A 215,911-nucleotide genomic window follows, 5' to 3' on the forward strand; every position below is an offset into this window, starting at 1 on the left:
GGGACCGACCCCGCGCCCACCCTCGAACAGTTCCAGGACTACGCCCGCAGTGGTCGTATCCATTACTTCATCGCGGCATCCATGCCAGGCCCCGGACGAACAGATCACGGCGGCAGTGACGCCGCGGAGCGCATCACCGAGTGGGTCGAGGCGACGTTCCCCTTCCAGGTCATCGATGGAACCACCCTCTACGACCTCGGCGCATGATTCACAGGAAGCACATAGCCACTGCCCACCGTGGCCCCACGCCCACGTCCGACGATGGATTCATGACCATCGCACTTGAGCACGCAGCAGATCTCGCGCCGTCTGCGGCCAGGCCCAACGCGGCCCGGATCGCTGCAGAGCGGGGCGTGCCCGTGCTCGACGTCGTGGTGCCGGTCTACAACGAGCAGGCGGCGTTGGCCGATTCGGTGCACCGCCTGCACCGTTACCTGACCGAACAGTTCCCCTTCACGTTCCGGATCACGATCGCCGACAACGCGAGCGTCGACGCCACACCGCAGATCGCGGCGCAGTTGGCCGAGGAACTCAGCGACGTGCGGGTGCGCCGCCTCGAGCAGAAGGGCCGCGGTCGGGCCCTGCACGCGGTCTGGTCGGCGTCCGACGCACCTGTGCTGGCCTACATGGACGTCGACCTCTCGACGGACCTGGCGGCGCTGCTGCCCTTGGTCGCACCCTTGATCACCGGACACTCCGACGTCGCGATCGGGTCCCGACTGTCCCGAGGTTCGCGAGTGGTCCGCGGCCCCAAGCGCGAAATCATCTCGCGCTGTTACAACCTCATCCTGCGGTCCACGCTGGCCGCGCGCTTCTCGGACGCGCAGTGCGGCTTCAAGGCCCTGCGTGCCGACGCCGCCGCGGCGCTCCTGCCGCACGTCGAGGACACCGGCTGGTTCTTCGACACCGAACTCCTGGTGCTCGCGCAGCGCTGCGGACTGCGGATTCACGAGGTCCCCGTGGATTGGGTCGACGACCCGGACAGCCGCGTGGACATCGTCGCGACCGCGGTCGCCGATCTCAAGGGAGTGGCCCGGCTGTTGAAGGGATTCACGTCCGGCGAGATTCCGGTGGCGGCCATCGCGGCGCAGTTCACCGGCTCTGCCAAGGCCGCGCCGAGATCACTGCTGCGCCAGGGCGTCTTCTTCGCCACGGTCGGAATCTGCAGCACCATCGCCTACCTCCTGCTGTTCATGGCGCTGCGATCCGGGCTGGGCCCACAGGGCGCCAACCTGGTGGCCCTGCTGGCCACCGCGATCGCCAACACGGCCGCCAACCGACGGTTCACGTTCGGCATGCGGGGGCGTGCCGGTGTGGCGCGCCACCAGATCGAAGGTCTGGTGGTGTTCGGCATCGGCCTGGCGCTGACCAGCGGATCGCTGGCCCTGCTGCACACGATGAGTGAACCCGCCCGGGCGGTGGAACTCGTGGTGCTCGTGGGTGCGAACCTGCTGGCCACCGTCGTCCGCTTCGTCCTTCTGCGGGGCTGGGTGTTCCACCCCCGACGCAACAGCCAAGGCCTGACACGATGACCGTCGTGCAGGAGCTGGTCACCGAGTCCACCGACGCACCCGTGGGCGCCGCGGTGCGCCCGAAGTGGGAACGGAAGGCGCTGGCGGCGCTCCTCGCGGGCACCGCGGTGCTCTACCTGTGGGCGCTCGGCGCGATGGGCTGGGCCAACGAGTTCTACGCCGCCGCGGTGCAGGCCGGCACCCAGAGTGGGAAGGCGTGGCTGTTCGGTTCGCTGGACGCGGGCAACGCGATCACCGTCGACAAACCGCCCGCCGCGATGTGGGTCATGGGGTTGTCGGGCCGACTGTTCGGGTTCAACTCATGGAGCATGCTGGTCCCCCAGGCGCTCATGGGAGTCGCCGCGGTCGCACTGATCTACGCGGCGGTGCGCCGCACCAACGGGGCTGCGGCCGGGTTGCTCGCCGGTACCGTTCTCGCGCTGACGCCGGTCGCGGCGTTGATGTTCCGGTTCAACAACCCCGACGCGCTGCTGGTGCTGCTGCTGGTGGCCGCGGGCTACTGCATCGTGCGCGCGCTCGGCGGGCACCCCACGCGGTGGGTGGCGTGCGCCGGTGTCGCACTGGGATTCGCCTTCCTGGCCAAACTCCTGCAGGCCTTCCTGGTGGTGCCCGCGCTGGCGCTGGTGGTTCTGGTGGCCGTGCCGGGCAGCGTCTGGGCGCGCCTGCGTGATCTGCTCGTCGGTCTGGTCGCCATGATCGCCTCCGGCGGATGGTTCGTCGCGCTGGTCAGCCTGTGGCCCGCGGACTCCCGGCCCTACATCGGAGGGTCGACCGACAACAGCCTCCTGCAGCTCACGCTGGGCTACAACGGACTCGGGCGCGTGCTCGGCGGTGACGGCAACCCGACCCACGGGAGCGGAGACGGTCCCGGTGGCGGTGGTGGCCCGGGCGGTGCCATGTTCGGCGGAAACCCCGGTGTGCTGCGCATGTTCGGTGAATCGATGGGCACCGAGATCTCCTGGCTGCTGCCCGCGGCGCTGATCGGCCTGGTTGCGGGACTGTGGTTCACCCGCCGCGCGCCCCGTACCGACCTGACCCGTGCGGCCCTGCTGCTGTGGGGCGGATGGCTGGTCAGCACGACCGTGGTGTTCAGCTCGATGAAGGGGATCATGCACCCCTACTACACCATCGCGCTGGCGCCCGGGGTCGCCGCGGTGGTCGCCATCGCAACCCGAGAGTTGTGGCGCGGCAGGCAGTTCCGTTCGAGCCGGATCGTGCTGGGCGGCATGCTCGCGGTGACGGGAGTATGGAGCTTTGTGCTGCTGGACCGCACGCCCGACTGGCAGCCGTGGCTGCGGTGGACCGTGCTTGTCGGGGCGATTGCGGTCGCCGCGATCCTGATGGCCGGTGCTCATGCCCTGGGCTCGTACACCGCCGCGGTCGCCGCTGCGGGCCTGCTGTTCGGCCTCGCCGGAACCGCGGCCTACACCGTCGAGACCGTGCTGGACAGCCATGGTGGCGCCATCCCGACCTCGGGACCCGACCGCGGCGGCAAGGGCTTCCCTGGCGGCCCCGGCGGACCCGGTGGGCCCAGCGGACCCGGTGGGCCGGAGCGAGCATCGGACGCCGTGCAGGCCATGCTGAAGGACACCGACAACCGTTGGGCCGCCGCGACCGTCGGCTCGCACCTGGCCGGTGACCTGATGCTCAAGACGCAGACGTCGATCATGGCGATCGGTGGATTCAACGGCGGCGACAACTCGCCGACGCTGGAGCAGTTCCAGCAGTACGTCGCCGACGGACAGGTGCGCTACTTCATCACCGACGCCGGCCGACCCGGACCGCCCGGCGCAATGGGTGGCGACGGTTCCGGCGCCGAGATCAGTGAGTGGGTGCAGGCCGCCTTCCCGTTTGAGAAGGTCGACGGAATGACGGTCTACGACCTGCAGAACTGAGGACGCACCGCCGACCCAGGGGGACACTGGGCACATGGACACCCAAGCGCCCGCCCCGTCCGTCGAAGCGGCCCACGCCCGGCACCTCGCGTCGCTGCCCTTCGAGGACACCCAGGACTTCGAGGACGCCGACCGCGGTTTCCTCGGCCGTCTCGAACCCTGTGTCGTCAAGGCCGCCGACGGTCGGGTGGTGTGGGACAACGACGCCTACGCATTCCTGGACGCCGACGCCCCCACGTCTGTGCACCCCAGCCTGTGGCGGCAGAGTCAACTGTGCGCCAAACAGGGCCTCTACGAGGTGGTCGAGGGCATCTATCAGGTGCGTGGCCTTGACCTGTCGAACATCACGTTCGTCGAGACCGACAACGGCATCATCGTCATCGACCCCCTGGTCTCCACCGAGACGGCCGCCGCCGCGCTGGCGCTGTACCGACAGCACCGCGGCGAGCGCACGGTGGTCGCGGTCATCTACACCCACAGCCACGTCGACCACTTCGGCGGCGTGCTGGGTGTGACGACGCAGGCCGACGTGGATGCGGGCAGGGTCGCGGTCCTGGCACCCGAGGGATTCACCGAACACGCGGTGCAGGAGAACGTTTACGCCGGCACCGCGATGGCACGGCGGGCGGGGTACATGTACGGGGCCAGCCTGGAGCGTGGGCCGCGCGGACAGGTCGGCTGCGGCCTCGGGCAGACACCGTCCACCGGCGAGGTCGCGATCATCGTGCCGACGATCGACATCACCTCGACCGGTGAGACGCACACCATCGACGGGGTCGAGATCGAGTTCCAGATGGCGCCGGGCACCGAGGCCCCCGCCGAGATGCACTTCCACTTCCCGAAGTTCCGGGCGCTGTGCATGGCCGAGAACGCCACGCACAACCTGCACAACCTGTTGACGCTGCGTGGTGCGCTGGTCCGCGATCCGCACGGTTGGGCGGGCTACCTCACCGAGGCCATCGACACCTGGTCGGACCGCACCGATGTGGTGTTCGCCTCGCACCACTGGCCGACGTGGGGGCGGGACCGCATCGTCGAATACCTTTCGCTGCAACGAGATCTGTACGCGTACCTGCATGACCAGACGCTGCGCCTGCTCAACCAGGGCTTCACCGGAATCGAGATCGCCGAGGACTTCCCGATGCCGCCCGCGCTCGAACGGGCCTGGCATGCGCACGGCTACTACGGGTCGGTCAGCCACAACGTCAAGGCCGTCTACCAGCGGTACATGGGCTGGTTCGACGGCAATCCGGCCCGGCTGTGGGCCCACCCACCGGAGGTCATCGGGCCGCGGTACGTGGCGGCGATCGGCGGCATCGAGCGCGTCGTGGAGATCGCGCAGAGGGCCTACGACGACGGTGACTACCGCTGGGCCGCAACACTGTTGGACCACGTCATCTTCACCGACCAGAACCACGCCGGGGCGCGCAGGCTCTACATCGCGACGCTGCAGCAGTTGGCCTACGGATCCGAGAACGGCCCGTGGCGCAACTTCTTCCTCTCCGGTGCCACCGAGTTGTCCGACGGCAACTTCGGCACGCCGACGCAGGCGACGGCGCCGACCCTGATGGCGCAGTTGACACCCGAGCAGATCTTCGACGCCCTGGCCATCAGCATCAACGGACCGCGGGCCTGGGATCTGGACCTGGCCTTCGACGTCACCTTCGAGGACACGGGCAGCAACCACCGACTGACGCTGCGCAATGGGGTGCTCGTGCACCGCAGAGTTCCGGCCGATCCCGCGACGGCGACCGCCACGCTCACGCTGGCCTCCTCGGTGCGACTGCTGACCCTGGCCGCCGGTGACGTGAGTTCGCCCGGTCTGCAGATCGACGGTGACGCGGCCGCCATTCAGAGGCTCACCGGGGTGCTCGACTCCCCGAACCCCGATTTCGACATCGTGACCCCTTAGCGGCGGGCCCCGATCCCGCGCAGGCAGAACCGGACCACATGGGCGATGTCCTCGGGGCTCGGTCGCCGGCCCGCGCCGAAGAAGCGGCGCATGGTGCCCGTGGTGCACAGGAACACCGCATCGGCATCCAACGGTGAGAGTCCCAGGGCTGCAGTGGGTTCGGTGAGAAGATCGCGCATCGGCGACATGATGTCGCTGTTGGCGACGCTGCGATTGGCCGACGCCGACATCTGCGCGGTGGTGGCCCGACTGGTGCTCAGCTGTTCGGGATCGGCGACCTGCTCGAGCACACCCTCGATCCAGCGCACGATCTTCTCGGCCGGGTCGGTCTCCTTCGCCATCAGCCGTTCCAGGTAGGTCACCGTCAGCGCCACGCCGCGCTGCATCACCGCCAGGAAGAGTTCGTCCTTGCCCGCGAAGTAGCGATAGAACGCCTTGTTCGACGTATTCGCCTCGGCGACAATGTCACTGACTCGCGGCGTGGCCGGAGCCACGCGCTGCATCACCGCGACGGCCGCGGAGAGGATGCGCTCCACCTCGTCGCTGCGGTCGGACTCCTGCGTCGAGACCTGAGTGCTCACAGCGCGGCCCCGGCCTGTCGTTCCCGCGCGGTGTCGCGCACCACCCGATGGACGAATCCCAGTTTGGCCACCACCGCGGGCGGCAGTTCGAACGGATACAGCGGCGGCTTGCCCATCGCGGTGTTGACCCGGTTGAAGAACAGCGAGATCCAGCGCCAGTCGAACAGCAACTGCTCGATGGGGGCGTCGTCGTAGGACTCCAGCGGTGCGACATCCCGGGGCGCCGAGAACCGGACCCGGTCGGCGCGCAGGACCATGCCGGCCTCACGGGTGGTGTCGATGGTGTCGGCGATGTGCAGATAGTGCGCAAAGCACTCGGCGAAATCCTCCCAGGGGTGCATGGTCGCGTACTCCGAGATGAAGGACTCCTCCCAGCCCTTCGGGGCACCGAACGCGTAGTGCCGTTCGATCGCGTCCGAGTAACTGACCTGCTCGTCGCCGAACAGTGCGCGGCACGCGTCGAGATGACGGGCCGCTCCGTCGCCGTTCTCCACCAGGATGTTCTGGTAGTAGTGCCCCACCTCGTGGCGGAAGTGCCCGAGCACGGTCCGGTACGGCTCACCGAGTGCGACGCGCAGCCTCTCCCGGTAGTCGTCGAGGGTCTCCACCACGTCGATGGTGATCACGCCGCCGGCATGCCCGATGATCACCTTCTTCCCGGCGGTGTAACTGGACAGCAGATCGAACGCCAGTCCGCCGTCCTGCCGCCACCATGGCGTCAGCGGCAGGTGAAGGTCGTCGAGTTGGTACACCAGGCGACGCAGCGCGCGGACCGCGGGCACGAGCTTCTCGCGGGCCAGGGTGTCGTCGGCGTCCGGTTCCCGCCGGATCAGCGAGCAGGCCAGGCAGCGACCGCGCTGTTCGGCCTCCTGATCGGCGGGGGTCAGCCAGTTGCACTCGAGCGTGCGTCGTTGCGTGCAGTGCGTCCACGCCCGGCCGCCGACGACGACCGTCGCACCCGGGTCGACGTCGATCGCCACCATCTCCTGCGACGGCAGCACCAGCCCCACCCACGCCGCGCACGACGTGCACTGATCGCTCTCGAACGCGATGTAGCCGTGGCACACCGGGCAGGCGAATGCGCGCATGGCCTTATCGTTGCACGGTCGAACGCGCGAATTCGGACGAGCCGGAGGTTGTTGGATGCAGCTGCTGCTGATTCGTCATGCACTGCCCCATCGCAGTGAGCACGGTCAGGGCTCGAATCCCGAACTCGCCGCGCAGGGGTGGGAGCAGGCGCGCCGCCTGCCCGACGCGCTGGCCAGGTTCCCGCTGACCCGCCTCGTCAGCAGCCCCCAGTTGCGGGCCCGGCAGACCGCCGAACCGGTGGCGGCCGCGCGCGGTCTCGCCATCGAGATCGAACCGCGCCTGGCGGAGTACGACCGCGACATGGCCGGCTACGTGCCGATCGAGCAGCTGCGTTCGGAGCGGCCCGAGGATTGGGCGCGGATGGCGGACGGGCACCTGCCCGCCGGAGTCGACGAGGAAGAGTTCACAGCGCGGATCAGTGGGGCCGTCGACGACATCGTCGCGTCCGCCGACCACGACGACACGGTGGCGGTGTTCAGCCACGGCGGCGTGATCAACGTGCTGCTGCACCAGATTCTGGGCACCCGGCGGATGTTGTCGTTCCCGGTCGACTACACCTCGGTCACGCGCCTGCTGTATTCACGAAAAGGCTTTGCGACCGTGGTGTCGACGAACACCACCGAACATGTGTGGGATCTGCTCCCACGCAACCGCCGCGGATAGGGCGGTGAGCCGCACATCACAGTTTGCGCCACTGCGCACGCGGGTAGAGCAGACTGGCTCCCTCACCTCTACAGAAAGCCGCCCATGAAACGTGATGTCGGTGCCGAACTCGACGTGGACATCACCGCGCCGACGACGCTCGAGTTCCAGATCGCCGTTGCCCCGCACCCTGGTGCCGAGGTCACCGAGTCGCTGTCGTTCGAATTGAACGGCGCAGCGATTGAGGCCAAGGAGATCGCCGGCGCGCACGGCAACCGGATCCATATCTTCGACGCCGACCAGGGCACTCTCAAGGTGCGTTATGCCGCGACGGTCAAGGGCCAGGCCGACCCGCCGCCGGTCACCGACGTCGACCTGTCGACCTACCTGCGGCCCAGCCGGTACGCCGAGACCGACAAGTTCTTCGGTTTCGCCGCAACCGAATTCGGCCAGTACGCGGATTCGGCGACGCTGCTGGAGAAGGTGTCGTCGTGGGTGGGCACCCGGCTGAAATACGTGCCGGGGTCCAGTGACCCGATCGACGGTGCCGCCGACACGCTGCTCGCGGGGGCAGGGGTGTGCCGGGACTACGCGCACCTCGTGGTGGCCCTGTTGCGCGCGGTGAATGTGCCGGCCCGCATGGTGTCGGTGTACGCACCCGGTTGTGCGCCGATGGATTTCCATGCCGTCGCCGAGGCGTTCGTCGACGGGCACTGGCGGGTCGTCGACGCGACATGCCTTGCGCCCCGGCAGGCCATGGTGCGGATCGCGACTGGACGCGATGCCGCTGATACGGCCTTCCTGGACAACCACAAAGGCGCGATCACGCTCAATCGCACCGAGGTGACCGCCGTCGTCGACGGCGATCTGCCCACCGATCGGGTGCCCGAGCTGGTGACGCTCGGCTAACGCGCGCTGAGCTTGAGGTTGCGTTTGGCGGCGCGCCGCAACTGGAACATCCGTACCGCACCGACGGCCACGGTGATCAGTCCACCGGCCACTGCAGCGAACAGAATCGCCACCCCCAGCGGCAGCGTCCAATGCCAGCCGAGGAAGGCGAACGCCACCGACGTGGTGTTCTGCGCGATGAAGATCAGCAGCACGATGAGGATGAGAAAGCCCAGGATGAGCGCCGCCCACAGTGCGGCGGCCTTGGTGAGCTTGGACTCCGCTCCCGGTTCGAAGGGCAGGGCTGGGGGCGGCGCATCGGCGGGCGGTGGCACACTCGGATCACTGCTCATAGGCCCATACTCGTCTTTTCTGGCAAAGAAGCAAACCTCTCTTCGGTGTGTTCACCGTGAGTCAAATCGGGACAGGCGGGCGTGCGGGCCGTTACTGTCACGAAGATGACCACGCGCATGCGCAGCCTGGTGGCCGCCGTGGTGATGCTCGTCCTGGCCGTCTGCGCCAGCGCCTGCGGCAGTTCCAATCCCCTCGGCGGTGGCAGTGCCTCCGGTGACCTGAAGACCGTCGTCGTTGGGTCCGCGGATTTCCCGGAGTCGAAGATCGTCGCCGAGATCTATGCGCAGGCCCTGGAAGCCAACGGGTTCACGGTCGGCCGCCAGTTCGGGATCGGCAGCCGCGAGACCTACATCCCGGCGCTGCAGGACTATTCGATCGACCTTGTCCCGGAGTACACCGGCAATCTGTTGAAGTACTTCGACCCGGAAACCACCGCCACATCCCCGGAAGCCGTCGAACTCGCACTGCATCGTGCGCTGCCCGGCGGGTTGGCGATGCTGACGCCATCGGAGGCCTCCGACGTCGACACCGTCGCCGTCACGGCCGAGACGGCGCGCAGGTGGAACCTGAAGACCATCGAGGATTTGGCGAAGCATTCCCCCGAGGTCAAGTTCGGTGGACCGTCGGAGTTCTTGAACCGCACCGAGGGCCTGCCGGGTCTGAAGAAGAACTACGGGTTGGACATCGCGCCCAAGAATTTCGTGGCGATCAGCGATGGTGGCGGGCCGGCGACGGTACGAGCGCTGGTCGACGGCACCGTGACGGCCGCCAACATCTTCTCCACGTCACCCGCGATCGCGCAGAACGACCTCGTCGTGCTCGAGGACCCGAAGAACAACTTCCCGGCCGCCAACGTGGTGCCGGTGGTCAGTGCGCAGAAGATGTCAAACGAGCTCAAGCGGATCCTCGATGCGGTGTCCGCCGAACTGACCACCGAGGCGCTCATCGAACTCAACACCGCGGTGTCCGGCAATGCCGGCGCCGACCCTGACGAGGCGGCCGAGAAGTGGGTGCAGGAGCACGGATTCGACAAACCGCTATCGGACAGGTGAGCCACCGCAGTGATCACATTCGATGACGTCACCAAGCAGTACCCCGACGGCACCATCGCGGTGGACCACCTGACCCTGGACGTGGCGGAGGGGACCCTCGCGGCATTCGTCGGTCCGTCCGGGTGCGGCAAGACCACCTCGATGCGCATGATCAACCGGATGATCGAGCCGACCTCGGGGAGACTGACGGTCGACGGCAGGGATGTCACAGGCGTCGATCCCGTGAAGCTGCGGTTGGGCATCGGCTACGTCATCCAGAGCGCGGGACTGATGCCGCATCAACGCGTGATCGACAACGTCGCGACGGTCCCGGTGCTGCGCGGCGAATCGCGGCGCAAGGCTCGTCAGGCCGCGTACGGCGTTCTCGAACGGGTGGGCCTGGATCCGAAGTTGGCCAACCGCTATCCGGCACAGTTGTCGGGCGGACAGCAGCAGCGCGTGGGCGTGGCCCGGGCGCTGGCCGCCGACCCACCGATCCTGCTGATGGATGAGCCGTTCAGTGCGGTCGATCCCGTGGTCCGCGACGAGTTGCAGGCCGAGATCATCAGGCTGCAGGCCGAACTGCGCAAGACCGTCGTGTTCGTCACCCACGACATCGACGAGGCGCTCAAGCTCGGCGACAAGGTCGCGGTGTTCGGCCCCGGCGGGGTGCTGCAGCAGTACGACCCGCCGGACCGTCTGCTGTCGAACCCCGCCAACGAGTTCGTGGCCGGGTTCGTCGGGGCCGACCGGGGCTATCGCGGACTGCAGTTCTTCGGTGCCGCCGGCCTTCCGGTGCATGAGATCCGGCACGTCGGCGAGGACGGTGTCGACGCACTGGAGTTGGCGGCAGGTGAGTGGGCCCTGGTGACCCAGGGCGACGGTACGCCGTACGCGTGGATCGACGGGCAGGGAGTCGAGCGGCACCGCAGCGGGAAGTCGTTATACGACAGCACGATCGCCGGGGGATCACTGTTCCGGCCGAACGGCACCCTGCGTCAGGCACTCGACGCTGCGCTGTCCTCGCCGTCGGGTTTCGGGGTGGCCGTCGACGAGGCGGGCCGGGTGGCCGGTGGCGTCAAGGCCGACGAGGTGCTCGCGGCCCTCGATGAACAGCGCGCCCAGCGCGACCCCTGGCGGACTTAGCCATGCGGTACCTGCTGACGCACCTCGACAGCGCCTGGGCCCTGACCCTGGTGCACCTGCGGTTGTCACTGGTGCCTCTGGTGCTGGGCCTGATGATCGCCGTGCCGTTGGGGGCCGCGGTCCAGCGCACCACGGTGCTGCGGCGCCTGACGACGGTGACGGCCAGCATCATCTTCACCATCCCGTCGCTGGCGCTGTTCGTGGTGCTGCCGCTGATCATCCCGACCCGGATCCTCGACGAGGCCAACGTCATCGTCGCCCTCACGCTCTACACCACCGCACTGCTCGTGCGGGCCGTACCCGAGGCGCTCGACGCCGTGCCGGCGCAGGTGCGTGACGCCGCCACCGCCGTCGGGTACCGGCCGCTCACCCAACTGGTGAAAGTCGAACTGCCGCTCGCGATTCCGATCCTGGTGGCCAGCCTGCGTGTGGTCGCGGTGACCAACATCTCGATGGTGTCGGTGGGTTCGGTGATCGGCATCGGCGGGCTGGGCACGTGGTTCACCGAGGGCTATCAGGCCGACAAGAGTGATCAGATCATCGCGGGCATCATCGCAATCTTCGTGCTCGCCGTGGTCATCGACAGCTTGATCCTGCTGCTGGGCCGGGCCATCACACCGTGGGTGCGGGCCACCCGCGCACCGCGACTCAAACTTCGGGCGGCACAATGAACTTCCTGCAACAGGCGCTGTCCTTCATCTTCACCGCCGCCAACTGGGCCGGCCCCGCGGGACTGGGTGCGCGCATCCTGGAGCATCTGCAGTACACCGCGATCGCGGTGCTGTTCTCGGCGCTGATCGCCATTCCGATCGGCATGTTGATCGGGCACACCGGGCGCGGCACGTTCCTGGTCGTGACCGGGGTCAATGCGTTGCGGGCCCTGCCCACGCTCGGTGTGCTGCTGCTCGGTGTGCTGCTGTGGGGGTTGGGTCTGGTGCCGCCGACCGTGGCGCTGATGCTGCTGGGCATCCCGCCTCTGTTGGCCGGCACGTACGCGGGAATCGCCAATGTCGAAGCCACGGTGGTGGACGCGGCGCGCGCGATGGGCATGACGGAGTCGCGGGTGCTGCTGCGCGTGGAGACCCCGATCGCCCTGCCACTGATCCTCGGCGGACTGCGCACCGCGACGCTGCAGATCGTGGCGACCGCGACGGTGGCGGCCTATGCCAGCCTGGGCGGCCTGGGACGGTATCTGATCGACGGCATCAAGGTGCGTCAATTCCACATCGCACTGGTCGGGGCGCTCATGGTCACCGCGCTCGCGCTGCTCCTCGACGCGGCGTGCGCGTTCGCGGTCTGGCTGTCGGTGCCGGGTGCCGGGAGGCTGTCACGCTTCGGCGGACGGATGCCGCAGCCACTGCTCGACGACGAAGTCATGCTCGGCGCATCTCACAGTGAGCCGGTGCCGGTGGCGCACAGGCGTGAGTAGGCATTGTCGTGAGTGCGGTCTCAGTGTGGGGATCAGTTGTCCACCCCACTACGAACGAGTCACCGCGTCCCTTACGGTAGATGGGTGAGTACAGCCAATGCTCCGGCCCAGACTGCCTGGCCTGCCATCCTGACCTGGCGGGCATATGACATCCCGCGGATGGAATCGGTGAGGGTGCAGCTGTCCGGCAACCGCATCAAGGCGTATGGGCGAATCGTGTCGGCAGCGACCGACTCGGCCCCCGCGTTCAGTGCCTCCTACGACCTCGTCACCGACGAGTCGGGGGCCACCAAGCGACTGTCGATGACGGTGACTTCGGCCGAGCGCGAGCGTCAGCTGTCGATCGCCCGCGATGAAGAGAACATGTGGCTCGTCCAGGACCACACCGGTCAGACCTCGCGGGCCGCGTTCGACGGAGCACTCGATGTCGACGTCGTGTTCAGCCCGTTCTTCAACGCACTGCCGATCCGCCGCACAGGTCTGCACCAGCGCTTGGACTCCGTGTCGCTGCCGATCGTGTATGTGTGGCTGCCCGACCTCGTGGTCGCGCCCGTGACGATCGGCTACACCGGGGCGGCCGACGGCATCAAGGTCCAGTCGCCCGTGGCGAGCGCCACCATGACCGTCGACTCCGACGGGTTCATCGTCGATTACCCGGGCCTGGCAGAGCGGATCTGATCACCCCGCCCGCACGACCCGCGGCGGCCAGTTCGGCACGCCAGTCGGGTTCGTCGAGCGTGATCGTCAGAATGTCTGGCCGCGAAAAGCTGTCGTAGCGGATACGCGCGGCATGCCCGGCCTCGACCAGTTCGCTGACTGACTGCGACTCGGCCAGCGAGTGCCGGGCCGAAGTCAACTGTTCGATGGCCTGATCGAGCAGCGGCACCAGGTCGGAGCTGTTGGCCTCGCACATCGCCCGCACCAGATCGGGAGCGGTGGCCGCGACCCGTGTCCCGTCGCGGAACGATCCGGCGGCCAACGCGAACGCCAACGGCACCTCACCGGCGGTGACCGCCAGGGACTCGGCCAGCAGGTGCGGCAGATGCGAGATGGCCGCGGCGGCCGCATCGTGCTCGTCGGAGCGGGCAGGCACCACAAAAGAACCGCAGTCCAGCGCGAGGTTCATCACCTGCGTCCAGACCTGGACGTCGACGTGATCGTCGACCGACAGCACCCAGGCGGCATCCTCGAACAGGTCGGTCCGTCCGGCCGACCACCCCGAATGCGCGGTCCCGGTCATCGGATGTCCGCCCACGTAGTTCGCCAACAGGCCGGCCTGCCGCACGGCGTCGAGCACCGCGCCCTTCACGCTGATGACGTCGGTGAGCGGGTTCAGCGGAGCGGTGTCGGCGATGTGGGACAGCATCGTCGGGACGGCGGGCATCGGCACAGCGACGACGATCAAGGCCTCGGTTTCGGCGGCCTGCTGCAGCGTGGCGGTCAGGTCGGTGGAGGCCTCGAAGCCGTCGAACTGGGCCGCCTTCGCGCCGTCCACCGAGCGGTTGTAGCCGAACACTGGGTGGCCCGCAGCGGAGGCCGCGCGCATCAACGAGCCACCGATCAGGCCGAGGCCCAGCACGCACACGGGTGTTCTGCTCACCGTCCAAGGTTGGCACACAACCCTGCAGCGGGCGATTGCCTGTTCAACCCTGATGCCGGAGGACTACCGTAAGCGCCCATGGGAACCCAGCGAGCTTCGAAGCAGGAAGCTTCAGCGGACCAAGACCGCCCCGACGGGTTCGGGGTCGCCGTCGTGCGCGAGGAAGGAAAGTGGCGGTGTTCGTCGATGCGCCCTGCGGCTCTGACCAGCCTGAGTGTCGCCGAGACTGAGTTGCGGGAACTTCGCAGCTCAGGTGCGGTGTTCGGGCTGCTCGACGTCGACGACGAATTCTTTGTGATCGTGCGACCCGCCCCCGCGGGGACGCGCCTGCTGCTGTCCGACGCGACCGCGGCCCTGGACTACGACTTCGCTGCCGAAGTGCTCGACAAGCTGGACGCCGACATCGACGATGACGAACTCGAGGACTCCGATCCGTTCGAGGAGGGCGACCTGTCGCTGCTGTCGGACATCGGCCTGCATGAGGACGTGCTCGGGGTGATCGTGGGGGACACCGAGTTGTACGCCGATGAGCAGATCAGCCGCATCGCGCGCGAGATGGGTTTCGCCGACGAACTCTCGGCGGTGTTGGACAAACTCGATCGGTGAGCGTTTCCCCCACCGACGAGGCCCTCATCCGGGCCGCGCTGGAGGCTGCCCGCGCCGCGGGTCCGCGTGACGTCCCGATCGGCGCGGTGATCGTCGACGCGTCCGGTGTCGAGTTGGCCCGCGCCGCCAACGCCCGCGAGGAACTCGGGGACCCCACCGCGCACGCCGAGATCCTGGCGCTGCGGGCTGCCGCGGCCGTCCACGGTGACGGCTGGCGGCTGGAGGGCGCGACCCTGGCGGTGACGGTCGAACCGTGCACGATGTGCGCGGGCGCGCTCGTCATGGCGCGGGTGGCACGGGTGGTGTTCGGGGCCTGGGAGCCCAAGACCGGCGCGGTGGGCTCGCTGTGGGATGTGGTGCGTGACCGCAGGCTGACGCATCGCCCGCAGGTGCGTGGCGGTGTGCTGGAGCGGGAGTGCGCCGCGCTGCTCGAGGAGTTCTTCGCGACCCAGCGCTGACGGGTGACGTGCGCAAGATCGACACCAGGGTCGTTGCGGAAGCGATTTCACAGCCCTCACGTCGAACTCGCAGGGGCGTGTGACCGCCGGGGTGTGATGCAGCCAGCGCGATTAGGGCCAGACGCGGGCGGCCGGTAAGCTGCCACACGGTGGCGTGTCCGAGCGGCCTAAGGAGCACGCCTCGAAAGCGTGTGACGGGTAACCCCCGTCCGAGGGTTCAAATCCCTCCGCCACCGCCAGAGCCCCTCACCTGTGTATGCAGGTGAGGGGCTTTTTCATTTCCGATGCAGAGTTTTCCTGGCAACCGCGTGCCCCACTGGCCAGGCGCGTGAGCCAACCCCGCGCCGGGTAAGCAGTCGCGGACCTACAGTGTCCACGAGCGCAGGCGGGGAGGCAGATGACATCGGCGAGTTCGACCTCCATGTGGGCGCCGTTGCAGTCGCCGGTCTTTCGGGCGTTGTGGATCGCGCAGTTCGTGTCGAACCTGGGCACGTGGATGCAGACCGTCGGCGCGCAGTGGATGCTCGTCGACGACCCGCGCGCCGCCGTGCTGGTGCCGCTGGTGCAGACCGCGACCACGCTGCCGGTCATGCTGCTCGCGTTGCCGTCCGGGGTGCTGGCAGATCTGATTGACCGCCGCCGCCTGCTGATCGCCACGCAGGGCGCGATGGCCGCCGGCGTCGGGCTGCTCGCGACATTGACCGGGGCCGGGCTGACCACCCCGACCGTTCTGTTGACGCTGCTGTTCGTGATCGGCTGCGGGCAGGCGCTGACCGCGCCGGCATGGCAGGCCATCCAGCCCGATCTCGTTCCGTCGCAACAGATTCCGGCGGCCGCCGCACTGGGCAGTATGAGCATGAACGGCGCCCGGGCAATCGGGCCCGCGATCGCCGGCGCGCTGGTGTCGCTGACCGGGCCGACAATCGTGTTCGCGCTCAACGCGGTGTCGTTCGTCGGCATCGTGCTGGTGCTGATCTGGTGGCGGCGCCCGCCCATCCAGAACGACTTCCCGCCCGAGCGGGCGATGGCCGCGCTCAGCGCGGGCGGGCGCTACATCCGCAGATCCCCGATCGTGCGGCGCATCCTGCTGCGCACCGTGTTGTTCATCGCGCCCGGCAGCGCGGTGTGGGGCCTGCTGCCGGTGATCGCCCGCGACCAGCTCGGCCTCGGCTCGGCCGGCTACGGCGCGCTGTTGGGTGCCCTCGGTGTCGGTGCCGTGCTCGGCGCGTTCGCGTTGTCGCGACTGCGGTCCAGGTACGGGGAGAACACACTGCTGATCGCGGGGGCCGCCGGGTTCGCGCTGGCCACTGCCGTGCTGGCGCTCGTGGACAACGTCATGGCGGTCGCTGCGGGTCTGGTGATCGGCGGTACCGCGTGGCTGCTGACGCTCGCGACGCTGAACGCGTCCATGCAGCTGAGCCTGCCCGGTTGGGTGCGTGCCCGCGGGCTGTCGGTGTACCAGCTGGTCTTCATGGGTGGCCAGGCCGTCGGCTCGCTGCTGTGGGGTGTGCTGGCCGGGGCCACCAACAGCGTCACCAGTCTGCTGGTCAGCGCCGCGCTGCTGGTGTTCTGCGGAGTGTCGCTGGCGTGGTGGCCGCTGCATGCCGGCACCGGCAACCTCGACCTCACCCCGTCGACGCACTGGCCGGAACCGACGTTGGTGTTCGAGCCTGAACCGTTGGACGGGCCGGTGCTGGTGATCACCTCCTACCGCGTGGACCCAGAGAACGAGGAGCCGTTCCTGACCGCGATGGCCAGGCTGGGCCGGTCCCGGCAGCGGACCGGCGCGGCGATGTGGCGGCTGTTCCGCAGCGTCGAACAGGAGTCGACGTTCGTGGAGACGTTTGTGGTGCGCTCCTGGGGCGAGCACATGCACCAGCACTACACCCGGCTCACCGGCCAGGACCAGCTCATCGAGCAGAACGTCGAGCGCCTCACCGAGGGCCCGGCGGTCTCCCAGCACTACCTCGCGGTGCGTTACCCCGACTGAATCTCTGTCGCCCAGAGTTGAGCTGTTGACGGCCGCACTCGCGAAACGCGTGCAACAAGTCAACTCTGGGCGCGGGGGCCTACTGGGGTGAGGCCCTGACTGCAGCTACCAGATGACGGCGATACCGGCCGCGGCCAGCGACAGCGCGCCGACGGCGTAGAACAGTCCACGCGGCACGGCCTCACCGGTGCGCTTCTGCCGCGCACTGCCCATGCCGAGCAGGCCGCCGAGGACCACCAGGATCACCAGCTTGGTGCCGATCTTCGGGTAGTTCAGCACGATGCCGGCCGGCCACGGCGCGGCCAGAGCCAGGCCGGTGACCAGCGACACCACCAGGCCGTAATCCATCACGCGGCTCACCTGGAACCGGCGCGCCGCGGCTTCGGCGACCCAGGCGCCGAATGTGACGGCGAAGCCGCAGATGTGAACAAATACAACTACGTCGCGTAGTAGCTCCATGCCGATGAGATTACGACATGGTCGACGGCTGGGGCCGCCTCGTGGGCGGTGTTGCCAAACCGCCCCCGGATTACGTTACGTACTGTAAATCTATTGGCATGCCGGAACCACGCGGCCGGCCCCGCGACCCACAGACCGATCGTGACATCGTGGCGGCCACCAGGCGGCTGCTCATCGAAGACGGTTACGACCAGGTCAGCATCGAGGCCATCGCTCGCGAGGCCGGGGTCAGCCGGCCCACCGTGTACCGCCGGTGGCCGTCCAAGGCTCACGTGGTGTTCGACGCGGTCTTCGACGCCCCGTCCGACGGCGAGATACCCAGCACATCAGGCGATTTCGAAGCAGACCTGCTGAGCTTCGTGCGCGGCGCCCTGACGTTCTGGCGGCAACCGGTCGTGGAGGCTGCGGCGCTGGGCATCCTGGCCGAACGGCACCGCGACCCACAACTGCACATCCGCACGCAGCAGTTGCTCGACGAACGCACCCGCGCGGCCTTCGGCGATTTGGTGCGCGCAGGGGTCGAACAGGGCGCCGTCGACGCCGCGGTGGACGTCGACATGCTCTACCAGGTGCTCATCGGCACGGCCTTCTACACCGCCCAGATGGGCCGCGACACCACCGGTGTCGACGGATTTGCGAAGCGACTGTGCGCCTTGGTGACTGACGGTGCACGACCGAACACCACAGGAAAGGCGCGTCAGCGATGACACAGGAACTCTCGGCGGCATTCGGCGATCTGCTCGACGAACTGCGGGCCATCGAGACCAAGGTGCTCGACGCGCAACTCGAGGGCCAGGACCTGCTCGACGGCTATCGGCTGACCTTCAGCCTGCTGCGCGTCGCGGTCGACGCCTACGTCTGGGGCGATCGCGACAAGCCCATCCTCGTCGATGTGATCAGTCCCTACCTGAAGTGGGGCGGCGACAACTCGGATGCGTATTACCAACTCGCACCGCTGGATCCGAACCGCACCTACCGGGTCACCGGTAATCGGGGCGACGCGGTCTACCTGTCGATGACGGTGTACGGCGGGCCCGGGGGAGGCCAGTACAGCAACCGGATCGTCGGCACCACAAACGATCGCAACCTGACGTTTGACGCAGACGGCAACTTCGAGTTCTTCCTCAGCCCACAACCCCAGCAGGGGCTGACCCTGCAACTGGATCCCGACGCGGAGTTCGCGCTGACCCGCGACTACCTGACCGAACCGCAGACAGGTCGCCGCCCGACTTGGCACATCGAGTCCCTCGACCCGCCCGCGCGGCGCCACGACAGCGCCGAGGACCTCACGAAGAGGCTCAGGTCCGCGAAGATCTGGCTGCACGAACAGGTGTCGTTCCTGCCCACCAAGATCGACCCGCCCAACGAGATCCTCGAACCCTTCCCCGTGCCGCAACACGCCTACGGGTGGTCGGCCGCCGATGCGGCCTATGCGATGGGCGCCTACGACCTGCGCCCGGGGCAGGCACTTGTGGTGACCGGAACGTCACCCGAGTGCGTGTTCTGGAACCTGTGCCTGTGGAATCCGTTCCTGCACACCTACGACTACACCTACGAACGCGTGACCATCAACGGCGCGCACGTGACCCACCAACCCGACGGGTCGTGGGAGATTGTGATCAGCGATGAGGACCCCGGCCACCCGAACTGGGTCTCGACCGCGGGCCGAGCGAAGGGCCTGATCTGGCTGCGCTGGTTCCTCCCCGAGGCCACCCCCGCGCGTCCGACGTGCCGCGTCGTCGACGTCGCCGACATCCGAAAGGCCGGAGCGTGATCACTCGACCCGCGCCCATCCGCTTCAGTGATCTGGCGGACCCGACGTTCCCCGAGGCCGCCGCACCGATCCGCGACGGACTGGCGGCCTACGCCTCCGCACTCGAACTGCGGCCCGAACCCATGCTGGCCGCGGCCGTCGAGCGCACCGGTCTGGACGACTGGGGCGCAACGGATTTCCGGGAGCGTCTCGAGATCCTGTGCACGTCGCTGCGTGACGAGGCCGGTCTCTCCGATACCGGCAAGGCCATCGTCTTCGAGCAGTTGGTCGGCAACCTGGTCAACCGCCTTCGCCTGCAGGCACTGGTGACGGCCCACCCCGAGATCGACGACGTCGTCATCGACCGGCCGATCGTCATCTGCGGACTGCCCCGGACCGGCACCACTCATCTGCACAACCTGCTGGCGGCCGACCCCGCGCTGCGCCACATGCCGTACTGGGAGAGCCTGGAGCCCTTTCCGGCGCCCGGCGAGGACGGACCCGGGCCCCGTCGGGACCGGTGCGCCGCGGGCCTGGACCTGATCCACACGACGATGCCGGAGTTCCGCCGCATGCACGACATGACGGTCGAGCACGCGCACGAGGAGATCCAGCTCCTGGCCAACGACATCTCCGGCATGCTGTTCGAAACCACCTACTATGTGCCGACTTTCGCGGCGCACTACAAGGCGCACGATCAGGCGTCGTCGTACGCCTACCTCAAGCGCAGCCTGCAGGCCATGCAGTGGCTGCGGGGCGGCACCCGGTGGGTGCTGAAGTCGCCGCAGCACCTTGAGCAGTTCCCGACCCTGCGGGCGACGTTCCCGGACGCCACTTTCGTTGTCACCCACCGGGATCCGGTGGAGGTCACGAAGTCGATGCTGACGATGATCTGCTACGCGGCACGGATGTCGAGCCGGCCGGACCTGTCCGTGCTGGTGCCGTACTGGCTCGGCCGCATCGCCGATCTGCTCGACGGCTGTGTCCGGGACCGAGACGTGTTGCCCGCCGAGCAGTCCATCGACGTGCGTTTCGAGGACTTCATGGCCGACGAGCAGGGCACGCTGCGGGCCATCTACGAACGGGCCGGGCAACCGTTCGGCGCCGACGTCCAAGCGGCAATGGGGCAGTTCCTGGCCGAACATCCGCGAGGGCAGTACGGGGGCGTCCTCTACGACCCGGCCGATCTCGGCCTCGACCCGGCGACCGTCTCCGAACGCTTTCAGAGCTACCGGGAGAGGTTCGTCGACTGACGTCCGACATGATGGTCGGGTGACGGTGAAACTGGACCTGCTGACGCCGGGAGTCGAGGTGGCCGTGGTGACCACCCGACTCGACGAGATGGTCGAATTCTACGAGAACTTCCTCGGCCTGGAGTGCGCGGGCGAACTCGATTTCCCGGGCGGGAGGCAGCGCCGCTACGCCGTCGGCAACTGCGTGGTCAAGCTGGTGACCCACGATCCGGCGCCACTGGCCCCGCCGGTGCCCGGTGGCGGACCCGCACAGGCCGGCATCCGCTTCTTCACCCTTGGGGTGAAAAACCTGCGCGAGATCGGCGACCGGTTTGCCGACAGCCCGTATGAGGTAGTCGAACCGGTGACCGAGTTCGCGCCTGCGCCGGGTATCGGATTCATGTTCGTCGCCGACCCGGACGGAAACTGGATCGAGTTCTACGGAACGTTGTGATTCCCGGCGTGACACCCGCCGGCCACGAGTAGGAATGGGCACATGGAGTTGATATCGCCGACCGACCTGATCTTCCTGCTGGGGGAGAGTCGTGAGCACGCGATGCATGTCGGCGGATTGTCTCTGTACGAGATGCCCGACGACGCGGGCCCGGACTTCGTTCGGGAACTGTACGAGGAGATCGCGGCGGTCAAGGACTTCCAGCCCACGTTCCGCAAGCACCCCGCCACGCTGTTCGGCGGGATCACCAACGCCGCCTGGACCTACGACGACGACGTGGACCTCGACTACCACCTGCGCCGCTCCGCCCTGCCGTCCCCCGGGCGCATCCGCGACCTGTTGGAGTTGACCTCACGCCTGCACGGCACGCTGATGGACCGGCATCGGCCGCTGTGGGAGGCGCACATCATCGAAGGCCTCCCGGACCGCAGGTTCGCGGTGTACACCAAGGTGCACCATGCACTGCTCGACGGTGTCTCGGCGCTCAAGCTCACCGAGCGGACGCTGTCGACGGACCCCGCCGACACCACGGTCCGCGCGCCGTGGGCACTGCCGCCCCAGAAACGCCGACGCGCACCGGGCGGCGACAGTTCGCCGGTGGGCAGGCTGCTGCGCGCGGTCGGCGACACCGCGGGTTCGGTCATCGGACTCGCCCCGTCGACGGTGAAGCTCGCCAGGGCCGCGCTGCTCGAGCAGCAGTTGACCCTGCCGTTCGGCGCGCCCAAGACGATGCTGAACGGCAAGATCGGCGGCGCGCGCCGGGTCGCGGCGCAGACGTGGCCGCTGGAACGGGTGCGACGGATCAAACGGGCCGCGAAGGTCACCGTGAACGATGTCGTACTGGCGATGTGCGCGGGCGCGTTGCGCGCGTATCTGATTGAGCAGAACGGGCTTCCGGACGCACCGTTGATCGCCATGGTGCCAGTGAGCCTGCGCTCGGAGAGCGACGCGAACGCAGGCGGCAATCAGGTCGGTGCGATTCTGTGCAACCTGGCCACCGACGTCGAGGATCCCGCGCTGCGCCTGGCGACCATCGCCGACTCGATGGCCGGCAACAAGAAAGTCTTCTCGGAACTGCCCAAGTTGCAGGCCCTGGCGCTGTCGGCGGCCCTGCTGTCCCCGCTGGGGTTGGTGATGGTGCCGGGGGTGGTGGGCAACACCCCGCCGCCGTTCAACGTCGTCATCTCCAACGTGCCCGGTTCGCAGAAACAGTTGTACTGGAAGGGCGCCCGGTTGACCGGCAACTACCCGCTGTCGATCGCGATGGACGGGCAGGCGGTCAACATCACGCTGGTGACCAACGGCGATCAACTGGACTTCGGGATCGTCGGCTGCCGCAGCAGCGTCCCGCACCTGCAGCGACTGCTCGGCCACCTCGAGGACTCCCTCAAGGACCTCGAGCGCGCCGTCGGGGTGTGACGGAAGCGCTGTGGCCGCGAGACTCAGTGCTGGGCTGCTGCTGTACCGCATCGCCGACGACGGCTTAGAGGTGCTGATCGCCCACCCGGGTGGTCCGTTCTGGGCGCGAAAAGACCAGGGCGCCTGGTCCATTCCGAAAGGCGAGTACGCCGAAGGCGAGGATCCGCTGGCGGCCGCGCGGCGCGAGTTCGCCGAAGAACTCAGCCTCGGTGTGCCGGACGGCGAACCGGTGGCCCTCGGCGAGGTCAAGCAGTCCGGCGGAAAGGTCGTCACGGCCTATGCGTTGGAGGCCGATCTCGACATCACCGACGCCCGCAGCAACACCTTCGAGATCGAGTGGCCGCGCGGATCCGGACGGATGCGGGAGTTCCCGGAGATCGATCGAGTCGCCTGGCTGCATGTCGACGCCGCCCGCGACAAGCTGCTCAAGAGCCAGGCGCCCTTCTTGGACCGGCTGCTCGACCGTCTCAGGCGTGTTCCAGGGTCTCCATTGCCTCGGTGAACACCGCGCTCTTGGCCGTGTTGTCCATGCGTTCCAGACACTCGCGCGCGTACTGCGCGTGGTCGAACTCGTCGAGGAACCCGATGCCGTCGGCCAGCACGGACCACAGCCCCTCACGCAGCATGCTGATGAACCGGTACACCCGGACGATGGCCAGGGCGCGGGCGCAGTCACCGGAACCCTCGTAGGTCTCGACCAGGAGCTCCTCCTCCTCGGCCGTCAGCTCGGCGCGCGCCGCGAAGTGGGCCAAGTCCATGTAGCCGTCGCCGGCCCCGATGAACTCCCAGTCCAGGAGGGTGATGCGATCCCCCTCGGGGGCCAGGATGATGTTCACGTGCGTGGCGTCGGTGTGCACCTGGCACGGCTCGTACGCCCCGCGGGCCGCCTGGATCCGGTCGACGAGATCCAGCGCCCACCGGAAGTCCTCCAGCATGGTCGGGTTCTCGTCGCGGATCCGAGCGGCCAGCCACGTCATTCCGTCGAACGGGTCCGACACCAGGCCGGGGGTCGCGTCGCCTCGCGTCTCGTCGTGCAGACGGCGCAGCGCCCGCGCGGTCAGGCGGATGGCCACCGCCCTGTCCTGCACATCGGAGAGCCTGGTGCCGCTGACGAATTCGACGACGGTCAGGCCGAGATCCTCGACGGCCAGCAGCAGTTCAGCGGCCAGCCCGATCTCGGTCATCCGGGGCCAGATCCGCATCTGGTTGGAGCGCAGGATGCCGATCTCGGCGGCCTTGTCGGCGGGCAGCTGCTCCTGCACCACGACGACGCGTTCCGGCTGGCCGGGCGGCGTGACGGTCACCTTGAAGTTGCGGTTGGTCATGCCGTCGTCAAGTGGTGCGGCGGACCACTGCGCTCCCGGCCAGATGCGGCCGATGGCGCCCTCGATCAGGTCGTGGTGACCGTTGCTTTGGCTGGTGGTTGCTGTCATCGGTTCTCCCTCAGTGGAACTCAGGCGCGCTGCGGCACTCGGGGGTAGTAGTTCTCACAGATCGCCTGGGCCGAACGGCGCGCGTCCTCCCAGGACCAGGTGCGCGGGATGAAGCGGTCGGGACTCATGGCGGCGACGGCCGGGGACACGTCCCCGGAGAGGCTTTCCACCACATGGCGTCCGATGTGCAGTGATCCCTGCACGCCGTGGGCGTTGCAGCCCGCCGCCATGACCAGGCCGGGCAGTGTGCTGACTGGGCCGATCAGGAAGTTCCCGTCCGGGGTGAAGCCGGGCCACCCGGTGAACACGGTGCGGATGCCCAGATCGGTGATCTCGGGGACGACGCGGCTGAGTCCCTCCACGAACTCCCCGAGCACCTCCCAGTTCTCGTGGCGTGCGATTGTGCTGTCGGAGTCCAGCGTCTCCGGCGCGATCGAGGTTCCGTTGTTCTCGAACCCCCCGACCAGGAGGCCGCGGCCTTCACCGCGGGCGTACACCTGCACTTCGGGGATGCGCAGGCACGGACTCGCGGAACTCCACACGTCGGTGTCCGCCGTGATGAGGTACTGCACGAGCACTGGGACGACGGGCAGTTCGATGCCGGCGGTGCGGGCGAGGGCGCCGGCCCACGGGCCAGCCGCGTTGACCACGAGTTCGCTTGTGATCTCGCCCTTGTCGGTGACGACGCCGGTCACCCGGCCATCGGTGATACGCAGCTCGCGCACCTGGGTGTGCGGCATCACGCGGACGCCGCGTTGTCGCGCCCCGGCGAGGTACCCGGCGGTGACGCTGTTGGGCTGCACGAATCCGTCGGTGGGGCACCAGAGCGCCAGCCGCACGTCGCTGACGTCAGTCAGCCCGGGGCACAGTTCCTGCGCGCGTGCACCGTCGACGATCTCGACCTCGAGGCCCGCGGACTCGGCGATGTCGGCCATCGCGCGGTACTCGGCAGCGGTCTCGTCTGACAGCGCCACCCGCAGACTTCCGGTCTCGCGCCAGTCCGACGACACTCCGAGGTCGGCCTCCATCCGGCGATAGAACTCGGCGGCCTCCATGCTGGCGCGAGTGGCCTCCACAGTGGAGCGGGGCTGGCCGACCAGACCTGCGGCCTGCGCGGTGGTGGCGGCCGCTGGGTCCGCCGCGTCGACGAGCTGGATGTCGTCGTGGCCGGCTACGGCGAGGGCGTATGCGACCGACGCACCGACCGCGCCGCCACCAACGACAGTGATCCTGCTGTCCCGAACGCTGCTCATGGACCGAGCTCCTCTCGCCTTCCCGACGCCGTCCCGACGGCGTCGTATCGACGCTAGGTGGGCAGATCGGGACTCACCATAGGACCTTCCGCCCGATCGTTCGTAGGACCCCACCCACGATCACGGGGCACGGGGGAGGGGTCCTAGTTCGTTGGGTCAGAAAAGTCCTATTCAGGCGGGCTCGTCATCTTCATAGCGTGACTCTCCACACAAGTTCGAACCCTCAACCCTGTGGAGACACACGTGCAAGAAGACGACCCGCAGCTCCTCGGTGATCCGCTCGACCGCGCGACCCTCGTGAAACTCGTGGTGACGACGATCGTCCTGCCCCTTCTGGCCCTGCTCGCCGGCTGGATGTGGTTGGCATGACCGAAGTCGCACTCGAAACCAATCGTCCCGTCCACCCGTCCGAGCGGACCTGGGGACCCATCGCGATCTATGGCAACACCGCGTCGGCAGCCATCGCGGTGTGGTGCTTCATGACCGGCGGCTACGTGGCCGCCTACGTGACCGCAGGCCGCGGCTCCATCGGCATAGTGGCGGGCACGATGATCGGCGTCTTCATCTCCCTGCTGGCCGCCCTGCCGCCCGCGACGCGATACGGCCTGGAGGCGGTGCGCTCGACCCGACCGACCCTCGGTGTTCGCGGGTCCTGGTTCACCCTGGCGCTGGTGATGGCCATCCTTGTCGGCTGGAACTCCGTGCTGACCATCTACCTGGGCGGCTCCGGCGCCGAGGCGCTCGCCGCGCTCGGGGTGGTCGGCGAGTCGAGCGCCGGTGTGCTGTCGGTGGTGATCGGGTTGGTCTCCTGTGTGATCGTCGTGGTGATGCTGCGCAACGGGCCGGCGACGCTGCGTCTGGCGGGGCCCATCATCGCCATCACCGTGCTCGTCACTGCCGCGATCATGACGATCTTCATGTTCGTGAAATTCGGCCCCAGCATGATCTTCTCGGCGCCCGCCGTCGATCCGCTGCCCGACGAGTCCACCAACTACATGATCGTGGTCGAGCTCGGCATCGCCGGTGCGGTTGCGTGGTGGCCCTACATCGGCGGCCTCACCCGCAACTCCCGGTCCACCCGTACCGCCGTCATCCCGTCGGTCCTCGGACTCGGTCTGAGCATGGGCGCCATCCTGTGCGTCGGTCTGTTCGCCGCGGTCGTCGTGCCCGAGTCGGGCGGAAACCCGACGCTGTTCATGATCGAATCCGGCGGTGTCGCACTGGGTCTCGTGGCGCTGATCTTCATGGCGCTGTCCACGATCGGGACGACGATGGTCGGCGTATACGCCTGCGCCCTGGCGCTCAAGCAGATCAAGTCGGTGGATCGGGCGATCTCGTGGCGGACCGCGACGATCGTCAGCACCATTCCTGTGGCGGTGGTGGTCGCCGTCTTCGCTGATCCCTTCATGGCCCACTACGGAACGTTCCTGGCGTTCGCGGGCGTGACGCTCGGTCCGTTGTGCGGTGTGCAGGTCGCGGACTACTTCCTGCTGCGCCGACAGGTCCTGGATGTCCATGGGCTGTACGACGACGGTGCCCGGACCTACTGGTACATCGCGGGATTCAACCCCGCCGGGTTCGTGGCCATCGCCGCCGGTGTGGTGACCTACCTGTACGTCCTCGATCCGGTGACCTTCACACCCGGAACGCAGGCCTTCTCGGTGATGAGCGCCACGGTGCCGGCGTTCCTCGCCTCGGGACTGGTGTACCTGGTCCTCATGAAGGCCCTCCCCGGGCTGCTGAAGAACTCGATGCGGTAGCAGAGCGCAAAAAGGAGGAGGGGCCGGGAGACCGGCCCCTCCTCCTTTTTCGTGAGTTCGTCAGCGCGCCACGTAGTAGAGCCGCTTGTTCGTGAACTCGTCGATGCCCAGCGCGCCGAGCTCCCGGCCGAAGCCCGACGCCTTGGTGCCGCCGAACGGCATCTCGGGGGTCTCCGCCGAGAAGGTGTTGACGTGGGCCATACCGCATTCCAGCCGTTGTGCGACTTCGGCGGCGCGCTTCTCATCCGTGGAGAACACCGAACCGCCCAGGCCGTACCGGATGTCATTCGCCAACCGCACCGCCTCCTCGTCGCTGTCGACGGGGTAGACGACGGCGACCGGGCCGAAGACCTCCTCGTGATAGATCCTCATCTGCTCCGTCACTCCGGAGATGACGGCGGGTGCGATGTAGGCACCTGGGCCCTCGGCCAGGGTGCCACCCACGTGCAGAGTCGCCCCCTTCTCGACGGCGTCGGTGATCTGGTCCCGAAGGGTGAGCGCCGCAGCCCGCGAAACGACCGGAGCGAACTCGTCGGCACCGAGATCCGTTGGGTCGCCGGGCTTCAGGCTCGTCGCCTGCTCGATCAGCGAGGCCAGGAACTGGTCGTGGATATCCCGGCTCACGATCATCCGCTTGTTCGAGTTGCAGGCCTGACCCATGTTGGACATCCGGATCCGCCAGGCGTCCCGCGCGGCAGCGGCAGGATCCTCGGCGTCGAGCACCACGTAGGGATCCGAGCCGCCGAGTTCCAGCACCACCCGGGTCAGGTGACGTCCGGCCTGGGCGGCGACGGCAGCACCGGCGCGTTCGGAGCCGGTCACCGACACACCCTGAATGCGGAAATCCGCGATGAGCGAACCGATCTGATCGAAGGTGGCGTAGACGTTCGCGAACGCGCCGGCGGGCACACCGGCCTCGCTGAGCAGGTCGGCGATCGCCGCCGACGACCACGGGCAGTTCTCGGCGTGCTTGATCAGTACCGTGTTTCCGACGAGCAGATTGGGTGCCGCGAACCGCGCCACCTGGTAGTAGGGGTAGTTCCACGGCATCACGCCGAGGACCACGCCGATCGGGCGCCGCTGGACCACGGCGACGTCAGAGCCCGGCGCCGAAAGCGGCTGGTCGGCGAGCAGCGCCGGTCCCTCGGTGGCGTAGTAACGGAAGATCGCGGCGGCGAAGCGTGCCTCGCCCGCGGCAGAGCTGAGCTTCTTGCCCATCTCCGTGGTCACGAGCTTGGCCAGTTCGTCGGCCTTGGCGTCGAACGCATCCGCGACCGCGGTGAGGACACCGGCGCGTTCCTCGACTGATCTTGCGGCCCAGGCATTCTGCGCATCGACGGCCGAAGCGAGTGCCTGCTCGATCTCGGCGTCGCCTGCGTAGGGGAAGGTGGCCAGGACTTCTCCCGTGGCGGGATTGGTCACCTGGTAGGGCGGTTGGTTGGACACGAAATATCGCCTTTCGGTTGGTGTTTGCGGGTGTTGGTGATCAGCTCGGGGGGAGCACGGGGGCCAGCACGCGGACGCGGTTGGCGGTCCTACCGGTGGCGTCTTCGTGACGGTCGGCGCCGTTGAGGATCCGTACGATGGCCGTCGCAGCGAGGTATCGCAGGGGCTCAGGCTCCCACCGGCGACTGCGGTGGCCCACCCACGGAGCCAGGCTGTAGGGACTGCGCTGCCCGGTCGCCAGATCGGCAAGCCCCCGGCCGGCGGCATAGGCGGCCACGACGCCGTGTCCGCTGTATCCACCCGCTGCGCCCATGCGCGTGGCGGGATCCCAGGTGACCGACATGCTCCAGTCCCGCGGCACGGCCAGCACCCCGCCCCAGCGATGGGTGATGGCGGCGTCGCCGACCTGCGGGAAGTGCGCCCGCAGGGTCTCCTCCAGGCGCTGCCACACCGGACGGTCGCGGTCACCGAACTCGGCCAGCGGATCCTTGAGACGGTATGGCGCGCCGCGTCCGCCGATCGCGATGCGGTCGTCGGCGGTCCGCTGCGCATAGAAGAACAGATGGCGCCGGTCCCGCACCGTCAGACCGTGCGGCCATCCCAGCTCGTCCCACACCGACGTCGGCAGCGGCTCGGTCGCGATCATCATCGACGTGAGCGGCAGGTACGACGCACCGGTGCTCCGCAGCTGGCCGGTCCAGGCCTCGGTGGCGCGCAGCACCGTGTCGGCCCGCACGGTGCCCTGCGAGGTGCGGACCAGCCCGGGCTCGATCGATGTGACTGAGCTCTGCTCGTGGATCACCACTCCGCGGCGCTCACCCGCGTCGGCCAGCCCACGGACCAGCTTGGCGGGGTGGAAACGCGCGCAGTGCGGCGTGTACAGACCACCGGCGATGTCCGGGGTGCGCACCATGGGCCGAACTTCGTCGGCGGAAAGGAGTTTCGCTCCTGACTCGGCGACCCCGGACTTCACCGCGGCAGCGTGGCTGCCCTGCAGCCGGGCCCACTGGGGCTCCGTCGTGGCGACGACGAGCGTCCCGCCTTTGACGAAATCGGCTGCGATGTCCTCGGCGGCGATGACCCGGCCGATCTCATCGACCGCCGACTCGACCAGCCGTGCACCGGCCAGAGTCCGGCCCCAACCGACCCGTTTCGCGTAGCGGGCAGGGCTGCCCGCGAGTCCGGCACCGCACCAGCCGCCGTTGCGGCCCGCAGCGCCGAAACCGACGACGTGGCGCTCGAGCACGACGATCCGGGCGTCCGGTCGGCGGTCGGCCAGATGCAGGGCGGTCCACAGTCCGGTGAATCCGCCGCCGACGATGACGATGTCGGCCGTCGCATCGCCGACGAGCGGCGGCCGCGGCGTGAGGTCACCGACCTGGTCGAGCCACAGCGACCGGGACCTGATGTCCACGCCGGTCACGGGATGTCCACCACGATGCGGCCGGATGTGGTGCCGGCGCCCATCCGCGCGAAGGCCTCGTTGACGTCGGTCAACGCCACCCGGTCACCGATCAGGCGATCCAGCGGAAGCAGTTGCCGCGCATACATGTCCAGGATGCGCTGGAAGTCGATCGACGGACGTGCCGACCCGTAGTTGCTGCCGGTGAGCGTCAGCTCGCGACCCGACATCCGCATCGGATCGATCGAGATCCGCTCTCCCGACGCGACCTGCCCGACCACCACCGCGGTGCCACCGGGGGTCAGGCATTCGTAGGCCTGCTCCACCGCCTGCGCGCGGCCCGTGGCCTCATAGGCCACGTCGACGCCGCGGCCGTTGGTGATGCCGAGAACGGCCTCAAGCACGTCGTGCTCACGGGCGTTGACCGTGTGCGTCGCCCCCAATTCCTCTGCGAGGGTGAGCTTGTCCTCGGCGAGGTCGACGACGATGAGGTTGCCCGGCGACTGCAGTCGAGCGCCCATCACGACGGAGAGTCCCACCCCTCCGGCCCCGATCACCAGCACGCTGTCCGACGGCTTTGCGGGATGGGTGTTGATCGCCGCGCCCACACCCGTGGTCACCGCGCACCCGACGAGCGCGGCGATGCCGGGATCGACATCGCCGGTGATCTTGATGGCGCCGTACGCGGGCACCACGGCGTACTCGGCGAACGATCCGACCGACAGGTAGCTGTACACGTCTTCGCCTGCGGCGGAGCGGATTCGGGTGCCGCCGTCGGGCAGGACGTTGCGGTAGGCGGTCGACACCGCGACCTGGCACAGCTGCGGCCGGCCCGACACGCAGTAGCGGCAGGTTCCGCAGGACGGTGTCCAGGAGAGGGCGACGTGATCGCCGGGCGCGAGATTGGTGACACCGGATCCGATGGATTCGATGACGCCGGCGCCCTCATGGCCGAGGACGACGGGAGGGGTGGCGCTCCATTCGCCGGCCAGCACTCGGAAGTCGCTGTGGCAGACGCCTGCTGCGCTGATCTTGACCCGAACCTCCTGCTCGCCCGGTGCAGCGATGTCGACGTCTTCGATGGTGAGCGGCTGCGAAGGATCCCTGAACAATGCGGCTTTCATCTGCATGGCACCGACGCTAGGTTTGCGCGGGCGAGGCCTCCATAGGGTCTTCCGCCAGTCGCGGTGTAGGACCCCTCCCAGTCAGAGGAACTGCACCGCCTGTGTGCGGCTGGTGACTCCCAGCTTGCGATAGATCGCGGTGAGGTGATTCTGGAGCGTCTTCGGCGAGATGCCCAGCTTCGCGGCGATCTCCCGGTTCGAGGTGCCCAGGGTGAGGCCTTCGAGCACGCGACGCTCGCGAGGGGTCAGCGACTGCACTGTGGGCTGGGTGAGCGAGATGGGCAGCACGATGCGGATGCCCCGGTATCCCGTTGAATCGACGCCCTGTTCGAGGGTGCCGGAGAGACCGCGCACCGTCACTGCAGTCTCTGGCGGCAGCTCCGAGAGGGTGTCGGTCGAGGGGCTGCGGGGGCGGTCATCGCACACCTGAATCCATATCTGGTCGCCGCGGCCGCCAAGCTGCAGATTGACCGTGCTTTCGCAGGCCAGTACCGCTGACTGCACCAGCGTGGACATCAACAGGTACAGCCGGCTGGTGAGCTCCAACGGCAGGCTGGTGGGCCACTCGGCGGCATCGAAGTGGATCTGTTTGCCTGAGTGCTCGGCGAACCGCTCCGTGATCGCCTCGCGAATCAGCGGGACCATGTCGACCCACTCCGCTGTGGTCTGCTCGAGCTCACTGGCGAGCTTCCGGAGTCGGTCAGCCAGTCCCTCGTCGGGCTGTTCGGCCTCCTCGCGAAGGCGACGAGCGACCTCTCGGCGTTGGGTGTCTGCGGCGGTGAGTGCCTGCGTGGTCCATTGGCGAAGCACCTGAGCCCGTTCCTCACGCAGGAAGCGCAGTTCATCGACCATCAGAATGCTCTCGACGACCGAGCTGACGAACCCCGCGACCAGTTCGATCGACTCGACCTCCGACACCGTGAAGGTGCGGGGCTCCTTATCGAACACCTCGATGATCCCGAGGCGTCGTTGGCCGCGCAGCAGTGGCACGCACACATAGCCGCGCAAATCCTCCTCGCGGACGATGCTTCGGGGCACCTCGCGGCTGGCGCTCAGGTCGGTGACTGTCAGCGGTTCGCGCAGGCCGAAGGCCTGACCGGCTAGCCCCTCGTGCAGCGACCATGTGGTGACGCCCTTGACGTAGGCGTCGGAGAGGCCGCGACTGGCGGCCAGGACGTAGCGCTGCGTGGACAGATCCGCATAGGAGAGCGCTCCGATGTGCGCGTCCACCAACTCCAATGCGGTGTCCAGCGCGGCGGACAGAACCGTGTTGGCGTCTCCCGCATAGCGCAGCAGATGAGCGAGGCGGCGCAGAATCCGAAAGTTGCGGGAGTGGTCAGGCATGACGGGAGTGAGTCTAGGCGTCCATGATGGCGCGCAGATGCGACGGTTCGAGTCCGACCAGGCCTTCCACCACCGCTCCGTTCACCGCGGTGACCTGCACTCCAGGGCTGGGGGCCGCCAGCACTCGGCATCCGGCGGATTCGGCGCTGGCGATTCCCGTGGTGGAGTCCTCGATCGCCAGGCACGCGGCCGGGTCCAGCCCCAGCGCCCGCGTCGCGGCGAGGTATGGCGCCGGGTGGGGTTTGGGCAGGTCGACCTCATCCCCGGTGACCACCACCACGAATGTGTCCGGCTCGAGGTGTTCCAGGACAGGCTCGACGAGACTGCGATAAGACATGGTCACCAGGGCGCACGGGATGTTCTCGGCGCGGACCGCAGCAAGCAGCTCGCGGGCCCCAGCCCGCCATGTGACTTCCTGGCGAAGCCGCGCGGCCACGCCCGTCACCATCTCATCGACCAGCAGGGTGGGGTCTTCGTCGCTGCCGAAGTGGGCGGCGATGATCTTCGCAGCATCCAGCAGGCCGAGCCCCACGAGTTCATCGCTGTGGGTGTCGGTCCACGAACGACCCCGGCGCTCGGCCATCTCGACCCAGGTCGCCGTCCACTGGTCGTGGCTGTCGACGAGCGTGCCGTCGAAATCCCAGAGTACGGCTGCAGGGATCGGGTATACCGTTGTGCTGGAGTCGGTTTCGTCGTCATGGGCGTGCATCCCGTCAAAGTCTAGGTACTCTGCGGTGGCCGCACTATGGGAGGTTCGCGGGCCACCGGCGGGGGACCCCTCCTACGACAAACGGCGACGCACCCCAAACAGGTGCGTCGCCGTCGTGCGATTCAAGATCAGGGGCAGGTGACCGTGAGCTCGAACGGTTTGGTCAGGGGCTGCATGGGGTTGGCCATGTCCACCCCGGTCGCCGTGCCCTTGATCTTGTAGGTGTTGCCGTCCTTGGTCGCGGTGGCCTCGCCGCCGGGCGCGCCCTCCTGGAAGCCGAGCACGGTGCCGTTGAAGCTGCCGATGCCGACCTGGTGCACGACGGGTTCGTCGCCTTCGCTCAGTTGGGCGCCGATGCCCTGGTCGTTGTTGGCCAGAGCGATCTGCACGTTGCCGCCCATGGCGCTGCAGGTGACGTCGCCCTCGATCTTCTGGTCTTCGCCGTCGATCGTGAGTTTGGGCCCGTTCACGGCTTCCTTCGCGGCGTCGGTGGCTGAGGTCACGGCGCTCTTCGCGGTCTCGGTCGCGGAACTGACCTGCTCCTTGGCGGATTTGTCACTGGAACAGCCGACCAATCCCCCGACCACGATTGCCGCGCCGCTGATGGCGACTGCAATTCCTCGTTTCACCCCTGTGTCTCCTTTGGTCGCGATCCGGCGATTCCGCCGGATCTACCCAAAAAAGTATGGTCAACCATTTGAAGAATGGCGTGAAAATCGGAAATAAATTTGCCAGCAAATCAACCCCGCAGTAAGGGGGCGGCTCAGCGGTTTGCTGCTGGGGGTTTATCTGAAATCGCCGACCTGCGTTTCAGCAGGCAACCTTGATGGTGAACGCACCCGTGGTGCGGAAACTCGGCTTGTCGGTGTCGAATCCGTCGGCGGTTCCCGAGATCGTATAGGTGTTTCCGTCCATGGTGACCTCGGCATCACCGCCCAGGCCATCCTGGTAGCTGCCCGTGAAGCCGCCGAGGCCGCGGATCGAGACCGACTTGGCGCTCAGTCCGTCGGCGTTCGAGATGATTGACGTGCTGCCTGCCGCGTCGTCACCCGTGGTGATCGTGGTCAGCGGTCCGGCGGCCACGCACTGCACCGAGGTGAACTCGCCGAGATCGGCGTCACCGACGGTGATCTGCGCGGTGCCCGCGACGAGCGTCCCGGGGGGAGGACTGGCCTTTTCGGGTGCCGAGGAGCACCCGGCGGCCAACAGAGACACTGCAGCGGAGGCGATGGTCAGCGCGGCGATTCTCACCCGTGCAGGGTAGCGGGGTGAGTGTCGCGGCGGATCCGTTTCCGGACCGGTCACGGGCAGGTGACCTCGATCTCGAACGGCACCTCATCGGCCACTGCCGCATCACCCGACTCCGAACCCGTGCCGGAACCCTTCACAGTGAACTTGTTGCCGTCGCGACTGACCTCGGAGGGGGCCGACACGCCGCCCAGCGCGATGAGGGCCGGGCCGTCGGAACCGGGCTCACCGATGCTGACCGACTGCAGCTCCTGGTTGTCGGCGTCGGTCACCACCAGCGTGGTCTCCTGGGGTGCGTCGATGGTGATCGTCGTGATGCCCTCGGCCGTCTGGCAGTCGACGGATGCGACGGGGCCGATCTCGCTGGCGCCCAGTTTCACGTGGGTGTCGCCGGCGGTGGACGCCGAATCCTGCGACGAACATGCGGTGAACAGCAGGAGCGCGGCGGCACTGCCGGCGATGACCAGAGACTTCATGGAGTCGAGTATGGCCGCCGCACCTAAACTGGCCGGTGTCGGGGATGGCTTGGGGGCTGCTGCGGGATGGGTTCGATCGCGATGACCGATGTGTTCGCAGATATCGCTGCGGCGCCCGACGTCCCCGAGGTCGGGGCATTCTTCGACCTGGACGGCACGATGCTGCACGGCTTCACCCCGGCCGCACATGCGCGGCATCGGATTCGGCGGCGCGAGGCCACCATCGGGGAACTGCTCGGCGTGGTGGAGGCCGCCGTGCGCTACCGATTGGGCCGCATGGAGTTCGACCGTCTCATGGTGCGGGCGGCGGGATACTTGCGCGGCTCCCGGCTGGACGAACTCGAGGCGCTTGGTGAGCAGTTGTTCCACAGCAGCATCCGTGCGCGCCTGCACCTCGACATGACCGACATCGTCCGTGCTCATCTGGACCGCGGACACACCGTGGTGCTCAGTTCGTCGGCGTTGACCATCCACGCGGCCCCGGTGGCGCGGGCGTTGAACATCCCGCACCTGATCTGCAATCACTTCGCCGTTGACGACGCGGGCCGAGTCACCGGGGGCATCGTCGAGCCGATCATCTGGGGCGCCCGCAAGGCCGACGCGGCGACCGCCTTCAGCGCCGACCACGGGGTCGACCTGGAACTCAGCTACTTCTACGCCGACGGCGACGAGGACGTCGCGCTGATGCGCGCGGTGGGTAATCCCCGCCCGGTCAACCCCCGGCCGGGGATGGCCGCCGCGGCCGCGCGGTCCGGTTGGCCGGTCCTGCGGATCAATGGCCGGCGCGGACGCAGGCTGCGCATCGGGTTGAATACTTCGCGTGGGTGATTTCTTCGAGGTGCGCGACACCTTGCCGGGCGGACGCGGCCGTACTGGGGTGATTCATACGCCGCACGGCGATGTGCACACCCCGGCCTTCATCGCCGTCGGCACCAAGGCCACCGTCAAGGCTGTTCTGCCCGAGACCATGAAATCGCTTGGAGCCCAAGCGGTTCTGGCCAATGCGTACCATCTGTACCTGCAGCCGGGTGCCGATATCGTCGACGAGGCCGGTGGTCTGGGCGCGTTCATGAACTGGTCCGGACCGACCTTCACCGACAGCGGCGGCTTCCAGGTGCTGTCGTTGGGCGCGGGGTTCCGCAAGGTCTTGGCGATGGACGCCAACCGCGTGCAGGCAGACGACATCATCGCCGCGGGCAAGGAACGCCTCGCCCGCGTCGACGACGACGGTGTGACGTTCACCTCTCATCTGGACGGGTCGACGCACCGCTTCACGCCCGAGGTGTCGATGGGCATCCAGCACCAACTGGGCGCCGACATCATCTTCGCGTTCGACGAGTTGACCACGCTGGTCAACACCCGCAGCTACCAGGAGCAGTCGGTGCGCCGGACCCATGACTGGGCCGTGCGCTGTGTCGCCGAGCATCGGCGACTGACTGAGGTCCGCGCGCACAAGCCGTACCAGGCGCTGTTCGGGGTGGTGCAGGGCGCGCAGTACGAGGATCTGCGCCGTGCGGCGACCCGCGGACTGGTCGACATCGGCGGCTTCGACGGCTTCGGGATCGGCGGCGCGCTGGAGAAGCAGAACCTCGCGACCATCGTCGGCTGGGTCACCGACGAACTGCCCGAGGACAAGCCGCGCCACCTGCTGGGTATCAGCGAACCCGACGATCTGTTCGCGGCGGTCGCCGCCGGGGCCGACACGTTCGACTGCGTGTCGCCATCGCGCGTCGCGCGCAACGCCGCGATCTACTCGAGGACGGGGCGTTACAACATCACCGGCGCGCGCTACAAACGCGACTTCACGCCGTTGGACCCCGAATGTGACTGCTACACGTGTGGCAACTACACGCGCGCCTACCTGCACCACCTGTTCAAGGCCAAGGAGATGCTGGCGTCGACGCTGGCCACGATCCACAACGAGCGATTCATCGTTCGACTCGTCGACCAGATCCGGGAGTCGATCTCCGCGGGAAGTTTCGACGAACTCCGCGCTGAGGTGCTGGGCCGCTATTACGCGGGGGCGCGCATCTGACCTGCGGCGTCTGCGCTGTGTGCACAATGACTTCATGGCCGGTGCAGCAGATCTCGCCGAACCCCGACAGCTGCTCGTGCAGTTGCTGAACCCGGACAGCCGGGCCGACCCGTATCCGCTTTACCGCCGGATCCGCGAACACGGCCCGCTGTCGCTGCCGGCGAACAACCTGGCGGTGTTCGCGACCTACGGCGAGTGTGACGAGGTGCTGCGGCATCCGCACTCGGCCAACGACCGGCTGAAATCCACCATGGTGCAGCGCGCCGTCGCCGCGGGGCAGTCGGCTCGCCCCTTCGGTGCTCCCGGCTTCCTGTTCCTCGATCCGCCGGATCACACTCGCCTCCGCAAGCTCGCGCAGAATGCCTTCGCGCCCAAGGTGGTTCGCGCGCTGGAACCCGACGTCGTGACTATGGTCGACGGACTGCTCGCGGCGCTGGAGCCCGGCTCGACGATCGACCTTGTCGCCGACTTGGCGCATCCGCTGCCCGTGGCCGTCATCTGCCGACTGCTGGGCGTGCCGCTGGCCGACGAGCCTCAGTTCAGTTGGGCCTCGGCGCTGTTGGCGCAGGGGCTGGATCCGTTCGCGACATTCACGGGCCAACTGCGCGGCGATCTCGACCAGCGCCTCGAAGCCGGGAGGTGGCTGCGCGGGTATCTGCGCGAGTTGGTCGCCGAACGACGGGCCGACCCTCGCGAGGATCTGATCTCCGCGCTGATCGCGGCCGAGGAGGACGGCGACCAGCTGACCGAGGACGAGATCGTCGCGACATGCAATCTGCTGCTGATCGCCGGCCACGAGACAACGGTCAACCTGATCGCCAATGCCGCGCTGGCGATGCTGCGGAACCCGCAGCTGTGGGCGGAGCTGCGCGGAAGCCCGGAGTTGGCGTCGGCGATCGTCGAGGAGACGCTGCGCTACGACCCTCCGGTGCAGATGACCAGTCGCGTAGCGGGGGAGGACATGACCATCGGTGACGTCTCGGTCCCCAAGGGGGACCTGATGATGCTGCTGCTCGCTGCCGCGCAACGCGACCCCGCGCAGTGCGAGAACCCCGACACCTTCGACCCCCACCGAGGTGCGATCCGGCACCTGGCGTTCGGACTCGGCCCGCACTTCTGCCTGGGCGCGCCGCTCGCGCGCCTGGAGGCCACCATCGCGCTGTCGACCCTGACCAGGCGGTTCCCCGACGCCCGACTGGCCGGCGAGCCCTCGTACAAGCCGAACGTCACACTGCGTGGCATGGCGACCCTGCCCGTCGACGTTTGAGAGCTCAGCCCGCCAACTCGGCGATGACGGCGTGTGCCGCGCGTTCTCCGGCCTCGACGGCACCCTCCATGTAGGCGCTCCACCGGATCGCGGTATCCGTTGAGGCCCAATGGATCACGCCGATGGGCTCCGCGAGGGCGTGGCCGAACGTCGTCCACACCAACGGGCCGCAGTTGGCGTTGTAGCAGCCCCGCGTCCACTGCCGGTCGGACCACTCGCCGTCGATGTAGAACTCGGGCCGCGCGGCGCGCTCGCCGAAGTGCCGCACCAGTTCCGCGGTCATGGCGGCACGCCGCTCCTCTTCGGGCAGGCGGCCGAAGGTGCGCGCCTGCTCGCCCTCGAGGAAAAGCAGCAGGACGCCGTGGTCGTCGCCCGGGATGCAGGTGTCGTTCGACATCCGGGCCGGCCCGACGTCGGAGATGAGCTGACCGTTGAGGCCGTCGGCCCGCCAGAACGGCTCGTCGTAGATGAAGAACGCCTTCATCGCCGAGGCGTTGGGCAGGCGTTGGGTGAGCTGATCCCGGACACCCGGCAGCGGCGGGTCGTACATGATGCGGCCGGCCAGGGTGGGGGAGATCGCCACGATGACCCTGCGGCCCTCGGCCACCAGGCCGCCTCGGCAGTGCACGGTGACGCGGTCGGTGCCGTGCTCGATCAGCAGGACCGGCGCATTGAGCACGATGTGGTCGGTGAACAGTGCCGCCAGCCTCTTCGGGATCTCACCGGTGCCGCCGACGAACCGGACGGTCTGGGCGCCGCCCTCGGATTCGGCGAACAGTTCGGACGTCACGCCGCAGGTCTGGATGGTGAACAGCAGATGCAGCAACGACACCTCGACCGTGGGCACCGCGAGGATGCCGACTGTGCAGATCTCGAGGAGCGTGCGCGCCACGGGTGACAGGCCCTGCCCGTCGTACCAGGCGCCCGCGGTGATCGAGTCCCACGCCGCGGCTCGCGGTGCCAGCCACGGGGCCTCGGGCGGAACCTCGGCGGCCAGCTCGTCAAGCAGGCGCAACACCTTCTCGAGCTCTGCGAGTTCCGAGCCGAACCGGGCGTGGAAGTCGTTCTCCCGCAGCACCCCTGACCCGACCAGGTCGTAGGAGGTCTCGCCCTCGTCGTACTGGGGGAACGTCTCGACCCCGAGTTCGGCGGCCAGCGCGAACATCCGCTCGTGGGTGTCGCCGATCCACTGTGCGCCCAGTTCCACCGGCACACCGGGCAGGGCGTCCTCGGTCAGGATGCGCCCGCCAACACGCTCGTCGGCCTCGAGGACCAGGGGCGTGAGCCCGGCCTGCAGCACTGTGCGCGCTGCGATCAACCCGGACAGTCCGGCCCCCACGATGATGACGTCTGCTTCACGACGCGACATGTCCTCAACTCTTCCACAGGCCCCACCCCCACACTCCAATCCCGGCGAGCGCGCCGGAACCCCCGCGAGTGTGCTGGGGTCCCCCGCGTTGCAGGGGCGTCTGAACGCAGACACGCCGGGCGTACAGATGCGGACGCTGGCGCTCAGCGGACGGGGGTTCGGCCCGCGCCCCGGCGCGTGCGTCGCCCCGCACCCTGGCCGTTGCCGGAGTCGAGGGGTTCACCGGCCTCCTGCGCCGACGGCGTCCGACCGACGCCGCCCGGTGCCGCGGCCGACGGGACGGGGATCTTGAACTGCATGGCGCGATACGGCCACCCCGTTGCGGTGTTCCACTGGCTGAGCAGGATGTGGAACCCGCCGTCCAGTCGTGAGCCCGGCACGATCGACGGTCCATACAGTTGGGCCACTCTGTCGTCGCCCTCCTGCCCCCAGGTCGTCCCGCGGATGGGTGTGCCCGTGGGCACTGTGTAGAGATTGCTGGTCATGTCGGGGAAGACCCGCACATCGAGGTCGTAGCCGAAGTTGTCGAACACCACGAGCACCCACTGGTTCTGGATCCGGCGCAGACAGAGCTCGCCGAATCCCCCTTCGAGCACCGGCGTCGGCTCGTTGCGCCAGGCCCATTCGCCCGCCCGGAATCCCCAGCCCTCATAGGCGGACGGATCGGCGATCCGCTCGGGACGGACTCGGCGCAGGATCAGTGGGCGGTCGCGCTGCAGGCGGAACCCCGTGGACATCACGTAGACCCAGCCGTCGTCGCCGAGGTCCCACGTCCACAACTGGGCCAGGCCATTGTGCAGGTGCGCATCCCAGCGCGGGCCCACCCGGAACCAGCTGTGCCCGTCGTCGATGGACTTCCAGATCTCGGTGAAGCCGACGTTGCCGAACGGGAAGTGCGCGCTGGCGTGCAGATACATCACGTCGCCGACGGTGATCACATCCGAGGGCAGCACCGTCGACACTCCCGCGGGGCCGTTGTGGTTGTAGGGCCACAGCTGCCGCGCATAGTTGGGGTCGCCGCCGGCGGCCTCACTCCAGACGATGCCGTCGTCGAGGTTCTTCGTGTCGGAGAACAACGCCACGGGGGCGCGCCAATCGTCGCTGCCGACCGAGGGTTGCCGGAAGGTGTCACCGAAGACGGCGATGATCCGGCCCGATGGCGTGCGAGTCATGACTCCCAAATCGGTTGCCGCCATACCGAACCGGTCGGTCAGGCCCGGTCCGGTGACGTTCTTGATCTTCCGCGAGCGGCCGACTGCCGGCCCGGGATCGATCGGGTGCACGACCTGCAGTGCGTCAGGCGCGGGAGGCACCACCTCTGCCAACGCGAACCCGTGCTGTCCGGGGACGGGTTCGGTGACCGTGAGACCGCGCATCTGCGCAAGTTCGGCGCTGGTGGTCGAACACGCGGGTGTGGACGACGCCGTGGCGGACCGCCTGGTCTGCGGTCCACGCGATTGGCGTGACGTGAAATGTTCAGACCGACTCATGGGGGTTCTCCCCTGTTCCGCGATGCGATCAGCCGGCAACGCTCTCGGCAACCACCAGCGTGTCGCGGGTCAGCGCGGGAGGGCACGAGTAGCTCAGTACTCGAATCCCCGGCGGCCGGGGGACATCGCGCACGGGCCGAGCAGTCGGAGCGACTACAGCGGGTTGAGGATCCGCTGCAGGAACTGCCGGGTGCGCTCCTCTTTCGGATCGCCGATGACCTCGTCGGGTGTGCCCCGCTCCAAGATGATGCCCTGATCGGTGAACAGCACCTGATGGGAAACCTGCTTGGCGAACTGGATCTCATGCGTGACGATCACCAGCGTCCAGCCCTCGACCGCCAGATCCTTGATGACCGAGAGCACTTCGCCCACCAACTCGGGATCCAGCGCTGACGTCGGCTCGTCGAACAGCACGAGTTTGGGTTTGAGCGCCAGGGCCCGCGCTATCCCCACGCGCTGCTGCTGCCCTCCGGACAGCTGATACGGGTACTGATCCCGCTTGGCGGCCAAGCCGACCTGTTCGAGGAGTTCGACCGCCTCGGAGATGACGACGTCCTTCGGCCGCTTCTGCACGATCAGCGGTCCCTCGGTGATGTTCTCCAGCACCGTCTTGTGCGGAAACAGGTTGTGCGACTGGAACACAAAGCCGCTGCGCGACTGGAATCTGCGCACCTCGGACTTGGGCTGCGGCTTCGAGAAGTCCAGTTCGACGTCGTCCACCCGGATCACGCCGGCGTCGGCGCGGTCGAGTGCGTTGAGGGTCCGCAGCAGTGTGGTCTTGCCCGAACCCGACGGGCCGATGATCGTCGTCGCCGTGCCCTGTTCCACCTTGAACGAGACACCCTTGAGCACCTGGTTGTCGCCGAACGCCTTCTTCACACCCTCGGCGGTGACGCGATATTCGATCTGCTCTTCTGTCATCGGGCGACATACCTTTCCAGCCGGCGTTCGACGCGGCCCTGGCTGAACGAGAGGGCGAGGCAGATGACCCAGTAATACACCGCAGCCGTGCCATACAGCGCGAAGAACTCGAAGGTCGGCGCCGCGGCGATCTGCGCCGTCCGCAGCAGTTCGGTGACCAGGATCGTGGATGCCAGCGAGGTGTCCTTGACCAACGAGATCAGCGTGTTCGACAGCGGCGGCACCGCGACGCGGGCGGCCTGCGGCAGGATGATCCGACGCAGTGCTCCGGCATAGTTGAAGCCGATCGTCTCGGCGGCCTCCCATTGGCCCTTGGGGATGCTCAGGATGGCCGAGCGGATGATCTCCGCCGCGTAGCCGCCGACGTTGAGACTGAATGCGATCACCGCGGCGGGGAACGGGTCGATCTTCACGCCCAACTCGGGCAGCGCGTAGAAGACGATGAACAGCTGCACCAGCAGTGGGGTCCCACGGATGATCGAGATGTAGAACCGTGCCGCGGAACTGAGGATCCGGTCGGGGGAGAGTCGGGCCAGGGCGACCACCAGGGCGATCGCCAGTCCGAGGATGAAGCTGATGATGGTCAACGGAATGGTCATGGTGATCGCGGCCTTGGCCAGCGGCCACAGGTTGTCGCCGATGAGGCCCCACACCGAGCGCGATCCCGGTTTGACGTCGGTGCCCGAGGCGTCGGCCTTGAGGTACTTCTGGGAGATCGCGGTGAGGGTGCCGTCGGCGCGCAGGTCCGCCAGGGCCTTGTCGAGATCGGTGAGCAGGCCGCTGTCCTTGCGGGCCGCGAACCCCTGCTCGCTCTTCTCCCCGGTGGTCGCGGCGATCTTCACCGAGGTGTCACCGGTTTCGGCGAGGTAGGCGTAGACCGCGATGCTGTCGTTGACCGTGACGTCGACGCGGTCCTGGTTGAGCAGCTTGATCGCCTGGGTGAAGCCCTCGACCGCCTCGACGCGGGCGCCGGCGTTGCGGGCGACCTCGGCCCAGTTGCTGGTGGCGCTCTCGGCGGCGACTTTGCCCTTGAGGTCGTCCAGCGAGGTGATGGAGTCGTCGTCGGCGCGCGTGACGATGACGCCCTCGCCGACCGCATAGGGTTCGGAAAGGTCGTATTTCGCCTGGCGTTCAGGGGTGATGGTGACCTGGTTGGCCACCACGTCGAAGCGGTTGGCCTCCAACGCGGCGAAGATCGAGTCCCACGGGGTTTCGACGAACTCGACGGGGCGGCCCAGTTTTTCGCTGACCGCGCGGGCCACGTCGACGTCGTATCCGGTCAGTTCATTGGTGGCCGGGTCGTGGTAGCTGAAGGGCGCGTACACGCCTTCGGTGCCGAATCGCAGGACACCGCCGCCCTCGTCCTTCGATGCCGATCCGCAGGCCGTCGCGGTCAGCGCGACGAGCACGATGAGCGGCAGAAGCGCCCTCCGCAGGTAATGGCTCACCGGCGGAACGTAACAACAGCGATGGGGGTCTTACAGGGTTCTGCTCAGGATTTCTTGAAATCGCCTCACTGGCCGCCCGCGTGGTAGATCCAGGGCTCGCGGGGGAGGCGGACGGGGTCGAACTCGGCGAGCATCGCCTCGGCGGTGGTTGCGGTGAACCCCAGCGATGCTGCGATCTGCGCCAGCGCCTGCTCGATCCCAATCTCGGAAAGTGTCACCGCGCCATCGCGTTTGGCCAAACGCTTGCCTTCTGCGTTGAGCACGAGGGGTACGTGCGCATACTCGGGCACCGCGTGGCCCAGCAGAGTGGCGAGGTACGCCTGCCGCGGTGACGACGGCAGCAGATCGTCACCGCGGACCACCTGATCCACGCCCTGGGCCGCGTCATCCACGACGACGGCGAGGTTGTAGGCCGGGACGCCGTCACCGCGGCGCAGCACCAGATCATCGACGACGCCGGTGTAGGTGCCGTGTTGCACGTCGGACACCGTGAACTCGTCGACATCGGAGCGCAACCGCAGGGCCGGTGGCCGTCCGCCAGCGCGGCGTTCGGCGCGTTCGGCGTCGGTGAGGTCGCGGCAGGTGCCCGGGTACGCACCCTCCGGCGCGTGCGGGGCGCGCGGCGCCGACAGGATGTCCTTTCTGCTGCAGAAACATTCGTAGACCAGGCCGCGCTCGGTCAGCGAGTCGATCACGCTGTCGTACCGCGCGGTGTGCGCCGTCTGGTACTCGGGTGCTTCGTCCGCGGTGACGCCGATGGCCGCCAGATCGTGCAACTGCCGCGCGGCGACGTCGTCGAACGTCCGGTCGTCGAGATCCTCGACCCTGATCAGGAAGCGGCGTCCGGTGGAACGGGCGAAGAGCCACGCCAGCACCGCGGTGCGCAGGTTGCCGATGTGCAGGTCGGCCGACGGGCTGGGGGCGAACCGGCCCGCGCCGGGCGGGCGGGTCATGTCCCGCAATCTAGCCGATGCCGGCCAGCGCCTCCTGTACGCAGGCAGCCCACGCGTCCGCCTCGACCTCGTGCACGCCGGAGTCACCGGTGAAGGCGCTGGAGACCACGACGTCAGGGGTCACGGTCGCGAGCAGGCGCAGGCTCTCGGACAGGGGCCCCGCCTCACTGATGGGCGGGATGAACCCGGCGAACCAGTGCCCGTCGGCGCCGTGGATGAGGGTGTCTCCGGTGAACAGGTACCGCGTGCCGTCGACGGCGGTCACCAGGTAGCACGTGCTGGCCGGCGAATGGCCCGGTGTGGGGATGACCTCGATGCCCAGGTCGTCGACGTGCCGAGTGCGCAGAGGCACATCGACGGGCGCGTGCGCTTCGATGTCGGTGCGTTCCCCCGAGGGTGCGTGCAGGCGGGTGCCGAACCGCGCCGAGATCTCCTTGAGCATCGGACCGGCCTCGTCACGGTGGGACAGGTACTGATCTGTCACCCCGCCGAGGTGATCGATCTCGTCGAAGTCGGCGTCGGTGGCAGTCGAATAGAACAGCACGTTGCCTCCCGTCCTGCCGGTCCAGACGTAGCCGTGGGTGGTCAGGCCGGGAAACGGGCTGTCGGTACGGGTTTCCCAGAGGTCGCTGCGGATCTGTTTCATGCTTGAGCCTTCATGCATCCCAGGGTGGAACATCAACCATTGTTGAGGTCAAGGGGAGGTGCACAGACCGGGCACGATGTCGCCGAGGTCGAACGTCGCGGGCTGCTCCAACTGCGCGAAGGTGCACGACGCCGGATCGCGATCGGGTCGCCACCGGTTGAACTGCGCGGTGTGCCGGAACCGTCGGCCTTCCATGTGGTCGTAGCGCACCTCGACCACGCGCTCGGGGCGCAGAGGCACGAACGACAGATCCTTGCCCGCGTTCCACCGCGACCCACCCTCGTAGCGCCTGGTGGTGTCGCGGTCGGCCATGTGCGCCGCCCAGTTCCACGGGTGGCCTTCGAAAGTCATGACCAAGGGCTGCAATTCGGTGAACAGGGCATGCCTGGTCGCCATTGGGAACGCCCCGATCACGCCGACCGACGCCAACGAACCGTCCTCGTCGTAGAGGCCCAACAGCAGCGAGCCCACGGCGTCGGCGCCAGACTTGTGCAGGCGATATCCGGCCACCACACAGTCGGCGGTGCGCCGGTGCTTGACCTTGAACATCACCCGCTTGTCGGGTTGGTAGGTCAGCTCCAGTGGCTTGGCGATCACGCCGTCCAGGCCGGCGCCCTCGAACTCGTCGAACCAGCGTCGTGCCAGCGCGAGATCCGTGGTTGCGGGCGTGACATGGAAGGTCGGGCCAGCAGTACTGAGCGCCCTCTCAAGGGCGGCGCGACGCTCGGAGAACGGCAGGCCCGTCAGATCCTGGTCCCCCAGGGCCAGCAGGTCGAACGCGATGAACTGGGCCGGTGTCTGTGCGGCCAGCATCCGGACGCGGCTGGCCGCCGGGTGCAGGCGGAGCTGCAGCGCCTCGAAGTCCAGTCGAGCGGCGGTCGCGATGACGATCTCACCGTCGACCACGCATCGTGGCGGGAGTTCGGCCACGGCGGCCGCGACGACCTCGGGGAAATAGCGCGTCATCGGCCGTTCATTGCGGCTGCCGAGTTCGACCTCATCGCCGTCGCGGAACAGTATCGTCCGGAACCCGTCCCATTTCGGCTCGTAGGACGCACCGGGCGGGATGGCGTCGACGGACTTGGCCAGCATCGGCGACACCGGGGGCGGGACGGGAAGGTCCATCGCCCCATTGTGGAGGGCTCAGTCCGTGATGTCGCGGACCTTCTCGTTCGCCAGTCCGCGGGGCGACAGTTCACGGGTGCGCTCCATGTGTCGGCGCCAATGGGCCTCGGCCTTCTCGCCCTCACCGGCGCGCAGCAGACCGATCAGCCGCCGGTAGGACCGCGTGAGCATCTGGTACTCCGCTTCCGACACCGTGCGTCTGCGCTTGATCGCCGCCGCGGTGTGGCGTTCCGCCAACTCATGCAGCATGCCCGCGACGATGCCCAGCGCAGCATTGCCGGACAACTCGACCAGGCGACGGTGGAATCTCGCCGACACCTCGGCGAGGTGTCCGGTTTTCCACGCCGTGGGAATCTCCTCCACGAGGATGGCTTCCAACTCGTCATAGGCCGACGTGTTGCCGCTCTCGGCCAGGAGTCGGGCCGACAGCGGTTCGATGGCCGTGCGCGCGACCATCACGTCCGCAACGGTCGCACCGGACAACTCCAGAAGCAGCGCGGCTGGGCGGGCGACGATCTCCGGGCCCGGCACCCGCACGCGCGGGCCTGTCCGGGAACCACGACGCACCTCCACGAGGCGTTCGGATTCGAGCACCCGGATGGCCTCTCGCAGCGAGGGGCGGCTCACCCCGAACTGGGTCATCAACTCGGGTTCGTTGGGCAGGAAGTCGCCGTCCTTGAGTTCGCCGGTGACGATCTGCCTGCGCAACGACTGCGCGACGATCTCGGCCGTCTTGGGCGTACGAACGGGCGCAACGTTCGGAGATCGGTCGATGGGTGTGTTGGTGTGTGGACCGCGGGCCACTGGGTCGACCTCCGAGTTCATCTCTGCGGCGGCGGCATCTCGGGTTCGGCAGGCTCACCGGGCAAAGCAGGTTTCGAGTCTAACAACGTGTGGGGTGCGCCGAGTCGTGGAGTCAGCGACCGGCACGCACGGACAGGACCGCTCCGGCTGCTGCGAAGACGGCGGCGAGCGCCGCGCCGGGGAGCACCTGGCGGGCGGGGACCGACCGCAGGTTGAGCAGGGATGCGCCCGCGTCACCGACGTCGGCGAGGGTGCCGGCGCGGGCCCATGCGGTGTCCTCGGGCGGGGCTGCCAACAGACCCGCACCGAGGGCGACGTCCCGTGCCCCGATGCTGCGGAACAACAGCGCCACCCCGGGGTTCGCGCCGTCGGGACCCAGCCAGGTCCGTGCGGCAAATCGTGGATTCAGCAACAGCACGACGCCGAGGAGGATGCGGCTTCCGCCGACGATCCAGCGAAGCCATGGATGATGGCGGGAGTCCATTCGCGGGTCCGCTACCACGCCAACGGAAGTCGTTCGATGCCGTACACGCCTCCGGAGTGTTCGACCACCTCGGACAGATCCGGAATGTGGTACTCGGGGATCAGCCGATGCCACTCCTGCAGCACGACGGTCATCTCCTGACGGGCCAGATGGGAGCCGAGGCAGCGGTGGGGGCCGGCGCCGAAACTGATGTGGCGCGGCGCACCGTTCGTGAAATCGACTGTCCCGCCGCGGGAGTGCTCATTCGGGTCGCGGTTGGCCATCCCCAACGGGAAGGCGACTATGTCGCCCTTCTGCACTGGGCAGCCGTGGAACTCGATGGCGGATGTGGCGATGCGCGCCGTCTGCACAATCGGATAGGCGCGCATCAACTCCTCGACCGCGCGAGCGGTCAGGTCGGGATTGTCGACCAACTGTCGCCGGTGCTCGGGGTGGGTGGCCAGATGGAGGAACGAATAGCAGAGTTGGGCTGCGACGGTGTCCAGGCCGGCCATGAACAGCAGCAGCATGCAGGACAACAGGTCCTCGTCGGTGGGGGCCTCCCCGTCGATGCGCCAGTCCAGTGCATGGCTGACGATGTCGTCGCCGCGCTGGGCCGGATCCGCGCGCTTGGCGGCGATGAGCTCACCGAAGTAGCCCATGACCTCCATCATCGCGTTGAGGGCGCCAGAGCGGTCGGGATCCTTCTCCTCGGTGACGTGCAGGATCTTGTCCTCCCACACCATGAAATCGTCGAGTTTGTCGATGGGCAGTCCCATGATCTGGAGGAAGATCGTGGTCGGGAAGACGGCCGCGAACTCGGCGTAGAAGTCGCAGGAACCGGTGGATCGGATCCGCTCGATCAGTTCGATCGCGAAGGCGCGATGAGCACCCTCAAGCTCCTTGACTCGCTTGGGTGAGAAGTAGAGGCCCAGCAGGTGCCGCCACTTTCCGTGCTCCGGCGGATCCAACATGATCGGGATCCACTTGTACGGCGGATTCGACTCGGTCGGAACCATGACGGAGTTCGAGAAGAGCTCTGGGTGCTGCAGGCCCTCCCGGATCACGTCGTGATCGGTGAAGACCCAGTACCCCTGCGCCTCCTCGGTGCGGAAGAACGGCCGGTGCTGGCGCTGAAATTCGTCGAGCCGGTCGAAGTTGCTGCCTGCGGGGTCGGGTCCGCGGCTGAACTCATACGCAGCGATAGGACAGTTCGTCGAGGGTGTCATCGGTGGCCTGCTTCCTTCCGAGCCCAACGCAGATCGTCAACCAGGTTAGCTATGTGGATGAGGTCGTACAGCGACATTGGCTTCAGAGATGGACGACGATCCCGCGCGTATTGAGGACGATCGCGGCCAGCACCACCATGTAGGCGACACTCCCGGCAAGCAGCTTCGCGGTTTCACGCCACAACTCGGAATCGGTCTTCGGTGGGAGGAAGAACTCCGCGGGCAGCTCCTTCGCCGATCGACGTGCTGAGTTCTGCATCGCCTGCGTCCTTTCGACTAGGGAATGTAGGGACTGTCGAAACCGGTGAGGATCCGCATCAGCAGCAGCGGGACGCCCAGCAACAGAACGGCGCTGACCTGGAATCCGACGAACCACGCGCCGAGGCGCAGCAGCTCGAACCGCCACCGCGGAATGGTGACCGCATAGTTGAGGTGGTCGTCGAACTCCTGCTGCTTGGATCGCACGCGTGTCGCGGTCGCGACGCCGCTCGCTTCACTCGGGCTGGTCGCGCCGGCGGTGTCGGGACCCCCTGATCCCAGGGATTCCTTGGGCGTGGTGAATCGTTGCAGGCCGCAGAATCTTTCGAGGTGGTTGAGACCGCGTATCGGCGGCTTGCCGGCCCAGTAGGCGATCAGGTTCGGCCACACGCACATCAGACCGATGGTCCACAGCAGGGTGATGCGGCCGCCGTCCGGCCACTCCAGCACCGGCCCGATACCGGGGTCGTAGGTCCACCAGCCCATCGCCGTCGCGGCCCCCTCGACCACGAAGTCCCAGACGTAGTTCACCGGAATCGCCAGTACCAAAAGCGATTTCAGCATGCTCCAGCCGGTCTTGGAGGCCACCCACTGGCTGAGCCACAGGATCAGGATGGCGTGGACGCCCCAGTAGACCGCGTACGCGAACGGCATGAACAGGGGGTCGTTCGGTGTCTTGACGGGCAGCCATTCCAGCAGGTGGTGCTGGGCGAAGGCCGGGCTGTAGATCAGGTGCTGAGCCCAATCGCCGACGGTCTCCATCCAATAGATCGCGAGGCTGTTGAACAGGAACAGGAAGCCCCAGGTGAACCGACGTCGTCGGATGACGTCGAGGATCGCCAGCAGCATCAGCGTGCCGCCGACGATCGGAACCGCGACATTGAAGACCCAGGTGCCGCCGGGATCCGTCAGGGCCGGTGGGGTCAGTTCCGCGCTCGCGAGCAGTACGTCCATGCTGGCGTCCGATCGTTCGTATAGTGAAGACAGCTTCACCAATATGGGGTGTCATGTCAACCACTCGCCGACATCGGGGTTGGCGCGGGGTGGGGTTGGCGGGGCGCGGAGAGAGGGTCCCCTGAAATGGGGCAGTAAACGGCCGGAGGCCACGAGATGAGCAGTCCCGCAACGGATGACGCCGCTGATGAGTGAACGTCCGAGGTTCCGCGGCCTGCCCGAGGATGCCGATGTCTCCCACTTCTACCGCAACTCTCTGCAGAGGAACGCCATCGAGTTGGGCGAATGGATGGCGCGGACCAGTAATGAGCGCGCGCGTGAGCGGGGGCACGCCGGACTGCGTCCCGCGCACGCTCGGTTGATGGTCCACCTGGACTGGAGCGGAAGCCGCATCACGGATATCGCGAAGGCTCAGGACGTGTCGAAGAACGCGGTCGGCCAACTCGTCACCGACCTCGAAAGCCTCGGCTACCTCGAGCGCGTGCCCGACCCCGACGATGCCCGGGCGAAGATCGTCCGGTACACGGCCGCCGGCAGGGCGCTGATCGCGGACGCCCGCGACATCGGCGCGGAACTCGACGCGGAGATCGAGGGCGTGATCGGTCCCGAGCGGATGGCGCAGCTGAAGGACATCCTCTCCGAACTGGGCTCGGGACTCCTCGGACTCGACTTCCCGCCTTCGCGGTAGCCGTCACCCCACCCGGCGCGCACCCCAGTCGGGCGATGTCTCAGCCAGTATTCGCTGACCGTCTGGCCCGGGGTTCTCAGAAGCTCTGAGGGTGAAGGTGTGGCAAACGGGCGGCATGCCTTGTGGTTGCGCCCCTTACGCCTGCTTTATGGTCATGTGAGCGAACGGATCTGGGCGGGAGGCAAAGTCCACCTAGCAAACTATGTCAATTTCGTCGGTTGACTAATTTCTGTCGATTTTGATTGCTGAGGCGTGGGGAGTGTTGTACGGTTGCCCGCGATTGTGCTTCCGGTCACAGTCGTTCGCATCGTCGAAATGCCGTGTCTTTCAGGAGGTGGCCGTGTTCGAGATGGACCACGGGGCGCCAGCCCAGACCGGGTGCCGCTGAGTGCGAACCGTGCGCGGACCCGCACCTGCGATCGCGCTGGGCGAGTTCTTCGGGATGTGCCTGGACACGATCGTCCAGATGTTTCGCCCACCGTTCGCGTGGCGCGAGTTTCTGCTCCAATGCTGGTTCGTCGCGCGTGTCTCGATGATGCCGACAGTGCTCCTGGCCATTCCGTTCACGGTGCTCACGACCTTCACGCTGAACATCCTGTTGGTGGAGATCGGAGCGGCTGACTTCTCCGGATCCGGTGCGGCGCTGGGCGCAGTGACCCAGATCGGCCCAGTCGTCACGGTTCTCGTGATCGCTGGCGCGGCCGCCACCGCGATGTGCGCCGACCTCGGTGCCCGCACCATCCGCGAGGAGATCGATGCGCTGCGGGTGCTCGGCATCGATCCGATCCAGGCTCTCGTGGTACCGCGGGTGTTGGCGGCCACCCTGATCTCGCTGATGTTGGCCTCGACGGTGACGATGACGGGGATCGTGGGTGGGTTCTTCTTCTCCGTGTTCCTCCAGAACGTCACACCCGGCGCCTTCGCGGCGGGCCTGACGCTGCTGGTGGGGACGCCGGAGGTCATCGTCTGTCTGCTGAAGGCCGCGATCTTCGGCATGACCGCGGGTCTGATCGCCTGCTACAAGGGCATCACCGTCGGAGGTGGGCCGGCAGGGGTCGGCAACGCGGTCAACGAGACGGTCGTCTTCACGTTCCTGGCGCTGTTCGTGATCAATGTCATCGCCACGGCTGTCGCGGTGAAGGCGGGAGCATGACCGTAGCCGCGCCCAGCAGTCTCTTCGTGCGTACGCGACATCGCGCCCAGAAGGTCGTCGCCGGATGGCGCCGACTCGGGGAGCAGACGGAGTTCTACGGCCTGACGATCCGCGGAATCTGGGATGCGTTCGCCCACTACAAGATCGAGGTGGTCAGGCTCATCGCCCAGATGAGCTTGGGCACCGGTGCGCTGGCCATCATCGGCGGCACCGTCGTGATCGTCGGCTTCCTGACCCTGTCGGCAGGCTCCCTGATCGCCGTGCAGGCCTACAGCCAGCTGCAGGAGATCGGCGTGGACGCCCTCGCCGGGTTCACCTCCGCCTACCTGAACGTTCGTCTCATCGCGCCCCTCATCGCCGGCATCGGTCTCGCCGCGACCATCGGCGCAGGCGCGACCGCGCAGTTGGGGGCGATGCGCATCAGCGAGGAGATCGACGCCCTCGAGGTCATGGGGGTCCGCTCCATCGCCTACCTCGCCTCGAGTCGCATGGTGGCCGGCGTCATTGTCGTCATCCCGCTGTACTGCATCGCGGTCCTCATGGCGTTTCTGGCGACTCGCGTCGGCACGACACTGGTCTACGGCCAGTCGACCGGCGTCTACGACCACTACTTCAACACGTTCCTGAACCCCGTCGACCTCATCTGGTCGTTCTTCCAGGCCGTGTCGATGGCTGTCGTTGTCATGCTCGTCCATACGTACTACGGCTACAACGCCTCGGGCGGTCCCGCCGGCGTGGGGGAGGCGGTCGGACGGGCCGTCCGCACCTCACTCATCGCGGCGGTCGCGGTGACCATGTTCGTTTCGCTGGCCATCTACGGTCAGTCCGGCAGCTTCAACCTCTCGGGGTAGCGCCATGCAACGTCGAGCCGGTGAGCGCAGGGTGGATCCCGCGTGGTGGACCCTGGTCCTGTTTCTGGTGATCGGGCTCCTGGTCTTCCTCAGCCTGAGTCTTTTCCGAGGGACGTTCCGGTCCTTCGTGCCGGTGACGCTGGAGTCTGATCGGGCCGGGCTGGTCATGGATCCCGGTGGGAAGGTCAAGATGCGCGGCGTCCAGGTCGGACGCGTCGACGCGGTCCACCCCGGTACGGACGGGGTGACGCTGAAGCTGCAACTCTTCCCCGATCAGGCTCACAAGATCCCGGCGAACGTGCAGGCCCAGATCCGCGCGACCACCGCATTCGGCGCCAAGTACGTCGACCTTCTCTATCCCGAGAATCCGAGTCCGGCGCGCCTTCGCGCCGGGTCGATCATCGACTCACAGAACGTCAGCACCGAAGTGAACACGGTGTTCGGAAACCTCACCGAACTCCTGCAGCAGGTCGACCCGGCCAAGCTGAACTCCGTCCTGGGCGCCTTCGCGGACGGACTGCGCGGTCAGGGGGAGAGGATCGGGGAGGCCACGACGGCGGCCAACGAGGTGCTGCTGCAACTCAATCCGCGCGCTGAGGTGATACGGCGCGACTGGAATTCGCTGCGTGCCTTCAGCGACACCTACGGCGTCGCGGCGGGCAACATCGTGAAGATCCTGGACTCATTCAGCACGACGAGCACCACGGTCGCCGACAACTCCGAGGCACTGGATGCGCTGCTGCTGAATGTCACGGGCATGTCGAACAGCGGGACAGCCCTGCTGGGACCCAACGTCAAGAACATCTCGACAGCGATCAACGCACTCGAACCGACCACGAACCTGCTGTTGAAGTACAGCCCCACCTACACCTGCATCCTGCAGGGCGGGACGACGATGCTGGAGGAGGGCGGCTGGGACATCGTGGGCGGCAACGGCAAGTCGGTCATCCTCGACGTCGCGCTCCTTGCGGGTGAGAATCCCTACAAGTATCCGGAGAACCTGCCGATCGTCGCCGCCAAGGGTGGCCCCGGCGGCAAGCCGAGTTGCGGTTCGCTTCCCGACGCCAAGAACAACTTCCCGGTGCGGCAGTTGGTCACCAACACCGGATGGGGAACCGGACTCGACTGGCGGCCCAATCCAGGCATCGGATTCCCCGGGTGGGCGAACTACTTCCCGACCACCCGCGGCATTCCCGAACCGCCCAGCGTGCGCTACCAGGAGGGCGGCCCCGCTCCGGGTCCGATCCCGTATCCCGGGGCGCCGCCCTACGGCGCACCGCTGTACGCCCCGGACGGCACACCGCTGTATCCCGGTCTGCCTCCGGCGCCGCCGCCCGGCGCCCCTCGCGATCCCGGGCCCACCGCGGGGCTGGAGCCGTTCGTCCCGGCGCACCCCGGTCAGGCGCAGCCGACGCCGAGACCGCATCTACCGCAACAGGAGTCGGGGCAGTGAGAGGCAACCTCAGCGCGACCGTGTGGCGGTTGGGAGCCTTCCTCACCGTCTGCGCCTTCTTTCTGTTCGCTATGTTCGCGGTCTTCTCCCAGCTGCGATTCGAGAAGGAGAACAGCTACAGCGCGGTGTTCAACAACGTCTCCGGTCTGCAGGCAGGACAGTTTGTGCGGATCGGCGGCGTCGAGGTCGGCAAGGTCGACAAGATCGTCATCCAGCCCGACACCACGGTCGTCGTGGACTTCGGGGTCGACGAGGCCGTGGTCTTGACGCACGGGAGCCGGGCGGTCATCAGGTACGACGATCTGATCGGCGGGCGATACCTGGCGCTGGAAGAGGGTGCCGGCGACGCCCGCCGGCTCCTGCCGGGGCAGACCATCCCGCTGGCCAGGACGTCACCGGCGCTGGACCTCGATGCGCTCGTCGGCGGGTTCCGGCCGCTGTTCCGGGCGTTGGATCCCGACCAGGTCAATGCGCTGTCCAGTCAACTCATCAGCGCCTTCCAGGGGCAGGGCGACACGATCAATGCGTTCTTCACCCAGACCGCCGCGCTGACGGCCAAGCTCGGCGACCGCGATCAGCTGATCGGCGAGGTGATCACCAACCTCAACACCGTCCTCGGGTCCCTCAGCGATGAGAACACGCAGTTCGCGAAAGCCGTTGACGCCCTGTCCCAGACGGTCGGAACGCTCGCGGAGCGCAAAGAGGACATCACCAACTCCATCGCCTACACGGATGCGGCGGCGGGCACCACGGCGGACCTGTTGCGGCAGGCGCGCGAGCCCTTCAAGACCGTGGTCGCCGAGACAGACAGGACGGCCGGACTGGTGGCCGGGGACAAGGCATATCTGGACTCGTTGTTGTCGACGCTGCCGAGCAAGTACCAGACCCTGAGCAGGTTCGGCCTCTACGGCGACTACTTCAGCTTCTACCTGTGCGACGCCGTGCTCAAGGTCAACGGAAAAGGCGGCCAACCCGTCTTCATCAAGCTCGCCGGCCAGGACTCGGGGAGGTGCGCCCCGCGATGAAACGCTTCTCTGAGCGAAATCCGTTGGTGCTCTGCGCAGTGGGCATCGGGATCGTCCTGACCATTGCGGTGGGCGCGCTCAACTACGACAAGATTCCGGTCTTCAACACCAACAAGACCTACACCGGCATGTTCGCCGAGGCCGGTGGCCTCATCGTGGGTGCACCCGTGCAGGTTTCGGGATTCGAAGTCGGGCGAGTGGAGAACATCAGCCTCGACCGCAGGCAGGTGGCCGTGCGGTTCAACGTGGACAAACGCATCCATGTCGGTGATCGGTCCGAGGCGGCCATCAAGACGAAAAGCCTGCTGGGCTCCAAGATCTTGGAGCTCACGCCGCGCGGCGACAAAGCCCTCGACGGGGCGATCCCGCTCGAGCGCACACAGGCGCCGTACCAGTTGCCCGACGCTCTGGGCGACATCACCGCCCAGATCAGTGGGCTGGACACCGATCAGGTGTCGCGGTCGCTCGCGGTGCTGAGCGAGACGTTCAAGGACACCCCGCCCGCGCTGAAAGCAGCGGTCGACGGCGTCGGCCAGTTCTCGGAGACGTTGAATCGCCGTGATTCCGAACTGCGGAAGCTCCTGGAGAATGCGCGAAAGGCCACCGCGGTGCTGTCCGACCGCAGCACGCAGGTGGTCAGCCTGGCGGTGGACGCGAACGCCCTGCTGGCACAACTCCAGAGCCAGAGCAGTGCCCTGGACCAGCTGTCGGTGAACGCCTCCGCCGTCGCCCAGCAGTTGAAGGGCTTCATTGCCGAGAACCGTGAGGGGTTCGCACCCGCGGTCGAGAAGTTGAACGAGGCCCTGGCGATCCTCGACGACCACAAGCGCGACATCCAGGTGTCCATCAAGAAGCTGAACAAATATGCGATGTCGCTGGGTGAGTCGGTGTCCTCCGGGCCCTTCTTCAAGGCGTACCTGTCCAACCTGCTGCCCGGGCAGTTCGTGCAACCGTTCATTGACGCAGCCTTCTCAGATCTCGGCCTGGATCCTGCGGTGCTGCTGCCCTCGCAGCTCAGTGATCCGCAGGTCGGCCAGCCCGGCACCCCCGCGTTGCCGGACCCCTTCCCGCGCACAGGTCAGGGCGGGGAACCGCGACTGACGCTGCCCGACGCCATCACCGGCAACCCGGGCGACCCGCGCTACCCGTATCGGGAACCGCCTCCCGCGCCGGCCCCGGGCGGGCCGCCGCCCGGACCGCCCGCGATCATCACGCCGCCTCCGGTGTCGGCACCGATTGACGTGCCCGGGCCGGGCACACCGTCCGAGGGGGGCAGCGGACGATGACGAAACGGGATATGCGAGCGAGCCTTTCGGTGATCATGGCCCTGCTGCTCATCGCGGGTCTGGTGGTCGCGGTGCGTGCGGCGGACCAGGTCAACCGTGTGCACGTGGTGGGGTACTTCGCCAACAGCAACGGCATCTACGTCGGCGACGAGGTGCGGATCCTCGGCGTTCCGGTCGGCAAGATCGACAAGATCGAACCGCAGACCGACACGGTGAAGATCACGTTCTGGTTCGACGCCGACCAGCAGGTGCCGGCTGAAGCGAACGCCGTCATCCTGTCGCCGTCGCTGGTGTCCGTGCGGGCGATTCAGCTCACGCCGGCCTACGACGGGGGCCCGACCATGCAGGACAACGCGGTGATCCCCGAGGGGCGCACGGCCGTCCCGGTGGAATGGGACGACTTCCGTGAGCAGCTTCGGCGACTGACGGAGACACTCCAACCGACCGAGCCCGGCGGGGTCAGCACGCTCGGGGCGTTCGTCAACACCGCGTCCGACAACCTTCGCGGCGAGGGCGCCAACATCCGAGACACGCTGATCAAGCTGTCACAGGCCTTCTCGGCGTTGGGCGATCACAGCACGGATCTGTTCTCCACCATCAAGAGCCTGTCGATCCTGGTGTCGGCCCTGCAGAGCAGCACCGACACCCTGCGTGGTCTGAACCAGAACCTCGCCGGGGCGACGACCCTGCTGACCAACACCCCCAACGAGGTCGGATCGGCTGTGGCCAATTTCGATTCGGTGGTCGCCGACGTGACGGACTTCCTGGCCCAAAACCAGGAGAACGTCGGAACGGCCTCGGACAGGTTGGCCTCCGTCACCACGGCGTTGAACGAGAGCCTCGGGGACTTCAAGGAGACCCTGCACATCGCGCCGACGGCGTTCCAGAACTTCGTGAACATCTACGAACCGGCCCAGGGCGCGCTCACCGGCGCGTTGGCGCTCACCAACTTCTCCAACCCGCTCTCCTTCATCTGCGGAGCCATCCAGGCGGCATCCCGGTTGGGTGCGGAGCAGTCGGCCAAACTCTGCGTGCAGTATCTGGCGCCCATCGTGAAGAACCGGCACTGGAACTTCCCGCCGTTGGGCCTGAATCCGTTCGTCGGCGCCACCGCCCGTCCCAACGAGATCACCTACAGCGAGGATTGGCTGCGGCCCGACTACGTTCCCCCGCCAGGGGACGTGCCCGCCCCGCCGCCGCCGACACCGCTGGCGGCGGAGGTGCCCGCTCCTGCCGAGTCAACGGATCCGGCCGACGGTCTGCAGGGGATGATGGTGCCCGGAGGTGCGCCATGATGCCGGCGTCGCGAGCGGGGGCCGTCGCGCCGATCGCAATTGCACTGTCGCTGGCGGGATGTGGGTGGCAGGGCGCCAACTCGCTTCCGCTCCCCGGAACCGAGGGGCACGGGCCGCAGGCCTTCACGATCCAGGCGAATATTCCTGACGTCGACAACATCGAGCGGAATTCCCGGGTTCGCGTCGGCGACGTGACCGTGGGAAACGTGACCAAGATCGAGCGCGAAGGCTGGCATGCGCTGGTGACGATGTCACTGAACGGTGACGTGGACCTGCCGGCGAACGTGACCGCCGCGATCGGGCAGACCAGCCTGCTGGGCTCCAAACACATTGAGCTGACGCCACCGCGCAATGTGCCGCCCGAAGGACGTCTGCGGCAGGGCGACGTGATCCCCCTGAGCTCCGGGAGTTCTTATCCGACAACCGAACAGACTCTCGCTGCGGTCTCCCTGATCCTCAACGGGGGCGGAATCGGTCAGATCCAGGACATCACCGCGGCCCTGAGCACGGCGTTCGCCGGCCGTGAGGACGACTTGCGAAGTCTCATCACCCAACTCGACGAATTCACCAGGTACGTCGACGACCAGACCGACGACATCATCAGCGCCTCGGACAGTCTGAACAATCTGGTGGGGCAGGTCGCCGACCAGAAACCGGTCGTGGACCGGGCGCTCAAGACGATTCCCGAAGCTCTTGAGGTGCTTTCGGAACAACGGCAGAAGTTCGCCGACGCGCTCGTGGCGCTCGGCAGGTTCAGTGCATTGGCTGCCGACACCGTCAACCAGACCAAGGAGAATCTGGTGAAGGAGTTGAAGCAGCTGAGTCCCACGTTGAAGGCGCTGGCCGATGCGGGCCCCTCGATGACGCGGTCACTGAGCTACTACGCCACCTACCCCTGGCCGAACGAGACTCTGGAGAACTGGGTTCGCGGTGACTACGGCAACCTGACCGCCGTCATCGACCTGACGCTCAGCCGGCTCGACGCGGCGATGTTCACCGGCACTCGCTGGGAGGGCGACCTCACCGAACTCGAAATGCAGTGGGGTCGCACGATCGGACAGTTCCCCAGCCCGTACACGGCGGCCAATCCCTTGGTGATCCCGTACCGCATGGATCAGGGGCGCTGATCATGCGGATGACACGACGGATCTGGGTTCAGATCACGATCTTCCTCACCGTGACGGCAATCAGCTTCGCGGTCATGGCATTCGGTTTCATGCGGCTGCCGAACCTGCTGTTCGGGTACGGCCACTACCGAGTCACGGTGGAACTGCCGGAGGCCGGCGGGTTGTATGAACGGTCCAATGTCAGCTATTTGGGCACCACCGTGGGCCTCGTCGAGAAGGTCATACTCACCGACTCCGGGGACGTGGAGGCGGTGCTGTCGCTGCGGTCGGACATGCCGATCTCCAGCGATGTTGATGCGCAGGTGCACAGCAGGTCAGCCGTCGGCGAACAGTACGTCGCACTTCTTCCGGTCTCCGACAATGCGCCCCCACTCGTGGACGGCGACGTGATCCCCCGCGACCGAACATCGGTGCCCCCGGACATCAACGAACTTCTGGACGCGACAAACACCGGCCTGCAGGCGATCCCGGGCGACAACCTGCGCACGTTGATCGACGAGTCCTACACCGCATTCGGGGGACTCGGGCCCGAGATATCGCGATTCGTCAAGGGTTCGACCAACCTGGCGATCGATGCGAAGGCCAACCTGCCCGAGCTCACCAGCCTCGCGGACAACGCCGCACCGATCCTCGATACGCAGACCGACACCGCCGACTCGATCGAGGCGTGGGCGGTGAATCTGGCCGACCTCACCGGGCAACTGCGGGAGCAGGACGGTGCCGTGGCCGGGCTGCTCCAGAAGGGGCCGGCCGCCGCGGATCAGGTTCGCCAACTGTTCGATCGGGTGAACCCGACGCTGCCGGTGGTCATGGCGAATCTCGCCAACATCGCCCCGGTTCTGGTCACCTACAGTCCGGCGGTCGAACAGCTTCTGGTGCTGATCCCGATGGGCAATCAGATTCAGCAGGGGACCGGCGTCGCCAACCGGGACGTGAAACTGGACTACAAGGGCGCATTCCTGAGCTTCAACCTGAACCTGAATCTGCCGCCGCCATGCACCACGGGCTTCCTGCCCGCCAGTCAGATGCGCGACGCCACCTACGAGGACGCGCCGGAGCGCACCGAAGCCGACCTCTACTGCCGCATACCGCAGGACGCGATGTTCAACGTCCGCGGCGTCCGCAACTTCCCCTGCATCGGTCGACCGGGCAAGCGTGCCCCCACGGCCAGGATGTGTGAGAGTGACGAGCAGTACGTGCCGCTCAACGACGGCCTCAGTTGGAAGGGCGACCCGAACGCGACACTGTCCGGTCAGGGCGTCCCCCATCTGCCGGTGGCATCACCGTCCGAGGGACCGGGTGTCGTGCAGCAGCAGTCACTTCCGCCGATCGCGGTCGCGACGTACGACCCGGCCACGGGCACCTACGTCGGGCCGGACGGTCAGGTGTACCGACAGGGTGACCTGGCCGCCACCGCGCCCGCAGAACGTACGTGGGAGAGCATGCTGGTGCCGCCGGGAAGCTGACATCCTCGGCTGGACAGTGCACCCAAGCGAATCGACACCGGGGTGGACGCTTTCGCGTGGCCAGCACAGTGACGGCAACTCGCCGCCCGCACAGCGACGACGCGCCGGGTTGCGGTCTCACCCGAAGATCTCCCGTCGCTGTCGCCGTCCCCCGGGAGTCCCTGCGGGTGAGGGACAGGGCAGCGACGCATCGCCGGCCGACAACTAAGGTGAGGCGATGGCTGAGTCGATCTCCGCGAAGCGCAGCGCTGAAGCTGTTCCCAGGTTCCTCGCGGCTCGGCGTTACACGCGCGACGAGGTGTTCGCCGAACCGTGTCCGGTCCCCGCCGAGGCGGGTGTCCATGGTTGGTGGTTCCGCGACATCCCCGGCGACATCGACGTCACGGGCTGCCAACAGCAGGACGGTTGGACACTGCTGTACGTCGGGATCACCTCCGGCCCGCCGCGGCCCGACGGCAAACCGCGGGCGCCACAAGATCTGCGCAAGCGGATCCGGTATCACTTCGGCGCAGGCGGCGCCAGCGCGGACGGTTCCACCCTGCGAAAGTCGCTCGGTGTCCTGCTCGGAAGTGAGCTCGGGTTCGCGCTGCGCCGGGTCGGGTCGGGCAAGCGCATGACCTTCGGCGGAGGCGAAAACGTCCTGACCCGGTGGATGGCCGAGAACGCTGCGGTGTCCTGGGTGTTGCACCCCGAGCCATGGCATCTCGAACGCAAGTTGATCAACGCACTCGATCTACCGCTGAACTTTGAGGACAACGAGCGCAACACCTTCGCACCGGAGCTCAAGAGGCTACGGCGGGCGGCGGCCGTCAAGGCCGGAAAGATGCGCGTGCTGGCGGAATGGTCCTAGCTAAAGCGTCGCTGAGATGGGCCCTGCGGGAACACACACCAGGCCGAGGTCCGACCTGACGCGATAACAGCCCTCACCCGTCGCGGTGAAGTTCCCGTGCAGCGAACCCGGCGCGTACGCCGTGCTGGGCACGTAGCCGTTCTTGGTGGTGCAGAACCCGCTGTCGCCGGACCTGGTCACGCACGCGGTGGTCCGCACCGATTGGGCCAGACCCGTGCAGTGGGTCATGCCGATCTCTGCGGACACCGCCTGGCCGCCACCGGGCATCTCGATCACCGCCGGTGCGGTGAGGTTGTACCAACACTGGGAGTCGGCAGTCGGATCAGCTTGTGCCACCGGGGAGGTCGGAAGGACGATGAGCGCCGAGAGCGCGAACGCGCCTGCCACTCCACTCAGTGTGATCAGCCGCACACAGCCATCTAAATCGACGCAGATTGTGCGTGTCAACCACTCGTGTGTCGGGTAATCGCCCTTGTCTGCGATGACTTTGTGGTGGTGTGAAGGTCTATGTGGGTACCGACGACCAAGGAGCGACGCGTGGACCTGCCTGTGCTGCCACCCGTTGAGCCCATGCTGGCCAAGGCGCAGACGAAGGTGCCGACCGACACGGGGGTCTGGTCATTCGAACCCAAATGGGACGGCTTCCGCGCGCTGGTCTTCCGGGACGGCGACGACGTGGTGCTGCTGTCGCGCAGCGGCAAGGATCTGGGCCGGTACTTCCCCGAGGTCGTCGAGGCGGTGCGCGATGAACTCGCCGACCGGTGTGTGCTCGACGGCGAGATCGTGGTGCCGCGGGACTTCGGCGGACGGACCCGGCTGGACTGGGAGTCCTTGAGTCAGCGGATCCATCCCGCGCAGAGCCGCGTCGACAGGCTCGCCAGGGAAACCCCCGCGCACTTCATCGGTTTCGACGCTCTGGCCATCGGCGACCGGTCACTGCTCGCGGAGCCGTTCACGACGCGGCGCCAAGCACTGCGCGACGGTGTCGAGGAGAAGACCTGGTGTCACGTCACCCGGACCACCGAGGACCCCGCAGTCGGCGCGCAGTGGCTGCAGGAGTTCGAGGGCGCCGGCCTGGACGGGGTGATTGCCAAGCGGCTCGACGGGTCGTACCTGCCGGGCAAGCGCGAGATGGTGAAGGTCAAACACCACCGTGACGCCGACTGCGTGGCGATGGGGTACCGCATCCACAAGAGCGGGGAGGGTGTCGGGTCGATCCTTCTCGGCCTGTACCGCGACGACGGCGAGCTGCAGATGGTCGGTGGCGCAGCGTCTTTCACCGCCAAGGCGCGACTGTCTCTGCTGGCCGATCTGGAACCGCTGCGGATCGGCGACGACGTCCGCGACGGTGAACCGAGCCGGTGGAACTCCGCGGCGGACAAGCGCTGGATTCCGGTGCGTCCCGAGCGGGTCTGTGAGGTGGCCTATGACCAGATGGAGGGAAACGCTGGGGCGCAACGATTCCGGCACGCGGTGAAGTTCCTGCGCTGGCGCCCGGACCGCGATCCGGACAGCTGCACGTTCGCCCAACTGGACGTGCCCCTGAACTACGACCTGTCCGACGTGCTGGAGTCGCAATGATGGCAAGCAAGGCCGAAGAGATCGACGTCGACGGGGTTTCGGTGCGACTGACCAACCGCGACAAACCATATTTCCCCAAACTCGGCGCTCAGGGCACCAAGGGTGTGCTCTTCGACTACTACCGCGCGGTCGCCGACCGGATGGTGGACCTGTTGCGGGACAGGCCGGTTCACCTGCAGCGCTTCCCGGACGGCATCGACGGCGAGGAGATCTATCAGAAGCGCGTGCCGCAGAAGCACCCCGAGTACCTGCACACCTGTGTGGTGACCTTCCCCTCCGGGCGCACGGCCGACGCGCTCAAGATCGACCATGCCGCCGCGATCGCGTGGGCCGCACAGATGGGCACGGTGACACTGCATCCGTGGCCGGTGCGCTGTGCGGACACCGAACATCCCGACGAACTGCGCATCGACCTCGACCCGCAGCCCGGCACGGGATTCAGGGAGGCTCGCAGCGTCGCCGTCGACGTCCTCAAACCCCTACTCGACGAACTGGGTCTGCGCGGCTACCCCAAGACCTCCGGCGGGCGTGGTGTGCACGTCTTCATCCCGATCACCCCCGATTGGGACTTCATCGAGGTGCGTCGCGCAGGCATCGCGCTGGCTCGCGAACTCGAGCGACGGGCGCCAGAGGCCGTGACCACGTCGTGGTGGAAGGAGGAGCGAGGCGAGCGGATCTTCATCGACTTCAACCAGAACGCCCGCGACCGCACGATGGCGTCGCCGTACTCGGTGCGCCGGACCCAGATCGCGACGGTGTCGACGCCGCTGACCTGGGCCGAGGTCGGCGACGCCGATCCCGATGACTACACCATGCTGACGGTGCCCGGCATTGTCGCCAAGCGGCACGATCCGTGGGCCGGCATCGACGAGCACCGGCAGTCGCTGCAACCGCTGCTGGACATGGTCGCCGCCGACGAGGAGCGCGGTCTCGGGGACCTGCCGTATCCGCCGAGCTACCCGAAGATGCCGGGCGAACCGCCGCGCGTGCAGCCGAGTAAGAAGGTGGCCGCGCACTGGGATGAGGACGGCAACCCCGTCGGTAAGTGAGCGTCCGCGCCTGGAGGCGACGCCGAGTTCGACACCAGGGCTGCGCGGAGACGAGCAGCACAACCCTGGTGTCGAACTCGCGACTGCTAGCTGACCGGGCCCGCCGTCAACGTGACCTTGCCGTTGAACGGCGTGCCCGAGCGGTCGATCCAGTTCACGTCGATGACGTTGCCCGGGTAGCGCTGATCGAGAAGGTCGGTGAGGTCGTTGGCGGACCTGATGGGCACACCGTCGATGCTCATGATGGTGTCGCCGGCCCGCAGTCCCGCGAGATCCGCCGGACCCCCGCGCAGCAGCGACCGGATCGGAAGACCGCCGGAACGGCTGCGACCGTTGGCGTCGATTCCGATGCCGAGCATGGCCGACGGGCCGATGTGCACCTCGGCCGAACCGGCACCGGAACGGATCTGGTTGGCGATGTCCAGCGCCCGGTTGATCGGGATCGCATAGCCCTGACCGCCCGGTTCGGACTCACCGTCGAGGCGGAAGTTGATCGTCGCCGCGGCGTTCATGCCGACGACCTGGCCGGCGCTGTTGACCAGTGCACCGCCCGAGTCACCCGAGCGGAGGTTGGTCGACGACTCGATCAGGCCGCGGAGTGAGTGCGAGCTTCCGGTCAGTTCATCCTCAGCGCTGATGGTCTTCGCGAGTGCCGTCACCGAGCCCTGCTCGTGGGTCAGCGGGGCGCCGGTGCCGTTGGCGTTGCCGAGGGTGATGACCGGTTCGCCGAGGGCCACCGTGTTGGAGTCGCCCAGCGGTGCCGTCGCCAACCCGCCCGCACCGCGCAGACGCAGCAGCGCGACGTCGTCGTCGCGGTCGTAACCCAGGACGTCGGCGTCGAACACCTGACCCGTGGCCAGCGTCGCTCGGATGCTGTTGGCGCCCTGCACCACGTGATGGTTGGTCAGCACGTCGCCCTCGGGGGACAGCACGATCCCGGTGCCGTTGCCGATGATGCCCTGGAAGTCGTTCATCGTCGTGATCTGCACCAGGCTCTGTTCGACCTGCGCGATCACGGCCCCGGCGTCCAGCGGCGCGGCGGTCGCGGCACCCGGCTGCGTCAGCGGCGCAACCAGGGCAAGCAGCAGTGCGGAGAGCACGCACAGCGCCGCCCGGGAGGTTCGTCGGATCACAGCCATCACTTGCCTCTCGGCGAAAAGGATCGGTTCGTTACCTCTATATTGCCTGGCAGCGCCGAATTCAACCCGAGCTCAGCCCGCGACGACCCCTCGCGGCAGGATCAGCGGCAGATCGGTGTACGTCACGATGCCCGGCGGTGCTGCCACGACGGCCGGGATGGCGTTCAGCGGCGGAGTCGCGGTCATGATGTGCCCGAGCACCATGAACTCCTCGAGCGTGGTGGCCTCGAAGTCCGGCGGCGGCAGGAATCCGACCTTCATGGTCACCGTGGGCCGACCGGCCACCTCGATGACCCAGCCGTCCTGCTCGATCTGCCAGTCCGGTTCCAGGGTCTGGCCCTTGCGCCAGCGGACGTTGATCTCGACGCGGGTCTGACCGGCGACGATGCCCTTCCAACTGGCGTAGACACCGGCCACGCATCCCGCCGGGATGGTCCAGGAGCCGAGGTCGAGGTCCTCAGTCGTCTGCGCGTACTCAGCGTCGCAGCGCACCTCGTCGAGTTCGAGGCCCAGCGCGTCGGCGACCATCCGGACGGCCTCGCCGAACACGCCGGTGCCGTGAGCGGTCATGGCCTGCAGGTCGGGACTGTCGATGGGCTGTCCGAAGCCGACGGGCTTCTCGGTCGCCGGGGAGTCGTAGAACGTGGTGTCGGCGGCCTCGTTGACGGTGATGCATTCGACCCGGTCGCAGATGCCCGCCGCCACGATCGACAGCTGGTTGACGTAGCCGGGGCTGATACCGGACCCGAACATGCTGGACCCGCCGCGCTGACAGGCCTGCTCGATCCGCTCGCGGCCGTCGCCCTGGTTGTGGCCCGTGATGAACGAGGCCGTGGCCACGACGTTGACGCCGGCCTCGAGGATGCGAACCAGTTCATCGACGTCGATCCACATCGGGTTGTAGACGACGACGTCGGGCTTGCGCGCCAGCAGTTCATCGATGTCGTTGGTCGCGGTGACGCCCAGCGGTTCGATGTCCGCGAGTTCACCGACGTCGCGGCCCACTTTGTCGGGGGACCAGGCGTAGCAGCCGATCAGGTCGAGGGTCGGATTCTTGGCGATCGCCGCGACGGAACTCTTGCCGACATTGCCGGTGGTCCACTGCACGACGCGATACTGGCGGGAATTTGAGGAGGCGTTGAGCACTCGCTCAGCATAGGAGTCCGCCCGCGGTCCCGGGCCGAAATCAGTTAGATGTACTCAGTTCTTGGCGTCGGCGTTCTTGCTGGGCCGGCGGTTGCGCAGGCCGCGCTTGGACACCGGGGCGGAGGAGTCCTCGTCGGCAGAGTCGTCGGCGGGTTCATCGGCGACCTCGGTGCCAGCCGCGTCCTCGGGGGCGTCGGCGGCGTTGGTGTCGGCGACCGTCTCCTCGGCGTCATCAGCGGCATCCGCGACGTCGGCGGACTCGTCCGCGACGACGGAATCGTCGGCGCCGTCCCCCGCATCCTCGGCCGGTGCCGACGCGGATTTGTGCTCGAGTTTGAGCGGCTTGGGCGCGGGTGGCGGCAGCTCGGCGGCATAGGCCAGGTGGAAGGCCGTCGCACCCAGCAGGGCCAACGCCGCGGCGGCGCCGTAGATGGCGAACAGTCCCCGCCCGAAGGAGTCGAGATCCAGCCAGATCTCGGCGATCGCGGTCCCGATGATCAACGTGGCGGCCGCGACATGGCCGACGATCGACCACACGCGCAGGGCCAGGGCCAGCTTGGGCACTCCGAACTCGGGCCTGCTGGTCTTGACGTACGTCAGCACCACAGGAATCGCGGCCGAGGCCAACACCAGGCCGGTGACGATCCGGCCCGCGGTGCCCACGCCGTGCGGCCAGGTGCCGAGCAGTTCCCACCAGCGTGGAAGCACGAAGATGAAGTAGAGGACGGCCGCGGCCAGAAAAGCGAGCGAATGCCAGGTCACCGCGATGCCGCGCCGCATACCCCTCCTTGGGTCGCTCACGTGGGTCCGGGGTGCCGATGAAGTCACCGGCACCCCGGACCGAGTGCGGAGGATAGGGGATTTGAACCCCTGAGGGCTGTTAACCCAACCCGCGTTCCAGGCGAGCGCCATAGGCCACTAGGCGAATCCTCCGTCGGCAATGGTAACCGAGGACCCCCTCAGATCCCGAACCGCTGCTGCCGGTCGACCATTTCGGGCGACAAGATAGACTGGCCGACGGACCCCGCGCGGCGTCTATCCTGTGAACTCCCCCAGGGCCGGAAGGCAGCAAGGGTCAACGGGCTCTGTCGGGTGCGCGGGGTCCCCTATCTTTTTCCAGCATGTGAAAGGCACGACGTGTCGTTTTCCACCCTCGGTCGTGCGGACCTCGAAGCCGAGCACGCGCGGCAGCAGGGGAACTACACCGCACTGCAGGCCAAGAACCTCAAGCTGGATCTCACCCGCGGAAAACCCTCGCCCGAGCAGTTGGACCTGTCCAACGCGCTGCTGGCGCTGCCCGGCAACGCGCCCGGTGCGTTCAAGGATCCCGAGGGCACCGACACCCGTAACTACGGCGGGCTGCACGGCCTGCCGGGCCTACGCGCGATCTTCGGCGACCTCCTGGGCATTCCGGTGCCGAATCTGATCGCGGGCAACAACGCGAGCCTGGAGATGATGCACGACGCGGTGGTGTTCGCACTGCTGCACGGCACGGTCGACTCGCCGCGGCCCTGGATTCAGGACCTGGCCGAGGGGGGCGTGAAGTTCCTCTGCCCGGCGCCCGGGTACGACCGGCACTTCGCGATCACCGAGACCCTGGGCATCGAGATGATCCCGGTCCCGCTGCGCGAGGACGGACCGGACGTCGACCTGATCGAAGAACTGGTGGCCGCCGACCCCGCCATCAAGGGCATGTGGTCCGTGCCGGTCTTCGCCAACCCCACTGGCACCGTGTACTCGTGGGAGGTGGTCCGCCGCCTGGTTCAGATGCGCACCGCCGCACCGGATTTCAAGCTGTTCTGGGACAACGCGTACGCGGTGCACACACTGACGCACGACTTCCCGCCGCAGGTCGACATCCTCGGTTTGGCGGACACGGCCGGCAACCCGCATCGCCCGCTCGTGTTCGCCTCGACGTCGAAGATCACCTTCGCCGGTGCCGGGGTGAGCTTCTTCGGCGGCTCGTTGGGCAACATCGCCTGGTACCTGCAGTACGCCGGGAAGAAGACGATCGGCCCGGACAAGGTCAATCAGCTGCGGCATCTGAAGTACTTCGGGGACGCCGACGGCGTGCGACTGCTCATGCAGAAGCACCAGCAGCTCCTGGCGCCGAAGTTCGCGCTCGTCGCCGAGATCCTGGAGTCCCGACTGGGTGACTCGAAGGTCGCGTCGTGGACCGACCCCAGGGGCGGCTACTTCGTGAGCCTCGACGTGCTGCCCGGCACGGCCAGGCGCACCGTGGCGCTCGCCAAGGATGCGGGCATCGCCGTCACCGAGGCAGGTTCGGCGTTCCCGTATCGAAAAGACCCGGACGACAAGAATATTCGCATCGCACCGTCGTTTCCGTCGCTGTCTGACCTGCGGGAGGCCATCGACGGCCTGGCGACCTGCACGCTGCTCGCCGCCACCGAGTCACTGTTGGGTGCGGATTAGGCCGCGAGCCTGTCCGACGCACTCGGTACCCTGCTTCCGTGGCTCTCTACCGCAAGTATCGGCCGGCAACCTTCGCCGAAGTCGTGGGACAGGAGCACGTCACTGCGCCGCTGTGCACCGCGCTGGAGGCCGGGCGCATCAACCACGCCTACCTGTTCTCGGGTCCCCGCGGCTGCGGCAAGACGTCGTCGGCGCGCATCCTGGCCCGCTCCCTCAACTGTGAGCAGGGGCCGACACCGACACCGTGCGGCACGTGCGACTCGTGTGTGGCCCTCGCGCCCAACGGCCCCGGCAACGTCGACGTCGTCGAGTTGGACGCGGCCAGCCACGGCGGCGTGGATGACACGCGTGAACTGCGTGACCGGGCGTTCTACGCCCCCGCGCAGTCGCGGTACCGCATCTTCATCATCGATGAGGCGCACATGGTCACCACGGCGGGCTTCAACGCCCTGCTCAAGATCGTGGAAGAGCCACCCGAGCACCTGATCTTCGTGTTCGCCACCACCGAACCCGAGAAGGTCCTGCCGACCATCCGGTCGCGGACGCATCACTACCCGTTCCGGCTGCTGGCCCCGCGCACCATGCGCAGCCTCATCGAGAAGATCACCGCCTCCGAGGACGTCCGCGTCGACGACGCGGTGTATCCGCTGGTGATCCGCGCGGGTGGCGGCTCTCCGCGTGACACCCTCAGCGTTCTCGACCAGCTGCTGGCCGGGGCCGAGGGCAACCATGTCGCCTACCAGCGCGCGCTGTCGCTGCTGGGCGCCACCGACGTCGCCCTCATCGACGACGCGGTCGAGTCCCTGGCCGCCGGAGATGCCGCAGCGTTGTTCGGTGCTGTCGAGTCGGTGATCGACGCCGGCCATGACCCTCGCCGGTTCGCGATGGACCTCCTCGAACGTTTCCGCGATCTGCTGGTGCTGCAGGCCGTGCCCGACGCGGTGACCCGCGGCGTCGTCGACGCGCCCGAGGATGAGCTGGAGAAGATGCGGGGTCAGGCCACTCGGATCGGGCCGGGGACGCTGACTCGGTACGCCGAAGTCGTGCACGCCGGCCTGGGTGAGATGCGCGGCGCAACCGCCCCGCGTCTGCTGCTCGAGGTGGTGTGCGCGCGTCTGCTGCTGCCGTCGGCCAGCGACACCGAGGCCGCGCTGCTGCAGCGGGTCGAGCGCATCGAGACGCGCCTGGACATGTCGATCCCGGCCGCCGAGGCTGGGCAGGGGGCTCCCGCGGCGCGCGCGCCAAAGCAGTTCGTTCGCAAGACGCAGCAGCCCGCGGCACCGGCAGCACCTGAACCCGAACCCGAGGCAGCGGCACCGCCGCCACCCGAGCCGCCGCGGGTTGAGCCCGTTGCGCGGCCCGAGCCGGTGGCCCGGCCCGAGCCCGTCGAGCGTCCAGAACCTGTGGCACGTCCGGAGCCCGCGCGCCCGGAACCTGTGGCACCCCCGGAACCTGTGGCACGCCCAGCGGCACCGCGGCCTTCCTTCACACCGCCGGCACCGGCAGCCACACCGGCTCCCGCTCCCGCGCCGCCGCCGGTCCCCGCGGCCGCACCGGCCCCCGCGGCTGCCGCGGTCGGTCAGCCCAACGCCGCCGCCGTCCGCAGCATGTGGCCCACGGTGCGCGAGAAGGTGCGCAACCTGCGCCGGCCCACCGACGTGATGCTCGACGGCGCCACGGTGCTCGCGGTCGAGGGCGACGTGTTGGTGCTCAGCCATCCGGCGGCCCCATTGGCCAAGCGGCTCAACGAAGAACGCAACGTCGAGATCATCCGCGAGGCGCTGCGCGACGCACTCGGGGTGAACTGGCGGGTGCGCTGCGAGGCTGGCGGCACCTACGCCGCTCCGCCCGAATCCGCTTCTGCCGCAGCCCCTGTCGCTGCTCCGCCCCCGCCGGTGGACGCCCGCAGCGAGGAGGAGTCCATGCTCGCCGAGGCCGCCGAGGAGCCCGTCGACGCGGGCCCGCGGCGCGACCCCGAAGAGGTGGCGCTGGAACTGCTGCAGAGCGAGTTGGGCGCCCGCAAGATCGAGGGCTGACACGCTTTTCCGCGGTGCCGGGCGGCGTACGCCTTTCGTCGGCGAGCATCAACCCCGCACTCGGCGACCCGTCAGGCCCGCCACCACGGTCGCAGCGGCAACCCGCCGTCGCGGCCCTTCTCATCGAGCTTGACGGCCAACACCTGGTGCAGCTGAATGATATTGGTCTCGAATCCCAGCCGTGAGCCCGCCATGTAGAGGCCCCACACCTTGGCGGTCGGCAACCCGACCTCCTCGACGGCCTCGTCCCAATGCTCGACCAGGTTGCGGCACCAGTCCCGCAGGGTCATGGCGTAGTGGTGGCGCAGGTTCTCCTCGTGCACCACCTCGAGGCCGACGTCCTGGGCCTCGGTGATGATGCGGCCTGACCCGGTGAGCTCCCCGTCTGGGAAGACGTAGCGGTCGATGAATCCGCCCGCGTTGGCGTTCGACCGGTTGTCGGGTCGGGTGATGCAGTGGTTGAGCAGCAGTGCGCCCGGGCGCATCTTGGACTGCAGGAAGCCGAAGTACGACGGATAGTTGTGCACGCCAATGTGTTCGGTGAGTCCGATTGAGGACACCGCGTCGAATTCGGACTCGCGCACGTCGCGGTAGTCCGAATGACGCACCTCGGCCAGGTCGCCGAGTCCCTCGTCGGCGATGGCCTGCCGAGCCCAGGACGCCTGCTCAGCCGACAGCGTCACGCCGACCGTCTGAACGCCCTGCCGGGCGGCGTAGCGCACCATGCCGCCCCAACCGCATCCCACGTCGAGGAGGCGATCGCCCGGCTTGAGACGCAGCTTCTCGAACACCAGGCGGTACTTGTTGTCCTGGGCCTCCTCGAGCGAGGCGTCGTCGTTCGGATAGCACGCGCACGTGTAGGTCATCGACGGCCCAAGCACCCACTCGTAGAACCTGTTCGAGACGTCGTAGTGGTGATGGATGGCCTCGGCGTCACGAGTCCTGCTGTGCCGGATCCCCTCGGCGATCCGCCGCCACCGGGGGAGGGCCTCCTGCGGAGGCGGAGCGATGGGCTTGAGGTGCTCGATGCCGATCGAGCGCACGATCTGCGCCAGCACTCGCGCCGGCGGACGCCTGAAGTCCAACTGGTGCGCCAGAGCGCGCAGCAGGTCGTACGGATCCCCCGGATGCACGCCGTAGGGTTCGAGATCACCCGACACATAGGCCCGGGCCAGGCCCAGATCTCCAGGCGCGGTGGCCAGGTAGGTGGTGCCGCGCGGGGTCAGCAGATTCAACCCGAGACTGGCGTCCTGCGGGCCGGCAGTGCTGCCGTCGTAAGCCGCGAACTTCAGCGGCATCTCACTGCCCGCGGTGAAGATCTCGAGGATCTCCGCCAGGCCCAGTTTGCCGGTCCTGATCAGTGGCTGTTCTTTGAACGTGGTCATCGCCGTTGCACCGCCTTCGCGTAGAGATCGAGCAGACGTGAATCCGGGTCGTAGGTCTTCTTGATGGTTCGGTAGGTGGCCCCTCCGTAGAGGTCGTCGAATTCCTCAGGGCTGTAATAGGCGTCGGAGTACAGCGACTTGTGCCCGTCGAGTTCGCTGACCTTGGCCTCGATGAGGCGATTGGTGTGGCCCGGCGTCGGGCCCACCGGCACCGACGACCAGAAGCCGACGTTGACGTAGGTGTGGCCGGGTTGCAGCGGATACAGCGGCCAGCGATCCTGGCCGCGTAACCGCAGTGGGCACAACCAGATCGGCTCGATGGGCACGTTCGTCAGGAACCATTCGACGAACTCGGCCGTCCGCTCGACCGGCACCTCCACGTCCTGGACCACCCTCTCGCGGGGCGGGCGACCATTGCGCTTCTCGATGCGGTCGGCGATGTTGAACCGCTGGTCGTAGCCGATCAGCTTCCAGTAGACGCTGCTGCGCCGGTAGCGCCGCGGCCACCACCGGCGGATCCGCGGGTTCTGCGCGCCGAATGCCCGGGAACACCAGAACCAGTCGGTGTCCCACCGCCACAGGTAGTCGTGGATGGTCAGTCGGTCGTGCTTGGCGCCCTCGGCGTGCTGAATGGAGCGGTAGTAGATCTGGTCACCGGTGTAGTCGCTGACCGGACCGGAGACGCTGGTCTGGCGGCCGAGGCACAGGTAGGACTCGTCGGCGCTGAACACCACGCCGTCGAGGTAATCGACCGCAACGCCGTTGTGGCCGCCCGTCTCCACGATGTGCTCGAGGGCTTCGACCAGGTCGGGCACCGAATGGAACCGCACGTGCTCGAGGGCGACGAACGGCTTCACCGGTTCGAGTTCGATCTTCAACCGCACGGAATAGCCCAGCGTGCCATAGGAGTTGGGGAACGCGCGGAACAGATCCGGGTGGCGGTCGGGTGCCGCCGTGACGATCTGCCCGTCGCCGGTCAGGATGTCCATCTCCAGCACGGACTCGTGCGGCAGACCGTTGCGGAATGACGTCGACTCGATACCCAGGCCGGTGACGGCACCGCCCAGCGTGATGGTCTTCAACTGCGGAACCACCAGTGGCGACAACCCGTACGGCAGCGTGGCCGCGACCAGATCCTCATATGTGCACATGCCGGCGACGTCGGCTGTGCGGTTGTGTGCGTCGACGGAGATGACGCCGGTCAGGCCGGAGACGTCGAGGCCTGGTGCGGTGCTCTTGGCGCGGGTCCGGAACAGGTTCGACGTCTGTTTGGCCAGTCGGATAGTCGCTGCCGCGGGAATCGCGCGGTAGCTGCGTAGAAGGCGCTCCACGCCGCGGGCGTGGGCTGACGGTGCGTCGGTTTCCAGAACAGACACGGATATACGCTAGTCGCAGGGCGCGGTCCACGCGACCGCACGAACCACAACGAGGAGTTTTTACGAATCATGGGACAGGTCAGCGCGTCCAGCACGGTCCTGATCAATGCCGCTCCCGACGCGGTGCTCGCCGCCGTCGCCGATTATCAGACGGTTCGCCCGAAAATCCTGTCGTCGCAGTACAGCGGCTACGAGGTGCTGCAGGGCGGCGTGGGTGCGGGCACGGTGGTGAAGTGGAAGCTCCAGGCCACCAAGTCGCGCGTCCGTGAGGTGCAGAACTCCGTCGACGTCGCGGGTAAGACCGTCATCGAGAAGGACGCCAACTCGTCGATGGTGACCAACTGGACCGTCGCGCCGGCGGGCGCGGGATCGACCGTCACCACCAAGACCACCTGGACCGGCGCCGGCGGCGTCAAGGGGTTCTTCGAGAAGACCTTCGCGCCGTTGGGGCTGAAGAAGATACAGGCCGAGGTGCTGGAGAACCTGAAGAAGGAACTCGAAGCCTGACCAGCGGTCAGCCTCAGCTGACGGCGGCGGGCTGCGTCGCCAGGTAGGTCGTGATGCCCCGCACCACGGCACTGGCGTACTTCTGCCGTCCCTCCGGCGACTTCATCAGCGCCGAGTCGGCCGGGTTCTTCATGTTGCCCAGCTCGACCAGGACCGACGGGTACTGCGCCAGGTTGAGCCCCGCGATGTCTGAGCGGGGGTTCAGCCCATTGGAGCCGATGTAATTCGACGCGGGGATGCCGGAAGCCACCAGTTGGTCCCGCATGGTGGTGGCCAGGCGTACCGCGGGCCCGGCCTGGGCCTGGTTCAGCGGTGGGTTGGAATACAGGACGTGGAATCCGCGCCCCGACGGCGGTCCACCGTCGGCGTGCACCGACACGATGGCGTGGGGCTGGACCGAGTTGGCCAGCGCCGCGCGTTCGTCGACGCAGGGGCCCGCGGAGCTGTCGTCGCCGCGGGACATCGCGGTGCGGACGCCGTACTTCATCAGTTCCGCGCGGATCCGCAGCGTGGTGTCCCAGGTGAACGAGTGTTCGGTGAACCCGTCCTCGGTCGCGGTGCCGCTGGTCTGGCAGTCCTTGGTGCCGCCGCGGCCGGTGGGCACCTGCTTGCCGTTGCCGTCGTTGACGGCGTTGTGCCCGGGGTCGAGGAAGACGATCATCCCGGCGATCGACGGTGCGGCGACGGCGGTGGGCGAGATCATCACGGACGCGGCGACGAGCACGCCGGCGGCGAGCGGCGCGCCGACACGCAGGCAGGCTGGTATGGGCACTGCGCCACCGTAGCCTCCTGACGACTACGCTTGAAGCGCCGAGCGTGCTGGATCGCCCATGCGAAACCAAGTCGAGACTCGGCCGCAACCAACATGTGAAGGGACCAGGCATGCAACCCGGTGGAGGCGCACCCGACATGTCCGCTCTGCTCGCGCAGGCGCAGCAGATGCAGCAGCAGTTGATGGAGGCGCAGGAGAAGCTCGCCAACACCGAGGTGCACGGTCAGGCCGGTGGCGGCCTGGTGCAGGTGACGGTCAAGGGCAGCGGCGAAGTCGTCGGCATCGCGATCGACCCCAAGGTGATCGACCCTTCCGACCCCGAGACGCTGCAGGATCTGATCGTCGGTGCGCTCGCGGACGCGTCCTCGCAGGTGACGATCCTGGCACAGTCCAAGCTGGGTCCGCTGGCCGGCGGCATGGGCAACGCGCTGGGGATGCCGGGGTTCTGACTTGTTCGAAGGCCCCGTCCAGGACTTGATCGACGAGCTGGGCAAGCTTCCCGGCATCGGTCCGAAGAGCGCGCAGCGCATCGCCTTCCACCTTTTGTCGGTGGAACCGCCGGATATCGACCGGCTGACCGCGGTGCTGGGGCGGGTCCGGGACGGGGTGACGTTCTGCGATATGTGCGGCAACGTCTCCGACGAGCAGCGCTGCCGCATCTGCAAAGATCCGCGCCGCGACGGCACGCTGGTGTGCGTCGTCGAGGAGCCCAAGGATGTTCAGGCCGTCGAGCGCACGCGGGAGTTCCGCGGCCGCTACCACGTGCTCGGTGGCGCGCTGGACCCGTTGTCCGGGGTGGGGCCCGAGCAGTTGCGGATCCGTGAGCTGCTCAACCGCATCGGTGAGCGCATCGACGGCGTCGACATCACCGAGGTCATCATCGCCACGGACCCCAACACCGAGGGCGAGGCGACCGCGACCTATCTGGTCCGCATGCTGCGCGACATCCCGGGGCTGAGCGTCACGCGCATCGCGTCCGGGCTGCCGATGGGCGGTGACCTGGAGTTCGCCGACGAGTTGACGCTGGGCCGGGCGCTGGCCGGCCGCCGTGCCATGGCCTAGGTTTCCCGCGCCCATTTGTGCACGCCATGGCCTAGGTTTCCCGAGCCCATTTGTGCACGTCAGGCCCCGTTCCAGCCCGCATCCCGCACGCCAGCACCCAATTTCCCCGCGCTCTTTCCCGCGACACTTAAACGATTGCGAGAACACGCCGGGGACGGTCGCAGACGTTTAAGTCTCGGCGCCAGTTGCCCGTCGCTCGGCGGAGTTTGTCGGCCGGTGGTGGCAGTTTCAGCCCATGGACGACGTTTTTCTGGGGAGTCGAGCGGTCCGGGCCGGACTTGTCACGCCATACCAACTCCGCACGGCCTACTCCTCGATGTTTCCGGACGTCTACGGCGAGGCGGGCAGTGTGCCTTCGCTGCGGGCACGGACTCGCGGAGCATGGTTGTGGTCACGGGAGCGCGGTGTTGTCGCGGGCGTCGCCGCAGCAGCCCTGCACGGCGCCGACTGGGTGGATGTTGACGAGCCGATAGAACTGATCTGGCGGAACACCAATCCGCCAGTGGGCGTACGGACTCGCAACGAACGTATCGCTGACGACGAGATCGTTTGGCGGTCAGGGATTCTCACGACTTCCGATGCTCGCACCGCCTTCGATCTTGGGCGGCGGCGCGATCGTTTCGAAGCACTGGGACGGCTCGATAGTCTCGCGCGGGCCACGGCGTTCTCCACGGCCAAGGTGTCTGCGTTGATCGACCGCTATCCCGGAGCCCGCGGAGTGCGCCAGTTGCGGGAGTTGCTGACGCTGGTGGATCGGAAGGCGGCATCGCCGAGGGAGAGTTGGCTGCGGTTGAAGCTACTCGATGCGGGCTTCCCAGCGATTGCGACCCAGATAGCAGTGGGCGTCGATCGCATCCTGGTCGGGATCCTGGACATGGGTTGGGAGGAGTACAAGGTGGCGGCCGAGTACGACGGGGATCAGCATCGATATGACCGCCGGCAGTACCTGCGGGACCAGCGTCGACTGCCCAGGTTGCAGAAGGCCGGTTGGATCGTGATTCGGGTTGTCGCAGAAGACCGCATCGAAGACGTCATCGCTGGTGTCGACGAGGCGCTCCGCAGCCGAGGATGGCGTCCCGGGGTCGAGGCTGCCAGCAACGCGCGGGGACGTCCGTCGGGCCTGGTGGCCTGACCCCGGGGTCGAAGGTGCGGGGGCTGGGCCAGACCTGAACGCGACACTTAAACCATTGCGAAGACACACCGGGTCACGTCGCAAAGGTTTAAGTCTCGGCGCGAGGTGCGAGGTGCGGGGTGCGAGGGCGAGAGGCGAGGAGCGGGGGGCGAGGTGCGAGGAGCGGTGGGCGCGCTGCGAATCACCCGGGGAAGCGCCAGGTCAGGCCAGTGCCGGGGCCAGGATGAGCTCGGTGCGGGACTGAGGAGTGGCTGGCGAGGGCGAAATGGGGAGGCCGCCTAGACCCGGCGCGGTGCCGCCAAGCGCTCCCGCCGCAACTGCTCCACCTCGGGCAGCTCCAACGGCTCCAACGGTCCGACGACGGTCGACAGCAGATGGTCCGCCAACTCCGGATTGCGGGCCAGGCAGCAGCCGTGCAGGTACGTCGCGACCACCGACCCCTGCACCGCGCCGTCATACCCGTCGCCCAGGCGGTTGCCCGCACCCTTGGTCACGGCGGCAAGGGGACGAGCGGACGACCCGAGGACGGTCCCGCCGCGGTGGTTCTCAAAACCCGTCAGCGGTTGGGTGAGCCCGTCGATCAATGGCGTGGATGCGACCTCGCCGATCGTCCGAGTCTCCTGCGGCGACGTCGTGACGTCCAGCAGGCCGACGCCCTCGACCCGTTCACCGGCCGACGTCTCATACCAGTGCCCGAGCACCTGGATGGCCGCACAGATCGCGAGCACCGGCGCACCGCGGTCAGCGGCGCGCTGCAGGCCCGGGTACCGGATCAGGTGCTTGGTGGCCAACCGCTGCGCGTAATCCTCGGCACCGCCGAGCGTGTAGAGGTCCAGCGACTCGGGCACAGGGTCGGACAGCGTGATCTCAACGATCTCGGCGTCGATCCCGCGCAGACGCAACCGCTGCCGCAGCACCACGGCGTTGCCCCCGTCGCCGTAGGTCCCCATCACGTCGGGCAGCACCAACCCGATCTGCACGGTCATGACAACCGCCGATTTAACTGCAGGAACGCCGTATAGTTGGCGACGACCTCGACGTGCCCGGCCGGGCACGACGCGATGGCCGCCATGGTGTCGTGCACCAGTGTGTGCCCGACGCCGGCGTACCCCAGTCGCACCGCGAGGTCGGTGCCGCGTTCACCGGCGGCGACGACGGGGCGCTCCACGAAGTGCTCGAAGTTGACGTCCCACAGCCAGGACAGATCCTCGCCGTCGGGCACCTGCCCGTTGACCGAGATCACCACGCCCGCGGCCGACGGGTCGACCATGGACAGCGCCTCCTGCCAGCCCGCGGGGTTCTTGGCCAGCAGCACCCGCACGGTGTGGTCGCCCACCCGCACGGTCCGGTAGCGGCCGGCGACCTCGTCGACGCCCGAGACGGCGGCGACGGCGGCCACCGGATCGGCGCCCAGGGTGACGGCCGCGGCCACGGCCTGCGCGGCGTTGCCACGGTTGACCGCTCCAGGCAGCGCGAGGGTCATCGGCAGCGCCAGCCCGTCGGGGCCGTACAGCGTCTTCTCGTCGAACCACCACTGCGGGCTGGGCCGCTTGAAGTCGGTGCCCGTCGAGGACCAGTCGCTGCCCTCGCGGACGATGATCTCCCCGCTGCGCGGGCAGCTCACGGAGTCGTTGGACCAGCTTCCGCCGGCGGCCACCCAGACGACGTTGGGGCAGTCGTAGGCGGCCGAGGTCATCAGCACGTCGTCACAGTTGGCGACGACGACGGCGTCGGGATGACGCGCCAGGCCCGCGCGCAGGGTGCGTTCGATGTGGTTGATCTCACCCACGCGGTCAAGCTGGTCACGCGAGAGATTGAGCAGCACGATGACCGCGGGATCGACCGCGTCGGAGACGTGCGGCACGTGCATCTCGTCGACTTCGAGGGCCGCCAGAGCGGCATCACGGCGCGCCGCCAGCGCGGCGACCAGGCCCGCGTCCATGTTGGCGCCCTCGGCGTTGGTGGCGACATCGCCCAGGGTGGCGAGCGCGGCGGCGGCCATCCGAGTGGTCGTCGACTTGCCATTTGTGCCGGTCACGACCACTGAGCGACGTCCCTGGCCCAGTTGGCGCAGGATCGAGCGGTCCAGCGTCATGGCGATCAGGCCGCCGATCATCGCGCCCGCGCCGCGGCCGGTCACCCGCGAGGCCCAGCGCGCGGTTGACCCCGCGGCCAGGGCCAGACGTCCTCGGGCGGTGATCACGGGAGTCAATCTACTGAGGGGAGACACGGTTGCGCACAACGCCTGGTTTGTCACCGGTGCGTGCCATTCTGAGGCTGTGAGCCATTCCTGGGGCCGACCGGCTACAGCACCCGGTGAGGGCTGGGCCGTGGTCGATGTCGAGACGTCAGGTTTCCGTCCTGGCCAAGCCCGCGTGATCAGCGTCGCGGCGCTCGCGCTGGACGCGGACGGGCAGGTCGAGCAGTCCGTGGCCAGCCTGCTGAACCCGGGGGTCGATCCCGGGCCCACCCATGTGCACGGGTTGACGGCCGAGATGCTGGAGGATCAGCCGACCTTCGACGAGATCGCCAGCGATCTGATGAGCCTGCTGCAGGGCCGCACCCTGGTCGCCCACAACGTGGCGTTCGACCACGGGTTCCTGGCGGCCGAGGCCGAGCTGGCCGGCGCGGTGCTGCCGGTGGACACCGTGATGTGCACGGTGGAACTGGCGCGACGGCTGGAACTGGGCCTGGACAACCTGCGCCTGGAGACGCTCGCGCGGCATTGGGGCGTGCCACAGACCCGTGCGCATGACGCGTTCGACGACGCGCTGGTCCTGTCGCGCCTGCTGACCCCCGCACTCGAGCGGGCCCGCGAGCGTGACGTGTGGTTGCCGGTGCGGCCCGCGATGCGGCGACGGTGGCCCAACGGGCGGGTGACGCACGAGGAGATTCGCCCGTTGAAGGCGTTGGCGTCGCGGATGCCGTGCCCGTACCAGAACCCGGGCCGATATGTGCGCGGTCGGCCGCTGGTGCAGGGCATGCGGGTCGCACTGTCCGCGGAATGCACCCGCACGCACGAGGAACTGGTGGAGCGGATCCTGCACGCGGGCTTGGCCTATTGCGACAACGTCGATCCCGAGACGTCGCTGGTGATCTGCAATGAGGTGCGGCCCGAACAGGGAAAGGGCTTCCTGGCCAAGGAGTTCGGGGTTCCGGTGGTCTCCGACGGCGAGTTCATGGCGCACGTGGGAGACGTCGTCTGCGGAACGGGCATAGAGGAGTTCGTCGACGCCACCGCCGACGGCGGTCAGTTCGCGCTGTTCTGAAAAAGGTTGCGGGGCAGAGCAATCGGGACGCGGCCCGATGTGCCGTCACAGGACAGCGCATCGGACCACGTCGCCGAAACTAGCTGAGCGCCTTGGCCTTCAAGGAGTTGAACTCGTCCTGCGAGATGGTCCCCGCATCGAGCAGTTCCTTGGCGTCGGCGATCTCCTGCGCCGGCGAGCGTCCCGCCGCCGTGCGGATGTATTTCTCCGTCTCGAGCTGGGCCTCGGAGGCGGCTCGCTGCGCCCGCAGTGCCATGCCGCGCCCGCGGGTGATCAGGTAGACGAAGGCGGTCAGGTACGGGAACACGACCAGGAAGATCACCCACACGGCCTTGAGCCAACCCGACGTCTTGTGGTCACGCCAGAACAGATCGACGATGATGTTGAACATGATGATCAGGTACGCGATGAACGCGAAGATCACCAGCGAGTACCACAGCAGTCCCCAGAAAGCGTCCCAGTCGAAATGCACTTGAGGCTCCTTATTTCGATGCGACGCTGATGCGTCCCATTCCAGCGCGACAGCCTACTTCGCAAATTGACTCTTTGGTTGACAAAGCACTGCGGCCGGCTCGCTGGTGCACGAGCCGGCCGCAATGAACCTCAGATCTGAATGTCAGACCTTGTCTGCCTCGAGTTTCGCCTGTGCGGCCTCTTCCGCCTCGTCCTCTTCGACGAACCGCTTGAGGTAGGGCACGGCCAACCACAACGCGATCCCGACAGCGATCACGCCGCCGACCAGCTTTCCGACGATCATCGGAACGATCATGTTCGGCTGGAAGTTGGCGGTGAAAGCCAGGTAGTCGCCGATGGCGAACGCCGCACACACCGAGAAGGCGATGGTGAGCACGCGGTCGCGGGGCGGCATCAACGGAATGACGCGGTACAGCGCCAGGATGTTGGTCGCGCCGGCCAGGAAGCCGGTGATGCCCGCCTCGGAGACGCCCAGTCGGTCACCGACCGACTGCAGCGGCTTGGCCAGACCGGTGCGGATCAGGTACACCATCGGGAACGCGCCAGCCAGCATCACCGCGACGTAGCCACACACCTCGAGAGCGCGGAACTGGTCGTCGGCGTCGGCGATGAACGGCGCGAGCGGGAACGAGCCGAAGACCGTGGTGAAGACGCCGGTGAAGTACTCGACCACGTTCGCCGTCATCGAGACGGTCGTGACGACCACGATGACCTTGGCGAAGACCAGGAACGCCTTGACCGTGAGGCCGGTGAAGAACCGCAGCGCCATCGCCATCGCCACCATGATGATGACCAGCGGGATGAGGTTGAGCAGCACCTCACCGAAGGACAGGTCGAACGGCTTGGTGCCCGGGCCCGCGGTGTTGATCTCCTCGCGGAGCAGCACGCCGGACTGCATCAGCATCAACGCCATGATCACAGAGGTGAAGGGGATGGCCAGCAGACCGCACATCGTGCCCAGCGCCAAGTACTTGTGGTGCTTCGGGTCCAGAAGCGCCAGGCCGACCGGGAGCGAGAATGCGATCACCGCACCAGCGGTGAGGCCCACGGTGAAGGCCAGGATCCATGCGCCATGGCTGTCGGCGACCTCCAGCCCCAGCGCGTAGGAGCCCTGGTCGCTGGGCAGGAACGTGGCGACCGCGATCGCCGGATCCGAATGCAGCCACTTGTAGACGGGACCGATGGTCGCGTTGATGGCGGGCACCAGCAGGGGGATGATGCCCATCATGCCCGCCACGGGGATGAAGATCTGTCCCAGGACGCCGATGCCGTCCCGGAACTCGCCTGCCAGTGGCGAGTCGGGGCGCAGGATGTAGGCGCCGGCGCCGACGACCATACATGCCATCATCGCCCAGATGATGAACTGTCCGACAAGTTCCAAGGTGAATCACCCTCTCAATTCAGTGGTTGAAAATAACGGGACGCTGATCAACGGCCAGCGAGGTGCCCGCCGTCGATGATCAGTTCGGCGCCCGTGATATAAGCCGCGTCGTCGGAGGCCAGGAAGGCGACCGACGGGGAGATCTCTTCGCCAAGTGCGAAGCGGCCCAGCGGGACCGTCTGCAGGATCGACTCCGCTGAACCTTCGGGGAGCCCGGCGAGCTCCTCGCGCAGCATCGGGGTGTCGATGTAGCCGGGGTGAATGCTGTTGAAGCGGATACCTTCTCGGCCGTAGGTCAGGGCCAGCGACTTCGTCATGGTGGTCACCGCGCCCTTGGAGGCGATGTAGGCGAGGTAGCCGTCGGCGCCGATCAGACCGAAGATGCTCGAAGTGTTGATCACCGAGGCCACGGTGCTCTTGCGCAGCAGTGGCAGCGCGGCCTTGACGGCCAGGAAGATGCTCTTGGTGTTGATGTCGAGCGTGCGCTGCCAGGACTGCTCGGTGGCGTCTTCGGCGGTGAACAGGTCCAGGATCCCGGCGTTGTTGACCAGGATGTCGAGCCGGCCCTGATCGGTCTCGATCTCGGACACGATCTCCTGCCAGTGCTCGAAGCTGGCGACGTCATGCTTGCGGAAGTGCACGTCAAGGCCTTCTTCGCGCAGGCTGGCCTCGAGCGCGGAACCCGACTTGGTGTCGATGTCGGTGAAGTAGACGATCGCCCCCTCCTGCGCCAGGCGGCGGGTGTGGCCGGCGCCCTGTCCGTTGCTGCCACCGGTGATCAGCGCGATTCGTCCGACCAGTCGACGAGGTGTCGTCATGTACATATGCCCTTCTGTCAGTGATGTGCCACTCGGCACAACGTGTCGCGATTCGCTGCCAACGTTGTTCCGCATCATCGGGTTTGACCCGTTAGTCGGAGATCGTGCCAGCCGGTGCATGGTCCCGCGACTTGAATGTGGACATTTGTTGAAAGTGTGATCGCGGTTACATTAGGGGTGGCCGCTCATGCTGTCAACTGTGGGCGTCGATTCGGGATGCTCCGTTAACACGTTGATGCACAGACAGATTGAGATCCCGCGTATCCATTGACATGGGACGATCCCGCCCGTACGGTGCAGTCGATTCCTACATATGTCGGAATAATGTCACCAACGTGGGAGTGAATCGATGAGCAATCCGCTCGACCTGACCGGCAAAGTTGCGCTGGTCACCGGTGCGGCCCGAGGACAGGGGCGGTCGCACGCCATCAAGCTTGCCGAGCAGGGCGCGGACATCCTGGCTGTCGACATCTGCAGGCAGATCGACACCGTGCCGTATGCGATGTCGACGCCGGAGGACCTGGAAGAGACCGTGCGTCTGGTGACCCAGACCGGGCGACGCATCATCGCCGGCCAGGTGGACGTCCGTGATCTGGAAGCCCTGAAAACCTTCGTTGACCAGGGTTTTGCGGAACTGGGTCGGCTCGACGTGGTGGTGGCCAACGCCGGCACCGTCAACGACATCGCCCCGATGTGGGAGCTCAGCGAACGGCAGTTCCAGGATCAGCTCGACGTCAACCTCACGGGTGTCTGGAAGACCATCAAGGCAACCGTGCCGCACCTGCTCGCCCAGGGGCAGGGTGGATCGGTCATCATCATCAGCTCGATCTCGGGTCTGGTCGCCGAGCTGAACGTGGGCCACTACGCCGCGTCCAAGCACGGCGCCAACGGCCTGATGCGCACGCTGGCAGGCGAACTGGCGCCGCACCATATCCGGGTGAACTCGGTCAACCCGACCAATGTCGACACCCTGATGATCAATAACGACGCCTACAACACACTGTTCTCAGGCGGCAAGCCCGGTGCCACGCAGGAGGATTCGATTCCGGCCCTGATGGGCATGAATGCGCTGCCGATTCCCTTCGTCCAGCCCGAGGACATCAGCAACGCGGTGCTCTACCTGGCGTCGGATGCCAGCCGTTACGTCACCGGTACGGCCATGGTGGTCGACGCCGGCGCGATGGGTCCCTTCAAGGCCCCGCACGAGTGACCTGCTGGGAGGGTGTCCTCACTGCCGATAGAACGCGGTGAGGACGTCCTCCCGTTCGATGAAGGCCAGGCCGTGCTCCTCGGCGAATGCGGCACCTTCTTCGGGACCTGCCACCTCGCACGGATCGCGATCCGAGGTCAGCGCGCAGTATGCGGCCGTGGGTGAGGGATCCTTGGTCAGTCCCACCAGGATGAATGCCAGTTCGGCAGTCCCGGGGGAGACGCGAGAGTCGATGTCGCCGTTGACCGGGATGACGTGTCCGGGTCGGGTGAAATCAGCGCCCACGCTCGCCGGGTCACTGAGCAGGCGCAGGGTACGCGCCCGATCGACGGCCGAAATGCCCGTTCCGATGCCGGTTGCGGCGTCGACGGCGACGTGGAAACGGCTGGCGTGGGACTCGTCCTCGGCGGCCATCTTGGGAATCGACAACTGCCGCAAGCGGTCTCGACCCATCGCCACGCACACCAGCCCGGACCCCATTGAGATCATCTGGGCGACAGACTTGGAGGTGGCGGTGGCGGCCGAGAGCACCAGCGTGGATTCGCGCCCGTCCGACAGGATCACTATCTCGCCGCGTTCCAACGCGCTGCAGGCCAGGCGGGTTCGGTCGGCCCCCAGGTGGGACACGGGTGCGGGTTCGTCGGTGTGGACAGCCAGGGTGGTCATGGGATCACCTTCCTTTCGCGGGTGCGTATCGGTTGACGAGCCCGCCAACTAATAGTTTCATCATATGTAGAAACTCGCGTTTAGCCAGTCGTATCGAAAGATCGGAGCAGTGCCATGCCGACAGAACAGGACTTGTCCGCCGAATACCGCACGGTCATGGGCCATTTCCCCACCGGTGTCGTGGTCGTCAGCGGGATCTCCGGAGGGGCGCCCGTCGGCCTGACGGTGCAGTCGTTCATGGCGTTGTCCCTGCAACCGCGGATGATCCTGCTGTCTGTGGACCGCGGTTCGACCAGTTGGCCCCTGATCGCGGCAGGCGGAAAGCTCGCGGTGAACGTGATGGCGCAGGGTCAGGAGGGCGTCGCGATGACCTTCGCGAAGTCCGGCACCGACAAGTTCGCCGAGATCAGTTGGGCCGCAGGCCCGGAGACCGGGTCGCCGTTGATCGAGGGCTGCCAGGCGTGGATCGAGGCCGAAGTGGCTCAGACCTATGACGGCGGTGACCACGTGATCGTCACGGCGCACGTGCTCGCCATGCGCACCGCATCCGACGACGATTCGCAGCCGCTGGTGTTCTTCCGTTCGAAGTTCCGCCAGCTTGACCAACCGGCCCTCGTGGCCGGCTGAAACAGATAAGAGATAGTGAGGACAATTGTGATCGACCGCTACGACCCCCTGACCGTGGAGCTCACCGAGGCTGACCGGCCCGCGAGCACCGCGCCCGTCCGCTCGGCGGTGCTGTACGCCGAGGGCGGCCAGAAGCACGGCGTGTGGGAGGCCGAACCCGGCGTGCACAGCGAGTACCAGGGTCAGGAGACCGTCGTCATCCTGCAGGGACGCGCCACCGTCGTGGGTGGATCAGGCAAGACCGTCGAGATCGGCCCGGGCGATGTGCTGGTGTGCCAGCCGGGCGAGAAGATGACGTGGACCGTGCACGAGAAGATCCGCAAGGTGTTCGTCATCAACCAGTGACGACGCAGGGGGCGGCTACGAGGCCTTTGACCGACGCCTTGTCGTCGTCGCGCGCTTCGCAGCCGCCTTCTTCGCTGTCTTCTTCACCGGTTTGGCCGTCACCGGTTTGGCCGCCTCCTCCTGGCGGGGATATCCCCTGCTGGGATCGAGTTCCAGTGCCGCGCGGAGGAGTTCGCGGATCATGTCATCGCTCATCTGGTTGCCGTTGAGCACCCGCTGAACGGTCGACCCGTCCCAGACCGCCTCCATCATGTGGGCGGTCTTCGGCGACACGTACCGCTCGATGGCCGCGCGTGCCCGGCGCGACCATTTGTGGCCGAGCTCCCGATAGGCGTCCTGCCGACCGGCCTCGGCGAACAGCTCCCATTCCAGGATTGCGTTCCCCATGTCGGTGGTCATGGCGTTGACCAGCGTCAATGCGCCTTCGATCAGGTCCTCGTCGGAGGTGGCTCCCTCGAAGTGGGCCTCGTACTTCACCGACACGGTGTCCACGTAGTGCCCGAATGCGTCGAGGATGAGGTTGTCGAGGTTTTCGTAATGGTAGGTGCTGCTGCCCAGGGCCACGCCGGCGTAGCTGCAGACCTTGCGGTGCGTGACGCTCTTGACCCCGGATTCGCGGATGATCTGCAGGGCCGCTTCGACGAGGGCCATGGCTGTCGCCTCTGAGCGGCTGCCGGATCTCTTCACGGTGGTCTCCCATGATCATTCGCACTGGCTAACGAGTGCCCCCTCGCGTACGTCGCTGAGAGTACCGCAATCGACTCGGTCGAACGGCTGAAGCGGGCCGAAACTTGACTCCTACGGGCGTAGAAAACGCAGGTCAGGGCGCTGTGCCCGCCTGTCGCGTCGCGGCCTCCGTGAACGGTCAATCGCCCTGTGGCCCTTGGAGATATGTAAACGGGAAATTTCCTCGACGTTCCTGTTGACACTCCGCCCACCCGGCGTTAGTTTGACCGGGACGAAACTTTCAACAGATGTTTAAAGTTCGATCAACGCGGCCAGATCAGCCGATTCGCGGCAGGTTTGAGCCAACGGCCGGGTGACACGAACTCCCGGTTCTGCACCCACCGCAGAAAGGACGAGCTATGAAGTTCGGCATCTTCAACATCCCCTACTCGCGCGAATACTCCCACGGGAGGCGCACAGCCAAGCAGGTCGCCGACTGGGATCTTCAGATCACCAAGTGGGCTGACGAATACAATTGGTCTGAGGCGTATTTCGCTGAGCACTACACCCTCGGTGGCGAGCCCAGCCCGGCTCCCGACGCGATGATCGCGGCGGCTTCGCAGATCACGTCGCAGATCAAGCTCGGTGCGGCGGCTCACCTGCTGGCCTACCACAACCCGATCGCCCTGGCGCACCGCATCATGTGGCTGGACCACCTGACCGGTGGCCGCTACATCGCCGGCTTCGCACCGGGCGCGTTCCCGAGTGACGCCCAGCTGTTCAACACGGGCAAGAACAACCCCGAGATGATGACCGAGGCCATCGAGATCATCGAGGCGATCTGGGGCAGGACGGGCGCGTTCCGCATCGAGGGCAAGTACTGGACCGTCGACATGCCGGCCTACTCGGACGACATCCACGGCCCGCACCTCAAGCCGCTGCAGGACCGCATCCCGGTGATCATGACCGGTATGCAGGCCAAGTCGCCGACCCTGACCGTCGCCGGCAAGAACGGCTACTTCCCGATGAGCCAGCAGGTGCACTCGTCGGTGCTGACTCAGCACTGGGACACCTACGCTGCCGCCGCCGAGTCCGCGGGTCACACCCCGGATCGCGGAGACTGGCGGATCTGTCGCGACGTCCTCGTGGCCGACTCGGATGAGGAGGCGCGTGACGCCTACCTGAACGGGTCGATGGGCGACCTGTGGGGCAACTACAACATCCCCACGTTCATCAACCTCGGCCTGGGCGAACTGATGACCGGCGGCACGATCCCGGTCGACCAGCTCTCCGCGGACTGGATGGTGGACAACTTCCACATCGTCGGCTCGCCCGAGACCGTCGCGTCCAAGATCGAGGCGCTCTACAACGAGGTCGGCGGATTCGGCAGCCTGATCTCGTTCGGTCACGAGTACACCGACAACCCGGAGGTCTACCGCAAGAGCTTCGAACTGGTCGGGACCAAGGTTGCGCCGATGGTCGCCAACCTGAAGCCCTGATGATCTGATCTCTCGGCAATGAAAGGCCGGCCGGGTGAGCGTTCTGCTCACCCGGCCGGCTTTTCTGTTCTTGGTGTGTCAGCGCAGAAGACGCAGGGGACCTCTTGACGGACTGGATGCCGGAGACATCCAGTCCGTCAGGAGGTCCTCTTGCGCTCTAAACGCCGGTCGTCAGCCGGCGCAGCTGGGCGGTGGCCACCGAAAGCACGGATAGGTCGGGGTTTTCGGTGTTCTGGAACTCCTGGAGCGTGCGGCGGGCGCGCTCAATGCGTGACCTGTTGTACGACTCGAACTCCTCGATGACGTCCACGCCGTCGGTGTGAGCACCGACGAGTCGGTGGACGTCGCGCGCCAGGTCGCGAAGCGATCGGTAGAGATCCTCACGCAACGCCAACCGCGCCAGCGCGTTCCACCGGCCACTGCGCGGCAGCGACGACACCGCAAGCAACAGGTTGTCGACGCCGAGGTGCTCGGACAACTCGAAGTAGATGTGCGCGAGACGGGTGGCGTCCTCGTCGTGCTCATGCGCCATCTCGATGATGTCGAGAAGGCTGTAGGCGTAGAGCGAGTCGCTGATCCGGCGCGCGATGTCGGTGGGCACCCCCTGTGCTTCCCACTCCTCACGCCACCTGTTCACCGTCGCCAGTTCGCCGCCACGCAGCATCTCGATGAGTTTCCCCCGCAGCGTCGGCACCGCCTGGAACCGGCCACATTCCAGGTCGATCGACAAGGGCTGCGGTCGGTTGACCAGGAACCAGCGCGACGCCCGATCGAGCAGACGGCGGGCTTCGATCACGAGGTCATCGGTCAACGCGGGGGCCAAGCCCGCCGCACGGATGTCGTCCCACAACGCGTCGAGTTCGAAGACTCCGGAGACGATGGCGTGGGCGCGGACAATCTCACCGGTGGTGGCGCCGGTCTCCTCGGCGAGGCGGAACGCGTACGTCAGCCCCGACGTCGCGAGGAGGTGGTTGACCACCGAGGTCGCGATGATCTCGCGCCGCAGCGGGTGCTCACTGAGCTGATCGCCCATGCGTTGACGCAGTGTCGCTGGGAAGTACCGGTGCAGTGCTGCCGTGAAGTGCGGGTCGTCGTCGAAGTCGTCGGAGGCCAGCAGGTCTGCCTTGAGGGCGAGCTTGGTGTGTGCCATCAGGGTCGCAAGCTGTGGCCCGCACAGGCTGCCGCCGGACTTGGCGAGCTCGGCGAACTCGTCTGCGCTGGGCAGATTCTCGCGTTCCCGATGCAGATCGCGGTCGCGTTCGAGCGCCGTCGTCATGCGTGCGTGGGTGGTGACCATCTGGGCGGCGTTGGCCCTGGCGTCCCGCAGCAGTCGGTTGTGCGCCAGGTTGTTCGCCAGCACATGCGCGGCGACCTCGTCGGTCATCTCCACCAACAACGCGTCGCGGTCCGCGGCGGGATGACGGCCGGCGAGGAGAATCTTGATGTTCACCTCGTGGTCCGAGCAGTCGACACCGGCCGCGTTGTCGATCGCGTCGGTGTTGATGTGTCCACCGCGCCGCGCGAATTCGATGCGGCCGCGCTGTGACACGCCGAGGTTGCCGCCTTCGACGATCACGCGGGCCCGAACCTGCGAGGCGTCCACGCGGACACCGTCGTTGACCTTGTCGGTGACGTCGGCGTGCTGCTCGTCGCTGGCCTTGATGTAGGTGCCGATGCCGCCGTTGAACAGCAGATCCACGGGGGCGCACAGGATGTGGCGGATCAGATCAGTGGGGGTCACGTGCTGTGCCGCATCGTCAATGCCCAGGGCATGGCGCATCTGCGGGGAGACCGGAATGGTCTTCGCGGTCCGTGGCCAGACGCCGCCGCCGGCACTGATGACCGCGCGGTCGTAGTCGTCCCAGGACGAGCGTGCCAGGGCGAAGAGTCGTTCCCGCTCACCGTAGGCGTCGCGCGTGGCCGGGTCGGGGTCGATGAAGATGTGCCGATGGTCGAATGCGGCGATGAGCCTGATTCCGCGCCGCAGCAGCATGCCATTGCCGAAGACGTCGCCGCTCATGTCGCCGACGCCGACGACGCGGAATTCATCGGTGTCGGAATCGATTCCGAGCTCGCGGAGGTGGCTGTCGCCGCTGATCCAGGCGCCCCGGGCGGTGATGCCCATGGCCTTGTGGTCGTAGCCCGCCGAACCACCGGAGGCGAACGCGTCGCCCAGCCAGTAGCCACGGCCGACCGCGACAGCGTTGGCGACATCGGAGAAGGTCGCCGTCCCCTTGTCCGCCGCGACCACGAGGTAGGGGTCCGCACCGTCATGGCGCACCGGTGCCGCCGCCGACGAATCAGAGTCGGCGGCATTGTCGACCACATCGAGCAGGGCCGAGACGAACTGTTGGTAGCAGCGCATGCCGTCCTCGCGGGACGGGGCGGTTGACTTGACCACGAAGACGCCCTTGGCGCCGGCGGGCACGATCATCGCATTCTTGACCGCTTGTGCCTTGACCAGGCCCAGAACCTCGGTGCGGTAGTCGTCGTGTCGGTCGGACCAGCGCAGGCCGCCGCGCGCCACCAGACCGAACCGCAGATGCACTCCCTCGAATTCGGGTGAGTACACGAAGATCTCGGACAGTGGGCGAGGTTGGGGCAGCTCGTCGATCTGTTGCGCGTCGAGCTTGTGGACCAGATACGGCGCCGACGGACCGAGTGCCTCCGGTGCGAACGCGTTGGTGCGCAGTGTCGCGTTGATCAGGTTGCGGTAGGCGCGCATGACGCGGTCGGCGTCGATGTGCACCAGGCCGTCGATCGCGGTTCCCAGTTGGTCATCCGCGGCGGTGGGGTCGGCCTGACGGTCGAAGCGGGCTTCGAACAACGCCACGGCCGCGGCAGCGGCGGCGGGATTGTCGAGCAGCACCTGCTGAATTCGGCTCTGTCCGTAAGGCAAAGGCAGCTGCCGCAGGTAGCGGCTGTAGCTGCGCAGCACCGCAACCTGGCGCCAGTCGAGTCCGGCCGCCGGGATCAATGCATTGAAGCGATCGGCTTCGATGCGACCCGTCCAGATCGCGCGGAAGGTGTCGCAGATCTGCTGCTCGGCCTTCGGCCAGTTCGCCGCGAAGCCCTGTGCTCCTTCGGTGTTGGGGTCGAGGACGAGTTCGTAGATGTGGCATACGGTGCCGTCGGAGCGCGTCCAGGTGGTGGTGTACTCGTTGATGACCTCGAGATCCATACTCTCGAGTCCGGGCAACATCCGGCGCAGTGGCACCGGATGTGCCGCGGCGAGTGCGAAACTCAGCCGATCGACACGGTTCACCCTCACGTTGATCTCGTCAGCGGACAGTGTGTTCAGTTCTTCGACGTTGAAGAACGAAACCGGGGACGCCACAGATTCCTCCTGCTTTCAGTCATGCTGCACATCGGTGGGCAGCATGACTGAAAGTCTGCAGGGAAAAGCGCCCTCAGGGCTCGAGCACTCCGTCAACAAACACGATCAGTCCGTGACACTGTGTAAAAGGGCGCGCGTCAGCGACGGGCGGCGCGGTTGACCGCCGACACCACGGCACGCAGCGAGGCCGTCGTGATCGACGTCGCGATGCCGACTCCCCAGACGGTCTTGCCGCCGACGGAGGCCTCGACGTACGCGGCGGCCTGCGCCTCCTCACCGGAGGACATCGCGTGCTCGGAGTAGTCCAGCACGTTGATGTCGTAACCGATGGCGCCCAACGCATCGACGAACGCCGCCAGCGGTCCGTTTCCGGCGCCGACGATCTCGCGCTCGACTCCGTCGATCTTGACGACCGCGGTGATGCTGTCGGTGCCGCCGTCCTCTTCTGAGGCGTCGACCTTCTGCCGGATCCGCTCCAGGGGAGTGATCGGCGCCAGGTACTCCTCGGAGAACGCCTCCCAGATCTCCTTGGGGGAAACCTCTCCGCCCTCACCGCCCGGGCCCTCGGCGATCTCTTGGATCACCCTGCTGAACTCGATCTGCAGGCGCCGCGGCAGCGCCAGGCCGTGGTCGGCCTTCATGATGTAGGCGACGCCGCCCTTGCCGGACTGCGAGTTGACCCGGATGACCGCCTCGTAGGTGCGGCCGACGTCCTTGGGGTCGATCGGCAGATACGGGACCTGCCACAGGATGTCGTCGACATCCTTGTCGGCCTCGTCGGCGTCGATCTTCATCTGGTCCAGGCCCTTGTTGATGGCGTCCTGGTGGCTTCCGGAGAACGCCGTGTACACCAGGTCGCCGCCGTAGGGGTGCCGCTCGGGAACGGGCAGCTGGTTGCAGTACTCGACCGTGCGGCGGATCTCGTCGATGTTGGAGAAGTCGATCTGCGGGTCCACACCGCGGCTGAACATGTTCAGGCCCAGCGTCACCAGGCATACGTTGCCGGTGCGCTCACCGTTGCCGAACAGGCAGCCCTCGATCCGGTCCGCGCCGGCCTGGTAACCCAGTTCGGCTGCGGCGACGCCGGTTCCGCGGTCGTTGTGCGGGTGCAGGCTCAGGATGACGGAGTCCCGGCGGGCCAGGTTGCGGCTCATCCACTCGATCGAGTCGGCGTACACGTTGGGCGTGGCCATCTCGACAGTCGCCGGCAGATTGATGATCACCGGGTTCTCCGGGGTGGCGCCCAGGGTTTCGGTGACCGCGTCGCAGACCTCTTTGGCGTAGGACAGCTCGGTGCCGGTGTAGGACTCGGGGGAGTACTCCCAGCGCCAGTTGGTGTCCGGGTACTTCTTGGCCTCCTGCAGAACCAGTTCGGCGGCGTCGGTGGCGATCTTCTTGATCGCGTTCTTGTCGGCGCGGAACACGACGCGACGCTGCAGGATCGAGGTGGAGTTGTAGAAGTGCACGATCGCGTGCTTCGCGCCGCGGCACGCCTCGAAGGTGCGGGTGATCAGCTCGGGACGGGACTGGGTCAGCACCTGGATGGTGACGTCGTCCGGGATGGCACCGTCCTCGATGATCTCGCGGACGAAATCGAAATCGGTCTGGCTGGCCGACGGGAAACCGACCTCGATCTCCTTGTAGCCCATCCGCACCAGCAGGTCGAACATGCGGCGCTTGCGGGCCGGGCTCATCGGATCGATCAGGGCCTGGTTGCCGTCGCGCAGGTCGACCGCGCACCACATGGGGGCGGTCTCGATCACCTTGTCCGGCCAGGTGCGGTCGGGCAGGCGGATGGACTCGACCTCGTCAGCGAAGCTGCGGTACCGGTCGGCGGGCATCGAGGATCCGCGCTGCGTGTTCCAGGCGGGCTGGCCGGGGTTCGGTGCGCCGGACGGCGTGGTGATGGTGCGGACCGACGAGAAGGCGTCGGGAGAGGAGATCTCGGCTTTGGTGAAGCTGGTCATGATGGTGGCTCCGTGGTCTTGTATGGAATTCAGACCGGCGCATCGCGAAGACCCGCGACGGGAGGCCAGTCTGGATCAGACCCCGTCGCGGCGTCCGAGAAGGAGGACCCGCTGCACGGCAAACACTGTACTCCGGTGGGTCCGTGTAGCCAAAACTGCCGTCGTGGAACAGACTGGGGCCGTGAAAGCGCAGGTAGTCGCCCTGGTGTTGGGGATCGTGCTGGTCGGATGCGGCCAGCCGGTGGACGGCACCGCGACCGCGCGCGAACCCTCCGCCGACCCGGGGTTCTTCTTCGCCGACGACGTCCCCACCCACGGTCAGACCGTCGGCAAAAGCGACGCCGTGATGCTGTCCTATCTGAGGGCGATGCGCCGCCTGGATGTCTGCGGGCTGATCGAGCAGGAGACCCAGAGCGCGATCGGCGACATTTCCGCGATGTCCACGTTGTACGCGTTCGATGAGTGCGACGTCGAGGTCAAGATGCCCGGCGTGGCCAACCGGAAGTTTCTCAACGTGACGCTGGACCTGGCGAAGGTCAAGGAGCCCCCGTCGTTCCGGGCCGGCGACGTGCCGGTGTACGAGAGTGCGCCGAGGTCCTGCGAGTACGTCATCCCGGTGGCGCTGGGGGACCTTCCTGGCGCGTCGCCGCTGCGCAAGCCCGTGCAGCCCGTCGTCCGGGTGGGGCAGATCGGTGATCAGGACTGCGAGCTGACCAAGAAGTTCGCCGCGGGTGTGGCCGAGACGGTCGGCACCGCGCCGCTGCCTCCGCGTGATGCCGCGGCCGTCTACCCCGTCGCCCTGGCCGAGCGGGACCCCTGTGAGGTGCTGTCGGCGATCGCCGACGAGGTCGACCACTGGGACGTCGCCGCCTCGCGGCCGTATGCGTGCGAGTTCGGGGTGTGGCGCGACGGCGACCCGGACGTGGTGGGTCTGCGGTTGACGCTGCAGCCCAAGATCGTTGACATCGCGACCGAGGGGCGAAAGCAGTTGAAGACGCCCGACGGTGACGAGCTGTACCTGGATCCGACGTTCTGCAGTGCGACGGTGTTCACCGGCCCGACGATGCAGCGCCGGCTGGCCGGCGGGGACTTCGTCGACGTGGAGAACGTCGTGGTGCGCCCCGCCGTCACGGTCGACGGCGGCAAGGGGGATTGTGCGGCCGCCGTGGACGTGGCTGGGGTGGCGGCGCGGGTGTTCGGCTGAGGGGTTGCGTCGAAACGCCGCTACAACTCGTCCATCACGCGGAGGAACTCGGCGGCAGCCTGCCGGAGTGCATCGACGAACTTCTCCTCGTCGACGACGGCGGTCCGTCGATCTGGGCCCGGGTTGCTGGTCACCCGCAGAACGCCGGGACGGATGCGCTCAAAGACGAATTTCAACGGCTGGTCTGGGAACTGGCCCTCGACGCGGTCGCTCGACTCCAACCTGTCCAGCATGCCGAGGATGTAGTGCCACAGGACGTCGATCAGATCCCACATGGACTTGTCGAAGATCGGGACCCAATTGACGGTGAGTTCGAGTGCACCGTCGATGTAGTCCCGGTTGGGGAAGGTGTACGACATTCCCGGTGTCATGGGCACGAAGTTCTGGCCGCGAGGATCGCAGAAGTACTGACGAATGGTCACGCTCATGGCTGCCCCTGTGTGCCGGATGCTGGTGCGGCCTCAATCCTGATGCGCCGGCGGCGTCCCAGTCTGCGACGAATGCGAGTTCGGTGTCGGTCAGCGGGATGTCGTCCCAGGATTTCGGTGGAATTTCTGCTGATTTACCTGCTCAGCGACGGAAACAGGGCGCTCATGGCGGAACTGAGCACCTCTCGGGCGACGGGCGAGCTCTTCATGGGGTTCGGTTGCACGGTGCGCTTCAAAGGATTCAACGGTGCCCAGGCTGAGTAGTAGGTACCGGTGTCCCACTCCGCGACGTAGCCTTCCGAATACGCTTCACGTAGAGCCTGTTCCAGGGATGGATCCACGTCCAATACGCGGTGGCTGAAGAAGAGGTCACCGATCGGTTCGACGAAGCTCATGTCGATGAGGTCGCGCGGGGTCGGGAACGGACTCTCCACGGTGATGACCGCATAGAGCGGTGAAAAAGATTCACAGAGTTGACGAAACGTCGTCGCGACGAACGTGCCACAGGTTGCGGCACGTCTCTGAATGTCTGGATCATCTGGGAACACGGATGCCTGGTCGATTTCGGAACTGTTCATCACCACCGTGACAGGGTTGGCAATGTTTGTCGGCAGGTCAGCGTATGTCCGCCCAATTCCAACAACTACCTTGCCGATGACGTCCGAGTGGAAGCTCGCCCTCAGCAACTTGCGGTTCGAAGGAGGTTTCTGGTGTGTGCTGAGGGCTGGACCGAACTCTATCGGTTCCGTGAGGTCCTCCTCGAATGTGAGTCTGGGCATTGAATCGCTGATCACCACTGTTGTTGCGACTGGATGGATCGAATCCATTTGCAGAAAACGATCGCAAACGGCGCGGAGCTGGGTGTCGTCGTTCTTCGAATCATCGAAGTACAGGTAGATGATGAGATGAGATCCCCTGATAGCAAAAGACTCAGCGGGGCTAGTACTGGAGGTCATCGTGTCTTCCATAGGGTTGTGAAACGGTGCAGTTGGGTCTCGTTGGGTCGGAATGCAGTGACGAAATGACCGGTTTCTTTATTGAACTGCACGAGAAGAAATTGGAATGTGCCGTCGGGCGAGGGAACCTGAGCTAGGTGCGCGTAAGTGGGCAGGCCTTTTGCATCCCACTCCACGACCTTACGAGACTGGGCGGCACGTTCCACCAACTCCTGCCATTCCGGGAGTAGCTTTCTGGACATCGACTCCTCTGGAAGGCCATACCACTCATGCGCATGGCGATCGAAGGAGTGCGCGACGCCCTGCGGGGTGAAGGTTCTCGGTGGGCCCGGAACATCCGGCGGCCCGCCCTGGCACGGGTTCAGCCCCAGCGGATCCACCCACCCGGTCGGATTCACCGGATAGCTGTAGGGATTCGGTGCAGGAGCCAGTCCCAGCGGATCGGGGCTGATGTAGCGGCCCACACCGGGGTGGTAGTACCGGTGGAAGTTGTAGTGCAGTCCCGTTTCTTCGTCGTAGTACTGGCCGGGGAAGCGCCACGGCGTTTCGGCGCCGGTCCAGGTGGTCGTGCCCCACACGGTGGCCCGGCTGCGGCCGGCGATGGATCCGGTCCGGGGATCGAGCATGGCGACCGGCGCCCCGACCTGGTCGGTGACCAGCGCGAAGAACTCTCGGTCGACGTCGTCCTGGTTGACTTGGATCTGCGGGCTCAACTCGCCCGGCAGATAGGCCCAAGACTGCACCGATCGACGCGCCTCGGAATCGACTGAGACCTGTTCGACCAAACGGGTGCCCGACCACGTGAATTCGGTGACGCCGCCGTCGGATCCGCGTTTGCTGACGCGTCGGCCCAGCGGGTCATAGCTGTACTCGAACGTCTGGCCGTCGGGAGTCCGCACCGAGCGCAGCCGGTCCCAGGCATCCCAGGTGTAGTGCCAGACTTCGGGTTTGCGGCTCAGTCGGCGGGTGGACACGGTGGTCAGTCGCCCAGCGCGGTCGTAGCCGTAGCGCGAGCGGTCGTCGTCGGTCAGCAGCACGCCCTGGTACTGCCATCGGCCGTCGACACTGAGGTTGTCAGACCCGTCGAAGATGAACGTCTCGTGGGTGCCGTCGGGAAGCGTGCGGCCCGTGAGCCTTCCGGTGGGGTCGACGTCGAAACGCGCCGGTATGCCCAGCGGTGTCGCGTGGCCGCCCGAGCTCACGGAGGTCAGTTGGTCGTCGTCGTCGTACTGATACGCCGCACCGGCCAGGGGGCCCACGCCGGAACCGACACTGTCCTGGCGCTCAGTCGTCCCGCGGGATCGAAGACCGACGCCACGTCGATGGGGCCGTAGCGGTAGCTGAGCGGTCGGCCGAGCGGATCGGTCGACACCTCGCAGGGCCGTCCCGCCACGCTGAACCCGTCGACGGCGCCTCTAGCGTCGTAACTCAGTTGTACGGGAGGACCGTTCGGAGTCCGAACCGCGACCACCTCCCCGGCAGGGCCAAAGGAGGTGGTGACGGTCCGGCCGTTCCAACTCTCAGAGACTATGCGGCCGGCGGGGTCGAAACCGAGTTCCAGGGCGCCGGCTGCGTTGCGTGCTGACGCAATACGACCGGCTGAATCATACTGGTAGGAAACGGTTTCGCCGGTTTCGGAGGACTCGGCGACCAGATTGCCCGCCGCATCGTACGAGTACGCGACGGTCTGGCCCTCCGCGTTGGTGCGAGATCCGAGCCGGCCTGCGTGGTCGTAGGAGTAATGAGTGGTGGCGCCGTTGAAGTCGGTCTCGGCCACCAGGCGACCGTCGGGCCCGTACTCGTACCGCCACACCAGAACGTCGGGATTGGTCACCGAAAGCAGTTGGCGGGCAGCGTTGTAGCCGAACTCGGTGCGGCGGCCGTCGGAGTCGACACGTGCGGTGATCAGATCGTAGAAGCCGTACTCCCACACGGTGACTCCGCCGATGGCGTCGGTGTGGGTGCGGCAGTTGCCTTCACCGTCCCACGTCCACTGCTCAGTGGCGCCGGTGGGGCCGGTCCGGCGGAGGGGATGCCCCTCGGCGTCGTACTCAGTGGCGGTGGCGGCCCCGTCGGGCGCGACGACCAGTGCGACACGGCCGAACTCGTCGTACCGGATCTGGGTGACGTGACCGGCGGCATCGACCACGCGTTCCGGCTGCCCAGCGGCATTGCAGGTGATCTCGGTGCGCCGGCCAGCCGCGTCGATGTGGGCCCCGACCGCACCGGTGTCGGTGTACTCCCAGCTCTGGGTGCGGCCGGACGGATCGGTGGTGGAGATCAGGTTCCCGCGGGAGTCGTAGCTGTACACCGTGCGGGCGCCGTCGGCGTCGATGGTCTCGACCGGCAGGCCGTCGCGGTAGCGGATCCGAGTGGTCTGCCCCAGGGCATCGGTCACGGAGGCCAGGTGCCCGCCGGCGGTGTAGGTGAAGCGCGTCGCCGCGCCGGCGCCGCTGCGGCTGAGGACCGCACGGTCCGGCGTGTAGGCGGTGGTGGCGGTGCGCCCCAGCGGGTCGGTCTCCGCGATGGGCAGCAGGTTGGCGTCGAAGCGGTGGATACGGCGGTTTCCGAGGGCATCCGCCCACTCGGTCAGGCGCTGATCGCCGTCTGTGGAGTACGTGTAGGAGGCATTCCAGACGCCGTTCTCCCCGGTTTGGGACACGACCCGTCCCTGAGCGTCGTAGGCGTTGTCGTACCGCGCGCCGCTGGAGTCGATCCACGCCACCATCTGATGCGCGTCGTAGGCGAACCGTGTGGTGGCCCCGACAGCATTGGTGACCTCGATCAGATCTCCTGCGTCATAGCCGAACTCGCGAACCGTTGAGGCGTCGATCCGGTAGCCCTGGATTCGTCCGTCCTCGCACTGGACGTCGACCGCCATGCCGCTGCTGTGCTCCACCCGCAGTGGCTCACCGGTATCGGTGTAGTGGAACGTGATTCGGTTCTGATTGCGATCGGTGATCGCCGACAGGCACAGCACCTGCGGTGTGTCCGGTAGGGGCTGGGTGAAGTGCCAGTTGACCGAGGACTGCGGGTCCGTGAGTCGGTATCCGGCGTCGTTGAGGTGCAACTGCCAGCGTCGGCCGTGCCGGGGTGTCGAAGGCTGGCCGGGCTCGGGGTGGTCGAAGGTGAGCATGACGCCGTCGGCGTCGATGGTGGTGACGGCGTCCTCGTCCACCGCGGCGCGGGAATCCCAGGTGCTGGCCAACTGGGTCCGAACCAGATGCCGTGCCGGTACTGCGAGCGGTGCTGGCGCGTGAGCCGCAGCGGCAGCACCCCGGGCAGGTCCACATCGGTGGCCGGCAGCAGATATTCGCCGGTCGCCAGGTCGACCGGTTCCGGGCTGGTCTGCTTCTGGCCGGTCTCGATGGACGACGAGGGGTCATCCCGGACTGGGCCCGCGTCGTGATTGGGCGGCGTCAGGTCGACGTCGGGATCGTCGGGATGTGACGGCGGAAGGTCCGGTGCATCTGGTGCGTCATGCGGGGTGTGGTGCGGCACGTCGGGGGTGGGGATGTCGTCGGCGACGCGGGTTGCGCCCGGGATCTCATCGGCGAATCCGATCACGCCATCGGCGACGCGGGCGAGAGGACCCGCGGCCTTGAGACCGGGAAGGGGGAGAAGTCCCGCGAGTTCGGCGACGGCCTCCGTGCGTTCGGAGTTCGAGCGTTCGTCCCAATGCTGGATGGTGTCAAGGTGTTTGGCGACGTCGGGAATCAGGCCAAGACTGGATTCACTGAGTTCGCGGCTGTGTTCCTTCCACCCGGGAGGCGGGGCGAACGACTGCACGTCGATGTTCTCCGGCAGCGGGGCTCGGGGAACGGGGCGGCCGCCCTGTGCTGTGTGGGCGTCATTCATGCGGCCGAGGAGCGCGTCCTCCTCCTTCAGCTCGCGACGTGCGTCGAAGACGTCCTGGGCCAACTGGGTCAGGACGTCACGGTCGGGTCCGTTGCCGGGTCCCCTCACGTAGGCCTCGGCGGCAGCAGCATTCGCTTTCCTCTGAGCTTCGCCGAGCTTGCGCCACGCCTCCGCGACTTGGGTCGCTTGACGTTCAAGCGCAGCGCGGTTGCCCGCGACAACAGGAGCGAGGAGCGGATCTACCGGGCCCGTTTCTCCGGGTCCGGGGCCGTCACTGGTCAGCCGCTCCTGTAGCTGGTCGAGTGGAGTGGGAGGCTGCAAACCGTCGGGCCCCAGCAGGGTGGGCTGCTCCGCTGCGGTGTCTGCGGGCGTCAGCATGTCCTGCCAGGATCCGGGCCGAGTGGCCTCCGGGGGCCCGACGGTTGCTCCGTCGTACCCGTCGACGCTGTCGACCGCCCCGGCGCCGTACCCGAAGGACTTCAGGCTGGACATCGCGGTGCTCAGAGCCAGGGCATAGTCGGTCCGCAGCTCGACGACATCGTCGTAGGTCTCGCGGGTTTCGGCGATCGCGGCCTCTTTCCACTCCCTGGCCTCGTCCGCATCGTCAGCTTCGAGGGCCTCGCCGTACTTGGCGTCGGCGAGCCTGAGCTTGAAGTTCAACTGGGCGATCTCGCGGTGGGACGACTGCTGCGTCTCGGCGAGCTTGGCCGCGATGGAGGCGAGATCCACCGCGATGTTCCCCAACTGCTCCGACTGCAGCTTGAGGGACGTGACGACCTGCTGCACCTCGGCGGCGTCGTTGATCGGGTGACCGTTCGGACGCCTGTTCCACGAGGCCTCGAAACGCTTCCGGGCCTCGACGAACTCGGTGTCGGTGTCCTGGGTGTGGCCCGCGGCCTTGTGGAAGGCGGCACCCAGATCGGAGATCGCCTGCGGTTGTCCGGCCTGGACAGAGGCGTCGACCTTCCACGGATCGCCGCCGGCTCCGGCGGTGAGCGTGGAAATGTCGAGATGCGTGAGGTCGGGGTACGACGTCACCGGACGTCGCGGATCCACTCAGTGTGAGTGTGTTCCATGGCGTCGAAGGTGCTGGCGATCCCGAGGACCGAGCCCCCCAACGTCTCCAGGCAGTCGCGATGCGTGGCCGCGACATCCGTGTTGCAGGAATGCGCTGTGGTCACAGCGCTGTGGAATGCGCGTGCGCCGCCGAAGTCCCCGAAGATGCCAGAAGCCACGGTGGCGCGGTTCAGTGTTTCCCGCGCCAGTTCGGCGTGCTCGGCCGCCGTGTGCGAACAGGTCGCGCCCGCGCGCATGTGGTCGGTGTCGAACTCCACCTTGGGTGTCTGTGGATCAGTCAAGGTCAGGCCCCCCTCCCAGTCAGCAAAGACTAGCGGGAACCTCGTCCGCCGTCACTTCAACTCCGGCGGGCAGTGAATGCACTCGTCAGCGGGCTGCAGGCGCCTCAGACCTGAGAATCCGGGAACGCGATCACCGACAGGAAGCGAATCGGCAGTTCGATCAGGTCGGAGGGCCCGTGCGCGCCCTCGCCGTCGAACTGCAGCGAGTCACCCGGATGCAGTCGGTACACCGAGCGGCTGTGGCTGTAATCCATGACGCCCTCGAGCATGAAGATGAACTCGGTGCCGGGGTGCTGGAACAGGGGATAGGTCTGGCTCTTCTCCGACAGTGTCACGTGCAGGCACTCGAGGCGCTTGTGCTCCCCGCGCAGGGAACCCAGGAGTTCGTATTCGTGGCCCTGCTTGGTGCCGTTGCGCACGATCCGGGCGCCCGTGCCGGACTTGACGAATGCCGCGGGACGTTCGACGTCGGCACCACGAAACAGCGTGGTGACCGGCACGTCGAAACCCTTGGCCAGCAGCGCCAACGTCGACAGGCTGCAGGAGGTCTGCGCATTCTCGATCTTCGACAGCATGGCCTTGGAGATGCCGACCTTCGCGGCCATGTCGGCCACCGACATGCCCTGCTGTTGCCGCAACTGCCGCACATTGCGGCCGATCGCGGCCTCCAGTTCGAGTTCGCCGACCGGTTCCTGCGGGTCCCGATCGCGTGCCGTCCCGGACTGGTTGCGGATGAGATCGGACACGCGCCCCCTTGCTTAACGCATCTGTCCCGCACCGACGTATGGATACGGGCTTCTCAGCAGATCATCCTCGTCGAACCGTGACAACCGGAAATCCGTCTCGGGGATCCGCGCGTCGGCACTGTGCCCGTCGATCACCAGGTCGGCGACCAGCCGTCCCACCGCCGGTGCGATCTTGAAGCCGTGGCCGCTGAATCCGGCCGCGACGATCAGGCCCTCGATGCCGGTTCGGGAGATCACCGGGTTCCAGTCCGGCGTGACGTCGTAGCAGCCGGCATAACTGCTGGTGATCGCGGCGTCGGTGAACCCGGGGAAGCGGGTGCCGATCTTGTCGACGGTCAGGTCAATGAAGGCCTCGCTGGCCCGGTTGGAGTAGTTGTCGGGGTCGGCGGTCTCGCAGTCGGCGAGGTCGCTGTTGCCGAACAGGATCTCCCCGCCGGTCTCGGGCCGGATGTACTGCAGCGACACCAGATCGGAGAACACCGGCACCGCGCCGATCGGGGCGCCCGGGTCCACCAGCACGATCTGCTCGCGCACGACGTCGATCGGCACGTCGATCCCGTACGGCAGCAGGAACGGACGGGTCCAGGCCCCGGTCGCGACGACGACGGTGTTCGCGCTCACCTCGGTGCCGTCGGCCAGGCGCACCCCGGTCACGCGGTCACCGTCGATCAGCAGGTCGGTGACGGCAGCGCCCTGCCGGACCCGAACGCCCGCCGCGCGGGCGCTGACCGCGAAGGCCTGCGCGGTCTGGTAGGCGTCGCCGTAGCCGCCGCGGGCCTCCCATCCGAATGCCGCGAACGCCGACAGGTCCGCCCACGGCCACATGCGGGCCACCTCGGTGAGGTCGATCTCCTCGGTCTCGACGCCGACGGCCCGCTGTGCGGCAAGGCTTTTGCGCATAGACTCGACGTCGGGCTCACCGACCCCGACGACGTATCCGGTCTGGCGGAAGCCGATGTCGTCGCCGAAGATCTCGTGCGCGTTCTCGAAGACCTCCAGGCCGACGGTGGCCATCGCGGCCAGGGAACTCACGCCGTAGTGACAGCGCACGATCCCGCTGGATTTACCGGTCATGCCGGAGCCCACGGTGTTGCGTTCGGAGACAAGAACATCGGTGACACCACGCTGGCTCAAAGCCCAGGCCGCCGCGGCACCCTCCAACCCTCCGCCGACGATGACGACGTCGGCAGTCTCGCTGGTCATCGGCTCACCGACCCGGAATCCAGTCGGTGCCCGCCAGGGGTACACGGGCCATGGCGGCGGCTTCGATGCTGACGGCCACCAGGTCCTCGGGTTCGAGGTGGCACACGTGGGCCTTGCCGCACGCGCGGGCGATGGTCTGGGCCTCCATGGTCAGCACGCGCAGGTAGTTGGCCAGGCGCCGACCGCCCTCGATCGGGTCGAAGCGGGCCGCCAACTCCGGGTCCTGCGTGCTGATGCCCGCGGGATCCCGGCCGTCCTGGAAGTCGTCGTAGAAACCCGCTGCGCTGCCCAGCTTCTCGTACTCGGCGGCGTACCTGGGATGGTTGTCGCCGAGGGCGATCAGGGCGGCCGTGCCGATGGCCACGGCGTCGGCGCCCAAAGCGAGCGCCTTGGCGACATCCGCGCCGTTGCGGATGCCGCCAGAGACGATCAACTGCACCTTACGGTGCACCCCCAATTCCTGCAGGGCCTGCACGGCCTGCGGAATCGCGGCCAGTGTCGGGATGCCCACATGCTCGATGAACACCTCCTGCGTGGCGGCCGTGCCGCCCTGCATGCCGTCGACGACCACGACGTCGGCGCCGGAGTGCACCGCGAGTTTCACGTCGTAATACGTCCGGGTCGCGCCGACCTTGACGTAGATCGGCTTCTCCCAGTCGGTGATCTCACGCAGTTCGTTGATCTTGATGGTGAGGTCGTCGGGGCCCGTCCAGTCCGGGTGCCGGCACGCCGAACGCTGGTCGATGCCCGGAGGCAGAGTGCGCATCCCGGCCACGCGGTCGGAGATCTTCTGCCCCAACAACATGCCGCCGCCGCCCGGCTTGGCGCCCTGCCCGAGCACGACCTCGATGGCGTCAGCGCGCCGCAGGTCGTCGGGATTCATGCCGTAGCGTGACGGAAGATACTGGTAGACAAGGTGCTTGCTCTGGCCGCGCTCCTCGGGCGTCATTCCGCCGTCACCGGTGGTGGTCGAGGTGCCGACTTCGCTGGCGCCGCGGCCCAGGGCCTCCTTGGCCGGCCCGGACAGCGCGCCGAAGCTCATGCCCGCGATGGTCACCGGAATGGCCAGGTGCAGAGGGTGTTTGGCGTTGCGGTCGCCGAGCACCACGTCGGTGTCGCAGCGTTCGCGATACCCTTCGAGGGGATAGCGGGACATCGACGCGCCCAGGAAAAGCAGGTCGTCGAAATGCGGCAGGGGTCTCTTGGCGCCCCATCCTCGGATGTCATAGATGCCGGTGTCGGCGGCGCGGTTGATGGCCGCGATGGTGGCGCGGTCGAAGGTGGCGGATTCGCGCAGGCCGAGGCGGGCGCGGTCATCGGTGCTGGGGGTCATCGGTGTGGCCTCCTAGTAGGACGCGGCGTTGTCGACGTGGAAGTGGTACAGCTGACGGGCCGAGCCGTAGCGGGTGTAGGCCGAGGTGTCGTCGTCGCCGAAGCCGGCGGCTTTGAGCAGTCGGGCGAGTTCCTCGTGGTGTTCGGCGCGCATCTCCTTGGCGACGCAGTCCGCGCCCAGCGAGGCGACCTCGCCGCGGACGTACAGGCGGGCCTCGTAGATCGAGTCACCGAGCGCCTCACCGGCGTCACCGCGGACCACCAGGGTGCCGGCCTGCGCCATGAACGCGCTCATGTGCCCGATGTTGCCGCCCACCACGATGTCGACGCCCTTCATCGAGATCCCGCACCGCGCAGCGGCATCGCCTTCGATCACCAGCAGACCGCCGTGCGCCGTGGCGCCCGCGGACTGGGACGCGTTGCCCTTGACCCACACCGTGCCGCTCATCATGTTCTCGGCGACACCGGTGCCCGCGTTGCCGTCGATGGTGATGTCGGCGTGCTGGTTCATGCCGGCCGCGTAGTAGCCGACGTGCCCGTTGACGGTGACGGTGACGGGTGCGTTGAGGCCGACCGCGACGTTGTGGGCGCCGGCGGGGTTGTCGATGACGAACTCGCCGGACACACCGGGGGCGTGCAGGGCGGCGTTGACGTCCCGCAGTGGTGTGATGTGCAGGTCGAATTGCGTGCTCAGCGCGTCCATGCGTAGACCACCTCCGGTTCGGGTTCCCAGATCGCGGCGCGCTCGACGCCGGGCAGGCCGGCCAGCGCGCGGTATTCGCTGGCCATCGCGACCCAGTCGTCGGTCTCGGCGATGACGGCGGGTTTGCAGGCGATGGCGTCGCGCACAACGGCGAACGAGTCACTGTTGGACACCAGAAGCGTGTAGAACCCGTCGAACGTCGCGCACAGTTCCTTGAGTGCGGTCTCGACGTCGCGCCCGTTGGCCAACTGCTGCGCGACGAACCGCGCACCAACCTCGGTGTCGTTCTCGCTGTCGAAAACCACACCAGCGCGGCGCAGTTCGCGCCGGATGGTGGCGTGGTTGGCGAATGATCCGTTGTGCACCAGGCACTGGTCGGGGCCGACCGCGTAGGGATGCGCGCCCGACGGCGTCACCGCGGATTCGGTGGCCATCCGGGTGTGGCCGACGCCCTGCCATCCGGTGGCCTCGGCCAGGCCCCACGCCGCGGTCAGGTCGCGGGGGTGTCCGACGCCCTTGAGCACCGCGACGTCGGCGCCGAATCCGGAGATCAGTGCGTCGGGGTACGCCGCGAGCACCGCGGACTGCAGCGCTTCGACCGGTGCGGTTCCGGTGACCAGGAGGGTCTCGCCGAGCGCTCGGACCTCGACGTCGCCGCCGAGAGCCGCAGCGATCTCGTCGGGCGCTGCACTCAGTTCGAGCACCGACACGCAGTTTCGGCCCGGCGGGCACCACGCGGCGTTGCCGTAGACCGCCACGCCCGCGGAATCGCTGCCGCGGTCTGCCATCTCGCACAACATGCCCGTCAGCAGCGCCCCGAGCTGGGGGTGAAGGTCCGGGCTGCGCAGATGCAGCCCCACGATCCCACACATAGTCTTTATCTCCCTTGGGTTTTCTTCAGAAGGCGGTGAGGTACTGGTCGACTTCCCAGGCGCTGACCGCGCTGTGGTAGGCGAAGAACTCGTCGCGTTTGAGGTTGGCGAAGTACTCGGAGACGCCCGGTCCGACGGCGTCGAGCACGCCGGTCACCACCGAGTCGGTCTCCAGAGCGTCGACCGCGTGCAACAGCGTCGGCGGCAGCGCCGTGCGACCCTGGACCGCTCCGACAGTGCCCGGATCGGCGCTGCGCTTGATGCCGTCGAGTCCGGCGCCCAGTGCGGCGGCGATCGCGAGATACGGGTTGGCCGCGCCGTCGGCGCCGCGCAGTTCGATGCGCTGGTTGTCCGGGATCCGGATGTAGTGCGTGCGATCGTTGCCGCCGTAAGAGGGTTGGCGCGGCGCCCACGAGGCGCCTGATGCCGTGCTGAGAGCGCCAGTGCGCTTGTAGGAGTTGACCGTTGGGCCGATCACAGCCTGCAGAGCGCAGGCGTGGTCGAGGATGCCGCCGACGAATGCGTAAGCGGTGTCGGACAGTCCGAGGCCCTTGGTGTCATCCGAGTCGGTGGGGAAGACGGGTTGTCCCGCGCTGGTCAGCGACATGTGGAAGTGCAGGCCGCTGCCCGTGCGGTCACCGAACGGTTTGGGCATGAACGTCGCGACCATGCCGCGTTCGGCAGCGATCATCGACAGCAGGTAGCGCAGCGTGACGACGCGGTCCGCGGTGACCAGCGCCTCGGCGTACTCGAAGTTCTGCTCGAACTGGCCGTTGCCGTCCTCGTGGTCGTTGGCGTAGTTGGACCAGCCCAGGGTGTTCATGGCGGCCGAGATGGTGGTCAGGTGCTCGTACATCCGGGTGACGCCGCGTGCGTCATAACAGGGTTGGGCCGCGGTGTCGTCGGCGTCGGCCGTGCGCAGGCTGCCGTCGGGGTTGCGCTTGAGCAGGAAGTATTCGACCTCGGCGCCCACCCAGGGTTCGAAGCCGGCGTCGGCCGCGCGTTGGACGAGGGACTTGAGGATGACACGGGGCGCGAAGCGCCACGGCTGGCCTTCGACGTGCGGGTCGCAGTGCACGATCGCCAGGCCCTCTTTGATGAAGGGGACAGGCGTGAATGAACTCGGATCCGGGATCGCCATCAGGTCGGGATCCTTGGGCTCTTGACCCATGGCGCCGACGGCGTAGCCCGCGAAGCCCACACCCTCGGTTGCCAACTGCTCGACCGCCTCGACGGGAACCAGCTTGGCGCAGGGCTTTCCGCGCAGATCGACAAACAACGCGAGCAGGAACCGGGTGCCGGCCTGCTCGGCGAGAGCGGCGAGTTCACTCTTGGTGGCCATCATCTCCTCGGACCTTTCGAAGTCTCGTGACAGGAATCAACGTATCACTGGATGAAACAGTGTGCAGTGCGAGCGAAGGGGTGGATGTCTCCGGGTTGGGGTGTCATATGCCCGGCGCCGAGCCACTTTGAGCCAATGCGCTCGTTGCCTGCGCGACACTTAAACCTCTGCGAGGACACGCCGGGCGGGGCCGCAGAGGTTTAAGCCTCGGCGCGGAATTCCGGGGAACGGCACAACCCCTGCGACGCGCCCGGCCGGCGCGGGACTAGCCCACGCCGGCCGGCGTCGCGTCGAAGAGAACGGTCAGGCGAACTCAAGTTCGTACGAGCCGTCCTTGTGGAACTTCGCGTCGATGCCCTTCTCCTCGTCCTCTGGAGCCACCCGAATGCCGATCGTCTTCTTGAGCACGAAGGCGATCGCGAACGCGACGACGAACGAGTAGAGGATGACGGCACCGGCGGCGATCGCCTGCTTCCACAACTGACCGAACCCGCCGCCGTAGAGCAGACCGTTGGTGGCGTTGGGCATCGACTCGCTGGCCAGCACGCCGACCATGAGCGTGCCGATCAGGCCGCCGACCAGGTGGACGCCCACGACGTCGAGGGTGTCGTCGTAGCCGAACTTCGACTTCAACGCCACGGCGTACGGGCACACCGCACCAGCAACGAGGCCCAGGATGATCGCACCGACCGGCGTGACCGCACCGCACGCCGGAGTGATGGCGACCAGGCCCGTGATGGCACCCGACGCCGCACCGACACCGGTCACGTGGCCGGTCCTCAGTTTCTCCACGGCCAGCCAGCCGAGCACGGCCGCGCAGGTCGTGACGAACGTCGTGACCATGACGATCGCGGCCGAATTACCCGCTGCCAGAGCGGATCCACCGTTGAACGCGTACCAGCCAGCCCACAGCATCCCGGCGCCCAGCAGGGTCAGCGGCACGTTGTGCGGCTTGCGGTCACTACCCCAGCTGAGCGACTTTCCGAGCACAATCGCCACCGCGAGCGCCGCGATGCCGGCGTTGATGTGCACCGCGGTGCCGCCGGCGAAGTCGATGGCCCCGAGCTTGTTGGCGATCCACCCGCCCATCGAGTCCTCGGTGACCACCCCGTCGAATGCGAACACCCAGTGCGCCACCGGGAAATACACCAACACGGCCCACAGGCCCGCGAACAGCATCCACGAACCGAACTTCATCCGGTCGGCCACCGCGCCGGAGATCAGGGCCACGGTGATCGCCGCGAACAGCGCCTGGAACAACGCGAACAGGCTGACCGGAAGGCCGTCGACCGTGGTCATCGGCTCCAGAAGGTCCTTCATCCCGGCGAACTCGGTGATGTTGCCGACCAGACCGCCAGACGAGGTCCCGAACGTCATCGAGAACCCGAACAGGACCCACAGCACGCCAACCAGAGAGGCCGCGCCGAAGGTCATCATCATCATGTTGGTGGAACTCTTCACCGAAACCATGCCGCCGTAGAACAACGCCAGGCCGGGGATCATCAGCGTGAGGCCGATGATGCAACACAGCATGAAAGCAGTGGTGCCTGTGTCCATACTCATCTCCTGAGGTGGGTGCCGGCCCTGGATGGCCGATCCACCAGACAGTGACCGTCGTCACTGTTACGCCGGCAGGCGTGCGGTGTTTCGTCTTGGTTAACCCTGGCCAGAGCGGGTCGGTAGGGTGGATTTCCTTATGCACCGACTGCGCGACATCAACCGACGGTTCCTGGTCTACGGGCTGATCCTGCTGGTCGGCCTCGGCGTCGTGCTGTACGAGACGGTGTTCAACAAGCCCTCGGAGGAGTGCCGGCCTGTCCGCGACTTCCTGGAGTTCAACCAGGAGCAGACCAAGGTCATCAACGAGAAGGGCGACAACGCGAGCATCGCCGACTACGAGGGCTGGGCCGACGGCCTGGCCGAGCGTTCCGGCCGCGTCACCAACCCCGACCTCGCGGTGCAGGCCGTGCGAGTGGCCGACCTTGCGAATCGCTTCGTCATCAAGCTGCCGGCGCTTCGGGCCCAGACCAATGTCCAGCCCGGGACCGAGGAGCAGACGCCGGCGATCGTCTATGAGATGTCGGCGATCAACACTCAGATCAGCGATGGAATACGTGCACTGAACCAGTCCTGCCCGGACTGAGCCGCTGGGACGGGTCCGGCCGTCCGGTCGGGGTGGAAAAACCACGTGCGCTTCTCCCTTATCCTTGACGGGACCAATCCCCACCCTGAGAGGGCAGACAGTGGCGCTCGTCGTGCAGAAATACGGCGGATCCTCCGTGGCCGATGCCGAACGCATCCGTCGCGTGGCCGAGCGCATTGTCGAAACCAAAAAGGCCGGCAACGATGTCGTCGTCGTGGTCTCGGCCATGGGCGACACCACAGACGACCTTCTTGACCTGGCCAAACAGGTCTCACCGGCGCCGCCGGTGCGCGAAATGGACATGCTGCTGACCGCCGGGGAGCGAATCTCCAACGCGCTGGTCGCCATGGCCATCGAGTCGCTGGGCGCCCAGGCCCGGTCCTTCACCGGATCGCAGGCTGGCGTCATCACGACCGGTACGCACGGCAACGCCAAGATCATCGACGTGAACCCCGGCCGCCTGCGTCAGGCCCTCGACGAGGGTCAGATCGTGCTGGTGGCGGGCTTCCAGGGTGTGAGTCAGGACACCAAGGACGTCACCACCCTGGGCCGCGGCGGTTCGGACACCACCGCCGTCGCCGTGGCCGCGGCACTGGGGGCCGACGTCTGCGAGATCTACACCGACGTCGACGGCGTCTTCACCGCCGACCCGCGCATCGTGCCGAACGCCCACCGCCTGGACACCGTGTCCTTCGAGGAGATGCTCGAGATGGCCGCGGCGGGCGCCAAGGTGCTGATGCTGCGCTGCGTGGAGTACGCGCGCCGATTCAACCTGCCGATTCATGTCCGTTCGTCGTACACGGACAAGCCCGGCACCCTCGTCCAAGGATCGATGGAGGACATCCCGATGGAAGACGCGATTCTGACCGGAGTGGCCCACGACCGCAGCGAGGCCAAGGTCACCGTGACCGGAGTGCCCGATGTGCCCGGTTACGCCGCCAAGGTGTTCCGCGCGGTCGCCGACGCCGACGTCAACATCGACATGGTGCTGCAGAACATCTCCAAGGTGGAGGACGGCAAGACCGACATCACCTTCACCTGCTCGCGGGAGAGCGCGCCAGGCGCCGTCGAGAAGCTGACCTCGCTGCAGGGCGAAATCGGTTTCACCCGTGTGCTTTTCGACGATCACATCGGCAAGGTCTCGCTGATCGGCGCCGGTATGCGTTCGCACCCAGGCGTCACCGCCACCTTCTGTGAGGCGCTGGCCGAGGCCGGCATCAACATCGACCTGATCTCGACGTCGGAGATCCGGATCTCGGTGCTGATCAAGGACACGGAATTGGACAAGGCTGTTGCCGTGTTGCACGAGGCATTCGGCCTCGGCGGCGACGAAGAGGCCGTCGTCTATGCGGGAACGGGACGGTAACGATGGTCAACATCGGCGTAGTGGGTGCGACCGGTCAGGTCGGCCAGGTGATGCGCGCCCTGCTGGAGCAGCGCGAGTTCCCCGCCACCTCCGTGCGATTCTTCGCCTCCGCGCGGTCTGAGGGCAGGAAGCTGACATACCGCGGCCAGGAGATCGAGGTCGAGAACAGCGAGACCGCGGACCCGTCCGGGCTGGACATCGCCTTGTTCTCCGCCGGCGCCACCATGTCGCGTGTGCAGGCTCCGCGGTTCGCGGCGGCAGGCGCGGTGGTCATCGACAACTCGTCGGCCTGGCGCAAGGATCCCGACGTCCCCCTGGTCGTCAGCGAGGTCAACTTCGCCCGCGACGCCCACAACCGACCGAAGGGCATCATCGCCAACCCGAACTGCACCACCATGGCCGCGATGCCGGTCCTCAAGCCGTTGCACGAGGAGGCCGGCCTGACCCGGCTGATCGTGTCGAGCTATCAGGCGGTCTCCGGCACCGGCCTGGCGGGCGTCGAGGAACTCGCGTCCCAGGCGCGCGCCGTGATCGACGGTGTCGAGCAGTTGGTTCACGACGGCAGCGCCCTGGACTTCCCCGCACCGGTCAAGTACGTCGCGCCGATCGCGTTCAACGTCGTCCCGCTGGCCGGTTCGCTGGTCGACGACGGCTCGGGCGAGACCGACGAGGACCAGAAGCTCCGCAACGAGAGCCGCAAGATCCTGGGCATCCCGGAGCTGGCCGTGTCGGGCACCTGCGTGCGCGTTCCGGTGTTCACCGGACACTCGCTGTCGATCAACGCCGAGTTCGCCCAACCGCTTTCGGCGCAGCGCGCCAAGGAACTGCTGGCCGACGCGCCGGGGGTGAAGCTGGTCGACGTGCCGACGCCGCTGGACGCCGCCGGTGGCGACGAGTCCTTGGTGGGCCGCATCCGGCAGGATCCGGGCGTGCCCGATGGCCGTGGACTCGCGTTGTTCGTGTCGGGAGACAACCTGCGAAAAGGTGCGGCTCTCAACACCATTCAGATCGCCGAACTGCTGGCCCAATCCCTCTAGTCTTTTGCGCCGAAACGATCGTTTGGGCGCAATAGTGCGAGTGGCCTGCGCCATCTCGTCGATCTCGGCGGTGTGGATGGTCGCGCCGGCGCACGCCACGACGGATGTCCTGCTGGCGCCCGGTCAGGTGGTCCGCATCGGCCCTACCGCGGGAACCGGAACGCCGACAAGCGATTACGGCATCGGTGCGACCGATCTGTGTGAGTTCATGGAGTTCCCCACCGAACTGCTGCAGGTCTGTGGCGACAGCTTCGCGGGCCAAGGGGTGGGTTTCGGGGGATGGTTCTCGCCGATCGCGCTGCACGTCGACCGATCGTCGCTCGACGCCCCGGAGGGAGTCCGCTACACCGGGGTGACCGGCATCGGCAGGCCGCTGCTGGCGGAGGCGACGCCACCCGGATCGTCGCAGCTGCCGTCGGGTGTGGTGGAGATCAACCGGCAGAACTACATGCTGGTCACCGTCACCACCCGGTTGGTTCCCGGTGAGTCGCGTCTGGTGAAAGCCGAAGCCGCACAGACTGGTTGGAAGACCATCCCGGGCTCCGCCCGACCCGCCGACTACGCCGACCGCCGCCAGTCCCAGATCAGCGGCTACTACGACAGGATTCCGACGCCGGATTCCCCGACCGGCTGGGTGTACATCGTCGCCAACAGTTTCGATCGAACCCAGCCCGTGACGCTGTACCGGGTGCCGCCCGGTGATTTCACCGATCGCGCTAAGTGGCAGGGCTTTTCGGCTCTTCCGGGAGCAGACGGCGGGTGGGGCAAGCCGCCGACCCCGCTGTGGGGTGGCCAGGTGGGGGAGATGAGCGTGCGCCAACTCGACGGCATGACGGTGCTGTCGTACTTCAACGCCACGACGGGAAACATGGAGATCCGGGTGGCCGCGGACCCGACGCAACTGGGCAGCGCACCCGTCACCACCGTCGTGCAGGCATCGGAGTGGCCGGACCGGGCCGAGGATCTGCCGTCCCCAGAGGACAACCGACTGGCCCAGCCCTATGGCGGCTACATCGCGCCGAACTCGACGATCGATGACGTGCGTGTCTTCGTCAGCCAGTGGAACACCGAGTCCCGGGAGCGGGCGCCGTACCGAGTGATCCAGTTCGCGGTGAACCCGTTCAAGCCCGGCTCATAGCCAATGGGTCTTCAGGTGTAGTTCGCACACTGGTTGGCCTGACTTCACAGGATCCTCCTAACTGGCGTCTAACCTGCGCTGTGCTCAGGCGGAGGATGATTCCCGGTATGAGTGAAACGCCTGCGTCGTCGAACGACCCCACCGGACCCCTCAGTGCCGAACCGCTGACGCCCGCGACGCCGGCCGTCGTCGAGCACAAGCCGAATCGGCTCTACCAGGTCGCCGCTTGGGTGGCGATCGTCGCCGGGACGCTGTTCATCGTCGCCGTCGTGTTCTTCTCCGGCTTCATCATCGGTGGGCACTCCGACGGTGGGCAGGGCCACTTCAGGCACCACGGCGACATGATGTTCGATCGCGGCGGGCCGATGGGCCCGATGGGCCCCGGAATGCGGCCCGGTGGACCTGGCGGACCTGGTGGCCCCGGCGGACCCGAGCAGGGGCACCGCTGGCCGGGTCCGGGCAACTTCGGTCCGGGCCAGATGCCGCCGCCTCCGCAGCCGACTCAGCCCGCGCAACCCACAACGCCTCAGCGCTGACCCCTCGACCCACAGCATCCACCTGCCCCCATGCAGGTGGATGTTGTGTTTTGTGGGTACATCCGTCACGAGCGGCCGACCTTGTACAACGAAGGCCGGTGATTCTCGTACAGACGCCCCGCAAGCGGGGACCCCAGCACGCTCGCGGGGGAGAAGGAATTCCTGGCATGATCGGAATTCGGCAGAAACGGACAGGAGTGCACGAATGAGCATCGATGTCGTCTACACCGCAGAATCGACCGCGAGCGGCGGAGGCCGCGACGGTCACGTGAAGTCCGCCGACGGGAAGATCGACCTGGACACCCGACCGCCCAAGGAGATGGGCGGCAGCGGCGAGGGGGTCAACCCTGAACTGCTCTTCTCGGCCGGCTACTCGGCGTGCTTCCTCGGGGCCCTGAGGCTGGTGGCCCGCAACGAGAAGATCGCGATCGACGATGCCAGCGGCATCACCGCGAAGATCGGGTTCGGCAAGGATTCCGACGGCGGATTCGGCCTGACCGCCGAACTCATCGGCTATCTGCCCGGCCTCGAGCAGGCCACCGCCGACGACCTGATGCAGAAGGCGCACCAGGTGTGTCCGTACTCCAAGGCCACCCGGGGCAACATCGACGTGACGCTGCTGGCGAAGGTGTGAGCGTGCGGCGGGCGTCGGCCGTGGCGGCTGCCGCGACCGTGGGGTGCGCGGCCGTGTTCGCGGCACCCGCGCAGGCCCGCCCGTCGGACCCCGGCGTGGTGAACTACGCGGTGCTGGGCAAGGGCTCGGTGAGCAATATCGTCGGCGGCCGGATCACAGAAGAAACGCTGTTCAGCTACCCCTTCCAGGCGTTCTCCGTCGACCTCCCGGCCTGCAACAACTGGGCCGACATCGGCCTGCCCGAGGTGTACAACGACCCCGATCTCGCGTCGTTCAACGGAGCGACGGCCCAGACGTCGCCCACCGACGACACACACTTCGTCAAACAGGCCATCGGGGTGTTCGCGACCAACGATGCCGCGCAACGGGCGTACCGCAGGGTTATGGACCGCACGGCGGGGTGTCACGACCAGACGGCGACGATGCGGTTGGACAACGGCGTGACGCAGGTGTGGTCCTTCGCCGGAGGTTCGGTGGGCCCCGCCGAGGCGGCCTGGGTCAAGCAGGAGGCCGGGTCGGACCGGCGCTGCTTCACCCAGACTCGACTGCGGGAGAACGTACTTCTACAGGCGAAAGTCTGTCAGTCGGGCAACGGGGGCCCGGCGGTGAATGTGCTGGCAGGAGCGATGCAGAACGCCTTGGGCCAGTACTGACCAAGAAGAGGGCGGGAGTTTGTCGGTGGTCTCCACCAAGATGTACTTATGACGTTCGTCGTCACCGACGAGCAGCACGGCGTGCGCGAACTGGCGGGTTCGGCGGACGCCGCGCGGCACATTGCTGCGACCAGCCTGATCGACGGCCCCACGGGCCGCGTGGGCATCGAGATCGAGGCACACTGCATCGATCTGACTGACCCGATGCGTCGGCCCTCGTGGACGGAGATCCAGCAGGTCATCGCGGGTCTGTCGGCGCTTCCCGGCGGCAGCCGAATCACCGTGGAACCGGGCGGGGCGGTCGAACTGTCGGGTCCACCCGAGGACGGCGCAGTCGCGGCGATCAGCGGGATGCTGGCCGACCGCGCAGTGCTGCAGAACGCCTTCACCGAGGCGGGCCTCGGGCTGCTGCTGCTCGGGGCCGACCCCCTGCGGGAACCCCGTCGGATCAACCCCGGCGCGCGCTACGCGGCGATGGAGCAGTTCTTCACCGCCAGCGGATCGGCTGACGCCTGTGCCGCGATGATGACCTCGACCGCTTCAGTGCAGGTCAACCTCGACGCTGGACCTGAATCGGGCTGGGCTGGAAGGGTTCGGCTGGCTCATGCGTTGGGACCGACGATGATCGCGATCGCCGCCAACTCGCCGCTGTTGAGCGGCCGGTTCACGGGGTGGGCCTCCACCCGTCAGCAGGTGTGGGGCCAGCTGGATTCCGCGCGTTGCGGGCCCGTCCTGGGAGCCAGCGGCGAGGACCCGGCCTCCGACTGGGCGCGGTATGCGTTGAAGGCCCCCGTGATGATGGTGCACGCCCCCGAACCAGTCCCGGTGCTGAAATGGGTGCCGTTCATTGACTGGGCGGACGGCCGGGTGCTGCTGGGCGGGCGCCGCCCCACCACCGCGGACCTCGACTACCACCTGACGACGTTGTTCCCGCCCGTGCGCCCGCGCGGGTGGCTGGAGATCCGCTACCTCGACGTCCTTCCGGACGCGTTGTGGCCCGCGGCCGTGTTCATGCTGACCACACTGCTCGACGAGCCGGAGGCGGCGGCCGTCGCGGCCGAGGCGGTCGCCCCGGTGGCCACAGCCTGGGACACCGCCGCACGCCTCGGCCTGCGCGATCGGCACCTGTACGACGCCGCCGTGGTGTGCGTCGGCCTGGCTGCCGAACGCGCGCCAGCCGAGCTGACTGAGTCGATGGAAGCGCTGGTCGCATTGGTCAGCCAGAGTCGCAGCCCCGCAGACGATGTCGCCGATGCGGTGGTCCGGACCGGCGTCGGCCCCGTGGTCACCCAACTGGCCCGAGGAGTCTCATGAACCGCCGCGAACTGGCCGACGGTCTGATCCGTGCACGGGAGCGGACACTGGCCCTGGTGGATTTCGACGACGATGAACTCCACCGCCAGTACCACCCGCTGATGAGCCCGCTGGTGTGGGACCTCGCGCACATCGGTCAGCAGGAGGAGCTGTGGCTCCTGCGCGGCGGTGATCTTGAGGTGCCCGGACTGCTGGCCCCAAACGTCGAGAACCTCTACGACGCGTTCGAGCACTCCCGGGCCAGTCGCGTCGACCTGCCGCTGATGTCGCCGAAGCAGGCGCACTCCTACCTGAATACGGTGCGGGACAGGGCGTTCGATGCACTCGATGCGCTGCATGACGAGGATCCCGGTTTTGTGTTCGGCCTCGTCGTCAGCCACGAGAACCAGCACGGCGAGACCATGCTGCAGGCGCTGAACCTGCGTGCCGGCGCACCGATCCTCGACGCGGGTGCCCGGCTGCCCCAGGGGCGGCCCGACGTCGCAGGCAGCGATGTTGTGGTGCCGGGTGGACCTTTCGTGCTCGGTGTCGACGCGAAGGGCGAACCGTACTCCTTGGACAACGAGCGTCCGGCGCACGTCGTCGACGTCCCGGCCTTCCGGATCGGCCGGGTGCCGGTGACCAACCGCGAGTGGCGCCAGTTCATCGACGACGGCGGGTACCGCGAGCGGCGCTGGTGGTCGGACCGGGGATGGGCGCACCGCAACGAGACCGAACTGGTTGCGCCGCAGTTCTGGAACCCGGACGGCACCCGCACCAGATTCGGCCACGTCGAGACCATCCCGGACGGCGAACCGGTCCAGCACGTCACGTATTTCGAGGCCGAGGCGTACGCCGCCTGGGCGGGCGCCCGCCTGCCCACCGAGGTCGAGTGGGAGAAGGCGTGTGCGTGGGATCCCCACACGCAGCGACGGCGCAGGTTCCCCTGGGGCGACACGGCTCCTGATGCCACGCGGGCCAACCTCGGCGGTACGGCACGCCGGCCGGCGGAGGTGGGTGCCTATCCGGACGGTGCCTCGGCGTATGGCGTCGAGCAGATGCTCGGCGACGTGTGGGAGTGGACCAGTTCGGCGCTGCGCCCCTGGCCCGGCTTCACGCCGATGATCTACGAGCGCTACACCCAGCCCTTCTTCGACGGCGACTACCGCGTGCTGCGCGGTGGCTCGTGGGCGGTGTCCGCAGACATTCTGCGGCCCAGTTTCCGCAACTGGGACCACCCGATCCGGCGGCAGATCTTCTCCGGCCTCCGCCTGGCCTGGGACATCTGATGTGCCGTCATCTGGGTTGGCTCGGCGCGCCGGTATCGGTGGCCTCGTTGGTCCTTGATCCGCCCAACAGCCTTCTGGTGCAGTCGTATTCACCGCGGCGGCAGAAACACGGGCTGATGAACGCCGACGGGTGGGGAGTGGGTTTCTACTCGGCGGATCTGCCCGACGGGCGTCCGGCGCGCTGGCGCAGTGCCGCACCGATCTGGGGGGACGCGTCGCTGGCGTCCGTGGCGCCCGCCCTGGTGAGCGGATGCGTGCTGGCCGCGGTGCGGTCGGCCACGGTCGGCATGCCGATCGAGTCCACCGCCTCGGCACCCTTCACCGACGGGACCGCACTGCTGTCCCACAACGGCATCGTCAACCGGGCCGTGCTTCCCCTGGCCCCGGACGCCGAGTCGACGGTCGACAGCGCGATCCTGGCGGCCCACATCTTCGCGCGTGGCCTGGACAACCTCGGCGACACCGTGGCCGCCGTCGGCGCCGAGGATCCGAATGCGCGCCTGAACATCCTGGTCGCCGACGGCACTCGACTGCTGGCCACCGCATGGGGCGACACCCTGTCGGTGCTGCGTCGCCCCGACGGCGTCGTCCTCGCCAGCGAACCCTACGATGACCACCCGGACTGGGAGGACATCCCGGACCGTCACCTCGTCGAGGTCAGCGCGACAGGCGTGACACTGACCGCCCTGAAAGGACTGTGACGGTGCTGCTCTCCAATCTGCTTCCCGCCGACCACGCCGCCCGCGAACTGCGCAACGATGTCCGCGACGGTGTGACCACTACGCCGAAATCGCTGCCGCCCAAATGGTTTTACGATGCCGAGGGTAGTGCGCTGTTCGACCAGATCACCCGTCTGCCGGAGTACTACCCGACCCGGGCTGAGGCCGCGATTCTGGCCGAGCGCGCGGGTGAGATCGCCGAGGCCAGCGGGGCCGACACTCTCGTCGAGCTGGGCAGTGGCACGTCGGAGAAGACCCGAAGGCTGCTCGACGCGCTGCGAGCGCAGGGGACGCTGCGACGATTCGTGCCGTTCGACGTGGACGCCTCGGTGCTGGCTCAGGCCGGCGCCGAACTGCAGCGTGACTACCCGGGCCTCGACATCGACGCGGTGTGTGGGGACTTCGAACGTCACCTTGGTGAGATCCCCACCGGCGGAACACGGCTCATCGCATTCCTGGGCTCCACGATCGGCAACCTGACTCCCGGACCGCGATCCGCTTTCCTGTCGGCGTTGGCCGAGGCCCTGGATCCGGGCGACATGCTGCTGCTGGGCACCGACCTGGTCAAGGACACCGACCGCCTGGTCCGGGCCTACGACGACAGCGCCGGTGTCACGGCGGCGTTCAACCGCAACGTGCTGTCCGTGATCAACCGGGAACTGCACGCCGATTTCGACCTCACTGCCTTCGAGCATGTCGCCAGATGGAATTCGACCGACCAGCGGATCGAGATGTGGCTGCGTTCCTCCTCCCGCCAGCGTGTCGTGATCGCGGATCTGGGCCTGACCGTCGACTTCGGCGTCGGTGAGGAGATGCTCACCGAGGTGTCCTGCAAGTTCACCGAGGCGGGCATCGGCGAGGAACTGGCCGCCGTGGGCCTTCGTCGCACCCACTGGTGGACCGACCCGGCCGGTGATTTCGGGCTGTCCCTGGCGGTCAGATGATCGCCGACGCTGTGCTGGCCGAGAAGTGGCGCGCGGCCAGGCCCCCGATGGCCGGAGTGCACGTGGACTCGGCGGCGTGTTCGCGGCAGTCCTTCGCGGTGCTTGATGCCACGGCGCAGCATGCCCGGCACGAAGCCGAGGTTGGCGGGTATGTGGCTGCGCTGGCCGCCGTGCCGGCCCTGGACGCGGGGCGCGCGGCCATCGCGACGCTGACGGGCTTGTCGTCCGCCGACGTCGCGTTCACCACCAGCGCGCAGCACTCCCTGGATCTGCTGCTCGGCGCTTGGACGGGTGAGCGCAGCGTGGCATGTGTGCCCGGTGAGTTCGGGCCCAATCTCGCGGTGATGGCCGCGCACGACTTCGACGTCCGGGCGTTGCCGGTCGACGACGACGGCCGCGTCCGCGTCGACGACCTCACCTCGTTCCTGCGCGCCGACAGGCCGGGACTGGTGCACCTGACCGGAGTTCCCAGCCACCGCGGCATCGCCCAACCAGTGCGGGACATCGCGCAGGTGTGCGACGACGTCGGCGTTCCCCTGGTGCTCGACGCCGCACAGGCCCTGGGGCAGTTGGACTGCGCTGTCGGCGCGTCCGCCGTGTACTCGACGTCGCGCAAGTGGATGGCCGGCCCCCGCGGCGTGGGATTCGTGGCGGTTCGGCCGGACTTCGCCGAGCGCCTGGCTCGCCGGGTGCCGCCCGTGGAGTGGGGCGTGGCGCTCTCGGTGCTGCAGAGCTTCGAATACGTCGAGGCGAACATCGCTGCGCGGCTGGGCTTCTCGGTTGCCCTGGGTGAGCATCTGGCCGCGGGCCCAGAAACCGTACGGGCAGCGTTGGCGGCAGTGGGCCGTGCCACCCGGGAGCGGCTGGACTCTGTGGCGGGCTGGCGGGTGGTCGAGGCGTCCGAGGACCCCACGGCCATCACGACGCTGATCCCGCCCGACGGGCTCGACCCCGCCGCGGTGCGCACCGCACTGATCGCCGAGCACGGTGTGGTCACCACCGCGGCCGAAATCGCCAGGGCACCATTTGAATTAACCACACCGGTGCTGCGTGTCGCGCCCCATGTCGATGTGTCCGCGCAGGACCTGGACCATGTGGCGGATGCCCTGCTCAGCGTGAGTACACGGCAGACTTCTTGAGGCCGGACGCCATCACGAGTCCCGCCATCACCGCGGCGCCCAGAAGAAGCGCCGCGACGTCGCCCCACAGATGACCCATGTGATGTCCGTCGTCGCCGAAGGACTGCACGGCCATGACCCCGGCGTGCACGACGCTGGACCACACGGCGAACCAGATCACACTCAGGTTGGCCTCGGGACGCCGCGCCGCAATCCAGAGGAACACGCCCAGCGTCACATACAGGCCGACGATCATCATGAAGTAGTTGGACGTGTAGGGCGGGCCGGGGTGCCAGGCCCATCCCGATGGCCAGACCACCGCCAGTGGATAGAGAAGGATCATCGCTGCGCCGAAGACGACGAGTGCGATCTGAAGAAGTCGGTAACTTCGTGACGTTGCCATGGTGACCCCCTTCACCGGCGGCGGCGCTACTCCTTGTGTGCGCTCAACAGGAACGCCGGAAACTTGAGGCGGCCCTTGGCGTCGCGGGGATGCGGCGGGGCGGGCACACCCGGGATCTGCAGATCGTTGGCGTGGATGAACGCCGGGCGCACGTCATCGATCACCCAGTATCTGCCGACGGCTTCGCGCAACTCGTCTTCGTCGACCTCATTGGGCTTGACCTCGAGATCGGGCGGGAACGCACCCTTGGCGAAGACCAGGATGTAGTAGTGGGCACCGGGGGCGGCAGCGCGGAACACCGACCGCTGATAGCCGTCGCGACCCTCCACCGGCAGCGAGTGGAACAGCGTGCTGTCGAGGATGGTGTTGAACTGCTCGTCGAACCCGGTGAATGTCGTGATGTCGGCCTCGACGAATGTCGCTGTGGTCAACCCTCGTTCCTCGGCCGCCCGGCGCGCCGCGGCCACAGCCGTGGGCACCAGATCGATGCCGACGACGGTGAACCCCTTGGCCGCCAGTGCCAGTGACAACTCGGCGTGCCCGCACCCGGCGTCCAGCACGGTACCCGTGACTTTGCCGTCGTCGATCAGCGCCGTGAGTTCAGGTTGCGGCTCCCCGATGTTCCACGGCGGCGGACCCTCGAACTTGCCCTCGCCCCGGTATGCGTCGTCCCAGTCCATGACGTCAGAACTCATGACGGTCACGGTACGCCCGCGAGCTGACAGGTGTTTGTGGGTCTGTCAGTCACAGGCGGCAGCGACGCTCTCGGCGGCGTCGTCGATTTGGTTCTCCTGGCCGTCCATCTCGGGATCGCTGGCCGCACCGTGCCCGGCCGAATACTCCAGCAGCGCGCCGGTGTAACTACGGATCGCCTGCGCGACGTTGGTCGGGGTGTTGGGTGGGATCAGGCTTTCGAGTTGGGCGGCGATCGCGCTCTCGGCCTGCGTGAACCGATTGGTGGCCGCCTTCACGGCCCGGTCGCCCCATTGCCAATGGGGTCCGCTGACGACAGGCAGCCATTCGGCGTAGGCCTGCTCCCATTGGCGGCTGGCCACTCGATAGGCGTTGCAGGCCTGATCGCGGGCCTGCTCCTCGGTGAGAGTGTGCGACACATTCACCTCGGGCCGATGCTGCGCGGTGATCAGCCCGGACATCACCCACCCCGCCAGCGCGGAGACCACCACAAGCACGAGCAGGCCCGCGGAGAGCAGCAGCCAGTGCCGATGCTGCGAACCGTAGGGCGTCTCATCACGGGTCACGCCGCGGGACCGTCCCACGAGTGCACAGGCTCATTGCTGTGCATGCGCTCGCAGTACAGGCGCAGCATGTCGGCCAGGGCCTGCGGCCGTGTCAGCCCGCGTTCCTGCAGTGCGTGCACGGTGCCCACCTGCCAGGCCGCACCCGTGCGACCGGACTTGGCGCGGTGCTCGATGACACCGAGGTAGCGGTCCCGAACCTCCCCGGCCACGCCGCGGCGCTGCAGGCCCTCGTGTGCCAGTGGCAGCAGGTGGCGCAGCACCAGTTCCTGCGGCGTCACGGCGCCCAGTCCCGGCCAGTACAGTTCGGCCTCCATCCCGTACCGGGCCGCGTTGTGGAAATTGTGTTCTGCCGCAGCGAAACTCATCTTGGTCCAGACTGGGCGATCGTCGTCGGAGAGCATGCGCATCATTCCGTGGTAGAACGCCGCGTTGGCCATCATGTCGACGACCGTCGGCCCCGCGGGCAGCACGCGGTTCTCCACTCGAAGGTGGGGACGTCCCCCCACGACGTCGTACACCGGGCGGTTCCATCGGTAGACCGTGCCGTTGTGCAGGCGTAGTTCCGACAGCGTCGGGGTGCGACCGGCGGCCAGTTCGGCCTGCGGATCCTCGTCGGACAGTTCGGGCAGCAGGGACGGGAAGAAGCGCACGTTCTCCTCGAACAGATCGAAGATCGAGGTGATCCAGCGCTCCCCGAACCAGACTCGGGGTCGAACGCCCTGCGCTTTGAGTTCCTCTGGGCGGGTGTCGGTGGCCTGCGCGAACAGTTCGATGCGCGTCTCGGCCCACAGCTGGTGGCCGAAGAAGAACGGCGAGTTGGCGCCCAGGGCCAACTGGGGTCCGGCCAGAGCCTGCGCGGCATTCCAGCTGGCGGCGAAGTCGGCCGGGGACACCTGGGAATGCAGTTGCATGCTGGTGCAGGCCGATTCGGGGGCGATGGTCTCGGCGAGCATCGACAACCGCTCCGGTCCGTCGATGTCGATCACGATGTCCTCACCGCGTGCCGTGAAGATCGAATCGTTGAGGGCACGGTAGCGGATCGACTCGCTCATCCAGTCCTGCGCGAGGTGTTCGGGCATCAGGGTCGGCAGGATGCCGATCATCACGATGTGGGCACCGCTTCGGTTGGCCTTCTCCTCTGCCGCGTTGAGACTGGCTCGGACCTCCCCCTCGAGTTCCAGTGCCGAACGTCCCGGCAGTGGTCGCGGCGGGACGTTGAATTCGATGTTGTAGGCGCCCAATTCGGTCTGATAGGCCGGGTCGGCGATCGAGGCGAGCACATCGGTGTTGCTCATCGCGGGCTGATAGTCACCGTCGACGAGGTTGCACTCGATCTCCATGCCGGTCAGGGGCCTGTCGATGTCGAAACTGGACTGCGCCAGCATGGTCTCGAAAACATCCAGGCACAGCTGGACCTTTCGGCGGTACTCCTGGCGATGTGCGCGGGTGTAGTGCGTCGCCTTGACCTCTTCGCCCACACCGCGATGCTAGCCACGCTCCGGCGTCTAGGGCGGAGTTCGCGCAGAGTCGTCAGCCCGCACCCCCTGCTCCTTGAATCGCGTTTCGGAGCGCGAGATTGCCGAAGCGTGGCGGACTTGCTCAGAAACCGTTCCGAATATTAACGCCGGAGTCTATATTTTCATTGCTTCTTCAAGCATTTTCCCGTCGACCACCGGAAAGGTTTCGCGCATGGGTCAAGAGCCGACGATGTCGCCGCACTCCCAAACACGTTCAGGGAAGCCGAGAGGTCGCCGTCGCCGGCAGCGTCGCATCGAGCCCTACGCCTGGTTGGGCGCGGGTGCGGTCACCTTGGGGGTCGGGGCGGCACTGACCCTCGGCGCCGGAGTCGCCTGCGCCGAGACCGACGGGGACTCCGCGTCAGCGCCGTCGGCACAGCGTGGCGGCGACGCCTCCGGCTCGACCGCCGACCGCACGCGCAGCAGGGCGAACAGACTGTTCACCGCCGGGCCCGCCCCCGCCGCCGGTGACTCCGGGGTGTCCAACCGCATCGCGAACAGGGCTGCCGCTCTGGAGAAGTCGGCATCGAAGTCGGACGACGACTCCGTACCCGCTTCGGCGAAGCGGTCGACCGCACGGCCGACTCGCCTCGCCGATTCCGAGATGTCCAGCCGGATAGCGAAGAGGCTTGCAGCCCTGGAGAAATCGGGTTCGGACTCGGGCGTGGACACTCTCGCCGCATCGGTGAGAGCAACGTCCGTGAATTCCGTTGCCTCACTGCCTGCCCCGGCAGCGGCGCTCAAACCACCAGCCCTGCCGACTCCCGAGGACGTCGTCGGCTTCTTCTTCGGTGATGGCACGGCCACGCGCCCCAACGGCGGCATCATCATCGGCAACGGCTACTCGTGGACCGCCGACACATGCCCCACCGTCGCCTGCAAGGGTGGCAACGGCGGACTGATCGGCAACGGCGGCGCAGGATTCAACGGCGGAAACGGCGGTAACGCCGGGCTGTTCGGCAACGGGGGAGACGGCGGCGCCGGCGTGGCGTGGGTCAACGACGGCGCCGGTGGCCACGGTGGCCGGGCGATCCTGTGGGGCCACGGCGGTGCAGGCGGCGCGGCAACCACCGGTGCGATCGGCGGGCGGGGCGGCACCGCTGGCCTCTTCTACGGCGACGGCGGTGATGGCGGCCGCGGCGGCAACTCGGTGCCGGCGGGCTCCACCGGCGGTCGTGGCGGCAATGGTGGTGACACCGGCCTCTTCTCGTGGTGGGGCGCCGCAGGGAACGGCGGCGCCGGTGGTGCCGCCACGAATGGTGGGGCAGGGGGTGACGGCGGAAGCGGCGGCCTGTTCGCGGTGTTCGCCAATGGCGGTGCCGGCGGCGCGGGCGGTGTCGGACCCCACGGCGGTGCCGGGGGCGACGGCGGCAACGGCGGCCTCTGGTTCGGTGACGGTGGGGACGGCGGCACTGGCGGATACGGCGGTGGTGACGGCGGGAACGGCGGCAGCGTCGGAATGTTCTCTCTGCTCGGAAGGGGCGGTGACGGTGGCAGCGGCGGCTTCGGCCAGATCGGCCGAGTCGGTGTCAACGGTGGCACTCCCGGCGAGCGCGGTGGCGATGGTCTGCCCGGTGGACCCGGCGGAACTGGTGGAAACGGCGGGAACGGCAGTTGGTTCCTCGGCATGGGCGGCGACGGGGGCTCCGGTGGCGCTGGTGGGACCGGCGGCAACGGAGGTAAGGGCGCCAGCGGCACGAGCGTCAGCATCGGTGACGGCGGCGCTGCCGGGGACGGCGGTACGGGCGGCGATGGAGGCGTCGGCGGCGCCCAGGGCGGTGAGGCCGGGGTCGGACGCTACCTCTTCGTGCTCGCGTCGAATGGTCGGGCCGGAACCAGCGGTGCAGGCGGCGCGGGCGGCCAGGGAGGTGTCGGCGGTGAGGGCGGCGACACCACAGACGTCGACGGGCGCGGCGGCGCGGGCGGTGACGGAGGCAGGGGTGGCCGGGGTGGCCCCGGTGGTGCAGCGACCGCGATCTCGGCTGCCGGTGCCGGTGGCGCCGGCGGTCAGGGCGGCACCGCCGGAGGGGGCGGCACCACACGGTCAGGGCTCGGTGGGGCCGCTGGTCTCGGCGGAGAAGGTGGTGACGGCGGCGCCGGTGGCGCCGGGTCGGCCACCCAGGTCAGCGGTGACGGCGGCACCGGTGGTGCTGGCGGGGTCGGCGGAATCGGTGGGGCAGGCACGACCGGCGCCGACGGAGGCACCGGTGGTGACGGCGGCGATGGCGCGGGTGCTGGTGCTGACGGCGGAGCGGGCGTCGGTGACCCCGGCTACGGCGGCGCAGGCGGTGCGGGTGGCGCCGGCGGCACCGGATCGTCGACCGACGGCGATGACGGCGACGACGGCCGCAACGGCTCAGCCGGAACCGGCAACGCCGCGACCGTACAGCGGGCCACCACGCCGGGTGGGCTCTTCGCGGGCCTGGTGGACCAGCTCAACTACATCCTGTTCAACCGGCCGCCCACAGTGGACGCGACCCAGAGCCCTGCGACCGGACCCGACAAGGAGATCTCCGGCGACCTGAATGGCAGCTCCAACAACGGATTCGCCCCCACCTACTCTCTTGGAGAGGGGCCTCGGTACGGCACCGTCGACCTGGACCCGGACACCGGGAAGTACACCTACACGCCGGACTCGACCTTGATCCAGTCCGGGATCACCGACAGCTTCACCGTCGTGATCAACAACGGGTCGAGGGCCAAGCTGCCCGGCCTGTTGGGTGGGGTGCAGCAGTGGCTGCACTCGCTGGCGATCCGGATCGGGCTCGCGTCCCCCGACACCGCGGAGGAGAAGGTCGTGCTGGTGGTGCGCGGTGACGGCATGTACGGCGACCTGAGCAACGCCGTGTACTGGGTGAAACAGAGCTACTTCAACTGTGTGCTGATGGCGTCGGCGATGGCGGTGGCCCAGGTCACCGGCGAACCGACTCCCGCCGAGGCTCTGATGGTGGAGATCGCGAAAACCTCTGACAGCGTGGAGACTCCCGGGCAGAAGATGTATCTGGACGAGAACATCGAAGACGGTGTGGCCGAGGCCGACGCGGTGGTGCTGATGGAGACCAACTTCGGTGTCAAGGCCACCCTCACCAAGTACAACACCGTCGACGACGACGGCAACGTCACCGCGGCGACGCTGGTGGACGGGCAGCGCGCCCTCAGCGATGCCGAGGCGGCGTTGCAGCAGGGCAAGGCCATCATTGCCTTCGTCAACAGTTCCGTGATCTGGAATGCCGCCCACGGTATGGAAGCCTCGGGTACACCGAACTACTTCAACTCCGACCACGCGGTGGTGGTGATCGCAGTCGACCTGAAGAAGGGTCTGGTGTACCTCAACGACAGCGGTCCAGAGTTCGGTCAGGGTATGGCGGTGCCGATCGGCGCCTTCATGAATGCCTGGCAGAGCAACGATTACGAGACGATCGTGGTCGAGAAGGCCGGGGCCCAATCGGGCCCGGTGGCGGCCTGAATCTGGCATGCCGGACGCACCCAGAGTCTCACTCTGGGTGCGTCCGCCGCGCCACCACGATCTGCGGTCCGGTGAGTCCGCCGCGCAACTTGACGTCGATGCTGGGATCCGCGTGCCGGGCCAGTGCCCGCAGCGCCGACGGGCTGTAGCAGCGCAGTGAACTGATCACGCCGTCGTGCACGAAGGGGAGCACAGGCGCCCACGGCAGCATGGTCGCCAGGCGCAGCACATGCAGCGGTGCCGGCGGCCGGGGCAGATCGATGATCAGCAGTTGCCGCCCGACCCGGGTGCCCTCGGCGAAGACCCGTGCGGCCTGCCCGGGCGACAGATGGTGGAACGACAGCGCGAACAGCACCAGGTCGAACGACGCGTCGGGGGCGTCGATGGCCGTCGCATCCATCTGGCGCACCGTGGCACGGGGCCGCGTCCCCAGATCTCCTGCCGCGATCCGGGCGACGGATTCGGGGTTGAGGTCGGTCACGGTCACCTCAGCAGTCGGGTGATCGTCGAGGATCAGCCGGGACACCGCGCCATGTCCGGCACCAAGTTCGAGGATCTTTGGATCGGGTACCGCAGCGACCAACTCCAGGGCCGTATGGGCGAACCGCTGATGGTTGCCGAACACCCGCCCGGTCCAGTCCAGCGCCGAGACCACCTGTCGCTTGACGTGGTCGTCGACATCGTCGCGGTCCAGGTATTCGAGTCGGTTGGTCTGCAGCAGGCGGTCCAGGCACGACGCGTCGAAGCCGCCCCGGGGCATCCGATCAATGTCGGTCATGTCTGCCTGCCTGCGGCCCATGTAGTCCATCATGGACGGTCGGAAGTGAATCCGGAGGAGACACCTTGGCTGACTTTGTGGCGGCGATCGACCAGGGCACCACCAGCACGCGTGCGATGATCTTCGACCACGCCGGGCGTGAGATCGGGAGGCACCAACTCGAACACGAGCAGATCCTGCCGCAGGCGGGGTGGGTCGAACACAATCCCGTGGAGATCTGGGAACGCACGGTTTCGGTGCTGGTGTCGGTGCTCAACAACACCGGGTTGCGGCCCTCTGACCTGGCGGCGCTCGGCATCACCAATCAACGCGAGACCGCACTGGTGTGGGATCGCCGGACGGGACGGCCCTTCTACAACGCGATTGTCTGGCAGGACACCCGCACCGACCGCATAGCGTCGGCGTTGGACCGCGACGGGCGCGGCGACGTCATCCGCACCAAGGCCGGTCTGCCGCCGGCCACGTATTTCTCGGCCGGCAAGGTGCAGTGGATCCTGGAGAACATCGACGGTGTCCGTGAGGCCGCCGAACGCGGCGATGCGCTCTTCGGCACGGCCGACACCTGGGTGCTGTGGAACCTCACCGGCGGTGCCCGCGGCGGCGTGCACGTCACCGACGTCACCAACGCGAGCCGCACCATGCTGATGAACCTGGAGACGCTCGACTGGGACGACGAACTGTTGTCGTTCTTCGGGATTCCCCGGCAGATGCTGCCCAGTATCGAGTCGTCCTCGGTGTCCGAGCCCTACGGCGTGGCCTTCGACAGCGGTCCGATCCGGGCGGAGATCCCGGTGACCGGCATCCTCGGTGACCAGCAGGCCGCGATGGTCGGGCAGGTGTGCCTTTCGGCCGGTGAGGCCAAGAACACCTATGGCACAGGCAATTTCCTGCTGCTCAACACCGGTGAGAAGATCGTGCGCTCGGGCAATGGCCTGCTCACCACGGTGTGCTACCGGTTCGGGGACGCCAAACCTGTGTACGCCCTGGAGGGTTCGATCGCTGTGACGGGTTCGGCGATCCAGTGGCTGCGCGATCAACTGGGGATCATCAGCGGGGCCGCACAGAGTGAGGCGCTGGCCCGGCAGGTGGAGGACAACGGCGGCGTGTATTTCGTGCCGGCATTCTCGGGGCTGTTCGCACCGTATTGGCGTTCGGATGCCCGCGGCGCGATTGTCGGGCTGTCGCGGTTCAACACCAACGCGCATCTGGCTCGCGCTGCGCTGGAGGCGATCTGCTATCAGAGCCGCGATGTCGTAGACGCCATGGAGGCCGACTCCGGCGTGCACCTGGAGGTGCTCAAGGTCGACGGCGGCATCACCGCGAACGAGCTGTGCATGCAGATCCAGTCCGATGTGCTGGGCGTCGATGTGGTGAAACCCGTTGTCGCGGAGACGACTGCGCTCGGTGCGGCCTACGCCGCCGGGTTGGGTATCGGGTTCTGGTCGGATCCCGAAGAGCTGCGAGCCAACTGGCATGAGGACCGCCGCTGGTCACCGGAGTGGACCGATGACCAGCGGGCCAAGGGTTATGCGGGCTGGCAGAAAGCCGTCCAACGGACCCTGGACTGGGTGGACGTGGAGTGATCTGTGGAGTCTCGGCGGCGCTGAGACTCCACAAATCCCTAGTCCTCGCCGAGGATCTGGTAGATCTCGCGCCGGGCGGTGTTGACGATGTCGATGATGCGTTGCTGCTGCTCGGCAGAGGCGGCATGTGTCGACTGCGCGACCGCGGCGGCAAGCTGTCCGAGTGCCGCGCTCAGGTTCATCTGCCCCGGGTCGGCGTCCTCGGTGATCTCGTCCCACGGCGCGGTCTCGATCTTGTCGGCGGCCTCGCGCCCCTGCTCCGTGAGCTCGAAGAGCTTCTTGCTGCCGCCCTGCTCCGCGGCGGCGACGATCAGGCCCTCGTCCTCAAGCATCTGCAGCGTGGGATACACCGAGCCTGGGCTGGGCTTCCACAACTGCTGAGTGCGCTCGGCGATCTCCTGGATCATCTCGTAGCCGTGCATGGGGCGTTCGGCGAGCAGTTTGAGGATCGCGATGCGCACGTCACCGCGCCTGCCGCGTCCGCGGCCGCCTCCGCGACCCCGGCCGCCGGCTCCGAACGCGGGACCGAAGCCCGGTCCGAAGGGCAGAACGTAGCCGCTGAGGCCGCTGGGGCCGTTGAAGCCGGGGCCGAACGGGCCGCCGCGGTGTTCCCGGACGTGATCCCGGAACTCGCGACGGGCCTCGCGGCGGGCGTCGCGGAAATCGCGGCGACCTGCGCCGAAGGGGGGCGGGCCGGCGCCGAGCGGTGATTGGCCGGAACCAAAGGGGCCTTGAGGGGGTGTGAATGGGGTGTTCATAGGTCTTCTCCTGGAAGTGGGTGGGAACGCCTCCCGCGTTCCGATACAGTAACGATATATCGGAAGTGTGTCGCGATGCAACCAGATATTCCGAACGGGAGAGGGCGCGGCCGCTCACGGCGGCTTAGAGTGCGGCCTGGCCCTTCGGAGTCAACAGTCACGCGGCGGCCAGTGTGTGGTCGCTGAGAGGGGTCTAACCTCGGCGAATGGGCGATTTCGGCTTCGACGACCTGGCCCTCCTGGCGGCCATCGGTCTGGTCGGACCGTTGTTGGCCGCCGCCCCGGGTCTCCGATTGCCGGTGATCATTGGAGAACTCGCGGCCGGTCTCGTGATCGGCAACACCGGCCTGCGCGTTCTTGATCCGGATGAGCCGACCTTCGCCATGCTGGCCGCAGTCGGCTTCGCGTTGGTGATGTTCGTCGTCGGCACCCACGTCCCGATCCACGAGATCGGTTTGCGCGGTGCGCTACCCGCAGCGGTCGCGCGCTCCGCACTGATCGGTGTCGTGGCCGCGGGCCTTGCGGTGCTGCTGGACGCGGTCTTCGGGGGCGGTCACATCCTGCTGTTCGCGGTGCTGATGGCGTCCTCGTCGGCGGCGCTGGCACTGCCGTTGATTCAGTCGCTTGAGCTGGACGGGCCACCCGTGCTGTCGGTCACCGCACAGATCGCCATCGCCGACACCGCCGCAATCGTGTTGGTGCCGTTGGTGATCGAGACCGACCGCGCGGTGCGCACGGCAGTGGGAGCCGTGGTGGTCGCGGGCGCGGCCGCAGTGATCTACGGGCTGCTGCGACTGGTGGACCGCCGAAGGCTGCGCCGGTTCCATAAGTACTCCGAACGCCACCGATTCGCCCTTGAACTCCGAATCAGCCTGCTGCTGCTGTTCGCCTTGGCGGCCATCGCCACCACCGCACACGTCTCGACGATGTTGGCGGGTTTCACCCTCGGCTTGGCCGTGGGTGCGGTCGGGCAGCCGCGGCGATTGGCGCGGCAGCTGTTCGGCATCACCGAGGGGTTCTTCGGGCCGGTCTTCTTCGTGTGGCTGGGCGCGTCACTGGATGTGCGCGAACTCGCGCACCATCCCCGGTTGATCGCCCTGGGAGTGGCCCTGGGACTGGGGGCCGTTGCCGCGCATGCCGTTGCGGTCTTTACCGGTCAGCCGCTGACCCTGGCAGTGCTGGCGTCGGGTCAGCTGGGCGTGCCGATTGCGGCGGCCACCCTGGGCACCGAGGACCACCTGCTGGCCCCCGGGGAGCCGGCCGCGCTGATGCTCGGCGCCCTGGTCACGATTGCTGCGGTGTCGATTGCGAATCGCGTGGCGAGGCACCGACGTCGTATCCACGAAACGCCCGGGCCACCAGAACCGCAGCCGTCAGCGTGAGGGCCGCGGCAATGGCCGCGGTCGGTGCGATGCCCGAGTCGAACGCCGTGCGCGCCGAGTCCAGCAGGCGTTCGGCCACCGCCGGCGACACTTCCCGTGCGACGGCCGTGGCCCCGCCGATGCTCTCGGTGGCGTCGGCCGCGGCCTGATCCGACAACTGCGCCGGGACCACGACGTTGGCGCGGTAGAAGGCCGTGAAGATCGTGCCCAGCGTCGCGGTGCCGACGACCGCGCCGAGCTCGTAAGCGGTCTCCGAGACAGCGGACGCCGCACCCGCTTTCGCGGGCGGGACCGAGGCGACGATGGTGTCGTTGGACACCGTCTGCGACACGCCGACACCGAGTTCGAGGATCACGAACGACGCGATCACCGCCGCGATGGTCAGGTCGTGGCGGAACAGCAGGATCAGGCCGAAGCCGGCTGACACCAGCAGCAGGCCCGCCACGATCAGGGTCTGCGGGGCAAAGCGTTTCGCGAGCTTGACCACGCCCATGCCGCCGGCGATCGACATCAGCGCGCCCGGCAGCGTGACCAGTCCGGCCATCAACGGCGACAGTCCGAGCACCAACTGCAGGTGCTGCGAGATGAAGAACAGGAAGCCGATCAAGCCGACGATGGACAGGAAGTTGGCCAGCACCGAGGAACTGAACGGACCGTAGGTGAACAGGCTCATGTCGAGCATCGGTGTACGGCTTCGGTTCTGGCGACGGACGAACCACACCCCCGCTGCGACACCGAGCGCCGCGGCCGCACCGGCGGTCACCGAGAGCCCGTCGTGCGCCGCGCTCTTGACGGCCCACACGATGGGCAGCATCGTGGCGAACGCCAGCGAGATGCTCAGCATGTCCAGTGGGCCCGGATTCGGATCCCGCGACTCAGGAACCAGTTTCGGTGCGAACACCAGAAGCGGCAACAAGATCGGCACCGCAACCAGGAACACCGAACCCCAGTGGAAGTGCTCGAGGAGAACGCCACCCACGATGGGGCCCAACGCGGACCCAGCGGTGAAGCACGAGGCCCAGATCGCAATGGCCAGGCGGCGCGACGAATCCTGGATGAAGATGTTGCGGATCAGCGACAGCGTGGACGGCATCAGCATCGCGCCGAAGACGCCGAGCAGCGCTCGCGCCCCGACGAGGGCATGCGCGCTCGGAGCGAAGGCCGCCGCGGCCGACACCACCGCGAAGCCCGTGGCACCGATCAGCAGCAGGCGGCGCCGTCCGACGCGGTCGCCGAGGCTGCCCATCGGCACCAGCAGAGCCGCGAGCACCAGCGAATAGACGTCGACGATCCACAACTGGGTGGCCGCCGAGGGACGGAAGTCCTCGGCGATCGAGGGCAGCGCGAAGGCCAGCACGGTGTTGTCGATGGCGATCAACAGCACCGGCAGCATCAGCACTGCCAGCGCGAACCACGCGGTGCGTGGAGTGGACTGCGACGACGCCGAAGTGTCCGCCGAATCGAGGCGGGTGGACATGGGAACTACTCCTGAGAACGAAGGCCGGTCAGGCCGAAGGGGAAGAGATGGTGGCCTCGGTGAGGCTGGTCATGATCGCGTCGGCGACCTGGTGGCGTGGCATGCCATCGAACTTCATGGCGTCGAAGCCCGCCCCCAGCAGCGCCCAGAACACGCGCCGGGCCCACCCGGGCGGGATGTTGGGCCGGTCCACCGAGACCCGGTCGAGGATCTCCACGATGGCCTCGTCACCGGTTTCCATGTGGGCCACAAGTTCGGGATCGGACAACACCGTGGGGTCGTTGTAGATGAAGTAGACGAGGGGCCCGATCTCGAGTTGAGACTCGACAACACGCCGCAGCGCAGGCACCGGAGGGCCGCACATGGGTTCGGCCGCGGTGATGGCGTCCGAACTGAGGGCGTGCACGTGCAGTGCGAGGGCCCGGATCAGGTCGGTGCGCTCGGGAAAGTACCTGTGCAGGGTGCTTCGTCCCACCTCGGCGGCGTCGGCGACCTCCGCCAGTGGGGCACCGGGTCGGTCGGACAGCACGGACACCGCGGCGTCGAGGATCGCTCTCCTCGTGCGCGCGCGGGCACCCCGCTCCGACTCATCCATGCATCAGAAAATAGCACAAATGGATCAAAATGGGACAGTGATGTCCCACACTGGGATGCTCAGCTCGCAGGGGTGGGCTCGCAGCCCACGCGGCTCCGCTCGCAGGGGTGGGCGCGCAGCCCGCGCGGCTCCGCTCGCAGGGGTGGGCGCGCAGCCCGCGCCGAGGGCCGACTTGTTTACACCCTCACCTGGGAAAACCCGTCAACAAGTCGACTCTCGGCGACGGGACCGGCGGATCAGGCGGGTGGGACGAAGCCCGTGCTGGGCGGAGGGGCGGGTGCCGGTGCGGGCGCCGGGGGTGGAGTGAAGTCTGCAGCCGCCGGGGGAGTCGGACCCGGGGATGGGCCGAAGGTCGGAGGTGGGGTCGGCGGCGCGAACGCCGGGGGTGGGGTCGCGGGCGCAGACATTGGGGCCACAGGCATCGGGGCCACGGACATCGGTGTCGCTGGGAAGTGCGCCGCCATCGGGAATCCACCCGCAGCGGGTCGGGCGGAGAGCCTGGCCAGTTCGCGACGATGACGCTCGGCCAGCACCGCCGCCAGCATGTACTGCGGCGGTGCGCCCGGCGGCGGTGGCGGCGAGATCTGGGCCGCGACCTCACCGGCGATCCGCGCCGCCATCTGATCGCGCAGCGCCGGTTCGAGTTCGTGTGCGCGGGACAGGAATTGGCGAGCCAACTCGGCCTGCTCGGGCCGCAGCCCGGACAGCTGCAGCGACGAAGCCCACCAGGCCAGCGCCGGCGGCATGGCCGGGGGCGGGGCGAGTTTGGGGCCGCGCTCGCTGATCACGACGGTGCCGGCGAAGATGTCGCCGATGCGCTTGCCCTTCGGCGAGAGCAGGCTGCAGATCACCGCGGGAGCGCCACTGAGCATCCAGATCTCGACGAACCCGGACAGCGCCCGAAACAGCGCCTGCCGGAACCGCTCCGGGCCGCCGTCCTCGGAGACCACTCGCAGGCCCATCGCCATCTTGCCGAGTGTGCGACCGCGGGTGGCCGTCTCGAACACCACGGGATAGCCAACGATGACGAGCACGGTGTAGATGATCAGGACCGCGGCCGACAAGGCGGTGTCGAACTGCAGCAGCGTCATCGCCCACAGCGCCACCCCGGCCACGTAACCCAGCAGCATCACGACGATGTCGATCAGCGCTGCGACCGCGCGCACCGGCAGTTGGGCGATCTGAACGTCGAGGACCACCGCATCGCCGGTGACCACGGCATCCTTTGGCGTTCCGACCATGCCGACGACGCTACTAGAATTCCCCAGGTGGATGTCGACGCGTTCGTGGTGGCCCACCGCCCCACCTGGGATCGGCTTGAGCACCTCACCAAGCGTCGACGGAATCTCTCCGGCGCCGAGGTCGACGAATTGGTGGACCTGTATCAACGGGTCTCCACGCACCTGTCCATGCTGAGGTCCTCGTCGACCGATTCCGCCCTCATCGGGCGCCTTTCGACGCTCGTCGCGCGCGCCCGGTCAGCCGTGACGGGCGCGCACGCCCCACTGTGGAGTGAATTCATCCGGTTCTGGACGGTGTCCTTCCCGGTGGTTGCCTACCGAAGCTGGCGGTGGTGGCTGGGTTCGGCGATCGCCTTCTTCGTCGTGGCGATCGCGATCGGTTTCTGGGTGGCCAGCAATCCCGAGGTTCAGGCGACGATCGGCACACCGTCGGAGATCGCGCAGATGGTGGACCACGACTTCGAGTCGTACTACAGCGAGAACCCCGCGGGTTCCTTCGCGTTGCGGGTCTGGATCAACAACGCCTGGGTGGCCGCGCAGTGCATCGGGTTCGCGGTGGTGCTGGGCCTGCCGATTCCCTATGTGCTGTTCCAGAATGCGCTCAACGTCGGAGTCGCCGGTGGCCTGATGTTCGCCGCGGGCAAGGGCGGCCTGTTCCTGGGTCTGCTCACGCCGCACGGCCTGCTCGAGTTGACCGCGGTGTTTCTGGCGGCCGCCGCGGGCATGCGTCTGGGGTGGTCGGTGATCGCGCCGGGCGACCGTCCCCGTGGTCAGGTGCTGGCCGAACAGGGCCGCGCCGTCGTCTCGGTCGCGGTCGGTCTGGTCGTGGTCCTGCTGATCTCGGGCCTGATAGAGGCACTGGTGACGCCCGCGCCGTTCCCGACGTGGTTGCGCATCACGATCGGGGTGCTCGCCGAGGTCGGATTCCTGGCCTACATCATCTATTTCGGGCGACGGGCGGTCCGGGCCGGCGAGACGGGCGACCTGGCCGACGCGCCGGACGTCGTACCCACCCGGTGACGGGTCAGAGCCTACCGCTGGCCTTCATGGCCAGATACCGGTCGGCCAACGCGGGCGCCAACTCCTCCGGTGGGGCGTCGACGACCTCCACGCCGTGCTTGCGCATCCGGGCGGCCAGCGCGCGCCGATCATTGCGGGAGCGCTCGGCGGCCGCGGCGTCATAGATCTGCGCGGCGTCAGAGCGACCTTCGGCCAACTCCTCAACCCGCGGGTCGCTGACCGCCGCGACGATCACCTGGTGCCGGGTGGACAGCTGGGGCAGCACCGGGAGCAGGCCCTCGTCGAGCGCGGAGGCGTTGAGGTCGGTGAGCAGCACCACCAGTGCGCGGCGGCGCACCCGGCGCTGGATCGCCGAAACCGCTGCCGTGAAATCGGATTCCACCAGGGCGGGTTCCAGCGGCGCCATGGCCTCCACGAGGCGGGCCAGCAGTTCGGTGCGGCTCGCGCCCACCACAGAGGAGCGGGCCACCCGATCATGGGCGAGGAAGTCGACGTGGTCGCCGGCGCGTGCCGCCAGCGCGGCCAGTAGCAGAGCGGCATCCAGCGACCAGTCCAGGCGGGGCCAACCGCTGGGGTCGCTCGCGGTGGGATCGACGCCGACACGGCCGGCCGAGGTCCGGCCCGTGTCGACCACCACGACAACTCGGCGGTCGCGCTCGGGTCGCCATGTGCGCACCACGACGTCGGCACGCCGTGCCGTGGCGCGCCAGTCGATCGAGCGGACGTCGTCGCCCACGACGTACTCGCGCAGCGAGTCGAATTCGGTGCCCTGTCCACGGATCAGCACCGGGATCAGCCCGTCGAGTTCCCGCAGCTTGGCCAGCCGGGACGGCAGGTGCTTGCGGGACAGGAACGGCGGCAGGATGCGCACGCTCCACGGCGCCCGATGCGTCGACTGCCTGCCCGCCAACCCGAGCGGCCCGATCGAGCGGGCGGTGACCACCGCGGACTCCTGGTCCCCACGGCGCACTGGCATCAGCCGGGTCGGCACGGAAACATGTTGTCCCGCAGCCAGATCGACAGGGTGGCTGCGTGGCTCGGCGCGTGCGCTCGGCGGCCACGCGTCGCGTACGACGCCACGGAACCGGGCGCGGCCGGTGTTGCGGACCTGCAGCTCGACGTCGACGGGCTCACCGAGGCGCGCCGACGTCGACCCCGCGCGGGACAACTGCAGCGCGCGAGGGCTGCCCGCGAGCGCCACATCGAGCAGCACGGCCACCGCCAGGAGCGCGAGAAGCGCCACGAAAGCCGTTGCCGGCCAGGGGGCCAACGCCACCGGCAGCACGCACAGCAGTGCCACCAGGCCGGCGCGTCCGGTGAGGATCACTAGCGTGGAACCGGGACCGCGGCCAGAATCCCGTCGAGCACGCCGTCGGGCGTGGCACCCTCGAGTTCGGATTCGGGACGCAGCGCCACGCGGTGCCGCAGCGTCGGGCGCGCCATGGCCTTGACGTCGTCGGGGGTGACGTAGTTGCGTCCGGACAGCCAGGCCCAGGATCGGGCGGTGTTCAACAGCGCGGTCGCACCGCGCGGCGAGACGCCGAGTTGCAGGGCCGGTGAGTTCCGGGTCGCGCCGACGATGTCGACGATGTAGCCCAGGATCTCGTTGGCCACCAGCACCTGCCGGACCGCGTCGCGGCCCGCCGCGAGTTCGGCCGGCCCGGCCACGGGCTGGATGAACGACAGGTCCCGCGGGTCGAAACCGTGGGCATGCCGGCCCAGGATCGCGATCTCCTGATCCCGCGGGGGCAGCGGCACATTCAGCTTGAGCAGGAACCGGTCGAGCTGCGCCTCGGGCAGCTGGTAGGTGCCCTCGTATTCGATGGGGTTCTGGGTCGCCGCGACGATGAACGGGTCCGGCAGTGGCCTGGGCTCACCGTCGATGCTGACCTGCCGTTCCTCCATGGCCTCCAGCAGCGCGGCCTGGGTCTTGGGCGGTGTCCGGTTGATCTCGTCGGCCAGCATCAGGTTGGTGAAGACCGGGCCCTGACGGAACTCGAAGGCAGCGGTGCGGGCGTCGTAGACCAGCGATCCGGTGACGTCGCCGGGCATGAGGTCCGGCGTGAACTGAACCCGCTTGAACTCGAGTTGCAGCGCCGCGGACAGAGCGCGGACCAGGAGCGTCTTGGCCACGCCCGGAACACCTTCGAGCAGGACGTGCCCGCGGCACAGCAGGGCGATCACCAGTCCGCTGACCACGGCGTCCTGGCCGACGACGGCCTTGGCGATCTCGGCGCGCAGCGCCAGCAGTGCCGCCCGCGCCGATTCCGAGGCGGCGGACTCGGGCGGGGCCGAAGTGGTGGGGTGAGTCACGAGTGCGCGACCTGCCTTTCGATGTCGTCGAGGGCGTGAGCCAGATGAACCAGATCGTCGTCGGTGGCCGGGGCCGGCCCGAACAGGGTGTGCTGCACCGAGAGCGGGTCGCTGTCGCCGCCCCGCTGGGCAAGATTCTGCGTGACCGCGGCGACCACCGCCGACGGATCCGCGTTGGCTGCGAGGCCTAGCCGGGGGAGCAGGCGCTGCAGCGTGGCCGTGCGGAGTGCCGCGGCGGCCTGGTCTCGGGCTCGGTGTGACCGGTACAGCCTGCCGCGGCCCTCGACGGTCTCGGACGCGCGCACCACGACGGGAAGTCGTTCGGAGACAAGCGGACCCAGCCGTCGGCCCTGCCACAGCGCCACCAGAAGCACGGCGAGACAGAGTTGCAGCACGATCCAGTTGAACCGATCGGGGATCAGATCGGTGATGTGGGCCGACCCGGTGTGATCACCCTCCATCTCCTGCGGCGCGTACCAGATCAGGCGCGGATGCGAGCCCGCCAGATTCATCGCCAGTGCGGCGTTGCCCTCGCGCAGCAGCGTCGAGTTCGTCACGAAATCGGTGGTGCCGACAGCGGTGACGGTGCGCCCACCGTCGCGATAGCGCACCAGCGCACCGCCGTAGCAGGAGGTCACCTCGACACCGTCGTCGCCCTCGAATGCGTAGGTGGAACTGAACCACACGGTGCCCGCCTGTTGCGCCTCCCGCAGATCGCAGTCGGGTTCGCCGGTCAACGACGTCTGCGGCGCGTACTCCAACTTCGGAGCCAGGGCCTCCCGTGTGCGCGCACTCGGGTTGATCAGCAGCAGGTCTCCCGAGGCGTCGGCCAGCGTCGTGAGCAGGTCTTCCTCCCACAGGTTGTAGGTCTGACCGACGAGCAGCAGGGTGTTCGGTCCGGACAACCGGGCGGCCTCGGAGGCGGTGGACGCGACCTCGACGTCGACGCCCTGATCGCGCAGCAGTGCCACCAACGCATGCGCACCGTCGGGTCCCGTCGCGTCGGGATCGAGGAGGCCGCCGTCGCGGGGCGCGGTCAACCAGGTCGTGATCGCGGCGAGCAGCACGATCAGGACGATGCCCAGCGCGACCCATCGCCACGTCCTGCCGCGACGAAGTGTCGCGGGCACGGTGGCGGTCATCCGACCTCCGCCCAGGATGCGTCCATGGGCGCCGCACCACCGGAATCCGTCGCACCGCGGGGGCGGGCACGCAGGTGGTCGTCCAGTGCGCACATCAACCGGTAGCCGGCTTCGGTACCGGGACGTTCGCCGAACGTGACGTCGTTGAATGCGGTTGCCGCGTCGAGGAATTCGCGGGACAGGTCAGGCATGGAGACGCCGGCCGCGCGTGCCAGCTCGTACGACGTACGGCCGGGCACCGGGGTGAGCACCCCGGTCTCCTCCAGTTGCCGCGCGATCGCGCGCAGGCGGTGTCGAATGGCGGCGGCCCAGTCGCCGGAGGCTGCGTACTGTTCGGAGGTCTGCCGGTGCTGTTCGTTGCTCAGGTCAGCCGTTCCGAACAGCGCATAGTCGTCGCCGCGGTTGGTGCGCATGGTTTTTCGCGCGATACGCACAGCGACCACGACGGCCACGATCACGAGGATCACCAGCAGAGTGATCGTGAGGAACCCACCCGGGATCTGAGAACCCTTGGACACGATGCGGAACAGGAGTTCGTCGAGCCATTCGGTGAGCCGGTCCGACGCCGAGGCCCGGGGGTAGATCGGCTTACTCAGCTCACTCTGGGCAAGGTCGTGCGCGGTGTCACGGTCGATGTCTACGGTTGGCAAGGGCGTGACCTCAGCGTCGGACCAGCCACAGGTGGTCTGTCGATCCGGGGTCGGCGGGATTGGCCGTCGCACCGGTCTTCAGCGCCAGGTCGAAGGCCTCCGCGCGGATCCGTCGGTCGGTGTAGAGCAGGACAGTCACACCGGCGGTGAACGGCGTCGTGATGATCTGGCCGATGATCCCGCCGATGCTGGCCAGGATCATCGCGCCGATGAACGAGGAACCCGAGGTGGAGGTCAGACCTCCCATCAGCAGTCCCGCGATGGCGAACGGGATGCCGACCGCAAACGCGATGATGTAAGTGATCAACGCCGTCAGCAGCCAGATCCCGAGGATGCGCCAGAAGCTTCCGCGCACCAGCGCGAACGACCGGGAGATCGAGGCCATCACGGGCTGATGCTCCAGCACCACCGTCGCGGGTGCGAACAACGTCATCACGGCGAACCACAGGCCGCCCGCGATGGCCGCGAGAGCCAGCGGGATGCCGATCACCACTCCACCCACCGGACCGGCAGCAGCGATGAACATCGTGGTGATCAACACCAGGGCCGCCAGCGCCGCCAGGACGACACCGAGCAGCACCAGCGTGACGCCCAGAAGCGGCAGCAGGCGGCCTCGAATGCGTTGCCACGCTTCGCCGATGGTGATCGAAGTGCCGAAGATCGCGCGGCCGATCACGACGGTGAGCATGCCGGTGAGCACCGTGGAGGCCAGCAGGGTCACGATGGTGCCGGGCAGTTCACTCCAGATCGCGGCCGCGAACGCCGTACCGAAACCCGCGTCCTCGGGGTCCATCTCCGCGACGGTCCGCATCGGCCCGAGCTGCACCGCGAGCGCGATGATCTGGCTGATGAGCACCACGATCGTCGTCAGGCCCAACGTCGCCTTCGGATTGGTGCGCACGTAGCCGACAGCGCCGTTGAAGATGTCGCTGAGCGTGAGCGGACGAAGCGGGATCACGCCGGGCTTGAGCTCCAGCTGTGGGGGTGGATATCCCGCCGCGGCGCCGTAACCCGGGGGCGGGCCGTAGCCCGGCAGTGTGTATCCAGGCGGTGTGTAGCCGGGTGGTGGGCCGTAGCCGGGCGGGGGCGCACTGCCGGCGGGCGGCGCATACCCGGGAGGAGGGGGGCCGTATCCGGGCGGGGGCTGCGGCGGGTATCCCGGTGGCGGATAACCGGGCGGCGGATAGCCGGCGCCGTATCCGGAGGGTTCGCCGCCTGAATACTCCGGCGGCGGCCAACCCTGACCCTGTGGTGGCATGGTCACCGAGAGATCCCCTGTCGTCGTCCCCGATCATGATGATCGGTTTCCGACCAGTTTGGCACGACGATCCCCAGTGGCGGATCGGCAAAACGGTCCGCGCGGGTGCCCGCGGCGTAGCGTCGCAGGCATGGCCGAACTCAAGGACCGCCTGCGGACAGATCTGACGGACGCGATGAAGTCGAAGGACAAGCTGCGGACCGCGACACTGCGGATGCTGTTGGCCGCCATCCAGACCGAAGAGGTCGCCGGCAAGGAACCTCGAGAACTGACCGACGATGACGTGCTCAAGGTGTTGGCTCGGGAGTCGCGCAAGCGGGGCGAGGCCGCCCAGATCTACGTCACCAACGGCCGCGGCGAACTGGCCGCCAACGAGCGCGCCGAGGCCCTCGTGATCGACGAGTACCTGCCGACCCCGCTCAACGACGACGAACTGGCCAACGTCGTCGACACCGCGATCGCTCAGGTCTCCGAGACCAACGGCGAGGCGCCGACGATGCGACAGATGGGCCAGGTGATGAAGGCCGCCGCCGCGATCGCCGAGGGCAAGGCCGACGGCGCGCGCATCTCGGCGTTCGTCAAGGACCGCCTCTGACGGGTCAGAACCGGAACAGGGCCTCTTGTGTGGTTGTGGCCACCAACCTGTTCGATGTGTCGTAGAACGAGCCGGTGACCAGGCCGCGGGAGCCGCTGTTGTTCATATTGCGCAGGTCGTAGCGGTGCCACTCATGGGGGTTGAACGGGCGGTGGAACCACACCGCGTGGTCGAGGCTGGTCGCGAAGCCGGCCTCCGGGGTGACCACGGTTCCGGGTGGCCGCGCCCCCGGCACCGTGCCGAAGTCCGACATGAACGCCAGTGTGCAGGCGCGCACCAGCGGATCGTCCTCGATCTCGTCGCGGGTGCGGAGCCACAGCGGTGGCACCGGGAAGGGACTGTCGGACGCCTTCCAGCGGAATTCGAACCTGTCGGCGAGTTCGATGGGAGGGGTCTGCGGGGACATCCCGTCGAGGCCGACAGGGTCGATGGCTGGCGGATGGTGGTCGACGCCTGATTCAGGGATCTGGAACGACGTGATCATCTCCATGATCACCTTGCCGTGTTGCGTTGCGGTGACCCGGCGCGTGTCGAACGAGCGGCCGTCGCGGGTGCGCTCGACGACGAACTCGACCTCGGCGTCGTAGCTGCCGCCGCGGACGAAGTACAGGTGCAGCGAGTGCGGGTGTTTGTCGGGTTCCACCGTTGCTCCGGCCGCACCCAATGACTGCGCCGCGATCAGCCCACCGAACAGTCGGCTGCCCGGACCGGCTGGGGGCTCGGTCACCACGAACGTGTCGCCGTCGCGGTCGAACTGCAGGAGCTGAGCGATCCAGCTCTTATTGACACCTGTCACGTTCGCCGACCCTATCGGGTGGCGAAGTACTTCCCACCATCGGTGGCCAACCGGCCGAACCCGGCCTTGAGGACCGGCGCGAGCACCTTGAAGGGCAGGCGCAGCGCATTCCTGGGCTGGATCGCGACCTTCCAGATGAATCGGGTGCCGGTGCCGTCGGGCAATACCACGTAGTCCTCGGCGAACCGGCGGAACAGCGGTGCATTGGCCTCGGTGACGTAGAAGGAGTAGCCCTGCCCCTCGTCCCAGCGGAAGAAGTGCTCCCGCACCGCGGCCGGACCCAACCCGACCTCGCGCGTGCTGCCGACGCCGAACGGTCGCGGCGACGTCCACGTCAGCGAGGAGACGGAGTTCCCCCACGCGGCCAGCGACTCGTCGGACTGCAGCGACTCCCACACCCGCTCGGGTGGGGCGTCGTAGTGCTTCTCGTAGCGGAAGATGTGCGGGGCGGTGTCCAGGAACCTCGCGTCGGCGGGTTCGAGCGCAAACCAGCGTGCCATCGCATGAGCATGGCACGTGCCCGTGCCGCACGTCACGCCGGATTTGGCGCGCGGGCCGGCAGCGATAGGCCGGCCTTCGACCAAGGCGCACCCGGGTTCGCCCGGCGCGCGCGACACTTAAACCATTGCGCAGACACGCCGAGGTGCGTCGCAGAGGTTTAAGCCTCGGCGGAGAACGGAATCAGCGACTCAGCTCGGCTCGGCGCTAAAACACTTCGTAGGAAAGCGATCTGGTCCTTGACGACGCGGTCATGCCATCGGTTGCCGGGATAGACGTCGAAATGGTCGCAGGGGTAGTGATGGACCGTCGCTCGCATCCGCGTCGCCGCCGACGTGGCTGGTGCGGGCGGTGCGGTCCGGTCCTGATCACCGATCTGCACGAGGGCCGGGCAGGTGACGTTCTTGGCGCTGGTGATCGGTCGATACCCACCCATGGCCAACACCAGTCGCGCGGTGAACTCGTTGCGCCAGGTGGGCCCGGCGATGTTGTACATCCCTTCGACGGCCCCCTCGGCGCCCAAGCCGGCCACTTCGCCGGGTGCGCCCACGATCGGGATGAGCACGGGTGGGCGCCGGAGCAGCTTCGCCGCGACGTCGCGCACGCCATAAGCCATCACGCGCAGGAGGTATCTCGGTCCGAGCGTCCTCAGCATGTGTGCGACCACGGGCAGTCCGTCGGTCGCGGGTGTCAGTGAGATGACTGCCGCCAGGCGCGGGTCGTCGGCCGCGACGCGGATGACGTGCCCACCGGACAGCGAGACGCCCCATGCCACGATCCGCTCCGGATCCACATTCTCAAGCCGCCGGGCGTAGTCGATCACCGCGTGGTAGTCGGCGATCTGCCGGGGCAGCGAGATCAATTGTCTTGGCTGTCCAGAGGATTCGGCGAAGTGCCGGTAATCGAACGTCACGACGTCGGTGCCGGCGTCGGCCAGCGCCTCGGCGAACTCGAACAGCCCGCTGTCCTGTGTCGCACCGAGTCCGTGTGCCATGACGACGCAGGGCCGTCCTGCCGGACCGGCCAGCGCGTCCGTCGTCGCGACGAAGTGCCGCGCCGCGATGGTGTCGCCGCCGGACTGAATCTGGTGTGCGGCAGACGTCATTGCGTTGTCCCTCCGAACAGTGCCATGTGCCAGGCGTGAATGATCGCCTCGAGAAGCGGGGCCGCGGCCTCGGGTCCGTCGTCGGAGCGGACGTGGCGGTCGAGTACCCGTTCGTTCATTGAGATGAGCGCGTGGGCAAGTGCCCCGGGGTTGGGGATGTCGATGGTGGGTTGCATGGCGATGAAGTCGCTGACGAACTCCTCGTACCGCTGCAACCACTGGTCCCAGATCGCCTTTGCCTCGGGATCGGAGTCGCGGGCATCGAGCATGGCCCGGAACAGGGTCCGGTGGGTGTGCCACGACTCGAAGGTCCGCGTCATGGCGTCGACGACGGAGTCTCGCGGGTCGCCGCCGCCGGCCAGGAATCCTCCGATGGTGAAGACGTCATCGTGGAAGATGCGGGTGAGCAGTTCGGTGACGGCTTCGTGCTTGCCCGCGAAGTAGAAATAGAACGCCGGTCGCTTCAACCCCGCCGAGCGCGCCACCTCGGCGACGCTGACCTCAGCCAGCGACTGGGTCTGCAGTTGTTCCGCGAATGCCTCGAGAAGGCGCAGCCTGCTCTGGTCGCCGCGCGGTTGTGGCCGGCGGGCGTTGCGGCGTGAGGTCTGCGTCGGCTCAGGCGACACCGGCGGCCTCGCGTGCCCGTCCGGCCAGCTGCACCGGTCCCAGTTTCTCGACGCGGCGCAGCCCGGCGGGAAGCTCACGCTTGCGCATGTTGCGTTCGTAGTCCCAGTAGTCGACCTGTTGGGTGTGACGCGGCTTGTCGACGAAGTGGCCGATGTACTTGCGCTCGTCCGCGGCGATGACGCGCCGCATCTCGGCTTCGGACGGGGGCCGGTAGGTGCCGGCGAGGTACGCGGCGGCCAACCGGGCCTGGCATTCGACGAACGGGAACAGCGTGGGCAGAGCCTGTGCGAACCCGATGAAGAGCAGGTCGTCGATACCCGGCTTGAGGATCCGCTTGTACAGCGGGAGCCGGTTGTCGGGGGCTTCGAGGAAGCTCCGGTCAAAGAACGGGAACGTGATGTTGTAGCCCGTCGCGTAGATGATCACATCGGCTTCCACGGTGGAGCCGTCGACGAACACCACCGAACGGCCGTCGAGGCGTTCGATGTTCGGTTTCGCGGTCGCGTCACCCGACCCCAGCCGCATGAGGAGTTCGGCGGACTGGGTGGGGTGCGCCTCGAGGAATCGATGGTTGGGTTTCGGCAGCCCGTAGCGCTGCGGATCACCGAACATCAGCCGGGCGAAGGGCTGCATCGCGCGGCGTTGCCATGCCAGTGGGATCACGGGCAGCGAGTGCGCGATCTTGTCCGCGGTCATCCCGAAGACGTACTTGGGCACGACCCAGGCGCCGGACCGGGTGGAGAGATAAACGGTGTTGCGCCACGACTTCTGGGAGAGCTCGGAGACGAGGTCAGCGGCTGAGTTGCCGATGCCGACGACGACGATGCGTTTGCCGCGCAGATCCAGCGGTTCGGTGGGGTCGATGTACTGGTGGGCGTGGATGCTCTCGCCGGTGAACTCGCCCGGGAAGTCGGGCGTGCGGGGATCCCAGTGATGTCCGTTCGCGACGACCAGGGTGTCGTAGCGTCGCGTCTGTCCATCCTGGGTGTCGAGCTCCCAGCCACCTTGAGGCAGGCGCCGGGCGTGCTTGACGCCGTTCTGGAACTGGATCCGCTCCAGAAGCCCGAAGGCCTCGGCGTACTCGTCCAGGTAGTCCTTGATCTGGGAGTGATGCGGATAGTCGGGAAGATCAGCCCGCATCGGGAAGTCACGGAACGACAGGCAGTCGCGCGAGGTGTCGATGTGCAGCGACCGATAAGCGCTGGAGTGACCGTTCGGGTTGCGGAACGCCCAGTTCCCGCCGATTCGGTCCGACGACTCGAAGCAGTCGTACTCGATGCCGGCGTCGGCGAGGTTCTTGCCCGTGGTCAGACCGCTGATGCCCGCCCCGATGATGGCCGTTGTGGGTGATGAAGACATGATCCCTACCGTTCTGTGAACTCCGTCACCCGGCACGCTAGCCAAATCTCTGACAACAGTCAAAGATTCGTTTCGGCAGGCGCGCGCGCCGCTGCGAGGCCGGGGCCGGCGGGGATTCTCCCCCTTCGGGGCCCGAGCGTGCGGCTCGTCGGACAATGCGGCTTTCGCAGGTCCTGCGTTGCCGGGAGCAGGGTTTATGCCGGACCGACTACGGGCCGGGATACGCGACGTTAGGGGGTCGCCTGCAGGGTGCGAACGACTTGGTGGAGCGGTTCGGGCACGGTGGACACCGCGCCGATGAACGGGTGGGACAGCTCCACGACGAGAAAGAGTTGCGCGCCGACGAGAGTGCCGATGATGGCGACCATGGCGTAGTGGTTGGCGGGTTTTTCGACCCCGTAGATGATGGCGCAGCCCAACAGCAGCCCACTGGTGATGATGATGACGGCCCACAGCGACCAGGGTGGGCCGGTGTCGGTGGCGGCCTGCAGGATGCGTTCGGCGCGCGCCCTGCTCAGATCTTCGAGGTTGCCAAATGAGTTGGCCAGGAGGATCTCTTGTGCGTCAGTGCGTGACTGGGCGGTTTCGTAGGCGGCGTAGACCCGGTCGAGAGCCTTATCGGCCTCGGCGTAGGACCGGCCGGCGTTGATTTCGTCCCACTCGATGATGGCGGCCTGTTTGTATTCGAGCAGAGCCTGACGCATCCGGTCGCGGTCAGGCTGGTCGAAGATATGGGAGTCTCGGGCCAGTTGCGCTCCGGCGGTGCCTTCGGTGCGCACGATGCTGTCGGCATGGCTTATTTGTCCCCACATGGCTGAGACGACGAAGCCGATGAAGAACGCGAACACGAAGCCGACCACGCCGAAGGCGAATTTGGTGACATCGTTGTGTTCGTCGCCGCGAAGGTTCGGGAATCGGCGGCGCACAAAGGCCTGGGCGAGGATCGCGGTACCCGCGGTGCAGGCGACGATCAGAATCAGTAGCAGCGACGGTGGCACATGGCTGACCAGCCACTGACTCACCCGCGCCCCCTTTTCTCGTTGAGTGGGCAGAATCGCCCTTGAGCCGGAAACTGACTGTAAATGCCAGCCCGGCCGAATCGGGGTGTTTCGCGAATCCCCGGCCGGGCCCGAAGCGGCCGACTTCGGACTGGCAGCAGAAAGGCCCTGCCGGAATCCGGTCAGGGCCTCTGCCTTGCAGTCACACGAGTCGGGGTGGCGGGATTCGAACCCACGACCTCTTCGTCCCGAACGAAGCGCGCTACCAAGCTGCGCCACACCCCGCGTGAAGCCACGACAGCGTATCGCACGAGGGTGCCGAGAAGCCAAACGCGTTCCCCGGATCGGGATGGAGACGGTGTGTCGGTGACGTTGTAGCTCAGCAGAAGCTGCAATCTGAAAGCCTCACCGAAAGAGAAGAACTATGACCGCGCTGGGTGCCGCACTCTACGGAGGATTCTTCGCCCTGGCCGCACTGTGGCTGTTCTTGACGGCCGAAGGTCAGGACCAGGAGCAGGACCGCTCGAACGCGGCCAGCTTCTCCGACGCCTCGGAGGGGTCGATCCCTCTGCTGGTGACCCACTCGTCGTCGAAGTAGGTGTCCGCGTAGCGGTCGCCGCTGTCGGCCAGCAGGGTCACCACCGACCCGCTCTCTCCGCGCGCCACCATCTCGGCCAGCAGGCCGAACGCGCCCCACATGTTGGTGCCCGTGGACGGCCCCACGCGCCGCCCCAGGACGCCGCTGACATGGCGGGCCGCCGCAATCGACGCCGCATCGGGGACGCTCACCATCCGGTCGACGACGCCGGGCACGAACGACGGCTCCACGCGCGGTCGGCCGATGCCCTCGATCCTCGATGACTGACCCGTGACGACGTCGCGGCCCTGCTGATACGACGGGAAGAACGCGGAGTTCTCCGGGTCCACGACGCACAGACGGGTCGCATAGCGGCGGTAACGGATGTAGCGGCCGATGGTCGCGCTGGTGCCGCCCGTGCCCGCGCCCACGACGATCCACGACGGCACCGGGTGCTCCTCGGCACGCATCTGGGAGAAGATCGACTCGGCGATGTTGTTGTTGCCGCGCCAGTCCGTCGCACGCTCGGCGTTGGTGAACTGATCCAGGTAGTGCCCGCCGGTCTCGTCGGCCAGACGCTGGGCCTCGGCGTAGACCTCACCGGAATTGTCGACGAAATGGCAACGGCCACCCTGGGATTCGATCAGCGCGATCTTCGACGAGCTCGTCGACTTCGGGACCACCGCGATGAACGGCAGGCCCAGCAGCGCCGCGAAGTACGCCTCGGAGACGGCGGTCGACCCTGAGGACGCCTCGACCAGGGTGGTGTGTTCGCCGATCCATCCGTTGCACAGCGCGTACAGCAGCAGTGAACGCGCCAGGCGGTGCTTGAGGCTGCCCGTGATGTGGGTGGTCTCGTCCTTGAGGTACAGCGCGACGTCGGCACCGCCGCACCACGCCGACGGCAGCGGGTAGCGGAGAAGGTGCGTGTCGGCGCTGCGCCGGGCATCCGCCTCGATCAGCCTGACCGCGTTGTCCAGCCAGGCGCGGTCAGGGGTGTGTTCGCAGACCGAGTCCACGGCGAATCAGTGCACAGCGGCTGTGGGCTGGGACTGGCCGAGGCTTCGGCTTGCGTCGCGTCCGCCGGTCGGGGCGGCGACCAGCGTCAGCAGCGTGGCCTCCGGGCGGCAGCAGAACCGCACCGGCGCGAACGGCGACGTGCCGATGCCCGCCGACACGTGCAGGGCCGTGTGTGCGCCCCACTTCGACGCACCCTTGACGCGGGAGGTGTCCAGGTCGCAGTTCGTCACGAGCGCACCCTTGAACGGCACGCACAGCTGGCCGCCGTGCGTGTGGCCGGCCATCACCAGCTGATAGCCGTCGGCCGCGAAGCGGTCCAGCACCCGGGTGTACGGCGCGTGCACCACGCCGAGGGTCAGGTTGGCTGCGGCGTTCGCCGGGCCGGCGATGGTGTCGTACCGGTCGCGCTGGATGTGCGGATCGTCCACGCCGGCTGCGGCGATCGTCACACCCGAGACCTCGATCTCACGGCGCACGTGCGTCATGTCGAGCCACCCGCGTTCGGTGAACGCCGCGCGCAGGTCCTGCCAGGGCAGCGGCGTGCCGTGCGAACGGTGATCCCGGTCCGTCAGGTACTTGGCCGGGTTCTTCAGCGTGGGTCCGAAGTAGTCGTTGCTGCCGAACACGAACAGGCCCGGCACCGCCAGCAGATCGCCCAGCGACTGCACGACGGCCGGCACGGCCTTGGGGTGCGACAGGTTGTCTCCGGTGTTGACCACCAGGTCGGGCTCCCACCGCGCCAGTTCCCGCAGCCACACCTGCTTGTGCTTCTGCGCGGGACGCATGTGCAGGTCCGACAGATGTAGGACCCGCAACGGCGAGGACCCCGGGCTCAGCACCGGCATCGTCACTTCGCGTACGACAAACGCGTTGCGCTCGATGAGCGAGGCGTAGCCGATCCCGGCGATGGCCGAGCCGAGCGTGACTGCGGCGGTGCGTTTCAGGATGGGCACAACTGCGGACATGTGAGCAGGATACTGCTCACGTGTGCGTCACGGAGGCGGTGGCGGTACGAGAACCGGCACCGTGATGGGCGGCAGACCGGGGATCTCGACCACGGTCTGACCGAACTGCGGCGGTGGCGGCGGCATCCCGGGCGGCAGCAGCGGTGGCGGCGGCGCCGGAGGGATGCCGTTGCTGACCTGGATCGTGACGATCGACCCCGGAATCGTCTGACCGCTGGGGGCGGTCCCCACGACCGTGCCTGCCGATGAACTGCTGTTCACCGAGGTCGGCTGATCGGCGACCTGGAATCCGGCCTCCTGGATCCGCCTCCGGGCCCCGTCCTGGGTCAGGCCGGCGACGCTGGGCACCCGTGAGTTGGGGCCACCGTCGACATAACGGGGGTCGGTCGGCGGCATGACGACGTCACCGAAGGTCGTCGCGATCGGCTTCATGGCCGCGAACCACGTGCTGGCGGGTTCGTTGCCGCCGAACAGCGACCCCGACCCGCACTGCCGCAGCGGCCACGAGCACAGCTCGCTGGGGGTGTTGGAGTCGTCGTAGATGTAGTTGGCGGCCGCGAGTTGATTGGTGAAGCCCAGGAAGCCCGACGACCGGTTGGACTCGGTGGTCCCGGTCTTGCCCGACATCGGCAGGTCCCACCCGACGGATCCGGCCGCGCCCGCGGCCGTGCCCGCCCCGGTGTCGTCCTTGCTCAACGCGTTGGCCATGGTGTTGGCCAGACCCTCCGGGACGACCTGCTCGCACGTCGCGGTGGTCACCGCGATCTCCCTGCCGTGCCGGTCGAAGACCTTCTCGACGGGGTTGGGCGGGCACCAGGTGCCGCCGGACGCCAGCGTCGCCGCGACGTTGGACAACTCGAGACCGTTGACCTCAATGGGCCCCAGGGTGAACGAGCCGATGTTCTGCCGCTTGACGAAATCGGCGAGGCTCTCGTTGCTTTCGGGGTCGTAGTCCCGCGCGGTGCCCGGGTCGGCGTACGAGCGCAGGCCCAGCTTGACGGCCATGTCGACCGCGCGCTGCACACCCACCTGCGAGATGAGCTTGGCGAACGCAGTGTTGGGCGAGGTCGCCAGCGCATCGGTGACGTTCATCGGGCTGCGGTAACTGCCGGCGTTCTGCACACACCAGGTGTCTTTGGGGCACCCCTTGGCGCCGCCGCTGCCGAGCCCCTTGGCCTCAAACCGGCTGGGCACGTCGAGTTGGGCGCTGATGCCCATGCCCATCTCGAGGGCGGCGGCCACGGTGAAGATCTTGAAGACCGACCCCGCGCCGTTGCCGACCAGGGAGAACGGCTGCGGCTGCATGGTCTCGTTCGCCTCGAGATTCAGCCCGTAGGTGCGGTTGCTGGCCATCGCGACGACCGGATGGGACTGCTTGCCCGGCCGGATCACGCTCATCACGCTGGCGACGCCCGGTGTGTCGGGGCTGGCGTAGCGGTTGACCGCATCTTTCACCGGGCCCTGGATGTCGGGATCCAGCGTGGTCTGAATGAGGTAGCCGCCCTTGGACAGCTGTTCCTTGCTGATGCCGGCGCGGGCCAGATACTCCTGGACGTAGTCACAGAAGAAGGCGCGATCACCCGCGGCGATGCAGCCGCGGGGGAGTTCGTTGGGCACGGGCAGCACGCCGAGCGGCTGTTCCCGGGCGGCGCGAAGCTCGTCGGCGTTGGTGGGCAGGTTCTCGATCATGGTGTCGAGCACGAGGTTGCGCCGAGCCAGCGCGCCCTCGGGGTTGGTGTACGGGTTCAGGGCGCTGGTCGACTGGACCAGGCCGGCCAGCAGCGCGGCCTGCTGCCAGTTCAGCTGCGACGCGTCGACGCCGAAGTAGGTCTGGGCGGCGTCCTGGATGCCGAAGGCGCCGTTGCCGAATGACACCAGGTTCAGGTACCGGGTCAGGATCTCCGGCTTGGTGAACGTCTTGTCCAGCGTCAGCGCCATGCGGATCTCGCGCAGCTTGCGGGCCGGGGTGGTCTCGATCGCAGCACGACGTTCGGCGTCGGTCTGGGCGGTGACCAGAAGTTGGTAGTTCTTGATGTACTGCTGCTCTATCGTCGACCCGCCGCGGGTGTCGGCCGCATTGGCCAGGTAGCCGGACAGGCCCGTGAGCGTGCCCTGCCAGTCCACGCCGTTGTGCTCGGCAAAGCGTTTGTCCTCGATGGACACGATTGCCAGCTTCATCGTGTCGGCGATCTGATCGCTGGGCACTTCGAAGCGCCGCTGTGAATACAGCCAGGCGATGACGTTGCCCTTGGCGTCGACCATGGTGCTGACGGCGGGGATGTCACCCTCGACCAATTGGGACGATCCGTTGGAGACGACGTCGGATGCGCGGTTCGAAACGAGACCCAGTCCGCCCACGACGGGAAACATGAGTGCCGCCGCCACGACGGCGGCCAGAAGGCAGCACCAGGCCATCTTGATGACCGTCACTGCCACCGGTGGGCGTTCTGACATGTCGTACAGCCTAACGATGCCCTGAGCGGGGCGAATGCCGAGCGTCGCGGTTCGCTTCGGCCTCGAAGCGGGGTGGTGGGACCCGATTCATGATCGGACGGGACGCCCGTCCCAAAAATGTGGGTCGAGAAGTGTTGCGCAAATGCAACCTGACCACCTAACTTATACACACAGTGCGACGTAGGTAACACATCACGACGCGATGTGGTGTAGATCGCAACACGATCAACCGCAGAGTGGGGTGCCGCTGCAGAGCGGACCGAGCGAAGGGAATCGCTGGTGTCAGGTACTCGGACCGCAACGCGTAGGGCAACCCCAGCACCGATCACGGTGCCTGTCCAGGGTGTAGAGGCGGAAGCCCGCATCGCCTGGGTCTCGAAGGCTCGGTGTCGAGGCGCCGATCCCGACGAACTTTTCGTTCGCGGGGCCGCCCAGCGCAAGGCCGCGGTGATCTGCCGGCACTGCCCGGTGATCGCGGAGTGTGGGGCCGACGCGCTCGACAACCGGGTGGAGTTCGGGGTCTGGGGTGGCATGACCGAACGGCAGCGCCGAGCACTGCTCAAGCAGCATCCCGACGTGGTGTCATGGGCAGATTTCTTCGCCGCCCAGCGTAAGCACCGCACCGCTGGCTAATAACTGCGCCAACGTGATTTCCTGAGCACCCCATGCGGCCCGCGCGCGCGCAGCGGGAGGAGTTCGCCGATCTTCTCGACTCGCTGACACCCGAGCAGTGGACGATAACGAGCCTGTGCGCCGGATGGACCGTGCGTGATGTGGCCGCACTCACCCGTTGCGTATCTCGCGAAGAGTCGTAGACGCCTGACGCTCAACATGGTTCGGGCATCCGGTGACATCGACCGCCTGAACGCCTGGGCCCTGTCCGATTTCGCGGCATCCCCACCCGAGGAACTCGCCCGCCTGATGCGGCCGGCGTGCCTCAGGCGCGTTTGACTAGCCTGACTCCTGCGCGCGGCTGGCGCCGCGGGCTTCGTCGTCAGGCGGGGCTGTTGCGCCTGACTCCTGCGCGCGGCTGGCGCCGCGGGCTTCGTCGTCAGGCGGGGCTGTTGCGCCTGACTCCTGCGCGCGGCTGACGCCGCGGGCTTCGTCGTCAGGCGGTCAGCTGGTCCGCGATGGCCCGCAGGGCCTCCAGATCCGCCACATCGAACGGCAGCGACGGCACCCCGACGATCGACACGTGCGGGTTGGCGCCGGTGAACCGAGACAGCAGGCGGACCTCACGCTTGGCGGTCAGCCCGCGATCGGCGTGCACGCGCAGCACCGCTGCCGTTAAGGACTCGGGGTCCTTCTCCTCCAGCGCCTCCGCGGCGTCGACGGCCCGTTCGATGTGCAGCGAGCTCAGCGTGGGATGCGTGCGGTTGAGGATCAGACCCGCCAGCGGCATCCTCTCCTGCGACAGGCGGTCGACGAAGAACGTCGCCTCCCGCAGGGCATCCGGCGCCGGTGCGGACACCACGACGAACTGCGTGCCGCGCCGCTTCAACAGGTCGTAGGTGCGGTCCGCCTTCTCGCGGAAGCCGCCGAACGTCGAGTCCAGCGACTGCACGAAAGCCGATGCGTCCGAGAGCATCTGGGAACCCAGGACGGTGGACAGGGCCTTCATGGCCAGGCCCACCGCGCCGGTGACGAGCTTGCCGATGCCGCGTCCGGGTGCGAGCAGCAGACGCCACAGGCGGCCGTCCATGAAGCTGCCCAGTCGTTTCGGGGCATCCAGGAAGTCGAGTGCATTGCGCGACGGCGGGGTGTCCACCACCACCAGGTCCCAGCGATCCTGGGACAGCAGCTGCCCCAGCTTCTCCATCGCCATGTACTCCTGCGTGCCCGCCAGCGAGGTGGCCACCGTCTGATAGAACTGGTTATCCAGAATCGCTTGTGCGCGTTGCGGATCCGTGTTCTCGATGACCATCTCGTCGAACGTGCGACGCATGTCGAGCATCATCGCGTGCAGTTCGCCGGGCACCTCGGGTGCCAGCGGAACCCGCTGCGGGGTGTTGCCCAGATCCTTGATGCCCAGCGCCTGCGCCAGCCGCTTCGCGGGGTCGATGGTGAGCACCACGACGGTGCGCCCGTACTCGGCGGCACGCAACGCCATGGCGGCGGCCGTCGTCGTCTTGCCCACGCCGCCGGCGCCGCAGCACACGATGACGCGGTTGGAGGTGTCTTTGAGGATCGACGCGATGTCGAGCGCCGAAGGTGTCGTGCTCATCTAGCGGACCCCCTGCTGGGCGAGTGCCTCGGCGAGCTCATACAGGCTGCCGAGGTCGATGCCGTCGTTGATGGCGGGCAGTTCCAACCGCGGCACCTTGATCTCGTCAAGCTGCTCGGCGCTCTCTGACCGGGCTTTGATGCGGGTGGCGTGCTGGATGGTCTCCGTCAGCAGACCCGCGAAATCGTCATCGGAGAGCTTGATTCCGACGGACTCGAGATCAGCGCGCACGGCGTCGGCGTCGACGTCGCCCTCGGCGGCCTTGGCCAGGTCGTCGGGCTGCAGGAAATTCGGGATGTTGCGGTTGACGATCACGCTGCCGATCGGCAGGCCCAACCCCTGAAGTTCTTCGATCGCCTCGACCGTCTCCTGGATGGGCAGCGACTCGAGCAGCGTCACCAGGTGGATCGCGGTCTGCTCGGAGTGCAGCAGCTTGACCACGCCGTCGGCCTGCGAGTGCACGGGCCCGCCCTTGGCCAGATCCGAGACGGCCTTGGTGACGTCCAGGAACCGGGAGATCCGCCCGGTCGGCGGCGAGTCGACGACGATGGCGTCGTAGACCGGGCGCTTGTTCTTGTCGAGTCGGATGACCGACTCCTTGATCTTGCCGGTCAGCAGCACATCGCGCAGACCAGGAGCGATGGTGGTGGCGAACTCGACGGCCCCGATGCGTTTCATCGCTCGACCGGCCAAGCCGAGGTTGTAGAACATGTCCAGGTACTCCATGAAAGCGGCCTCGATGTCGATGGCCAGCGCATTCACTTGGCCACCGCCGTCGGCGGTCGCGATCTTGAGCTCCTCATATGGCAGGGGCGGCACATCGAAAAGCTGTGCAATGCCTTGTCGCTCTTCAACTTCCACCAGCAGCACTTTGCGGCCGCCTGCGGCCAACGTCAGTGCCAGAGCGGCAGCGACCGTCGACTTACCGGTGCCCCCCTTGCCGGTGACGAAATGCAGTCGGGCCTCCGCCAAGCGGGAAGGCCAGCCGACGGTGCTGCCGCCGCTTGCTGTGGTCGCCATGAACTGCATGCTAGTCAACGGGCTAGCAGTCATGACTAAGCTCATGCCACATGAGCGATCGGACCGCCTGGGAGTACGCCACCGTGCCACTGCTGACCCACGCCACCAAGCAGATTCTGGACCAGTGGGGAGAGGACGGCTGGGAGTTGGTCTCGGTGCTTCCCGGGCCCACCGGTGAGCAGCACGTCGCCTACCTGAAACGGGCGAAGTGAGCGTCAAGGACAGGCTCGCGGAACTGGGCCTGGAGTTGCCCACCGTCGTCGCTCCACTGGCCGCCTACGTGCCCGCAGTGCGCACCGGCAACCTGGTCTACACCTCGGGCCAGCTGCCGCTCGCCGACGGTGAGCTGTCGTCCGTCGGCAAGGTCGGCACCGCCGTCAGCCCCGAAGACGCCAAAACCGCGGCCCGAATCTGCGCGCTCAATGCGCTGGCGGCGATCGACGCGCTGGTCGGCATCGACTCGGTGACCCGCGTGGTCAAGGTGGTCGGATTCGTCGCCTCGGCGCCGGGCTTCACTGGACAACCCGGCGTCGTCAACGGTGCGTCCCAGCTCCTCGGCGAGGTCTTCGGGGACGCGGGCAGCCACGCCCGCTCGGCGGTCGGCGTGGCCGAACTGCCGCTCGACGCGCCTGTGGAGGTCGAACTCATCGTCGAGGTGGCGTGACCGCGCCGGAGCATCCCGCCTACGGACTGCTTCGTCCGGTGACCGACACGGCCTCGGTGCTGCTGTGCGACAACCCCGGCATCATGACGCTCGACGGCACCAACACCTGGGTGCTGCGCGGCCCCGGCAGCGACGAACTCGTGATCGTCGACCCCGGGCCCGACGATGACGCGCACCTGGACCGGATCGCGGCCCTCGGCACCATCCCGCTGGTTTTGATCAGCCACAAGCACGGCGATCACACCGACGGCATCGACAAGCTCGTCGACCGCACCGGCGCCGTGGTGCGCTCGGTCGGCAGCGGCTTCCTGAGGGGCCTGGGCGGTCCCCTGACCGACGGCGAGGTGATCGACGCCGCGGGCCTGCGCATCACCGTCATGGCCACGCCAGGGCACACCGCGGACTCGATGAGCTTCCTGGTCGACGACGCCGTTCTGACCGCCGACACCGTGCTGGGCCGCGGTACCACCGTCATCGACAAAGAGGACGGCAGCCTGCGCGACTACCTGGAGTCGCTGCGCCGGCTGAGAGGACTCGGGCCGCGCACGGTGCTGCCCGGCCACGGACCCGATCTGCCCGACCTGCAGGCCGTCAGTGACTACTACCTCGCGCACCGCGAGGAGCGACTGGACCAGGTTCGCGACGCGCTGCGGACACTCGGGGACGACGCGACGGCACGGCAGATCGTCGAACACGTCTACACCGACGTGGACGAGAAGCTGTGGGAGGCCGCCGAATCATCGGTGCAGGCCCAACTGGACTACCTGCGCGCATAAAGCCGCGCCGCGACTGCAGACAGGGCTGTGATGCCGTCGCAGCGGCAGCCCTGAGCGCAGTCTCGGCGCGGGAAAAGCTGGTCAGCGGGCGCGGCGCGCCAGGCGCTCGCTGTCGCTGATCAGCACGCTCTTGCCCTCGAGCCGGATCCAGCCGCGATGGGCGAAGTCCGCCAGGGCCTTGTTCACGGTCTCGCGGGAGGCGCCGACCAGCTGGGCGATCTCCTCCTGCGTGAGGTCGTGCGTGACGCGCAGCGCGCCGCCCTCCTGGGTGCCGAAGCGCTGAGCGAGCTGCAGCAGCTGCTTGGCCACACGGCCCGGCACGTCGGTGAAGATCAGGTCGGCGAGGTTGTTGTTGGTGCGGCGCAGGCGGCGGGCCAGCACGCGCAGCAGCTGCTCGGCGATCTCAGGACGGTCCTTGATCCACGCCTTGAGCGCGTCACGGTCCATCGAGACCGCACGCACCTCTGTGATGGTGGTGGCGCTCGACGTCCGCGGGCCGGGGTCGAAGATCGACAGCTCGCCGAACATGTCCGACGGTCCCATGATGGTCAGCAGATTCTCGCGGCCGTCCGGCGAACGCCGGCCGATCTTCACTTTGCCGGAGATGATGATGTACAGCCGATCGCCGGGCTCGCCCTCTGCGAAAACAGTGTGTCCGCGCGGAAAGTCCACGGGCTGCAACTGCTTGGTGAGCGCGGAAACAGCGCTGGGTTCGACTCCCTGGAAGATTCCGGCCCTGGCCAGGATCTCGTCCACGTTGGCCCCTCTTAGTTCTGTGATGGTCTGATGCGCGCTGCCCAGCCCTCTATGGATTAGCGTGCTCAGTCTAGAGGTAGGCCGCTTAGCGACTAGCCAACGCTACACACGATTTGCTTGTCGAGTCTGTCGAAATTGCGGATTGCCTTCCAGTGTCCGGCACAACCGGGTCGGAAGATCGGGTTCTTCGGCGAATGCGACGGGCGTCGGCGGGGGCCGGAGACGCACGGGCGCGGGGCGCGGCAGCGCGGCCACCCGCTCGATGAGTTCGGCGACCTCGTCGTCGGTGTCGCGGTCGTCGATCGTCGTCTCCAAGCGTTCCAGCCCAAACGTCGCCATCATGAGCAGCCCGGGGACGGACGCTGCGAGCAACCAGGACACACGACGAAGTAAACACGGGCAAGGTCTCAGCAGGATTACGTTTTGCCATCCGCTGCGCCGCTACCCTGTGAGGGTGGCGGGCAAGGGAAAACGTGACCGGAAATGGGATCGCGAGACTCATCTCGGACTGGTCCGCAGGGCCCGGAGGATGAACCGGACTTTGGCGAAGGCCTTTCCGCATGTGTACTGCGAACTGGACTTCACCAACCCGCTGGAACTGGCGGTCGCGACCATTCTGTCCGCGCAGAGCACCGACAAACGGGTCAACCTGACCACCCCCGCACTGTTCGCCCGGTATCGCACCGCGGCCGACTACGCGGGCGCCGATCGCACCGAACTCGAAGAGCTCATTCGGCCCACCGGCTTCTACCGCAACAAGGCGACGTCGTTGATCGGGCTGGGCCAGGCGCTCGTGGAGAACTTCGACGGTGAGGTGCCGCGCACGATGGACGAACTGGTGACGCTGCCCGGGGTGGGACGCAAGACCGCCAACGTGATCCTCGGCAATGCGTTCGACGTCCCGGGCATCACGGTCGACACCCATTTCGGCCGCCTGGTCCGCCGGTGGCGCTGGACCGACGAAGAGGACCCCGTCAAGGTCGAGAAGATCGTTGGCGAACTGATCGAACGCCGCGAGTGGACCCTGCTGAGCCACCGGGTGATCTTCCATGGCCGGCGCGTGTGCCACGCCCGCAAGCCGGCCTGCGGCGTCTGCGTGCTCGCCGATGACTGCCCGTCCTTCGGGGCGGGCCCGACCGACCCGATGCTGGCCGCTCCGCTCGTGAAGGGGCCGGAGACCGAACACCTGCTGGCGTTGGCGGGTCTGTAAGCACAGATGAACTCGTCGGCGCGCTGGACCCTGGCGATCGCAGTGGTCATGGTGTTGGTGCTTGGTGCCTTCGTCGCGGAGTTCGTGGGCTCCGACGACGGTGAGCAGACGACGTCGCAGTCGGCCGAGGGCCCGCAGGCGCAGGACCGGCGCGCGGCCGACACCGCCGAGGCACTCGCGGGTCCGCGGCAGCGGGCCGACCTGCGCCCCTGCCCCGGTCCCGGCGTCGGACCGGGACCCGAGAAGTTGCGCGGCATCGCGTTGGAGTGCGCGTCCGACGGGTCCACCGTCGAGGTGGCCAAGACCGTCGCGGGCCGCCCCACCGTCCTGAACCTGTGGGCCTACTGGTGCGGGCCCTGCGCTGACGAACTGCCCGCGATGGCGGAGTATCAGCGCAGAGTCGGATCGGCGGTCACGGTGCTGACGGTCCACCAGGATCAGAACGAGGAGGCGGCCTTGTTGCGGCTCGCCGAACTGGGCGTCCACCTGCCCACGCTTCAGGACGGGCGGCGTCGCGTCGCGGGCGCGTTGCGCGTGCCGAACGTGATGCCCGCAACCGTCGTGCTGCGCGCGGACGGTAGCGTTGCCCAGATCCTGCCGCGGTCATTCGCCACCGCCGAAGAGATCGAGGCGGCGGTGGGTGACCTGCGATGAGGGGGGATGCGTGGTGAGCGCTGGTGGCACCGCGCGCTGGCGGGAACCCGTCCCGCTCGCGCCGCATGTCGGCCCGCCCTGGCTGCGTCCGCTGCTCGACAACGTCGACAAGGTCCGCGGCGCGTACCGCCGCCGAGTGCCCGCCGAGGTGCTCGCGATGATCACCGACGCCAACGCCCAGGCCGTCGCCGAGGGAACCGGGCGCGACGCGGCGGTTCTCGTGCTGTTCTCCGGTCCGCCGGACATGCCGGCTGACGGTGCTCTGCCGCCCGACGCCGACCTGCTCGTGACGGTCCGGGCCTCGACGCTGCGCCACCACGCCGGGCAGGCCGCCTTCCCGGGCGGCGCCAGCGACGCGGAGGACGGCGGACCGGTCGCGACGGCCCTGCGCGAGGCGTGGGAGGAGACCGGCATCGACACCTCGCGCATCCATCCGCTGGCGACCCTGGAGCGCATGTTCATCCCGCCGTCGGGGTTCCATGTCGTCCCGGTGCTGGCCTATTCGCCGGACCCTGGCCCCGTGGAGGTCGTCGACGAGGCGGAAACGGCTATTGTCGCGCGGGTGCCCGTGCGTGCGTTTGTGAACCCGGAGAACCGGCTGACGGTGTATCGCGCCAGCAGTACGCGACGCTTCGCCGGGCCGGCGTTCCTGCTCAACCAGATGCTGGTCTGGGGTTTCACGGGACAGGTGATCTCGGCGATGCTCGACGTCGCCGGATGGTCGAAGCCCTGGGACGCCGACCGCGTGCTCGAACTCGACGAGGCCATGGCGTTGGTGCCCACAGATGGTGAAGGTGTATGACCACATCGCAATGGATCGACATCGCCATCGTCGCGCTGGCATTCGTGTTCGCCGTGTCGGGATGGCGCTCCGGCGCGCTCGGTTCGGTGATGTCGCTGATCGGCGTCGCACTCGGCGGCGGGGCTGGTCTGCTGTTGGCCCCGCACCTCATCGACAAGATCGACGGTCAGCGGACCAAGCTGTTCGTCGCGCTGTTCCTGATCCTCGCACTCGTCGTGATCGGCGAGATCGCCGGCGTGGTGCTGGGCCGCGCCATGCGGGGCGTGATCCGTGGGTCGGGTCTGCGGTTCCTGGACTCGCTGGTCGGCGCCGTGGTGCAGATGCTGCTCGTGGTGGTGGCGGCCTGGATGCTCGGCAGCCCGCTCACGACCTCCGGGCAGCCGAATCTGGCTGCGGCGGTACAGGGTTCCAAGGTCATCTCGGAAGTCGAGGCGGTGGCACCGGAGTGGTTGCGGGCCTTCCCCAAACGGCTGTCCGAAGTCTGGGACACCTCGAATCTGCATGAGGCACTCGGCCCACTGGGACCGACCGCCATCGCAGCCGTCGACCCACCCGACGCCTCGTTGGCGACATCGCCGATCGTCGAGACCGTGCGACCCAGCGTGGTGAAGATCCGCGGAATGGCAGAGGGTTGTCAGAAGGTCTTGGAGGGCACCGGATTTGTGGTCGCCCCCAACCGGGTCATGTCGAACGCCCACGTCGTCGCCGGATCGGACAGTGTGACGATCGATTCTGACGGCACCGAGTACTCCGCCACGGTGATCTCGTATGACCCCGACGCCGACATCTCGATCCTCGAGGTGCCCGACCTGCCCGCGCCACCGCTGCCGTTCGTCACAGACCAGGCCGTGTCGGGCACCGACGTGCTGGTGCTCGGCTACCCCGGCGGCGGGGACTTCGCCGCCACGCCGGGACGCATCCGCGAGGTCATCGAACTCAACGGCCCCGACATCTACCACACGAAGACCGTCACCCGTGAGGTCTACACCATCAGAGGCACTGTCCGGCAGGGCAATTCCGGTGGACCACTGATCAACCGGGCGGGTCAGGTGCTCGGCGTCATCTTCGGCGCCGCGGTCGACGACAACGACACGGGATTCGTGCTGACGGCCAATGAGGTGTCCAAGCAGTTCCCCAAGATCAACAACACCGGGCGTGCGCCCACGGGCGCCTGCGTCGGCGGTTAACCGAGTTCCGCCAGGAACCTCGTCAGGTGGTCGTTGACCGCCTCGGGCGCTTCCTCGTGGCCGAAATGACCGGCGCCGGCCAGTGACCCGAACTGACCCTGCGGCGCGTACCGGCGCGTCCGGGACACCGGATCCGCCAGCACGTACGGGTCGGCGTCGCCGCGCAGGTGCAGCATCGGGATGTCGAGGGGCTTGTCCATGGCCTGCATGAATCGCCGTCCCTCGGAGCGGAACTGACTGCGCACCGCCCAGCGCTGGTACTCGAAGGCGCAGTGCGCCGCACCCGGAATCTGGATGGCCTGCCGCAGGTGTCCGACGCTCGCCGAGAAGTCCTCTGATGCGGCCCATTTCGCAGACGCGCGGCGACGGAACAGATCCTCGAGGGCGTGGGCATCGTGACGCGTGAGCATCCGTTCGGGCCACCACGGAGCCTGGTATGCCAGCAGCGAGCGCAGCAGTGCGCCACTCTGATCGCGGCGGGTCAGGGCGGAACGCCGCAGTGCCGCCGGATGCGGTGAACTGATCAGGGCGATGCCGCGCACCAACCGCGGATGCAGCACCGAGGTCGCCCAGCACACCAGGCCACCGTCGGCGTGGCCGACCAGCGTGGCCGAGGTGTGGCCCAGTGCGCGGATCAGTCCGGCGGTGTCGCCGGCCAGCGTCCACCCGTCGTAACCCCGGGGCGGTTTGTCGCTGCCGCCGTAGCCCCGCAGATCCACCGCGACCCCGCGCACGCCCGACAGGCCGCGCAGTTGGTGTCGCCACGACCACCAGAACGACCCGAAGCCGTGCAGGAAGATCACCAACGGGCGCGAGGCTGGGGGTGGATCGTTGGGCTTGGGATCGGCCTCGACCACGTGGAACCGGATCCCGTTGGCGTGCACGTCGTGATGACGCCACGGTCCGGCGATGCGGGTCACCGAGGGGTCGGGACCAACCGCCATCAGACGGTCACCAACCGGATGGGTCGGGTGCGTTGGCGGCTTTATCGGTCAGCGTGGTCTGGGCATGCGGGCCGCGGTGGTCACCAGGGGTCAGCGCCGACCGGGTCTCCTTGACCGACTCGATGGTCTGCTGAGGGCCCCGGATGCGCCGCACCTTCAGATACCCGAACAGCGCCAACACGGCCGTCACCACCAGCATGACGGCGAAGACGATCAGGAACGCGACCCAGCGCCACAGCCAGGTGTCCAGCAGTTCGGCGACGAAGAAGAAAAAGAAGAACGTGGAGTAGAACAGGATGACCAGCGCGAGGATGAAGAAGACGCTGCCGGTCAGCCCCTTCTTGACGTCGCGGGTGATCTCCGCCCGGGCCAGTTCGACTTCCGCCCGCACCAGCGTCGACACCTGGGCGGTGGCGTCCTTCACGAGGTCGCCGATGGAAGCGTCGGCCGGCACTGCATGCGGATCGACCAACGGGATTGAGGTCACGGTGGCGGGTACGCCGGTCTTGCGGTCACCTTTGCTCACGATCGTTCATGTTGCCATGCCGTCTGGGGCCAGCACGACCCGCTGATACCGATGGTGCAGGTGTGGCCCGGCTAAACTGACGCGACAGCAGGGGCTGGACGATGGCAGGAGATCATTGATGACCGGACGCCGGCGGTGGGGAAGTCTGGCCAGTCTGTGCGTGGTGATCGGTTCGGGCGTCGCTCTCGCGGGGCCCGCGCACGCGGCCCCGGTGGTTCTCGGTGGCGGTTCGGGCATCGTGGTCAACGGCGAGTCGTTCTGCACGCTGACCGCGATCGGGCACGACAACAGGGGTGACCTGGTCGGATTCACCTCGGCGCACTGCGGCGGCCCGGGCGCGACAGTGGCCGCCGAGGGCGCGGAGGCAGAAGGGCCCGTCGGCACCATGGTCGCCGGGAATGACGGCCTGGACTATGCCGTCATCAAGTTCGACCCGGCCAAGGTGACCCCGACCAACAACGTCAAGGGCTTCCTCATCAACGGCCTCGGTCCCGACCCGAAGTTCGGCGCCGTGGCGTGCAAGCTGGGCCGCACGACGGGATATTCGTGCGGCGTCACGTGGGGCCCCGGCAAGGATCCCGGCACCATCGTCAACCAGGTCTGCGGTCAGCCCGGGGACTCCGGTGCGCCCGTGACCGTCGACAACAAGCTGGTCGGCATGATCCACGGCGCGTTCACCGAGGACCTGCCGACCTGCGTCATCAAGTTCATCCCGCTGCACACGCCAGCCGTGACGATGTCGTTCAACACGCAGTTGGCCGACATCGTGGCCAAGGACCGCCCGGGCAGCGGGTTCGTCCCGATCGGGTCCTAGCTCTTCCCAGGGCCTTTTCCCGCGAGCGGGCTGGGGTCCCGCGAGCGGCCGCTCGCGGGAAGTGAGAGGGCTACTTGCCTGCGCGGATGGCTTCGAAGACGCTGGGGTCGAGCAGTGTTGAGGCGTCGCCGAGGTCGCGGGTTTCGGCGACGTCGCGCAGCAGACGCGCTGTGAAGTGGATACGGAGTGGTGGCGTGCGTCACGTGGGGCCGCTGATGCGACGCCGAGTATGCCGCGCCGGGGCTCGCTCCAACGGTCTGGACCGAGGACTTTACGTACTGTCGACGGCGACGCCCGCGTACTTGACACTTCGCGTGTGGGGCTGCCAGCGAATATCCAGCACTGTTCTTCAACACGGCAGTTTCAACGTGTGCTTGCCGGCTCGCGGCCGCAACATCGGCCTGATCGGACACTCCGCCCGGCCCGGCGGAAGGGGCGCCGGCGAAGGAATCGAGATCGACGCGTTCGCCCTCAGACGCTTGCCCCGATGGGCAGCAAACCGAAATTCTCGGCTACCCGACATAGGTTGCGCAGGGCGGTGATTGGGGCTCGGTCATCGCCTCCTGGCTCGGTTTCGATCACCCTCAGTCATGCCGTGCCATCTATCTCAGCACTGACGGGCTACGACCGCACGGAGCCACACCCTATGAGGCGGACCGATCTGGTGAGTGGACCAACGAAGAGTTGGCACACTTCGCGATGGAGGGCACCGATTTCCAAGTTGAATTGGGTTACTACCGCATCCAGGTGACACGGCCGCAAACGCTAGGCATCGCGCTGCACGACAGCCCGCTGGGAGCTGCAGCCTGGATTATCGAGAAGTACAAAAGATGGTCCAACTGTGTCGACTGCGATGACATCGGCGAACGTCTCGGATGGCAGAACTTGCTGACCATCGTGATGCTCTACCTCATCGACGACGCATTCGTCACCTCGACATGGATCTACGCCGGCCATGAACTGGACGATCCGTCTACTCTGCCTCCGGGCGCCAGAGTAGAAGTCCCGACGGCCTTCGCTGCCTACCGGGACCCCGTAGATCCCGCACCGCCACGATCACTGGTTGAACGTTCGCACAATCTGATCAGCGGGACTGAAATGCCCAAGGGCGGCCACTTCGCAGCTCTCGAGGAGTCCAAATTGTCTGCGGCAGATCTGCGCAGATTCCTGGGTCTAATCGACGAGACAGTATTTTCACCCTACGCATAACAGCAGAGCCGACGGCGACATTTGCACCTGGGGCAGGGCGGTGGGGCGCCAACCCGCTCGCGTTCTCGGAGAGGTTCGGTGGCGGAGTCCCACAGGTGGCTGTTCGAGCCAGTGCGTTGACAGATCGTAAGGCAATCGTGGGTGAACAGATGACAATTGCCATCTCGCGCTGCGCCCGTCACGAGAACACACTTCAGGAGCGTGTGCGCGGTCGAATGTCCTTCGCTCAGAAAAACTTTGGCGCGCGTTCTAGTGCTTTCAACCCTTCAAGGAGTTAATGTGCCGCGATCGTCACCGAGCAAATGGGCAATGCTCGGAATTGCCTACCTGGTGCTGCTGGCAGCGTACGTTCCGTTCCTCGGATGGACGCCCAAGCTCACCAGTGTCATGGAAGACCTGTCGTTGAACTACACGCAGGCAGGCGCCCTCTCCTCAGTGGCGGGACTTGCTGCCGGAATTGCCCTGCTCTCCGGTGGGGTGATCACGTCGAAGTGGGGGCCCAAGAACATCCTGCTTGCGGGTCTGGCTGGTGGAGTGATCGGTCTGCTGCTGTTCGCATACGCAGACAGTTACACGGTGGCGATGATCGCTCGTGTCATCAGCGGCGCCGCAGCCGGCTTTCTTTTCGTCGGCACGTACACCGTTGCTGTCAACTGGTTTCAGAAGTCGAAAGAGACCGGTAGGGCACTCGGCATCATGGCAACCGGTGATGGGACCGGTTTGCTGTTCGCGCTTTACGTCTTCGCGTGGGTGCTGACGTTGATGGGTTGGCGTGGTGGACTTGTCGCCGGCGCAATCGGCCTTGTCGTGGTGCTTGCAGTCGTCTACTTCCTGGTCCCAGGCGGCGCGGGGTCGACGGATGAAGCGCAGACCGAACAGGTCACGTCGAACGGGACATCAGCGCGCCCGGGGCTGCTTGCTTCGGTGCTGCGCCGAGGCGTGATTATCGCGGCAATATTCGCTATCGGAACCACCGGGCTTTTCACACTCCTCGCAGCCTGGATGCCTGCGGTACTGGTGGAGGGCGCTGGTTGGTCGGAGTCCAACGCGGGTCTGGTTGCGTCGTCGTTCGCCGTGGTCGGTATCACCACTGCGCTACTGGGAGGTTTCCTCTCCGACCGTATCGGCCGCAAACCGGTGTTGGTCGCGGGCGGGTTCGCCGGAAGTTTGGGCGTGGCAGGCACGGCTCTCGCTCTTTCCGCCGGGAACTACACCCTAGTCGCGGTCTGCATCCCGATCATCGGCCTAGGCATCTATCTGGCTTTCCCCGTGGCGGTAGCCCTCGCCGTTGAGGCTACCGAACCGGAATTCGTCGGCGCCGCAAATGGACTGGTACTGGGATCCGGATACATCGTGGGTGGCTTCATCTACCCGCTCGCGCTCGGCAGCATCAAGGACGCGACCGGCGACTACGCCGTAGGGTTCTATGCACTCGCTGTCGCGACATTCGTCCTTTGTGCGCTGGCTCCGTTGTTGGCCAAGAAGACGGCACATGCAGCGGCAACGGGTGCGGGCGACGTGAGAGGCACCGACCGACACGATCTCGAACCGCAGACGTAATAGTCGGGCTTCACGGGGTAGTGCGCTCGCTACCCCGTGAAGCCCGTGACCGACCCAGCTCCCTGCAATTTCGGATACTGCGCCGAGTCATCGCATCGGGATCTGGCTTCACTCCATGTGACATTCCGGCTGCAGCGCAAGAATGAAGGGTTCGCGGCGATTCGCGATTGGTGCGGGCCACTCGTTCACACTCACTGGGATGAAGGCGCCGCTCACCCCTGCCGATCAGCCGAATTGCGCGAGAGCAAAACTAGATGTCAATGAGGTTGTTGAGGAGCAGTATGAGCACGGACCTCCACTACATGTCGGCTGTGGACCTACTGAAGGCGTTCAGAGAGAAGTCAATCTCTCCGCTTGAGGCGCTGGAGTCGGTGCAAACTCGCGCCGACGAAGTCGAGCCCAAGATCAACGCACTGCTGGAACGTGACTGGGAAGACCACACGATTCGTGCGCGCGCGTCGACCGAACGGTATGCAGCGGGTACGCCCTTGGGGCCACTCGATGGACTACCGGTGGTGGTGAAGGAAGAGCACCCCATGGCCGGCCGCGAGCAGTCATCGGGATCCCTGGTCGTCCGTGACACTGCTGCAGAGACACATCCTGTGCCGGAGAGGATGATCAACGCCGGAGCCGTTGTGCACGCCCGGACGACAACTCCTGAATTTGCTTGCGCAGCGATATGTTTCAGCGAGAAGTGGGGCGTGACACGCAATCCCTGGAACAGGGACTACACGCCCGGTGGCTCATCGGGGGGGTCCGCAGCTGCCTTGGCCAGCGGCACTGCGTACCTCGCAAGTGCATCCGATATGGGTGGGTCTATCCGGATCCCCGCGAGCTTTTCGGGTGTCGTCGGGTTCAAGGCCCCTTACGGACGCGTTCCGTCCATGCCGCCCTACGGCCTGAGTACGTACTGCCACGAGGGTCCGATGGCCCGCACCGTCGAAGACGTCGTTCTCTTCCAGAACGTCATCCAAGGTCAGCATCACAAGGACCCGATTTCCCTTCCGTCGAATCCCGTTCCCACCGATCTCGGGGACGTTCGCGGACTCAAAGTGGCGTATGCGCTGACACTCGGCGATTATGCCGTCGAACCCGAAATTTCCTTGAACACCAAGAGATTTGCGGACGCTCTCGCTGATGCCGGCGCCGACGTCACCGAAGTTACGGTGCCTGTGGTTGCGAAGATGGTCTTCGAAACGTTGCTCGCCCACTTCGATCGCAACCTCAGCGAGTACGTCGACACCGCCTGTCGTGACGACAGCGACTACGACCGCCTCATGCCCTATACCCGGCATATCGTCGAGCTCTGCCGAGAGGCCGGTGGTCGAATCTCGCCGTTGCAAGGAATAACCCGCGAGGCTGAGATTCAAGCCGCGGTACTCCAGGTCTTCGAAAACCACGACGCTCTAATCTGTCCCACCATGGGAGCCTACGGATACCTCGCCGACGACAGCTATCTCGACGGTATCGAGACCAACGGCCACCGCTTCCACCACTACCTCGAAACCGCGCTCACGCCTGTGTTCAATATCGCCAGCCGGCATCCCGTTCTGAATGTCCCTTCTGGTTTGGCCCCCAACGGTGTCCCGACGGGAGTGCAGATTGTTGCTCGGCCTTACGACGACGTCACCGCGTTCCGCGTCGGTGCAGCCGCCGAGAAAGCCCTCGGCATCTGGTTGAATCCCGAGTGGCGACCGAACATCTAGGGGAATACTCGGATGGGTCGGCGCGGGGCGTTCGGCGTTCCCGCTACAGCACGCAGGGTATCGACCGTCCGAGCTTTGGGTCGGCACCTGCCTGGCTGTTTGGACGTAGGTTGCCATCGGTTACACATCGAGAATTGACGCAAACTCAAGCCAATCGACCCAGCATTTCTGAGAAGCGTTGAACTCCTATAATTTTCACGCAATCCGACCCAAATCTGAAAGAACAGGTGCAGCATGCAGAAGTTCGAACTCAACTGGACGCCCTTCGAGGCCGTGGCTCCCGAGCGTGTGACGGAGGGGCAGCCCACCACACGACTGGCTGAAGGCGTTGCCGGCGAGGCCCTGAAATCCGGGCTGTGGGAGGTGACGCCGGGCAGATTCACCACGGCCCCCAAGGGATTCGATGAAGTCATTCACATCGTCAGCGGGAAAGGGGTATTGCGGTCCGTTGATGGAAGTTCGATCGACCTGGCACCTGGAGTTTCGTTCCTGATGGAAGATGGCTTCGTCGGCGAGTGGGAGATCGTTGAGCCACTTCGGAAGTTCTACGCAAAGGTATCGACAACCACGGTCGCCTAGCTGGGGCGCAGCCAGCTTGGTACCCCCATCGAGCACGTACAGCGACTGCGCGAGTTCTGGCTCAAATCCTTCGACTGGGCACGCTCCCAAGAAGAACTCAACAGGCTCCCGCAGTTTCGCTGCACGGTCGCTGGCGACAACCCGCACTACGTCCACCTCCGATCCCGCACCGGGCAGCCCCGCGGTGCTCTCGTACTGATACACGGATGGCCGGGCTCGTTCTTCGAGTTCTACGGCCTCATCGACGAGCTGATGTCAGACCCGGCGTGGTCTTACGACATCGTGGTGCCGTCATTACCGGGTTTCGCTTTCAGTACCCCGTTGAGCCGGCCGCTGGGGTGTCGCGCAATGGCCAATCGCATTCGCACGCTCATGACCGAAATTCTCGGCTACCCGACATAGGTTGCGCAGGGCGGTGATTGGGGCTCGGTCATCGCCTCCTGGCTCGGTTTCGATCACCCTCAGTCATGCCGTGCCATCTATCTCAGCACTGACGGGCTACGACCGCACGGAGCCACACCCTATGAGGCGGACCGATCTGGTGAGTGGACCAACGAAGAGTTGGCACACTTCGCGATGGAGGGCACCGATTTCCAGTTGAATTGGGTTACTACCGCATCCAGGTGACACGGCCGCAAACGCTAGGCATCGCGCTGCACGACAGCCCGCTGGGAGCTGCAGCCTGGATTATCGAGAAGTACAAAAGATGGTCCAACTGTGTCGACTGCGATGACATCGGCGAACGTCTCGGATGGCAGAACTTGCTGACCATCGTGATGCTCTACCTCATCGACGACGCATTCGTCACCTCGACATGGATCTACGCCGGCCATGAACTGGACGATCCGTCTACTCTGCCTCCGGGCGCCAGAGTAGAAGTCCCGACGGCCTTCGCTGCCTACCGGGACCCCGTAGATCCCGCACCGCCACGATCACTGGTTGAACGTTCGCACAATCTGATCAGCGGGACTGAAATGCCCAAGGGCGGCCACTTCGCAGCTCTCGAGGAGCCCAAATTGTCTGCGGCAGATCTGCGCAGATTCCTGGGTCTAATCGACGAGACAGTATTTTCACCCTACGCATAACAGCAGAACGCACCTGCCTGCACATCGAGATCTCGCCCCACCGGATCAGCCCACGGATTGGCGAAGACGTAATCGCTATCCAGGTCGCCGTACTCGGCATGCAGGTAATCGCAGTACATGCGGATGGACCGGCCCGGTACCGGAACCTGATGCGATCCGACTTAGCCCGCGCCCCATCGGTATTCACCCGGCCCACCACCGACAACACGCACGCAACGGCGTCGATGGCCTCATGGCGCAATCCCAGGGCCTCGCCAATGCGTAGTCTCGTCTCGGCCAGCAGCAGGGTGAACAACAACCGGACCCGCGACCGGTCACACGATCCCAGTACCGCCGCGAGTTGGGCGTTGGAAGGTCTCGGCGATGGCGTGCAGGAGGTTGGTGGCGAGTCGGTTAGGGGAAACCCGCCCGCCCGGAGATGTGGCGGCGGACGATTCGCAGGGTGCGGATGAACGACATCCGCGGTGGGTCGTGGCCGTCGGGGTCGGTGGCTTCTTACATCAGTGCGCGGATCGCGCTGTGCGTCAATTGCAGCGCCCAGATCTGCAGGCGCGCCATTTCGGGGCTGTTGGAACGCACCACCCGCTAGCTGCCTCTTCAACCGGGCATTTTTTCGGCCTCGAGCTCTTCGAGCCGTTTGGCTCGTCGGCCTTCATGCCGCCGTACTGGGCAATCCAGCGACCCACGTCGATACGGAACTCAAACCGTTCACCTCCGGTCTGAAAACACTCCGCCCGGCGCTGGCTTTAGCAGCCGCGTCCGATAAGGCGGTGCGGCGCAGGGTTCTCGTCGACGATGATGCCGACCATGGCATGACCCAGCCCGCGCAACGGGTCTGCTGCACGAATAGGTGACATCTGAGTTGGCTTGCCCAGCGTGGGCAGGCTGGAAGGATGTCCCCATGGCAAGGCCCTACCCCCGTGAGTTCCGCGACGACGTCGTGCGCGTGGCCCGCAACCGCGATGACGGGGCGACGATCGAGCAGATCGCCACCGATTTCGGTGTCCATCCGATGACCTTGCACAAGTGGATGCGCCAGGCTGATATCGACGATGGCGCCAAGCCTGGCAAGAGCACTGGCGAGTCTGCTGAGCTGCGTGAGGCGCGGCGGCGGATCAAACTGCTCGAGCAGGAGAACGAGGTCCTGCGCCGGGCCACGGCCTATCTGTCACAGGCCAACCTTCCGGGAAAAGGCTCTACCCGCTCGTAAGTGAGCTCGCCGCCGACGGGATCCCCGTCGCGGTGACGTGCCGGGTCCTCAAGCTCGCCCGCCAGCCGTACTACCGTTGGCGCGCCAATCCGATTACTGACGCGGAGATCATCGAGGCATATCGCGCCAACGCCCTGTTCGACGCCCACCGCGACGATCCCGAGTTCGGCTACCGCTACCTGGTCGAGGAGGCCCGCGACACCGGCGAGACGATGGCCGAGCGCACCGCTTGGCGGATCTGCTCACAGAATCGGTTGTGGAGCGTGTTCGGCAAGAAGCGCGGCAAGAACGGCAAGGTCGGCCCGCCGGTGCACGATGATCTTGTCGAACGCGACTTCACCGCCGGTGGCCCAAACCAGCTGTGGCTCAGCGATATCACCGAACATCGCACCGATGAAGGCAAGCTCTACCTCTGTGCCATCAAGGACGTGTTCTCCAACCGCATCGTCGGATACTCGATCGACTCCCGGATGAAGTCCCGGCTGGCCACCACAGCGCTCAGTAGTGCGGTGGCACGCCGCGGTGATGTTGCCGGTTGCATTCTGCACTCCGATCGCGGATCTCAATTCAGGTCAAGGAGATTCGTGCACGCACTCGGCCGTTACGAGATGGTCGGATCGATGGGCCGCGTCGGTGCGGCCGGCGACAACGCCGCCATGGAGAGCTTCTTCGCCCTGCTCCAGAAGAACGTGCTCGATCGCCGCCGCTGGCGCACCCGAGAAGAGCTGCGGATCGCGATCGTCACCTGGATCGAACGCACCTACCATCGCCGCCGGCGCCAAGCCGGACTCGGGCGGTTGACCCCGATCGAGTTCGAAGCCATTATGACCACACCGGCCAGTCAGGCCGCGTGACCGAAACTGTCACCTGATCGTGCAGCAGACCCAACACTTGGCCTCATGTCTACTTTTGACTTGTGCGCGGGGCGTCGGAATCGCGAATCGGCCGGGTGGCGAGGACGCTTACAGCGGCGGGCACCATAAGCGCCGTAATTGCCAAAAGCGAGTTCAGGGTGCCCACGCGGTCGGCAAGCACACCCATCAGAGGTGGCGCGACCACGAAGGCCATATAACCGATCGTTGACACGACGCTCACTCGGGCCGCTGCTCGGTCAGGATCGTCAGCGGCAGCCGAAACGCCGACGGGAAACCCCGTCGATGCTCCGAACCCCCACAACACGATGCCGACCAGCACCACAACCCAGTAGCCTGCGAAAACAACGAGCAGGGTTCCAGCGGCGGTGCACGCTGCGCTGGCCCACAGCACCGGTGCCCTTCCCCATCGGTCCAGAATGCTGGGAACCGTAAAACGACCGACAGCCATCGCACAGGAGAAAGTCACAAACCCTGCTACGCCCACCCAATGCGCCGCTCCGTAACCGTCGATCAGCGCCAACGCCAGCCAGTCGTTTGCTGAACCCTCAACCGCCGCGAAGGCCAACACCATGGCGCCAATCGCCAAAGTGCGCGGCTCGCGCCAAGCTGAACGCGGTCGGCTCAAGGGTCGGGTCGCAGCCACTTGCGCTGGGGCAAGGTAGCGGACCGCACACAGTGTCCCCGTTGCGCAGCTGAGGGCAACGATGCCTACGTGGATGCTGAGGGCAACGTGAGCGGCAGCCAGCGGGACACCCAGCAAGGCGCCGAAAATCGAGCCGATGCTAAAGGCCCCGTGGAAGTAGGGCAGCAGTGTTCGACCGCTCTGCTGCTCGATTTCGGCGCCGGCGATGTTGTGTGCAACATCCCAGATCCCGGTACCGACACCGAAAACAAACAGTGCCACGGCCGTGCATACCACGGAGTGAGCTGGGCCTGCTCCGTAGGCAAGCACGATTAGTCCTGTCGCGCACATCAGGACGCCGGCTCTGATGACGTTTCCAGTTCCAAACATCTGAGTCAAACGACCGCTCGACGGTAGGCCCAGCAATGAACCAGCGGCCACCATCAGCAGCAGAAAACCAAGGGTGCCGTTACCAATGTCAAGACCCTCACGCACATCGGGCAAGCGTGAGACCAGCGTGGCAAAGAAGACCCCGTTGAGCGTGAAGCTCACTGAGACCGCTAAGCGGTCCGCGGACAACACGTAGATGCCCCTCTCTGCTGTCATCCGTGCCCTGAACGAGGACGCGCCCATGGCCTTGGCCCTCCATACTTAAGTCCGTCAGGTATGGATGCCATGGACGGTCTGTCGCGCATGCGACACAGCGGCCACACACCTTGCGGATCACAACTGATGACGGCGTTGTCGGCTGTGCGCTTTACCTTCGTCCATAGGGTCCGCTGGCAGCGGCATGATCAACCAGGTCGCCGCGACTCTGGCGCTACATGCAGCAAGGACGCCTGTTTCTTCGAATCGAAACGTGCGGTGCAGCAACGAGTCTCCATCAATACCGTCCGACGACAGCTCGATACCATGGCCCACTGGTGATAGGTAGCCTCGCAAAGGTTCAGACGACTCGACTAAGCAGCTTTCACTGGTCGGGCCGCGCGCCATCGGTAGTTCGTCACATGAGGTAGCAGGGGGTCATCGCATAGTCGGCGGGATTTGCACGCCGGTGTCAGTGGGTTTGCGGCGGAGGTGCTCGATCATCTCTTCGACGGTGTCGCACGGTACGATCCCTTCTGCTCGCAACATCGGTCGAACGTCAGCGGCCTCCTGGTGCTCGAGGTCTTCATTGAGCCGTCCGCCCATGAAGACACGCGGGTTCACCCCGCGAGCGTCGAGTTCTTTCTTGAGTCGGCGGCCAAGGGTTAGCGCCATTCCGTTATGAGTCGATACCGCAACCGAGTCCGCAGCGGTCTCCACCACAACTTTCGCGATATCGGGGGAGGTGGTGTTGATACCGAGGTCGATCACCTTCGCCCCACATGCGGAGAGTGCTTGGGTGAGGACATGCAGCGCGTACTCATGCACGTCGGTCCCGCCTGTGACGACTTTGACATCACGCAGGTCAGGAAGGCGGCCATCGGCACGAAGGCTGGTGAGCACGCTGTTTCTTCGCTCCTGGAGCCGGGCCAGCGTGTCGCTGGCCACGATCGGCTTGAACCCGCGCGGATAGCTGGAGTCGGGTTCGCCGGCGTGAAAGAGGTCCTCGATCGCACTTGCGCCGAGCCGTCGTGTCGCAAGCATCAACTGCAGAGGATCGCGGGTATTGACGCCAATCTTCCCCAAACCTTCCAGCAGGTTACGGAATACCTGTCGCCCGCCCTTGATGATCAGGTCACGCATTTGATAGATCGGTCGCCAGTCGATGATGTCCGGACATGCGCGGACGCGCTTCTCGGCCTCACTGACGATCACCAACGACTCGACCAATTCGTCGACGGTCGGGATGCGAATCGGCTCCGAGACAGGGGTGGCGTGCATGGCTGCACCCGTCGGGTGCTTCAACTCTCGGGCGATCGTGTACATCACGTCCGCGGCAACGATCACGGCATTGCGGTCGAAGTCGTCGCCGACCAGAGCGTTGGTATCCCCATGGACAAATGTTGGCGGGACGCGGTCCACATTGATTGAATCGAGCGCCATACCGAATGCTTGTTTACGGATCGGATCTGAGAACGTCGATCCGAAACTCTGCGCGTGGGCTGCACCGATCAGGTTCTCCGCGATGTAGCACTGAAACATGCTCCAGCCCAAAGACGTTGCCAGGTCGTGGAATGACGAACAGAACCCGTCCTCGATGAATGAGTTCAACACAACCCCGTGATCGCGCTTCTGCGCGATCATGGCCGCGGCCTGTACCCCGCGGATCATTTGCTCAGCGTCGTCGTCCCATCCTGGATAGCTGTAACGATTGAATTCGGCGAAATCGCCGATGTATCCGAAGCCGGCGCGTATCGCGGCTTCGGTGGTCGAAAGCCCACCGGGCGTGGCCACACCGTGGTCGTTCCATTCAGGCTCGACGTCGGTGTCTCGCGTGGCTCCTTCCCAGTCGGCGTCGGTGTACATCATGAGTCCGGTCTCAGCGATCGCGCCGTCGCGCATCTCCGGGGGAAGTCCCATTCGCCGATCGGTGACGAGGGAAACGCGGTCCAGCTTGTAGCCACGCTTTACTCCGGCAGCGGTGATTTCATGGAGAGCGTCTCGCGTCTCGGCCCATGTTTTGTAACCGAGGTTAATGTAGGTCGTGAGTTGGCCGCTATCTCGACACCGCTCTTTGAATTCACGGTCACTCTTGCCGTTACGTTCTTCGACAGCGCGCGACCGGCCGACAGGGATCCCCTCGGCGCGTCTCTTTGCCTCACGTACTAGGTCGTTCCCGTCGGGAAGATCATCGGGAATCAGTTGCTGCAGGTCAATCTGAGGCGAAGTCACGACAGGCTCCTTAAGCCTTGGTGCTGAGGCTGTTGATGAGTAACGGCATGGCTGACTCCAGCAGCGCACGCGCCGCTAGCGGGCTGGCAGTGGCCAACAGGCCTGCCGCTGCCAGCACGTATTGATCGTCCATGCCTGTACGAACTTGACGGGGAAGTAACAGCGGCTTACTCCCTAAGGCGTTGCTCAGGCAGGTGCTGAGATCCGGCGGATTGAGCGCCCGCAGAGCGCCTCCGGTGCCGACGAGGAGCGTAGCCTTTGTGAGGTCACGACCCTCTCGTTCAAGGACTGCACCGTCCGGCGTGAGCGTCAGGCGTTCGCGACCGACGTGACGTCGTAACGCGACCGTGATCGCAAGCATCGTCAGGCGGCGATCAGCATCTGATTCGGCTCGGCAGTCGGAGAGGTAGTTCGGGTTCTGTTCGCGAACCGCTGCGGGGTCGGCGAGCTCGGCGGCCTCAGCGGTGCTGATGAGTCCTTCTCGGCGCGCCGCCTCGACAATACCGAGGGCATTCCACCGGACACCCAGGTCAGCCTCGACTGATCGAGCAGTCACGGACTGCGGCAGGAGGGGTCGCTTATAGCCCCGAGGTGCCGAGTGTCCCACCAAGGCCGAATGGACGTCTGTTGTCGCCCCGCCGACATCGACGACGATTAGGCCAGTTCCAGCACCTCGCTGTGCGAGCATGTGGGCGAGGAGTTCAGTGCCCCGTAGGACTGCGTCTGGGGTTGCCATCTGAACGAGTTGCGAAAGCCGTTCTCCCTCAATGAGCTTTCCGCCGATCACATGACTGATGAAAAGCCGCCGTACGACTTCTCGCACTCCCTCTGGGCTGAATGCCCGAATCGCCGGCATCACGTTTGGCGCGCGAGCGACCGTCCATCCGCGGTCCCGAAGCCCTTTTGCGGCTTCTTCCTGGACCACGTCATTGCCGGCGATCACTACCGGAACGTGATGGCCGTCGATTCCGGCCAGGACCCCGGCGGACTCACGCAATGTCTTCTCGTCGCCGCCATCCGTTCCGCCGACGAGCAGGATGATGTCCGGATTCTGTGTGAGCAGTTCGTGAGCATCGGTAGCGCTCTTAAGACCTGCGCTGACGACCGTGGTCACCCGGGCGCCGGCGCTGAGCGCGGCTTGCCGTGCTGCTTCAACAGTCAGCTCACGTTCCAGTCCCACCACGGCCATGCGGAGACCGCCCCCAGCGCTGGAACAGGCGAGCGTTTGGGTGAAGACCTTGCCGGGATGGCGACTTTCGATATCTCTTTGAGCTGAAGTGAGGCCGGCAAGAACGTCCCGGCCGACGGTCGGGTGTTGAGAAGAATCCACGAAGCGGCCGTCCTGGCTGACCGCGCGCAGCTTGGTGAAGGTGCTACCGAAATCCACGAGCCCAATCAAGGTTCCATTGTCAGGCGGATCCGGCAATGCGGTCAGGGCATGGTCACTCATGTGAACGGGTCTGGCGAGCAGCAGCGCGGTGCACGGCGTTGGTGCCGATCACCGTTCGCCAAGCATCCGCAGGTAGAGATCAAGTGCCCCGGTGATCGCCGGTTCGGCGCTGGCGCTGTAGGGGCCGGGTATGTAGGCGCTCGATTCGATCCCCGCCTGCTGACGCTCCAGCGTCATCGCATCCTGGGGGTGGGTCGTCGCCCACAGCCCAATGACGTCCTCAACCTCGAAGTCCACGCCCTCGACCGCATCCTCATGTACGAGCCAGTAGGCCGCGAACTCCGACGACGTCGGACCCGTCGGGTAGCAAGTGGCGATCATGGCGTGATCGGGGTGGAAATCGCCCCACGTGTACCCCGGTTGGGTCATGAATCCGGTCCCGCTGTAGTCCGGGGGAATAGGGGTGCCACGCCCAAAGTCGCCAAGAAGCTTCTTTGAGGCCACGTTGCCGCTGAGGGTCAGAGAATCCTTACCGTATTGGAGCGGGATGACAAGTTCTTGGACGAGGCTAGCGTTGTAATCCTCTGCGTAGTAGCCGGTCATGGCGGACGGGTCGAGCACCTTGCAGAATTCGTGATGCACCGTGGGGCAGTGATAGCACTCAACGCCGTTCTCTAACAGCAACTTCCAGTTGGCCCTGGTCGGATACACGTGACTGTGGATGACCTTCATCTTCTCCGGCTCGAGTCGAGCCATCGCAGCCGTGCCTTCAGGACCAACCATGTCCTCAACCTCGCGCAGAGGTTCAGGCGAAAAGTTCACGAAGATCAGGCCCTGCCAGACCGACACCTGGGCACGGTGAAGTCCGAGCTGGTCGAAGTCCAGATCTAGTCCGCTTTGTTGTGGCGAAGCGGCTAGTAGTTCGCCTTCGGTGCCGTAGGACCAGGAGTGATAGGGACAGACAATGCGTCGCGCGCGGCCGGAACCTTCGCACATGCGCATGCCGCGGTGTCTGCAGACGTTGTGCAGCGCCAGGATCTCGTTGTCCCTGGTTCGGATTATGATCAGGCTCTCGTTGAGAATCGTGAAGGTAAAGAAGTCACCCGGGGACTTGACCTGCGAAACGTGGCCCGCATATAGCCATTGACGCTTCCAAATCTTTTCTACGTCCTCCGTGAACTGCTCTGCCGAGGTGTAGTAGCGCTGCGGAAGACTTGTCACGATCTCGTCGTCATCAATAACAGAATCGTTCTCATCAAGAACAGACACAGTTGGGAACTCCAATCGCCATCGGGACCAGACTTGCCAGCGGGCGCAGGTGAATCGGCTTGGAAACGAGCGTGTCGCCGGTATTCGGAATCGTCTCTCGGCATGTGTCCTGGCACACATGAACGCAGTGTCAGGCAATCTCCGGTTGCGCGTTACATATCGTCCAGCCTGTCGAAACCTCCCCGTGCGTCTCGAGGTCAAGCACCAGGTGTGTGAGGACGTGGCCCGAGTCGCCCTGAAGGAATTCGTCCAAGGATTCGCTCCAGTCCGTCGCGACCGTCGTTTTGTGTACCTTTGTTTGGGGAACGCGGTGGACACCAGCAGATCAACAACCTGGGGTTGCTTGTCGACGGGTGCGTCGATGGCCCGACTCTATTGTTCAGCAATGGATTCGGTGCCACGCTGATCAAGCCCCGAGATAGCCGGATACGTGCCTTCGTCCGTCCTCCGCGGTGGACACGTCGAGGCCCAGGATCTCGAACTAGCCTTGGGTGTTGATGCCGGTGGCGATGAGCGCGCGCGTCGACCACGAACGTGTACGGGCCGACGCCGCATCAATCATTTTCAATTCACAGATCGCGGCCAATGGTTTCGGGTGACTTTATCGCCACTGCCCGGGTCGGTGGTTGATCTGGTCCTACTTACTGGTCCTGAGGGCTTCGAAGACGCTGGGGTCCACCAGTGTCGAGGTGCCACCGAGTTCGCGGCCCTCGGCCACGTCGCGTAGCAGCCGCCGCATGATTTTGCCGCTGCGGGTTTTCGGTAGCTCCGGAACGACGTGGATCTCAAGGGGTTTCGCGATGGGGGAGATCTCCGTGGACACCTCGGCGCGCAGTTCGTCGACCATCTGTTCGTGGCTGAGCTCGGCGGCGTGGCTCTTGAGGATGACGAAGGCGCAGATGCCTTGGCCGGTGTGTTCGTCGGTGGCACCGACGACGGCGGCCAAGGCCACCCCGGCGTGCCCGACGAGGGCGGATTCGACCTCGTCGGTGGAGATGCGGTGCCCGGAGACGTTCATTTCGTCGTCGATGCGGCCCAGGACCCAGATTTCGCCGTCGGTGCCGTAGCGGGCGCCGTCGCCGGCGATGTACCAGCCCTGCCGTTCGGCGAACCGCGACCAGTAGGTCTCCTTGAATCGTTCGGCATCGCCCCAGATGCCGCGCGGCATCGCCGGCCACGGCTCGTCCAGGACCAGGTAGCCGGTGGTCTGTTCGGCGCCTTCGACGGCGCGCCCGAGGTCATCGTCGTCGTCGACGATCTTGGCCGAGATGCCGGGCAGCGGGGGCGTCGCTGAACCGGGCTTGCAGTTCGTCACCCAGGGCAGGGGTGAGATGATTACCGCGCAGGTCTCGGTCTGCCGCCGCTGGTGGCATTGGCGTTGGCTGCGAAGCCGGCCGATGGGGGTAGGCAAGCTGGGGTTGTGCTGCTGTCACGGGGTGGTGGTCGGGCATCGTTCTACCCCGCTCGGGGCTGGTCGTGGAATGCCGGCGTGCCTCATGTGGTGCCCGCCGAACGGGCCGAGCATGCCGCATTGGCGGCTGACCGTGACGGTCGGAACCAGGTACTTTACGTAGTGTCGACGGTGATGTCTGGGTGCTTGACACTTCGGGTGTGTGGCTGCGAGCGAGTATCTAGCACTGTGTGTGAACACGGCAGTTTCAACGTGTGCTTGCCGACTCGCGGCCGCAACATCGGCCTGATCGGACACTTCGCCCGGCCCGGCAGAAGTGGCGCCGGCGACGGAATCGAGCATGACACGTTCGAGCTCAGAATCCGGCCCTGAGGGGACGGGTGAAAAGCGACACAATGGTGCGTCGCGCCGGACAACAACACGAAGTTTTCAGAGGAAGGTGATCACGGTGATGGATCCGCGGCATGCGATCTTGTTCGAACCAATCGCGATTGGACCGAAGGTGCTGCCGAACCGGTTCTATCAGGTCCCGCATTGCACGAGCTTCGGCGTCGTCCGGCCGCGTGCACAGGCGGCGTTCCGTGGAATGAAGGCCGAGGGCGGATGGGGTGCGGTGTGCACCGAGGAATGTTCCATTCATCCAGAGGCCGACCAGATGCCGATGGTGCTGGCCCGCCTCTGGGACGACGATGATGCGGCCAACCTGTCGCTCATGTCCGAGAGCGTCCATGACAACGGTGCCTTGGCGGGTATCGAGCTGTGGTACGGCGGAATCCACGGCCTGAGCATGGAGTCCAGAGCTGTACAGCGGGCACCGTCACAGATCGCCAGCGATCTCGTACCGATGTCCCCCTGCCGTGAGATGGATCTTGACGACATCAAGGCGGTGCAGGGGTTCTATGTCGATGCGGCGTTGCGTGCGCGTGATGCGGGCTTCGACATCATCTGCATCTACGGTGGCCACGAGGGCCTGTTGGAGCAGTTTATGTCGCCGCACTTCAACAAGCGCACGGATGGGTACGGTGGTTCGTTCGCCAATCGGGCCCGGATGTGGCGTGAGGTCGTCGAGGGAATCTCTGCGGCCGTCGGCTCGGATTGCGCTGTCTCGGTGCGGTTGTCGGCTGACACCCTGCGAGGCGAAGAGGGCGTGCTTCTCGAACGGGACGTCTTGCCGTTCGTGGAGATGTGCGACGGCGTGGTCGACTTGTGGGACGTGCACATCGGCAGCAGCGACTGGGGAGATGACGCGACGCCGTCGCGATTCTTCAAGAGCGCACGGGCGATGGACTGGGTGAAATCCGTCAAGGAAGCGACCCGCAAACCGGTCGTGGCCGTGGGGCGCTTCACCGATCCCAACGAGATGGCCCGTGTCATCAACGAAGGCGTGCTCGACATCATCGGCGCCGCCCGACCCTCGATCGCCGACCCCTTCCTGCCCGCGAAGATCAAGGCCGGCCGGCTTGAAGACATCCGTGAATGCATCGGTTGCAACATCTGTGTGTCCCGTTTCGAGCACGGTGGGCCGCCGATCGTGTGCACTCAGAATGCGACGTCCGGGGAGGAGTACCGGCGCGGCTGGCACCCGGAGCGATTCTCGAAGGCCGCCAATGCCGACAACGATGTGTTGATCGTCGGCGCCGGTCCTGCGGGCCTGGAATGTGCGCGTGTGCTCGGCGAGCGGGGTATGCGCAACGTGCATCTGGTCGACGCCGACGCCGAACTCGGTGGGCACCTCAAGTGGATGGCAAATCTGCCGGGGCTGCGGGAGTGGAGCCGAGTCATCGACTACCGGCTGACCCAGTTCGACAAGCTCGACAACGTCACTGTCATCCCGAACACCCGTATGACCGCCCAGGACATCGTCGACTACGGCGCCAGCCTCGTCGTCGTCGCCTCGGGGGCGCGGTGGTCTGACTGCGGGCTCGGACCCGTTACGCGCAACGGAATCCCAGGCGCTGACGCCCAATTGCCCTATGTTCTCACCCCTGAGCAGATCATGGTGGAGAACAAGCCGGTGCCCGGTGAGCGCGTCGTGATCATCGAAGCGGAGGGATACCACGTCGGAGCGGCGTTGGCGGACCGACTCTCGGCCGAAGGCAAGTCGGTGACGGTGCTGACGCACCTCGGGGAGCTCGCGCCGTACACCCATTACACGCTGGAAGCGACCCATCTGCGCAAGAAGCTGTACACGCAGGGCGTCAGCACCGCGGCATCCATGGTTCCGACCCGCATCACCCCCGAGGGTGTGTGGGCTCACTACGCCTACGCCGACGCCGAGGATGCGAAGCTCATCGAGGCGGACGCCGTCGTTCTGGTGACCCAACGGGTCTCCGACACAACGCTTTACCGCAACATTGTCGACGGCTTTGGTGCGGAGAAGCTTGCCGAGGAGGGCATCGCGGGGGTCTACCGAATCGGCGACTGCGTGGCGCCGCGGATCGTGGCAGAGTCGGTCTTCGATGGGCACCGCTTGGCGCGCGAAATCGACTCCGCGGACCCGTCGATGCCACTGCCGTACCTGCGCGAACGCCCCATCGCGCGCGAGCTGCCGATCTTCAACGTGCAGCGAGCTTGACGAAACGCATTGGTAGGCACTGGAAGAACTGACACCCGGGGGCTTTCGGAATCCGTTCACGCGGAGTGAGATTGGTTCCGCAAGCACTACAGCGGAGCCGGCCACACGTCCGGTGATAGACATCGAGAGGATATGCCACATGGATCCGAAGCCTCTGGGGCAGCAGCACAATGGCGAGACGAGTGACGTCGACGCAGTTGTCATCGGCGCCGGTATCGGCGGCCTGTACGCGGTGCGCCGGCTTGCCGCCGACGGGCTGAATGTCATCGGTTTCGACAGCGCCACCGATGTCGGCGGCGTGTGGTTGCACAACGGCTACCCCGGGGCCCGGGTCGATATCGAGGCGTATTACTACTGCTTCTTCGACCCTGAGATCTACGGGGAATGGCAGTGGTCGCAGCGGTTCCCGCCGCAGTCGGAGCTGTTGGCGTACTTGCGGCACTATGCAGAACACTACGGATTGCGGCGGTACTTCAGTTTCAACACCCGGGTCGAGGAACTGCATTGGCAGCCCGAGGCCAAGCGCTGGCGAGTGCGCACCAACACCGGCTCCACCGTGTATGCGCGACACGTCGTGCTGGCCACGGGCCAGCTTTCGAAGGGGCGTGACCTTCCCTTCGAAGGTGTCGAGGACTTCGCCGGTCAGTGGCTGGAGACATCGCAGTGGCCGACCGAGCCGGTGGACCTGACGGGTAAGCGAGTTGCGGTGATCGGGACGGGATCCTCTGGTGCACAGGTGATTGCGGCGATCGCTGAGCAGGTCGAGAGCCTGCACGTGTTCCAACGCACCCCCAACTACGTGGTTCCGTCCCAGAACGCCCCGATGGATCAGGACCGTTACCGGCAGTACAGCCAGAATCTCGGCGACCTGTGGGATCAGGTGATGCGAACGGGGCCGGCCTACCTGGCCCCGACCACCGACGTACCGGCCTCGTCGATGGATCCCGAGCAGCAGCGTCAGCGGATGGAAGACCAGTGGAACTTCGGCGGCCTGGCGATGACGTTCACGTTCCCCGATCAGAGGACCGATTGGAAGACCGCCGATCTGGTGTCCGATTTCGTCCGCGCAAAGATTCGCGACGCCATCGATGATCCCGCGTTGGCTGATGTCCTCGAACCGCGCGACTATCCGATCGGCACCCGGCGCCTGGTGGTGTGCAACGGCTACTACGAAGCGTTCAACCGGGACAACGTCAACCTCGTCAACCTGCGCAAAGAGTCGATCACGCGGGTCACTCCGCAGGGCATACAGACCGATGAGGGGTTCTACGAAGTCGATGTGATCATCTCGGCGCTGGGATTCGACGCCTTCAGCGGGGCGATGGACGCGATCGACATCCGTAATGCCGACGGCCGGCGGCCGACCGAGGACTGGGCTCGGGGACCGCAGGCACACCTCGGTCTGATGGTGCACGGATTCCCGAACATGTACGTCCTCACCGGCCCGGGCTCCCCGTCCGTGCTGGTGAACTTCAACGTGCACAATGTGTTTCACGTCGATTACGTGGCGGATCTGATCTCCTACATGAGCAGCCACGACTACGACGCGGTGCAACCGACCGCCGAGGCTCAGCAACGGTGGCATATCGAGACCCAACGTGCCGCGGACGGACTGCTGCGCAAGGAGGTGAAGAACTACATGGTTCACGTCAACGACGACGGGTCCCGTGTCTTCATTCCCTATGCCGGCGGGTGGTCGACGTACGTCGACATCGTCAATCGAGTCGCCGCCGAGGGCTATCCGGGCTTCGCCTTCTCGGAGGTCGGAACGTCGACGTACCGTGCCGTGGACCATGAGGACACCGTCGTCCCCCTCTGAACGGCATCCGTCGATCCACAATGCCCGCCGGCGTCCACACGCCGGCGGGCATTCCGCTGTTCAGGCCAAATTTGATCCGTTCGCGTCGACATGGACAATCTGTCGACTCCCGCGCCGGCATTGCCGACGTTTCGCCCTTCGACTCGGCCACCCCGGGTTGACCAAACTATGGCCTATGAGTTCGTCACCGACAGATGCCACTCTTGCCCCCTCCAGCACCCCGGACGCCGCGGATCTCATGGCCGCGGATTCGCGGCACGTCATCCACGGCTTCAGTCCGTTCGGTGACCGAACGCCGGGCCCGGTCTTCGCGTCCGGACGCGGGATCACGCTGACGGATGTGGACGGTCAGGACTGGATAGACGCCTGCGCTGGACAGGCCAACGTCGCCCTCGGATACGGTCGCACCGATATCGCCGATGTGGTCGCCGACGCACTGCGCGAGTTGACCTTCGGAACGCACTTCTACCAGCGGCGGAGCCATGTCGGTGCGGCTCGGCTGGCCGAACGGCTGGCCCAGGTGACCCCGGCCGGCCTCGATCAGTTCGTGTTCATGCTCGGTGGCTCCGACGCGGTGGACACCGCGATCAAGATCGCGCGGTTCGTCAACATCGCCGCAGGCCGGCCGGAGAAGATCCACATTATCGGCCGGTGGAACAGCTACCACGGCGTCACCTATGGCGGGGCCAGCCTGACCGGCGATCCGGCGATGTGGCGCAATATCGGGCCCAGGCTGGAAGGTTTCTCCCATATCGACCAGCCGGAGACCGACTCGGTGGGCGCCGCACGCCTGCTGGAGGACGAGATTCTGCGCATCGGTGCCCACAAGGTCGCCGCGTTCATGGCCGAGCCGATCTCGACCCCGAACGGTATCGTCGTGCCGCCGGATGACTACTGGTCCCAGATCCGCGAAATCTGCGATCGCCACGACGTTCTGCTGATCAGCGACGAGGTGCTGACCGGGTTCGGCCGCACCGGAAAAATGTTCGCGGTGGAGAACTGGGATCTGCGCCCCGACATCTTGACCATGTCCAAGGCGATCACAGCCGGGTTCTTCCCGCTGGCGGTCGTCGCGATCAGTGGAGAACTGCGGGACCAGCTGTCGGCCAGCGACGACGCCTTCGTCCATGGCGTGACCGCCGGTGGGCACCCCGCGGCCTGCGCCGCCGCGCTGGCCACTCTGGACATCTACGAACGCGAGAACGTCCTGTCGCAGTGCATCACGGCCGGGCAGTACCTCTCGACGAGACTGCGTGCCCTGGCCGACACCTATCCGGTGCTGGACAAGAGCAGCGTCCGAGGCATCGGGATGATGCACGCAGTGGACCTCGACGCCGACGCGGTCGATCCGGGATACGGCGCGGCCCTGCACGCCGAGTTCATCAAACAGCGCGTCTTCGTGCGTACCTACCGCAACAATCAGACCATCGGCTTGCTGCCGTCGTTGACTCTGAGCACCGAGGATGTCGACGCCATCACCGGGCGCATGGCGGCCGCGCTGGAGATCACCCGACCATAGGCCGGCAACGCCAACCGACTTCCCCGACTGAGCACGTTTTGCACTGCAAACGGAAAGAAAGAACATGACGGAAACCACCAAAAGCTCACTCATCGAACGCGTTCCGAGCCTGGAACGCCTGACGCGACCGTTCATCGACGGCGGCTTCGTCGACGCCCGGTCGTCCGGCACGTTCGAGAACATCAGTCCCGTCAACGGTGACCGGCTGCCCGATGTGGCCTCGGGTGACGCCGCTGATATCGATGCCGCGGTGGCTTCGGCCCGCAGGAGCTTCGAGATGGGTGACTGGCGGCGGCGCACGCCGCGCGAGCGCAAGATCGTGCTGCAGCGGTTCGGGCGTATCCTGCGCGACAACACCGAGGAACTCGCCGCCCTGCTGGCCGTCGAGATGGGCAAGCCGGTCAAGGACGGCCGGTGGGAGGTCGATTTCAGCGCCACGGTCCTGGAGTGGTTCGGTGAGGCTGTCGACCATCTGTACGACGAGGTTGCGCCCATTGGTGAGGTCGGCCATGCCACGATCACCCGGGTCCCCGTCGGTGTCGCCGGCGCCATCATTCCGTGGAACTACCCGTTGCTGATGGCGGCGGTGAAGCTCGCACCGGCACTGGCTTCGGGCAACTCCATGGTCCTCAAGCCGGCTGAGCAGACGCCTGCGGTCGCGTTGCGGGTGGCAGAACTGGCGCTGGAGGCGGGCGTTCCCGCCGGTGTGCTCAACGTCGTCCCCGGACTCGGTCACACGGCAGGAAAGGCCCTCGCCGAACATCTGGATGTTGACGCGATCGGCTTCACCGGATCGACTAGCGTGGGCCGCCTGGTCATGAAAGCGGCCGCCGAATCCAATCTGAAGAAGGTCTCGCTTGAGCTCGGCGGCAAGTCGCCGGCGCTGGTGCTCGCCGACGCCGCCGACATGCTCGACCTGGTTGCAGCGAAAACCGCGGAGTCCGTCTTCGGAAACGCGGGGCAGATGTGTGACTCCAGTACACGCCTGATCGTCCACGAATCCCTCGCGGACGAGGTTGTCGAACGACTCGGTGCCGTGGCAGCCGATTGGCAGCCCGGTGATCCCTTCGACGATGCCACCACCATGGGGGCGATCATCGAGGCCCGGCAGCTGGAGCGCATCATGGGCTTCATCGCCGGCGCGGAGCCCGGTGGGGCGTCAATCGCCCATGGCGGCAACCAAGTTCGCCAGGAGACCGGCGGGTTCTATGTGGAGCCGACGGTCATCCGGGGAGTCACCAACGATATGGACATCGCCCGCAAGGAGATCTTCGGTCCGGTGCTCTCGGTCATCACATTCTCCGATGATGAAGAGGGTCTGCGCATCGCCAATGACACCTCCTACGGGCTGGCCGCCAAGATGTGGACCGGCGACTTGAAGAAGGCCCACCGGATCTCCCGGGAGCTGCGCGCCGGCGCGGTGTTGGTCAACGGTGACGAACTCTTCGACGTGACGCTGCCGCACGGGGGCTTCAAGCAGTCCGGTATCGGCCGCGACTACTCGCATCACGCCTTCGACAACTGGACCCAGCTGAAATCGACCTACATCAACCTGATGTGACGCTTGCGAATCGTCTGCCGCCGTGGGTGTCTGCCCGCGGCGGCAGACGTCGTTCCGGGGTCTTGTGTCAGAGCTGACCGCCCGGTATATGGCTGAGCACGCGCAGCGCGAGGTGTAATCCGAGCCGGACGTCCGAGTCGTCCAGGTCGACACCGAGCAGCGATTGGATGCGTTCCACCCGGTTGTAGAGCGATTGCCGCTCCAGATGTAGCGCCCGGGCGGTCTCGGTCTTCTGGCCGTGTTGCTCCAGCAGGACCTGCAGGGTTTTGACCAGTTGAGTGCGGCGCTGCGCGTCGTAGGTGATCAGACGCTCCAGTCGCAGCCGGGCGAAACGTTCCAGGTCGGGATTGTCGCGCAGACTCCAGATCAGGCGATCCAGGTCGAGGTCGGCGGCATCGTGCCATGGGCGTGGTGGGCTGTGCAGCGCACCGTCCAGGGCGTCCACGGCGACGGCCAGCCCTTCGATTGCGGCCTGCCACGTATGCACCGCCGGCCCAACGGACAGTACCGCTGACTGCGGATCGGCAAGGTGGCGCTTGGCAGCGTCCTGGGTGACCTGGGCCACTCTGTCGGCGATGCGGCCGCGGTTGGCGACATCTTCGACTCCGATCATTATCAGCGTCGGGTTGGCCGTCGAGCCGTCATCGATCAGCGCGGGAATTCCGATGCCGCCCAGATCGGACTTGACGTCGCGCCAGACCTGGCGCCACTGATGGTCCTCAGATGCGACGGTCGTCGCGCGATGATGGCGTGCCCGGCGGATTGCGAGAGGGATGAGTACCGGTGGAGTGAACCCGAGGGCGACTGCGCGCGCTTCGGCCGCGAACGGTTCGATCGAACCGGCCAGAAGCGAGGTCAGGAGGCCGCCGTGGCGACCGTGGTCGGCGAACACGGCGTCTCGCCGGCGATTGCCGATCACGATCAGACTGATCACCTGTGCGGCACGTTCCAACGCGACGGTCGCCGCCTCGGTGAATTCGCCGCTGATGCCCAGCGCGACGAGTCGGCCGTCGCGGGCTCCGTCGATGGTGAGATGCCTTTCGATCCACGGCGGCGCGGTGTCGACAGCACGTGCCATCAACTCCCAGCCCGCGGTGACATCGCGATCGGTCATTCCATTGAGCGCTCGATAGACGAATCCACCATCGGCTCGTTCGTAGACGACGGGGTTCCCGACGGCAGCGGCCACCGCATCGAGAACTTCGGCGATACCGCCGCCGCCGAGGACGAGGTCTGTCAGATGCAGCTGAAGTTCTTGCGCCTGATCCAGCAAAGTGATTTTTTGGTTGACGATCTGAGTGTGAATGGCCTCGGTGACTTCGATGAAGGCAACCGGCAGATGCAGCGCTATGAGTGTGAAGTCACGCTTATGGCATTCGTCGATGATGTGTCGAGGCACGCTGCGGAAGTTGGAGCCGAGCTCGAGCACCATAGCGGCGACACCGCGTTCGGACAGCTCCACGATGAGACGGCGATCGGCGGATTCCGGGCCGGCGAACATGCGGCCCTCGGTGAGCACCAGTTCGCCACCACGAAGAACCGACGCAATATCGCGAACCTCGACGACATGCACCCAACGGACCGGGTGATCGAGGTTGGCGTGGCCCGCCACCACTTCAGGCGCGCCTCCCCGCAGTGCGGGCAACGCCAGAGCTTGGCGAACGGTTAGCGATTCTGACACAGGACCATTGTGTCTGACTCGTCAATTGCGGTCGCGGGTCCAGCCTGAGTTTCTGACACTCTGTCGTGCGGCGGTGCGAGATGCTTGACAGCGCGGGGGTGCGGCTGCCCACGACGTTTGCCGCACGATTGCGAGGCGATCGTCTCTCCGAGCGGTACGTCTGTCGCTGCAACGGGTAAGGAGCCTCCTGATGAGCATGCCGATTGTCGGCTATACCGATCGCCTCACGGTTGAACCCGGCCAGACGGTTGACTTCAAGATCAGTTGTGACGTCCCGACATTCACCGCCTCTCTGGTGCGTCTGATCCACGGTGACCCCAATCCGGCAGGCCCCGGCTTCAAAGCCCAACACATCGCATCCAGCATCGAGGGCACCCATCCGGGTCGATGCCAGTCACTGTCTGCAGGTTCGTATGTTCGAGTCCCGTATGGCACCGGGTTGACCCCAGCCGGCAGCTTCACTGTCCACCTCTGGATCTGGCCGACCTTGCCGACAGGTGGTCCCCAGACCCTTATCTCCCAGGGCCGCCTCAGTGAGGGCGGCTACGCCTTGCGGATCGAAGAGGGGAAGGTCACGTTTCGCGTGGGCGACCAAGTGCTGTCCGCGCCGAAGGTGCTGCGTGCCCGCAGGTGGTATTCGGTGTCCGCAGTGGTTGACGTCACGTCAGGCGAGGTTCGACTCGACGTGGTGCCGAAGGCCATCAACTGTGCTGCCGAACACGATCGGGCAGTCGGTGCCATCGCCGTGCCGACGCCCGGAACCACCGACGTGCTCATCGGAGCCGAGCAACTCGACTCCGCTGAGATCGGCAATCATTACAACGGCAAGGTCGACGCTCCCCGGATCTATGGGTCCGTGCTGAGCGAGTCCGCACTGGAGGCGATATCCCAGGGCACTGCACTGGACGCTGAGGTGTCCCCGTTGGCTGCGTGGGACTTTGCCCTGGATATCAGCAACTGGACGGTGACAGACACCGCGGGTCACTTCCATGGGCAAACGGTGAACAAGCCGATGCGGGGCACCACCGGGCACAACTGGGACGGTACGGAGACGGCTTGGCCCCATGCGCCTGCACAATACGGTGCCATCCACTTCCACGACGACGATCTCGGCGATGCAGGCTGGGCGACGACGTTTCGATGGACGGTTCCCGATGACCTACCCAGTGCGGTTTATGCGGCGCACCTGACCGCCGGCGATGCCGAGGACTACGTCCCGGTGTTCGTGCGCCCCCGCAGCGGGGCGCCTACGGCCAAGATCGCCTTGGTGATGCCGACATTCAGCTATCTGGCCTACGCCAACGAGCAGCTGCTCAACAATCCGCTGCTGGACAAGGGTGACTACCCTTCGCAGGTACAAGATCGTTACATCGTCGAGAATGGGTTGCTCAGCCTCTACGACAAGCACAGCGACGGGTCTGGGGTCTGCTATTCGTCGCGGTTGCGACCTGTGGTCAACATGCGTCCCAAGGTCAACATGGCCTGGCTCGACGGTGGCAAGGGATCGCCACATCAGTTCAACGCGGACCTGCACATCGTCGACTGGTTGTACGAACACAATTACGACGTCGACATCTATACCGACGAGGATCTGCATCGGGACGGCGGCGCGTTACTGGAGCCGTACAAGGCGGTGCTGACGGGCAGCCATGCCGAGTACTGGTCGGCCGAGATGCTCGATGCCACTCAACAGTATCTGCGCGGGGGTGGCCGACTGATGTCGTTGTCCGGCAACGGAATGTACTGGGTGACTCAGCTCGACCCCGAGACGGGGACCAGCATCGAGATCCGCCGTCGCGGGCCGGCGACTCGTATGTGGGAGCCCGAACCCGGCGAGGCGCATCTCAGCAGCACCGGAGAACTCGGGGGTCTCTGGCGCTTCCGGGGCCGTGGGCCGCACACCTGGATCGGGGCGGGCCACACGGCTGAAACCTCCGGTCCTGGCCGGCCCTATCGGCGCACCGAGCAGAGCTACGACCCCGAGTTCGCATTCGTGTTCGACGGTGTCGACGGCGACACGATCGGTGACATCCCATGCCTGGTCAATTCCCATGGTGCAGCGGGTTTCGAGTTCGACCGGGCCGATGTGGCCGTCGGAACCCCGGTCGAGACCGTGGTGCTTGCCACTGCCGATGGATTCGGCGATGACGCGCAGAACACCATCGAGGATGTCCTACTGGCAGATTCGCAACAGGGCGGTACGCAGAGTCCGAACGTCCGTGCGGACATGACGATGCTCAGGTATCCCGCCGGGGGTGCCGTCTTTGCGGTCAGTTCCATTTCGTGGAGCGCTTGCCTGTCATACAACGGATACGACAACGACGTGTCACGTATCACGCGAAATGTGCTTGAGGCATACATCTCCGACGGTATGTAGAACGGGCGATGAGGGCCGCGATCACCCGTTGTTCTGCCATGGGCAACAACGGAATTCTTCTGACCGCTTCAAACAATTGAGAGGGCTTACAGCCAGTGGCGAACGTCGAAACGACAAACCCCGCGACAGAACAGCAACTCGCCAGCTATACGGCCATGACAGACGCTCAGATCGACGCGGCCGTCGACCGGGCCGAGCGCGCCCACCGAGAATGGGCGACCTGGACCTTCGAGCAGCGAGGCACCGTCATCGCAGCCGCCGCAGAACTTTTGCGGCGCGAGATCGAGGAGCTCGCGCTGCTTATCACCCGGGAAATGGGTAAACCCGTGGCGGAGTCGCGGGCCGAGGTCACCAAATGTGCGAATGCGCTTGACTATTACGCAGAGAACGCATCGCAACTGCTTGCCGATACAGTCTACGAGACAGCAGCGGAGCGCAGCTGGGTGTCGTACGAACCACTAGGCGTTGTCCTGGCCGTCATGCCGTGGAATTTCCCGCTGTGGCAGGTGTTCCGGTTTGCAGGCCCTGCGTTGATGGCGGGTAATGCCGCGGTGTTGAAGCATTCCCCGAACACCACGGGTGCAGCACTGGAGGCACAGCGCATCATCGAGGCGGCAGGTGCGCCGGCCGGACTGTTGACGACGCTGATCGTGACCGAGAACGATGTCGCCGATGTCACCGCACGACTGATCGACGACGACCGAATCGCCGCAGTCACCCTGACCGGCAGCGAGCGCGCGGGCGCCGCCGTCGGATCGTGCGCCGGCCGGTCCATCAAGAAGTCGGTGCTCGAACTGGGCGGGTCGGATCCGTTCATCGTCCTCGCCGATGCCGATATCGAGACCGTCGTTCAACACGCCGTGAAGGCCCGCTTTCTCAATGCCGGCCAAAGTTGCATTTCGCCGAAGCGGTTCATTGTGGACGCGCGGGTCGCCGACGACTTCATCGCGGGAATGCAGCGGTCGGTGTCGGCGCTCACGGTGGGGGATCCCGAGGACCCGGCGACGGACATCGGGCCGATGGCCAGGCCGGATCTGCGCCACCTCGTTGCCGGGCAGGTGGCTGAAACGTTGCGTGCGGGTGCGGATTTGATCGCAGGCGGTAACTCGGTGTCCGATCGCACAGGCTGGTTCTTTCAGCCCACCCTCATCGCCGACGTGCGTCCGGGAAGCCCGGCATACGAAGAGGAGATCTTCGGTCCCGTGGCGGCGGTCCTGACCTTCGCCAGTGATGCCGAGGCGGTTCGTATCGCGAACGCCACACGATTCGGCCTGGGGTCGAGTGTCTGGGGTGCAGACCTCGACAGGGCCTCCCACATTGGCCGGCAGGTGGTTTCGGGAGCCTGTTTCATCAACGCCCCAGTAGCCTCGGACGTCCGCATTCCGTTCGGCGGCGCCAAACGCAGCGGGTTCGGTCGTGAGCTGGCAGACGCGGGAATCCGCGAGTTCGTCAACGCCCGCACGTGGTGGGTGAACGACGACGCCTCGGCCCGAAAGGGTCCGTGACCCTGCGCGGTTGACGCTGTGTGGGCCGTGCGACGGGCTTCAGTGGATTACGTGTGGTGAAGGCCTCGGTGGCGGCGTCGAGCTCGTTGGCCATGACGCTGACCTGCGACTTCGACAGGCCGGTGATGCCCAGTGTCTCCACCAGCTTGTCCATCCGGCGGGTGGACACCACAGGAGGTAGCAGGTGGCCACCACCTCGGCCTCGGCATACTGGCCCGCTGCCGACTGACTACCCTCACTTACGACAACCCGAAGTAGGAACCCAGGACATGCCCGCACTCACTGCCTAACTCACCGGATCACGCGGCGCTACACCATTGCCGGGACTTAACCCCTCGACACCGGTCGACACGCTGACCGCTAATACGTCAGTTGCATATTCAGCGTCTTCCATTGCCGTGCATGTTGGATGCTGTTGTACTCGGGCTCGCCGGCGAGCTCGATGCGTGCGCACCGCTGCGTCACCGCAGTCATGATGGTTTCGGTCTCCTGGCGCGCCAAGGCCTGCCCCATACACGAATGCGGCCCAGCAGCAAACGCAACATGCGGGCCTTCCCGGGTCGAGCGGTGGTAATCGAACCGGTCTGGGTCTGCAAACACACGCTCGTCACGGTTGGCTGATGCGAGGAGGACGTAGACCGTCGAGCCAGCGGGCAGAACGGTGCCAGCCACCTCCACGTCCTCGAGTGTCAGACGCGTCACTCCGACTTCCGGAGTGACGAATCGGAGCAGTTCGTTGATCACCTTGGGTCGAACGGCGGGATCGTCTCGGAAAGCGGCGAAAAGCTCAGGGTCCGAGGCCATGCGCTCCAAGCCATGGGCAGTGAGATTAGTCGGTGAGAACTGGCCTGCGGCCAGGAGGAGCAGAATGTTGGCCGTGGTTTCCCGCCGAGTCATGTCACCGCGGTCTTCGGCCTCGAGATAGGCGGCAATGACACCCGGTTGGGGATCTCGGCGCACCTTCTCTATCGCATCGGCACAATAGTCCTCCAGCCACGCACTGCCCTCAGCACCGGCCCGCAGATCATCTTCGGTGGCAACGAGGCCAAACCCCCGAGCAAACTGATACGTGTAATGCCGGACCTCATCGGCATGCTCGGCAGCCATGCCCAGCATCGAGCACGTCGTCGCGTGGATCGGTACGAGGCACAGTTCACGTACCGCCTCGATCTGCCCTGGCGTTTCCGCCTCGGACAGCGCGCGGTCGACGATCGAAGCCGTGGTGGCCATCCAACTGCGTACCGATTTGGGCGTGAACAGCTTGCTGACGAGTCTTCTGTGCCAGGTGTGCGCAGGCGCATCCATACCCACCAGGGAGGAGTGAAGGATGTCAAAGGCCCCGAAATCGAGTTGCTGCACAGAACTCTTTGTGTGCCGCAACAGTGTGGAAACGTCGTCGTACCGCGATACCACATACCTGCCGTCCTCGAGTTTGAGGACCGGAAATTCATCTCGGAGCCGGCGGAAATGCGGGTATGGCTCGTCCAGGAACTCCTCGTGATAGAACGGCAGCAGCTCCGTCTGGTCCGGCGCGGCGGGAGAACCCGCACTCGCGCGGCCCTCATGCGGCGGCGTGGTGGGGGTCATATACAAAGTGTCGAATCACTCGCGCGCGGACACACTAGACGAAGTGTCATGTGCCCGAACGGATAAGGCTGACGCAGTGTCACCGTCAGGCATTTGTGCGCTGAACGCAGCTACAGAATTCAGATGTGTCCAGTGGGTGACGTCCGCACGGCGTATGGCCACACCACGTTGGAATTGTTGAAGTACAGCCCGTTAGCGCGCTCCGCGGCAGACGGGCAGTGACAAAGTGTCGGTAGTTCGCCGCGAGTTCATGACAGTGAGTTTGTTCGGCTTCGACAGATCGCGCGCCTACTCTTGTCGCTTGTGGGCCGCAGTGCCAACTTTGACGGAGTAACCATGTGGTCCACTCCTGCGGGCACGGCCTGATTCTCGGACGTGACGAACTTGTGAAGTATTGACCCCATGGTTGCCGCCAGCACGGAGGTGCTCACGTTTGCCGACATAGCACCAGCGGCGTGGCGCACTCGATTCACCTCGACCTGTAGCCGGCAACTCCGATTCACGAAGGAAATTCGACGAGGTCGACCTAACAGAGGACGCGTGCCAGATCCATCGCCTTGGAATTCTCCGTGGTGGCGACTCTGGCGTCCTGTGGAGGGCGTGTCGCGAGTATGGCTTACCGGTGTTGGCCAATGACGAGGAATCGGCAGGAACCTGAGTGACTACTTCTGACAGTCAAGGAGAGAATGAATTGAACACTGCACCGGTTTTGCGCGAATTGGCCGAGGCATTCAACGCGGGCGACTGGTCTAAACTGCGAGAAATGGTCAGCGATGATGTTGTCGTCGTGGATATCGCGGCGGGTGGCGAAATCTCGACGGGTGCAGATGCATTCGTGCGTGGTGACCAGAACTGGCGCAACGCATTCACAGACTTTGCAGTCGAGATCCTCTCGGTGGTGGGGGATTCCACACATGCAGCGGGAGATTTCATCTTACGCGGCACTCACACTGGCCCGATGCCGACACCGTGGGGTGACATTGCCGCCACGGGTCGGAAAGTCGAACTGCCCTTCGCGATGTTCTGTGAGGTTGTCGAGGGAAAAGTTGCAGTAATTCGGGATCATTACAACCCTGCGTTGGCCATGTCGCAGATCGGGGTTGAACCCAACAGAGCCTGACGGCAGCGCATCATCGAGGCAGCGGTCGGTGTCGGCGCTCACGGTGGGGGATCCCGAGGACCCGGCGACGGACATCGGGCCGATGGCCAGGCCGGATCTGCGCCACCTCGTTGCCGGGCAGGTGGCTGAAACGTTGCGTGCGGGTGCGGATTTGATCGCAGGCGGTAACTCGGTGTCCGATGGCACAGGCTGGTTCTTTCAGCCCACCCTCATCGCCGACGTGCGTCCGGGAAGCCCGGCATACGAAGAGGAGATCTTCGGTCCCGTGGCGGCGGTCCTGACCTTCGCCAGTGATGCCGAGGCGGTTCGTATCGCGAACGCCACACGATTCGGCCTGGGGTCGAGTGTCTGGGGTGCAGACCTCGACAGGGCCTCCCACATTGGCCGGCAGGTGGTTTCGGGAGCCTGTTTCATCAACGCCCCAGTAGCCTCGGACGTCCGCATTCCGTTCGGCGGCGCCAAACGCAGCGGGTTCGGTCGTGAGCTGGCAGACGCGGGAATCCGCGAGTTCGTCAACGCCCGCACGTGGTGGGTGAACGACGACGCCTCGGCCCGAAAGGGTCCGTGACCCTGCGCGGTTGACGCTGTGTGGGCCGTGCGATGGGTTCAGTTGACATTACGTGTGGTGACCTCCTTCACTCTGGTGAGGAGGATGTGATGCGAAAGTAAATGTTCGTACCGACGTCATCAGTTCTCCTGAAGGAGCCTGCACGTGTCCGTGATCGACCATGAAAACTACTTCACCAGCCTGCCGCGGGATTACTACCTCGACGAGGGCCGATTCGCCGACGAACTGACTCGGGTGTGGAACACGCAGTGGGTCTACGCGGGGCATGTCTCCCAGATCCCCAGGCGGGGTGACTACTTCACCTTCAACATCGGTTCCGAGAGCATCCTCGTGGTGCGAGACGAGGACGCGATTCGCGGCGTCCACAACGTGTGCAGGCATCGCGGACTGCAGCTGTGTGATCAACCCACCGGAAAGCTGCCGCGGCGGATCGTGTGCCCGTACCACTCCTGGAGTTACGGACTGGACGGCAAACTGCTGAAGGCGACCCGCCAAGCCGATGGTGAGTTCTTCGATTACCGCGACTTCGGTCTGTTCACCGTCCACGTGGACGTCTGGCACGGCTTCATCTTCGTGAGTCTTGCCGACGAGGCTCCGGCTCCGGTGGCATCGATGATCGATGAGAAGGCCACCGCTGATATGGCGTTGCTGGATCCGACGCGGCTCAAGATTGCCCACGAGATCACCTATTACGCCGATGCGAACTGGAAGCTGCTACTCGAGAATGGTGTCGAGTGCTACCACTGCCCGTCGGTGCATCCGGAGTTCTGCGTTTCGCTCGATGCCCAGGAGATGTCGGACTACTACGAGGACGACTATGTCGGCGATCTGGTCCAGGGTTTGGTCATCCCGGTCAAGCGGGAGCTGGAATCTCTGTCGATGACCGGAAACTACGTGTCGAAGAAGCTACTCGGTGAGTTCGGTCGTGGCGCCGCCGTTCCTGATGACTTCGGGGCCGGATTCATGACACAACCGGGATACGCATGGGGCGGCTTCCATCCCGACTACGGCATGGTGGCCAGCACCCTGCCGATCTCGCCGACCAGATCCAAGATGATCTGTTGGTGGTTCGTGCATGAAGATGCCGAGGAGGGTATCGACTACGACGTCGATGAACTCGTCAAGCTCTGGGATATCACGAACATTCAGGACCTGCACATCCAGGAACGCCAGCAACGCGGACTGTCTTCGCAGCGCTATCTTCCTGGGCCGAACTCGCCCTCGCAGGAACCCGGCATTCGGGCCGCGTTGCGCAAGTACCTGGAGATGATGGGAGAAGCGAACTGAGCACGCAGAGCGCACGTCCGGGACGTCTCACGGGGAAGGCGGCTGTCGTCACCGGCGCGACCAGCGGTCTCGGGCTGGCCGTGGCGCAGGCAATGGCGGCCGAGGGCGCCTCGGTGGTTGCAGTCGGGCGCAACGCCGATCGCGGGTACGAGGTCGTGGAGTCGATCGCGACCGCCGGTCACAATGCGATCTTTGTGCGCGGTGACGTGACCGTCGAGACGGATATCGTCAGGGCGATCGAGGTCTGCCGGTCTGAATTCGGGTCGCTGGACATCATGCACAACAACGCCGCGTTCTTTGTGACCGCGGAACTGCATCAGACGACGACCGACGATTGGGATCGTTCGCTGCGGGCCAACCTGAGTTCGGTGTTCTGGGGTAGTAAGCATGCGGTGCTGGCAATGCGGGAGCAGGGGCGCGGCGGTTCCATCATCAACACCGCGTCTGTGGCAGCCTTCACCGCGACCGCCGACACCGCCGCCTATGTCGCAACAAAATCTGGTGTCATGGGTCTCACCCGGTCCGTGGCACTTGCGTACGCGGCCGAGGGAATTCGATGTAATGCGCTGTGTCCCGGCGACTTCGAGTCACCGATGTTCGACGCCTTTCTGGCAACCCAGAGTGATCCCGACACCGCCCGAAAGGACTTCGAAGCGCTGTACCCGACCAAGCGCATCCTCAAGCCCGGTGATGTCGCCAACGCGGCCGTCTTCCTGGCGTCTGACGAAGCGGTGGGCGTCAATGGGACGTCACTCGTAGTTGACGACGGACTGCTGGCCAAGACGTACTGATCGTTGGAGTCTCCTTCCTTGACCCAGCCAGTTCAATTGCGAGTCGTCTCGGTTACCGCGGAAACCGACGCCGCCAAATCATTTCGGCTGCGAGCACCCGAATCGCTCTCGTACAAGCCGGGACAGTTCCTCACCATTGGCATTCCGTCCGATCGTGGGATGGTGGCACGGTGCTATTCGATGTCGAGCGCTCCTCACGAGGATGACGTCACGATCACCGTCAAGCGAACACCGCAAGGCTTCGCGTCCAATTGGTTGTGCGACAACGTGACGGTGGGGGATACCCTCACCGCGCTGCCGCCGTCCGGAAACTTCGTCCCGCCAGCACAGGATGCCGATCTGTTGCTGTTCGCTGCCGGCAGCGGAATCACCCCTGTCATGTCGATCGCGAAGTATGTGCTTATGCAGACCGACAGGAGGGTGGCGCTGTTCTACGCCAACCGGGATTCTGCGGCAGTCATCTTTGCCGAACAGCTGCGCGCCATGTCCGAGGACCACCCGGAGCGGCTTCATATCGTGCACTGGCTGGAGGAGCTGCAGTCGCTTCCCCGAACGGCTGATCTGCAGCGGTTCGCATCGGTGTACCCGCACTACTTCGCGTACACCTGCGGGCCGGAGCCGTTCATGAATGCGGTCACCGATGCGTTGCACTCGCTTGGGTTTCCCAGCGATCGCTTCAAGAGGGAGGTGTTTCTGTCCTTGAGCGGCAACCCTTTCGAGATCGATGAGGTGGTCTCCGGGCCGGGAGCGAACCTCGCTCGAGTCAAGGGTTCCTGTAATGGTGCAAGCTTCGCCTTCGACGACTGGCCCTCTGATGTGCCGCTGCTGCAGTACCTGCTGTCCAAGGGCGTTGATGCTCCCTTTTCCTGCCGTAATGGCGAGTGCGGCGCGTGCTGTTTCCAGCTGATCGACGGCACAGTCGAGATGGAGTGCAATGACGTTCTCGACTCCTACGAACTGGCCGAGGGGTACCGATTGGCCTGCCAGGCCAAGCCGGCATCGAAATCCATCACCATCACCTACGCCTAGCTAGGACGCATCCGCGCACAGGTCGCGTTGTGTTCGCGCCGGTTAGCCGAGTCCCGTCGTTCCCAGTTCGTGTGCGCCAGTGATGTGGCCTGCGCCCGGCTACGGCGTCGATGATGGATTGGGGCGAGTGTTCCACCCTTCTTCTGGCTACTAGAACCGGATGTAGCGAGGTAGTACCCGACGTAGGCGGCACGGATCTTTTCTGCCACACAATCATTCCCGACTGCAGACGGGAGTCGATCGTCGTTGATGCGAATCGAACGGAACCGCCCATTCATTCAGTCGAGTGTTCGCATACTGCTTGAAGGAATGCACTGGCCGGTCGAGGTCTACGGTCGGCAGCGTCTCCGGTCGTCGTCAGGTCCGATGTCGCGGTCGGCCGACTACAGCGCGGCCAGGATCGCGTCGACTCGATCTTTGGCGTCGCCGAAGAGCATTTGGGTGTTGTCCCGGAAGAACAGCGGGTTCTGCACGCCGGCGTAGCCGGAGGCCATGGAGCGTTTGAACACGATGACGTTGTCGGCGTCCCACACCGTGAGCACGGGCATGCCGGCGATGGGGCTGCTGGGGTCTTCGGAGGCGGCGGGGTTGACGGTGTCGTTGGCGCCGATCACCAGGACGACGGAGGTGCCGTCGAAGTCGTCGTTGATCTCGTCCATCTCGAGCACGATGTCGTAGGGCACCTTGGCCTCGGCCAGGAGCACGTTCATGTGCCCGGGCAGGCGTCCGGCGACCGGGTGGATGCCGAAGCGGACGTCGATGCCGCGGTCGCGCAGCTTGCGGGTCAGGTCGGCGACGCCGTACTGAGCCTGGGCGACGGCCATGCCGTAGCCGGGGGTGATGATCACCGAACTCGCGGATGTGAGCATGTCGGCGGCGGCTTCGGCGTTGATCTCGCGGTGCTCGCCGTAGTCCTTGTCTTCGCTGGGGCCTGCTTCGATGCCGAAGCCGCCTGCGATCACTGAGATGAACGATCGGTTCATGGCTTTGCACATGATGTAGGACAGGTAGGCACCCGAGGAGCCGACCAGTGCGCCGGTGATGATCAGCAGGTCGTTGCCGAGCAGGAAGCCCGAGGCGGCCGCGGCCCAGCCGGAGTAGCTGTTGAGCATCGATACGACGACGGGCATGTCGCCGCCACCGATGGAGGCGACCAGGTGCCAGCCCAGCAGCAGCGCCAGCACGGTCACCGCGACGAGAAGCCACAGTGACGGGTCGATGACGAACCACACTGTCAGCGCCAGGAATGCCACCAGCGCGCCGACATTGAGGATGTTCTTGCCGGGCAGCATCATCGGTGCGGACTTGATGCGCGCCGAGAGTTTGAGGTTGGCCACGATCGAACCCGTGAAGGTCACGGCGCCGATGAACACGCCGATGACGACTTCGGCCGAGTGGATGCCGAGCATGCCCTGCTCGCTCAGAAGCGCGGCCTCGGTCCCGCCGGCGTCACCTTCGACGTGCAGGTAGCCGTTCCAGCCGACGAGGACCGCGGCCAGACCGACGAACGAGTGCAGCAGCGCGATGAGTTCGGGCATGCCGGTCATCTCGACGACCTTGGCCCGCCACAACCCGATCGCGGCACCGACGGCCATCGCGCCGATCAGCAGTGCCAGACCGAGCGGTTCGATCTGGTGGTTGATGGCCAGCGCGATGGTGGCGACCAGCGCGACCGCCATGCCTGTGATGCCGAAGGTGTTTCCCGCCCGCGACGTCTCGTGCTTGGACAGGCCGGCCAGCGCGAGGATGAACAGCAGCGCCGCGACGACGTAGGCCGCGGTGGCGGCGGTTTCCAGAGTGAACATGTCTTAGCTCCTCGTGAACAACGCCAGCATGCGGCGCGTGACCGCGAAACCGCCGAAGATGTTGATGCTGGCGAGCAGGATCGCCACGAAGGCCAAAGCGGTGATCGGGACGTTGCCGTGCCCGATCTGCAGCAGTGCGCCGACCACGATGATTCCGGAGATTGCGTTGGTCACCGACATCAGCGGGGTGTGCAGCGCATGGTGGACGTTGCCGATCACGTAGTAGCCGATCACGATCGCGAGCGCGAACACCGTCAGGTGCACCTGCAGCGCGGTGGGCGACAGCGCGATCAGCGCGAACAGCACGGCGGCGATCCCGAAGGTCAGCCCGAGGCGGCGTCCGGTCGAGATGGGCTCCTTGGCCGGTTTCTGCGCCACCGGTGCGGCAGCGGCCGCGGCCGCGGGCGCGGCCGAGACCTGCACGGGGGGCGGCGGCCAGGTGATCTCGCCGTCGCGGACCACGGTCACCGACCGCTGCACGACGTCGTCGAAATCGAGGCTCAGCTGTCCGTCCTTGTTCGGGGTCAGCAGCTTGAGCAGGTTCACCAGGTTGGTGCCGTACAGCTGGGAGGCCTGCGCGGGCAGTCGGCCGGCCAGGTCGGTGTAGCCGATGATGGTCACGCCGTTGTCGGTGACGACGGCCTGGTCCTTGACGGTGCCTTCGACGTTTCCGCCGTTGGCCGCGGCCATGTCGACGATCACGCTGCCGGCCTTCATCGACGCCACCATCTCGGCGGTGATGATGCGCGGTGCGGGCTTACCGGGGATCAGCGCCGTGGTGATGATGATGTCGACGTCGCCGGCCTGCTCGGCGTAGAGCTTGGCCTCGCGGGCCTTGTAGTCGTCGCCCATCTCTTTGGCGTAGCCCGTGGCCGACACCTCGGCCGCCGCTGGGTCCACCGCCAGGTACTCCCCACCCAGGGACTTGACCTGGTCGGCGACCTCTGGACGCGGATCGGTGGCGCGCACGATCGCACCCAGGCTGCCCGCGGCGCCGATGGCGGCCAGACCGGCGACGCCAGCGCCGACTACGAGCACCTTCGCCGGCGGCACCTTGCCCGCGGCGGTCACCTGACCGGTGAAGAACCGACCGAAGGTGTGCGCGGCCTCGACGACGGCGCGGTAGCCGGCGATGTTGGCCATCGAGGACAGCACGTCGAGTGACTGTGCGCGCGAGATGCGCGGGACGGCGTCCATGGCCAGCGCGGTGATCGGGCGGGTGGCCAACTGCTCGACAAGCTCGGGCTTGAGGGCCGGGGAGAGCAGGCTGATCAGCGTTGCGCCGTCGCGCAGGGCCGCGATCTCACCGTTGTCGGGGGCGTTGACCTTGAGCACCACGTCGGAGGCCAGGGCCTGTTCGGCGGTGCCGATCTCAGCCCCTGCCTCGCTGTAGGCGCCGTCGGAGAAACTCGCGGCGGCTCCCGCGCCGGATTCCACCAGCACGGAATAGCCGAGCTTGATCAGCTGCGCGACCGTCGCGGGCGTGGCTGCGACACGCGTCTCCCCAGGCAGGGACTCGCGTGGTATCCCGATGATCATCGTCAAAGTTCGACACCGCCCTGAACCGCGGTGGCGTGGCCCATCAGCCGCGTTCCGACCCGCTGGTGACGGCTGCAGAGACCGGTACCGCTGACTCCTTGCTGTAGTCGGCCGAGTTCCAGACTTCGGGACGCATGGTGATCAACACCGCCTTGTCGGTGTAGTTCGCGTCGAGGTATTCCTCGATCTCCTCGTCGGAGACGTAGCGACGGACGATGGGGAGTACGCCCTCGCGAGGGATGTCCTCGCGGATGGACGCGGGGCCGCCGACGGAGACGTAGCGGTACGGTGTGGTCTCCTGCTGTACCGCGAGGGAGAACCGACCGGCGGCGCGGATGAGCCGCTCCTTCATCGATCCGAGTTCGGTCCAGATCTCGACATCGCCGGCCTCATCGACGCGGTACCAGATGGGGACGGTCAGCGGCGGCTTGTTTCCCCGCTCGATGGCGATGATGGCGACATGATTGTCGGCGAGGAACTCTGTCCGTTCGGCTGCTGTCATCTTGAGGTCGGTCATGGTCGCGCTCCTATTCGAAGTTTCGAGGCGCCGACGGGGATTCAACGCGCGAATCCCTTCGGCGCCAGCTGTGTTCAACCCTGTGGGGTTGTGGCTAGAACTTAACGATGGCGGGTACGTCGGCGAGAACACACCCGGGTGTGGAGTCGGCCACCCGCAGCAGGAAGTTGAGCTTCTCGATGCGTTCGCCTGAGCGCGGTGCCCCGTTCTTCTGGAACGGCACCGACAGACCCACCGACAGGTCCATCACGACATCGTCGATGACGCCGCCCGACCGGCCGGACGGAATGGTGAAGAGATCGTGATCGACCGCGTAGCGGTAGCAGTCGAGCGCTTCGGTGATCGTGCCGACCTGGTTGGGTTTGAGGATGAACCCGCCCACCGCGGAGGACTCCACTGCGCGCTGCAGTCGATCCCGGTTGGTGACAACCAGGTCGTCACCGAGGATGATCGATTTCTCGATTGTCGCGACGGCCCTCGAGTATCCGGCCCAGTCGTCTTCGTCGAGCAGATCTTCGATGAAGACGAACGGGAACTCGTTGCTGAGTCGCCGGGTGTAGTCGATCAGTTCGTCGGAGCTGACGCGTTCGCCGTTGAGTTCGTAGGTTCCAGTGGCGGCGTCGAACATCTCGCTGGATGCGCAGTCCAAAGCGAAGGCCATGGTGTCGGCCACACCGGCGCGCTCCACCGCGGTCATCATCAGCTTCAGCACTTCTCGCGGGTCTGAGGACGGGCTTGCGAAACCGTAGGAGGAGGCCACCTGCGGTTTGCGCCCCAGATACTCGGTGAGGACCTCTTCGAGCACGCCGAACAATTTCACGCTCTTCTCGACGGCTTCCTGAATCGAGGATGCCTTGTAGGGCATGACGATGAACTCGTTGAACGGTTGCACGACACTGCCATAGCGACCGCCGTTGATCATGTTGAAGCTCGGCACCGGAACCTGGCTCACAGGGCCGGGACCGAAGTGCTCAGCGATCCACGAGTAGGTGGGCAGACCGGCGGCGGCAGCGGTGGCGCGCAGCAGCGCGATGGACGTCGAGTAGATGGAATTGCCACCGAGGCGGCTCTTGTTGGGTGTGCCGTCGAGGTCGATCATGAGTCGGTCGTTGGCTTCGAGGTCGAGTTCGGTGCCGACCAGCGCCGGAGCGATCTCGTTGTTCACCGCGTCGACGGCGCGGTGAACGCTCAGACCGTTGTACTCGGTGGGGTCCTCGTCGCGAAGGATGAACGCTTCGTGCGCCCCGACAGAACTGCCGGTCGGGGCGGCGCCACGGCCGACATAACCGTTGTCCGTGGTGATCTCGACCTCGACAAGGGGTCGCGTCTTGCAATCGAGGAGTTGGCGTGCGGTCACTGAGGTGATCTTCATGATGTCTTTCGAATCCGGGGCGGGTCAGGCCGGTCGCGCGGGGATGTAGAGGATGTTCAGGTCGCACAGATTCGTGCCGGTGTTGCCGGTGAAAACTGCGTCCCCGATGGCCGTAAGTGCCTCGTGGGTGGCGTGGGTGCGTAGTGCCTCGTGCAGGTTCACGCCGAATTGTTCGGCACGCGCCAGGCTCGTCGAGTCACACAGTCCGCCGGCGGCTGTGGTGGTGCCGTCGGTGCCTTCTGAGTCGAGCGAGATCATCGCTGCGCCAGCGGTTTTTGAAGCTGTCAGTGCAAAGCCCGTCACCAGTTCATGACCGGGTCCGCCATGACCACCGATGATGCTGTTGTCCGGGATCTGGGTGGTGGTCTCCCCGGCTGCGATCAGCACGCAGGGCGGGGTGATGGGATTTCCGGTGGCTTGGGCTTCGCGGGCGATGGAGGCGAAGAACGTTCCGGCGTCGCTGCTCTCACCCTCCAGAAAGGAGCTCACGATCATTGCCGGCAGCCCCATCTGCTCGGCCACCTCCTTGGCGTACAGGCAGGAGTCGGGAAGGGTGTTCAACAGGAAATATGTGTTGTCGGGGAAGGCCTTGGGTGTTTCGCCCTCCTCACCGGCTGACTGGAGATAGTCGACGATCGATCGCGGCAGTCGGTCCGCGAGGTCGTAGTTCTCGATGACGGCTCGCGCATCGGCGAGTGTGGTCTTGTCCGGGCCAATCGGTGTCGATGCATAGTCGGCGTAGGGCCGGCTGATATCCCCCGACGGTGGATTGCCCACTGCGTCCGAGATGCCGAAACCGATGAGTTCCGCGCCGGAACGGGCGATGCGCTGGGCGAGTCGGCCGCCGTTGGTCTGTGAGATGTGTCGGCGGATGGCGTTGATCTCGTAGATCCCGGCGCCGCTCTTCAGCAGAACGTCAGTGGCGTCCATCTCATCCTGGAGGGTGATTCCCTCGATGGGACAGCTCATCAGCGCCGACGAGCCGCCCGAGATGACGGCGATGAACAGGTCTTCGGGGCCGGCCTGATCGGCGAGCGCCAGGATCTCTTGTGCGGCCCGATGACCCGTTTCGTCGGGAATCGGATGCCCCCCGACGTGAACCTCGGTGCGGTGGAACCGGTCGCCGTCCTCCGCGATCTTGACGATCGCGATGCCGCGGGTGAGCCGGTCGCCGAGGATCTCGTCGATCGCCATCGCCATGTGATTGCAGGCCTTGCCTGCACCGACCAGATAGATGTTCCGTTTAGTCGACAGGTCCCAAGTGCGGGTGCCGATGGTGAGAATGTCACCGTCGAGGCGCGTGATCGATTTGATCCGGTCGTAGGCGTCCAAACGGGTCAGCACCCGGTCGGCGATGGTCAATACGACCGACCGAGATTCGCTGTCTCCCAAGCGAATGAGGTCGCTGTAGTTCTTGATCTTGTTCACTTCTGATCTCCGAGGGGCGTTGGGTTGCTATTCCGCGTACGGTGCGTCCCACAACACGAGGGGCGTGCCGAGCCCCTTGTCCTGGGCAGTGCGGTAAATCTCGTAGCCCCACGCGAGGTCGAAAACCGACATTCCGCAGGCGACGAACACGGTGCGCCGGGACCTGTTGTCATCGCGCGCGGCGGGTGACTGCAGCACCGTCCCGAGGTCGGTGAAATCCTTGAGAGCCGGCAGCTTTCCGTCATCGATGAGGCGGTACAGGGGGCCGCCGATGACTCCGTCGTACGCGGCCTGCTTGTCGGGGGAGGCAACGGCCTCGTCCACGTAGGCCTCGTGCAGGGCAACGTGATCGAGCACCACGCGGTTCTCCAGCCAGAACGCATCGTCCGCCGAGATCGGTCCGGAGATCAGGACGGTTGCGTCTGGGTGCAGCCAGTCATTCTGGACAACAAGAGGTTTCACGCGTGACGCAGCCACAGTGACGACTTCGGCGCCGGCCAGGGCCGCCTGCAGGTCGTTCTCGACGACGGCGTCGACGCCCAGAGTCAGGCGCGCCCAGTCGGCCAGCTTCTCGGCGGCCGCCTCGAAGATGTCGTAGCAGTAGACCCGTTTGAGGTTCGGCAGCTGACTGGCGATCGCCTTGAGGCAGGCCTTGTTGATCGGGCCACAGCCGAGCACAGCCACCGAACCCGTTGTGGCGCTCGCCAGATGCCGTGCTGCAACCGCTGGGACGGCGCCGGTTCGAGCGGAACTCAGCAGGTTCGCCGACATGAGGCAGAGCGGCTCGCCGGTCTCCTTGTCATTGAGCATCAGCGTCAGGACGGATCGCGGCAGCCCTTTGGCGGTGTTGGCGTGGTTGGAGCCGTACCACTTGTTTCCGCAGACATCGAACCGTCCGCCCAGGTAACCGGGCATGGCGACGAAGCGTCGGTCCGGGCCAGCGAGGGGCATGTTCGGGAACAGGCTGGATGTCGGGAAGACGACGCCCATGCCGTGGCTGTTGTGATTGGGTCCGCCCATCAAGTAGTCGCCCTGCGCGAGCAGTCCGAACACCTCTTCGCATACGTCGACGCAGCGTGCGGCGTCGAGTACGCCGGCATCGATACAGTCCGGTTCGGACAGGAAGAGGAACTCTGTACGTGGACTCATAGTGACTCCTGCAAAAGCGTGGGCAGCCGGAAAGGGCTGGGCGACTGAAGAATTGGAGGGATGGCCGGGGTTCTTCCAAGGCGAGAGAGACTGCCTCGAACTCGGCAGTGCCTACTTTGCCACCGGATGATTGATCGGTCTAGCGATAGATTTCGGCATATAACGTTCGAAGAACTCGATCGATAAAAGGCGGACAGTGTTCATCTCCCTAAGTGGGCCCGCAGGGGCGGCCACATGCCACACGGGCCGGGCTGGCGGACTTTGCCGATCTGCCGTGGGTGCTCAAACCGAAAGGCAAAACCGCGCGAGTATGGCTTGAATCAGCCTGCGGGGCAGCAGGATGACCTGCGATCCACGCCACGCACTCGGGCGTGCGTAACAATGCCCGATGGTGACAAGACGTCAGGCTCATCCGTTCGGGCACATGACACTTCGTCTAGTGTGTCCGCGCGCGAGTGATTCGACACTTTGTATATGACCCCCACCACACCGCCGCATGAGGGCCTCGCCAGTGCGGGTTCTCCCACCGCGCCGGACCAGACGGAGCTGCTGCCGTTCTATCACGAGGAGTTCCTGGACGAGCCGTACCCGCATTTCCGCCGGCTCCGAGATGAATTTCCTGTCCTCAAACTCGAGGACGGCAGGTATGTGGTATCGCGGTACGACGACGTTTCCACACTGTTGCGGCACACAAAGAGTTCTGTGCAGCAACTCGATTTCGGGGCCTTTGACATCTTCCACTCTGCCGTGATTGGAATCGATCCGCCTGCGCACACCTGGCACAGAAGACTCGTCAACAATCTGTTCACGCCCAAATCGGTACGCAGTTGGATGGCCACCACGGCTTCGATCGTCGACCGCGCGCTGTCCGAGGCGGAAACGCCAGGGCAGATCGAGGCGGTACGTGAACTGTGCCTTGTTCCAACGCATGCAACGATGTGCTCGATGCTGGGCATGGCTGCCGAGCATGCCGATGAGGTCCGGCATTACACGTATCAGTTTGCTCGGGGGTTTGGCCTCGTTGCCACCGAAGATGATCTGCGGGCCGGTGCTGAGGGCAGTGCGTGGCTGGAGGACTATTGTGCCGATGCGATAGAGAAGGTGCGCCGAGATCCCCAACCGGGTGTCATTGCCGCCTATCTCGAGGCCGAAGACCGCGGTGACATTACCCGGCGGGAAACCACGGCCAGCATCATGCTCTTTCTGGCGACGGGACACTTTTCGACGGCAACGCTGGCCGCGCATGGGTTGGAGCGCATGGCCTCGGACCCTGAGCTTTTCGCCGCTTTCCGAGACGATCCCGCCGTTCGACCCAAGGTGATCAACGAACTGCTCCGATTCGTCACTCCGGAGACTGGAGTGACGCGTCTGACACTCGAGGACGTGGAGGTGGCCGGCACCGTTCTGCCCGCTGGCTCGACGGTCTACGTCCTCCTCGCATCAGCCAACCGTGACGAGCGTGTGTTTGCAGACCCAGACCGGTTCGATTACCACCGCTCAACCCAGGGACGTCAGCACCTTGCGTTTGCTGCTGGGCCGCATTCGTGTATGGGGCAGATCTTGGCGCGCCAAGCAACCGACACGATCATGACTGCGGTGACGCAGCGGTGCGCACGCATCGAGCTCGCCGGCGAGCCCGAGTACAACAGCATCCAGCATGCACGGCAATGGAAGACGATGAATCTGAAACTAGCCTTCTAGTAGCCTGCCTGCCGTATGGCGGATGGGTCTGCTGCACGAATAGGTGACATCTTGACCTGATCGTGCAGCAGACCCGATCATCTAGTCCAGGGACCTGATCTAAGCTAAGGCATCTTGGGAACGGGCAACGGAGCGATCCAACGCCTCCACGGCGCTTGTATTTTGTGGCGGCGCACGTGTGCGCAACGAAAGGTCGCAGACCGTAGGCGCGTCCTCGCTCGTCGTATGTGGTCAGGCGTCAGACCAAACCCGTCCAAATTACTGTGCCATGGTTGCTTTCGGTAGTGGCGCTCTTCTGTCCGCGCGGCATCGGCCCGGCGAGGCCCATCGAACGGGCCGACCCACGGCCGACGGCAGGGCGATGACATCACAACAAACATCGAGGGTGTAAGCCCTCAACGGACCTTGATTCGGACTTCATCGTTTCAGTCCAACCACATTCGTCCGATGCAGTAACACAAACTCCGCCAGGACCGAGGCGGCTCGTCTGAGTTTGGGATGTTCAGGTCGTCGGTCGGGCGCACCGTCGGTTCTGCTGGTGGTCCCACTTCGCGCGGACCTCGCGAAGCTCGTCAGTGGCCCCTTGCCACCCATTCGTCGTAGCCGACTATCTCGTCGCCGATCTTGGTGGTGTCGCCGTGCCCGGTGTAGACCACGGTGTCCTCGGGCAGCGTGCCGAGGCGGTTCTTGATCGAGTCCAGGATCGTCGGGAAGTCGGAGAACGACCGACCCGTTGCTCCGGGTCCACCCTGGAAAAGGGTGTCGCCAGAGAAGACAGCGCCGAGTCCGGGCGCAAACCAGCACATCGAGCCGGGCGAGTGGCCGGGGGTGTGCAGGCCGATGAGTTCGATACCGCCGGCGCGTACGGTCATGCCGTCGTCGACGGTGTTGAACTCCTTGCCGGGGTGGGCCATCTGCCACAGCACGTCATCGGCGGGGTGCAGCAGCACCGGGGCATCGAGAGCCCGACTGAGTTCGGGGGCGACGATGACGTGATCGTTGTGTCCGTGGGTGCAGATTACGGCGACGACATTGCGCCCGGCGACAGCATCGATGATGGGTTGTGCGCTGTGGGCGGCGTCGAACACCACGACGTCGGAGTCATCGCCGACGACCCAGATGTTGTTGTCGACATCCCAGGAGCCGCCGTCGAGCTCGAACTTCCCGGACGTCACCACCCGGGCGATGTTGCCGGCGCTCACAGGATCACCACCGAACGCAGGACTTCGCCGGCGTGCATCTTGTGGAACGCGTCTTCGATGTCGTCGAGGCCGATGCGTTCGGAGACGAACTTCTCCAGCGGTAGGCGGCCCTGCAGGTACAGGCTGATCAGGGTGGGGAAGTCGCGTTCGGGCAGACAGTCGCCGTACCAGCTGGACTTCAGGGATCCGCCGCGGGAGAAGAAGTCCACCAGCGGCATTTCCAGTGTCATCGCCGGGGTGGGCACCCCGACCAGGACCACGGTGCCGGCCAGGTCGCGGGCGTAGAACGCCTGCTTCCACGTCTCGGGGCGCCCCACGGCATCGATGACGACGTCAGCGCCGAAGCCGCCGGTCAGATTCTGAATCGAGGTCACGACATCGGTGTCTGCCGCGTTCACCGTGTGCGTGGCGCCGAATTCTCTAGCCTGAGCCAACTTTCGGTCGTCAAGGTCCACGGCGATGATGGTTTTGGCGCCCACCAGCGCGGCGCCGGCAACGGCGGCCTCCCCGACCCCGCCGCAGCCGATGACGGCCACGGTGTCGTCGCGGTTGATCGCGCCGGTGTTGATGGCCGCCCCGATACCGGCCATTACCCCGCACCCGAGCAGTCCGGCCACCGCCGGGTCGGCCTCGGGATCGACCTTGGTGCACTGGCCTTCGTGGACCAGCGTCTTCTCGACGAACGCACCGATGCCGAGCGCAGGAGAGAGTTCGGTGCCGTCGGTCAACGTCATCTTCTGGGTGGCGTTGTAGGTGTCGAAACAGAGGTGTGGGCGACCGCGCTTGCAGGCCCGGCACTGGCCGCACACCGCACGCCAGTTCAGGACCACGAAATCGCCGGGTCCGACGTTGACCACACCGTCGCCGACCGCTTCGACAGTGCCCGAGGCCTCGTGACCCAGCAGAAACGGATAGTCGTCGTTGATGCCGCCCTCGCGGTAGGTCAGGTCGGTATGGCAGACCCCGCAGGCAATGATCTTCACCACCACCTCACCGGGCCCGGGATCGGGAATCACGATGTCGGTGACCTCCACGGGGGTCCCCTTGGACCGAGAAATCACACCACGCACTGTCTGACTCATTAACGAAATCTCCATTCTCTCTGGTTCGCCTTGGGATTGGTGTCGCCCTGCTCGTTGGGCTCTGATCCCGACGTCCTGCGGTCCGCGCTAAGTTGCTCGCCTGCGAAAGCAGGACTCAAATTCGACAATTGGTCGGGTACGGAGACTTGGCGTGAGGTCCGCGGGCGATGGCGGGGATCGGTGGGCCGCAGAAGGACTTTGGCTCGTGCGGCCCGGAAGAAGAGAAGTCAGAAGACGGTGTATACCTTCAGCACCGTCTCGTGAAGCTCCCACACACCGCTCCAGCCCTTCGGGAAGACCGCGCTTTCGCCGGAGGTGAGTTCGAGAGGTCGGCCGCCATCCTCGGTCACCGTCATCCGACCGGAGAAGATCGTGAAGGACTCATTGGTCTCGAACTTCCAGTGCGACGAACCGGCCGCACATTTCCATATGCCGACTTCGAGGATTCCGTCACCCGCCCAAAGTTTCTTGCCCTCGGTGGCCATCGGTGCCCCTGTTCCCTCGGGCAGGGGACCCCAGTCTTCGAGTGTCACTGAGTGGGGGTCGGGGATGATTGCCGCGCTCAGCGGTGATGTGCCTGAAATGGTCAATTTTCTCCTGCTATCACGTGTGGAGGTGGTCGGCGTGTGGCCTCACACTTCGGCGGGTGCAAATGTCTCGTGGGCCCACGTGATCGCGGTATCGCAGGGATCGAGACCGCTGTCGGCATCGTGGCGACCGGTATCACCGATCTGCGTTGCACCTAGATCGACGACCGCCTCTATCAGTGTTGCGATCCCGTTGTTGTAGGTGTCGTAGCTGCTGTCGCCCAGGCCGAAGGCGGCAAATCGCGTGGACGAGAGATCGGGCTTCAGGTGTTTCAGTGCGTCGAAGAATGGAATGGCGGTGTCCGGTAGGTCACCTTCTCCATAGGTGGAGGTGATGAGGATGACCATCTGTTGCCCGCAGAGATCCTCCACGGGGTAGTCCCCCATACTGTGGACCTCGCCTGTGAATCCGAAAGTAGCTAGCGCCGTGGATATTTCGTCGGCAACCATCTCGGCGTTGCCGGTTTCGGTCCCGAAGAGGATGGTGGCTGTTGTCACTGGTCCGACTCCCTGCGTGGTTGTTGTTGCGCCCGGGTATCGCCGACAGTCTGCGCTGCATGCAGTGCAGCGTGAGAATCAAGTGCTGCCATTGCGATCGAGAGCATGTGCTTGCGATCGGTAATCTTGCGCCGGCACCGGCCGGGCGGGGCTTCTCTCTTTTCGAAGGCCTCGATTCGCTGCCAATCTGCGAAAGACACGACATTCCGAAGTGACGACGCCACCGCGGTAAAGCCCGCTCGGCCGATTTCGAGCCGCCCGCTCACCACGTCGTCGGTGATGGCGTCGACCACTCGTTGAGCGTCCTTGCGGTTCTCGGGAATACCGCCTCGCGGTCCACGGCTGAGCCAACCCACCCGGTATACGTTGTCCCCCGACCACTCCCCGGTCGGACAGCTCTGGTCCTCTTGAGCCCCATGGGTGAATCCAATTGCAGTGATGACGGAATCAACGACGATTTCGGTCACGGGAGTAGGCCCATGGGGCAGCCTTGCCCTCAGAAGTGTGCGACCGCCGCTGCTTTCGATCGATTCAGGAGTGAGTTGGAAGTGTAGCCGCACTTGAGTGCGCGTCTGTTCCGGTGGGAGGGAGTTTGTGGCGGTGCCGATGTGCGGACGCAGCAGATCTGCTGCGGGCCCGTTGTCGTTGTCGCTCAGGCCGGTTACGGTGACGTCGATGTTCGGCAGGGACAAAAGTTCTCGCAACATGGCAAGGTCGAACTTCGCGTGAGACAACCCAGATCGGCTGATGACGTCGATGCTGCTGGGTCTCCTGGGGCGGAGTTGCTCGAGTAGTTCATCGTCGATGTCAGACCCATCCAACTCCTGGGGATCTTTCGCCATCAGTCGAACCACATCGATGGCGACGTTACCCATCCCGACTACGGCCAACTGCCGCCCGAGTGCGGTATAACGTCCATCTGAGTTGCGCGGAATCGCTTGTACCGGATAGCTGTTGAGTGCGCGGAGTAGTGTTCCAGCTCCGATCACGCGCGTCCCTGCTTGCCTGGGAATCTCCAGTGGTCGATCCTGAGGAAGCCCGGTCGCGAGTACAACGATGTCGAAACAACGAGCAAGATCTGCGAAAGTGATGTCGGCGCCGACCGAAACGTTACCGGCGAACCGGACGCCGTCGCGCGTGAAGAGTCGGTCGAACTGACGTGTCACGTTCTTGGCGCCCTGATGGTCGGCCGCGATACCGTAACGGACAAGACCGTAAGGCGCCGGCATTGACTCGAAGACGGTGATCTCGGATCCCGGCCACTTCTTCGTAAGGAAGGACGCGGCATAACATCCAGACGGCCCACTCCCGACCACTGCGATTGTGGGGTGCGGACAGCTCGAGGTGGCGTCGTCGAACGCCTCAGGTGGGGTGCAGCGCTCCGTCTCAGCTGGTAATTGAGTTGCGCTAGAGCGTTTCTCGTCAGTCATTCCTGCACTTTCGCTGTGCGAGACGTGGGAACTACGTTTGCGGATCCGGGGTAAGGGCCGCCCGCTCGAGTGTCGGAGGTGGACAGCAGGCGCAGAAGTGGCGACCACGCAGTCCTCACAGTACGGAAGGTGTTACCGACGTTACGCGGCCAAAGTGTCAGAGGATTTGGAGCGGCATGCGTCAGATTGTCAAGCATGCTTCTGCTGGAGCGCGGCCCGATTCGCGAACGACCCCCCCAAACCGCTCCGGCTGGGAGTCGGGCGGGTGGAGGGCCCTGCGACGGGAGTGGCGAGTCCCCGTTTCTGAGTCCACCCGTTTCTAGAGTCGGGTTGGTGTGATCCAGATTCAGTTGATGCTGCAGGCCATCGGGGTGTGGCTACACCTGCAGACCGCAGCGTACTCGGCCGGTGTGCGGTAGCCCAGGGCCGAGTGCCGGTGGCGGTGGTTGTGGTCGGCCTTGAAGTCGCCGATGACCACGCGGGCCTCGAGCAGGGTGTTCCAGTGGTTGCGGTTGAGGCACTCCTTGCGTAGCCGGTTGTTGAACGATTCGATGTGTCCGTTGTTCCACGGCGTGCCCGGTGGGATATACGACATGCCGAATCTCCCGTCGCAGAACTGTTGCAGTGCTTGAGAAATGAACTCCGGACCGTTGTCCATCCGCAGCACCTTCGGTGGCCCGCCCGCCGCGGCGAACACTTTCTTGAGCTCGTCGACGAGCCGCTCGGCAGTGATCGAGCGTTCGACGATGTTGAGCAGCGACACCCTCGTGTGTTCGTCGATCATCGACGCGATCTTGATCGCCTTGCCGTCGATAGTGGAGTCGAACTGGAAGTCGATCGCCCACACCACGTTCGGCGCGTCGGCCACGATCGGCGGTATCGAGGAGATCCCGGCCCGCTTACGCGGACTACGGACCCGCACCTGCAGTCCCTCCTCGCGCCACAGACGGTGGATCTTCTTCTTGTTGACCTCACGGCGCTCGTCGTAGCGCAACGCCGCCCAGGCACGTCGGAACCCATGGCACGGGTGCTTGACCGCGTAGGAGCGCAGCCAGGCCCGCATCTCGGCGTCAGGATCGGCGGGGGTCTGCGACAACGGCAGACGTCGGCCGGTGGAACGGGCCAGCCAACAGCTTTGCACGCCAACCGTTCCGACATGCCCAACGCGGTGGTGAGCATGTCGACGGCGCGGCGCTTGGCAGCTGGGCTCAGAATTTTCCCTTCGCGACCTCCCGCAAAGCGTCCTTGACCAGCTCGGCCTCGGCGAGCAGGCGCTTGAGGCGCGCGTTCTGCTCACGCAACTCCTTGAGCTCTTTGGCGGCGTCAGTGTCCATGCCACCGTAGGAGCGGCGCCAGTTGTACAACGTCGCCGGCGACACCTCCAGCTCCGCGGCGATCTGCTCGCCGGTCTTGCCTTCGGCAGCCAACTCATCGGCGCGGCGCAACTTGCGCACGATGTCCTCCGCGGAATTCCGCTTCCGACCAGCCATACGTTCATCGTCCCTTCTCGCCCTACATCGGGCTACAGGACTCTAAAACTGGTTGGACTCAGTCAGTGGGAACACGCCAGGAGCGACCGATCAGTCAGCCCCAGCGGGATGGTCGATCGCCTCACCATTCATCACTCCGCGGTTGCGGTCTGCACCTTCGCGTAGAACTTCTGGAGCTGCTCACGGATCTCCCATTCCCCCACGAATCCGTCTTCCATGAGGAAGGAGACGCCCGGGGACAGTTCCAATGAGGTGCCGTCTGCAGAACGCAGAACTCCGCTGCCACTGATGATGTGAATGACCTCGTCGAATCCGCGTGGAGCTGTTGTGAACCGGCCCGGCGTCACCTCCCACAGACCGGACTTGAAGCATTCGCCCGCAACAGCTTCGGCAAGACGTGTGGCGGGTTTTCCCTCTGTGACACGCTCCGGTGCTACAGGCGTGAAGGGGGTCCAGTTGGTGTCGAACTTGTTCATTGCTGTCCCTGCTCTCCAAGGTGGGGTTGAGTGCGGTCGTCGATCGTAAGGCGTTGTCATCGCTGTGTCCTCACGAGACTGAAGTACTTGACGATGTGTCGCTGACGGTGGAATCCTCCTTGACACTTCGTTGATGTGGCGCATGCGCCCAGCCGTTGCAACCTTTAAGAGCACGGACGGCTCGTATGGGTTGACATCCAGCCAGGGCCGGACTTTGCACGAGAACAGGTTTCGTAAGGTCCGAGTCGCGGAGGAGCGTTATGTCGAACAGTAGGTGGACAAATCTATTTGTCGCGTACCTGGCATTGGTGGGTGCATTTCTGCCCTATGTCGGGTGGAGCCCCAGCATTGGCACCATCAGCGAGGAGCTGAGCCTGAGCTACTCGCAGGCCGGCGGGATCTCCTCGATCACTGGCCTGGTCGCAGGTGTGATGATCCTGATCGGTGGTGTCGTGGCTTCCCGATGGGGAAGCAAGAACGTCATCATGGCCGGTCTGGCCGCCGGGGTGCTGGGGCAGGCGGTCTTTGCTATGGCCGACGGATTTGAACTCATCATCGTTGCGAGGGTTCTTGCGGGCGTCTCGGTGGGGTTCTTGTGGGTCGCGACCTACACCATGGCCGCGAACTGGTTCCGGGACAGCAAGATGACCGGACGTGCAGTTGGCGTCATGCTGTCCGGGGACGGAGTGGGGGCGGTGCTGAGTCTGTTCGTCTTCTCGGCTGTGCTTACCGCCTTCGGCTGGCGCATGGGCTTGACTGTTCAGGCTGTCTGCATGGGTGCCGTCCTCATCGTGGTGATGTTGGTGTCGAAGAACGCGCCCGTCGCCGGGGTCCAAGCGCTGAATTCTCTCCCCGCGGATCCGGTGGCGGGTGTCTCTGTTGAGCGGACGTACCGCTCTCTGTTGAACCGAAATGTCCTTTCAGCGCTGCTCTTCTGGATTGGTGGCGTCGGCCTGTTCGCCGCGATCGCGAGCTGGATGCCGTCAATCCTGATCGAAGAAGCAGGCATGTCGGAGTCACTGGCGGGATTCCTGACCTCGCTGTTCTCCATCGCGGGCGCGGCGGCGGCACTGTTGGTGCCCATCCTCGCCGAACGGCTGGGCAGTACGAAGAGGATCATCACGGTTGGTGGATTCGTGACAGCGGGTTCGCTTGCGGCGATGACGCTCTTCCTGGCCACCGGAAACTACGTCCTGGTCGCCGTGCTCGTTCCGCTGATCGGCGTCGGCGTATATGCGAGTGAATCGCTGTCATTGGCCGAAGCCATCGAGTCAGTCCAACCGAAGTTTGCGGGTGTGGTCAACGGCATCATCGTCGGAACCCCCTGGATCGTCAGCGGATTCGCCTATCCGTACCTGTTGGGCGCCGTCAAGGATGCCACCGGCAGCTTTGTTCAGGGTTTTGTGGTGCTGACCATCGCCACCATCGTGCTGTGCGCCGTCACGCCGTTCTTCATCAAAGAAACGGCCACTGTCGCACAGCCGAACTCCGACGCGCTGG

Annotated in this window: 200 protein-coding genes, 3 tRNA genes, 1 other RNA gene and 3 pseudogenes (1 of these 207 cut by a window edge); 98 read left to right on the forward strand and 109 right to left on the reverse strand. The window is 66.3% G+C overall.

Annotated elements, in window-relative coordinates:
• The 4 genes from G6N34_RS26525 to G6N34_RS26540 all read left to right on the forward strand — a co-directional run.
• On the forward strand, positions 1-207 hold the 3' portion of the coding sequence (locus tag G6N34_RS26525; protein ID WP_085154244.1) for a glycosyltransferase family 39 protein. Its footprint begins 1,620 nt before the window's first position; the window shows 207 of its 1,827 coding nt (coding positions 1,621-1,827); its start codon lies off the left edge, out of view; its stop codon occupies positions 205-207.
• 62 nt (positions 208-269) lie between these two features.
• Positions 270-1,532 carry a bifunctional glycosyltransferase family 2/GtrA family protein gene (locus G6N34_RS26530; RefSeq protein WP_085154246.1) on the forward strand — a complete coding sequence of 421 codons (1,263 nt, stop codon included), beginning with the start codon at positions 270-272 and terminating at the stop codon, positions 1,530-1,532.
• Positions 1,529-3,427 (forward strand): glycosyltransferase family 39 protein, encoded by a 1,899-nt coding sequence (locus tag G6N34_RS26535; RefSeq protein ID WP_085154248.1) that lies wholly within the window; start codon positions 1,529-1,531, stop codon positions 3,425-3,427. Before G6N34_RS26530 ends, G6N34_RS26535 begins: the two co-directional genes overlap by 4 nt.
• A 34-nt stretch (positions 3,428-3,461) precedes the next feature.
• A complete protein-coding gene (locus G6N34_RS26540; RefSeq protein WP_085154250.1) occupies positions 3,462-5,339 on the forward strand; it encodes an alkyl/aryl-sulfatase in 1,878 nt (625 codons plus the stop codon).
• Here the strand turns inward: G6N34_RS26540 and G6N34_RS26545 are convergent.
• Together G6N34_RS26545 and G6N34_RS26550 are read right to left on the reverse strand one after the other, a co-directional pair.
• Positions 5,336-5,920, reverse strand: coding sequence for a TetR/AcrR family transcriptional regulator (locus tag G6N34_RS26545; RefSeq protein ID WP_234813010.1), 585 nt, complete (start codon positions 5,918-5,920; stop codon positions 5,336-5,338). The two genes, G6N34_RS26540 and G6N34_RS26545, sit on opposite strands and share 4 nt — an antisense overlap.
• A complete protein-coding gene (locus tag G6N34_RS26550) occupies positions 5,917-7,008 on the reverse strand; it encodes a zinc-binding metallopeptidase family protein (protein WP_085154254.1) in 1,092 nt (363 codons plus the stop codon). The genes G6N34_RS26545 and G6N34_RS26550 overlap by 4 nt, the downstream gene beginning before the upstream one ends.
• A 55-nt stretch (positions 7,009-7,063) precedes the next feature.
• On the opposite strand from G6N34_RS26550, the gene G6N34_RS26555 reads away from it, so the two are divergent.
• On the forward strand, positions 7,064-7,672 hold the full coding sequence (locus G6N34_RS26555; RefSeq protein ID WP_085154256.1) for a histidine phosphatase family protein: 609 nt from the start codon (positions 7,064-7,066) through the stop codon (positions 7,670-7,672).
• 84 nt (positions 7,673-7,756) lie between these two features.
• Positions 7,757-8,560, forward strand: a complete 804-nt coding sequence (locus G6N34_RS26560) for a transglutaminase-like domain-containing protein (RefSeq protein WP_085154258.1) — start codon at positions 7,757-7,759, stop codon at positions 8,558-8,560.
• On the opposite strand, the gene G6N34_RS26565 is transcribed toward G6N34_RS26560, so the two are convergent.
• Positions 8,557-8,892: a LapA family protein gene (locus tag G6N34_RS26565; RefSeq protein ID WP_085154260.1), complete on the reverse strand. Its 336-nt coding sequence runs from the start codon at positions 8,890-8,892 to the stop codon at positions 8,557-8,559. The two genes, G6N34_RS26560 and G6N34_RS26565, sit on opposite strands and share 4 nt — an antisense overlap.
• A gap of 105 nt (positions 8,893-8,997) precedes the next feature.
• Here G6N34_RS26565 and G6N34_RS26570 point away from each other — a divergent pair, with 105 nt between their 5' ends.
• The 5 genes from G6N34_RS26570 (at position 8,998) to G6N34_RS26590 (ending at position 13,177) form a co-directional block, all read left to right on the forward strand.
• Entirely contained in the window at positions 8,998-9,945 is a 948-nt protein-coding gene (locus G6N34_RS26570) for an ABC transporter substrate-binding protein (protein WP_085154262.1), read from the forward strand.
• A 9-nt stretch (positions 9,946-9,954) separates the two neighbouring features.
• Positions 9,955-11,070, forward strand: a complete 1,116-nt coding sequence (locus tag G6N34_RS26575; protein ID WP_085154264.1) for an ABC transporter ATP-binding protein — start codon at positions 9,955-9,957, stop codon at positions 11,068-11,070.
• A 2-nt stretch (positions 11,071-11,072) separates the two neighbouring features.
• On the forward strand, positions 11,073-11,741 hold the full coding sequence (locus G6N34_RS26580; protein ID WP_085154266.1) for an ABC transporter permease: 669 nt from the start codon (positions 11,073-11,075) through the stop codon (positions 11,739-11,741).
• A complete protein-coding gene (locus G6N34_RS26585) occupies positions 11,738-12,499 on the forward strand; it encodes an ABC transporter permease (RefSeq protein WP_085154268.1) in 762 nt (253 codons plus the stop codon). The genes G6N34_RS26580 and G6N34_RS26585 overlap by 4 nt, the downstream gene beginning before the upstream one ends.
• Before the next feature lie 84 nt (positions 12,500-12,583).
• Entirely contained in the window at positions 12,584-13,177 is a 594-nt protein-coding gene (locus G6N34_RS26590) for a putative glycolipid-binding domain-containing protein (protein ID WP_085154270.1), read from the forward strand.
• Here G6N34_RS26590 and G6N34_RS26595 read toward each other — a convergent pair.
• The gene (locus G6N34_RS26595; protein WP_234813023.1) at positions 13,140-14,084 is read right to left on the reverse strand and encodes a prephenate dehydrogenase; all 945 of its coding nucleotides are present in this window, start codon (positions 14,082-14,084) and stop codon (positions 13,140-13,142) included. The genes G6N34_RS26590 and G6N34_RS26595 overlap by 38 nt on opposite strands.
• Before the next feature lie 93 nt (positions 14,085-14,177).
• Between G6N34_RS26595 and G6N34_RS26600 the strand changes: the two genes are divergently transcribed.
• The 4 genes from G6N34_RS26600 (at position 14,178) to G6N34_RS26615 (ending at position 17,153) form a co-directional block, all read left to right on the forward strand.
• Positions 14,178-14,705, forward strand: a complete 528-nt coding sequence (locus G6N34_RS26600) for a tRNA adenosine deaminase-associated protein (RefSeq protein WP_085154274.1) — start codon at positions 14,178-14,180, stop codon at positions 14,703-14,705.
• Positions 14,702-15,163 (forward strand): nucleoside deaminase, encoded by a 462-nt coding sequence (locus G6N34_RS26605; protein ID WP_085154276.1) that lies wholly within the window; start codon positions 14,702-14,704, stop codon positions 15,161-15,163. Before G6N34_RS26600 ends, G6N34_RS26605 begins: the two co-directional genes overlap by 4 nt.
• Before the next feature lie 148 nt (positions 15,164-15,311).
• A tRNA-Ser gene (locus tag G6N34_RS26610) sits at positions 15,312-15,402 on the forward strand.
• Positions 15,403-15,560: 158 nt separating this feature from the next.
• Positions 15,561-17,153, forward strand: a complete 1,593-nt coding sequence (locus G6N34_RS26615; protein WP_085154278.1) for an MFS transporter — start codon at positions 15,561-15,563, stop codon at positions 17,151-17,153.
• A gap of 105 nt (positions 17,154-17,258) precedes the next feature.
• On the opposite strand, the gene G6N34_RS26620 is transcribed toward G6N34_RS26615, so the two are convergent.
• A complete protein-coding gene (locus G6N34_RS26620; protein WP_085154280.1) occupies positions 17,259-17,612 on the reverse strand; it encodes a Fe-S protein in 354 nt (117 codons plus the stop codon).
• Positions 17,613-17,710: 98 nt separating this feature from the next.
• Here G6N34_RS26620 and G6N34_RS26625 point away from each other — a divergent pair, with 98 nt between their 5' ends.
• From G6N34_RS26625 to G6N34_RS26650, 6 genes are read left to right on the forward strand one after another with little or no spacing between them, the layout of a single operon-like run.
• Entirely contained in the window at positions 17,711-18,319 is a 609-nt protein-coding gene (locus G6N34_RS26625) for a TetR/AcrR family transcriptional regulator (RefSeq protein ID WP_085154282.1), read from the forward strand.
• The gene (locus G6N34_RS26630) at positions 18,316-19,386 is read left to right on the forward strand and encodes a DUF1214 domain-containing protein (protein WP_085154284.1); all 1,071 of its coding nucleotides are present in this window, start codon (positions 18,316-18,318) and stop codon (positions 19,384-19,386) included. The genes G6N34_RS26625 and G6N34_RS26630 overlap by 4 nt, the downstream gene beginning before the upstream one ends.
• Complete coding sequence (locus tag G6N34_RS26635) at positions 19,383-20,618, forward strand: sulfotransferase family protein (protein ID WP_234813011.1); 1,236 nt, start codon at positions 19,383-19,385, stop codon at positions 20,616-20,618. The genes G6N34_RS26630 and G6N34_RS26635 overlap by 4 nt, the downstream gene beginning before the upstream one ends.
• Positions 20,619-20,637: 19 nt before the next feature.
• Positions 20,638-21,051 (forward strand): VOC family protein, encoded by a 414-nt coding sequence (locus tag G6N34_RS26640; protein ID WP_085154288.1) that lies wholly within the window; start codon positions 20,638-20,640, stop codon positions 21,049-21,051.
• Between the two features lie 42 nt (positions 21,052-21,093).
• Positions 21,094-22,470: a WS/DGAT/MGAT family O-acyltransferase gene (locus G6N34_RS26645; RefSeq protein WP_085154290.1), complete on the forward strand. Its 1,377-nt coding sequence runs from the start codon at positions 21,094-21,096 to the stop codon at positions 22,468-22,470.
• Positions 22,471-22,480: 10 nt separating this feature from the next.
• Positions 22,481-22,972 (forward strand): NUDIX hydrolase, encoded by a 492-nt coding sequence (locus tag G6N34_RS26650; protein ID WP_109788597.1) that lies wholly within the window; start codon positions 22,481-22,483, stop codon positions 22,970-22,972.
• Here the strand turns inward: G6N34_RS26650 and G6N34_RS26655 are convergent.
• Positions 22,938-23,903, reverse strand: coding sequence for a phosphotransferase (locus G6N34_RS26655; RefSeq protein WP_085154292.1), 966 nt, complete (start codon positions 23,901-23,903; stop codon positions 22,938-22,940). The two genes, G6N34_RS26650 and G6N34_RS26655, sit on opposite strands and share 35 nt — an antisense overlap.
• A 20-nt stretch (positions 23,904-23,923) precedes the next feature.
• On the reverse strand, positions 23,924-25,156 hold the full coding sequence (locus tag G6N34_RS26660; RefSeq protein WP_085154294.1) for an NAD(P)/FAD-dependent oxidoreductase: 1,233 nt from the start codon (positions 25,154-25,156) through the stop codon (positions 23,924-23,926).
• A 243-nt stretch (positions 25,157-25,399) separates the two neighbouring features.
• Here G6N34_RS26660 and G6N34_RS28365 point away from each other — a divergent pair, with 243 nt between their 5' ends.
• The gene (locus G6N34_RS28365) at positions 25,400-25,525 is read left to right on the forward strand and encodes a hypothetical protein (protein ID WP_264016571.1); all 126 of its coding nucleotides are present in this window, start codon (positions 25,400-25,402) and stop codon (positions 25,523-25,525) included.
• Entirely contained in the window at positions 25,522-26,916 is a 1,395-nt protein-coding gene (locus G6N34_RS26665; protein WP_085154296.1) for a cytosine permease, read from the forward strand. Before G6N34_RS28365 ends, G6N34_RS26665 begins: the two co-directional genes overlap by 4 nt.
• 60 nt (positions 26,917-26,976) lie before the next feature.
• On the opposite strand, the gene G6N34_RS26670 is transcribed toward G6N34_RS26665, so the two are convergent.
• The 8 genes from G6N34_RS26670 to G6N34_RS26705 form a co-directional block, all read right to left on the reverse strand.
• Complete coding sequence (locus tag G6N34_RS26670) at positions 26,977-28,362, reverse strand: aldehyde dehydrogenase family protein (protein WP_234813012.1); 1,386 nt, start codon at positions 28,360-28,362, stop codon at positions 26,977-26,979.
• A gap of 40 nt (positions 28,363-28,402) precedes the next feature.
• Positions 28,403-29,785: an NAD(P)/FAD-dependent oxidoreductase gene (locus tag G6N34_RS28205; RefSeq protein ID WP_163645549.1), complete on the reverse strand. Its 1,383-nt coding sequence runs from the start codon at positions 29,783-29,785 to the stop codon at positions 28,403-28,405.
• The gene (locus tag G6N34_RS26680; RefSeq protein WP_085154302.1) at positions 29,782-30,894 is read right to left on the reverse strand and encodes an alcohol dehydrogenase catalytic domain-containing protein; all 1,113 of its coding nucleotides are present in this window, start codon (positions 30,892-30,894) and stop codon (positions 29,782-29,784) included. The genes G6N34_RS28205 and G6N34_RS26680 overlap by 4 nt, the downstream gene beginning before the upstream one ends.
• Positions 30,895-30,969: 75 nt before the next feature.
• A complete protein-coding gene (locus G6N34_RS26685; RefSeq protein ID WP_085154304.1) occupies positions 30,970-32,232 on the reverse strand; it encodes a LuxR C-terminal-related transcriptional regulator in 1,263 nt (420 codons plus the stop codon).
• Positions 32,233-32,245: 13 nt separating this feature from the next.
• A complete protein-coding gene (locus tag G6N34_RS26690) occupies positions 32,246-32,941 on the reverse strand; it encodes an HAD family hydrolase (RefSeq protein ID WP_085154306.1) in 696 nt (231 codons plus the stop codon).
• 128 nt (positions 32,942-33,069) lie between these two features.
• A complete protein-coding gene (locus G6N34_RS26695) occupies positions 33,070-33,570 on the reverse strand; it encodes a lipoprotein LpqH (RefSeq protein ID WP_085154308.1) in 501 nt (166 codons plus the stop codon).
• A gap of 181 nt (positions 33,571-33,751) precedes the next feature.
• Positions 33,752-34,192 carry a lipoprotein LpqH gene (locus G6N34_RS26700; RefSeq protein ID WP_234813013.1) on the reverse strand — a complete coding sequence of 147 codons (441 nt, stop codon included), beginning with the start codon at positions 34,190-34,192 and terminating at the stop codon, positions 33,752-33,754.
• 50 nt (positions 34,193-34,242) lie between these two features.
• Positions 34,243-34,665 carry a lipoprotein LpqH gene (locus tag G6N34_RS26705; RefSeq protein WP_085154310.1) on the reverse strand — a complete coding sequence of 141 codons (423 nt, stop codon included), beginning with the start codon at positions 34,663-34,665 and terminating at the stop codon, positions 34,243-34,245.
• A gap of 81 nt (positions 34,666-34,746) precedes the next feature.
• Here G6N34_RS26705 and G6N34_RS26710 point away from each other — a divergent pair, with 81 nt between their 5' ends.
• From G6N34_RS26710 to G6N34_RS26720, 3 genes are read left to right on the forward strand one after another with little or no spacing between them, the layout of a single operon-like run.
• Entirely contained in the window at positions 34,747-35,493 is a 747-nt protein-coding gene (locus G6N34_RS26710; RefSeq protein WP_234813014.1) for an HAD family hydrolase, read from the forward strand.
• Positions 35,486-36,700 carry a tRNA guanosine(34) transglycosylase Tgt gene (gene tgt / locus G6N34_RS26715; protein WP_085154314.1) on the forward strand — a complete coding sequence of 405 codons (1,215 nt, stop codon included), beginning with the start codon at positions 35,486-35,488 and terminating at the stop codon, positions 36,698-36,700. The genes G6N34_RS26710 and tgt overlap by 8 nt, the downstream gene beginning before the upstream one ends.
• 34 nt (positions 36,701-36,734) lie before the next feature.
• Positions 36,735-37,967, forward strand: a complete 1,233-nt coding sequence (locus G6N34_RS26720; RefSeq protein WP_085154503.1) for a cytochrome P450 — start codon at positions 36,735-36,737, stop codon at positions 37,965-37,967.
• A gap of 4 nt (positions 37,968-37,971) precedes the next feature.
• Here the strand turns inward: G6N34_RS26720 and G6N34_RS26725 are convergent, their stop codons facing one another.
• From G6N34_RS26725 to G6N34_RS26775, 12 genes are all read right to left on the reverse strand, one after another.
• Positions 37,972-39,336 (reverse strand): flavin monoamine oxidase family protein, encoded by a 1,365-nt coding sequence (locus G6N34_RS26725; protein WP_085154316.1) that lies wholly within the window; start codon positions 39,334-39,336, stop codon positions 37,972-37,974.
• Positions 39,337-39,479: 143 nt separating this feature from the next.
• Positions 39,480-40,712 (reverse strand): glycoside hydrolase family 183 protein, encoded by a 1,233-nt coding sequence (locus G6N34_RS26730; protein WP_197746715.1) that lies wholly within the window; start codon positions 40,710-40,712, stop codon positions 39,480-39,482.
• Positions 40,713-40,979: 267 nt separating this feature from the next.
• Entirely contained in the window at positions 40,980-41,747 is a 768-nt protein-coding gene (locus tag G6N34_RS26735) for an amino acid ABC transporter ATP-binding protein (protein ID WP_085154320.1), read from the reverse strand.
• A complete protein-coding gene (locus G6N34_RS26740) occupies positions 41,744-43,195 on the reverse strand; it encodes an ABC transporter permease subunit (protein ID WP_085154322.1) in 1,452 nt (483 codons plus the stop codon). The genes G6N34_RS26735 and G6N34_RS26740 overlap by 4 nt, the downstream gene beginning before the upstream one ends.
• Before the next feature lie 65 nt (positions 43,196-43,260).
• The gene (gene gluQRS, locus G6N34_RS26745) at positions 43,261-44,148 is read right to left on the reverse strand and encodes a tRNA glutamyl-Q(34) synthetase GluQRS (protein ID WP_085154324.1); all 888 of its coding nucleotides are present in this window, start codon (positions 44,146-44,148) and stop codon (positions 43,261-43,263) included.
• A 10-nt stretch (positions 44,149-44,158) separates the two neighbouring features.
• Positions 44,159-44,794 (reverse strand): MBL fold metallo-hydrolase, encoded by a 636-nt coding sequence (locus tag G6N34_RS26750; protein ID WP_085154326.1) that lies wholly within the window; start codon positions 44,792-44,794, stop codon positions 44,159-44,161.
• A 48-nt stretch (positions 44,795-44,842) separates the two neighbouring features.
• Positions 44,843-45,919, reverse strand: coding sequence for an ATP-dependent DNA ligase (locus G6N34_RS26755; protein ID WP_085154328.1), 1,077 nt, complete (start codon positions 45,917-45,919; stop codon positions 44,843-44,845).
• Positions 45,920-45,937: 18 nt separating this feature from the next.
• Positions 45,938-46,723, reverse strand: coding sequence for a FadR/GntR family transcriptional regulator (locus G6N34_RS26760; protein WP_234813015.1), 786 nt, complete (start codon positions 46,721-46,723; stop codon positions 45,938-45,940).
• Between the two features lie 112 nt (positions 46,724-46,835).
• Positions 46,836-47,207, reverse strand: coding sequence for a hypothetical protein (locus G6N34_RS26765; protein ID WP_085154332.1), 372 nt, complete (start codon positions 47,205-47,207; stop codon positions 46,836-46,838).
• Between the two features lie 11 nt (positions 47,208-47,218).
• Positions 47,219-48,415 (reverse strand): cytochrome P450, encoded by a 1,197-nt coding sequence (locus G6N34_RS26770; RefSeq protein WP_085154334.1) that lies wholly within the window; start codon positions 48,413-48,415, stop codon positions 47,219-47,221.
• A gap of 82 nt (positions 48,416-48,497) precedes the next feature.
• Entirely contained in the window at positions 48,498-48,674 is a 177-nt protein-coding gene (locus tag G6N34_RS27685; protein ID WP_165763669.1) for a DUF7156 family protein, read from the reverse strand.
• A gap of 17 nt (positions 48,675-48,691) precedes the next feature.
• On the reverse strand, positions 48,692-49,627 hold the full coding sequence (locus tag G6N34_RS26775; RefSeq protein WP_109788598.1) for a spirocyclase AveC family protein: 936 nt from the start codon (positions 49,625-49,627) through the stop codon (positions 48,692-48,694).
• A 187-nt stretch (positions 49,628-49,814) separates the two neighbouring features.
• On the opposite strand from G6N34_RS26775, the gene G6N34_RS26780 reads away from it, so the two are divergent.
• From G6N34_RS26780 to G6N34_RS26825, 10 genes are all read left to right on the forward strand, one after another.
• Positions 49,815-50,315 carry a MarR family winged helix-turn-helix transcriptional regulator gene (locus G6N34_RS26780; protein ID WP_085154507.1) on the forward strand — a complete coding sequence of 167 codons (501 nt, stop codon included), beginning with the start codon at positions 49,815-49,817 and terminating at the stop codon, positions 50,313-50,315.
• A gap of 442 nt (positions 50,316-50,757) precedes the next feature.
• Complete coding sequence (locus tag G6N34_RS26785; RefSeq protein ID WP_085154509.1) at positions 50,758-51,468, forward strand: MlaE family ABC transporter permease; 711 nt, start codon at positions 50,758-50,760, stop codon at positions 51,466-51,468.
• Complete coding sequence (locus G6N34_RS26790) at positions 51,465-52,319, forward strand: ABC transporter permease (protein WP_085154336.1); 855 nt, start codon at positions 51,465-51,467, stop codon at positions 52,317-52,319. Before G6N34_RS26785 ends, G6N34_RS26790 begins: the two co-directional genes overlap by 4 nt.
• A 4-nt stretch (positions 52,320-52,323) precedes the next feature.
• On the forward strand, positions 52,324-53,772 hold the full coding sequence (locus G6N34_RS26795; RefSeq protein ID WP_085154338.1) for an MCE family protein: 1,449 nt from the start codon (positions 52,324-52,326) through the stop codon (positions 53,770-53,772).
• The gene (locus G6N34_RS26800; RefSeq protein WP_085154340.1) at positions 53,769-54,797 is read left to right on the forward strand and encodes an MCE family protein; all 1,029 of its coding nucleotides are present in this window, start codon (positions 53,769-53,771) and stop codon (positions 54,795-54,797) included. The genes G6N34_RS26795 and G6N34_RS26800 overlap by 4 nt, the downstream gene beginning before the upstream one ends.
• A complete protein-coding gene (locus G6N34_RS26805; RefSeq protein ID WP_085154511.1) occupies positions 54,794-56,083 on the forward strand; it encodes an MCE family protein in 1,290 nt (429 codons plus the stop codon). Before G6N34_RS26800 ends, G6N34_RS26805 begins: the two co-directional genes overlap by 4 nt.
• On the forward strand, positions 56,080-57,378 hold the full coding sequence (locus G6N34_RS26810; RefSeq protein WP_085154342.1) for an MCE family protein: 1,299 nt from the start codon (positions 56,080-56,082) through the stop codon (positions 57,376-57,378). The genes G6N34_RS26805 and G6N34_RS26810 overlap by 4 nt, the downstream gene beginning before the upstream one ends.
• Positions 57,378-58,505: a virulence factor Mce family protein gene (locus tag G6N34_RS26815; protein ID WP_109788606.1), complete on the forward strand. Its 1,128-nt coding sequence runs from the start codon at positions 57,378-57,380 to the stop codon at positions 58,503-58,505. Before G6N34_RS26810 ends, G6N34_RS26815 begins: the two co-directional genes overlap by 1 nt.
• A gap of 2 nt (positions 58,506-58,507) precedes the next feature.
• Positions 58,508-59,971: an MCE family protein gene (locus tag G6N34_RS26820; protein ID WP_085154346.1), complete on the forward strand. Its 1,464-nt coding sequence runs from the start codon at positions 58,508-58,510 to the stop codon at positions 59,969-59,971.
• Positions 59,972-60,188: 217 nt separating this feature from the next.
• Positions 60,189-60,821 carry a GIY-YIG nuclease family protein gene (locus G6N34_RS26825; RefSeq protein ID WP_085154348.1) on the forward strand — a complete coding sequence of 211 codons (633 nt, stop codon included), beginning with the start codon at positions 60,189-60,191 and terminating at the stop codon, positions 60,819-60,821.
• On the opposite strand, the gene G6N34_RS26830 is transcribed toward G6N34_RS26825, so the two are convergent.
• Positions 60,822-61,208 (reverse strand): hypothetical protein, encoded by a 387-nt coding sequence (locus tag G6N34_RS26830; protein WP_133057801.1) that lies wholly within the window; start codon positions 61,206-61,208, stop codon positions 60,822-60,824.
• A 120-nt stretch (positions 61,209-61,328) separates the two neighbouring features.
• On the opposite strand from G6N34_RS26830, the gene G6N34_RS26835 reads away from it, so the two are divergent.
• Together G6N34_RS26835 and ligD are read left to right on the forward strand one after the other, a co-directional pair.
• Positions 61,329-62,402 carry an ATP-dependent DNA ligase gene (locus tag G6N34_RS26835; RefSeq protein WP_085154352.1) on the forward strand — a complete coding sequence of 358 codons (1,074 nt, stop codon included), beginning with the start codon at positions 61,329-61,331 and terminating at the stop codon, positions 62,400-62,402.
• Complete coding sequence (gene ligD / locus G6N34_RS26840; RefSeq protein WP_085154354.1) at positions 62,402-63,451, forward strand: non-homologous end-joining DNA ligase; 1,050 nt, start codon at positions 62,402-62,404, stop codon at positions 63,449-63,451. Before G6N34_RS26835 ends, ligD begins: the two co-directional genes overlap by 1 nt.
• A gap of 86 nt (positions 63,452-63,537) precedes the next feature.
• Here the strand turns inward: ligD and G6N34_RS26845 are convergent, their stop codons facing one another.
• The 4 genes from G6N34_RS26845 to G6N34_RS26860 all read right to left on the reverse strand — a co-directional run bounded on the left by G6N34_RS26845 (position 63,538) and on the right by G6N34_RS26860 (position 66,669).
• Positions 63,538-64,590: a S1C family serine protease gene (locus tag G6N34_RS26845; protein WP_085154356.1), complete on the reverse strand. Its 1,053-nt coding sequence runs from the start codon at positions 64,588-64,590 to the stop codon at positions 63,538-63,540.
• Positions 64,591-64,662: 72 nt separating this feature from the next.
• The gene (locus G6N34_RS26850) at positions 64,663-65,697 is read right to left on the reverse strand and encodes an NAD(P)H-dependent amine dehydrogenase family protein (protein WP_234813016.1); all 1,035 of its coding nucleotides are present in this window, start codon (positions 65,695-65,697) and stop codon (positions 64,663-64,665) included.
• 93 nt (positions 65,698-65,790) lie between these two features.
• A complete protein-coding gene (locus G6N34_RS26855; protein ID WP_085154360.1) occupies positions 65,791-66,516 on the reverse strand; it encodes a lipid uptake coordinator LucA in 726 nt (241 codons plus the stop codon).
• A gap of 67 nt (positions 66,517-66,583) precedes the next feature.
• A tRNA-Ser gene (locus G6N34_RS26860) sits at positions 66,584-66,669 on the reverse strand.
• A gap of 83 nt (positions 66,670-66,752) precedes the next feature.
• Here G6N34_RS26860 and ffs point away from each other — a divergent pair.
• From ffs to G6N34_RS26875, 3 genes are all read left to right on the forward strand, one after another.
• An RNA gene (gene ffs, locus G6N34_RS26865) (signal recognition particle sRNA small type) lies at positions 66,753-66,847 on the forward strand.
• Positions 66,848-66,873: 26 nt separating this feature from the next.
• Positions 66,874-68,169 (forward strand): aspartate aminotransferase type Ic, encoded by a 1,296-nt coding sequence (locus G6N34_RS26870; protein WP_085154362.1) that lies wholly within the window; start codon positions 66,874-66,876, stop codon positions 68,167-68,169.
• Positions 68,170-68,207: 38 nt separating this feature from the next.
• Positions 68,208-70,205 carry a DNA polymerase III subunits gamma/tau gene (locus G6N34_RS26875; protein ID WP_085154364.1) on the forward strand — a complete coding sequence of 666 codons (1,998 nt, stop codon included), beginning with the start codon at positions 68,208-68,210 and terminating at the stop codon, positions 70,203-70,205.
• Positions 70,206-70,276: 71 nt separating this feature from the next.
• On the opposite strand, the gene G6N34_RS26880 is transcribed toward G6N34_RS26875, so the two are convergent.
• Positions 70,277-71,590, reverse strand: a complete 1,314-nt coding sequence (locus tag G6N34_RS26880) for a class I SAM-dependent methyltransferase (RefSeq protein WP_085154366.1) — start codon at positions 71,588-71,590, stop codon at positions 70,277-70,279.
• Positions 71,587-72,966: an FAD-binding oxidoreductase gene (locus G6N34_RS26885; RefSeq protein WP_085154368.1), complete on the reverse strand. Its 1,380-nt coding sequence runs from the start codon at positions 72,964-72,966 to the stop codon at positions 71,587-71,589. The genes G6N34_RS26880 and G6N34_RS26885 overlap by 4 nt, the downstream gene beginning before the upstream one ends.
• Before the next feature lie 69 nt (positions 72,967-73,035).
• On the opposite strand from G6N34_RS26885, the gene G6N34_RS26890 reads away from it, so the two are divergent.
• Positions 73,036-73,473 (forward strand): SRPBCC family protein, encoded by a 438-nt coding sequence (locus tag G6N34_RS26890; protein ID WP_085154370.1) that lies wholly within the window; start codon positions 73,036-73,038, stop codon positions 73,471-73,473.
• A gap of 13 nt (positions 73,474-73,486) precedes the next feature.
• On the opposite strand, the gene G6N34_RS26895 is transcribed toward G6N34_RS26890, so the two are convergent.
• Positions 73,487-74,239 (reverse strand): Rv3717 family N-acetylmuramoyl-L-alanine amidase, encoded by a 753-nt coding sequence (locus tag G6N34_RS26895; protein ID WP_085154513.1) that lies wholly within the window; start codon positions 74,237-74,239, stop codon positions 73,487-73,489.
• A gap of 116 nt (positions 74,240-74,355) precedes the next feature.
• On the opposite strand from G6N34_RS26895, the gene G6N34_RS26900 reads away from it, so the two are divergent.
• The 3 genes from G6N34_RS26900 (at position 74,356) to G6N34_RS26910 (ending at position 76,439) form a co-directional block, all read left to right on the forward strand.
• Complete coding sequence (locus G6N34_RS26900; protein WP_068257294.1) at positions 74,356-74,694, forward strand: YbaB/EbfC family nucleoid-associated protein; 339 nt, start codon at positions 74,356-74,358, stop codon at positions 74,692-74,694.
• A 1-nt stretch (position 74,695) separates the two neighbouring features.
• Positions 74,696-75,307 carry a recombination mediator RecR gene (gene recR, locus G6N34_RS26905; RefSeq protein ID WP_085154372.1) on the forward strand — a complete coding sequence of 204 codons (612 nt, stop codon included), beginning with the start codon at positions 74,696-74,698 and terminating at the stop codon, positions 75,305-75,307.
• Positions 75,308-75,542: 235 nt separating this feature from the next.
• Positions 75,543-76,439, forward strand: a complete 897-nt coding sequence (locus G6N34_RS26910; RefSeq protein ID WP_085154374.1) for an endonuclease domain-containing protein — start codon at positions 75,543-75,545, stop codon at positions 76,437-76,439.
• A 278-nt stretch (positions 76,440-76,717) separates the two neighbouring features.
• Here G6N34_RS26910 and G6N34_RS26915 read toward each other — a convergent pair whose 3' ends face one another.
• Positions 76,718-77,425 carry a type 1 glutamine amidotransferase gene (locus tag G6N34_RS26915; RefSeq protein ID WP_085154376.1) on the reverse strand — a complete coding sequence of 236 codons (708 nt, stop codon included), beginning with the start codon at positions 77,423-77,425 and terminating at the stop codon, positions 76,718-76,720.
• Entirely contained in the window at positions 77,422-78,642 is a 1,221-nt protein-coding gene (locus G6N34_RS26920; protein ID WP_085154378.1) for a Mur ligase family protein, read from the reverse strand. Before G6N34_RS26920 ends, G6N34_RS26915 begins: the two co-directional genes overlap by 4 nt.
• 76 nt (positions 78,643-78,718) lie before the next feature.
• Here G6N34_RS26920 and G6N34_RS26925 point away from each other — a divergent pair, with 76 nt between their 5' ends.
• Complete coding sequence (locus G6N34_RS26925; RefSeq protein WP_085154380.1) at positions 78,719-79,708, forward strand: DEDDh family exonuclease; 990 nt, start codon at positions 78,719-78,721, stop codon at positions 79,706-79,708.
• Positions 79,709-79,787: 79 nt separating this feature from the next.
• Here G6N34_RS26925 and G6N34_RS26930 read toward each other — a convergent pair whose 3' ends face one another.
• From G6N34_RS26930 to G6N34_RS26940, 3 genes are all read right to left on the reverse strand, one after another.
• Entirely contained in the window at positions 79,788-80,180 is a 393-nt protein-coding gene (locus G6N34_RS26930) for an SHOCT domain-containing protein (RefSeq protein ID WP_085154382.1), read from the reverse strand.
• A 144-nt stretch (positions 80,181-80,324) separates the two neighbouring features.
• Entirely contained in the window at positions 80,325-81,563 is a 1,239-nt protein-coding gene (locus G6N34_RS26935) for an ethanolamine utilization protein EutH (RefSeq protein ID WP_085154384.1), read from the reverse strand.
• A 47-nt stretch (positions 81,564-81,610) separates the two neighbouring features.
• Positions 81,611-82,381, reverse strand: coding sequence for an SDR family NAD(P)-dependent oxidoreductase (locus tag G6N34_RS26940; protein WP_163645551.1), 771 nt, complete (start codon positions 82,379-82,381; stop codon positions 81,611-81,613).
• Positions 82,382-82,730: 349 nt separating this feature from the next.
• Between G6N34_RS26940 and G6N34_RS26945 the strand changes: the two genes are divergently transcribed.
• Entirely contained in the window at positions 82,731-83,591 is an 861-nt protein-coding gene (locus G6N34_RS26945; RefSeq protein WP_085154388.1) for a mycofactocin-coupled SDR family oxidoreductase, read from the forward strand.
• Between the two features lie 18 nt (positions 83,592-83,609).
• On the opposite strand, the gene G6N34_RS26950 is transcribed toward G6N34_RS26945, so the two are convergent.
• Positions 83,610-84,257 (reverse strand): 3,4-dihydroxy-2-butanone-4-phosphate synthase, encoded by a 648-nt coding sequence (locus G6N34_RS26950; protein WP_085154390.1) that lies wholly within the window; start codon positions 84,255-84,257, stop codon positions 83,610-83,612.
• A gap of 114 nt (positions 84,258-84,371) precedes the next feature.
• Between G6N34_RS26950 and G6N34_RS26955 the strand changes: the two genes are divergently transcribed.
• Positions 84,372-84,884: a flavin reductase family protein gene (locus G6N34_RS26955; protein WP_085154392.1), complete on the forward strand. Its 513-nt coding sequence runs from the start codon at positions 84,372-84,374 to the stop codon at positions 84,882-84,884.
• Positions 84,885-84,899: 15 nt separating this feature from the next.
• On the forward strand, positions 84,900-85,229 hold the full coding sequence (locus tag G6N34_RS26960; protein WP_234813017.1) for a cupin domain-containing protein: 330 nt from the start codon (positions 84,900-84,902) through the stop codon (positions 85,227-85,229).
• Positions 85,230-85,244: 15 nt separating this feature from the next.
• Here the strand turns inward: G6N34_RS26960 and G6N34_RS26965 are convergent, their stop codons facing one another.
• Complete coding sequence (locus G6N34_RS26965; RefSeq protein WP_179965804.1) at positions 85,245-85,880, reverse strand: TetR/AcrR family transcriptional regulator; 636 nt, start codon at positions 85,878-85,880, stop codon at positions 85,245-85,247.
• 434 nt (positions 85,881-86,314) lie between these two features.
• Between G6N34_RS26965 and G6N34_RS26970 the strand changes: the two genes are divergently transcribed.
• Positions 86,315-87,394: an LLM class flavin-dependent oxidoreductase gene (locus G6N34_RS26970; protein WP_085154394.1), complete on the forward strand. Its 1,080-nt coding sequence runs from the start codon at positions 86,315-86,317 to the stop codon at positions 87,392-87,394.
• A 157-nt stretch (positions 87,395-87,551) separates the two neighbouring features.
• Here the strand turns inward: G6N34_RS26970 and G6N34_RS26975 are convergent, their stop codons facing one another.
• Together G6N34_RS26975 and leuA are read right to left on the reverse strand one after the other, a co-directional pair.
• Positions 87,552-90,731, reverse strand: a complete 3,180-nt coding sequence (locus tag G6N34_RS26975) for an NAD-glutamate dehydrogenase domain-containing protein (RefSeq protein WP_085154396.1) — start codon at positions 90,729-90,731, stop codon at positions 87,552-87,554.
• 137 nt (positions 90,732-90,868) lie between these two features.
• Positions 90,869-92,698 carry a 2-isopropylmalate synthase gene (leuA, locus tag G6N34_RS26980; protein ID WP_085154398.1) on the reverse strand — a complete coding sequence of 610 codons (1,830 nt, stop codon included), beginning with the start codon at positions 92,696-92,698 and terminating at the stop codon, positions 90,869-90,871.
• 181 nt (positions 92,699-92,879) lie between these two features.
• Between leuA and G6N34_RS26985 the strand changes: the two genes are divergently transcribed.
• Complete coding sequence (locus G6N34_RS26985) at positions 92,880-93,902, forward strand: hypothetical protein (RefSeq protein WP_133057802.1); 1,023 nt, start codon at positions 92,880-92,882, stop codon at positions 93,900-93,902.
• Between the two features lie 20 nt (positions 93,903-93,922).
• Here G6N34_RS26985 and G6N34_RS26990 read toward each other — a convergent pair whose 3' ends face one another.
• From G6N34_RS26990 to G6N34_RS27050, 13 genes are all read right to left on the reverse strand, one after another.
• Entirely contained in the window at positions 93,923-94,330 is a 408-nt protein-coding gene (locus G6N34_RS26990; protein WP_085154402.1) for a hypothetical protein, read from the reverse strand.
• A 134-nt stretch (positions 94,331-94,464) separates the two neighbouring features.
• The gene (locus G6N34_RS26995) at positions 94,465-95,286 is read right to left on the reverse strand and encodes a hypothetical protein (RefSeq protein WP_133057803.1); all 822 of its coding nucleotides are present in this window, start codon (positions 95,284-95,286) and stop codon (positions 94,465-94,467) included.
• Positions 95,283-96,545, reverse strand: coding sequence for an RHS repeat domain-containing protein (locus tag G6N34_RS27000; protein WP_085154406.1), 1,263 nt, complete (start codon positions 96,543-96,545; stop codon positions 95,283-95,285). The genes G6N34_RS26995 and G6N34_RS27000 overlap by 4 nt, the downstream gene beginning before the upstream one ends.
• Positions 96,494-98,167, reverse strand: coding sequence for an RHS repeat domain-containing protein (locus G6N34_RS27005; RefSeq protein ID WP_163645553.1), 1,674 nt, complete (start codon positions 98,165-98,167; stop codon positions 96,494-96,496). The genes G6N34_RS27000 and G6N34_RS27005 overlap by 52 nt, the downstream gene beginning before the upstream one ends.
• Positions 98,071-100,200: a putative alpha/beta hydrolase gene (locus tag G6N34_RS27010; RefSeq protein ID WP_163645555.1), complete on the reverse strand. Its 2,130-nt coding sequence runs from the start codon at positions 100,198-100,200 to the stop codon at positions 98,071-98,073. The genes G6N34_RS27005 and G6N34_RS27010 overlap by 97 nt, the downstream gene beginning before the upstream one ends.
• Positions 100,179-100,502: a DUF2563 family protein gene (locus G6N34_RS27015; RefSeq protein ID WP_133057804.1), complete on the reverse strand. Its 324-nt coding sequence runs from the start codon at positions 100,500-100,502 to the stop codon at positions 100,179-100,181. The genes G6N34_RS27010 and G6N34_RS27015 overlap by 22 nt, the downstream gene beginning before the upstream one ends.
• Before the next feature lie 104 nt (positions 100,503-100,606).
• Entirely contained in the window at positions 100,607-101,248 is a 642-nt protein-coding gene (locus tag G6N34_RS27020; RefSeq protein WP_085154420.1) for a type II toxin-antitoxin system RelB family anti-toxin, read from the reverse strand.
• A gap of 12 nt (positions 101,249-101,260) precedes the next feature.
• The gene (locus tag G6N34_RS27025; protein WP_085154517.1) at positions 101,261-102,451 is read right to left on the reverse strand and encodes an NAD(P)/FAD-dependent oxidoreductase; all 1,191 of its coding nucleotides are present in this window, start codon (positions 102,449-102,451) and stop codon (positions 101,261-101,263) included.
• A 4-nt stretch (positions 102,452-102,455) separates the two neighbouring features.
• A complete protein-coding gene (locus G6N34_RS27030) occupies positions 102,456-103,784 on the reverse strand; it encodes an FMN-binding glutamate synthase family protein (RefSeq protein WP_085154422.1) in 1,329 nt (442 codons plus the stop codon).
• Positions 103,785-103,796: 12 nt separating this feature from the next.
• On the reverse strand, positions 103,797-104,486 hold the full coding sequence (locus G6N34_RS27035) for a GltB/FmdC/FwdC-like GXGXG domain-containing protein (protein ID WP_085154424.1): 690 nt from the start codon (positions 104,484-104,486) through the stop codon (positions 103,797-103,799).
• Complete coding sequence (locus tag G6N34_RS27040) at positions 104,474-105,358, reverse strand: class II glutamine amidotransferase domain-containing protein (RefSeq protein WP_085154426.1); 885 nt, start codon at positions 105,356-105,358, stop codon at positions 104,474-104,476. The genes G6N34_RS27035 and G6N34_RS27040 overlap by 13 nt, the downstream gene beginning before the upstream one ends.
• 25 nt (positions 105,359-105,383) lie before the next feature.
• Positions 105,384-106,703, reverse strand: coding sequence for a type III glutamate--ammonia ligase (gene glnT / locus G6N34_RS27045; RefSeq protein WP_234813018.1), 1,320 nt, complete (start codon positions 106,701-106,703; stop codon positions 105,384-105,386).
• Positions 106,704-107,003: 300 nt separating this feature from the next.
• Positions 107,004-108,257 (reverse strand): ammonium transporter, encoded by a 1,254-nt coding sequence (locus G6N34_RS27050; RefSeq protein WP_085154428.1) that lies wholly within the window; start codon positions 108,255-108,257, stop codon positions 107,004-107,006.
• Positions 108,258-108,396: 139 nt separating this feature from the next.
• Between G6N34_RS27050 and G6N34_RS27055 the strand changes: the two genes are divergently transcribed.
• The 12 genes from G6N34_RS27055 to egtE all read left to right on the forward strand — a co-directional run bounded on the left by G6N34_RS27055 (position 108,397) and on the right by egtE (position 119,591).
• Positions 108,397-108,843 (forward strand): hypothetical protein, encoded by a 447-nt coding sequence (locus tag G6N34_RS27055; protein WP_085154430.1) that lies wholly within the window; start codon positions 108,397-108,399, stop codon positions 108,841-108,843.
• Positions 108,844-108,943: 100 nt separating this feature from the next.
• Positions 108,944-110,209 carry an aspartate kinase gene (locus tag G6N34_RS27060; protein ID WP_085154432.1) on the forward strand — a complete coding sequence of 422 codons (1,266 nt, stop codon included), beginning with the start codon at positions 108,944-108,946 and terminating at the stop codon, positions 110,207-110,209.
• A gap of 2 nt (positions 110,210-110,211) precedes the next feature.
• Complete coding sequence (locus tag G6N34_RS27065) at positions 110,212-111,246, forward strand: aspartate-semialdehyde dehydrogenase (RefSeq protein ID WP_085154434.1); 1,035 nt, start codon at positions 110,212-110,214, stop codon at positions 111,244-111,246.
• 76 nt (positions 111,247-111,322) lie between these two features.
• Positions 111,323-112,384 carry a DUF4185 domain-containing protein gene (locus G6N34_RS27070; protein WP_109788610.1) on the forward strand — a complete coding sequence of 354 codons (1,062 nt, stop codon included), beginning with the start codon at positions 111,323-111,325 and terminating at the stop codon, positions 112,382-112,384.
• 107 nt (positions 112,385-112,491) lie between these two features.
• Entirely contained in the window at positions 112,492-112,920 is a 429-nt protein-coding gene (locus tag G6N34_RS27075; RefSeq protein WP_085154438.1) for a hypothetical protein, read from the forward strand.
• 205 nt (positions 112,921-113,125) lie between these two features.
• A complete protein-coding gene (locus G6N34_RS27080; RefSeq protein WP_085154440.1) occupies positions 113,126-113,554 on the forward strand; it encodes an organic hydroperoxide resistance protein in 429 nt (142 codons plus the stop codon).
• Positions 113,555-113,556: 2 nt separating this feature from the next.
• Positions 113,557-114,207 (forward strand): sensor domain-containing protein, encoded by a 651-nt coding sequence (locus tag G6N34_RS27085; RefSeq protein WP_234813019.1) that lies wholly within the window; start codon positions 113,557-113,559, stop codon positions 114,205-114,207.
• A gap of 48 nt (positions 114,208-114,255) precedes the next feature.
• Positions 114,256-115,521 carry an ergothioneine biosynthesis glutamate--cysteine ligase EgtA gene (egtA, locus tag G6N34_RS27090; RefSeq protein WP_085154444.1) on the forward strand — a complete coding sequence of 422 codons (1,266 nt, stop codon included), beginning with the start codon at positions 114,256-114,258 and terminating at the stop codon, positions 115,519-115,521.
• A complete protein-coding gene (gene egtB, locus G6N34_RS27095) occupies positions 115,518-116,789 on the forward strand; it encodes an ergothioneine biosynthesis protein EgtB (RefSeq protein ID WP_085154446.1) in 1,272 nt (423 codons plus the stop codon). The genes egtA and egtB overlap by 4 nt, the downstream gene beginning before the upstream one ends.
• Positions 116,789-117,490, forward strand: coding sequence for an ergothioneine biosynthesis protein EgtC (gene egtC / locus G6N34_RS27100; RefSeq protein ID WP_085154448.1), 702 nt, complete (start codon positions 116,789-116,791; stop codon positions 117,488-117,490). Before egtB ends, egtC begins: the two co-directional genes overlap by 1 nt.
• Positions 117,487-118,452, forward strand: coding sequence for an L-histidine N(alpha)-methyltransferase (gene egtD / locus G6N34_RS27105; RefSeq protein WP_085154450.1), 966 nt, complete (start codon positions 117,487-117,489; stop codon positions 118,450-118,452). Before egtC ends, egtD begins: the two co-directional genes overlap by 4 nt.
• The gene (gene egtE, locus G6N34_RS27110; RefSeq protein WP_085154452.1) at positions 118,449-119,591 is read left to right on the forward strand and encodes an ergothioneine biosynthesis PLP-dependent enzyme EgtE; all 1,143 of its coding nucleotides are present in this window, start codon (positions 118,449-118,451) and stop codon (positions 119,589-119,591) included. The genes egtD and egtE overlap by 4 nt, the downstream gene beginning before the upstream one ends.
• Here egtE and G6N34_RS27115 read toward each other — a convergent pair.
• From G6N34_RS27115 to G6N34_RS27135, 5 genes are all read right to left on the reverse strand, one after another.
• The gene (locus tag G6N34_RS27115) at positions 119,563-119,973 is read right to left on the reverse strand and encodes a DUF6632 domain-containing protein (protein WP_085154521.1); all 411 of its coding nucleotides are present in this window, start codon (positions 119,971-119,973) and stop codon (positions 119,563-119,565) included. The genes egtE and G6N34_RS27115 overlap by 29 nt on opposite strands.
• A gap of 26 nt (positions 119,974-119,999) precedes the next feature.
• On the reverse strand, positions 120,000-120,668 hold the full coding sequence (locus G6N34_RS27120; protein WP_085154454.1) for a class I SAM-dependent methyltransferase: 669 nt from the start codon (positions 120,666-120,668) through the stop codon (positions 120,000-120,002).
• Between the two features lie 45 nt (positions 120,669-120,713).
• Positions 120,714-121,232, reverse strand: coding sequence for a hypothetical protein (locus tag G6N34_RS27125; protein WP_133057805.1), 519 nt, complete (start codon positions 121,230-121,232; stop codon positions 120,714-120,716).
• Complete coding sequence (locus G6N34_RS27130; RefSeq protein WP_085154458.1) at positions 121,229-122,710, reverse strand: glutamate-cysteine ligase family protein; 1,482 nt, start codon at positions 122,708-122,710, stop codon at positions 121,229-121,231. Before G6N34_RS27130 ends, G6N34_RS27125 begins: the two co-directional genes overlap by 4 nt.
• Positions 122,711-123,010: 300 nt before the next feature.
• Positions 123,011-123,421 carry a hypothetical protein gene (locus G6N34_RS27135; RefSeq protein ID WP_085154460.1) on the reverse strand — a complete coding sequence of 137 codons (411 nt, stop codon included), beginning with the start codon at positions 123,419-123,421 and terminating at the stop codon, positions 123,011-123,013.
• Between the two features lie 28 nt (positions 123,422-123,449).
• On the opposite strand from G6N34_RS27135, the gene G6N34_RS27140 reads away from it, so the two are divergent.
• Positions 123,450-126,215, forward strand: a complete 2,766-nt coding sequence (locus G6N34_RS27140; RefSeq protein ID WP_163645557.1) for an Ig-like domain-containing protein — start codon at positions 123,450-123,452, stop codon at positions 126,213-126,215.
• 28 nt (positions 126,216-126,243) lie between these two features.
• On the opposite strand, the gene G6N34_RS27145 is transcribed toward G6N34_RS27140, so the two are convergent.
• On the reverse strand, positions 126,244-127,023 hold the full coding sequence (locus G6N34_RS27145) for a class I SAM-dependent methyltransferase (RefSeq protein WP_085154523.1): 780 nt from the start codon (positions 127,021-127,023) through the stop codon (positions 126,244-126,246).
• 35 nt (positions 127,024-127,058) lie between these two features.
• Between G6N34_RS27145 and glpK the strand changes: the two genes are divergently transcribed.
• Positions 127,059-128,576, forward strand: a complete 1,518-nt coding sequence (gene glpK / locus G6N34_RS27150; protein WP_085154462.1) for a glycerol kinase GlpK — start codon at positions 127,059-127,061, stop codon at positions 128,574-128,576.
• Between the two features lie 38 nt (positions 128,577-128,614).
• Here glpK and G6N34_RS27155 read toward each other — a convergent pair whose 3' ends face one another.
• Positions 128,615-129,334 (reverse strand): PadR family transcriptional regulator, encoded by a 720-nt coding sequence (locus G6N34_RS27155; protein ID WP_085154464.1) that lies wholly within the window; start codon positions 129,332-129,334, stop codon positions 128,615-128,617.
• Between the two features lie 206 nt (positions 129,335-129,540).
• Here G6N34_RS27155 and G6N34_RS27160 point away from each other — a divergent pair, with 206 nt between their 5' ends.
• Complete coding sequence (locus G6N34_RS27160; protein WP_085154466.1) at positions 129,541-130,716, forward strand: cation:proton antiporter; 1,176 nt, start codon at positions 129,541-129,543, stop codon at positions 130,714-130,716.
• On the opposite strand, the gene lfrA is transcribed toward G6N34_RS27160, so the two are convergent.
• The 3 genes from lfrA to G6N34_RS27175 form a co-directional block, all read right to left on the reverse strand.
• Positions 130,619-132,193, reverse strand: coding sequence for an efflux MFS transporter LfrA (lfrA, locus tag G6N34_RS27165; protein WP_085154468.1), 1,575 nt, complete (start codon positions 132,191-132,193; stop codon positions 130,619-130,621). The genes G6N34_RS27160 and lfrA overlap by 98 nt on opposite strands.
• Before the next feature lie 28 nt (positions 132,194-132,221).
• Positions 132,222-132,788 carry a TetR/AcrR family transcriptional regulator gene (locus tag G6N34_RS27170; RefSeq protein WP_085154470.1) on the reverse strand — a complete coding sequence of 189 codons (567 nt, stop codon included), beginning with the start codon at positions 132,786-132,788 and terminating at the stop codon, positions 132,222-132,224.
• Positions 132,789-133,024: 236 nt separating this feature from the next.
• On the reverse strand, positions 133,025-134,029 hold the full coding sequence (locus G6N34_RS27175) for an RDD family protein (protein ID WP_163645559.1): 1,005 nt from the start codon (positions 134,027-134,029) through the stop codon (positions 133,025-133,027).
• 27 nt (positions 134,030-134,056) lie between these two features.
• On the opposite strand from G6N34_RS27175, the gene G6N34_RS27180 reads away from it, so the two are divergent.
• Positions 134,057-135,049, forward strand: coding sequence for a stage II sporulation protein M (locus tag G6N34_RS27180; protein WP_085150318.1), 993 nt, complete (start codon positions 134,057-134,059; stop codon positions 135,047-135,049).
• A gap of 4 nt (positions 135,050-135,053) precedes the next feature.
• On the opposite strand, the gene G6N34_RS27185 is transcribed toward G6N34_RS27180, so the two are convergent.
• From G6N34_RS27185 to G6N34_RS27205, 5 genes are read right to left on the reverse strand one after another with little or no spacing between them, the layout of a single operon-like run.
• Entirely contained in the window at positions 135,054-136,376 is a 1,323-nt protein-coding gene (locus tag G6N34_RS27185) for a DUF58 domain-containing protein (RefSeq protein ID WP_085150316.1), read from the reverse strand.
• Positions 136,376-137,362, reverse strand: a complete 987-nt coding sequence (locus G6N34_RS27190) for an AAA family ATPase (RefSeq protein ID WP_085150314.1) — start codon at positions 137,360-137,362, stop codon at positions 136,376-136,378. Before G6N34_RS27190 ends, G6N34_RS27185 begins: the two co-directional genes overlap by 1 nt.
• Positions 137,359-138,504, reverse strand: a complete 1,146-nt coding sequence (locus G6N34_RS27195) for a DUF4350 domain-containing protein (RefSeq protein ID WP_085150312.1) — start codon at positions 138,502-138,504, stop codon at positions 137,359-137,361. The genes G6N34_RS27190 and G6N34_RS27195 overlap by 4 nt, the downstream gene beginning before the upstream one ends.
• Positions 138,501-139,154 carry a DUF4129 domain-containing protein gene (locus G6N34_RS27200; protein ID WP_085150310.1) on the reverse strand — a complete coding sequence of 218 codons (654 nt, stop codon included), beginning with the start codon at positions 139,152-139,154 and terminating at the stop codon, positions 138,501-138,503. Before G6N34_RS27200 ends, G6N34_RS27195 begins: the two co-directional genes overlap by 4 nt.
• Before the next feature lie 10 nt (positions 139,155-139,164).
• On the reverse strand, positions 139,165-140,412 hold the full coding sequence (locus G6N34_RS27205) for a DUF7847 domain-containing protein (RefSeq protein ID WP_165763641.1): 1,248 nt from the start codon (positions 140,410-140,412) through the stop codon (positions 139,165-139,167).
• Between the two features lie 130 nt (positions 140,413-140,542).
• On the opposite strand from G6N34_RS27205, the gene G6N34_RS27210 reads away from it, so the two are divergent.
• Complete coding sequence (locus tag G6N34_RS27210; RefSeq protein ID WP_085150305.1) at positions 140,543-141,007, forward strand: GatB/YqeY domain-containing protein; 465 nt, start codon at positions 140,543-140,545, stop codon at positions 141,005-141,007.
• 4 nt (positions 141,008-141,011) lie between these two features.
• Here G6N34_RS27210 and G6N34_RS27215 read toward each other — a convergent pair whose 3' ends face one another.
• The 10 genes from G6N34_RS27215 to ponA2 all read right to left on the reverse strand — a co-directional run bounded on the left by G6N34_RS27215 (position 141,012) and on the right by ponA2 (position 151,406).
• The gene (locus tag G6N34_RS27215) at positions 141,012-141,803 is read right to left on the reverse strand and encodes an acyl-CoA thioesterase (RefSeq protein ID WP_085150303.1); all 792 of its coding nucleotides are present in this window, start codon (positions 141,801-141,803) and stop codon (positions 141,012-141,014) included.
• A gap of 11 nt (positions 141,804-141,814) precedes the next feature.
• The gene (locus G6N34_RS27220; protein ID WP_085150301.1) at positions 141,815-142,303 is read right to left on the reverse strand and encodes an SRPBCC family protein; all 489 of its coding nucleotides are present in this window, start codon (positions 142,301-142,303) and stop codon (positions 141,815-141,817) included.
• A gap of 158 nt (positions 142,304-142,461) precedes the next feature.
• Positions 142,462-143,406, reverse strand: a complete 945-nt coding sequence (locus G6N34_RS27225; RefSeq protein WP_085150299.1) for an alpha/beta hydrolase — start codon at positions 143,404-143,406, stop codon at positions 142,462-142,464.
• Complete coding sequence (locus G6N34_RS27230; protein WP_085150297.1) at positions 143,403-144,032, reverse strand: TetR/AcrR family transcriptional regulator; 630 nt, start codon at positions 144,030-144,032, stop codon at positions 143,403-143,405. The genes G6N34_RS27225 and G6N34_RS27230 overlap by 4 nt, the downstream gene beginning before the upstream one ends.
• A complete protein-coding gene (locus G6N34_RS27235; RefSeq protein ID WP_085150295.1) occupies positions 144,022-145,392 on the reverse strand; it encodes a flavin-containing monooxygenase in 1,371 nt (456 codons plus the stop codon). Before G6N34_RS27235 ends, G6N34_RS27230 begins: the two co-directional genes overlap by 11 nt.
• Positions 145,393-145,622: 230 nt before the next feature.
• Positions 145,623-146,414: a bestrophin-like domain gene (locus tag G6N34_RS27240; RefSeq protein ID WP_163645563.1), complete on the reverse strand. Its 792-nt coding sequence runs from the start codon at positions 146,412-146,414 to the stop codon at positions 145,623-145,625.
• Between the two features lie 187 nt (positions 146,415-146,601).
• A tRNA-Pro gene (locus G6N34_RS27245) sits at positions 146,602-146,675 on the reverse strand.
• Positions 146,676-146,891: 216 nt separating this feature from the next.
• The gene (cds1, locus tag G6N34_RS27250; protein ID WP_085150291.1) at positions 146,892-147,986 is read right to left on the reverse strand and encodes an L-cysteine desulfhydrase Cds1; all 1,095 of its coding nucleotides are present in this window, start codon (positions 147,984-147,986) and stop codon (positions 146,892-146,894) included.
• Between the two features lie 6 nt (positions 147,987-147,992).
• Positions 147,993-148,952 carry a metallophosphoesterase gene (locus G6N34_RS27255; RefSeq protein ID WP_085150289.1) on the reverse strand — a complete coding sequence of 320 codons (960 nt, stop codon included), beginning with the start codon at positions 148,950-148,952 and terminating at the stop codon, positions 147,993-147,995.
• Between the two features lie 27 nt (positions 148,953-148,979).
• Positions 148,980-151,406 (reverse strand): transglycosylase/D,D-transpeptidase PonA2, encoded by a 2,427-nt coding sequence (gene ponA2 / locus G6N34_RS27260; protein ID WP_085150286.1) that lies wholly within the window; start codon positions 151,404-151,406, stop codon positions 148,980-148,982.
• A gap of 279 nt (positions 151,407-151,685) precedes the next feature.
• On the opposite strand from ponA2, the gene G6N34_RS27265 reads away from it, so the two are divergent.
• Entirely contained in the window at positions 151,686-152,039 is a 354-nt protein-coding gene (locus tag G6N34_RS27265; protein ID WP_085150284.1) for a WhiB family transcriptional regulator, read from the forward strand.
• 32 nt (positions 152,040-152,071) lie between these two features.
• On the forward strand, positions 152,072-152,221 hold the full coding sequence (locus G6N34_RS27270) for a maleylpyruvate isomerase N-terminal domain-containing protein (protein WP_085150282.1): 150 nt from the start codon (positions 152,072-152,074) through the stop codon (positions 152,219-152,221).
• Between the two features lie 293 nt (positions 152,222-152,514).
• On the opposite strand, the gene G6N34_RS27275 is transcribed toward G6N34_RS27270, so the two are convergent.
• Positions 152,515-153,630 carry an ATPase BagB gene (locus G6N34_RS27275; RefSeq protein ID WP_085150280.1) on the reverse strand — a complete coding sequence of 372 codons (1,116 nt, stop codon included), beginning with the start codon at positions 153,628-153,630 and terminating at the stop codon, positions 152,515-152,517.
• Positions 153,631-154,650 (reverse strand): ATPase BagA, encoded by a 1,020-nt coding sequence (locus tag G6N34_RS27280; RefSeq protein ID WP_085150330.1) that lies wholly within the window; start codon positions 154,648-154,650, stop codon positions 153,631-153,633.
• A gap of 50 nt (positions 154,651-154,700) precedes the next feature.
• On the opposite strand from G6N34_RS27280, the gene G6N34_RS27285 reads away from it, so the two are divergent.
• The 3 genes from G6N34_RS27285 to G6N34_RS27295 are packed head-to-tail and all read left to right on the forward strand — an operon-like array spanning position 154,701 to position 156,090.
• Positions 154,701-154,862, forward strand: a complete 162-nt coding sequence (locus G6N34_RS27285; protein ID WP_109788355.1) for a Sp36 family protein — start codon at positions 154,701-154,703, stop codon at positions 154,860-154,862.
• Positions 154,859-155,314: a RidA family protein gene (locus tag G6N34_RS27290; protein ID WP_085150278.1), complete on the forward strand. Its 456-nt coding sequence runs from the start codon at positions 154,859-154,861 to the stop codon at positions 155,312-155,314. Before G6N34_RS27285 ends, G6N34_RS27290 begins: the two co-directional genes overlap by 4 nt.
• The gene (locus G6N34_RS27295) at positions 155,311-156,090 is read left to right on the forward strand and encodes an MBL fold metallo-hydrolase (RefSeq protein ID WP_085150276.1); all 780 of its coding nucleotides are present in this window, start codon (positions 155,311-155,313) and stop codon (positions 156,088-156,090) included. Before G6N34_RS27290 ends, G6N34_RS27295 begins: the two co-directional genes overlap by 4 nt.
• 81 nt (positions 156,091-156,171) lie before the next feature.
• Here the strand turns inward: G6N34_RS27295 and crp are convergent, their stop codons facing one another.
• Complete coding sequence (gene crp / locus G6N34_RS27300; RefSeq protein WP_068248454.1) at positions 156,172-156,846, reverse strand: cAMP-activated global transcriptional regulator CRP; 675 nt, start codon at positions 156,844-156,846, stop codon at positions 156,172-156,174.
• Between the two features lie 102 nt (positions 156,847-156,948).
• On the reverse strand, positions 156,949-157,227 hold the full coding sequence (locus G6N34_RS27305; protein WP_085150274.1) for a hypothetical protein: 279 nt from the start codon (positions 157,225-157,227) through the stop codon (positions 156,949-156,951).
• 148 nt (positions 157,228-157,375) lie between these two features.
• Between G6N34_RS27305 and nth the strand changes: the two genes are divergently transcribed.
• From nth to marP, 4 genes are read left to right on the forward strand one after another with little or no spacing between them, the layout of a single operon-like run.
• Positions 157,376-158,056, forward strand: a complete 681-nt coding sequence (gene nth, locus G6N34_RS27310) for an endonuclease III (protein WP_163645634.1) — start codon at positions 157,376-157,378, stop codon at positions 158,054-158,056.
• A 6-nt stretch (positions 158,057-158,062) separates the two neighbouring features.
• A complete protein-coding gene (locus G6N34_RS27315) occupies positions 158,063-158,710 on the forward strand; it encodes a TlpA family protein disulfide reductase (RefSeq protein ID WP_085150272.1) in 648 nt (215 codons plus the stop codon).
• A gap of 13 nt (positions 158,711-158,723) precedes the next feature.
• Positions 158,724-159,512, forward strand: coding sequence for an NUDIX hydrolase (locus tag G6N34_RS27320; protein ID WP_085150326.1), 789 nt, complete (start codon positions 158,724-158,726; stop codon positions 159,510-159,512).
• Complete coding sequence (gene marP, locus G6N34_RS27325) at positions 159,509-160,699, forward strand: acid resistance serine protease MarP (RefSeq protein ID WP_085150270.1); 1,191 nt, start codon at positions 159,509-159,511, stop codon at positions 160,697-160,699. The genes G6N34_RS27320 and marP overlap by 4 nt, the downstream gene beginning before the upstream one ends.
• Here marP and G6N34_RS27330 read toward each other — a convergent pair.
• Complete coding sequence (locus G6N34_RS27330; RefSeq protein WP_085150268.1) at positions 160,696-161,643, reverse strand: alpha/beta fold hydrolase; 948 nt, start codon at positions 161,641-161,643, stop codon at positions 160,696-160,698. The genes marP and G6N34_RS27330 overlap by 4 nt on opposite strands.
• A gap of 7 nt (positions 161,644-161,650) precedes the next feature.
• Positions 161,651-162,169, reverse strand: a complete 519-nt coding sequence (locus tag G6N34_RS27335) for a phage holin family protein (protein WP_085150266.1) — start codon at positions 162,167-162,169, stop codon at positions 161,651-161,653.
• A 118-nt stretch (positions 162,170-162,287) separates the two neighbouring features.
• Here G6N34_RS27335 and G6N34_RS27340 point away from each other — a divergent pair, with 118 nt between their 5' ends.
• From G6N34_RS27340 to G6N34_RS27375, 8 genes are all read left to right on the forward strand, one after another.
• A complete protein-coding gene (locus G6N34_RS27340) occupies positions 162,288-162,983 on the forward strand; it encodes a S1 family peptidase (protein ID WP_163645565.1) in 696 nt (231 codons plus the stop codon).
• A 699-nt stretch (positions 162,984-163,682) separates the two neighbouring features.
• Entirely contained in the window at positions 163,683-164,192 is a 510-nt protein-coding gene (locus G6N34_RS27345; RefSeq protein ID WP_085150262.1) for an alpha/beta fold hydrolase, read from the forward strand.
• A gap of 279 nt (positions 164,193-164,471) precedes the next feature.
• Positions 164,472-165,752, forward strand: coding sequence for an MFS transporter (locus tag G6N34_RS27350; RefSeq protein ID WP_163645567.1), 1,281 nt, complete (start codon positions 164,472-164,474; stop codon positions 165,750-165,752).
• 281 nt (positions 165,753-166,033) lie between these two features.
• The gene (locus tag G6N34_RS27355; RefSeq protein WP_085150325.1) at positions 166,034-167,458 is read left to right on the forward strand and encodes an amidase; all 1,425 of its coding nucleotides are present in this window, start codon (positions 166,034-166,036) and stop codon (positions 167,456-167,458) included.
• A 234-nt stretch (positions 167,459-167,692) separates the two neighbouring features.
• Positions 167,693-168,037, forward strand: coding sequence for a cupin domain-containing protein (locus G6N34_RS27360; protein ID WP_085150259.1), 345 nt, complete (start codon positions 167,693-167,695; stop codon positions 168,035-168,037).
• Complete coding sequence (locus G6N34_RS28540) at positions 168,038-168,439, forward strand: epoxide hydrolase family protein (RefSeq protein ID WP_085150324.1); 402 nt, start codon at positions 168,038-168,040, stop codon at positions 168,437-168,439.
• Between the two features lie 221 nt (positions 168,440-168,660).
• Positions 168,661-169,122 (forward strand): alpha/beta fold hydrolase, encoded by a 462-nt coding sequence (locus G6N34_RS27370; RefSeq protein WP_133057719.1) that lies wholly within the window; start codon positions 168,661-168,663, stop codon positions 169,120-169,122.
• 901 nt (positions 169,123-170,023) lie between these two features.
• A protein-coding gene (locus G6N34_RS27375; protein ID WP_109788354.1) for an IS3 family transposase occupies positions 170,024-171,186 on the forward strand; the annotation gives its coding sequence in 2 pieces (ribosomal slippage) (positions 170,024-170,308 and positions 170,311-171,186; 1,161 coding nt in all).
• 49 nt (positions 171,187-171,235) lie between these two features.
• Here G6N34_RS27375 and G6N34_RS27380 read toward each other — a convergent pair.
• The 5 genes and pseudogenes from G6N34_RS27380 to G6N34_RS27400 form a co-directional block, all read right to left on the reverse strand.
• Positions 171,236-172,381: an MFS transporter gene (locus G6N34_RS27380; protein ID WP_197746697.1), complete on the reverse strand. Its 1,146-nt coding sequence runs from the start codon at positions 172,379-172,381 to the stop codon at positions 171,236-171,238.
• Between the two features lie 471 nt (positions 172,382-172,852).
• The gene (locus G6N34_RS27385) at positions 172,853-174,646 is read right to left on the reverse strand and encodes a cobalamin-dependent protein (RefSeq protein ID WP_133057809.1); all 1,794 of its coding nucleotides are present in this window, start codon (positions 174,644-174,646) and stop codon (positions 172,853-172,855) included.
• 10 nt (positions 174,647-174,656) lie between these two features.
• Entirely contained in the window at positions 174,657-176,096 is a 1,440-nt protein-coding gene (locus G6N34_RS27390) for a glutamate mutase L (RefSeq protein WP_085154934.1), read from the reverse strand.
• 48 nt (positions 176,097-176,144) lie between these two features.
• Positions 176,145-177,305, reverse strand: a complete 1,161-nt coding sequence (locus G6N34_RS27395) for an aromatic ring-hydroxylating oxygenase subunit alpha (protein ID WP_163645571.1) — start codon at positions 177,303-177,305, stop codon at positions 176,145-176,147.
• Between the two features lie 637 nt (positions 177,306-177,942).
• Positions 177,943-178,662 (reverse strand): annotated as a pseudogene (locus tag G6N34_RS27400) (AMP-binding enzyme); the annotation flags it as partial.
• 526 nt (positions 178,663-179,188) lie between these two features.
• Between G6N34_RS27400 and G6N34_RS27405 the strand changes: the two are divergent.
• From G6N34_RS27405 to G6N34_RS27420, 4 genes are all read left to right on the forward strand, one after another.
• On the forward strand, positions 179,189-181,291 hold the full coding sequence (locus G6N34_RS27405; RefSeq protein WP_234813052.1) for an oxidoreductase: 2,103 nt from the start codon (positions 179,189-179,191) through the stop codon (positions 181,289-181,291).
• A 139-nt stretch (positions 181,292-181,430) separates the two neighbouring features.
• Complete coding sequence (locus tag G6N34_RS27410) at positions 181,431-183,110, forward strand: flavin-containing monooxygenase (protein ID WP_085154940.1); 1,680 nt, start codon at positions 181,431-181,433, stop codon at positions 183,108-183,110.
• A 175-nt stretch (positions 183,111-183,285) separates the two neighbouring features.
• Complete coding sequence (locus tag G6N34_RS27415) at positions 183,286-184,629, forward strand: aminotransferase family protein (RefSeq protein WP_163645573.1); 1,344 nt, start codon at positions 183,286-183,288, stop codon at positions 184,627-184,629.
• 64 nt (positions 184,630-184,693) lie between these two features.
• Complete coding sequence (locus tag G6N34_RS27420; protein WP_085154944.1) at positions 184,694-186,190, forward strand: aldehyde dehydrogenase family protein; 1,497 nt, start codon at positions 184,694-184,696, stop codon at positions 186,188-186,190.
• Positions 186,191-186,257: 67 nt separating this feature from the next.
• On the opposite strand, the gene G6N34_RS27425 is transcribed toward G6N34_RS27420, so the two are convergent.
• Positions 186,258-187,871: a PucR family transcriptional regulator gene (locus G6N34_RS27425; RefSeq protein ID WP_085154946.1), complete on the reverse strand. Its 1,614-nt coding sequence runs from the start codon at positions 187,869-187,871 to the stop codon at positions 186,258-186,260.
• Positions 187,872-188,061: 190 nt separating this feature from the next.
• On the opposite strand from G6N34_RS27425, the gene G6N34_RS27430 reads away from it, so the two are divergent.
• Both G6N34_RS27430 and G6N34_RS27435 read left to right on the forward strand, forming a co-directional pair.
• Positions 188,062-190,248 (forward strand): N,N-dimethylformamidase beta subunit family domain-containing protein, encoded by a 2,187-nt coding sequence (locus G6N34_RS27430; RefSeq protein ID WP_085154948.1) that lies wholly within the window; start codon positions 188,062-188,064, stop codon positions 190,246-190,248.
• Between the two features lie 95 nt (positions 190,249-190,343).
• A complete protein-coding gene (locus G6N34_RS27435; RefSeq protein ID WP_163645577.1) occupies positions 190,344-191,753 on the forward strand; it encodes an NAD-dependent succinate-semialdehyde dehydrogenase in 1,410 nt (469 codons plus the stop codon).
• A gap of 49 nt (positions 191,754-191,802) precedes the next feature.
• Here the strand turns inward: G6N34_RS27435 and G6N34_RS27440 are convergent.
• Positions 191,803-191,960: pseudogene (locus G6N34_RS27440) on the reverse strand (transposase); the annotation flags it as partial.
• Positions 191,961-192,113: 153 nt separating this feature from the next.
• Positions 192,114-193,340: a cytochrome P450 gene (locus G6N34_RS27445; protein WP_163645579.1), complete on the reverse strand. Its 1,227-nt coding sequence runs from the start codon at positions 193,338-193,340 to the stop codon at positions 192,114-192,116.
• A 658-nt stretch (positions 193,341-193,998) separates the two neighbouring features.
• Here G6N34_RS27445 and G6N34_RS27450 point away from each other — a divergent pair.
• The 5 genes from G6N34_RS27450 (at position 193,999) to G6N34_RS27470 (ending at position 198,135) form a co-directional block, all read left to right on the forward strand.
• Complete coding sequence (locus tag G6N34_RS27450; protein WP_085152344.1) at positions 193,999-194,460, forward strand: ester cyclase; 462 nt, start codon at positions 193,999-194,001, stop codon at positions 194,458-194,460.
• A gap of 28 nt (positions 194,461-194,488) precedes the next feature.
• A complete protein-coding gene (locus G6N34_RS27455) occupies positions 194,489-195,028 on the forward strand; it encodes an aldehyde dehydrogenase family protein (protein ID WP_235680632.1) in 540 nt (179 codons plus the stop codon).
• 150 nt (positions 195,029-195,178) lie between these two features.
• On the forward strand, positions 195,179-196,315 hold the full coding sequence (locus tag G6N34_RS27460) for an aromatic ring-hydroxylating oxygenase subunit alpha (RefSeq protein WP_133057721.1): 1,137 nt from the start codon (positions 195,179-195,181) through the stop codon (positions 196,313-196,315).
• The gene (locus G6N34_RS27465; protein ID WP_085150406.1) at positions 196,312-197,106 is read left to right on the forward strand and encodes an SDR family NAD(P)-dependent oxidoreductase; all 795 of its coding nucleotides are present in this window, start codon (positions 196,312-196,314) and stop codon (positions 197,104-197,106) included. The genes G6N34_RS27460 and G6N34_RS27465 overlap by 4 nt, the downstream gene beginning before the upstream one ends.
• Before the next feature lie 18 nt (positions 197,107-197,124).
• A complete protein-coding gene (locus tag G6N34_RS27470; protein WP_085150404.1) occupies positions 197,125-198,135 on the forward strand; it encodes a ferredoxin--NADP reductase in 1,011 nt (336 codons plus the stop codon).
• 383 nt (positions 198,136-198,518) lie between these two features.
• Here the strand turns inward: G6N34_RS27470 and pntB are convergent, their stop codons facing one another.
• The 6 genes from pntB to G6N34_RS27500 form a co-directional block, all read right to left on the reverse strand.
• Positions 198,519-199,940 (reverse strand): Re/Si-specific NAD(P)(+) transhydrogenase subunit beta, encoded by a 1,422-nt coding sequence (gene pntB, locus G6N34_RS27475; RefSeq protein ID WP_163645581.1) that lies wholly within the window; start codon positions 199,938-199,940, stop codon positions 198,519-198,521.
• A gap of 3 nt (positions 199,941-199,943) precedes the next feature.
• Positions 199,944-201,479, reverse strand: coding sequence for a Re/Si-specific NAD(P)(+) transhydrogenase subunit alpha (locus tag G6N34_RS27480; RefSeq protein ID WP_163645583.1), 1,536 nt, complete (start codon positions 201,477-201,479; stop codon positions 199,944-199,946).
• A 43-nt stretch (positions 201,480-201,522) separates the two neighbouring features.
• Positions 201,523-201,996 carry a pyridoxamine 5'-phosphate oxidase family protein gene (locus G6N34_RS27485; protein WP_085156817.1) on the reverse strand — a complete coding sequence of 158 codons (474 nt, stop codon included), beginning with the start codon at positions 201,994-201,996 and terminating at the stop codon, positions 201,523-201,525.
• Between the two features lie 94 nt (positions 201,997-202,090).
• On the reverse strand, positions 202,091-203,371 hold the full coding sequence (eno, locus tag G6N34_RS27490; RefSeq protein ID WP_085156814.1) for a phosphopyruvate hydratase: 1,281 nt from the start codon (positions 203,369-203,371) through the stop codon (positions 202,091-202,093).
• Positions 203,372-203,392: 21 nt separating this feature from the next.
• Complete coding sequence (locus G6N34_RS27495; protein WP_085156811.1) at positions 203,393-204,796, reverse strand: glycerate kinase type-2 family protein; 1,404 nt, start codon at positions 204,794-204,796, stop codon at positions 203,393-203,395.
• Between the two features lie 27 nt (positions 204,797-204,823).
• Entirely contained in the window at positions 204,824-205,945 is a 1,122-nt protein-coding gene (locus G6N34_RS27500; protein ID WP_085156808.1) for a tyramine oxidase subunit B, read from the reverse strand.
• A 474-nt stretch (positions 205,946-206,419) separates the two neighbouring features.
• Between G6N34_RS27500 and G6N34_RS27505 the strand changes: the two genes are divergently transcribed.
• Positions 206,420-207,646 (forward strand): cytochrome P450, encoded by a 1,227-nt coding sequence (locus G6N34_RS27505; RefSeq protein WP_163645585.1) that lies wholly within the window; start codon positions 206,420-206,422, stop codon positions 207,644-207,646.
• 572 nt (positions 207,647-208,218) lie between these two features.
• Here the strand turns inward: G6N34_RS27505 and G6N34_RS27510 are convergent.
• From G6N34_RS27510 to G6N34_RS27540, 7 genes and pseudogenes are all read right to left on the reverse strand, one after another.
• Positions 208,219-208,824 (reverse strand): MBL fold metallo-hydrolase, encoded by a 606-nt coding sequence (locus tag G6N34_RS27510; RefSeq protein WP_179965858.1) that lies wholly within the window; start codon positions 208,822-208,824, stop codon positions 208,219-208,221.
• A 20-nt stretch (positions 208,825-208,844) separates the two neighbouring features.
• The gene (locus tag G6N34_RS27515; protein WP_085150253.1) at positions 208,845-209,930 is read right to left on the reverse strand and encodes an S-(hydroxymethyl)mycothiol dehydrogenase; all 1,086 of its coding nucleotides are present in this window, start codon (positions 209,928-209,930) and stop codon (positions 208,845-208,847) included.
• A gap of 227 nt (positions 209,931-210,157) precedes the next feature.
• The gene (locus G6N34_RS27520; protein ID WP_085150251.1) at positions 210,158-210,415 is read right to left on the reverse strand and encodes a cupin domain-containing protein; all 258 of its coding nucleotides are present in this window, start codon (positions 210,413-210,415) and stop codon (positions 210,158-210,160) included.
• A 147-nt stretch (positions 210,416-210,562) separates the two neighbouring features.
• Positions 210,563-211,015, reverse strand: a complete 453-nt coding sequence (locus G6N34_RS27525) for a flavodoxin domain-containing protein (RefSeq protein ID WP_085150249.1) — start codon at positions 211,013-211,015, stop codon at positions 210,563-210,565.
• Positions 211,012-212,445 carry an NAD(P)-binding protein gene (locus tag G6N34_RS27530; protein WP_109788353.1) on the reverse strand — a complete coding sequence of 478 codons (1,434 nt, stop codon included), beginning with the start codon at positions 212,443-212,445 and terminating at the stop codon, positions 211,012-211,014. The genes G6N34_RS27525 and G6N34_RS27530 overlap by 4 nt, the downstream gene beginning before the upstream one ends.
• Before the next feature lie 346 nt (positions 212,446-212,791).
• Positions 212,792-213,935: pseudogene (locus G6N34_RS27535) on the reverse strand (IS3 family transposase).
• Positions 213,936-214,066: 131 nt separating this feature from the next.
• Positions 214,067-214,411, reverse strand: a complete 345-nt coding sequence (locus tag G6N34_RS27540) for a cupin domain-containing protein (protein ID WP_163645588.1) — start codon at positions 214,409-214,411, stop codon at positions 214,067-214,069.
• Positions 214,412-214,671: 260 nt separating this feature from the next.
• Here G6N34_RS27540 and G6N34_RS27545 point away from each other — a divergent pair.
• The coding region (locus G6N34_RS27545; RefSeq protein WP_235680633.1) for an MFS transporter at positions 214,672-215,911 on the forward strand (1,240 nt) is incomplete at its 3' end.

The sequence above is a fragment of the Mycolicibacterium confluentis genome (assembly GCF_010729895.1).
GTDB lineage: Bacteria > Actinomycetota > Actinomycetes > Mycobacteriales > Mycobacteriaceae > Mycobacterium > Mycobacterium confluentis.

Coding starts and splice junctions, on each gene's coding strand:
- G6N34_RS26530 (WP_085154246.1), top strand. CDS start 270: ATGACCATCGCACTTGAGCACGCAGCAGATCTCGCGCCGTCTGCGGCC.
- G6N34_RS26535 (WP_085154248.1), top strand. CDS start 1,529: ATGACCGTCGTGCAGGAGCTGGTCACCGAGTCCACCGACGCACCCGTG.
- G6N34_RS26540 (WP_085154250.1), top strand. CDS start 3,462: ATGGACACCCAAGCGCCCGCCCCGTCCGTCGAAGCGGCCCACGCCCGG.
- G6N34_RS26550 (WP_085154254.1), bottom strand. CDS start 7,008: ATGCGCGCATTCGCCTGCCCGGTGTGCCACGGCTACATCGCGTTCGAG.
- G6N34_RS26555 (WP_085154256.1), top strand. CDS start 7,064: ATGCAGCTGCTGCTGATTCGTCATGCACTGCCCCATCGCAGTGAGCAC.
- G6N34_RS26560 (WP_085154258.1), top strand. CDS start 7,757: ATGAAACGTGATGTCGGTGCCGAACTCGACGTGGACATCACCGCGCCG.
- G6N34_RS26565 (WP_085154260.1), bottom strand. CDS start 8,892: ATGAGCAGTGATCCGAGTGTGCCACCGCCCGCCGATGCGCCGCCCCCA.
- G6N34_RS26570 (WP_085154262.1), top strand. CDS start 8,998: ATGACCACGCGCATGCGCAGCCTGGTGGCCGCCGTGGTGATGCTCGTC.
- G6N34_RS26580 (WP_085154266.1), top strand. CDS start 11,073: ATGCGGTACCTGCTGACGCACCTCGACAGCGCCTGGGCCCTGACCCTG.
- G6N34_RS26585 (WP_085154268.1), top strand. CDS start 11,738: ATGAACTTCCTGCAACAGGCGCTGTCCTTCATCTTCACCGCCGCCAAC.
- G6N34_RS26600 (WP_085154274.1), top strand. CDS start 14,178: ATGGGAACCCAGCGAGCTTCGAAGCAGGAAGCTTCAGCGGACCAAGAC.
- G6N34_RS26615 (WP_085154278.1), top strand. CDS start 15,561: ATGACATCGGCGAGTTCGACCTCCATGTGGGCGCCGTTGCAGTCGCCG.
- G6N34_RS26620 (WP_085154280.1), bottom strand. CDS start 17,612: ATGGAGCTACTACGCGACGTAGTTGTATTTGTTCACATCTGCGGCTTC.
- G6N34_RS26625 (WP_085154282.1), top strand. CDS start 17,711: ATGCCGGAACCACGCGGCCGGCCCCGCGACCCACAGACCGATCGTGAC.
- G6N34_RS26630 (WP_085154284.1), top strand. CDS start 18,316: ATGACACAGGAACTCTCGGCGGCATTCGGCGATCTGCTCGACGAACTG.
- G6N34_RS26645 (WP_085154290.1), top strand. CDS start 21,094: ATGGAGTTGATATCGCCGACCGACCTGATCTTCCTGCTGGGGGAGAGT.
- G6N34_RS26655 (WP_085154292.1), bottom strand. CDS start 23,903: ATGACAGCAACCACCAGCCAAAGCAACGGTCACCACGACCTGATCGAG.
- G6N34_RS26660 (WP_085154294.1), bottom strand. CDS start 25,156: ATGAGCAGCGTTCGGGACAGCAGGATCACTGTCGTTGGTGGCGGCGCG.
- G6N34_RS26665 (WP_085154296.1), top strand. CDS start 25,522: ATGACCGAAGTCGCACTCGAAACCAATCGTCCCGTCCACCCGTCCGAG.
- G6N34_RS26680 (WP_085154302.1), bottom strand. CDS start 30,894: ATGCAGATGAAAGCCGCATTGTTCAGGGATCCTTCGCAGCCGCTCACC.
- G6N34_RS26685 (WP_085154304.1), bottom strand. CDS start 32,232: ATGCCTGACCACTCCCGCAACTTTCGGATTCTGCGCCGCCTCGCTCAT.
- G6N34_RS26690 (WP_085154306.1), bottom strand. CDS start 32,941: ATGCACGCCCATGACGACGAAACCGACTCCAGCACAACGGTATACCCG.
- G6N34_RS26705 (WP_085154310.1), bottom strand. CDS start 34,665: ATGAAGTCTCTGGTCATCGCCGGCAGTGCCGCCGCGCTCCTGCTGTTC.
- G6N34_RS26710 (WP_234813014.1), top strand. CDS start 34,747: ATGACCGATGTGTTCGCAGATATCGCTGCGGCGCCCGACGTCCCCGAG.
- G6N34_RS26720 (WP_085154503.1), top strand. CDS start 36,735: ATGGCCGGTGCAGCAGATCTCGCCGAACCCCGACAGCTGCTCGTGCAG.
- G6N34_RS26725 (WP_085154316.1), bottom strand. CDS start 39,336: ATGTCGCGTCGTGAAGCAGACGTCATCATCGTGGGGGCCGGACTGTCC.
- G6N34_RS26730 (WP_197746715.1), bottom strand. CDS start 40,712: ATGCGCGGTCTCACGGTCACCGAACCCGTCCCCGGACAGCACGGGTTC.
- G6N34_RS26735 (WP_085154320.1), bottom strand. CDS start 41,747: ATGACAGAAGAGCAGATCGAATATCGCGTCACCGCCGAGGGTGTGAAG.
- gluQRS (WP_085154324.1), bottom strand. CDS start 44,148: ATGACCCGCCCGCCCGGCGCGGGCCGGTTCGCCCCCAGCCCGTCGGCC.
- G6N34_RS26750 (WP_085154326.1), bottom strand. CDS start 44,794: ATGAAACAGATCCGCAGCGACCTCTGGGAAACCCGTACCGACAGCCCG.
- G6N34_RS26755 (WP_085154328.1), bottom strand. CDS start 45,919: ATGGACCTTCCCGTCCCGCCCCCGGTGTCGCCGATGCTGGCCAAGTCC.
- G6N34_RS26765 (WP_085154332.1), bottom strand. CDS start 47,207: ATGGACTCCCGCCATCATCCATGGCTTCGCTGGATCGTCGGCGGAAGC.
- G6N34_RS26770 (WP_085154334.1), bottom strand. CDS start 48,415: ATGACACCCTCGACGAACTGTCCTATCGCTGCGTATGAGTTCAGCCGC.
- G6N34_RS27685 (WP_165763669.1), bottom strand. CDS start 48,674: ATGCAGAACTCAGCACGTCGATCGGCGAAGGAGCTGCCCGCGGAGTTC.
- G6N34_RS26775 (WP_109788598.1), bottom strand. CDS start 49,627: ATGGACGTACTGCTCGCGAGCGCGGAACTGACCCCACCGGCCCTGACG.
- G6N34_RS26780 (WP_085154507.1), top strand. CDS start 49,815: ATGAGTGAACGTCCGAGGTTCCGCGGCCTGCCCGAGGATGCCGATGTC.
- G6N34_RS26785 (WP_085154509.1), top strand. CDS start 50,758: ATGTGCCTGGACACGATCGTCCAGATGTTTCGCCCACCGTTCGCGTGG.
- G6N34_RS26790 (WP_085154336.1), top strand. CDS start 51,465: ATGACCGTAGCCGCGCCCAGCAGTCTCTTCGTGCGTACGCGACATCGC.
- G6N34_RS26795 (WP_085154338.1), top strand. CDS start 52,324: ATGCAACGTCGAGCCGGTGAGCGCAGGGTGGATCCCGCGTGGTGGACC.
- G6N34_RS26805 (WP_085154511.1), top strand. CDS start 54,794: ATGAAACGCTTCTCTGAGCGAAATCCGTTGGTGCTCTGCGCAGTGGGC.
- G6N34_RS26810 (WP_085154342.1), top strand. CDS start 56,080: ATGACGAAACGGGATATGCGAGCGAGCCTTTCGGTGATCATGGCCCTG.
- G6N34_RS26815 (WP_109788606.1), top strand. CDS start 57,378: ATGCCGGCGTCGCGAGCGGGGGCCGTCGCGCCGATCGCAATTGCACTG.
- G6N34_RS26820 (WP_085154346.1), top strand. CDS start 58,508: ATGCGGATGACACGACGGATCTGGGTTCAGATCACGATCTTCCTCACC.
- G6N34_RS26825 (WP_085154348.1), top strand. CDS start 60,189: ATGGCTGAGTCGATCTCCGCGAAGCGCAGCGCTGAAGCTGTTCCCAGG.
- G6N34_RS26835 (WP_085154352.1), top strand. CDS start 61,329: ATGTGGGTACCGACGACCAAGGAGCGACGCGTGGACCTGCCTGTGCTG.
- ligD (WP_085154354.1), top strand. CDS start 62,402: ATGGCAAGCAAGGCCGAAGAGATCGACGTCGACGGGGTTTCGGTGCGA.
- G6N34_RS26845 (WP_085154356.1), bottom strand. CDS start 64,590: ATGGCTGTGATCCGACGAACCTCCCGGGCGGCGCTGTGCGTGCTCTCC.
- G6N34_RS26855 (WP_085154360.1), bottom strand. CDS start 66,516: ATGCGGCGCGGCATCGCGGTGACCTGGCATTCGCTCGCTTTTCTGGCC.
- G6N34_RS26880 (WP_085154366.1), bottom strand. CDS start 71,590: ATGACCACGTTCAAAGAACAGCCACTGATCAGGACCGGCAAACTGGGC.
- G6N34_RS26890 (WP_085154370.1), top strand. CDS start 73,036: ATGGGACAGGTCAGCGCGTCCAGCACGGTCCTGATCAATGCCGCTCCC.
- G6N34_RS26900 (WP_068257294.1), top strand. CDS start 74,356: ATGCAACCCGGTGGAGGCGCACCCGACATGTCCGCTCTGCTCGCGCAG.
- G6N34_RS26910 (WP_085154374.1), top strand. CDS start 75,543: ATGGACGACGTTTTTCTGGGGAGTCGAGCGGTCCGGGCCGGACTTGTC.
- G6N34_RS26915 (WP_085154376.1), bottom strand. CDS start 77,425: ATGACCGTGCAGATCGGGTTGGTGCTGCCCGACGTGATGGGGACCTAC.
- G6N34_RS26940 (WP_163645551.1), bottom strand. CDS start 82,381: ATGACGACACCTCGTCGACTGGTCGGACGAATCGCGCTGATCACCGGT.
- G6N34_RS26945 (WP_085154388.1), top strand. CDS start 82,731: ATGAGCAATCCGCTCGACCTGACCGGCAAAGTTGCGCTGGTCACCGGT.
- G6N34_RS26950 (WP_085154390.1), bottom strand. CDS start 84,257: ATGACCACCCTGGCTGTCCACACCGACGAACCCGCACCCGTGTCCCAC.
- G6N34_RS26955 (WP_085154392.1), top strand. CDS start 84,372: ATGCCGACAGAACAGGACTTGTCCGCCGAATACCGCACGGTCATGGGC.
- G6N34_RS26965 (WP_179965804.1), bottom strand. CDS start 85,880: ATGGCCCTCGTCGAAGCGGCCCTGCAGATCATCCGCGAATCCGGGGTC.
- G6N34_RS26970 (WP_085154394.1), top strand. CDS start 86,315: ATGAAGTTCGGCATCTTCAACATCCCCTACTCGCGCGAATACTCCCAC.
- leuA (WP_085154398.1), bottom strand. CDS start 92,698: ATGACCAGCTTCACCAAAGCCGAGATCTCCTCTCCCGACGCCTTCTCG.
- G6N34_RS26990 (WP_085154402.1), bottom strand. CDS start 94,330: ATGAGCGTGACCATTCGTCAGTACTTCTGCGATCCTCGCGGCCAGAAC.
- G6N34_RS26995 (WP_133057803.1), bottom strand. CDS start 95,286: ATGACCTCCAGTACTAGCCCCGCTGAGTCTTTTGCTATCAGGGGATCT.
- G6N34_RS27005 (WP_163645553.1), bottom strand. CDS start 98,167: ATGGCGGTCGACGTCCAGTGCGAGGACGGACGAATCCAGGGCTACCGG.
- G6N34_RS27025 (WP_085154517.1), bottom strand. CDS start 102,451: ATGACCAGCGAGACTGCCGACGTCGTCATCGTCGGCGGAGGGTTGGAG.
- G6N34_RS27030 (WP_085154422.1), bottom strand. CDS start 103,784: ATGACCCCCAGCACCGATGACCGCGCCCGCCTCGGCCTGCGCGAATCC.
- G6N34_RS27035 (WP_085154424.1), bottom strand. CDS start 104,486: ATGGACGCGCTGAGCACGCAATTCGACCTGCACATCACACCACTGCGG.
- G6N34_RS27040 (WP_085154426.1), bottom strand. CDS start 105,358: ATGTGTGGGATCGTGGGGCTGCATCTGCGCAGCCCGGACCTTCACCCC.
- glnT (WP_234813018.1), bottom strand. CDS start 106,703: ATGATGGCCACCAAGAGTGAACTCGCCGCTCTCGCCGAGCAGGCCGGC.
- G6N34_RS27050 (WP_085154428.1), bottom strand. CDS start 108,257: ATGGACACAGGCACCACTGCTTTCATGCTGTGTTGCATCATCGGCCTC.
- G6N34_RS27055 (WP_085154430.1), top strand. CDS start 108,397: ATGCACCGACTGCGCGACATCAACCGACGGTTCCTGGTCTACGGGCTG.
- G6N34_RS27065 (WP_085154434.1), top strand. CDS start 110,212: ATGGTCAACATCGGCGTAGTGGGTGCGACCGGTCAGGTCGGCCAGGTG.
- G6N34_RS27070 (WP_109788610.1), top strand. CDS start 111,323: ATGGTCGCGCCGGCGCACGCCACGACGGATGTCCTGCTGGCGCCCGGT.
- G6N34_RS27075 (WP_085154438.1), top strand. CDS start 112,492: ATGAGTGAAACGCCTGCGTCGTCGAACGACCCCACCGGACCCCTCAGT.
- G6N34_RS27080 (WP_085154440.1), top strand. CDS start 113,126: ATGAGCATCGATGTCGTCTACACCGCAGAATCGACCGCGAGCGGCGGA.
- egtA (WP_085154444.1), top strand. CDS start 114,256: ATGACGTTCGTCGTCACCGACGAGCAGCACGGCGTGCGCGAACTGGCG.
- egtB (WP_085154446.1), top strand. CDS start 115,518: ATGAACCGCCGCGAACTGGCCGACGGTCTGATCCGTGCACGGGAGCGG.
- egtC (WP_085154448.1), top strand. CDS start 116,789: ATGTGCCGTCATCTGGGTTGGCTCGGCGCGCCGGTATCGGTGGCCTCG.
- egtE (WP_085154452.1), top strand. CDS start 118,449: ATGATCGCCGACGCTGTGCTGGCCGAGAAGTGGCGCGCGGCCAGGCCC.
- G6N34_RS27115 (WP_085154521.1), bottom strand. CDS start 119,973: ATGGCAACGTCACGAAGTTACCGACTTCTTCAGATCGCACTCGTCGTC.
- G6N34_RS27120 (WP_085154454.1), bottom strand. CDS start 120,668: ATGAGTTCTGACGTCATGGACTGGGACGACGCATACCGGGGCGAGGGC.
- G6N34_RS27145 (WP_085154523.1), bottom strand. CDS start 127,023: ATGGACTACATGGGCCGCAGGCAGGCAGACATGACCGACATTGATCGG.
- G6N34_RS27155 (WP_085154464.1), bottom strand. CDS start 129,334: ATGAACACCCCATTCACACCCCCTCAAGGCCCCTTTGGTTCCGGCCAA.
- G6N34_RS27160 (WP_085154466.1), top strand. CDS start 129,541: ATGGGCGATTTCGGCTTCGACGACCTGGCCCTCCTGGCGGCCATCGGT.
- lfrA (WP_085154468.1), bottom strand. CDS start 132,193: ATGTCCACCCGCCTCGATTCGGCGGACACTTCGGCGTCGTCGCAGTCC.
- G6N34_RS27170 (WP_085154470.1), bottom strand. CDS start 132,788: ATGGATGAGTCGGAGCGGGGTGCCCGCGCGCGCACGAGGAGAGCGATC.
- G6N34_RS27175 (WP_163645559.1), bottom strand. CDS start 134,029: ATGGTCGGAACGCCAAAGGATGCCGTGGTCACCGGCGATGCGGTGGTC.
- G6N34_RS27195 (WP_085150312.1), bottom strand. CDS start 138,504: ATGACCGCCACCGTGCCCGCGACACTTCGTCGCGGCAGGACGTGGCGA.
- G6N34_RS27205 (WP_165763641.1), bottom strand. CDS start 140,412: ATGCCACCACAGGGTCAGGGTTGGCCGCCGCCGGAGTATTCAGGCGGC.
- G6N34_RS27210 (WP_085150305.1), top strand. CDS start 140,543: ATGGCCGAACTCAAGGACCGCCTGCGGACAGATCTGACGGACGCGATG.
- G6N34_RS27220 (WP_085150301.1), bottom strand. CDS start 142,303: ATGGCACGCTGGTTTGCGCTCGAACCCGCCGACGCGAGGTTCCTGGAC.
- G6N34_RS27225 (WP_085150299.1), bottom strand. CDS start 143,406: ATGACGTCTGCCGCACACCAGATTCAGTCCGGCGGCGACACCATCGCG.
- G6N34_RS27235 (WP_085150295.1), bottom strand. CDS start 145,392: ATGTCTTCATCACCCACAACGGCCATCATCGGGGCGGGCATCAGCGGT.
- G6N34_RS27255 (WP_085150289.1), bottom strand. CDS start 148,952: ATGTCCGCAGTTGTGCCCATCCTGAAACGCACCGCCGCAGTCACGCTC.
- ponA2 (WP_085150286.1), bottom strand. CDS start 151,406: ATGTCAGAACGCCCACCGGTGGCAGTGACGGTCATCAAGATGGCCTGG.
- G6N34_RS27270 (WP_085150282.1), top strand. CDS start 152,072: ATGCGGCCCGCGCGCGCGCAGCGGGAGGAGTTCGCCGATCTTCTCGAC.
- G6N34_RS27275 (WP_085150280.1), bottom strand. CDS start 153,630: ATGAGCACGACACCTTCGGCGCTCGACATCGCGTCGATCCTCAAAGAC.
- G6N34_RS27280 (WP_085150330.1), bottom strand. CDS start 154,650: ATGGCGACCACAGCAAGCGGCGGCAGCACCGTCGGCTGGCCTTCCCGC.
- G6N34_RS27285 (WP_109788355.1), top strand. CDS start 154,701: ATGAGCGATCGGACCGCCTGGGAGTACGCCACCGTGCCACTGCTGACC.
- nth (WP_163645634.1), top strand. CDS start 157,376: ATGAACCGGACTTTGGCGAAGGCCTTTCCGCATGTGTACTGCGAACTG.
- G6N34_RS27315 (WP_085150272.1), top strand. CDS start 158,063: ATGAACTCGTCGGCGCGCTGGACCCTGGCGATCGCAGTGGTCATGGTG.
- marP (WP_085150270.1), top strand. CDS start 159,509: ATGACCACATCGCAATGGATCGACATCGCCATCGTCGCGCTGGCATTC.
- G6N34_RS27330 (WP_085150268.1), bottom strand. CDS start 161,643: ATGGCGGTTGGTCCCGACCCCTCGGTGACCCGCATCGCCGGACCGTGG.
- G6N34_RS27340 (WP_163645565.1), top strand. CDS start 162,288: ATGACCGGACGCCGGCGGTGGGGAAGTCTGGCCAGTCTGTGCGTGGTG.
- G6N34_RS27345 (WP_085150262.1), top strand. CDS start 163,683: ATGGAGGGCACCGATTTCCAAGTTGAATTGGGTTACTACCGCATCCAG.
- G6N34_RS27355 (WP_085150325.1), top strand. CDS start 166,034: ATGAGCACGGACCTCCACTACATGTCGGCTGTGGACCTACTGAAGGCG.
- G6N34_RS27360 (WP_085150259.1), top strand. CDS start 167,693: ATGCAGAAGTTCGAACTCAACTGGACGCCCTTCGAGGCCGTGGCTCCC.
- G6N34_RS27390 (WP_085154934.1), bottom strand. CDS start 176,096: ATGAGTGACCATGCCCTGACCGCATTGCCGGATCCGCCTGACAATGGA.
- G6N34_RS27410 (WP_085154940.1), top strand. CDS start 181,431: ATGGATCCGAAGCCTCTGGGGCAGCAGCACAATGGCGAGACGAGTGAC.
- G6N34_RS27415 (WP_163645573.1), top strand. CDS start 183,286: ATGAGTTCGTCACCGACAGATGCCACTCTTGCCCCCTCCAGCACCCCG.
- G6N34_RS27420 (WP_085154944.1), top strand. CDS start 184,694: ATGACGGAAACCACCAAAAGCTCACTCATCGAACGCGTTCCGAGCCTG.
- G6N34_RS27430 (WP_085154948.1), top strand. CDS start 188,062: ATGAGCATGCCGATTGTCGGCTATACCGATCGCCTCACGGTTGAACCC.
- G6N34_RS27445 (WP_163645579.1), bottom strand. CDS start 193,340: ATGACCCCCACCACGCCGCCGCATGAGGGCCGCGCGAGTGCGGGTTCT.
- pntB (WP_163645581.1), bottom strand. CDS start 199,940: ATGTTCACTCTGGAAACCGCCGCCACCGCGGCCTACGTCGTCGCGGCG.
- G6N34_RS27480 (WP_163645583.1), bottom strand. CDS start 201,479: ATGATCATCGGGATACCACGCGAGTCCCTGCCTGGGGAGACGCGTGTC.
- G6N34_RS27485 (WP_085156817.1), bottom strand. CDS start 201,996: ATGACCGACCTCAAGATGACAGCAGCCGAACGGACAGAGTTCCTCGCC.
- G6N34_RS27500 (WP_085156808.1), bottom strand. CDS start 205,945: ATGAGTCCACGTACAGAGTTCCTCTTCCTGTCCGAACCGGACTGTATC.
- G6N34_RS27505 (WP_163645585.1), top strand. CDS start 206,420: ATGACCCCCACCACACCGCCGCATGAGGGCCTCGCCAGTGCGGGTTCT.
- G6N34_RS27515 (WP_085150253.1), bottom strand. CDS start 209,930: ATGAGTCAGACAGTGCGTGGTGTGATTTCTCGGTCCAAGGGGACCCCC.
- G6N34_RS27520 (WP_085150251.1), bottom strand. CDS start 210,415: ATGGCCACCGAGGGCAAGAAACTTTGGGCGGGTGACGGAATCCTCGAA.
- G6N34_RS27530 (WP_109788353.1), bottom strand. CDS start 212,445: ATGACTGACGAGAAACGCTCTAGCGCAACTCAATTACCAGCTGAGACG.
- G6N34_RS27540 (WP_163645588.1), bottom strand. CDS start 214,411: ATGAACAAGTTCGACACCAACTGGACCCCCTTCACGCCTGTAGCACCG.